This window comes from Microbacterium aurum, assembly GCF_016907815.1.
GTDB lineage: Bacteria > Actinomycetota > Actinomycetes > Actinomycetales > Microbacteriaceae > Microbacterium > Microbacterium aurum.
In genome coordinates this window covers 2,423,170-2,650,964 of sequence record NZ_JAFBCQ010000001.1, presented here as the reverse complement: position 1 = coordinate 2,650,964, position 227,795 = coordinate 2,423,170, and the positions used below count along the sequence as shown (strand labels likewise).

Genomic DNA, 227,795 nt, shown 5'->3' with positions numbered 1-227,795 from the left:
CCATCCTGGGTGCCGTCAACTTCATCACGACGATCATCACGATGCGCGCCCCCGGCATGACCATGTGGCGCCTGCCGATCTTCTCGTGGAACACGCTGGTCACCAGCATCCTGATCCTCATGGCCTTCCCCGTGCTGGCCGCGGCGATGCTGGCTGCCGCCGCCGACCGCGTGCTGGGTGCCCACATCTACGACCCGGCCAACGGCGGCGTCCTGCTGTGGCAGCACCTGTTCTGGTTCTTCGGCCACCCCGAGGTGTACATCATCGCGCTGCCGTTCTTCGGCATCGTCTCGGAGATCTTCCCGGTGTTCAGCCGCAAGCCGATCTTCGGGTACAAGACCCTCGTCTACGCGACGATCGCCATCGCGGCGCTGTCGGTGTCGGTGTGGGCTCACCACATGTACGTCACAGGGTCGGTGCTGCTGCCGTTCTTCGCGCTGATGACGATGCTCATCGCGGTGCCGACGGGTGTGAAGATCTTCAACTGGATCGGTACGATGTGGCGAGGATCGGTGACGTTCGAGACGCCCATGGTGTTCGCGCTCGGCTTCCTCGTCTCGTTCGTCTTCGGTGGCCTCACCGGTGTCATCCTCGCCTCGCCGCCGCTGGACTTCCACCTGTCCGACTCGTACTTCGTGGTCGCCCACTTCCACTACGTCGTGTTCGGCACGGTCGTGTTCGCGATGTTCGCGGGCTTCTACTTCTGGTGGCCGAAGTGGACGGGCCGCATGCTCAACGAGCGTCTCGGCATGGTCCACTTCTGGATGCTGTTCATCGGCTTCCACATGACCTTCCTCATCCAGCACTGGCTGGGCGTGGACGGCATGGTGCGCCGCTACGCGGACTATGCCGCGGCCGACGGCTGGACCTGGCAGAACCAGGTCTCCACCGTGGGTGCGATGCTGCTGGGCGCGTCGATGATCCCGTTCTTCCTGAACGTGTGGCTGACGGCCCGCAAGGCGCCGCGCGTCACCGTCAACGACCCGTGGGGCTACGGCGGATCGCTCGAGTGGGCGACCAGCTGCCCGCCGCCGCGCCATAACTTCACGTCGATCCCGCGGATCCGCAGCGAGCGTCCCGCGTTCGACCTGAACCACCCTGAGGCGGCCGTGCCGGTCGGTGTCGGTCCTGCCAAGGACGCCCCCGACGCGCCCGTGGTCGATGTGGCCGATGGAGAGGTCAAGTAAGTGAAGACCAACGTCAACCTCTGGTGGATCCTCGCCGCGTTCTTCCTGCTGGTGACCGGGATCTACACCGGCTGGAACATCATCGAGCACTCAGACCGTCCGTGGTTCCACGCGATCGAGTGGGTCGGCACCGTGGCCCTGCTGTTCACGGCGTTCATGTCGGTGATGATCGCCTTCTACGTCGACCGTGTGCACCGCGCGCAGGGCGGTGAGCTGCCCGAGGACGTCCTGACGGCGGACATCGACGACGGCGACCCCGAGATGGGCGAGTTCAGCCCGTGGTCGTGGTGGCCGCTCGTGCTCGCGCTGTCGGCATCCCTCGGCATCCTCGGCCTCGCGGTGGGCACCTTCCTGCTGCCCATCGGCCTCGCCCTCTTCGTCGTCGCGATCGTCGGCTGGGTGTACGAGTACTACCGCGGATACTTCGCACGCTGATCGGTCGGCGGGTCGAGGCTTCGACGGGAACGGTGCAGGAACCATCGTGGTGATGGGTCTGTCGCTGCGCGCAGGCATCGCCAGCGACGTCGGCGAGTATCGCGAGACGAATCAGGATGCCGCCTTCGCGGCCTCGTGGGGAGCGGGTGTCGCTGACGGTGTCGGCGGCGGCCCGGCCGGTGATCTCGCCTCGGCGGCGCTCGTGCACCGTCTCGTCTCCGGCGGGGCGTCGGTGGCGGATGCCGCCGAGCTCGCCGTCCGCATCCGCGCCGCCAACTGGGACCTCGCCGCGCACGTGCGCCGTGATCCGGCACTGGCCGGTATGGCCACGACGTTCACCGGCGTGTGGTTCACCCGTGCCGGTGCGCTCCTCCTCGCGCACACGGGCGACTCTCGCGCGTACCTCCTGCGGGAAGGACACCTGACGCGGCAGACCCGTGACGACTCGTTCGTGCAGGTTCTCGTCGAGCACGGGATCGTCCGCGAAGAGGATGCCATGACGCACCCGCGCCGCAACATCATCACCGCGTCGCTCCGCGGCGACGCCGATGACCTGGTGCGGATCAGCACGCGCATCCCGGTGCGCCACGACCGTTGGCTGCTCTGCAGCGACGGGGTGAGCGACTACCTGCCGGATGACGCGATCGCGGCCGTCGTCGCGAGCGCCGACGATCCCGCTGTCGCGGCTCAGCTGGTGGTCGCCGCCGCGCTGCAGGCCGGGTCACGCGACAACGTCACGGCAGTCGTGGCCGACGTTGTCGACGGACCCCCGACGGGCGAGCCGCCGCTATTCGGCGGGGCCGCCGCAGACCGCTTCAGGGAGAGCTTCGACGCCGTCGCCGGCTAGCTGTGCCCGCGGACTTAGCTCTGCTCAAGCTCAGCTCGCGAACGACCATCACCTGTGCGTCACCCTTCGACAGGCTCAGGCCTGGATCGTGTCAGTTTAGTGCCCCACGCCCGGCCGGAGTGCGGCGATGATGTCGGCGGCTTCCCCCGTTGGCGGGGTGGTCGCGGTGAGTTCGTGTCCGTCGATGGTGATCGTGACGTCACGCAGCGGGCGCAGCGCGCGGACGATACGGCGGACCGTCACGCCGGTGGTCTTGTAGAGGTGCCGGCTGATCGCGAGAGCGCAGAACACGACGGTGAGGTGCGCGTGGATCGAGTCCGCGGTCGACGCGAACATCGGCCTCGCCCGCAGGTCGGTCTTTGCCATCCGGAACGTCGCCTCGACCTGGAACAGGTCATGGTAGGCCGCCACGATCTCTGCAGCGGAAGCCGTCGCGGTGCTGAGGTTGGTGACGTACCCCTTGAGGCCGATGTATTCGCGGGCCTTCTCGACTCTTGCCCAGTTCACGCCGGGCTTGGTGCCGAGGGTGACGAACCGGTCCTTCTTCGCCGGGCGGGTGCCGGCAGCGATCTGCTCGGCGCGTTCGATCTGCTTGTTCAACGTGATGTTGTCGCGGATCTTCCGCTTGTGGGAGTACTGCCACACCACTCGCCGCTCCCGCGCGTTCACACCCGCACCCATGGTTCGGGTGGTCTCGACCGTCTCCCCATCGGTGACGATGTTCCCGACGGTCGCGTAGTGCTCGGCGAGATCGTATGGCGCGGAGGAGGTGCGGGAGCCGACGATGAAACCGAACCCGGCGTCCTCCAGCCGGTTCAGGTTCGCTGCGGACAGCATGCCGGCGTCCGCGACGACCACGACCTCGGTCGCGGAGTGACGTTCGCGGAACTGGTCGAGGACGGGCAGCAGGGTGAGAGTCTCGCCCCTGTTGCCCGCGAACTCGTGGACTTCGAGGGGGAACCCGCCCTGGTCCACGAGGAGGCCGACGAGGATCTGCGGGTCGACGCGGCGCTCTTTGCTCATCCCGACCTTGCGGAGCTTGTCTTCACGCTCCGCCTCGAAGTAGAGGGTGGTGACGTCGTAGAGCACGACGGTGAGCGGGCCAGATCGGGTCGCATGCGCGTAGGCTGCGGCGGCGATCTTCGACCGCCAGTCCTGCTCAACGCTGCGGGCGAGGGTCCGCCACACGGTCGACAGCGACGGCGCACCCGGGACACCGAGCTCGTCCCACACCCGCAGCGTGTCCGCCTTGCTGGTCGGCTCGACGACGCGGGCCAGGACCAGCTTCTTGAATGTGTCGTTGCCGACCGCGTCGAACCCGAGACGGGCGTAGGCGTCCTCGAGGACATCCCACAACAACCTGGACCTCGACCCGGTCACCGTCGGCGCGGTCGTGGCCGGCGGCGTCGCGCCCAGCCCGTCCAGATCGAACGGGACATGCCCGGCCAGCTCCGCGATCCGCTCCCGCGCGATCGCGACCAGCACCGCGAGCTGCTCATCGTCGTGCGCGGAGCCGAGGTGCTCCACGATCGTCCGCACACCACGGGTCTTCGACGCGATCTGCACCGCCGTCGCACCCGACGCGGTGCGCACCTTCCGCACGAACCACCCCACCGAGCGAGTCTAGATCGACGCCGTTAGTGCCCCGCACGAGGCACCAACACCCCCGGAAAATCAAGCCTCAACGATCCTCAACCCGCGAAATCACCCGACGGTGACACGATCCAGGTCAGGGACCGCCGCGGTCAGCTCTGCTCGCGACGACCATCACCTGCGGGTCAAAGACGCGGGGGAGGGGGCCGGTGGCGTTCTCGGTCGGCAGGCCTTCCCGCACCCAGTACTCGTAGCCGCCGATCATCTCCTTGACGGCGTACCCGAGCCGGGCGAACTCGATCGCGCCCTTGGCTCCGGCGTTGCAGCCCGGGCTCCAGCAGTAGACGACCACCGTGGCCGATCGGTCGATCTCGCGCGGTGCACGGGTGGCGATGTCGCGGTAGGGCATGTGGACCGCGCCGCGCGCGTGCCCCTGCGCCCACGCGTCGTCGCTGCGGACGTCGACGAGGACGACGTCTTCGCCGGCGCGCTGGGCGGCATAGACGTCGGACGGGTCGGACTCGTGGTCGAGTTTGGCGGAGAAGTAGGCGAGGGCGTCGGGCATGACCTCACGCTACGACAACGACGAAGCGGCGAGGAGGACCGTGACGGTCACTCCTCGCCGCTTGCCTGCCAGATCCGGCCTCAGCGCTTCGCGCTGCCGTCCTCATCCGGGATGATCACGTTCGACGGGCGGTTCGCCGTCTCACTGTTGTGGCCGTCGTCGATGGGGTGATGCGGGGCATCCGGCACACCAGCGCGCTCGTGCATGCCCTGGATCTCGGCATCCTCTTCTTCGGTGACGTGGTCCAGCGTGTGGTGCTGGTGCGCACGGGCCGCCTCGAGCTCGGCCTGCGTCACCGGCGACAGTCGGTCCTCGAAGAACCAGCGCGAGATCGACGCGCGGAGGTTCTCGTGCCACGGGATCCGGCCCTTGTCGTTGGGGCGCACCACGAGCGGCTCGTTGGTCTCGAAGTCGACGAGCTTGACGACCTCGTACTGGTCGACGGGCTGGTGAACCTCGATGTACTCGCCACCGGGCAGGCGGACGATGCGTCCCGACTCGTAGCCGTGCAGTGCGATCTCGCGATCCTTCTTCTGCAGGGCCAGGCAGATGCGCTTCGTGATGAAGTACGCGAGCACGGGACCCACGAACAGCAGCGCCTGCAGGGTGTGGATGACGCCTTCCATCGTGAGCCAGAAGTGGGTCGCGATGATGTCGGAGGATGCCGCGGCCCACAGGACGGCGTAGAAGGTCACACCGGCTGCGCCGATCGCCGTGCGGGTCGCCGCGTTGCGCGGACGCTGGGCGATGTGGTGCTCCCGCTTGTCGCCGGTGATCCACGCCTCGATGAAGGGGTAGATCGCGACGAGCACGATGAACAGGCCGAGCACCAGCAGCGGGATGAGGATGTTGAACGACCACGTGCGGTCCCACAGCACGAACTCCAGGTGCGGCGGCACGAGACGCAGCGCGCCGTCGGCGAAGCCGATGTACCAGTCGGGCTGGGTGCCCGCGGAAACCGGAGACGGGTCGTACGGGCCGTAGTTCCAGATCGGGTTGATCGTGAACAGCGACGCGATCAACACGATCACACCGAACGTGATGAAGAAGAAGCCGCCCATCTTGGACATGTACACCGGCATCATCGGGTAGCCCACGACGTTGCTGTTCGTGCGGCCGGGGCCGGCGAACTGCGTGTGCTTGTTGACGATCATCAGCATCAGGTGCACCGCGAGCAGCGCCACCAGGATCGCCGGCAGCAGCAGGATGTGCAGCGTGTACAGGCGTCCCACGATCTGCGTGCCGGGGAACTCGCCGCCGAAGAGGAGGAACGAGGTCCAGGTGCCGATCAGCGGGATGCCCTTGATCATGCCGTCGATGATGCGCAGACCGTTGCCGGAGAGCAGGTCGTCGGGCAGGGAGTAGCCGGTGAAGCCCTCCGCCATCGCGAGGATGAACAGGACGAAGCCGATCACCCAGTTGAGCTCGCGCGGCTTGCGGAACGCGCCGGTGAAGAACACGCGCAGCATGTGCACGCCGATGCCGGCGACGAACACGAGCGCGGCCCAGTGGTGGATCTGGCGCACGAGCAGTCCGCCGCGGATGTCGAAGGAGATCCGCAGCGTCGAGTCGAGGGCCGCGGACATCTCCACGCCGCGCAGCGGCAGGTACGCGCCGGCGTAGTGCGTCTCGACCATGGACGCCTGGAAGAAGAACGTCAGGAACGTGCCGGACAGCAGGACGACGACGAAGCTCCACAGGGCGATCTCGCCGAGCATGAACGACCAGTGGTCGGGGAAGATCTTCCGGCCCAGCTCCTTGACGAAGCCGGAGATGCTGGTGCGCTCGTCGATGTAGTTCGCGGCGCCCGCGACGAACCGGCCGCCGAGGGGCTTCTCGGAGGTCTTCGCGCCGGCGGCGGTGTCAGGTCCTGTCTCGGTGACAGTCGCGGTGCTCAATGGCGCTCCCAGAAGCTCGGGCCGACAGGTTCGGTGAAGTCGCTCTGCGCGATGAGGTAGCCCTCGTCGTCGACGGTGATGGGCAGCTGCGGCAGCGGCCGCGCGGCCGGACCGAAGATGACCGCAGCCGAGCGCGACACGTCGAACTGCGACTGGTGGCAGGGGCAGAGGAGGTGGTGGGTCTGCTGCTCGTACAGGGCGACGGGGCAGCCGACGTGCGTGCACACCTTGGAGTAGGCCACGATGCCGTTGTAGGACCACTCCAGCTTGTTCTGGTCGGCCGGCAGCTGCTCGGGGAGCAGGCGCATCAGCAGGACGATCGCCTTCGCCTTCTCCTCGAGGTAGCCGTCGTGGTGGCTGAGCTCGGCGAGCGACTCCGGGATGACGTGCACGGCGGAGCCGAGCGTCAGATCCGCGGCGCGGATGGGCCTACCGCTGGGGTCGTGCGCAAGGCGCTCACCCTTCTTCCACATGGTGTGGCTGAGGAGCGCGACCGGGTCGCCCGCGATCGGGTTGGCCTCGCTGCTGTGGGGGGCCAGACCGCGGAAGAGGGTGATGCCGGGGAGGATCGACGCGACGAGCGCGGCGATCAGCGAACCGCGGATGGCCGTGCGGCGACCGAAGCCGGACTCCTCGTTGGCGTCGCGGAAGACCTGGACGGCCGCCTCACGCGTCGTGTCGCGACCACGGGTGGCATGCCGCGGCTCGATGAACTCCTTGTCGCTCATGATGGCCTTGGACCAGTGGATCGCACCGATGCCGATGGCCAGCAGGGCGAGACCGATGCCGAGGCCGATGAACAGGTTGTTGTGTCGGATGTCGACGATCCGGCCGCTCTCGATGGGGAAGAGCATGTAGGCGGCGATCGCCCAGATGCTGCCGGCCAGCGAGAGGTAGAACAGCGTGTAGACCGTGCGGACGGCGCGCTTCATGGCGGCCGGGTCCTTGTCCGTGATGCGCTCCCGGTGCGGCGGGAGGCCCGGGTTGTGCACGGGGTCGGGAACGGCGACGGCGAGCCCGGGGGAGGGCTTCCATGACGCCCTCTCGTGCTCGAGCGCGTCTTCCTCGTGTGCCATGGTGCGTCCGTTTCCTACGTCAGTTCCGATAACCACAGATTCTTTGGGTCGGCGTGCCCGGTCAGTTCGACTTCGCCGTGATCCACACGGTGAGGCCGATGAGCGATCCGATGCCGAAGATCCAGATGAACAGACCCTCGGAGACCGGGCCGAGCGAGCCGAGCGAGAAGCCGCCGGGAGACTCGTTCTCCTGCAGGTAGAGCAGCGCCGAGATGATGTCGCGCTTCTCCTCGGGGGTGAGGGTCATGTCGTTGAAGACCGGCATGTTCTGCGGGCCGGTGACCATCGCCGCGTACATGTGCAGGGCGCTGGTGTTGGTCAGGGCGGGCGCGTACTTGCCCTCGGTCAGCGCACCACCGGCGGCGGCGACGTTGTGGCACATCGCGCAGTTGATGCGGAAGAGCTCGGCACCGTTGGCCACGTCGCCCTTGCCGTCGATGATCTCCGCCGGCGGGTAGGTCGGACCGGGGGAAACAGACTGCACCCAGGCGGCGATCGCCTTGATCTGGTCCTCGGTGAACTGCACGGGCTTCTGCGGCGCCTGCGGGCCCTGCATCTGCAGCGGCATGCGGCCGGTGGACATCTGGAACTCCACCGCCAGCTCGCCCACGCCGTACAGCGACGGGCCGTCGGCGGTGCCCTCCAGGTTCATCCCGTGACAGGTGGCGCAGTTGGCCTGGAAGAGCTTCTTGCCGTCTTCGACGGTGAGGGCGCTGGATGCCGTGGTCGGCTCGGTGGCCGCCATGGCGGCGGAGGCGCCGGCGTAGACGCCCCCCGTGACGAGCAGGCCGATGCCGATGAGGGCGGCTGCGGCCCACTTGCTGCGGCGGCCGGCCTTGGGGCGCGAGTTCTTGGGTGCCATGGAGGTATTCAGCTCCGCTCTCACTTGACGAAGTAGATGACGGCGAACAGGACGATCCACACGACGTCGACGAAGTGCCAGTAGTAGGACACGACGATCGCCGAGGTCATCTCCTTGCGGCCGAAGTTCTTGACGGCGAAGGCGCGACCGATGACGAGCAGGAACGCGATGAGGCCGGCGGTGACGTGCAGCGCGTGGAAGCCGGTGGTGATGTAGAACGCCGAGGCGTACGAGTCCGCGCTGATGGGCATGCCTTCCGCGACGAGCGTCGCGTACTCCCACACCTGGCCGGAGACGAAGACGGCGCCCATGATGAAGCTCAGGTAGAACCACTCGACCATGCCCCACTGGCGGAACTGCCAGAACGAGCCGCGACGGTAGGGCTGGAAGCGCTCGGCGGCGAACACGCCGGCCTGGGCCGTGAACGACGACAGGATCAGGATGACGGTGTTCACGGCGGCGAACGGGATGTTCAGCAGCTCGGTGCGCTCTGCCCACAGCTCGGGGGAGGCGTTGCGCAGCGTGAAGTAGATCGCGAACAGGCCCGCGAAGAACATGACCTCGCTGCCGAGCCAGACGATGGTGCCGACGGCGACCGGATCCGGCCGCTTGACGGAGCGCAAGGCTTGGGAATAGGTCGCTGAAGAGGTCGTCACGCTCCCCATTATGGCGGATTCGGCGCCAGGTTTTCGCATCACTGAAGGTGCGGCCGACAATTCCATCGTCCGCATTCCACTTTCGGAGGGATCGGAGCAGGCCGTGTGAGCGCCGGGAGTTCGCCGAGCAACTCCCGATAGGATCGACGCTCATGGCGGAGCTCTATTCCTGGCCCGAGATCCTCACCGCGGTGCTCGATCGACGAGACCTCAGCGTGTCCGAATCCACGTGGGCGATGCGGCAGGTGATGCGCGGCGACGCGACGCCATCGCAGCTGGCCGGGTTCCTCCTCGCCCTGCGGGCGAAGGGCGAGACGGTCGACGAGATCGTCGGCTTCCGCGACGCCATCCTCGAAGCAGCGCTGCCGCTCCCGGTGCCGGCCGAGGTGCTCGACATCGTCGGCACCGGAGGCGATCGCTTCGGCACGGTGAACGTGTCGACGATGTCGGCGATCGTCGCCGCCGCGACGGGCATCCCGGTCGTCAAGCACGGCAACAAGGCCGCCAGCTCGGCATCCGGCTCCTCCGACGTGCTCGGAGCGCTCGGCATCGATCTGTCGCTGTCGCCGGAGCGAGTCGCTGAGGTACTCGCGGAGGTCGGGATCACCTTCGCCTTCGCGTCCGCGTTCCACCCCGGCTTCCGTCACGCCGGACCGACGCGCGCCGAGCTCGGCGTGCCCACCGTCTTCAACTTCCTCGGGCCGCTGTGCAACCCCGCGCGGGCCGAGGCGAACGCCGTCGGCGTCGCGAACCTCGACCGCGTGCCGCTCATCACGGGGGTGTTCCAGACCCGCGGCGCCACGGCGCTCGTCTTCCGCGGCGATGACGGTCTGGACGAGCTGACGACGACGGGGCACAGCCGGGTGTGGGAGATCAGCCGCGGCGACATCCACGAGCACGACCTCGATCCGCGTGACCTCGGCATCCCGCTGGCCGACATCGGCGATCTGCTCGGCGGCGACGCGGCGCACAACGCCGCGGTCGTCCACCGCGTGCTCGACGGCGAAGCCGGGGCGGTGCGGGACATCGTGCTGCTGAACGCGGCCGCCGGCATCGTGTCGTACGAGCTGTTCCGCGATGCCGCCCAGGTGCAGTTCCCCATCGTCGAGCGCCTGGCACGCGCGCGCGACACGGCGGCGGCGGCGATCGACAGCGGGGCGGCGGCGGCGAAGCTCGCGGCCTGGGTGGAAGCCACCTCCGCAGACGTGGTCTGACCACTAGGGTTCTCTCCGGCGCGTCCTCTGGTGCGCCTTCCGCGGCGACGGCTACGTTGAACTCAACAGCCGCTCCAGGAAGGAACGCCCCCCATGTCAGAAGAAGTCGTCGCCACCGCGGACACTCTCGAGCCCCCGCAGAAGAAGGTGGGGGTCGTCAAGGTCGCCGGCATTCTCGGCATCCTCGGCGGCATCGCCCTCATCGTCGTCGGCGTCGTCGTCTGGGTGATGGTCTCCAGCCAGCTGCGCGCCGAGAACATCACCGTCCCCGACGACGCGATGGCCTTCCAGGGTCAGACCGTCGCCGGTCCCTTCACCGCCTACGTGCAGGCCGACATCATCCAGCACCACGCGCTCGAGGCCTCGGGCGGCAAGACCTACGCCGAGCTGCCGCAGGACGACCCGGTGCGCGCGACGATGATGAACGCGTCGTTCCTCCGCGCGTCGCTGTTCACGTCGGTCGTCTCGTTCGGTGTCGCGGCATTCGCAATCGGCATCGGCATCCTGTCGATCCTCTTCGGTCTCGCGCTGAACCGACTGGCCGCCGTGCCGGTGATCGTCCGCCGGTCGGCCGTCACCCGCTCGTAACGCGATCGGAGGGGCCTGCGCGATTGCGCAGGCCCCTCCGGCATCCGTCATCGTGGATCCCGTCGACGCGCTCCTGGAGATCGCGACCCTGCTCGAACGCGAGCGGGCGTCGCGATATCGTTCGTCCGCCTTCCGCACCGCCGCCGCCGTCGTCGAGCGGCTGACCCCGGCGGAGCGGGCGGATGCCGCGGGCCTGCGTCGGCGCAAGGGGATCGGCGATTCGTCGTTCGCGGTCATCCAGGAGGCGCTGGCGGGACAGGTGCCGCGTTACCTCGTGGAACTCCGCGAACGCTACGCCCCCGCGCGGTCGGCACTGCGGTCGGCACTGCGGGGAGACCTGCACTGCCACTCCGAGTGGTCGGACGGCATGACCTCGATCGCGCAGATGGCGGCCGCGGCGCGCGGGCTGGGGCACGAGTACCTCGCTCTCACCGACCACTCACCACGGCTGCGGGTGGCGAACGGGCTCTCGCCGGAGCGGCTGCGGGCGCAGCTGGAGGAGATCCCGGCATACTCCGACGACGGCTTCACCCTGTTGAGCGGAATCGAGGTCGACATCCTCGACGGCGGCGAGCTCGACCAGGAGCCTGAGCTGCTTCAGGCGCTCGACGTCGTGGTGGCTTCGGCGCACTCGAAGCTGCGGATGGAGGCGGCGCCGATGACACGCCGGCTCGTGACGGCGGTCTCCAGCGGTCAGGTGGATGTGCTCGGCCACGTCACGGGGCGCCTCATCACCGGCTCGCGGGGCACGCGCCCGCCGTCGACGTTCGATGCCGGCGCCGTGTTCGATGCGTGCGCCGCGCACCGGGTCGCTGTCGAGATCAACTCCCGGCCGGAGCGCGAGGACCCGCCCGACGACCTCATCGCGCTGGCACTGGAGCGCGGATGCCTGTTCTCGATCGACTCCGACGCGCACGCGCCCGGTCAGCTGGGGCTGATCGACGAGGGCGCGGCGCGGGCCGAGCGCCTCGGCGTCCCGGTCGAGCGCATCGTCACGACGTGGCCGCTCGCGCGCCTGCGGGAGTGGCTCGCGCGCTGACGCATGGTCAGGCGTCGGCGCGGGCGGCGAGCGCGGCGGCCGCGCGGCCGGCGGACGCACCCAGACCCCAGCGCTCGGCCAGTGCGTCGAGCTCACCGGCATCCGTCGCCCGGATGCGCGCGTCGATCTCGCCGAGGTCCAGGTCGCGCACCACCTCGACGACGCGGGGCGCGACGGCGAGATAGTCCGCCGCGGCGAGGATCTTCGCGCGGATGCCGGCGGTCATCCCCGTGCCGGATGCCGCCGCCGCGATGATGCCGGCCAGGTCGCCGTGCGCGGCGAGCAGGCTCGCGGCCGTCTTCTCCCCGATGCCGGCGACGCCCGGCAGCCCGTCAGAGGCGTCGCCGCGCATGACGGCGTAGTCGGCGTACTGCTCGGGGAGCACGCCGTACCGTCCGACGATGGCCGCTGCGTCGAGCAGTTCGAGGTTGCTCATTCCGCGTCCGGTGTAGACGACGCGGACGCCGCGGTCGTCGTCGACGAGCTGGAACAGGTCGCGGTCGCCCGTGACGACGTCGACCGGCATGGTGGACTGGGCAGCGAGTGACCCGATGACGTCGTCGGCCTCGTGGTCAGCGGCACCCACGATGGGAATGCCGAGGGCGCCGAGCTCTGCCCGGATGAGCGGAACCTGGGCCTCGAGGGGATCGGGCACGACCTCCACGTCGGGACCGGCGGCGACGACCTCGGCGACGCGATGCGTCTTGTAGCTGGGGATGAGATCGACGCGCCACTGCGGGCGCCAGTCGTCGTCCCAGCACGCGACCAGATGCGTCGGCTCGTACGTCGCCACGAGCTTGGCGATCATGTCGAGCAGGCCCCGCGCCGCATTCACCGGCGTCCCGTCGGGAGCGCGCACGGTGTCGGGTACGCCGTAGAACGCGCGGAAGTAGAGCGACGCGGTGTCGAGCAGCATGAGACGGTCGGGCATGCGCGGAGTCTATCCGCGGACGGCTGCGGCAGCGCGGTCAGCAGCCGACGCCGGCGGGGTCTTCGATGCAGGTCCGGTCGACGAGCGCCGTGCGCGCCTCGAGGACGTCGATCGTCGCGTTGGCGGTGGGGATCGCGAGGAGCCCGGGAACGGGCACCCATCCACTGCCGAAGTCGACCTCCGCCGCATACCGCACGAGGGCGGATGCCGTGTACGTGCCGCGCGCGGCATAGGCGTGGCTCGTGGGCGTCGCGCTGAACTGAGGGAGGCCGAGCGCAGACAGGGACCGGCCGCCGTCAGCGGCGGTGCGCGTCGCCCCATCGCCGTAGACGAAGACGACGGAGTCCGGTGTGAACCGCACGGTCACCGGGAGATCGAACAGTTCGCCGGTCTGCTCGTGGCTCGTCGCGGTGACGACGAAGTTCACCGGCATGCCCACGATGCCCACTCCGTCGGGCTCGTCGGTGAGCCCGAGGTCCGCCGGCGCGAAGGAGGCGACGTCGGTCAGCGTCGGGCGGAGTATCCCGACCTCGTACGTGATCGGTATCCGATAGCAGAGCGCGCCGACACACTCGTCATCCGCGTCGGGAGCCGCTGCGCCCGGGTCCCGAGCGTTACCGCCGCGCTCGCCACCTCCGCCCGTGGTGTCCCGCCCGCCCGGAATCGTCCCCGAGACCTCGACGGACGCACCGGTGCTCTTGGTATTGCAGTTCTCGATCATGTAGTCGCATGGCGACTGTGCTGAAGCGGCCGTACTTAGTCCCGCGACAAGAACTACGAGGACGAGCATCACGCGCATACGTTGCTCTCTTCAGCTCCGGCAATGGAGTCAATCAAGAGATCGGCCCCAACTCTTACAAGAGAGATCATCAGACTCTGCTCCGGTGGCCGGTCAGGCGCGATTATCGATGAACCGGAGTTGTCCTCGATCTCGAGACCGGACACATCAAAGCAGGCGAGAAGAGTCACACTCGCGGACGCCTCGTCCCACGCCTCTGGCTCCAGCGCGTTGATCGTCGTAACGCCTGACATGGTGTAGCCCGCCGCGTGGTACTCAGACAATCGTTTGCGGTCGAAGGCATTCTGTTCCCCAGTTGTCAGCTCGAATAAGGGCTCGAACGTCGACGGGTCGGCGAGTTGGATGGCGTTGGTTGCTGCCACGTAGGCGCGAGTCGTGTCTTCAGCGGCGGCGAAGGCCTCCTCCTCTGAGGCGAAGCCGGTCGGGGAGGGCGTCGGCGTCGGGTCGGGGGTGCACGCCGTCAGCGCGGCGAGCGCCAGCAGCGCCGCCGCCGCGTGCGCCGTCAGACGCCACCGTCCCTCTGCCATGCGCCCCACGTTAGCCACCTCCGCCGACGCGCGATCAGGTTATCCACACGTACGATCGAGCCCATGTCCTTCGGAGTCGCCGCGCAGGGGAGAACGCCCTCGGCCGACGCGCCCTGTCTGTGCGGTGGCGGCGCGTACGGCGACTGCTGCGGCCCGGTCCTGGCCGGCGCCCCGGCGGCGACGGCGGAGCAGCTCATGCGATCGCGGTTCACCGCCTTCGCGCTCGGCCATGCCCGCCACGTTCGCGACTCCTGGCATCCCTCGACAGCCCCGGCATCCGTCGACCTGGACGACGGACTGCGCTGGGACCGGCTCGACATCGTGCGCGCCGACGAAGGCCGACCCGGCGATCGCCGCGGCGTCGTCGAGTTCGTCGCGTCGTGGCGCGACCCCCGCACCGCGGAGAGCGGGCGGTTGCACGAGGTGAGCCGGTTCCGGTTCGCGCTCGGCCGGTGGTACTACCTCGACGGCGAGGTCGACGCCGACCGGTGACGCCGATCCGGCGCGCGGGCGTAACGTGATGCCCACGTCGCCGACCCGCCCGGACCGCGCCGCGCCGCAACCCGAGTCGATGCTCACGGTGCTGATCGCGTTCGGCGCGAACCTGCTCATCGCGATCGCGAAGACCGTCGCCGCCGTGCTCACCGGCGCCGCCAGCATGCTCGCCGAGGCGGCGCACTCCTGGGCCGACACCGGCAACGAGGTCTTCCTCTACGTCGCCGCGCGACGCGCGGTGCGGCCGCGCGACCCGCGGCATCCGGCCGGCTACGGGCGCGACGCGTACGTGTGGTCGCTGTTCGCGGCGTTCGGCCTGTTCGCCGTCGGCGCCGGGGTCTCGATCATGCACGGCATCAGGAACTGCTGAACCCGGCGCCCGCCGAGCTGTTCGGCGTCTCCTACGCCGCGCTGGCGGTGGCGTTCGTCCTCGAGGGGACCTCGTTCCTGCAGGCGCTGCGGCAGTCGCGTCGTGACGCTCGGGAGAGTCATCGCGACCTGCTCGACTATGTGATGGGCACGTCCGACCCGACGCCGGGCGCGGTGTTCTTCGAGGATGCCGCGGCGCTCATCGGCCTCGTCATCGCCTTCGGCGGGATTCTGCTGCACCAGGTGACCGGGTCCGCGGTGCCCGACGCTGTCGGCTCGATCCTCGTGGGCGTGCTGCTCGCGGTCGTCGCCGTCGTGCTCATCCGGCAGAACCGGCGGTTCCTCGTCGGTGTGGTGGTCGAGCCCGAGGTCCGCGCCGCCGCGGTGCAGTGGCTGCTCGCCCAGCCGGAGATCGCCCAGATCACCTATCTGCACATCGAATACGTCGGCCCCGGACGTGTCTCCCTCGTCGCGGCCGTCGATCTCGAGGGCGACACCGCGGAGCACACCGTCGCCGCGCGGCTGAACGCGATCGAGGATGAGCTGGCTCGCAGCCCGCGGGTGGCGTGGGCGGTGCTGACCCTGTCACGCCCCGGCGCCCCTGCGCTGGATCCGCAGCACCCCGCCGACCCGCTGATGGGCTGACGGCGCCCGCCGGGGGAGGATGACATCGCCGGCGGCGCTCCCGCGATCTCTGATACCCTGGACTGTCACTCGTGTGGCTCTTCGCCGTGCAATCGTGACACGCAATCCCTGACCGACCGCTCCGGCGGCGGCATTCGCTCGTCTTCGGACGGATGCTGAGGCGGCACCGCCTCGCCGGAGCCCGACATCTAACCCAACAAGGACAACCCACTACATGACTACCGCAACGACCGCCCCGGCCACCAAGCAGGTCGCCATCAACGACATCGGATCTGCTGAGGACTTCCTGGCCGCGGTCGAGAAGACCCTGAAGTTCTTCAACGACGGAGACCTCATCGAAGGCACCGTCGTGAAGATCGACCGCGACGAGGTCCTCCTCGACGTCGGGTACAAGACCGAGGGCGTCATCCCCTCGCGCGAGCTCTCCATCAAGCACGACGTCGACCCGAACGAGGTCGTCAAGGTCGGCGACGAGGTCGAAGCCCTCGTCCTCCAGAAGGAGGACAAGGAAGGCCGCCTCATCCTCTCCAAGAAGCGGGCGCAGTACGAGCGCGCCTGGGGCGACGTCGAGAAGATCAAGGAGAACGACGGGGTCGTCACCGGCACCGTCATCGAGGTCGTCAAGGGTGGCCTCATCGTCGACATCGGCCTGCGCGGGTTCCTCCCGGCATCGCTCATCGAGTTGCGTCGCGTCCGCGACCTCACGCCGTACCTCGGTCAGGAGATCGAGGCGAAGATCCTCGAGCTCGACAAGAACCGCAACAACGTCGTGCTGAGCCGCCGCGCCCTGCTCGAGCAGACGCAGTCGGAGTCGCGCACCACGTTCCTCAACAACCTGCACAAGGGTCAGGTCCGCAAGGGTGTCGTCTCGTCGATCGTCAACTTCGGTGCGTTCGTCGACCTCGGCGGCGTGGACGGCCTCGTGCACGTCTCCGAGCTGTCGTGGAAGCACATCGAGCACGCCTCCGAGGTCGTCGAGGTGGGCCAGGAGGTCACCGTCGAGATCCTCGAGGTCGACCTCGACCGCGAGCGCGTCTCGCTGTCGCTGAAGGCGACGCAGGAGGACCCGTGGCAGGTCTTCGCCCGCACCCACGCGATCGGTCAGGTCGCGCCGGGCAAGGTCACCAAGCTCGTCCCGTTCGGTGCGTTCGTCCGCGTCGCGGACGGCATCGAGGGCCTCGTGCACATCTCCGAGCTCTCCGGCAAGCACGTCGAGCTCGCCGAGCAGGTCGTGTCGGTCGGTGAAGAGGTCTTCGTCAAGATCATCGACATCGACCTCGAGCGTCGCCGCATCTCGCTGTCGCTCAAGCAGGCCAACGAGTCGGTCGACCCCAACGGCACCGAGTTCGACCCGGCGCTGTACGGCATGGCGACCGAGTACGACGAGAACGGCGAGTACAAGTACCCCGAGGGCTTCGACCCCGAGTCGGGTGCCTGGCTCGAGGGCTTCGACGCGCAGCGTGAGAAGTGGGAGCAGGAGTACGCCGCCGCTCAGGCGCGCTGGGAGCAGCACAAGGCTGCCGTCGCGAAGGCCCTCGAGGCTGAGGCGGCCGCTCCGGTCGAGACCGGTGCCTCCTCCTTCTCTTCGGAGACGGTCGGCGGCGGCACCCTCGCCGACGACGAGGCGCTCGCGGCGCTCCGCGAGAAGCTCTCGGGTCGCTGAGCCGAACCCCTTCCGAACGGGCCGTCACCGTCGACCTTCTCGTCGCCGGTGGCGGCCCGTTCGCCGTTCTGCGGGCGTCGTGTCCCGGCGAGCCCGCCGCGAGCGGTAGCGTCATGGAGTGCGGATGAGACGAGCGACAGCGGCGGGTGCGCCGTCCGCGACGCCGCGCACGCGTCGGCGCACGACACTGCGGTTCGACTTGCGCGACCGGGTCGCCGTCGGCAACCAACTGCTGTTGTGCGGCATCGTCGTCGTCCTGTTCGTCGGCGGCACCCTCGCCGGGGTGCTGAGCAGCCCCGGCGTGTTCGCGATCGGCACCCTCCTCATCGCCGTCGCGACGATCGCGACGCTCGCCGTCCCGTGGACGAGGGTCGCGCCCGCGTGGGTCGCTCTCGTGCCGCTGGTCGACATCGTGGCGATCGCGGTGCTGCGCGTCGCGGAGCCGCCGGCGGGTCTCGGCCTGCTCTGGGCGTTCCCGGCGATGTGGCTCGCGTCGCTCGGGCTGGCCGGCCTCATCGTCAGCTGCGTGCTGATCCCGCTGCTGTACTGGGTGCTGCTGGTGGTCGGCCCGGCATCCGCCTTCACCTTCTCGACCCTGCTGCTGCCGATCGTCATCATCGCGATCAGCAGCGCGGGCTACGTGGCCACACGCCGGTTCACCGCACAGCGCGACCTGCTCGATGCGCAGGCGGCGCGGCTCGCGTTCGCCCGCTCCGCCGCCGTGCGCCAGGAGCAGCTGGTGACCGAGGTGCTCGACACCGTCGACTTCGGCGTCGTGCGGCTGTCGGTCGGCGGTGACATCGTCTACGAGAACGACGCCGTCGGTCGCCTCAGCAGCGCGATTCCCGAACTGCACCCGGCGTCGGGGCGGACGACTCTGCTCGCCGAGGACGGCCGCACGCCGCTGCCGGCGAACGACCACCCGCTGGCGCGCACCCGGCGCGGCGAGACGTTCGACGATGTCGTGGTGTGGTCGCAGGATGCCGAGGGTCGCCGCTCGGCGCTGACGTTCACGGCACGGCGGCTCATCGACCATCGCGGCGAGGACGGCGGGGCCGTGCTCGTGGCACGCGATGTGACGGCGGAGCGCGAGGCGCTGCGCGCCCGCGACGACCTCGTCGCCTCGGTGTCGCACGAACTGCGCACGCCGCTGACATCGGTGCTCGGCTACCTCGAACTCGCGCTCGACGAGGAGGACCTGCCGGAGCGCGCCCGCCGCTACGTCGACACCGCGCTCAGCAGCAGCGAGCGCCTCCTCGCGATCGTCGCCGACATCCTCACCGCGTCGCGGCGTTCGCTGCAGTCGGTGGAGTCGTCGGTGCATCCGCGCGAGATCGACGTGGTCGAGATCGTGCGCGCGTCGATCCTCGCGCTCCGCCCGCTCGCGGACGACCGCGTCATCAAGGTCACCGTCGACGGGGCGGAGAGCGCCGTCGCCTACGCCGATCCGGGACGGCTGCGACAGGTGATCGACAACCTGCTGGGCAATGCGATCAAGTTCAACCGCGACGGCGGGTCGATCGAGGTCACCGTCCACACCGATGGGGACACGACGACGATCGCGGTGCGCGACACCGGCATCGGGATCGGCGAAGAGGATCGCGGTCGCGTCTTCGAACGGTTCTTCCGCGCCTCCGAGGACATCGCCGGCAACGGCCTGGGACTTGCCATCAGCCACGAGATCGTCCGGGCCCACGACGGTGAGCTGACGGTGGCCTCCGAGCCCGGGGTCGGCTCGACGTTCACCGTCGCGCTGCCGGCCAAGGCGGGGACGCGGGTGACGCGATGACCCTGGATCTGTTCACCGTCACGGTGATGACCGCGCTCGTGGCATCCGTCGCCAGCCTCACCTTCATCCTCGACACCGTCATCCGCCGCGACGTGGGGCCGGGTCGGCTCTGGGCGGTCGCGTTCTTCTGCGGCCTGGCGACGACGGTCGCGTACATGGCCTGGTCCTCCGGCGTCGGTGGCGCACTGTCGGTCGCCGTCGGCAACACCCTGTTCGTGCTCGTGCCCGGGTTCATGTGGGTCGGCACGCGCCGGTTCAACGACCGTCCGATCGGCTACGCAGCGGGTCTGCTCGCGGTGCTGGCCGCGGCGACCTTCGTCGCGGCGCTGCTCCAGGCGGACGCGCTCGGCAGCTGGGGCGGCTGGACGACCATGGCGGCGTGCCTGGTGGCGCTGTTCGTCGCGGGCGCCATCGAGACCCTGCGCCCGCCGCTGCGGCACATCCACAGTTCGTGGGCGCTGGCGGCGGTGCTGCTGATCGCCGCGGTCTTCTACGCCGTCCGGCTGACGGTCTTCCTCGTCCTGGGTCACGACAGCGCGCTGTTCTCGGAATGGCTCGGGTCGATCAGTGCCAACTTCGTCACGGTCACGCTGACCGTTGTCGCCGCCATCGTCACCTCGGTGCTGCGTTCGCACCACACCTCCGAGCAGCGCTACGAATGGCTCACGGAGGGCGGCGTGGCCTTCGACGGCGTCATGCTCGCCGGGACGTTCGCCGGCGCGAGCGCCGACATCGTCGAGCGGGCGCAGTGGCGGTCGGAGGGGGTGGCGCTCGTGGTCATCCGCGTCGAGGGCATCTCGGAGATCCGCACGGCGTTCGGTCCCGAGGTCGCCGATGACATCACCGGGGCCTGCCGGCAGGCCGTGCGCCGCTACGCGCCCGCCTCGGCGATCGTCGGCGAGGACGGGGCCGATCGCCTGGCCGTGTGCGCGCTGGCGACGACGGCCGCCGACGCGCGACGCCTGGGCGCGACGATCTACCGCGGCTGCACCGAGGAGCTCGCCCGCTCGCAGTCGGGCCTGTTCCCGTACGTCAGCGTCGGTGTCGCCTTCACCGAGGATGCCGGCTATGACATCGACCGACTGCTGGATGGTGCGCGCGACGCGGCGCAGCGTGCCGCACAGACGCCCGGTGCTTCGGTGCTCCTCGATGCGCCGTCGTCGCCGTCGTCGTGACAGGCTGTCGACCATGCCTCTCATCGCGCTGACCGGAGGGATCGCCTCCGGCAAGTCGACGATCGCGCGTCGTCTCGCCGAGCACGGTGCGGTGATCGTCGACGCCGACGCGATCGTCCGCGACGTGCAGGCACCGGGCTCGCCCGTGCTGGAGCGGATCGCGGCGGCCTTCGGCGGCGAGATGCTCACTGCGGACGGCGCGCTCGACCGTGCCGCGCTCGGCGGCGTCGTCTTCGGCGACCCCGACGCCCTCGCGCGCCTGAACGGCATCGTGCACCCCGCCGTACGGGAGGAGTCGGCGCGGCGCTTCGCGGCGGCGTTCGCCGCCGATCCGGGCGCGGTCGTCGTCTACGACGTGCCGCTGCTGGTGGAGGCGCGCGTCGACGATCCCTGGGATCTCATCGTCGTGGCGCATGCCCCGGCATCCGTCCGCATCGCGCGTCTCGTCTCGCTGCGGGGGCTGACCGAGGACGACGCCCGCGCCCGCATCGCCTCGCAGGTCGACGACGCCGCCCGTCTGGCGGTCGCCGATGTCGTGATCGACACCGCCGGCACGCTCGAGCACACGATCGCGCAGACCGACGCGCTGTGGCGTCGGCTCCAGGCGACCGGCTGAACCGACGCCGTCGGCGTGCCGTCGTGGACCACGCCCACGGCGAACGCCGATGCCGGTGTCGGAGGCCCCGCCTACGCTGGAGTGATGCAGACCACACGCTCCGTGCGCCCCTTCGAGGTCGTCAGCGAGTACGAGCCCAGCGGCGACCAGCCGCAGGCGATCGCCGAGCTGGCGGCACGCATCAACGCCGGCGAGACCGACGTCGTGCTACTGGGCGCGACGGGTACCGGCAAGTCGGCCACGACCGCATGGCTCGTCGAACAGGTGCAGCGGCCGACGCTCGTGCTCGCGCACAACAAGACCCTCGCAGCCCAGCTGGCCAACGAGTTCCGCGAGCTCATGCCGCACAACGCCGTCGAGTACTTCGTCAGCTACTACGACTACTACCAGCCTGAGGCGTACGTCCCGCAGACCGACACCTTCATCGAGAAGGACTCCTCGATCAACGCCGAGGTCGAGCGCCTGCGCCACTCCACCACGAACTCGCTGCTGAGCCGGCGTGACGTCGTCGTTGTCTCGACCGTGTCGTGCATCTACGGCCTCGGCGCGCCCGAGGAGTATCTGCGGGCGATGGTCGCGCTGCAGGTGGGGGAGCGGTACGACCGCGACGCGCTCATCCGCAAGTTCATCGCGATGCAGTACAACCGCAACGACGTGGACTTCTCCCGCGGCAACTTCCGGGTGCGCGGCGACACCATCGAGATCATCCCGGTGTACGAGGAGTACGCCGTGCGCATCGAGCTGTTCGGCGACGAGATCGAGGCGCTGTACATGCTGCATCCGCTCACCGGCGATGTCGTGCAGCGGCTCGACAGCGTGCCGATCTTCCCGGCATCCCACTACGTCGCCGGCACCGACACGGTCCAGCGCGCCATCGGGACGATCGAGCACGAGCTCGGCGAGCGGCTGAAGCAGCTCGAAGGGCAGGGCAAGCTCCTCGAAGCGCAGCGGCTGCGCATGCGCACGACGTTCGATCTCGAGATGCTGCAGCAACTCGGCTTCTGCTCCGGCATCGAGAACTACTCGCGCCACCTCGACGGCCGTCAGCCCGGCGAGCCGCCCCACACGCTCCTGGACTTCTTCCCCGACGACTTCCTGCTCGTGATCGACGAGTCGCACGTGACGGTGCCGCAGATCGGCGCGATGTACGAGGGGGATGCCTCGCGCAAGCGCACGCTCGTCGACCACGGCTTCCGACTGCCCAGCGCCCTGGACAACCGTCCCCTGCGCTTCGACGAGTTCAAGAACCGCATCGGCCAGACCGTGTACCTGTCGGCGACGCCCGGCCGGTACGAGATGGGCATCGCCGACGGTGTCGTCGAGCAGATCATCCGCCCGACCGGCCTCGTCGACCCGCAGATCATCGTCAAGCCCTCGAAGGGACAGATCGACGATCTGCTCGAGGAGATCCGCGTGCGCGTCGAGCGGGACGAGCGGGTGCTCGTGACGACCCTCACCAAGAAGATGGCCGAGGAGCTCACCGACTTCCTCGGCGAGCACGGCGTGCGCGTGCGGTACCTCCACTCCGACGTCGACACCCTGCGGCGCGTGGAGCTGCTCACCGAACTGCGTCAGGGCGTCTACGACGTGCTGGTCGGCATCAACCTGCTGCGCGAGGGCCTCGACCTGCCCGAGGTGTCGCTCGTCGCGATCCTCGATGCCGACAAGGAGGGGTTCCTCCGCAGCGGCACCTCGCTCATCCAGACGATCGGCCGTGCGGCGCGCAACGTGTCGGGCGAGGTGCACATGTACGCCGACAACATGACCGACTCGATGCGCTCGGCCATCGACGAGACCGAGCGCCGGCGCGAGAAGCAGATCGCCTACAACACCGAGCACGGCATCGACCCCCAGCCGCTGCGCAAGAAGATCGCCGACATCACCGACGTGCTGGCCCGCGAGGCCTCCGACACGCAGGAGCTGCTCGGCGGTCGTGCCACGGCGAAGAACAAGTCCGGCAAGGGCAAGTCGCCCACCCCGCAGCTGCGGCGCGAGGGCATCGCCGCCGAGGGCGCCATGCAGCTGGAGGCGACGATCGAGGATCTCACCGCCCAGATGCTCGCCGCCGCATCGGAGTTGAAGTTCGAGCTGGCGGGGCGCCTGCGCGACGAGGTGCAGGACCTGAAGAAGGAGTTGCGCGCGATGGAGCGCGCCGGGCACGCGTGAGGATGCCGATGGAGCAGAGACTGAGCCTTGTGACGCTGGGCGTCGCCGACCTCGCACGCGTGGGAGGTCGCGGTCAACCCCGGCTGGACGCTCGGCGCCGACGGCTCGACGCGCCTGCGCTGACGCGCGCGAGCGCGGCGCGGCGGCGCGTCAGGACGGGCAGTGCATGAGCGGTTTGGGGCCGCTGCGGTCGAACGTGTGCGCCGACATCGGGTGGCCGCACAGTGGACACGATCGTTCGGTGCGCACGGGCTCGGGCTCGGTGTCGAACGGGCCCACCGATGCGGGACCGGCGAGGCGGATCAGCCGACTGTTCCAGTAGGCGTACCACCCACCGGCCGCCCGCACGCGCTCCCGCAGCGGCGGGCGTTCGGGATCGTTTCGTGTCATGATCATTAGTGTACTAACAAAACCGGATAGAGTGCTGACATGGACCCCCGCGATGACCTGTTGAAGCTCGACAACCAGCTCTGCTTCGCCCTGGTCACCGCGGCCCGCAACGTCGTCTCGATCTATCGCCCGGTGCTCGAGCCGCTCGGGCTCACGCACCCGCAGTACCTCGTCATGCTGGCGCTGTGGGAGCATGCCCCGCGCTCGCTCGCGAACCTCGCGGGGGAGCTGGCGATGGAGCCGGCGACGCTCTCCCCGCTCGTGAAGCGCCTGGAGGCGCAGGGGCTCGTCTCCCGCGCGCGCAACGCCGACGACGAACGGCAGCTCGACATCACGATCACGTCAGCCGGCGGCGCCCTGCGCGAACGCGCGCTGGGCGTGCCGGAGCAGATCATGGCTCGTGTCGGGATGGATGCCGGTGAGCTCGCCGCCCTCCGCGACGCCCTCGCTCCCTTCGCCGGGCGCCGACCACCGGCCGCGGGAGACCCGGTCGCGGCCGGTGCGAGTTCGCGCAGAGCGCACGCCGGAACGGCTGCGACGCCCTGAGCCGGCCGCGGTGTCGGAGGCCCCGCCTAGACTTGTCCGGTGCCTATTGTCCCCGTCGCAGCGTCGAAACTCAGTGTCCGCGGAGCCCGTGTCCACAACCTCAAGAACGTGGATCTCGACATCCCACGGGACGCCCTCGTGGTCTTCACCGGCCTGTCCGGATCGGGCAAGTCGAGCCTCGCGTTCGACACGATCTTCGCCGAGGGTCAGCGCCGCTACGTCGAGTCGCTGAGCGCGTACGCGCGCCAGTTCCTCGGTCAGGTCGACCGGCCCGACGTCGACTTCATCGAGGGCCTCTCACCCGCCGTCTCGATCGACCAGAAGTCCACCAACCGCAACCCGCGGTCCACGGTCGGCACGATCACCGAGATCCACGACTACATGCGCCTGCTGTGGGCGCGCATCGGAGTGCCGCACTGCCCCGAGTGCGGCGCGCAGATCCAGCGCCAGACGGTGCAGCAGATCGCCGACCAGCTCATGGAGCTGCCGGAGCGGACGCGCTACCAGATCGTCGCGCCGGTCGTGACGCAGAAGAAGGGCGAGTTCGTCGATCTCTTCAAGGAGCTCTCCGCGAAGGGATACGCGCGCGCCGTCGTCGACGGCGACCTCATCCAGCTCGCCGAGCCGCCCGCGCTGAAGAAGAGCTACAAGCACGACATCGCCGTCGTCGTCGACCGGCTCGTCGCCGCCCCCGACATCCTCGGTCGCATCACCGACTCCGTCGAGACGGCGCTGGGGCTGGCCGGCGGCATCATGCAGGTCAACTACGTCGACGAAGAGGGGGATGCCGCGTGGCAGAGCTTCAGTGAGAAGCTCTCGTGCCCCAACGGGCATCCGCTGCAGCTGACCGAGATCGAGCCGCGCACCTTCTCGTTCAACGCGCCGTTCGGGGCGTGCCCGGCCTGCTCGGGCCTGGGGACGCGCATGTCCGTCGACGTCGATCTCATGCTCGGCGACGAGGACCTCTCGATCAATGAGGGCGTCATCATCCCGTGGACGACGCAGGGCAAGGGCCTCTACCAGTACTACGAGCGACTGCTCGTCGGTCTCGCCGACGACCTGGGCTTCTCACTGGACACTCCGTGGCGGAAGCTGCCGGACGAGGTCAAGGAGGCCGTGCTGCGCGGCGAGAACTACAAGGTCACGGTGAAGTGGCGCAACCGCTACGGCCGCGAGATGCGGTACTCGTCGGGATTCGAGGGCGTCGTGCCCTACATCGAGCGCCAGTACACGCAGGCCGAATCCGACACCCAGCGCCAGCGCTGGGCCGAGTACCTGCGCGAGGTGCCCTGCCCCGTCTGCACCGGCGACCGGCTCAAGCCCGAAGTGCTCGCGGTGCTCGTGCACGGGCACTCCATCGCCGACGCGTCGCGGCTGAGCCTCGGCGAGGCGCAGACGTACTTCGCCGAGCTTCAGCTCACCGACCGCGAGGCGAAGATCGCCGCCGCCGTGCTGCGCGAGATCCGCGCGCGCCTGGACTTCCTCATCCAGGTCGGTCTGAACTATCTGAGCCTCGGCCGCGCGGCCGGCACCCTCTCCGGCGGCGAAGCGCAGCGCATCCGGCTCGCGACCCAGATCGGCTCGGGCCTGACCGGCGTGCTGTACGTGCTCGACGAGCCGTCGATCGGCCTGCACCAGCGCGACAACCGGCGCCTCATCGAGACGCTCGTGCGTCTGAAGGATCTCGGCAACACGCTCATCGTCGTCGAGCACGACGAAGAGACCGTGCACGCGTCGGACTGGATCGTCGACATCGGCCCCCGCGCCGGAGTCGACGGCGGCGAGGTCGTCCATTCCGGACCGCTGGCCTCGCTGCTGGAGGAGGACAGGTCGCTGACCGGTGCATACCTCAGCGGGCGCCGCTCGATCGAGACGCCCGCGAAGCGCCGCAAGATCGACCGCAAGCGGATGCTGACGGTGGTCGGCGCCCGCGAGAACAACCTGCAGAACGTGACGGCGGAGTTCCCGCTCGGCGTCTTGACGGCGGTCACCGGCGTGAGCGGCTCGGGCAAGTCGTCGCTGGTCAACGGCATCCTGTACGAAGTCCTCGCCACGAAGCTCAACGGCGCCCGCCGCGTGGCCGGCAAGCACACCCGCGTGACCGGGCTCGACAACCTCGACAAGGTCGTGCACGTGGACCAGGCGCCGATCGGTCGCACGCCCCGGTCGAACCCGGCGACCTACACCGGCGTCTTCGACCGCATTCGTACCCTGTTCAGCGAGACGATCGAGGCGAAGACGCGCGGCTACCAGCCGGGACGGTTCAGCTTCAACGTCAAGGGCGGACGCTGCGAGGCGTGCTCGGGTGACGGCACGATCAAGATCGAGATGAACTTCCTGCCCGACGTGTACGTCGACTGCGAGGTCTGCCACGGCAAGCGCTACAACCGCGACACGCTCAGCGTGCACTACAAGGGCAAGAACATCGCCGAAGTCCTCGAGATGCCGATCGCGGAGGCGGCGGAGTTCTTCGAGCCGATCCAGGCGATCCACCGCTACCTGCAGACGCTCGTCGACGTCGGCCTCGGCTACGTGCGGCTCGGGCAGTCGGCGACGACGCTGTCCGGCGGCGAGGCGCAGCGCGTCAAGCTCGCCACCGAACTGCAGCGCCGGTCCAACGGCCGCAGCGTCTACGTGCTCGACGAGCCCACGACCGGCCTGCACTTCGAAGACGTCTCCCGGCTGCTGCAGGTGCTGAACGGGCTCGTCGACAAGGGCAACACCGTCATCGTCATCGAGCACAACCTCGACGTCATCAAGTCGGCCGACTGGATCATCGACCTGGGGCCCGAGGGCGGGTCCGGCGGCGGCCGGATCGTCGCGACGGGCACGCCCGAGCAGGTCGCCCGGGTCGAGGGCAGCCACACCGGCGCGTTCCTCGCCGAGGTCCTGGAGGGCAGGTCCCTCGCCGGCCGCGGCGAGGAGCGCGAGCTCGAGCGCAAGGCGGGCTGATGGCCGCAGCCCTGCCGTACAAGCCGAGACCGGGCGAGATCCCCACCCAGCCGGGTGTGTACCGCTTCCGCGACGCGGACGGGCGGGTTCTCTACGTCGGCAAGGCGAAGAACCTCCGGGCGCGGTTGTCGAACTACTTCGCGCCGCTGCACACGCTCCACGAGCGGACGCGGCGCATGGTGACGTCGGCGTCGTCGGTGGAGTGGACGGTCGTCCCGACGGACGTCGACTCGCTGCAGCTGGAGTACATGTGGATCAAGGAGTTCGATCCGCCGTACAACGTCCGGTACAAGGACGACAAGTCCTACCCGTACATGGCGATCACGCTCGCCGACGAGGCGCCGCGCGTCATCGTGACCCGCAACCGCCGCATCCCCGGTGCGCGCTACTTCGGTCCGTACCCCAAGGTGTGGGCGGTGCACGACACCATCGATCTGATGATCAAGGTGTTCCCCATCCGGACGTGCTCGGACTCGTCGTACAAGAAGGCGATGGCCTCGGGGCGCCCCTGCTTCCCCGGTCAGATCGGCCGCTGCGGCGGCCCGTGCTCCATGAAGGTCACGATCGAGGAGCACCGCGCGATCGTCGACGACTTCGTCGCGTTCATGGCCGGCGGTGACCAGCGGTTCACACGAGACCTCACGCGGCGCATGCGCGAGGCGTCCGCCGCGATGGACTACGAGTCGGCGGCGCTGTATCGCGACCGGCTGCAGGCGATCGACGCGGTCCTCAGCCGCAGTTCGCTCGTGCTCGCCGAAGACACCGATGCCGACCTGTTCGGCATCGCGGAGGACGAGCTCTCCGCCGCCGTGCAGCACTTCGTGGTGCGCGGCGGACGCGTGCGCGGCGTGAGGGCGACCACGATCGACAAGGAGCTGGACATCTCCGGCGCCGACCTCGTCGACCAGGTGCTCCAGCGCACCTATGGACCGGCCGGGCCCGGCGAGATCCCACGGCAGGTGCTCGTCCCGTCGCTGCCGGACGATGCCGCCGACCTGGAGCAGTGGCTGCAGGAGCGTCGCGGCAAGCGGGTGTCGATCCAGGTGGCACAGCGTGGGCGCAAGGCCGACCTGATGCGGACGGCGACCCTCAACGCTCAGCAGGCCCTGCTGCTGCACAAGACGCGCCGCACGTCCGACTACACCGCACGCACCAAGGCGCTCACCGACCTGCAGGTCGCGCTGGGGCTCGCCGAGGCGCCGCTGCGCATCGAGTGCTACGACGTGTCGCACCTGTCGGGCACCAACGTGGTCGCCTCGATGGTGGTTTTCGAGGACGGTCTGCCGCGCAAGGACCAGTACCGCTCGTTCGGGGTCGGCGAGACCACCGACGACACCGACTCGATCTATCAGGTGCTGACCCGGCGGCTGGCGCACGTGGACCGTGACGATGCTGCGGGCGAGAGCGGGGCGGCGGATGCCGCGGCATCCGCCCCCGCCGGACCGGACGGCGCGGAGGCGCCCGTCGTCACCGAACGCAAGCGCCCCCGCTTCGCCTACCGCCCGCAGCTTCTCGTGGTCGACGGCGGCGCGCCGCAGGTCGCCGCGGCCGCCCGCGCCCTGGAGGATGCCGGGCACACCGAGATCGCTCTGTGCGGCATCGCGAAGCGGCTCGAAGAGATCTGGCTCCCGGGCGAGGAGTACCCGGTCATCCTGCCGCGCACCTCCGAAGCGCTGTACCTGCTGCAGCGGCTGCGCGACGAGGCCCACCGGTTCGCGATCACGCATCAGCGCAAGCGCCGCCGGCGCGACATCACCACGGTGCTCGGCGAGGTGCCCGGCCTCGGGCAGGCGCGCATCAAGGCGCTGCTGCGCCACTTCGGCTCCGTCGCCGCGCTGAGCCAGGCGTCGGCGGAGGAGATGACGGCGCTGCCCGGCATCGGACCCAAGCTGGCGGCCGCGATCGCCCAGCGGCTCGCCGACCGGGAGGGGTCGTCCGGACGGGAGGCATCCGCAGGCGGGAACGCCTCCGCCGGCCGGGAGGCACCCGCCGTCCGGGAGTCATCCTCCGGTCGGTAGGCTGGGGGAGCGGGCCGGTTCGGTCCGTCCGCGTCGGCCACCGTGCCGATGGTCGGGGAGCCGACCGATCTGGGGAGGGAACGTGGCAGACGACCAGCCGGCCGGCGAGGTCCTCATCGTCACGGGCATGTCGGGCGCGGGGCGGACGACGGCCGCCAACGCCCTGGAGGACCTCGACTGGTACGTCGTCGACAACCTCCCGCCGCAGATGCTCGGCCCGCTGCTGGAGCTGACGGAGATGGCCGGCGGCGCCCTGCCGAAGATCGCCGCCGTCGTCGACGTCCGCGGACGGGAGCTGTTCCGGGCGCTGCCCGCGGTCACCAGCGCGCTGCGCGGTGGTCGCCCCGTGCGCGTGCTCTTCCTCGATGCGTCCGACGACGTGCTGGTGCGCCGGTTCGAGTCGGTGCGCCGCCCGCATCCGCTGCAGGGCGACGGAACGATCCTCGACGGCATCCGTCGCGAGCGCGAGCGGGTCGCCGCGATCCGCGAAGGCGCCGACGTCATCATCGACACGAGTGCCATGAACATCCACCAGCTGGCCACGCGCGTCGTCGACCTGTTCAGCGAAGAGGGCGCCGCGCGGCACACCATCACGGTGATGAGCTTCGGGTTCAAGTACGGACTGCCCACCGACGTCGATCTCGTCGCCGACATGAGGTTCCTCCCGAATCCGTTCTGGATCCCGGAGCTGAAGGGCCACACCGGCGAGGAGGAGTCGGTGCGCGACTATGTGCTGGCGCAGCCCGGCGCACGCGAGTTCATCGACGCGTACGCCCTCGCGCTGCGCCCCGTGCTGGAGGGGTACCAGCGCGAGAACAAGCGGCACTCCGTGCTCGCGATCGGATGCACCGGCGGCAAGCATCGCTCCGTCGTGACGACCCTGGAACTCGCCGACCGGCTGGCGGAGCTGCCCGGGGTCGCCGTCCGCGTGAAGCATCGGGACCTCGGGCGCGAGTAGGCTGGTCTCTCGTTCCCCCCGCTTCGACCGAAGGATCGCCGTGTCGCCCACTGCAGACGTGAAGACCGAGCTGGCCGCGATCCGCGACCCTCGTCCCACGGCTCGCGTGGCGGAACTGACCGCGATCCTGCGCTTCTCCGGGGGCCTGCACTCCATCGCCGGACGCGTCGCCGTCGAGGCCGAACTGGAGACCGACCCGCTGGCCCGCCGCGTCGCGCGCGACATCATGGAACTGTACGGCGTGCGTCCCGAGCTGCACCGCGTGCAGGCGTCGGGCGGGGCGAGCGGACGCGTCGGCGGCCACTACGCGGTCCGCGTGATCGACGGCGGCGAGACCCTCGCCCGCCAGACCGGTCTGCTCGACGCGCGCCGTCGCCCGGTGCGCGGCCTGCCCAACAAGCTGACCACCGGCGCCCGGCACGATCTGGCGGCCGTCTGGCGCGGAGCGTTCCTCGCCGCCGGCGCCCTGTCCGATCCTGGCCGCTCGGCGGCACTGGAGATCTCCTGCCCGTCCGGTGAGGCCGCCATGGCGCTCGTCGGTGCCGGTCATCGCCTGGGCATCGCGGCGAAGGCGCGCGAGGTGCGCGGCGTTCCGCGCGTCGTCGTCCGCGACGGCGAGGCGATCCGCGTCGCGCTGGCCGAGATGGGGGCCACCCGCACGGCGCAGGCGTGGGAGGAGCAGCGGCAGCGCCGCGAGGTGCGCGCCGGCGTCAACCGCCTGGTGAACTTCGACGACGCGAACCTGCGCCGTTCGGCGCAGGCCGCCGTGGCCGCCTGCGCGCGTGTCGAACGCGCCCTGGAGATCCTCGGCGACGAGGTGCCCGAGCACCTGCGCGAGGCGGGGGAGCTGCGCCTGGCCCACCGCGACGCGAGCCTGGACGAGCTCGGTCACCACGCCGACCCGCCGTTGACGAAGGATGCCGTGGCCGGTCGCATCCGCCGGCTGCTCGCCATGGCCGACAAGAAGGCGACCCAGGACGGCATCCCCGGCACCGACGCCGCCGTGCCCGAGGGCCTCGAGGACTGACCGCGCCGCCATCGCGCATTCCCGGCATCCGCCGCGATGACGGGAACAACCCCCTGACGCGGGCGTTGCACCTCAATAGGATGGCAACGTCCCATCGCTGCAGTGTCTGCTGCGGCGCCGACGACAGGAAGAAGAGAACATGGCGATCTACACGCTGCCCGACCTCCCCTACGACTTCGCGGCGCTCGAACCGCACATCAGCGGAAAGATCATGCAGCTGCATCACGACAAGCACCACCAGGCGTATGTCACCGGCGCCAACACCGCGCTGGAGCAGCTCGCGGAGGCCCGCGAGACGGGCAACCTCGCGAACGTGAACAAGCTCGAGAAGGACCTCGCGTTCAACCTCGGCGGTCACGTCAACCACTCGATCTTCTGGACGAACCTGGCCCCCGCGAACGACGGCGGCGGCGGACAGCCCGAGGGCGAGCTGGCGGCCGCGATCGACGAGTTCTTCGGCGGCTTCGACACCTTCCAAGCCCACTTCACGGCCGCCGCGACCGGCATCCAGGGCTCCGGCTGGGCCGTGCTCAGCTGGGACGTCATCGGCCAGCAGCTGATCATCCAGCAGCTGTTCGACCAGCAGTCCAACACCGCCCAGGGGACGGTGCCGATCTTCCAGCTCGACATGTGGGAGCACGCCTTCTACCTCGACTACCTCAACGTCAAGGCGGACTACGTCAAGGCGGTCTGGAACATCGCGAACTGGTCCAACGTCGCGGAGCGCTTTTCGACGGCTCGCGACAAGACGGCGGGACTTGTCTAGTAGTAGTGTCGTGACCAGGTGAGGATGCCGGGTTCCGCCCGGTAACGGGGAGACCCGGCATCCTCTTTCCTATCGAAGAGATCGCGATCGCGGTGCGTCCAGTTCGGCGCCACCGGCGCGACAGGAAACGGGAGACAACGTGTCTGTCAAGATCGGAATCAACGGCTTCGGCCGTATCGGACGAAACTTCCTCCGCGCTGCCCTCGAGCAGGGCGCGGACCTCGACATCGTGGCGGTGAACGACCTCACCGACAACAAGACCCTCGCTCACCTCCTCAAGTACGACTCCGTCGGCGGACGCCTCGACGCGGAGGTCTCGTACGACGCGGACTCCATCACGGTCAACGGCAAGGCCATCAAGGTCTTCGAGGAGCGCGACCCCGCGAACCTTCCCTGGGGTGAGCTCGGCGTGGACGTCGTCATCGAGTCCACGGGCCGCTTCACCAAGGCTGTCGACGCGCGCAAGCACATCGACGGCGGGGCGAAGAAGGTCATCATCTCCGCGCCCGGCACCGACGTCGACGGCACGTTCGTCATGGGCGTCAACGACGCCTCGTACGACTCCGAGACGATGCACATCATCTCCAACGCGTCGTGCACCACGAACTGCCTCGCGCCGCTGGCCCAGGTCTTCAACGACAACTTCGGCATCGAGCGCGGCTTCATGATGACGGCGCACGCGTACACCGCCGACCAGAACCTGCAGGACGGTCCGCACAGCGACCTGCACCGCGCCCGCGCCGCCGCGATCAACATCGTGCCGGCCTCCACCGGTGCCGCCAAGGCGATCGGCCTCGTGCTGCCCGAGCTCAACGGCAAGCTCTCCGGCTCCTCGTACCGCGTCCCGGTGCCCACCGGCTCCATCGTCGACCTCACGATCATCACCCCGACCGAGGGCCTGACCGTCGAGCAGATCAACGAGGCGTACAAGAAGGCCGCCGCCGAGGGTCCCCTCGTCGGCTACCTCAAGTACAACGAGGACCCGATCGTCTCCAGCGACATCCAGCTCGACCCGCACTCGTCGGTGTTCGACGCCGGTCAGACCAACGTCTCGGGCAACCTCGTCAAGGTGTCGTCCTGGTACGACAACGAGTGGGGCTACTCGAACCGTCTCGTCGACCTCACCGAGCTCGTCGCCAGCAAGCTCTGAGGCACCCCATGGCTCTGCGCACCCTCGATTCGCTGGGTTCGCTGGCCGGTAAGCGCGTCATCGTCCGTGCTGACTTCAACGTCCCTCTGAAAGAGGGCGTCATCACGGACGATGGCCGTATCCGGGCGGCTCTTCCCACTCTCAATCACCTCATCAACCAGGGCGCGCGCGTCATCGCGTGCTCGCACCTGGGCCGTCCCGACGGCGCCCCCGACGCGAAGTACAGCCTCGCGCCGGTCGCCCAGCGGCTGTCGGAGCTGCTCGGCACGCCGGTCGCGTTCGCGCGCGACACCGTCGGCGACTCCGCGCGCGACGCCGTCGCCGCTCTCGAAGACGGGGACGTCGCCGTCATCGAGAACCTCCGGTTCAACCCGGGGGAGACGGCGAAGGATGTCGGGGAGCGCCGCGCGTTCGCCGAGCAGCTCGCCGCCCTCGGCGACGCCCTCGTCTCCGACGGCTTCGGCGTCGTGCACCGCAAGCAGGCCTCGGTCTACGAGCTGGCCGAGCTGCTGCCGTCCGCGGCGGGCTTCCTCATCGAGAAGGAGGTCGACGTCCTCGACCGCCTGACCGAGAACCCGGAGCGCCCGTACGCCGTCGTCCTCGGCGGCTCGAAGGTCAGCGACAAGCTGGGCGTTATCGAGCACCTGCTGCCGCGCGCCGACAAGATCCTCGTCGGTGGCGGGATGATGTTCACGTTCCTCGCCGCGCAGGGCCACAAGGTGGGCAAGAGCCTGCTCGAGGCCGACCAGATCGACACCGTCAAGGGCTACATCAGTGCGGCGGCCGAGAAGGGCGTCGAGCTGATCCTTCCGGTCGACGCCGTCATGGCGTCGGGCTTCGCGGCCGACGCCGACCACGTCGTCGCGGCGGCTGACGCGCTGGAGGACACGCCCTTCGGCGCCGACGGGATGGGCCTGGACATCGGCCCGGAGACGGCGAAGATCTTCGCCGATGCGATCCGCGGGTCGAAGACGGTCTTCTGGAACGGTCCCATGGGCGTGTTCGAGATGCCGGCGTTCGCCGCCGGCACCAAGGCCATCGCGCAGGCGCTCACCGAGGTCGACGGCCTGTCGGTCGTCGGCGGCGGCGACTCCGCCGCGGCGGTGCGTCAGCTCGGCTTCGAGGACGACCGGTTCGGTCACATCTCGACCGGCGGCGGCGCGAGCCTGGAGTTCCTGGAGGGCAAGAAGCTCCCCGGACTGGAGATCCTGGGATGGGAGGCCTGATGGCGCGCACACCGCTCATCGCCGGCAACTGGAAGATGAACCTCGACCACCTGCAGGCGGTCGCGTTCGTGCAGAAGCTGCACTGGACGCTGAAGGATGCCGGTCACGAAGACGGCTCGGTCGAGGTGGCGGTCTTCCCGCCGTACACCGGCCTGCGCACCGTGCAGACGCTGCTCGACGCCGACAAGATCCCGTTCGCGCTGGGCGCGCAGGACCTCTCGATGCACGATGCGGGTGCCTACACCGGGGAGATCTCCGGCGCGTTCCTCAGCAAGCTGGCCTGCCGCTACGTGATCATCGGCCACTCCGAGCGCCGTCAGTACCACCACGAGACCGACGAGATCGTCGCCGCCAAGGTGCAGGCCGCACTGAGGCACGGGCTCGTCCCCGTCATCTGCGTCGGCGAGACGCTGGAGCAGCGTGAGGAGTCGGGCCCCACCGCGGTGTCGGTTGCGCAGCTGCAGGTGGCGCTTGAGGGCGTGCCGGCCGACGCCGACATCGTCGTGGCCTACGAGCCCGTCTGGGCGATCGGCACCGGTCAGGTGGCCTCGCCCGAGCAGGCGCAGGAGGTCTGTGCCGCCGTGCGCCAGGTCGTCGCCGACAAGCTCGGTGCGGATGCGGCGGCGCGCACGCGCATCCTGTACGGCGGGTCCGTGAAGTCGGGCAACATCGCGAGCTTCATGCGCGAGCCCGACGTCGACGGCGCGCTGGTGGGGGGAGCGAGCCTCGTCGCCGACGAGTTCGCCGCGATCATCCGCTACCAGAAGCACGTCGGCGTCTGACGCCGTCGGTCGGGGGCGCCTCATCCGTCGAGGTGCCCCCGACCGGTATACTCGACCTTTGTGCGCCCTGACGCGGCGCCGCGAAAGGCTTCATCGACTGTGGACATCCTCGAGTTCGTGCTGCAGGTGCTGCTGGGCATCACCAGCCTCCTGCTGACCCTCCTGATCCTGCTGCACAAGGGACGCGGTGGCGGTCTCTCAGACATGTTCGGCGGCGGCATGAGCTCCGCGCTGGGGTCGTCGGGTCTGGCCGAGCGCAACCTCAACCGTTTCACGGTCGTCCTCGCTCTCATCTGGTTCGTCGCGATCGTCGCGCTGGGCCTCATCACCAAGTTCCAGGGGATCTGATGGCCACCGGAGGAAACGCAATCCGCGGCACCCGTGTCGGTGCCGGACCCATGGGCGAGCAGGACCACGGGCACCACGCCGACCGCATCGCGGTGTCGTACTGGGACGCCCTCGGCAACGAGACCGTCCGCTACTTTGCGGCGGGCATCGCCGAGGAGGAGATCCCCGAGGTCATCGACTCGCCGCACTCCGGCCTTCCCGCCGGGCGCGACAAGGAGAACCCGCCGGCGCTCGCCAAGACCGAGCCGTACAAGACGCACCTGGCCTACGTGAAGGAGCGTCGCACCGAGGAAGAGGCCGACGCCCTCCTCGAGGACGCGTTGCAGCAGCTGCGCGACCGTCGCGGCCAGAGCTGATCACGCGCTCCTCGGCGCAGCGGCGGCTTCGACTCGAGGGGTTTCGGCTCAAAAGTCCTGGTCGATGAGCTCGGGCGGGACACCCACGGCCGCGGCCTCGTCGACGAAGAAGAGCGTGCGCTTGCGTCCCTTCGCGCCCGCGGCGGGCACCGTCTCGTAGCTCGCCCCCGCGAGGGCGAGCCCCAGCGCCGCCGCCTTGTCACTGCCCGAGACGACGAGCCACACGCAGCGCGCCGAGTTGATGACCGGCCGGGTCAGGGTGATCCGCTCGGCCGGGGGCTTGGGCGCTTCGCGCACCGCCACGACGCTGCGGTCGGTCACCTGGATCGCCGAGCGGTCGGGGAACAGCGACGAGATGTGCCCGTCGGATCCGACGCCGAGGAAGCAGACGTAGAAATCCGGCCAGGGCCGATCGTCCTCGCCGAAGCGAGCGAGCTCGGCGGCGTAGGCGGCGGCCGCGGCATCCTGATCCGTCGCCTCATCGGCACCGGCGATGGCGTGCACGTTCCGCGCGGGCACATCGATCCGATCGATCAGCGCGGCGCGCGCCGCCTGCTCGTGCCGCCCCGCGTCGGCGCGCGGCGCGAACACCTCATCGCCCCACCAGAAATGGACGAGCGACCAGTCGATGTCATGACCGGACGCATGATCGCCCGCGGCGCGCAGCACGGCGGTGCCGATGGCGCCACCCGCGAGCGCGAGGTGGGAGGTCTTGCCCGCCGCGGACCGCTTGGCCAGTCGCGAGAGCAGGCGGGAGGCCACCGCATCCGCCAGAGTCGGCGCATCGGGACTGATCACGACCCGCTTCGCCGTCCACAATTGCGCCATCGGAACTCCTAGGATTCGGCGGTGGCCGGGGGCCCGATGAGCCCCCATCCCTCCGTGATCACTCGACCATACAGGAGGTCGGGATCGAGTCGGCGCAGCTCTTCGGCGAGGCACTCCCGGAGCGTCCGTCGCGGCAGCACGATGTCGTGCGAGGGCTGACCGGGCTGGGTCAGCGTCGCGTCGATGTCGTTGCTGCGCTCCAGCACGATGTCGCCGCTCGCGCGCGTCAGTCGCACCTTCTGGATGCCGTGCTCCCACTCCTCGGGCGGCGAGTAGCGCCACGCCACGGGCACGTCGAGCTTCAGGCGCAGCCATGCCGCGAGCAGGCCCGTCGAGGGCGAGCTGCCGGCGCCGACGACCTCGACGGCCGTCACCGGCTCGTACGGGGGCTGGTCCAGCACCGCCGCCAGCTGTTCGCGCCAGTGGGTGAGCCGGGTCCATGCGAGGTCGGTGTCGCCGGGGGCGTACGAGGCGCCCAGCTGCGAGAGCCGGTCGCTCGTGTAGGGCTTGGTCGACGCGTCGGTGATGCGACGCTGTGCCATGCGGCCGATGTCGGATGCCGCCGGCACCGCCGGCGGGAAGTCCGGCCACCACGCCACCACTGGGGCGTCGGGGAGGAGCAGCCCCGTGACGAGACCCTCCTGGTTGCTGGCCGCTTCGCCGTAGGCGCGCAGCACGACGACCTCGCTCGCGCCGGCGTCGCCGCCCACGCGAATCTGCGCGTCGAGCTTCGGCTCGCCCGTGGGATCGGCGATCAGCACGATGACGCGCATCGGGTGCTCGCGGGAGGCGTCGTTGGCGGCCTCGATGGCTTCTTCCTGCAGGCCCTGGGCCGTCACGATGACGAGCGTCAGCACGCGGCCGAGAGCGACGGCGCCGCCCTCTTCACGCACACTGACGAGCGAGCGGGCGATTTTCGACACCGTGGTGTCGGGCAGGTCGACGATCACGGGCGCCTCCAGACGCGGCCGTCACGGGCCAAGAGCTCATCGGCGGACGGGGGACCCCACGATCCGGGGGAGTACTGCTCGAGCGGGCCGCCCTGGGCTGCCCAGAACTCCTCGACCGGATCGAGGATCTTCCACGACAGCTCCACCTCCTCATGGCGGGGGAACAGCGGCGGGTCGCCGAGCAGGACGTCGAGGATGAGGCGCTCGTACGCCTCCGGGCTCGACTCGGTGAAGGCGTGGCCGTAGCCGAAGTCCATCGTCACGTCGCGCACTTCGTTCGCCGCGCCCGGCACCTTCGAGCCGAAGCGGATCGTCACGCCCTCGTCGGGCTGCACGCGGATGACGAGCGCGTTCTGGCCGAGCTCGAGCGTCTGGTTGCGCTGGAACAGGTGCTGCGGCGCTCGCTTGAAGACGACGGCGATCTCGGTGACGCGGCGACCGAGGCGCTTGCCGGTGCGCAGGTAGAACGGCACGCCCGCCCAGCGGCGCGTGGCGATCTCGAGCTTGACCGCGGCATACGTCTCGGTCGTGGACTGCGGGTTCATGCCGTCCTCCTCGAGGAAGGCGGTGACCTTCTCGCCGCCCTGCCAGCCGCCGCCGTACTGCCCGCGGGCGGTGGCGGTCGACAGGTCCTCCGGCAGCCGGACGGCGGCCAGCACCTTCTCCTTCTCGGCGCGCAGGTCCTTCGCGTCCATGGAGATCGGCTCCTCCATGGCGGTCAGCGCCAGAAGCTGCAGGAGGTGGTTCTGGATGACGTCGCGTGCCGCGCCGATGCCGTCGTAGTAGCCCGCGCGGCCGCCGACGCCGATGTCCTCGGCCATCGTGATCTGCACGTGGTCGACGTAGTTGGCGTTCCAGATCGGCTCGTACAGCTCGTTGGCGAAGCGCAGCGCGAGGATGTTCTGCACCGTCTCCTTGCCGAGGTAGTGGTCGATGCGGAAGATCGAGTCGGCCGGGAAGGCGACCTCGAGCGCGGCGTTCAGCTCACGCGCCGTCTGCAGATCGCTGCCGAACGGCTTCTCGATGACGACGCGACGCCACGCGTCGGGGTTGTTGGACCGGTCGTCGACAAGTCCGGAGTCCTTCAGCTGCTTCGCGACGATGGGGAAGTCGCGCGGCGGGATCGAGAGGTAGAACGCGTGGTTGCCCATGGTGCCGCGTTCGACGTCGAGCTTCTCGACCGTCTCGCGCAGCCGGCGGAACGCGTCGTCGTCGCCGAACTCGCCGGAGACGAAGCGGATGCCCTGCAGCAGCTGCTTCCACGTCTCCTCACGGAACGGCGTGCGCGCGTGCTGGCGGACGGCGTCGTGGACGACGTTCGCGAAGTCCTGGTCCTCCCAGTCGCGGCGCGCGAAGCCGACCAGCGCGAACCCGGGTGGCAGCAGACCCCGGTTCGCGAGGTCATACACGGCGGGCATGAGCTTCTTGCGGGACAGGTCGCCCGTCACGCCGAAGATCACGAGCGCGCTGGGACCGGCGATGCGGTTCAGGCGCCGATCCTCGGGATCGCGCAGCGGATTGTGGCCGCGCGAGATTTCGGCAGTCATCGAGGGGAGCTCCTAGCGGGGTGCGACTACTGCGCTGCTTCGAACAGCGACAGCACGTCGGCCTGCGGGTCGGTCAGGGTCAGGGTGATGACGGGGCGGCCGTGCGCGACGAGGACGTCGGCGTCGCCGGCGGCCTGAGCGGCGATCAGCTGTCCGAAGGTGAAGGGCCTGCCGGGGATCTCGAGATCGATCTCGCCCGAGCCCAGGATCTGGACGAACACGCCGGTCGCCGGTCCGCCCTTGTGGTACTGGCCGGTGGAGTGCAGGAACCGGGGACCCCAGCCGAAGGTGGTGGGGCGGCCGGTGTCGGCGGCGATCAGTTCGCGGATGCCGGCCAGCTGCGGCACGGCGGTGCGATCGAGGTAGGCCTGCACCGCGACGTAGCCGCCGTCGCCCAGGCGCTGCCACAGCGCCTCGAGCACGCCGGCGAGGGTGCCGGAGGCGGCGAGGGCGGGGTCGGAGACGCGCACCTCGACGCCGTCGGCGGCGAACGCCGCCGGCCGCGCCGGCGGGCGGGCGTCGAGGAGCCCGCGCGCGGCCTCCTTCGCCGACTCGACGTCGGGCTGGTCGAACGGGTTGATCCCCAGCATCCGTCCCGCGATCGCCGTCGCGTACTCCCACACGACGAACTGCGCGCCGAGCGAGCCGCTGATCAGCACCTCACCCGGATACTGCTCGAGGATCCGGAAGTGCACCGCGTCGTCGACGAGACGGACGATCTGCACGTCGTGCGGCGTCTGCTCGACCTCGGGGGAGACCGGCAGCAGCACGACGGGCAGGATGCCGGTGCCGTTCTTGCCGGTCGACTCGGCCACGAGCTGCTCGATCCAGTCGGGCAGGCCCACGATGTGGGTGCCGTCGCTGACGAGGCCGAGCTTGTCGCGGCGTGCGCCGTTCGCTGCCGTGCCGGCGATCGCGGCGGCGAGCACCAGCGCGGGGTTGCGGGGGTCGTCGATGGCGACCTCGAGCAGTGTCGCCTCCGCTTCGTCGAGCAGTTCGTCGATGTCGACGCCGGCCAGTCCCGACGGAACGAGGCCGAACGCCGTCAGGGCGGAGTACCGCCCGCCGACGTTCGGATCCGCCGTGAAGACGCGGTAGCCCGCGGCACGCGCGGACTCCTCGAGCGGCGAGCCGGGGTCGGTGACCACGACGATGCGCTCGGCGGGGTCGATGCCGAGGTCGCTCCACGCCGCCTCGAACGCGCGACGCGCCGAGTCGGTTTCGACGGTCGAGCCGGACTTGGAGGCCACCACGAGCACCGTCTGGGCGAGCCCGCCCGATTCGGCGTCACCGTCGATGGCGGCCAGCACCTGGCCGGGGTCGGTCGAATCGAGGATGACCAGCGGGACTCCGGCGGTCTGCGCGATGACCTCGGGTGCGAGCGACGACCCGCCCATCCCGGCGAGCACGACGCGGGTGAGACCCCGGGCGAGCAGGTCCTCACGCAGCGCCAGGATCTCGGGCACGAGGGGGCGCGACACCGTGACGGCGTCCACCCAGCCCAGACGCCGCGCCGCTTCTGCGGCGGCGTCGGGGCCCCACAGGTCCGCGTCGCCGGCGGTGATGCCGCTGGCGATCAGGCTGTCGACGAGGCCGGGCAGCTCCCGCTCGACGACATCCCGCACGTGACCCGAGACGTGGATCTCGAAACTCACCGGTCGTTCTCCGCGGCGGCGTCCAGCGCGGTGGCGACAGTCTGCTGCAGCTCGTGCCACGAGGCGATGAACTTGTCCACGCCCTCGTCCTCGAGTAGCTGCGTCACGTCCTCGAGGTCGACACCGGCCGCGGCGAGGTCGTCGAAGACCTGGTGCGACGCGGCATACGTGCCGGTCACGGTGTCGCCGGCGATGACGCCGTGGTCGAACGTGGCCTGGAGCGTCTTCTCGGGCATCGTGTTCACGGTGCCGGGCGCGACGAGCTCGGTGACATAGAGCGTGTCGGGGAGGGCCGGGTCCTTGACGCCCGTGGACGCCCAGAGCGGACGCTGCAGGTTCGCGCCTGCCGATACGAGGTCCTGCGCGCGCTTGTCGGCGAAGCGCTGCTCGAACAGCTCGTAGGCGAGACGCGCGTTGGCGATGCCGGCGAGGCCCTTCAGCGCGAGGGCGTCGTCGGTGCCGATGGCGGCGAGACGCTTGTCGACCTCCGTGTCCACGCGGGAGACGAAGAACGACGCGACCGAGTGGATCGTCGACAGCTCGACGTCGGCCGAGCGGGCCTGCTCGAGCCCGGCCAGGTAGGCGTCGATGACGGCGGCGTAGCGCTCGAGCGAGAAGATGAGCGTCACGTTGACCGAGATGCCCGCCGCGATCACCTCGGTGATGGCGGGAAGGCCGGCCTTCGTGGCGGGGATCTTGATGAGGACGTTCGGGCGGTCGACGGCGGCGTGCAGCTTCTTGGCCTCCGCGACGGTCGCGGCGGTGTCGTGGGCGAGGTCGGGGGAGACCTCGATCGACACGCGGCCGTCGATGCCGTCGGTCGCGTCGTAGATCGGCCGGAAGATGTCGCACGCGTCGCGCACGTCGGTGGTGGTCAGCGCGAAGATCGCGTCATCGGCCGTGGCGCCGGCGCTCGCCTGCGCCGCGATGGCCTCTTCATAGCCGACGCCTGCCGAGATGGCGCCCTGGAAGATCGTCGGGTTGGTGGTGACGCCGACGACGTTGCGGGTCTCGATGAGCTCCTGCAGGTTGCCGGTGGTGATGCGCTGACGCGACAGGTCGTCCAGCCAGATGCTGACGCCGGCGTCGGCGAGGTCCTGCGTGGGGGTGCTCATGCGTTCTCCTTGACAGTTGCGCGAGCCGCTTCCACGACCGCGTCGGCGGTGACGCCGAACTTCTCGAACAGGGTCTTGTAGTCGGCGGACGCACCGAAGTGGTCGATGCCGACGGAGCGGCCGCGGTCGCCGACGACGGTCTTCCACAGCGGGGTGGAGCCGGCCTCGACCGAGACGCGGGCGGTGACGGATGCCGGGAGCACGCTCTCGCGGTACGCAGCATCCTGCTCCGCGAACCACTCCAGCGACGGCGCCGACACGACGCGGGCCTTGATGCCCTCGGCGGCGAGGGTCGCGCGCGCCTGGACGGCGAGCTGCACCTCGGAGCCAGTGGCGATGAGGATGACGTCGGGCTGGCCGCCGTCGGCGTCGATGAGCACGTATGCGCCCTTCGCGACGCCCTCCGTCGTGGCGAAGCCGTCCTCGCCGCGGGGGAAGACGGGGATGTTCTGACGGGTGAGCGCGATCCCGACCGGGCCGCCCGTGGTGCGGCGGACGATCTCCAGCCACGCCGCGGACGTCTCGTTCGCGTCCGCGGGGCGGACGACGGTGAAGTTCGGGATGAGGCGCAGCGTGGACAGCTGCTCGATGGGCTGGTGGGTGGGGCCGTCCTCGCCGAGCGCGACGGAGTCGTGCGTCCACACGAACACCGACGGGATGTCCATGAGCGCCGCCAGGCGCACCGCGGGCCGCATGTAGTCGCTGAAGATCAGGAACGTGCCGCCGAACGGGCGGGTCGGACCGTGCAGCTTGATGCCGTTGACGATCGCGCCCATGGCGTGCTCGCGGATGCCGAAGTGCAGCACCCGGCCGTACGGGTCGCCCGACCACTCGCGGGTCGACCACTTCGCGGGGATGAAGCTCTTGGCATCCTTGATCGTCGTGAGGTTCGACTCGGCGAGGTCCGCCGACCCGCCCCACAGCTCCGGGAGCTGCGCGGCGAGGGCGTTGATGACCTGACCCGATGCGGCGCGGGTGGACACGTCCTTGCCGGCCTCGAACGTCGGTGCGGACAGGTCCGCGGGCAGCGCGCCCGCCTCGAGGCGGTCCAGCAGCGCCTTGCGCTCCGGGTTCGCCGCAGCCCACGCATCGAAGTCCGCCTGCCACGCGGCGCGCGCCTCGGCGGCACGCTCGGCGAGCTTGCGGGTGTGTGCGATGACGTCGTCGGCAACGACGAACGACTGCTCCGGGTCGAACCCGAGCACCTTCTTCGTCGCGGCGAGCTCGTCGGCGCCGAGTGCGGAGCCGTGGATCTTGCCGGTGTTCTGCTTGCCGGGCGAGGGCCACCCGATGATGGTCTTGAGGATGATCAGCGACGGCTTGTCGGTCACGCCCTGCGCAGCCTGGATCGCCGCGTACAGCTCGGCGACGTCCTCGACATACTCGCCGGTCCGCTTCCAGTCCACTGTCTGCACGTGCCAGCCGTACGCGTCGTAACGCTGGGCGACATCCTCCGTGAACGCGACGTTGGTGTCGTCCTCGATGGAGATCTGGTTGGAGTCGTAGATCGCGATCAGGTTGCCGAGCTCCTGGTGACCCGCCAGGCTCGACGCCTCACTGGTCACACCCTCCTGCAGGTCGCCGTCACTGGCGATCACGTACACGAAGTGGTCGAACGGGCTCTCACCCGCCGGCGCCTCCGGGTCGAACAGACCGCGCTCGTAGCGCGCCGCGTACGCGAACCCGACCGCGGAGGACAGTCCCTGCCCCAGCGGGCCGGTCGTGATCTCCACGCCCTTCGTGTGCCCGTACTCCGGGTGACCCGGAGTGAGCGAACCCCACGTGCGCAGCGCCTTGAGGTCCTTCAGCTCCAGACCGAACCCGCCCAGGTACAGCTGCACGTACTGCGTCAGCGACGAGTGACCCGCCGAGAGGATGAACCGGTCGCGACCGATCCAGTGCGTGTCGGCCGGGTCGTGGCGCAGCACCCGCTGATACAGCAGGTAGGCCGCCGGGGCCAGGCTCATCGCAGTGCCGGGGTGGCCGTTGCCGACCTTCTCCACGGCATCCGCCGCCAGCACCCGCGCGGTGTCCACCGCGCGCCGATCGATCTCTTCCCACAGCAGATCTGACACGCTTCGCCTTTCGTCGGGGCACGTGCGCGGCCGCAGGATCTTTTCCGGGGGGGGAGGAGTCGGCGTCGCGCGCGCAGGTGCCTTCAGCATATCGAAGCGGCATACCCCGGTGGCCATGCGCACCGCTTCATGACGCCGTCTGACGAGGGCGGATGACCTAGACTTGGGGCGACGATCGGACGGCAGGGGCGATGGACATCACGACGACACGGGCGAGCGAGGTCACCGCGACCCGGCAGAGCATCGGCCGCACCGTCCGGGCCTACATCACCCTCACCAAGCCCCGCGTCCTCGAACTCCTGCTGGTGACGACCGTCCCGGTGATGATCCTCGCGCAGAACGGCATGCCGAACCTGTGGCTGGTGCTGGCGACGGTGATCGGCGGCGCGATGAGCGCCGGGTCGGCGGCGACGTTCAACATGTACATCGACCGTGACATCGACGCGCACATGCACCGCACCGAGAACCGGCCGCTCGTGACCGGCGAGGTCTCGCCCCGCGGCGCGCTGATCTTCGCATGGACGCTCGCGGCGGCATCCACCGTCTGGCTGCTGCTGACGACGAACTGGCTGGCGGCCACCCTCAGCGTCGTCGCGATCTTCTTCTACGTCGTCATCTACACGATCGTCCTCAAGCGCCGCACCGAGCAGAACATCGTCTGGGGCGGCATCGCCGGGTGTTTCCCGGTGCTGATCGGCTGGTCCGCGGTCACCGGGTCGCTGGACTGGCCGCCGGTCATCCTGTTCCTGCTGGTGTTCCTGTGGACCCCGCCGCACTACTGGCCGCTGTCGATGAAGTACAAGGGCGACTACCAGGAGGCCGACGTCCCGATGCTCGGCGCGACGCGGGACGGCCTGCAGGTCGGTCTGCAGGTCATCCTGTACGCGTGGGCAACGGTCGCATCGTCGCTGCTGCTCGTTCCGGTCGCCGGCATGGGTCTCGTCTACACCGTCTCGGCCGTCGTGTTCGGCGGCTGGTTCATCTTCGAGTCGCACGTGCTGTACGCCCGCGCCGTACGCGGTGAGCAGATCAAGCCGATGCGTGTCTTCCACGCCTCGATCACGTACTTGACGCTCCTGTTCCTCGCGATCGCGATCGACCCGCTGCTGCCCTTCTGAGTCCGGCCGCGTCGCGCGTGTCCGGTCGCTCCTGAGCGCGGGCCACTCCCGCTACACGGTGGAGCGCGCCGTCGACGACGGCGCGCCTCGGACAACAGCCACGACGCCGCTCTGCTCGCGCGTGGCTACCACGTGCTGCACTTCACCTACGCTCAGGTCGTCGATCAGTGGCCGTCGGTTCAGGATGCCGTCATGCGCGCGATCGCCGCGGGACTCCACCTGGCCCACTGAGCAGGTCTTACGACCGGGCTGAAAACAACGGAGATCTGCAGTTCTTCGGACCGCATCGAATGCGATCGTCCGAAGAACTGCAGATCTCCGTCGTACTGCGGGCGGGTCAGCGCGCGGGCGTCTCCGGGGTGGTGGCGGATGCCGGGGCCTCGGCGTCCCTCGCGGCGGCATCAGCGGCGGCGGTGTCCGTCATGACGGGCGTGGGCGCCTCGGGCTCGGCGACAGCGCTCTCGACCGTGGTCGCTTCGGCCACGACGACCTCGTCCTCCCACGCCGGCGGCTCGACGACCTCGACGGGCGCGGTGGGGACCAGCGTCCGCACGGCGCCGACGGTCAGGGCGAGCGCGAGGCCGATGAGGCCCGCGCCGATGAGGATCGCGCCGAGCACGGCCCAGATCTGACCGGCGTACACCTCGACACCGGTCGCGGTGCCGTCGGTGAGGGTGGCGGCCATGGTGCTGAGCTTGTCGACGAGCAGGTACGTGCCGGCGCCGATCGCGACGACGGATCCGCCCACGAGCACCCAGAACGGGATGCTGCGACTCAGACGGGGGGCGGTGTTGGGCATGGAAGGGCTCCTTCTGTCACGTCACCGCGCACACGGCGACTCATCGACTATCTGCGAACCACCAGGGTACGGCTGATGCGCCCGCTATGAGCCTGCTGTGGAACCGTCGGCGACCGGAAGCACCGCGAGCGGCGCTTTCAGGTTCATCACGACGGCGGTCATCGCCGCGACCAGGCACACCGCGAGCACCATGTGGATGTTCACGAGCACGATCGGAAGGCCGGTGCGGGCCTGCCACAGCCCGACCGCGATCTGCACGATCTCGATCCCGAGCAGCAGTCCCGTCCACAGCGGCAGGCGCAGGACCTGCGGCATCCGGAACGAGGCGGCGAACAGCACCAGCGTGAGGGCGAACAGCACGTACGAGGGCCAGCTGTGCACGTGCTGCCAGAAGATCGGGTCCAGGCCGTTGCGCGCCGCGGCGTCGTCGCCGGCGTGGGGGCCGGAGCCGGTGAGGAGGATGCCGATGACCACCGTCACGAGCACGGCGGCGCTCGTGACGTGCGTGAGGATCGCGTACCGGCGGGGGACGGCGCGGCGCCGTGGGCCGGGTTGCGCGTAGACGCGCGCGACGTAGACGGCCGAGAGCGCCACGAGCGCCGCCGACACCAGGTAGTGCAGCCCCACGATGCTCGGGTGCAGGTGCAGCCACACCGTCACGCCGCCGATGACGGCCTGCAGGATGATGCCGATACCGACGGCGAGGGTGAGACGGGGGAGCTCCGGGCGGGTGTGCCACATCCGCACGACGGAGAGGAAGGCGAGCAGCGCGACGACGACGAGCACGCCGGTGAGGGTGCGGTTGCCGAACTCGATGAGGCCGTGGATGCCGAGTTCGCGCGTCGGGACGAGGGATTCCGCCGTGCAGTACGGCCAGGTCTCGCAGCCCATGCCGGAGCCGGTGAGGCGGACGAGGCCGCCTGTGCCGACGATCACGATGTTGCTGATCAGCACGAGCCAGGCCAGCACGCGCGTCGCGCGTGTGATGCGGTCGGGCAGTCGGGACCGCAGGCGCGAGACGAGCCCGGCGCCGGCGTCGGTCGACGCCGGCTCGGCGGGAGCGGAAGTCTGCTGCGCGGACATGTGGGGTCGCCTCCCGGGTGGGCGCCCGAAGGGCGCGGGACACGCCCCCGGAGGGGGTGCCTACTGTAGACTGACGGGGTGGGAACGGCGGCGCGCGAGACGCGTCGCGCCCACTGACAGTCTAGGCGCGCGACCCGCGGGCCCCGGACGAACCCCGTGTCAGCGAAAGACACTCAAGCGGCCCTGAAAGCGGCATCCGCCCCTCGCCCACGACTCGCGTGGTGCGGTGAGGACGACGGAATGCCGGAGCGGATGACACCGTTGGGCCCGAAGGAGGCAAAGCCATGTCGGATGTGCTCATCGACCGACCGGAGCTCGAAGGACTCGGCGTGTACGAGTTCGGGTGGCACGACCCGGATGCCGCCGGAGCCAGCGCGAAGCGCGGGCTCACGGAGGCCGTCGTCCGCGACATCTCGGGCCTCAAGAACGAGCCCGAGTGGATGCTGAAGACGCGGCTGAAGGGCCTGCAGCTGTTCCAGCGCAAGCCCATGCCCACCTGGGGCGCGGACCTGTCGGACATCGACTTCGACAACATCAAATACTTCGTGCGCTCCACCGAGAAGCAGGCGCAGTCGTGGGAGGACCTCCCGGAGGACATCCGCAACACGTACGAGAAGCTGGGCATCCCCGAGGCGGAGCGTCAGCGCCTCGTCGCGGGGGTCGCCGCGCAGTACGAGTCCGAGGTCGTCTACCACCAGATCCGCGAGGACCTCGAGGCGCAGGGCGTCATCTTCATGGACACCGACACGGCGCTGCGCGAGCACCCGGAGTTCTTCGAGGAGTACTTCGGCACCGTGATTCCGGCCGGCGACAACAAGTTCGCCGCGCTGAACACCGCCGTGTGGTCGGGCGGCTCGTTCGTGTACGTCCCCAAGGGCGTGCACGTCGAGATCCCGCTGCAGGCCTACTTCCGGATCAACACCGAGAACATGGGCCAGTTCGAGCGGACGCTCATCATCGCCGATGAGGACAGCTACGTCCACTACATCGAGGGCTGCACGGCGCCGATCTACAAGTCCGACTCGCTGCACTCGGCCGTCGTCGAGATCATCGTGAAGAAGAACGCGCGCGTGCGGTACACGACGATCCAGAACTGGTCGAACAACGTCTACAACCTCGTCACCAAGCGCGCCGTGGCCCACGAGGGCGCGACGATGGAGTGGATCGACGGCAACATCGGCTCCAAGGTCACGATGAAGTACCCGTCGATCTACCTGATGGGCGAGCACGCGAAGGGCGAGACCCTGTCGGTCGCCTTCGCCGGCCCCGGTCAGCACCAGGACGCCGGCGCGAAGATGATCCACATGGCGCCGTACACGCAGTCCTCGATCGTCTCGAAGTCGATCGCCCGCGGCGGCGGTCGCGCCGGCTACCGCGGTGAGGTGCGGGTGGACGCGAACGCGCACCACTCCGCGAACACCGTGCGCTGCGACGCGCTGCTGGTCGACACGAAGTCTCGGTCCGACACGTATCCCGCGATCGACATCCGCGTCGACGACGTGCAGCTCGGCCACGAGGCGACCGTCTCGAAGGTGAGCGAGGAGCAGCTGTTCTACCTCATGAGCCGCGGGATGCCGGAGGACGAGGCCATGGCGATGATCGTCCGCGGCTTCATCGAGCCCATCGCCCGTGAGCTGCCCATGGAATACGCCCTCGAGCTGAACAAGCTCATCGAGATGGGCATGGAAGGATCCGTCGGCTGATGACGACAGCGACCCAGACCCCCGCCGGAACGGTCGCGGAGGGTCACATCGACCCTGCCGCCCGGCTGACCGCCGCCGCGGCCGACGTGCCGGTGCAGACGCGCTCCGAGCGCCCCACCTCGTTCGACCCGGCCGACTTCGGCGCGCCCACCGGCCGCGAGGTCAATTGGAAGCACACGCCGCTCGACCGCATCGCGGCGCTGCTGCGCGACGAGCCCGCCGATGACGAGGCGATCACGGTGACCGTGACGGCCGCCGGTGCCGAGCTCGGCGCGCCGCTGCGCGAGGGACAGGCGCCGCGCGGCACCGTCCTCGTCCCCGAAGACCTGCCGAGCGCGATCGCGTCTCGCCGCGCCGACGGCGCCCTGCACGTGCGCATTCCCGCCGAGGCCGAGCTCGAGGCGCCGGTCGTCGTCGAGGTGGCGGGCGCCGACGCGGCGCGCCGCGGCATCCTGCACCTCGTGATCGAGGCTCAGACGCACGCCCGGGCGACGGTGCTGCTGCGCCACACCGGCGCCGCCGCGCTGGCCGAGAACGTCGAGATCGTCGTCGCCGACGGCGCCCAGCTCGAGGTCGTGACCGTGCAGCAGTGGGATGACGCCGCCGTGCATGCCGCGTCCCACCAGGCGCGCGTCGGTCGTGACGGCCTGCTGCGTCACGTCGTCGTCAGCTTCGGCGGCGGCGTCGTGCGCGTGAACCCCTCCGTGGAGCTCGCCGGGACCGGATCCCAAGGGCAGCTGTACGGCCTGTCGTTCGCCGACGCCGGCCAGCACCTGGAGAGCCAGGTGTATCTGCACCACAAGGGCGAGAACACCGTCGGCGACGTGCTGTACAAGGGAGCGCTGCAGGGCGCCTCGGCGCGGAGCGTGTGGATCGGCGACGTGCTGATCGGGCCGGATGCCACGGGCACCGACTCCTACGAGGCCAACCGCAACCTGGTGCTCACCGACGGCGCGCGCGCCGACTCGATCCCGAACCTCGAGATCGAGACCGGCGACATCCGGGGGGCCGGCCACGCCAGCGCCACCGGCCGGTTCGACGACGAGCAGCTGTTCTACCTGCAGGCCCGCGGCATCGCCGAGGACGACGCCCGGCGCCTCGTGGTCCTCGGCTTCCTCACCGAGATCGTGCAGAAGATCGACATCCCCGCGCTGCAGGACGAACTCATCGCCGCGATCGAGGCGGAGCTCGCCCTCACCCAAAGCGCCGTCGAGGCATCCGCATGAGCGCGCAGAAGGTGCTGAAACTCAGCGATCTCAAGCAGGATGCCGCGGTGCGCGTCGTCATCGACGACATCCCCATCGCGGTCGTGCTCGACTCCAACGGCGAGGTGCACGCGATCGGCGACACCTGCACGCACGGCGACATCTCGCTGTCCGACGGGTTCGTCGAGGGCGAGACGCTGGAGTGCTGGGCCCACGGGTCCGCGTTCTCGCTGCGCACCGGCCGCCCCCTGAACCTGCCGGCCTACGAGCCGGTGCCCGTCTATGAGGTCACGATCGACGGGGACGACATCCTCATCGACCCGCACGTGACCAAAGAAGTCAACTGAAGAAGGTAGAAGACATGGCTGTTCTCGAGATCCGCGACCTGCACGTGACGGTCGAGACGGATGCCGGTACCACCCCCATCCTCAACGGTGTGACGCTCACGGTGCGCACCGGCCAGACCCACGCGATCATGGGCCCCAACGGCTCGGGCAAGTCGACGCTCGCGTACACGATCGCCGGGCATCCGAAGTACACCGTCACCGGCGGGTCGATCACGCTCGACGGTGAGGATGTCCTCGCGATGTCCGTCGACGAGCGGGCGCGGGCGGGGCTCTTCCTCGCGATGCAGTACCCGGTGGAGATCCCCGGCGTCACGGTGACGAACTTCCTCCGCACCGCGAAGACGGCGATCGACGGCGAGGCGCCGGCGATCCGCGCCTGGACCAAGGACGTCAAGGAGGCCATGAAGGCGCTCCGCATGGACCCGAAGTTCGCGGCGCGCAACGTCAACGAGGGCTTCTCCGGCGGTGAGAAGAAGCGTCACGAGATCCTGCAGCTCGAGCTGCTCAAGCCCGCCATCGCCGTGCTCGACGAGACCGACTCCGGCCTCGACGTCGACGCGCTGAAGATCGTCTCCGAGGGCGTCAACCGCGCCAAGGAGGCCACCGACCTGGGTGTGCTGCTCATCACGCACTACACGCGCATCCTCCGCTACATCAAGCCCGACTTCGTGCACGTCATGGTCAAGGGCCGCATCGTGGAGGAGGGCGGACCAGAGCTCGCGGAGCGTCTCGAGAACGAGGGCTATGACCGCTATCTCGAGCCCTCCGATGTCATCGAGGCCTAGGATCGAAGCATGACCGCGACCCTCAGCCCCGAGAAGTACGACGAGGTCACCGAGGCGCTCAAGGACGTCATGGACCCCGAGCTCGGGATCAACGTCGTCGATCTCGGCCTCATCTACGACCTCGGCTGGGACGACGAGAACGACGCGCTCGTCATCCACATGACGCTGACGTCGGCCGGCTGCCCGCTGACCGACGTGCTCGAAGAGCAGACGGCGCAGGCCCTCGACGAGGTCGTGGAGCGATTCCGCATCAACTGGGTGTGGATGCCGCCGTGGGGCCCGGAGCGCATCACCGACGACGGCCGCGACATGATGCGGGCGCTGGGGTTCGCGATCTGACGCCTGGACCCTTCGGTAGGCTCGTCCGGTGAGCACCATCCCCCTCGACGCCCTTCCGATGGAGACGCTGCGGCGACGCTCGAGCAGCAAATGGCGGACGTACCCCGCCGACGTGCTGCCGCTGTTCGTCGCGGAGACCGACTTCCCCCTCGCCCCGGCGATCACCGCGGCGCTGTCCGACGCCGTCGCGATCGGCGACACTGGCTACACGCCGCGTGAGAACGGACTGGCCGACGCGTTCGCAGGCTTCGCGCAGCGCCTGTTCGGCTGGAGCGTCGACCCCGCCCGCGTTCGCCCGACCGGCGACGTGATGATGGGCGTCGTCGAACTGCTGCGCGCGACGACGCGCCCCGGCGACGCCGTCGTGACGACCCCGCCGGTGTACCCGCCGTTCGCGATGTGCATCGAAGAGGCGGGATGCCGGGTCGAGACCGTGCCCCTCGTCGACACCGGTGCCGGGTGGCAGCTGGATCTCGACGGGATCGACGCGGCGCTGGCCGCCGGCGCCCGCGCCGTCCTCTTGTGCAACCCGCACAACCCGACCGGGACGGCGCACCGGCCCGAGGCGCTGTCCGCCCTTGCCGAGATCGCCGCACGCCACGGTGCCGTCGTCATCAGCGACGAGATCCACGCGCCGCTCGCATACGACGACACCCCCTACACGCCGTTCCTCGCGGCATCTCCCACCGCGGCATCCGTCGGCTACGCCGTCACCAGCGCCTCGAAGGCGTTCAACCTGGCGGGGCTGAAGTGCGCCGTCATGATCACGGCAGCCGAGGAGACCGCGGCGGTGGTGCGCGCCCTGCCGCCGGAGGTGGAATGGCGCACCGGCCTGTTCGGCGCGATCTCCGGCGTCGCCGCCTTCGGCGGCGCGTCGGACGACTGGCTCGATGCGCTGCGGGCGCGCCTCGACGGCAACCGCCGACTGCTCGGCGATCTGCTCCGCGCGCAGCTGCCGCAGGCCGTGTACCGGATGCCGGAGGCCGGCTACCTGGCGTGGATCGACCTGTCGGCGTACGGCTGGGGTGACGACCCGGCCGTCCGCATCCAGCGGGACGCCAAGGTCGCGCTGCACCACGGTCCGCAGTTCGGGGCGGAGGGGGTCGGGTTCGTCCGCCTCAACTTCGGCTGCGCCCCCGATGTGCTCACCGACGCCGTCACGCGCATCGGCGCCCTCGCGCCGGCGTGAACGCGCCCGAACCGGCGTGTGCGGCGGGGATCTGGGCGCCCGAACACGTCTGGGTGACCCTTGGCGCCGTCGCGATGGTGTTCCTCGCGGCGACGCAGTCGCTGGCGGTCACGACCGTCATGCCCCCTCGTCAGCGCGCCCTCATCGCCGGCGCGCTGTTCGGCGCCGAGATCGACGTGCCCTACCTCCTCATCGACCACTACGGTTTCGACGCGACCGGCGCCGGCCTCGGGCTCACGTCCGCCGCACTGCTATGGGCGGCCGGCGCGGAGGTGCAGGGCCGCATCGGCGACCGGCTCGGTAACGCCCGGATCACCCTGATCGGAACGACGCTGCTCGCCGCCGCCGCGCTCGTCGCCGCCGCGACGGCCGCGACAGCGCTCCCGCGGCGGCGCCGCCCCGCTACACCTCGGCGCGGCCGAGCCGCCAGTAGCCCATGAAAGCGATGGCGCGGCGGTCGATCCCGTGGTCGGTGACGAGGTGGCGGCGCAGGGTCTTGATCGCACCGGCCTCCCCGGCGAGCCAGGCGTACAGCGGCGCGCTCTTCAGGGCGGCACCGCCCTTCGCGGTGCGCGGTACCTCCCAGAGGATGTCCTGGTCGATGTCGATCTCCTCGACCTCCGCGCCGCGCCCGGCGGGGACGAGCCGTGTGGCGGTCTCCTCCACCGCCGCGACGAGGTGGGTGTGGCGATCGCCGTGGTCGCGCGCTGCCACGCGGTACTCGAAGCCGGGGTGGACAGGCAGGTAGGCGGCGTCGCCGGGATGCGGGACCTCGAGCACCACGACGCCGCGCGCCTGCGGCGGCAGCTGCTCGAGGATGGCGGCGATCGCCGGCGCGGCGGTCTCGTCGCCCGCGAGGAGGATGTCGTCGGTCTCCGCGGGCGGGACGAAGTCGATGCCGTAGCTGATGCCGGTGTGCGCCGTGGTCGGAGCGAAGATCAGGACCTCGTCGCCGAGCTGGGCGTCGGCGATCCAGGCCGACGCCGGTCCCAGCACGTCGTGGGAGACCATGTCGACGTCCACCTCGTGCGCCGCGGCGCGCACCGCGCGGGTCGTGTAGGTGCGAAACGGCGGCCGGGCGTCTTCGTCCATCTCCCGCCACTGCGTCCACCAGTCCTCGCCGGTCGGCATCGCGTCGATGGGGGTGCGGGGGGTCGGGAAGACGATCTTGATGCGCTGGTCGAACCCCGGGTCGCCGTAGTCGGCGAGGTCGGGACCCCCGAACGTGAAACGGCGGAAGCTCGGCGTGAGGTCGGTGATCGCGGTGACCTCCGCGCGGAAGAACCGGCTGGTGGGACGGGTGCGGGTCATCGGGTGCCCCCTGTGGCGTGAGGGGTGGCGTGGTCTGCGGCTCGCACGTGGTGCCGGCCGCGGGGGAGCACCATCGGCGCCCCCGAGACGGGGTCGGTGATGACGAGCGCATCGAGGTCGAAGACCTCGCGCACGAGATCGCTCGTGACGATGTCGGCCGGTGTGCCGTCGGCGACGAGTCGGCCCCGCTTGAGGGCGAAGAGGTGGTCGGCGTACCGGGCGGCGAGGTTGATGTCGTGGAGCACCATGACGATCGTCGTGCCGCGCGTGCGGTTGAGGTCGGTGAGGAGGTCGAGCACGTCGATCTGGTGCGAGACGTCGAGGAACGTCGTCGGCTCGTCCAGCAGCAGCAGGTCCGTCTCCTGCGCGAGCGCCATCGCGATCCACACGCGCTGGCGCTGCCCGCCGGAGAGCTCATCGACGGCGCGGTCGGCGAGGTCGAGCACGCCCGTCGCGGCAAGCGCTTCGGTGACGGCGCGATCGTCGTCGGCGGTCCACGACCGGAAGAGCTTCTGGTGGGGGTGGCGGCCCCGACCGACGAGATCGGCCACGACGATGCCCTCGGGGGCGATCGGCTGCTGCGGGAGGAGGCCGAGGGTGCGGGCGAGCTCCTTCGTCGGGATGCCGTCGATGCGCTTGCCGTCGAGGAGCACCGCACCGGACTGCGTCGGGATGAGCCGCGCGATGGTCTTCAGGAGCGTCGACTTGCCGCAGGCGTTGGCCCCGACGATGACGCTGATGCCGCCGGAGGGGAACTGCAGGTCGATCCCGTCGACGATGCGGGTGGCGCCGTACCCCGAGACGAGCGCCTCGGTGGTCAGCACGTGCTGTGCGGTCATGACGATCCTCCGCGGCGGCTCGTTCGGATGAGCAGGTAGATGAGGTAGGGGGCACCGAGGATGCCGGTGATGACGCCCACGGGGAACTTGGTATCGAACGCGAACTGCCCGAGCAGGTCGGCCGCGAGGACGAGGACGGCGCCGGTGAGCGCCGCCGGCAGGATGACGGGCGCGCCGGGGCCGACGATCCGCGCCGCGATGGGACCGGCGAGGAACGCGACGAACGCGATGGGGCCGGTCGTCGCCGTCGCGAAGCACGCGAGCGCGACGGCCGCGAGGACGAGGAGGATGCGGGTGCGGTCCACGCGCACACCGAGTGCCGTCGCCGACGCGTCGCCGAGTTCGAGGGTGCCGAGGTCGCGGCCGAGGAGGACGACGATCGGCACGAGCACGACGACGGCGATCGCGAGGGGCGGCACGTCCTCCATGCGCGAGCCGTTGAGGCTGCCGGTCATCCACCGGATGGCGGCGGGGAGGTCCCAGACAGCGGCGCGCAGGAGGAGATAGGAGACGACGGCATCCATCATCGCGCCCACGCCGATGCCGATGAGGATGAGCCGGCCGCCGGTCGACTCCCCGCCCCGGGCGGCGAGGTAGATGATCGCGGCGGTGACGATGCCGGCGACGAGAGCGAGGCCCATCGTGGCGGCCCCGCTCCAGTGCAGCACGACGAGGGACAGGACCGCCGCGGCGCTCGCGCCCGAGGTGATGCCGATGACATCGGGGCTGGCGAGAGGATTGCGCAGCATCGTCTGGAAGGTGGAGCCGGCGACGCCGAAGGCGATGCCGGCGAGCACGGCGGTGAGCGCCCGCGGCAGGCGCAGCGTCCCGACGGCGAACGATGCGCCGGGGACCTTCTGTCCGGTGAGGACCGCGAGGACATCCGAGAGCGGGTAGATCGTGTTGCCGAGCACGAGCATCGCGCCGAAGAGCACGATCGCGAGGACGCCGAGAGCCGACATCGTGAGGATGCGGCGGCGCGACCGGCTGCGGCGACCCGCGCGGAGGCGGGTGACCGCGGCGTCCGTCGGCGGGGCGAGGAGCGCGGTCATCAGAGGGCCTTCATCCGGGTGCGACGCGCGATGGCGATGAGGACGGGCGCGCCGAGGAACGCCGTGATGATGCCGGCCTCGACTTCGCCCGGCGAGCCGATGACGCGACCGATCGTGTCGGCGAGGGTGAGCAGGATAGCGCCGCCGAGGGCCGACAGGGGGAGCAGCCAGCGCTGGTCGGCGCCGGAGAGGAGGCGCACGGCGTGCGGCACCATGAGGCCGACGAAGCCGATCGGACCCGCCACGGCGGTGACGGCGGCGCAGAGGGCGACGCCGGCGATCGCGGCGACGATCCGGATACGGCCGACCGGAACGCCGAGGCCGGTCGCCACGTCGTCACCGAGGGCGAGGGCGTTCAGCGACGACGCGCACAGCAGCGCGACGAGGGTGCCGACCGCGAGCACGGGGACGATGATGCCCATGGTCTCCCAGTCGGCACGGCCGACGTTGCCGATCTGCCAGTAGCGGAACTCGTCCATGACGTTCTGGCGGGGCAGAAGCACAGCGGACACGAGCGAGGACAGCGCCGCCGTCGTGGCGGCGCCCGCGAGCGCGAGCTTGATCGGGGTCGTGCCGCCGGGGCCGACGGACCCGACGAAGTACACGAAGAACGCGGTGAGGAAGGAGCCGACGAGGGCGAGGCCGAGGTAGCCGAGGGCGCTCGAGACGCCGAAGAAGGCGATGCCGATGACGACGGCGAGGGCGGCGCCAGTGTTGACACCGAGGATGCCGGGGTCGGCGAGAGGATTGCGGGTGATGGCCTGCATGAGCGCGCCGGAGAGGGCCAGCGCGGCGCCGGCGAGGAGGGCGAGCACCGTGCGGGGGACGCGGCTCTGCACCGCGAGCGCGCCGATGTCGGCGGGTGTCTCGCCGCGCACCCACGCCGCGATGCCCGCCATGATCTGGTCGAGACTGACCGGCCGCGAGCCGAAGGACAGGGACAGGACGACCGACACGACGACGGCGACCAGCGCGACCGCGAGCACGACGACGCGGCGCCGCGCGTCCCCCCTCGGGGCGGACGCGCGGCGCACTGGCGCGACGGAAACGGTCACTGAACCTTCGCTGCCGCGTCCTTGAGGTCACCCACGTACTGGTCGAGCACCCACGGGATCGACAGCGCCGTGGGGCTGACGGCGGCGCTGTACGCGTCGCCCTCGCCGACCGCGACGACCGCGCCGTTCTTGACGGCGGGCAGTGTGCTCCACAGCGGGTCTGCCTGCAGGGCGGGCAGCAGGGTCTCGTCGCCGTACGTGACGATGACGTCGACGTCAGCGAGCCGGTCGGCGTTCTCGGCGCTGAAGTCGAGGTAGAACGAGCCGGCGTCGGCCGCGTCGACGGCGACCTGCGGCAGGTCGAACCCGAGGTCGTGCAGGAAGGCCGTGCGCGAGTCGCCGCCGGTGTACAGCGACACCTTCGACAGGTCGGCGGGGCTCATGTAGAAGAACGCGGCGCTCTTGCCCGCGAAGCCGGCATCCGCCGTCGCATCCGCGATCTGCTTCTCGAGGTCGTCCACGAGCGCCTCGCCCTCGGCCTTCAGGCCCAGGCCCTCGGCGTTGAGCGTGATCTGGTCGCGCCACGGCGTGAACCAGGGAATGCCGGGGTAGGCGACGACGGGGGCGATGCCGGAGAGCGTCTCGTAGTCCTCCTCGGAGAGGCCGGACTGGGCGGCGAGGATGACGTCGGGCGTCGTGTCGGAGATCGCCTCGAAGTCGACGCCGTCGGTCGCGTCGAAGAGCGGCGGCAGGTCGGCGCCGAGCTCATCGAGCTTGTCGCTCGTCCACTCGTAGACGCCGGGCTTCGCGGTGCCGGACCACGCCCAGACCTGCGTGTCCATGCCGACGGGCACGACGCCGAGGGCGAGGGCGACGTCCTGGTTTCCCCAGGAGATCGTGGCGACCCGCTCCGGCTTCGTCTCGATCGTGGTCTCGCCCAGGGCGTGCGTGATGAACCAAGAACTTTTCGATCTGATGCAACAGCCCGTGGTTCCGCGCGATTCCGAGCCTTTGGGTCGCCAAGATCGCGTCTGCTTGCCAGCGTAGCCGTGCAGTGGAGCGCGCTGACGTCCCCGGATGGCGCTCAGCCGCACGATTCCGGGCGATTTCCCGACGGTGCGATCCACGTTTCGAGCCATGTCATCCATCATAATGTTGTGTTAGATGCAATAATGATGGGATGAGTGAGGATGTGGAGGTGTTGCTGCTTCGACAGCCGGGCGTCGTGCCGTTGCGCGAGGACGCGGCCGTGTTCAGTGGCATGCTCGATGGGTTCTCCCGCCAGCAGGTGAGTCGGGGCCTCGCCAAGCAGACGATCCAGATGCGCCGCTGGCAGGTGGAGCGTTTCCAGCGGTTCGCGGACTCGTACCCGTGGGAATGGCTGCCGGGTGATATCGAGGACTTCACGACGAGCCTGTTCAGCGGCTCCCGCCCGTTGGCGCGTTCGACGGTGCGGATCTATCACCTGACGTTGCGCGCGTTCTGCGATTTCATCACCGACCAGCGCTACGGCTGGGTGGCGGAGTGTCGGTCTCGGTTCGGGTCGGTGCCGTCGCAGGTGTGCTTCGAGTGGAACACGGTCGCGCACACCGTCGACTTCGAGGGCACACCGGGCCGTCGCCCGCTGGACTATGACGAGCTGGAGGCACTGTTCGCCGTCGCGGACGCCCGAGTGGAGACGCTGCGACAGCAGGGCCGCAAGGGCGCGCTGGCCGCGCTGCGGGACGCGCAGTTGCTGAAGACGATCTACGCGTGGGGGCTACGCCGCCGCGAGGCGCTGGGTCTGGATGTGGTCGATCTGCGCACGAACGCGAAGACACCGCAATGGGGCCGGTTCGGGCTGCTACACGTGCGGCACGGGAAGTCCTCGAAAGGCTCGATCCCCAAGCGTCGCTCGGTACTGTCGCTACCGGAGTTCGACTGGGCGATCGACGGGCTGCGCGTCTACGTCGAGCAGGTTCGGGAGAAGTTCAACCCCGGCAACCATCCGGGACTATGGCCGACCGAGCGCGGCACGCGCGTCGGCCCCCGCTACCTCGACCGCCGGTTCGCGCAGCTGCGCGACGAGGCCGGGCTGCCTGGCGCGTTGACCCTGCACAGCCTGCGCCACTCCTACGTGACGCATCTGATCGAGCTCGGTTACGCGGAGCAGTTCGTGCAGGCCCAAGTCGGTCACGCCTACGCTTCGACGACGGCGATCTACACCTCGGTGACCGATGACTACCGCAATCGTGTCCTGGCTGCGGCGATCGACAAGTTCTACTTCCCGGATGGAAGCACCTGATGACAACGAAGACGATCACCTGGCGGCTGCGAACGCTGATGGCCGAGCGCGGCATGTTCAAGACCACCGACCTCCTCGAACCGTTGAAAGCCGAAGGCGTCACGCTCTCCCGCGAGCAGGTCTTCCGGCTGGTGACGCAGACCCCGCAACGTCTCAACGTCGAGGTCCTTGCCGCGCTCTGCACGATCCTGGACTGCACGCCCAGCGACCTGCTCGTCCTCGATCAAGCTGCCGTGCGGTCGGTGGAGGCGACGGGCACGAGCGGGAGGATCGAGGACATCGGTGACCTGCGCACCGTCCCCGCGCGCATCCAGCGACCGAAGCCGTGACGATCCCACGCGGCACCCCGCAGCCGGACGGGGCTTTCGGGCTGCGCGTCGCGGCGGCGCTGGCCAACAAGGGCGTGACCGCGCTGGAACAGGCCATCGTCGACGCGGCAGAGCGGATCATCGCACCGTCGCGACGGAACGGAGTGCTCCGCCTGCTGTCGAGCGAAGAGTTCGATCCCGCTGACGTGCACGCTGAGACCACCGTCATCGTCCAGGTTCTTCTTGCGAATCTCGCACGCGAAGGCGTGACGGGCGTCCGGCTCCCGCTCTGCCCGACGTGTCGCACCCGGAAGGTCGTCAAGAAGCGCAACGAGCAAGGACAGCGCGAGTGCTTCCGCTGTGCGCAGAGCCGATCGCGTGGCGAGTGCCCCCAGTGCTTGCGGATGAAGAAGCTCACCGCCACCAACGCCGATGGGCAGCGCGTCTGCCAGCGCTGCGGAACGGACGGCATGCCGACGTTCGCGTGCGAGAACTGCGGGAAGATCGTTACCACTGTCGGGCGCATCGACGGGAGAAGAGTCTGCCTGAACTGCTATCCCCGGCGACTGCGGCGTTGCGTCTCGTGCGGGCAACAAAAGAAGATCGCCGCGACCATCCTGCACGGCCCGCACTGCTTCGCCTGCCGCAACCGCATCTTGCGCAACGCCGCCCCTTGCCCCGGATGCGGCGAGAAACGCATCCTTGCGTTCCTCAGCGACGACGACCGCCCATGCTGCGCGGGATGCGCGGGGCAGCCCGCCCGCTACGCCTGCCGCCGCTGCGGGAGCGAAGAACACAACTACGGTCGCCTCTGCGGGAAGTGCGTTCTCAGCGACCGCTGCAACGACATCCTCGCCGGCCCGGACGGGGCCTTCCTTCCTCCGATGCGCGCACTGCGCAACTACCTGCTCGTCCAGCCTCGCCCAGCACAGGTCATCAAGTGGTTGCGCATGGGGCCGAGCACCGACGTTCTCCGCGACATCGCCTCTGGGCGGGTGCCGGTCGAGTCGATCCTCGACGCCCCGCGGCCGGGCAAGCCGTTGATCTACCTGCGCGCGCTCCTCCTCGACGCCGGTGCCCTACCGCGCGACGCGGCGGCCACGCGGCAGCTGATGGCCTGGGCCACGCAGACCATCGGCGGAGCCCCCACCGATCACCACCAGATGCTGCGCACCTACACCCGATGGGTGCTGCTACGCCGAGCCAGCCGAGATGCCGAAGGCGACATCGCTATCGGCGCAGCTCGGCACGTCAAAGCATCGCTGCGGGGCCTCGTCACCTTCCTCACCTGGGCTGAGGAACAACAGACGCCCCTGCGCGCTCTCACTCAGGCACAGATCGAGGAGTTCATCACCCTCCACACCGCACGACGATGGCTCCCACAGTTCCTCACCTGGGCCGCCGAACGCGACATCACACCCGACCTCGACATCTCCACGCTTCCGCGCCGAGAACCCGCGATCAGCACGTCCGAGGCACACCTTGAAAACGTCATCCGCACCCTCGCCACGGATCGCGGTATCGCGCTCGATGCGCGCCTTGCGGCGCTGCTGATCGCGGTCTACGGACTGCCCGCAACCAAGACGCTCGCGCTGCATCGCCGCCAGCTCCGCGCCGAGAACGACGGCCTCGACCTCCGCATCGGAGACCGTCCGCTCACGTTGCCCGCGCCGATCACCCTGCTCGCCCGGGGGCAACTCGACCTCCGACCCGACGCCGACGATGACGCATGGCTGTTCCCTGGCCGTCTCCCTGGGCAGCCTCTCGACCCGCAATACCTTTCACTACGCCTGCGCCCTCTCGGCACCAGCATCTCCGCGCTACAGAACGCCGCCCGGTTCCGGCTCGCCGGAGCCGTCCCCGCCAAAGTCCTCGCAGACATACTCGATTTCAGCGTCGCCACCTTCGAGAACTACGCCCGCCTCTCAGGTAGCACCCGCGGCGACTACCCGGCGCTGCGAGAGAACAGCAGTCGATAGGCCACCACCGCTGAACTGACAGTTCCCTCCCCGCGCGAGAGCGGCAGTGAACCTGCGGCGGTTCACATGAACGGTCATCTGTACATATGCTCTGGCGTGGCCAGCCACTGCGCTCTCGATGGGGCTGCTCTTCAAGCTCAGGCCGACGTCAGGGTTCCCCGCCCGCTCCCTCGACGGGCTCACTTACTTAGAATACCCTAATCAGAGAGTTCTTCTGCTGTCGCCCGATGGCAGAATCGACTTCAACTAGTGGAAGGTATGCATCGTCAATGCATCTGACAAAGGCCACCAGCAGGACTGTGCTCTCCTTCTTCGCGATCGCTACAGCATTCACCTTAGCGACCGCTACCCCTGCGACCGCATCCGGGTTCGATACGTCGGCTAACCCGACCGCCGAAACTGATGAGGGCGTCATATTCTCGGTTCTCGGTGACGTCGGAGACGGTGTCGGCTCGATTGTTTCAGACGAAGAGCTCGCTCAGCTCGGGATCGAGGTGACCCCCGGTACAGCCTCAAGCACGCCGACAGTTCAGGCTGAGCCCGCGCCCACCGCGCGAGCAGCCGCGACCAACAACGTACTCTTCCGGTGGAATGACTTCGGTGGTCGGCAAGTTGTGCTGCGGTCCCAGCCGTACGACAAGATCCTCAACAAGCACAACCTGACATACCGCACACCACGCGTAGTCACCCAGAAAGCTACAACACGAACCCCCGACGGCGGCACATCATGGCGCTACCGACTGGCCGCCAACGAGGTCAAGTGCGACTTCTGGGGGAACAACTGCAAGGTCGTTCGTACGGTCTGGGTGCGCACCATCGTGGATTTCCGTTCATATCAGGGTGACAAGTACGGAGTGGTGACCGCCTACTGCGAGGGCATCGACGGCAAATGCCCCGATTTCGTGAAGAACGCGCTGAACCAATGACCAGGACAGACCGAGACCCCACTGACGCCGCGCTCTGGCGCGACGCCATCCGGGAAGCTTCCACCTTGGAGAACCTCCGCCCGCACGATGGTCTCATCCGGCAGATCCTGCTCGGCCCGGACACGCTCGAGTTCACCCTCGTCGGCGGTGAGGTATTCACCACTCCGGCCTCAGCAGATCGGAACGTGATCGCGTCCGCAGCCTCCAAGGCGCTAGGTCGCAAGATCACCGCCAACCAGGCCGCGGAGTGGGAGCCCCCGGAGCAGACAGTGAACTACTGGTGGGCAGAGACTCTATACAACTTCGGGCTCCTCGCCCCCGAAGGAATCGTCATGAATCCCACAGTCGTGTTCACCCGGATCTGGCGTGAAGGACCGATCGCGAAGATCGAGGCCTACGACGCCCGTCGGACGGCCGTTGCAGAGTTCGATCTCCGTGCAGATCACCCGCCGGCGGACACAGTAACCGACGTGCTCGAGGCTCTCCGCGTATAGACCTGAGAATACCTCCACCGGAACCGCCTGCGGCCATCTGACGCGCGACCGCCGCAAGTCACAACCCTGCATGTTGGCGAGCCGCCAGAGCGCGTCAGTCGCTCGGAAGCCTCGGGATAGTTCTCACCCGGATAATGCACTTACACCGGTAGTGACCGGGAAGCTGTCGGACGCGGCTCCGGCCTCACCCGAGGCGGTGGACTGCGGCGAGCTGCCCGAGGCGCAGCCGGTGAGGAGCAGAGCGGCCGCGGCGGTGAGGGCGGCGGCGGTGCGAAGTCGAGACAAGGGGAATCCCTTCGATGCTGTGGGGAGAGCCTGAGTAAGGGCAGGCTAACTTTAGATCGTCGATGGCGGGATGCGCCAGTTCGCTGCAGTCCGCCTGAAGGATGCCGCGGCATGCGAAAGGCCCCGCCGGCGCAGAGCGGCGCGGGCGGGGCCTGTCGAGGATCCGGGCGGGGATCAGCCGTTGTTGCGGCGATCGACGGCGCGGACGCCCGCCCACGCGGCCGGGATCAGGAGCGCCGCGAGGGCAGCCTTGACGAGCCCGCCGACGATGAACGGCCAGAGGCCGAACTGCAGGATCTCGCCGACACCGAACGAGCCGCCGCCGACGACGTTCAGGATGAACGCCATGTACGGGATGCCGAAGACGAACGGGATCGCGCTGGCGGCGACGAATCCGGCGAAGGCGAGCAACGGCCGACGGTCCCAGGCGCGCTCGGCGAACCAGCCGGCGACGAAGGCGGCGAACACGAAGCCGATGACGAACCCGAAGCTCGGCTTCGCCAGCGCGGCGACCGTGCCGGTGAACCCGGCGAAGACGGGAAGACCGGCAAGGCCCGCGAGCAGGTAGGTCACGAGGGATGCAGCGCCCCGGCGTGCGCCGAGGGCGGCGCCGACCACGACGACGGCGAGCGTCTGACCCGTGATGGGGACCGGCCACAGCGGCACCTCGACCTGAGCGAGCAGTGCGACGACCGCGGCACCGGCGACGACGAGCGCCGCATCGAGGGCGACGGCGCGCGCGCGACCGGACGGGCGGGCGATGAGGTCGGCCAGCACGGGGCGGCGGACGGGGACGGCGAGAGACATGCGCGCTCCTTGGGAAGTCGTGGGTCGGCACGGGATGCCGGGGTGTCGCGACTCAGCCTAGGGCGTGGGGCGCCCGGGTTCTTGGACGCCGTCCATCGTGCGAGGGGCACGTGTTTGTAGAGAGTCGCACAGCGGTAGTTTCCGAGGCGCTCTATCCCGTCGCCTACGGCCTGAAGTTCATGGTCCGCCGAGCACGTCGACCGTGCCCGGGAGGCGGCCGGCGTGAGCGCGTCACGGCGGAGCTGACCCTCCGCCGCCCCGGGTAGACTAGAAAGTCGGCCGATCGGCCGCCTGAACCCTCCCGCTGAAGAACGGACGTCCGCTGTGCTCGCCGTGCACGACCTCGAGATCCGCGTGGGCGCCCGCACGCTCATGGCCGACGTGTCGTTCCGCGTGTCCGACGGCGACAAGATCGGCCTCGTCGGGCGCAACGGCGCCGGCAAGACGACGCTCACGAAGGTGCTCGCGGGCGATCTCATCCCCGCCGACGGCAAGATCGAACGCTCCGGCGAGCTCGGCTACCTCCCGCAGGACCCGCGTTCGGGCGATCCCGAGATGCTCGCTCGCACGCGCATCCTCGACGCCCGCGGTCTCGGCACCCTGGCGTTGCAGATGCACGAGGCGTCGCTGCAGATGGGGGATGCCGACGAGAAGGTCGCCGCGAAGGCGATGCGTCGCTACGGCAACCTCATGGAGCGCTTCGAAGCGCTCGGCGGCTATGCGGCCGAGTCCGAGGCGGCATCCATCGCGCACAACCTGTCGCTGCCGGACCGCATCCTCGACCAGCCGCTGAAGACCCTGTCGGGTGGTCAGCGCCGCCGCATCGAGCTCGCCCGCATCCTGTTCTCGGACGCGCAGACGATGATCCTCGACGAGCCCACCAACCACCTCGACGCCGACAGTGTCGTGTGGCTGCGGGAGTTCCTCAAGAACTACAAGGGCGGGCTGATCGTCATCAGCCACGACGTCGAGCTCGTCGGCGAGACCGTCAACCGCGTCTTCTACCTCGACGCGATGCGCCAGGTCATCGACGTCTACAACATGAACTGGAAGAACTACCTGCGTCAGCGGGTGGCCGACGAGGAGCGCCGCAAGAAGGAGCGCGCCAACATCGAGAAGAAGGCCACGGCGCTGAAGCTGCAGGCCGCGCGCTTCGGCGCGAAGGCCTCGAAGGCCGCCGCCGCGCACCAGATGGTCGCGCGCGCCGAGAAGATGCTCTCGGGCCTCGAGGAGGTGCGCCAGGAGGACCGCGTCGCGAAGCTGCGGTTCCCCAAGCCCGCACCGTGCGGCAAGACCCCGCTCATGGCGAAGAACCTGTCGAAGTCGTACGGATCGCTGGAGATCTTCACCGACGTCGACCTCGCGATCGACCGCGGCTCGAAGGTCGTCGTCCTCGGCTTGAACGGCGCCGGCAAGACGACGCTGCTGCGCATTCTCGCCGGCGTCGACAAGCCCGACACCGGCATCCTCGAGCCCGGGCACGGCCTGAAGATCGGGTACTACGCGCAGGAGCACGAGAACCTCGACGTCAGCCGCTCGGTCCTCGAGAACATGATGTCGGCCGCGCCCGACATCACCGCCACCGAGGCGCGCAAGGTGCTCGGCTCGTTCCTGTTCACCGGCGATGACGTGCTGAAGCCCGCCGGTGTGCTCTCCGGCGGTGAGAAGACGCGCCTGTCACTCGCGACCCTCGTCGTCTCGAGCGCGAACATGCTGCTGCTCGACGAGCCGACGAACAACCTCGACCCGGCGTCCCGCGAGGAGATCCTCGGCGCGCTCGCGCATTACGAGGGCGCCGTGGTGCTCGTCTCGCACGACTCCGGCGCCGTGCAGGCGCTGAACCCCGAGCGCGTGCTCATCCTGCCCGACGGCGTCGAGGACATCTGGGGTCGCGACTACGTCGACCTGATTGAACTGGCGTGACGCGGTCTGGCGAACGGGCGTGACGCGAGCGCTCAGCGCGGCGTGAGCTCGTCGAGCAGCGCGTCCTCGTCCACCATGTCGCGGTCGCGCTTGCGGCCTTCGCGGCGTCGCCGCGGGCGAGGGGATGCCGCCGGCACCGCTGCGGCGTCGGCATCCGCCACCGCGATCCCGGGGGACGCCGGAGCCGCGGCGTCGGCGGCGGCCGCGTCCTCCGCGTCCTCGCGGCGATGCCGGAGCTCGGTGCGGATCATGTACCAGATGAACACGAACCCCATGACGGCGAAGAGGATCCACTGGATCGCATACGACAGGTGCGGCCCGGGGTCATCCGACGGCGACTCGAGCGGGTTCGGCGCAGCCCTGGGTGCGGGATCCTCCGAGACCATGAGGCCGTAGGCGCTCGTGACCATGCTGTCCTGGCCGGTCGCCTGGGCGATCAGCGGCAGATTGATGGTCGGCACCTGGCCCTCAGGCGCCGAACGGCCGGAGTTCGGCAGCGGCTCGCCCGGCTTCAGCCGTGCGACGACGGTGACCTGCCCCGTCGGCGCCGCGGGGATCGCATCGGGCTCGGGCTGATCGTCGCCCGGCGGCACCCAGCCGCGGTCGACGAGGAACACGTCGCCGTCGACCGTGCGGAACGGCACGAGCACCTCGAAGGCGCTCGTGCCGCCGTGAGCGCGGTTGCGCGCGAGGAGGGTGTCGTCCGTCAGGTACTCGCCGACGAGGGTGACGGGGTGCCACTGGTCGGCCGGATCGAACCCGCCGCCGGCCGGGATCAGCTCGCGCAGTGCGACGGGCACCGCGTCGTAGTTGGCGGCGATGAGGCCCAGCTGACGTTCCCGCTCGGCGTTGCGCGTGAACTGCCAGTTCGACAGGAAGGCGCAGGCGATGGCGAACGCGATGGCCACGGCGACGTAGCCGGTCCACCGCAGCGCGGTGCGACGGTTCACGACGCGACTCCGCTCTCGTAGGCGACGACCTCGACCGGGAAGTCCCGCGCCGCCAGATAGTCGCGGAGATAGCCGACGTGCGCGTCGCACGCCGACCACACTTTGCGTCGGTCGGCGGAGTGGATGCGGGGGTTCCGCCAGCGCACCAGCCAGGTGGCTGCGTCCCGGCATCCTGCCCGTGAGCAGACGGGCGCCGTCACGGGTCGTCCTGCCGTGGCGAGGGCGGCGGGGCGGCGTCGGTCTCGTGGATGCGGATCACTCCTGCGGGTCCGGGGGCGGTGCCCGGCGGGGCGGCCGGTGCGATCGCGCGCTCGGGAGGTACGGCGCGCTGCGCCGGGGCGGCGGCGACATTGGCGACGACGACCGCGACGTACGGCAGGAAGCACGCCCCGACGGCGAACAGCCAGGTGTACCAGCCGTAGGGGGTCACGACGACCATGAGCACGAAGCAGGCGACGCGGATCGCCATCATCGTGAAGTACTTCGTCATGCGCGTGTGTGCGTCGTCGCGCGGGGCGCGCGGCAACGACGTCGCAGACTGAGCAGCAGAGTTCTTCACGGTGCTTTCAGCCTACGCCGCGCGGCGGCGGGGCGGACCCGGTCAGGCGCTGCCGTAGCGGGCGCCGTTCGCGGCTCCGTAGAAGATCGCGATCATGAAGAAGACGCCGATGAGCACGGCGATGGCGACGCCGATCCAGCCCAGGATGACGCCGGTCAGCGCCATGCCGCGACCGCCTTCGCCGGTGCGCTTGATCTGCCCGAGCGAGAGGTGACCCATGATCGCGCCGGCGAGCGACCCGACGAAGGGCAGCACCCAGATGAAGCCGAGGATCGCCGCGATCATCGACACGATGGCGAGCGTGTTCGTCTTGCGTGCCGGGGCGTAGCCGTACGGCGCACCGTAGCCGGGCGCCGGCGGGGCCGCGTAGCCGGCCGGAGGGGCGTATCCCGGCTGCGGCGCGGCGCCGGGGTAGGCGGGCGGCGGGTAGGCGGGAGCCTGGTACGTCGGCGGCTGGTAGGCCGGCGCGGCGTACGGGGGAGCGGGCGGCACGGCCGGCGCCGAGGGTGCCGCCCCGGGGGTCGGGGGCGTCAGCGGCGGCGTGGCGGCGGCATCCGATCCGCCGGGGACGGCGTCCGGTGCGGCGGGGATGTGGGGGTCGGTCATCGTCGGCTCCTGTCTCGCGCCGCCAGCCTATCGGGGCGTCCGGGTTCCTGACGAAGCCCGACGCATCCGGAGCCCCGGGATAGGCTGGGGCCGACCCACGTCCGCCCATCCAGGAGCACCATGACCACCGATCGCGTCGTCCTCGTCACCGGCGGAAACCGCGGCATCGGCCGCGCCATCGCGGAGCGCTTCGTCGCCGCGGGCTATCGCACCGCCGTCACCGCGCGTTCCGGAGAGGGGCCCGCCGGGACGCTCACCGTCCGTGCGGATGTCACCGACGCGGCGTCCCTGGACGCCGCCTTCAGCGAGGTCGAGCGCGAGCTCGGCCCGGTGGAGGTCGTCGTCGCCAACGCCGGCATCACGAAGGACACCCTGCTGCTGCGCATGACGGAGGACGATTTCGACTCCGTTGTCGCGACGAACCTCGGCGGCACCTTCCGCGTCGTCAAGCGGGCGTCGAAGGGGATGCTGCGGGCCAAGTGGGGGCGCGTGATCCTCATCTCCAGCGTCGTCGGCCTGTACGGCTCGGCCGGCCAGATCAACTACTCGTCGTCGAAGGCGGCGCTCGTCGGCTTCGCCCGCTCGCTCACCCGTGAGCTCGGCGGACGCGGCATCACCGCGAACGTCGTCGCCCCCGGCTTCATCGAGACCGACATGACCGCGGAGCTGCCCGAGGAGACCCAGGCGGAATACAAGCGGAACATCCCCGCCGGCCGCTTCGCGACGGCCGACGAGGTCGCCGGGGTCGTGGCGTGGCTGGCGTCGGACGACGCCGCCTACATCTCCGGTGCCGTCATCCCGGTCGACGGCGGCCTCGGCATGGGGCACTGACCCGGCCGGAGTCACCGCCCGAGGTCGGGCGCGGGTTCAGCCGGCGCGCTGGATCGCCGCGACGAGGGCCTCGCCCAGCCGCTCCGGCTGCGAGAACTGGGGCCAGTGGCCCGTGCCCAGGCGCACCACCTCGGTGTCGGCGATCGCGGTGAACTCGTCGGCGAAGGGCCCCCACTGCGCGAGGAAGCGGCGGAACTCCGCATCGTCGCGCTGGCCGGAGAGCACGGTGACGGGCACGGCGTAGCGACGATCGTCGGTCAGCGCGATCGCATCGGTCGTCACGCGGGTCGGGATGCTGAGTGCGCGCGGCGCCGTTCGCTCCCGCGTCTGCGGGTCGAGGTCGGCGACGTCCTCGTCGTCGAAGAAGCCCCACCCGGGGAAGGGGATGATCGGCTGGTCCGTCTCGAACTCGCCGACGTTCGCCCCGGGCGGGGGAGGCACGGTGTCGACGAAGACCACCCGGGACACCCGATCGGGTCGCGCGTCGACGGCGCCCCACGCCACGTTGCCGCCGCCGGAATGCCCGACGACGACCACCGGTCCCGGCGCGCGGTCGATCTCGGCCACCACGGCGGCGATCCAGTCGGCGAGACCGATCTCGGCGGCCGCCGCGGCCCCGGCGCCCACGCCGGGCATGGTGAGGGCGCGGGGTGCGAGCCCCGCCGCGCGGAGGGTCGGCACGACGTCGTCCCACGACGCCGCGTCGAGCCAGAAGCCGGGAATGAGGAGAACGTCGGTCGTGGTGTCCATGACGCCGAGGGTACGACCCACCGCCGACACGCGGAACCCGGGTGCCGAGCGGAGCCGCCGACGCGCGGAGAACCGGCGCTCAGGGGAGGAGCGGGATGACCTCGCGGAGGTCCACGCGCCCCACCACCAGGTCGGCCTGAGCGCGCACCGCGGGCTTCGCGTTGAAAGCGAGCCCGAGGCCGGCGACGGCCATCATCTGCAGGTCGTTCGCGCCGTCGCCGATCGCGATCGTCCGCCGCAGCGGCACGCCGTACGCCTCGGCCCACTCCAGGAGCGCGGCGGCTTTGCCCGCGGCATCCACGATGTCGCCCCCCACCTCGCCCGACAGCGCCTCCGATGCCACCGCGAGCCGGTTCGCCCGCCAGATGTCCACGCCGAGCGGCGGGGCGACGACGTCGAGCACCTCGTGGAAGCCACCCGACACGACGGTGGCGACGCCGCCGCGGTCGTGGATCGCGTCGATCAGCTCTGCGGCCCCGGGCGTCGGCTCGACGCGGGCGCGCACCCGCTCAAACGCCGCGACGGGCACCCCCTCCAGCGCGCGCACGCGCGAGCGCAGGCTCGTCGCGAAGTCCACCTCGCCGCGCATGGCGGCCTCGGTGGCCGCCGCGACCTCGGGGCCACGGCCCGCCTCGTCGGCGATCAGCTCGATGACCTCGTTGCGCAGCAGGGTGGAGTCGGCGTCGAAGACGACGAGGAAGCGAGCGTCAGGCACCCGTCCAACCTAGTGGGCGCGCGGGGCCTCCTCAGCGCGCGATGCGGGCGTTCTTGCCGACGACGGTGATCCCGCTGTCGGTGACGGTGAAGCCGCGCGCGAGGTCCAGCGCCCGGTCGACGCCGACGGTGGCGCCCGGCTCGAGTACGACGTTCTTGTCGAGGATGGCGCGGTGCACCCGCGCTCCCGCGCCGACGTCGACATGGTCGAAGAGCACCGAATCGGTGATCGTCGAACCGCCCGCCGACAGCGTCCACGGCCCGACGACCGAGCGCTCGAGGTGCGTCCCCGACAGCACCGAGCCCAGCGAGACGATCGAGTCGATCGCGTTGCCCATGCGTCCCACCCCGTCGCGGACGAACTTCGCCGGCGGCGAGTTGATCGCCTGCGAGTGGATCGGCCAGTCCATGCTGTACAGGTTGAAGATCGGCAGCGTCGAGATGAGATCCATGTGGGCGTCGAAGAACGAGTCGATCGTCCCCACGTCGCGCCAGTAGTCGCGGTCGCGGTCGGTGGAGCCGGGCACGTCGTTGCGCTTGAAGTCATAGACGGCCGCTTCGCCGCGGTTCACGAAGTACGGCACGATGTCGCCGCCCATGTCGTGGTTCGAGCCCGGCAGCTCGCCGTCGGTCTCGACGGCGGCGATGAGGGCGTCGGCGTCGAAGATGTAGTTGCCCATCGACGCGAGCACCTCGTGCGGCGCATCGGAGAGCCCGGTGGGGTTCTGGGGCTTTTCCAGGAAGTCGCGGATCGTGACGTTGTCGGTCGGATCCAGGTCGATGACGCCGAACTGGTTCGCCAGCGAGATCGGCTGACGGATGCCGGCGACGGTCGCCTTCGCGCCCGAGGCGATGTGGGCGTCGAGCATCTGCTCGAAGTCCATCCGGTACACGTGGTCGGCGCCGATCACGACGACGATGTCGGGCTTCTCGTCGTAGATGAGGTTCAGCGACTGCAGGATCGCGTCGGCCGAGCCGGAGAACCAGCGCTTGCCGAGACGCTGCTGGGCGGGCACGGAGGCGACGTAGGAGTTGAGCAGCGCCGACATGCGCCACGTCTGCGAGATGTGACGGTCGAGGCTGTGCGACTTGTACTGGGTCAGCACGACGATCTGCCGCAGGCCGGAGTTGATGAGGTTCGAGATCGCGAAATCGATCAGGCGGTACTGGCCGCCGAACGGCACGGCGGGTTTGGCGCGATCCTCCGTCAGGGGCATGAGTCGCTTACCCTCGCCTCCGGCGAGGATGATTCCGAAGACCTTCGGCGCTGCAGGCATGGCACCACCCTAGGCCCCCCGCGCGCGCTTGTACTAGCGTTCGAGACATGCGCGTCGACATCGTCACCAAGGAGTACCCGCCGGAGATCTACGGGGGGGCGGGGGTCCACGTGACGGAGCTCGTCGCGGCGCTCCGACGGAGCATCGACGTGCGCGTGCGCGCGTTCGGCGCGGACCGCGACGAGGCCGGCACGTCGTCGTACGGCGTCCCGGCCGAGCTCGCGAGCGCGAACCCCGCCGTGCAGACCCTCGGCACCGATCTCGAGATCGTCGGGGATGTCGCGGGCGCCGACGTCGTCCACTCCCACACCTGGTACGCCAACTTCGCGGGACACCTCGCCTCGTTGCTGCACGGCATCCCGCACGTGGTCACGGCGCACTCACTGGAACCGCTGCGGCCCTGGAAGGCGGAGCAGCTCGGCGGCGGCTACGCCGTCTCGAGCTACATCGAGCGGACGGCCTATGAGGGGGCTGCCGCCGTCGTCGCCGTCAGCGAGGGCATGCGCCGCGACATCCTGCGCAGCTACCCGGCGCTCGACCCCGACAAGGTGCGCGTCATCTACAACGGCATCGACGTCGAGTCGTGGCGGCCGCGCACCGATCACGCGCTGCTCGAGCGCTACGGCATCGACCCCGACAAGCCGTCGGTCGTCTTCGTCGGACGCATCACCCGGCAGAAGGGGCTGCCGTACTTCTTGCGGGCGGCGGCGCAGCTGCCGCCGGAGGTCCAGGTCGTGCTGTGCGCGGGCGCCCCGGACACCCCGCAGATCATGGCCGAGGTCGAAGGGCTCGTCCGAGACCTGCAGACCCGCCGCGACGGGGTCGTCTGGATCGACGAGTTCCTGCAGCGCGACCAGCTGTGCGCGATCCTCACCTCCGCCACCACGTTCGTCTGCCCGAGCGTCTACGAGCCGCTCGGCATCGTGAATCTCGAGGCGATGGCGTGCGGCGCTGCCGTCGTCGGTACGGCGACCGGCGGCATCCCCGAGGTGGTCGTCGACGGCGTGACGGGTCGATTGGTGCCGATCGAGCAGGTGCAGGACGGCACCGGCACGCCCATCGATCCGGAGCGCTTCGTGGCGGACCTCGCCGCAGCGCTCACCGAGGTGGTGTCCGATCCGGAGCGCGCACGGGCGTACGGCGAGGCGGGGCGGCAGCGCGCGGCGACGGAGTTCAGCTGGCAGGCGATCGCCGACGCCACGGCCGCGCTCTACCGCGAGGTGGCCACGACCGGCCGATAGGCTGGAGGCATGCCGCAGGTCCTCGAATTCGCCGACGTCGTCGTCCGCCGTAACGCCCGCAACATCGTCGACCACATCGACTGGAGCGTCGCCGACGATCAGCGCTGGGTGATCCTCGGGCCCAACGGCGCGGGCAAGACGACGATCCTGCAGCTGGCGGCGACGCTCCTGCATCCCACCTCCGGCGTCGTCACGATCCTCGACGAGCGTCTCGGTCGCACCGACGTGTTCGAGCTGCGCCCCCGTATCGGCTTCGCGTCGTCGGCGATGGCCCGCCGCATCCCGCCGGAGGAGACCGTGCTCGACGTCGTGCTGACCGCGGCGTTCGCCGTGCTCGGCCGGTGGAACGAGTCCTACGAGGCGATCGACGAGAAGCGCGCGCGCCGCGTGCTGGGGGAGTGGAAGCTGGAGCACCTCGCCGAGCGCACGTTCGGCACGCTGTCCGACGGCGAGCAGAAACGCGTGCAGATCGCGCGCGCCGTCATGACCGACCCCGAGTTGCTGCTGCTCGACGAGCCCACGGCGAGCCTCGACCTGGGGGCGCGTGAGGAGCTGCTGGCGTTGCTCGGCGGGTACGCGCAGGCGCCGACGACGCCCGCGATGATCATGGTCACCCACCACGTCGAGGAGATCCCGGTCGGGTTCACCCACGTGCTGCTGCTGCGCGAGGGCGCCGTGGTCGCGGCGGGACCGATCGCGCAGACGCTCACCGCCGAGAATCTGTCGGCGACCTTCGGCATGCCGATCGCGCTCACCGCCGAGGACGGCCGGTTCGCTGCGCGCGCCACCGGGTGATAGAATCGACCCTTGGTGCATTCGCGCCGCTGACTTTCCGCGTCCTGGCAAAATCCAGGACATCTCTGGACAGGACCCACCATGAAGACTGACATCCACCCCGAGTACCACGCGGTCGTGTTCCGCGACCTCGGCTCCGGCGAGACGTTCCTGACCCGTTCCACGGTCACAAGCGACAAGACGATCGAGCTCGACGGCGAGACCTACCCCGTCATCGACGTCGAGATCTCCTCCGCGTCGCACCCGTTCTACACGGGCAAGCAGCGCATCATGGACTCGGCCGGTCGCGTCGAGAAGTTCAACCAGCGCTTCAAGAACTTCGGCACCAAGTAAGCCGTCGCTCCGTCTCGAAAGCCCCGCTCCGGCGGGGCTTTCGTCGTTCCGCGCAGCGGAACGACGAAAGCCGGTCCCTGAGCCTGTCGAAGGGTCGCCGTTCCGCGCAGCGGAACGACGAAAGCCGGTCCCTGAGCCTGTCGAAGGGTCGCCGTTCCGCGCGCCTGTCGAAGGGTCGGCGATCCCCCGGTCGTTGAGCGAGCGCAGCGAGACGAAACGCCGTCAGCGGATCGGCCAGCTGCCGTCGAGGGCGTCGGAAGGATCGAGCCGACCGATGCGGATGAAGTACTCCGTGAGGCTCTCGGCCTGCGCCCGTGCCCAGCCGATCTGCTGCGTGTGCAGCTCGTGCGCCGGGGCGTCGAGGCCGAAGCGCTCGGCGAGCGCCTGGGCGACCCGACCAGCGGCGATCGCGTCGGCCGCGGCGTCGTGGGCGCCCGTGAGCGTGACGGCGTAATGCGCGGCGACGACCTCGAGGGTGCGTTTGCCCTTGCGGTAGCGGTCGTGGGCCTTGTCGAGCACGAGCGGATCGATGACCGGCGCCGGGTCGATGATCGGCTCGATGCCGTGCCGCAGGGCCTCGTACTTGAGGAGCGAGAAGTCGTACGGCGCGTTGTAGGCGACGATGGGGATGCCGGCGGCGAACAGCTCCCGGAGGGCGGCGACGACCTCGGCGACGACGTCGACGGCCGGGCGCCCGTGCGCTCGCGCGTGCGCCGTGGTGATGCCGTGGACGGCGGTCGCACCCTCGGGGATCTCGATACCCGGATCAGCCAGCCAGGAACGGGCGGACAGTGGCTCGCCGCCCGGCCCCAGCACGCCGACGTGGGCTGTCACGACGCGGTCGACCGTAACGTCGACGCCCGTCGTCTCGAGGTCGAACACGCCGACGGTGTCGCACCAGCGCCGGTCCGACGCAGCGGGGGCGATGGGCGCGGCATCCGCCGACACCGGCGCCGCGCTCGGCACCGCATCCTGCACCGGGTCATCCCACAGGGGGAGCGCCTGCCACCTGTCCATGCCTTCGACGGTATGTCCTGCCCCCGACATCGGCCGGCAGCGCCACGCGCGAAGGTCCGTAGACTCGACGGGTGCCCGTGACCTCCCCGTATGCCGACGCGCTCGCGACCGTCCCGGTCAGCCGCCACGAGGTCGAGGTGGCGGGTGGCACGACGGCGTATTGGGTATATGGGCCGGCGGATGCCGAGACCACGCTCCTCATGGTGCACGGCTACCGCGGGGACCACCACGGGCTCGAGCCGGTCGTGGCGTTCCTGCCCGGCATCCGGATCATCTCGCCGGATCTCCCCGGCTTCGGCGAGACCCCGCCGCTGCCGGGGCGTGAGCACACGCTGCAGGCCTACGCCGAGTGGCTCACGGCGTTCGCCGCGGCCGTGGCACCCGGCGCCGACATCCTGGGTCACTCGTTCGGCTCGATCGTCGTCGCGGCGGCCGTCGCCGGCGGGCTGGAGACCCCCCGCGTCATCCTCGTCAATCCGATCGGGGCGCCCGCGCTGGAGGGACCCCGCGGCATCCTCACCCGCCTCGCCGTCTTCTACTACTGGGCGGGGGCGAAGCTGCCGAAGCGCCTCGGCGACGCCCTCCTGCGCAATCGGCTGATCGTCCGGGTGATGAGCGTGTCGATGGTGAAGACCCGCGACCGGCAGCTGCGGGCCTTCGTGCACGATCAGCACGACACGTACTTCTCTCGGTTCGGCGACCGGGACGTGCTGCATCAGGGCTTCGTCGCCTCCGTCTCGAACGACGTGCGCGCCTTCGCGCCGCGCATCTCGCAGCCGACGCTGCTCATCGCGGCGGAGAAGGACGACATCACGCCGATCGAGGCGGAGCGGCACCTGCAGACGCTGTTCCCGCGGGCGGAGCTCGTGGAGATCGCGGGCGTCGGGCACCTCATCCACTACGAGACGCCGCGTGAGGCCGCCGAGGCGATCAGGCGGTTTGTCGCGCCCGGCGCCGCCGATACGCGTTGACGTTCATGCGGTTGCCGCAGTTGCCGGTGTCGCAGTAGCGCTTCGAGCCGTTCTTGGAGAAGTCGACGTACACGGCGTCGCAGTCGTCGGCGGAGCACACGCGCACGCGGTCCCACTGGTCGGCGCGGATGACCTCGGCGAACGCCATCGCCACCTCCACGAGGATGCGCGTCGCCAGCGGATCGGAGTCGTCGGTCGCGTGGATGTGCCAGTCGTAGCCGTCGTGGATGACCAGCTGGGGGAGCGCTCGGCCGTCGCGCAGCAGTGCGTTGACGAGCGGCACCGCATCGACGCGGCCGACGCTCCACAGCTCCCGCAGCCGCGCGCGGGCCGCGCGCAGCTCGCGCAACTCCACCTCGTCGCGACGGATGCGGCCGGTGAAGGGGTACTCCGCCAGATACAGGTCGAGATCGTCGGTCGACATGAGCGTGTCGGTCTCGTCGAACGACACGTTGCGCAGCGTGTTCACGAGGGCCGCGCCCGCACGCAGCGACATCTCCGTGTCACGAATGAAAACCACATTGACTCCTGACCATCCGGGGCGCTACTGTCACCAGTGTAAACACCAGTCACTCCTGACAGGGCCGCATCTGAACTCAAGGGACCGCCGGTGACCCACACCGCTCCGCTGGACATCATCGTCCCCGCCGTGCCCGCCTCGCCGGTGCCGCGCCGCCGCACCGCGGGCATCGTCATGGCGGTCGCCTCGGCGCTGGCGTTCTCCTCCAGCGGTCCACTCGTCAAGCCCCTGCTCGAAGCGGGCTGGTCGCTGTCCGCGGCGCTCATCGTGCGCATGGGACTGGCGGGGCTCATCCTCTCGCCTGCGCTCATCGGCGCCCTGCGCCGGGAGCGGTCCTTCCTGCGGCGCCACGGGCTCGCGCTCCTCGCGTTCGGCCTGATCCCGGTCGCGGGGTGTCAGCTGCTCTTCTTCTCCGCGATGCAGCGGATGCCGGTGGCCGTGGCCCTGCTGATCCAGTACCTCGCCCCGGTCATGCTCGTCGGGTTCGTGTGGCTGCGCACCCGCCGCACGCCGTCCCGCCTCGTCATCATCGGATCGATCGTCGCGATCGCCGGGCTCGTGCTGGTGGTCGACATCACCGGCGCGCGCTTCGACCTGCTCGGCACCCTGCTCGCCCTCGGGGCGGCGATCTGCGTCTGCGTGTACTTCGTCATGAGCGAGCGCACCGGCGACGATCTGCCGCCGCTCGCCCTGGCCGCGGGCGGGCTGCTGGTGGGGGCGCTGTTCATGGGCGTCCTCGCCGTCTCCGGCGTGCTGCCGTTCGCTGCGCCCTCGGTGACGGTGGTCTTCCGGGGCGTCGAGATCCCCGGCATCCTCGCCCTGCTGTGGGTGGGCGGCGTGGCGACCACGCTGGGGTACGCGCTGGGCGTCATGGCGGTGCCCCGCGTCGGGTCGCGCCTCGCCTCGTTCATCGGGCTCAGCGAGGTGCTGTTCGCGCTCGGGTTCGCCTGGCTGCTGCTGGGCGAGACGCCCGCCCCGATCCAGTTCATCGGCGGCGCGCTGCTGCTGGCCGGGGTCGTCCTCGTGCGGATGGATGCCGCGGAGGTCGATGCCGTCAGCGTTCCCGCCGACCCGAGTCTGCCCGTGCCGACGCTCCCCGTGCCATCTGCAGGAGAGGGCGGATCCGGTACTCGATGACCTCGCCCATGACGAGGGAGGTCTCGGTGCGCTCGACGCCTTCGATCCCGAGGATGCGGGCGTCCACATCGAACAGGTGCTGGGTGTCGCGTGCGGCGACCCGCACCAGCAGATCGATCTGACCGCTGAGCCCGTGCGCCGAGATCACCTCGGGGATCGCGGCGATCGCCGTCGTGATGCGCGGCAGGTGCGCCTGGTGGACGGTCACGCTCAGGACGGCCTGGATGGGAAAGCCCAGCGCGGCCGGCGACATCGCGCGCTCGAACGACCCGAACACATCAGCGCGCTCCAGGCGGCCGAGCCGCGCCTGGACAGTGTTGCGCGACAGTCCCAGTCGCTCGGCCAGCGCGACGACGGTCGCGCGGTGGTCATCGGCGAGAGCTTCCAGCAGGTCGAGATCGACGCGATCGAGGGGTCCCATAATGCCCAACGCTAGCAGGAGTTTCGGGGCGTCGTTGCGCAACATGCTCAACGGTGACCGGAATGCTTGAGCTAGGTGCGATGCGGACGTAGCCTTCGGGTGAACCGGCGACGAGGCCGGCCCCGGACGCGGTCGCGCTCCACAAGAGCGCGCGCGGCGACCAGAGAGGGATCACAATGGTGTATACCCTGACCACCGACGAAGCGATGACGGCGCTGGACGACACGGCGCGTCTGCTCACCCCCGAGGGGCGGCGCATCGCCGATCCCCGGCTCGACCGCTGGGTCCAGGACATCGACGGCGCGGCGCTTCGCGCCCTGTACCGCGACATGGCCATCGTGCGACGGATGGACGCCGAGGGCGTCGCCCTCCAGCGGCAGGGCCACCTCGGCCTGTGGGCGCCCGCGCAGGGCCAGGAGGCCGTCCAGGTCGGCACCGCCCGCGCGTGCCGCGACGACGACTTCCTGTTCCCGAGCTATCGCGAATGCGGCGTGACGATCGTCCGCGGCGGCGCACCGGCCGACCTCGTGCTCGCGTGGCGCGGCGAGGTGCACGCCACCTACGATCCGTACGCGCTGAACCTCGCCAACCCGCAGATCATCATCGGTGCGCAGAGCCTGCACGCCGTCGGCTACGCCATGGGCATCCAGCGCGACGGCACCGACCAGGCCGCCGTCGCCTACTTCGGCGACGGTGCGACCAGCCAGGGCGATGTCAACGAGGCGATGGTGTTCGCCTCCTCGTTCCAGGCACCCGTCGTCTTCGTCTGCTCCAACAACCAGTGGGCGATCTCCGAGCCGGTCACCGTGCAGTCCCGGTTCCCCATCGCCGGCCGGGCGCCGGGCTTCGGCATCCCCAGCATGCGGGTCGACGGCAACGACGTGCTCGCCAGCACCGCCGCGATGCGGTGGGCCCTCGACCACGCCCGCCGCGGCGAGGGACCGGTCTTCCTCGAGATGGTCACCTACCGCATGGGCCCGCACACGACCTCCGACGACCCCACCCGTTACCGCGACCGCGACGAGGTGGAGGCGTGGCGCCAGCGCGACCCGCTGCTGCGGGTGGAGGCCTACCTGCGCGCCACCGGCGCGTGGGACGACGCGTTCGCCGCGCAGGTGACGGCGGATGCCGACGCCGGCGCCGCGGCGATGCGCGAGGCCGCGCTGACCGCTGTCACCCGCCCGGCCATCGAGGTGCTCGACGACGTCTACGCCGAACCGCACACCGGCATCGAGCGGCAGCGCGCGCGATTCGCCGCCTACCTCGACGGCTTCGCCGAGACGGAGCCGACGCGATGACCGAGATCACGATGGGCCAGGCGCTCACGGCGGGGCTGCGCAGCGCCATGGGGCGCGATGACCGCGTGCTGATCATGGGCGAGGACATCGGCCGGCTGGGCGGTGTGTTCCGCATCACCGACGGCCTGCTCGACGAGTTCGGCCCGAAGCGCGTCATCGACACCCCGCTCGCCGAGTCGGGGATCGTGGGGACGGCGGTGGGGCTCGCCGTGCGCGGCTTCCGTCCCGTCGTGGAGATCCAGTTCGACGGCTTCGTCTACCCCGCCTTCGACCAGATCGTCTGCCAGGTGGCGAAGCTGCACTATCGCACGCGCGGGCGCGTGAAGATGCCGATCACGATCCGCATCCCCTGGGCGGGTGGTGTGGGGGCCGCCGAGCATCACTCCGAGTCGCCCGAGGCGTACTTCGTGCACACCGCCGGGCTGCGCGTCGTCGCGGTCTCGAACCCGCAGGACGCGTTCACCGTGCTGCAGCAGGCGATCGCGAGCGATGACCCGGTCATCTTCTTCGAGCCCAAGCGCCTGTACCACGCCAAGGGGGAGGTCGACCTCGACGCCGACATCGCCGATGCGCCGCCGATGGGGCTCGCCCGCGTCGCGCGGGAAGGGGATGACGTGACGCTCGTCACCTATGGCGCCCAGGTGACGACGGCGCTGGATGCCGCGGCGGCAGCCGAGGACGAGGGGATCTCGATCGAGGTCATCGACGCACGGTCGCTCTCGCCGGTCGACTACCGGACGCTCGCGGCATCCGTCCGCAAGACCGGCCGGCTCGTCGTCACCCACGAGGCCGGGGGAGAGGCGGGTGTCGCCGCCGAGATCATCACGAGTCTCACCGAGCAGTGCTTCCACTACCTCGAGGCCGCGCCGCAGCGCGTGACCGGGCATGACATCCCCTACCCGCCGGCGAAGCTCGAGAAGCACCACCTGCCCGACCTCGACCGCATCCTCGACGCCGTCGATCGCGTGCTCGACCGGCCGAACAGCCTGTCGGAGGTGGCGCTGTGATCGCCGAGTTCCGGCTGCCCGACCTCGGCGAGGGACTGCCGGAGGCGGAGATCGTGCAGTGGCTCGTCGCCCGCGGCGACGAGGTGACGCTCAACCAGCCGATCGCCGAGGTCGAGACCGCGAAGGCCATCGTCGAACTGCCGTCACCGTTCGCCGGCACCGTCAGTGACCTGCACGCGGCGGCCGGCGACGTGGTCGCCGTCGGCGCGCCGCTCATCGCGATCGACGTGCCCGGCGACGTCGGGGCGCTGGCCGGCGCGGGCGGGGCCGGGAGCGCGGACCCGGCCGGCGTCACCCGCGAGACGGCGGCCGACACCGCGGCAGCGGCGGCCGACACCGACGCCACGGTCCCGAACCTCGTCGGATACGGGGCTGCTCCGCGCACGGCGGGGCGTCCGCAGCGACGCGCGCGCGCCGTGCGCGCCGCGGCGGCATCCGCATCGGCATCCGACACCGCCGTGCTCGCCCACGCGCCGCACGATGTCGTCGCGCCCGCCCCGACCGAGGATCTCCGCCACGAGCGTCCCCGTTCCACGCCCCCCGTCCGCGCCTACGCGAAGGAGCGGGGTGTCGATCTGGCGCTCGTCGAGGCGTCCGGGGTGACGGGCGTTATCCGCCGGGAGGACGTCGACCGCTACGCCGATGCGATGCGGGCGCAGGCGGCGTCGGCCTCCGCCACGGCCGCGCCGGGAACGCCGGGCGCGCGGGAGACCCGCATCCCCATCCGTGGCGTGCGCAAGCACACCGCTGCCGCGATGGTGCAGAGCGCCTTCACCGCACCGCACGTGACGACCTTCCTGGAGGTCGATGTCACCGAGACCGTGCGGCTCGTCGCAGACCTCCGCGCCGATCGGCGCCTCGACGGCCATCGCATCGGCATCCTCGCCGTCGCCGCGAAGGCCGTCTGCCTGGCGCTGCGCGCCGAACCGTCGCTCAACGCCCGCTGGGACGGGCCGGCCGGGGAGATCGTGCAGTTCCACTATGTGAACCTCGGCATCGCCGCGGCGACCGAGCGCGGCCTCGTCGTGCCGCACATCGCCGATGCCGACCGCCTCACGCTCGTCGAGCTCGCCGACGCGATCGGCGCGCTCGCGCAGACGGCGCGCAGCGGTCGCTCCGCTCCCGGTGCGCTGTCGGGCGGCACCTTCTCGATCACCAACTTCGGCGTGTTCGGCATCGATGCGGGAACGCCGATCCTCAATCCGGGAGAAGCCGGCATCCTCGGCCTCGGGTCGGTGCGCCGACGCCCGTGGGAACACGACGGCCAGATCGTCCTGCGCGACATCGTGACGCTGAGCCTGTCGTTCGATCACCGCCTGGCCGACGGCCAGGAGGCGTCGAGGTTCCTGCGCGCGGTGGGGGACATCCTCCGCGAGCCCGGCCGTGCGATGCTGCTGAGCTGACCGGGTTCAGTGCGCGCAGAGCGCGGCGAACGCCATGTCGGACAGGATGTGGTGCACGACGGCATCCGGGGGAACGTCGCGCAGCGCCCGCACCGAGTACGGGGTCGAGTTGATGAGGCCGAATCCGGCGTGGGCGCGCACCCGCAGGTCGGTCGCGGCGCGGTCGGGGTGGACGCGCTCGAGCACCCCGATCCACAGATCGACGTACTCGCGCTGCAGCCGCCGCACCTCGTGCCGGTCGGCGTCGCTCAGCCGGGCGAGGTCGCGGTCGTGTACGCGGATGACGTCGGCGTCGGTGACGGCGAAGTCGACGTGGAAGTCGACGAGTTCGCGCAAGCACTGCCGCGGCTCGGTGACCTGGGCGATGACGCGTCGTCCGCCGCTGAGCAGGTCACCGCTCGCGCGCAGCAGGATCGCGCCGAGGAGCGCGCGCTTGCTCGAGAAGTGGCGGTACACCGCGGGCCCGGTGATCCCGACGGCCGCGCCGAGATCCTCCAGACTGACCCCGTCGAAGCCGTGCGCGGCGAACAGGCGGGCGGCCTCACGCAGCAGCGCACCGTGGCGCTCGGCCTTCGCGCGGTCGCGCGGCGTCGCAGCGTCGGGGAGACGCGTTGTCATTTCAGTTAATCCTCGCTAACCTCGTGACTTGGGTTAGTGAACACTAACCCATCGCAACGCGCGCACGCCAGGAGCGCTGGCGGGCCGTTATACGACCGCGACATCAAGGGAGATGACATGGGCGTGCTGGACCTTTCCGCCTACGGACTGAGCGACGAGGAGCGCGAGCTCGCGGGTCTCGTGCGCGCCTTCGCCGACGAGCGCATCGCGCCGCAGGCCTACGAGGCCGACCGCACGAAGACCCTCCCGCTGGGTCTCGTCGCGGAGATGGGGGAGCTGGGCCTGTTCGGCCTGCCGTTCCCCGAGGAGGCCGGCGGCGTCCGCATCGGCGGGCAGGGCGGGGACTACCTCGCCCTGGGGCTGGCCATCGAGGCGATTGCCCGCGTCGACCAGTCGCTGGCGATCACCCTCGAGGCGGGGGTCAGTCTCGGCGCCATGCCGGTGTACCGGTTCGGCACCGACGCGCAGCGCGCCGAACTGCTGCCCGACCTGCTGGCCGGCCGGGCGCTGGCCGGGTTCGGCCTCACCGAGCCCGAGGCGGGGTCGGATGCCGGGGCCACCCGCACCACGGCGAGACTCGACGGCGACGAATGGGTCATCGACGGCGCGAAGCAGTTCATCACCAACTCCGGCACCGCCATCACGCGCTTCGTCACCGTGACGGCCGTCACCGGCACACGGGAGGGGCGCAAGGAGATCTCCACGATCATCGTGCCCGCCGGCACCGCCGGGTTCATCGTCGGTGCGCCGTACGACAAGGTCGGCTGGCACGCGTCGGACACCCACCCGCTGACCTTCGAGGGGGCGCGGGTGCCGGCGGAGAACCTCCTCGGGGAGCGCGGTCGCGGATTCGCGAACTTCCTCAGCATCCTGGACGAAGGGCGCATCGCCATCGCCGCGCTGTCCACGGGGGCCGCCGAGGGGTGCCTCGAGGCGGCGCTGGACTACGCCGACAGCCGCATCGTGTTCGGCGAGCGCCTGGGGTCGCGCCAGTCCATCCAATTCATGCTGGCACGCATGCAGCAGCGGGTGCACACCGCGCGGCTGGCCTGGCTGCACGCCGCCCGTCTGCGCGACGCCGGGCAGCCGTTCGGGACGGCGGCGGCCCTCGCCAAGCTCACCGCAAGCGACGCCGCGATGGACAACGCCCGCGACGCGACGCAGATCTTCGGCGGCAACGGCTTCATGAACGAGTACCCCGTCGCCCGCCACTACCGCGACTCGAAGATCCTGGAGATCGGCGAGGGGACCAGCGAAGTGCAGCTGCTGGTCATCTCGCGCGCGCTGGGCCTGGACGCGGGGCGTAGCGTGAAGGCATGAGCGACATCGTCCAGCGGGGCCTGTACCTCGAGGAGTTCGTCGTCGGCGCGACCTACCGGCACACGCCCGGGCGCACGGCGACCGAGGCCGACAACGTCCTCTTCTCCTCGCTCACGATGAACACGCAGGCGCTGCACCTCGATGCCGCCTACGCGGCCACCCAGCCCTTCGGACAGCGGCTCATGAACTCGATGTGGACGCTCGCGACGATGGTGGGAGCCTCCGTCACCCAGCTCACGCAGGGGACGCTCGTCGCGCAACTCGGCCTCAGCGACATCTCGTTCCCGCATCCGCTGTTCGCGGGGGACACGCTGTACACCTCGACGGAGATCCTTGCGGCGCGGCCATCGGCGTCGCGGCCCGGTCAGGGCGTCGTGACGATGCGCCACACCGGGCGCAACCAGGACGACGTGGTGGTCGCGGTGGCGACGCGGGTCGCGCTCATGTGGCAGGCGCCCGGCGTCGCCGTGGAGGTCGAGTCGTGAGCCGCTTCACGCTGGGTCCCGCGCTGCTGTTCTGCCCCGCCGATCGGCCCGACCGGTTCGCCAAAGCGGCCGCTCGGGCCGACGCGGTGATCCTCGACCTGGAAGACGCCGTCGCTCCCCACGCCAAGACGGCGGCGCGGGGCGCGCTCATCGACGCGCATCTGGACCCCGAACGCGTCATCGTGCGCGTGAACCCGATCGACTCCGATGCGTTCGCCGCCGACATGGCGACGCTGTCGCAGACGGACTACCGGCGCATCATGCTCGCCAAGGCCCAGTCGCCGAAGCGGATCGCGCGGCTCGATCCGCGGTTCGAGGTGATCGCGCTGTGCGAGACGGCGCGGGGCGTCGTCGCCGCCGAGCGCATCGCCGCGCAGGACAACGTCGTCGCGCTCATGTGGGGCGCGGAGGACCTCGTCGCCTCCCTCGGCGGGACCTCCAGTCGCACGGACCGCAAGGACCGCCGCTACCGCGATGTCGCCCGGCACGCGCGCTCCCGTGTGCTGCTGGCCGCCGGCGCCGCCGGGAAGGCGGCGATCGACGCCGTGCACCTCGACATCGACGACGAGAAAGGGCTGCGCCGCGAGGCGGAGGATGCCGCCGCGAGCGGCTTCACCGCCACCGCGTGCATCCACCCGGCACAGGTCGACATCGTCCGCGCGGCGTACCGCCCCGACGCGGCGACGCTGTCGTGGGCACGCGAGGTGCTCGAGGCCGCGAGCGGCGAGCGCGGGGTGTTCCGGTTCGCCGGACGCATGATCGACGAGCCCGTCCTGCGCCACGCTCGCGCCATCGTCGCGCGCGCGGACTGAGGGCGCGCGCCGCGGCGACGTCTCAGCGGACGGGTGTCCCGACGTAGGAGCGCATGCTGAGACGATCGCGTTCGATGAGGAAGGTGTGCGCGGAGCCGTTCGGCAGCCGCTCTCCGACGTGCGGGAACTCACCCGCCGAGGCGTGGCGGATGACCTCGCGGATGAGCGCGCCGTGGGCGACCACGACGACGGTCGGCGCGGCGGGGGCGGTCGCGCGGCGGGCGTCGCGGATGACCCGCTGGATGCCGGCGAGCGCGCGACGGCGCACATCCGGCCAGCTCTCCGCGTTCGGCACCTCGGCGGTGTGCCAGTCGCCCCAGCGGGCGTGGAACTCGCTGTCGGTGATGCCCTCGGCATCCCCGTACGAACGCTCCCGCAGTTGCGGGTACGTGCGCGGTTCGGCGACCCCCACGGACGTCGCGATGATCCGCGCCGTTTCGTGCGCCCGCGACAGGTCGCTCGAGGCGATGACGACGGGGGCCGTCGCCGGCGAGTTCGTCGCGCAGGCGCTCGGCGGTCTCGCGGGCCTGCGTGCGCCCGTTCTCGTTGAGCGGGATGTCGGTCGAACCCTGGATGCGGCGCTGCGCGTTCCAGTCGGTCTCGCCGTGGCGCACGAGGATGAGGGAGGTCACCCCTCGAGCCTAAGCGAGCCGGTCGGGGTCAGCGTGCGGGCAGGTCCTGTGCCAGCCGCCGCAGCACCTCGCTCGTGCCGGCGTCGATCTTGACGGTCGCGTGGCCGTCGCCGCGGGTCTGACCGCGGTTGACGATGACGATGGGCAGCTTCCGGCGTCGCGCACGTTCGAGAAGGCGGATGCCGGAGTTCACGACCAGCGATGAGCCGGCGACCAGCAGCGCGTCGCTGGCGTGCACGAGCTGCTCGGCCTCGGCGAACTTCGCGACGGGGATGTACTCCCCGAAGAACACGACGTCGGGCTTGAGCATCCCGCCGCAGACGCTGCAGTCCGGAACGACGAATCCGTCGCTGGACGAGGGGAGCACATCGCCGTCGGGGCCGAGCTCGACGGCGTCGGGGATCGCGATCCACGGGTTGTCGGCTTCGACCCGCGCAGCCAGGTCGCGGCGGTCGAACACCTGTCCGCAGTGGGTGCACAGGACGCGCCCCATGGTGCCGTGCAGCTCGACGACACGGCGGCTGCCGGCGCGCACGTGCAGGCCGTCGACGTTCTGGGTGATGATGCCGGTCGCCACGCCGGCCGTTTCGAGGGCGGCGAGCGCCTCGTGGCCGGCGTTGGGCAGGGCGGCGGCGAAGGCGCGCCAGCCGAGGTGGCTGCCGACCCAGTAGCGGCGGCGCGCGGCATCGCTGGAGAGGAACTGCTGCGCGGTCATGGGCGTGCGCACCGGAGCGCCCTTGCCGCGGTAGTCGGGAATGCCGGAGTCGGTCGAGACGCCCGCGCCGGTGAGCACCGCGAGGCGCCGACCGGCGAGAACGTCGACGGCGTGGCCGACGGCCGCGTCGGTCGCGGCATCCTGCGTGAGTACGGTCGACATGGCACCCCCTCTCACGCCCGAGCCTACGCCGCGTCGTTTTCCGGGATGTTACGCGCCGTGCCAGCATGGGGCGCATGCCCGTGCTGAGGATCGACGATGCGGCCGACGAGCGCCTGGCCGACTACCGCGATCTGACCGACGTCGCGCTGCGGCGGACGCTCGAGCCGGCAGGCGGTCTCTATATCGCCGAGTCGGCGAAGGTGATCACGCGCGCGCTCGCCGCCGGTCATCGGCCGCGCTCGATCCTCGTGCAGGAGAAGTGGCTCGACGATGTGCGCACGCTCGCCGGAGACGCGCCGATCTACGTCGTGACCGATGCCGTGGCCGAGCGCCTGACCGGGTACGCCGTGCACCGCGGCGCGCTCGCCGCGATGCACCGCCCGGCGCTGCCGTCGCTGGCCGAGGTGGTCGCCGACGCGCGCCTCGTGCTCGTGCTGGAGGACATCGTCGATCACACGAACGTGGGAGCGGCCTTCCGGGCCGCCGCCGGTCTCGGCGCCGACGCGGTGGTCGTCTCGCCCCGCTGCGCGGATCCGCTGTACCGCCGGAGCGTGCGGGTGAGCATGGGGACGGTGTTCCAGGTGCCGTGGACGCGGATGACGGAAGGCCCCGGCGGCCCGTGGCGGGCTGCCCGCGAGGAGCTGCACGACGCCGGCATCCACCTCGCCGCGCTCGCCCTCGCGGACGACGCCGTGCCGCTCGACGTGTTCGCCGCCGACCGGCCCGAGCGGGTCGCTCTGGTGCTCGGCACGGAGGGCGACGGCCTGTCGCGTCGCGCGCAGGAAGCCGCCGACACCGTCGTGACGATCCCGATGGCCGGGGGAGTGGACTCGCTCAACGTCGCATCCGCGGCCGCCGTCGCCCTCTGGGCGCTGCGCACGCCCTGACACTCGCCGGTTCGGCGAGAGGGAGAGGAGAGGTCAGGGGCGTCAGGCGGGGTGCCCGGGGCCCGCGGTGCGGTCCTGCGCGGGCGCCTCGACGATCACCGGCAGCGGCTCTGGGCGCTTCGCGGTGATGTGATCGCCGGAGGACTGGTGGCGCAGGCGCCGCAGCACCCACGGCACGAGGTGCGTGCGCGCCCACACCAGGTCGTTCGCGCGCGCCTCGCGCCACGTGAGCGTCGGCAGCGGATCGGGCTGCATCGGCTGCAGGTCGTTCGGCACGTTGAGGGCGCGCAGCACCATGCGTGCGACCTCGTGGTGGCCGAGCGCGTTGTAGTGCAGGCGGTCGTCGTCGAAGAACCGCATGTCCTGCACCTCCTTGAGCGCCCACTGGTCGGCGACGATGCAGTCGTAGCGCTCCGCGATGGCGCGGATGTTCTCGTTGTAGATCGCGACCCGACCCCGGATGCCGCGGAAAACGGGCGTGAAATCGGTGTCGATCCCGGTGAAGACGACGAGCGTGGCGCCCTGCGAGCTCAGCCGCGCGACGGCGTCTTCGAACTGCTGGGCGACCGCGTCGGGGTCGCTCCCGGGTCGGATGACGTCGTTGCCGCCGGCGGAGAACGTGATGAGGTCGGGGTTGAGGGCCAGCGCGGGCTCGATCTGGTCGGCGACGATCTGACCGATGAGCTTGCCGCGGACGGCGAGGTTGGCGTAGGCGAAGTCCTCCACCTGGCTGCCCAGCACCTCCGCGACGCGGTCGGCCCAGCCGCGGTGGCCGTCGACCGTTCCGGGGATGGGGTCGCCGATGCCCTCCGTGAAGGAATCGCCGATCGCGACCATGCGGCGCCAGGGGTGGGCGCTTTCGTTGGGCACGTACGGCGAGCGGTGCTCGTCCGGTGTCGGGGTGTTGCGGGGCATGTCTCTCCTGACTCGTGGCCTGTTCGAGGCTACCCGCCCGGCCGTCATGGGGGTGGGGTGATTTAGGGTGGTCACTCGTGGACGGGGCGGACGAGCGGCAGCAGGAGCACTTCGGCAGCTTCGCCGCAGAGCACCTCTCGCCCGCGTTCCCGCAGCGCGCACCGTGGGGAACGGCGCAGAATCTCCGCGCCTGGCAGGCCGAGGCGCTCGAGGCGTACTTCGCTGCCGACGGACCGGACGGGGTCGGCAAGGGGCCGCGCGACTTCCTCGCCGCCGCGACCCCCGGCGCCGGAAAGACGACGTTCGCGCTGCGCCTGGCATCCGAGCTGCTGCGTCGCGGCGTCGTCGACCGCATCATCGTCGTCGCTCCCACCGAGCATCTGAAGACGCAGTGGGCCGACGCCGCGGCGCGCGTCGGCATCCGGCTCGACCCGCGCTTCAGCAACCGGCAGCACGCGCCCGCCCGCCACTTCCACGGCATCGCCGTCACGTACGCGCAGGTCGCGGTGAAGGCGTCGGTCCACCAGCGCCTGACGATGGATTCCCGGGCTCTCGTCATCCTCGACGAGGTGCACCACGGCGGTGACGCGCTCAGCTGGGGCGATGCGCTGCGCGAAGCGTACGGCCGGGCGACGCGGCGGCTGCTCCTGTCGGGCACGCCCTTCCGCAGCGACACGGCACCCATCCCGTTCGTGGAGTACCACCCGAACGAGAAGGGCATCCGTCTCTCGCGCACCGACTACAACTACGGCTACGGTCGGGCGCTCGCCGACGGCGTGGTGCGGCCGGTGCTCTTCCTCGTCTACGCCGGGAAGATGCGCTGGCGCACGAAGGCCGGCGACGAGCTCGAGGCGCACCTGGGGCAGGACAACACGAAGGACGTCACGGCGCAGGCCTGGCGCACCGCGCTCGACCCGGAGGGCGACTGGATTCCCGCCGTGCTCCGAAGCGCCGATCGGCGCCTCTCCGAAGTGCGGCAGGACGTACCGGATGCCGGGGGCCTCGTCATCGCGACGGATCAGACCGCCGCCCGGGCCTACGCGGCGATCCTCCGCGAGATCACGGGGGAGCAGCCCGCTGTCGTCCTCTCCGACGACAAGGCCGCCTCGGGGCGCATCGAGACGTTCGCGAAAGCGACGACGCGGTGGATGGTGGCCGTCCGCATGGTGTCGGAGGGCGTCGACGTGCCGCGACTGGCCGTCGGCGTGTACGCGACCAGCGCGTCGACGCCGCTGTTCTTCGCGCAGGCCATCGGTCGGTTCGTGCGGGCCCGGCGGCGCGGCGAGTCGGCATCCGTCTTCCTGCCCCACGTGCCGCAGCTGCTGAACCTCGCCGGCGAGATGGAGCGCGAGCGCGACCACGCCCTCGACCGCGAAGCCGGAGATGACGACGGCCTCGAGGACACGCTGCTGGCCGAGGCCGAGCGCGAGGAGAAGGCGTCGGACGAGCTGGAGCAGGAGTTCAGCTATCAGGCCCTCGGCTCGGTCGCCCACTTCGACCGCGTGCTGTACGACGGCAAGGAGTTCGGACAGCTGGCCGTGCCCGGAACGCCCGAGGAGGAGGAGTTCCTGGGGCTGCCGGGCCTGCTCGAGCCCGAGCACGTCCACGCGCTGCTCATGCAGCGCCAGTCGCGGCAGAGCCGCCACCGGCGGTCGCGCGAGGCGCGGGAGGGTGCTGCCGCCGACGCGGGCGGGACGGATGCCGGGGCCACGACCCTTCCGCCGGCGCTGCACCGCACGCTCCGCGAGCAGCGGCAGCTGCTCAACAGCCTCGTCGGGCTCTATGCGCGACAGAGCGGCGAGCCGCACGGCGCCGTGCACGCCGAGCTGCGGCGGGTCTGCGGTGGTCCGGAGGTCGCGCGCGCCACGGTCGCACAGCTGCAGGCGCGCATCGAGGTGCTGCGCCGGCGCGTGCACAGCTGAGGTCGCTCCGGGCGGCATGCGCGGCGGCCGCGGAGGTTCGGATCTCCGAAATGCTGGCAATCCCGGCATCCGCCCCCGCGGGTCGCACGTCGGGGCTAGCGTGAGCGGGTGACCATGACCCCGCAGGCGACCGCGCGCGACCGCCGCCGCTGGGCGCGCTACCTCGTCGACGAGCGTGCCGAGGCGCGTGTCTACCGCGAGCTCGCGCAGCGCCGCGACGGCGAGGAACGCGAGATCCTCCTGGCGCTCGCCGAGGCCGAGGGCCGGCACGAGGCCCACTGGCTCGAACTGCTCGGCGGTGAGCCGGCACGACTTCCGGCGCCGAGCTTCTCGTCGCGGATGCTGGGGTGGATGGCGCGGCGCTTCGGCTCGATCTTCGTGCTCGCGCTCGCGCAGAACGCCGAGGGCCGCTCGCCGTACGCCGACGATCCGCACGCAACGGCGCGGATGGCCGCGGACGAGCGCGTCCACCGCGAGGTCGTGCGCGGGCTCGCGGCGCGGGGACGGCGACGGCTGTCGGGGACCTTCCGAGCCGCCGTGTTCGGCGCCAACGACGGGCTCGTGTCGAACCTGGCGCTCGTGATGGGCATCGGCGCGACCGGCGTCGCGTCGCAGTTCGTGCTCTTCAGCGGCATCGCGGGACTGCTCGCCGGTGCGCTGTCGATGGGCGCGGGGGAGTTCGTGTCGGTGCGCTCGCAGCGCGAGATGCTGGATGCCACGGAGCCCAGCGACTACGCCGACGCCGTCCTGCCCGACCTCGACCTCGACGCCAACGAACTCGCGCTGGTGTACCGCACGCGCGGGATGCCGGAGGCCGAGGCCGAAGCACGGGCTCGCCGGGTGCTCGAGGCGGCTCGCAGCGCGGAGGTCGCGCCCGCGACCGGGCCGGTCGCCATCGGGGCCGACCACGAGGTCGTCGGCAGCGCCTTCGGCGCGGCCGGGTCGAGCTTCCTGTTCTTCGCGTCCGGGGCGATCATCCCGGTGCTGCCCTGGATCTTCGGCCTGTCGGGTATCGGGGCGGTCGTGCTCGCGCTCGCGCTCGTCGGGATCGCGTTGCTCGCGACGGGGGCGATGGTGGGTCTGCTGTCCGGCGCGCCGCCGCTGCGGCGGGGGCTGCGACAGCTCGCGATCGGATTCGGTGCCGCCGCCGTGACCTATCTGCTGGGCCTGCTGTTCGACGTGTCGGCGGGATAGGCGCGCGATTCCTCGTTCTGTGGGCTCACGTGGTAATGTCGATCCTCGGTTGCGAAAGCATCCGACACCACCATGCGCGGGTGGCGGAATAGGTAGACGCGCTAGCTTGAGGTGCTAGTGCCCTTATAGGGCGTGGGGGTTCAAGTCCCCCCTCGCGCACAGAACGAACCAACAGAAAAAGGCCCCTGACCAGGGGCCTTTTTCTTTTGGTCGATAGCGACGGGTAGCGTGGGGTCATGCTGGTGACCGACGAGACCCCCGACGAGCTGCCCGAGGTCGCCCGTATCGCGCGCGACCTCATCCGCTTCGACACGACGAACTACGGCGAGGGCCGCAGCAACGGCGAGCGCGAAGCTGCCGAGTACGTCGGCGCGTTCCTCGAGTCCCTCGGCCTGAAGCCGGAGTTCTACGAGCCCATCCCGCGACGCACGAACCTCAGCGTCCGCATTCCCGGGCGCGACCGGGCAAAGCCGGCGCTCGTCCTCCACGGCCACCTCGACGTCGTTCCCGCCGTCGCGGCGGACTGGAGCGTCGATCCCTTCGCGGGCGTCGTCAAGGACGGGATGCTGTGGGGCCGGGGCGCGGTCGACATGAAGGACATGGACGCCATGATCCTCACCTCCGTCGCCGACCTGGTGCGCGCGGGGGAGCAGCCGACACGCGACCTCATCGTGACGTTCTTCGCCGATGAGGAGAACGGCGGCGTCGAAGGGTCGCAGCTGGTCGTCCGGGACCGTCCGGAGTGGTTCGCCGGCGCGACCGAGGCGATCAGCGAGGTCGGCGGCTATTCGATCCCGGTCGGGGATCGTCGTGCATACCTGCTGCAGGTGGGGGAGAAGGCCCTCATCTGGCTGCGTCTGCGCGCCCGCGGCACGGCAGGTCACGGCAGCCGCTTCCACCCCGACAACGCCGTCACCCGGCTGGCCGAGGCCGTGGCCGCCCTCGGCCGCACCGCGTGGCCGATCGAGCTGACAGCCACGACCCGCCAGACGGTCGACGGGCTCGCCGCCCTGTGCGGCAACGACCCCGCAGAACCCGACGTCGTCGCGGCGGCGACCGGGCCGGCATCCGGGTTCCTCCGCTCCACCTTCCGCACCACCACCAACCCGACCGGGCTCACCGCGGGCTACAAGCACAACGTGATCCCGGATGCCGCGGTCGCGGCGATCGACGTGCGCACCCTGCCGGGGCAGGAAGATCGTGTGCTCGCCGAGATCCAGCGGATCGTCGGCGACGACATCGAGATCGAGATCGCCCACCGCGACATCGGCCTGGAGGTGCCGTTCGCCGGCTCCCTCGTCGACGCGATGGTCGGCGCGCTGGAGCGTCACGACCCGGGCATCCCGGTCGTCCCGTATCTCATGGGCGGCGGCACCGACAACAAGGCTCTCGCCGAGCTCGGCATCGCCGGGTACGGCTTCGCTCCGCTGCGCCTTCCCGCGGACCTTGACTTCACGGGTATGTTCCATGGGGTGGATGAGCGCGTCCCGATCGACGCCCTCGTGTTCGGCCAGCGTGTGCTGACCGATCTTCTCCGCTCGTACTGAAAGGCGCGGCATGCTGTTCGACGCGATCATCCTCGGGATCGTGCAGGGGCTCACGGAGTTCCTGCCGATCTCGTCCAGCGCCCATCTGCGCATCGTGGGCGAGCTGCTGCCGTCGGCCGAAGACCCGGGCGCGACCTTCACGGCCATCACGCAGATCGGCACGGAGCTCGCGGTCCTCGTCTACTTCTGGAAGAAGATCGTCCGCATCATCGGTCGCTGGTTCCGTTCGCTCACCGGAGCGGTGCCGCGCAACGACCCCGACGCCCGCATGGGCTGGATCGTCATCATCGGCACGATCCCGATCGGCATCCTCGGGTTCCTGTTCCAGGACGTCATCCGCGACACGTTCCGCAACCTCTGGCTCGTCGCGATCGTGCTCATCGTCTTCGGCCTCATCCTCGGCGCCGCCGACGCGCTGGGCCGCCGCACGCGCAATGAAGAGGATCTGACCTATCGTCACGGCCTCATCCTCGGCGTCGCGCAGGCGCTCGCGCTCGTGCCCGGTGTGTCGCGCTCGGGCGCCACCACGACGATGGGCCTGGCCCTCGGCTACACCCGGCCGGCCGCCGCCGAGGTCGCCTTCCTCCTGGCCGTCCCCGCCGTCTTCGGCAGCGGCCTGTACGAGCTGTTCCAGGCGATCAAAGACCCGGGCGAGCAGGTCTTCACGATGGTCGAGACCGGCGTCGCGACGGTCGTCGCGTTCGGCGTGGGGCTCGCCGTCATCGCGTTCCTCATGCAGTACCTCAAGCGCGGCAGCTTCCTGCCGTTCGTGATCTACCGCGTGCTGCTCGGCATCGTGCTCATCGTGCTCTTGAGCTTCGGGGTGCTGCAGGCCTACTGACGCCGGTCGTCGCGGCCGGGCTTGCCCGGGCCCTCGCCGCCGCGGCGGAGGTACCGTTCGAACTCCTGCGCGATCGCGTCGCCCGACGCCTCCGGAGAGTCCCACGTGTCGCGGGTCCGCTCGAGCTGGCGGATGTACTCCGTCATTTCCTCGTCCTCGGCGGCGGCCGCGTCGATCGAAGCCTCCCACGCGAGCGCCTCGGCGGGCAGTTCGCCGCGGGCGACGACGGCACCGGTGAGTGCGGTGAGACGGTCCAGCAGCGCGAGGGTCGCCTTCGGCGAGGGTGTGTGCCCGGCGACGTAGTGCGGCACGCTCGCCCACAGCGAGGCGCACGGGATGCCGGCCTCCTCGGCGGCGGCGGCGAGCACCGAGAGGATGCCGGCGGGTCCCTCGTAGGTCGGCTTCTCCAGGCCCAGCGCCGTGCGGAGGCGGTCGTTGTCGCTGCCGGCGAAGACGGAGATCGGCCGGGTGTGCGGCACATCCGACATCATCGAGCCGAGCGCGACGATGCCCGTGATGTCCTCACTCAGCGCCGCGTCGATCAGCTCCGCCGCGAACGCCTGCCACGCCCGTGCGGGCTCCACGCCGGACAGCAGCCACAGGCGGGCGTCCTCCGACGGATGCAGGGGCCGCCACAGCGTCGCGTCGGGCCAGGTCAGGGTGCGCGAGCCGTCGGCATCCAACCGGATCTGCGGGCGCGTGTACTGGTAGTCGAAGTACAGCTCGGGGTCGACGGAGAAGACCTCGCGATAGGCACCTGACTCACGGATGTGGGCCACGGCCGCAGACGCGGCTTCGCCCGCGTCGTTCCAGCCATCGAACGCCACGACCAGCACCCGCTGACCCAGTTCGTCCACGCCGCCCCTTCCGTCGGTGAACCGATCCCCCCACGATACGCGCTGAGAGCGGGAGAGGGCCGGGGCTGGCCGGGGCTGGCCGGGCAGGCACCGGGGACGCCCCCGGTAACATGAATCGGTGAGCGCAGCCCTTCCCGCCGCCGTCCTGTGGGACATGGACGGCACCCTGGTGGACACCGAACCGTACTGGATGGCCGCGGAGACGGCGCTCGTCGAATCGTTCGGCGGCACGTGGACCCACGAGCAGGCGCTGACCCTCGTCGGCCAGGGGCTGGAGAGCTCGGCGACCATCCTGCAGGCCGCAGGCGTGCGGATGGCCGCGTCCGAGATCATCGACCACCTCACCGAGCGGGTCACGCAGACCATCGCCGAGCAGGGCAACCCGCTGCGGCCCGGTGCCGCTGAACTCCTCGCCGACCTACGGGCGGCGGGCGTGCGGTGCGCGCTGGTGACGATGTCGCTGCGGCGCATGGCCGAACAGGTCGTCGCCCCGTTCGGCCACACGTTCGAGGTGATCGTGTCGGGCGACGACGCCACGCGACCCAAGCCCTACCCGGACGCCTACCTGCAGGCCTGCCAGGCCCTCGACATCGCGCCCCGCGACGCCGTCGCGATCGAGGACTCGCCCACCGGCGTCCGTGCCGCCGTCGCCGCCGGGGTTCCCACCATCGGCGTGCCGCTGATGGTGTCGCTCGTCGGCGCCGGCGCCCACGCGCTGTGGCCGACCCTCGCCGGCCGCACCACGGCGGACATCGCCGCCTTCCACTCCGCCCGCCCCGCCCACCCCACCCCGCCCGCTCCCGCCGAAGGACACCGATGACCGTGGCTGACTCCGCCGACCCCGCCCAGCCCGCCCAGCCCGCCCAGCCCGCCGCGCAGGCCGACCTGCGTCCGAGCGGACCATTCCGCCTCGGCGACCGCGTGCAGCTGACGGGCCCCAAGGGGCGCCTGCACACCGTCACGCTGCGCGACGGCGGTGAGCTGCACACGCATCACGGCGTCCTCCGCCACGAGAGCATCGTCGGCCAGCCCGACGGCTCGGTCGTGACGAACTCCGGCGGGCACGAGTACCTCGCCCTGCGGCCGCTCCTGCGCGACTTCGTCATGTCGATGCCGCGCGGTGCGGCGATCGTGTACCCGAAGGATGCTGCGCAGATCCTCGCCGCGGCGGACATCTTCCCGGGTGCCACCGTCGTGGAGGCGGGCGTGGGCTCCGGCGCGCTGTCGATGTGGCTGCTGCGCGCGATCGGTCCGGCGGGCCGGCTGGTGTCCTTCGAGCGCCGCGACGAGTTCGCGCAGGTGGCCCTGGCCAACGTCGAGACCTTCTTCGGCCACCACCCGCCGGCGTGGCAGGTCGTCGTCGGCGACCTCGTCGAACAGCTGCCGAACGCGGTGGCCCCGGCATCCGTCGACCGCGTCGTGCTCGACATGCTGGCGCCGTGGGAGTGCATCGACGCCGTCGCCGATGCCCTCACCCCGGGCGGCGTCGTGCTCTGCTACGTCGCCACCGCCACCCAGCTCAGCCGTGTCGCGGAGTACCTGCGCGGCACGGGGCTGTTCACCGACCCGGAGGCCACCGAGACGATGATCCGCGGCTGGCATGTCGAGGGGCTCGCGGTTCGGCCCGACCACCGGATGGTGGCGCACACCGGCTTCCTCATCACGGCGCGGCGGTTGGCTCCCGGCGCGGTGCCGCCCGATGTCCGCAAGCGCGCCCTGAAGAAGCCGTCATACGCCGACGAGGACGTCGAACTGTGGACACCGGGCGCCGTGGGCGACCGCGAGATCACCGACAAGAACCTCCGCAAGCGCGTCCGCGAGGCCCAGCGTGCCGCCGATGGCGCGCGCACCGCGGCGGCGGCGGGGGAGCGTGCGACGGACGACGTAGACTGATCCGGTGCGTCGCCGGATCCCTGCTGTTCTCGCCGTCCTCGGCCTGTCCGCTCTGACCCTCGCCGGGTGTGCGACCGCCTCGTCGCCCGCCGCGTGCGCGCGTCCCGCTGCCGAAACCGGCGTCCTCGACGCCGTGCACGTCTCCGGTGCGCCGGGTGCGGCGCAGGTGTCGCTGGACGCACCGGTCTTCGTGCCCGAGACAGTCGCCGAAGACGAGACGGTGGGCGAGGGGATGGCCATCACCTCCGACGCGCAGGACCTCGCCTTCAGCGTCACGATCGTCGACGGCGCGACGGGCGAGAGCCTGCTGAGCGCCAGCCCGCAGGTGAACACGGTGGGCTACTGGCGTGAGCACTACGACGGCCTCGCCGACATGATGATGTGCGCTCGCGAAGGCTCGCGCGTCGTCGGCGCCGTGCCCGCGACGGCCCTGTCGACGGACGCGGCGCAGAACTGGGGCCTGAGCGAGGACGACACCATCGTGGTCGCGATGGACGTCCAGAAGGTCTACCTCGCCGCGGCGAACGGCGTGCCGCAGTACAACGACCGCCGCGGCATGCCGTCGGTCGTGCTGGCGCCCGGTGGCGAGCCCGGCATCATCATCCCGGACGCCGATCCGCCCGCCGACCTCGCCGTCGAGGTGCTGAAGAAGGGCGACGGTGCCGTCGTGACCGATGCCGACAGCATCCGCATCAAGTACACCGGCGTCACCTGGGCCGACCGCAAGGTCTTCGACTCGTCGTGGCAGAAGGGCGCCTCGGTCGCCGTCACGATGAACGGCGTCGTGCCCGGGTTCGCCCAGGCCCTCGAGGGGCAGACGGTGGGGTCGCAGATCCTCGCTGTCATCCCGCCGGAGCTCGGCTATGGAGCCGAGGGCAGCGGCACGATCCCGGGTGACGCGACGCTCGTCTTCGTCATCGACATCCTCGGCATCGACGCGCCCGCATCCTCCTGACCGGCGGCACAGCCGACACCTAGGATGGTCGGGTGGCCACCGAGACGACCCGTACCGCGCCGGAAGAGCGCCTGGTGAATCTCGTCGTCGCGCTCATGGCGACCGAGCAGGGGCTCACCAAGCAGGCGATCCTGTCGTCGGTCGCCGGCTATCGCGAGCACGGTGAGGCGGGCGCGTCCAAGGATGCGCTGGAGAAGATGTTCGAGCGCGACAAGGAGAACCTGCGTTCGCTCGGCATCCCCGTGGAGACGATCGGCGACTACGCCGACCCCGACGATCTGCGCGAAGCGCGCTACCGCATTCCGACGGCGGAATACGAACTGCCCGCCGACATCGACTTCACGCCGGCGGAACTCGCGGTGCTGAACCTGGCCGGAGGCGTCTGGAGCGAGAGCTCGATGTCGGCCGACGCCCGCAGCGGGCTCCGCAAGATCCGCGCGCTCGGCATCGAGGTGGACGCGCCGATCATCGGCTACTCGCCGCGCATCAACCTCCGGGAGGCGTCGTTCGCCCCGCTGCAGCGGGCGATCGAACAGGGCCGGGTCGTCGAGTTCGACTACCTCAAGGCGGGGGAGGATGCCGCGACGCGCCGTCGTATCGAGCCGTACGCGCTCGTGGAGTACGAGGCGCGCTGGCACGTGTACGGCTTCGACCTCGGCGCTCAAGACGTCCGCACCTTCCTCCTCTCGCGCATCTGCTCCGACGTCACCGTGACCAAGACCGCGTTCGATCTCGCCCGCCGCGAGGACGCCGGCGATCGGGCGCTCGCGGGCCTCGCCGAGGTCGCCGCGCGGCAGCGCGCGCTGCTCGAGGTCGCGCCGGGCACCGAGGCGGCGCTGCGGCTGAGCCGCCGCGCCGAACCGGCGGGGCAGGGGATCGAGGTGCCCTACGTGGACGTCCACATCTTCGCCGACGAGCTGGCCTCGTACGGGCCGGAGGTGCGGGTGGTCGAACCCGCAGACCTGCGCGCCCAGGTGATCGCGCGGCTGGAACGCGCCCTCGCGGCGCACACCGATCGGGGGAGCGCGTCGTGAGCGCACGCAAGCCGCTGCCGGCGACCGACCGCGCCGCGCTCATCCTGCAGCTCGTGCCGTACCTGATCGGCAAGGGCGAGGTGTCGCTCACCGAGGCGGCGGACGAGTTCGACGTCACGCCCGAGCAGATGCGCGGCATGGTCGAGAAGCTCACCGTCATCGGCCTGCCCGGCGAGGGCGGATTCTGGCAGATGGCCAACGACCTCTTCGACATCGACTGGGACCTGCTCGACGAGCAGGACCTCATCGTCATCACGAACACCGTGGGGCTCGAGCGCACGCCGCGTCTGAGCGCGCGCGAGGCGGCGGCGCTGCTGGCGGGCCTGCAGGTCGCGGCGTCACTGCCGGGCGTCGGAGACAGCGGCATCGTGCAAGGGCTGCTGGCGAAGCTCGCCCGCGGCGCCGCCGCGACACCGGCCGAGGTCATCGTCGCGCCCGAAGCCGTCGACGACGTGCGGGTTGCCGTGGCGCAGGCGCTGCGCGAAGGCGTTGCCGTCTCGTTCACCTACCAGGCGCCGGATGCCGCCCCCACCACCCGCACCGTCGACCCCGTCAAGGTCCACATCGCGGGCGGCCAGTGGTACCTGCAGGGCTGGTGCCACCTGCGCGAGGCGATGCGCACGTTCCACCTCGACCGGGTCTCGCAGGTGCGTTTGACCGACATCCCCAGCACCCACGGCGACGATGTCGCCCCTGCGCTGTTCGAGGCATCCGCCGGCGACGTCGAGGTGGATGTGCGCTACCGCGCCGCGGCGGCGCCCCTCCTCGCCGACTACGTCGTCGTCGACGAGCAGGGCAGTGCCTCGGCGGTGCGCACCGCGCGCATCCGCGTCGGCGACGAGCGCAGCCTCAAGCGCGTCGCCGCGCGTCTGGGGGGCGACCTCGAAGTGCTCGCCCCCGCCGGGGCGCGCCAGGCGGCGGCCGCCTGGGCCGAAGCTGGGCTCGCCCAGTACCGCTGACCGCGTCGGCGGGGCCGCCGGGTAGACTTGTGCCACGCTTCGACGAGGGGACGCCCCATGCCCAGCAATCTGTTCGCGGGTCCGCACCTGTGGATCCTCCTGATCGTGATCCTGCTGCTGTTCGGCGCGGCCAAGCTCCCGGCGCTCGCCAAGAGCATGGGACAGTCCGCCCGCATCTTCAAGGGTGAGATGAAGGCGATGAAGGACGACGACAAGACCGCCGACGCGGCCGCGGGCACCGCCGCATCCGTCGCCCCGGCCCCCGCCGCCGAGCCCGCACCGCTGCAGACGCCCCCGACGGACACGACCGCCGGCCCCGCCGGCACGGCGGACACCCGGTCCTGACACCCCGTGTCCACAGCCGCTCGTCCTCGGGTCGGGGCGGACGACGTCCCGCGCAATGACAAGCGGATGTCGCTGGGGCAGCACCTGGTGGAGCTGCGCCGCCGCTTCGTGATCGCCGCCATCGCGCTCGTCGTCGGCATGGTGATCGCGTTCTTCCTCACCGACTGGATCATCTGGGCGATGACCGAGCCCATCCGCATCGTCGCGGAGCGGCGTGGGGAGGACCCCGCCGCGATCGTCCGGCTCATGTACTCCACCATCACCGGTCCGTTCGACATGCGGCTGCGGATCTCCTTCGTCGTCGGCATCATCCTCTCGGCGCCGGTGTGGATCTGGCAGCTGTGGGCGTTCCTCATGCCGGGGCTCACCCGCAAGGAGATCCGCTACACCGTCGGCTTCGTCTGCGCCGCCGTGCCGCTCTTCTTCGCCGGATGCTTCGTGGGCTGGCTGATCATGCCGCACATCGTCGAGATCATGGCGTCGTTCTCGGCGGAGGGCGCGGCGAACATGTACGAGGCGAAGTACTACTACGACTTCGTGTTCAAGCTCGTCCTCGTGGTCGGCGTCTCGTTCGTGCTGCCGGTGTTCCTCGTCGCGCTGAACCTCGCCGGGATCATGAGCGGGAAGGCGATCCTCAAGGGCTGGCGCGTCGCGATCCTCATCACGGTGGTGTTCGCCGGTCTTGCCACCCCCGCCGCCGACATCGTCAGCATGCTGCTGCTGGCCGGCATCCTCATCGTGCTCTTCTTCGCCGCCGCGGGCCTGTCGATGCTGTTCGACCGGCGCCGGGCGAAACGCGACGCCGCCGCGGGGCTGGCGCCCGCCGACGCGCCCACCGAGACACCCAAGGCCGGCGCGTGAGCGATCCCGCCGCGCGGTTCGCACGGGCCCAGCTGCGACAGGCGCACCCGCTGACGGCCGCGTTCGCCGATGCTCAGCGCTTCGAACTCGACCCGTTCCAGGTCGCCGGCTGCCAGGCGCTGGAGGACGGCCGAAGCGTGCTCGTGGCCGCGCCCACGGGAGCGGGTAAGACGATCGTCGGCGAGTTCGCCGTGCACCTGGCGATGCTCCAGCCCGGCGACAAGGCGTTCTACACGACGCCGATGAAGGCGCTGTCGAACCAGAAGTTCCGGGAGCTCCAGCAGGTCTACGGCGAGAGCGAGGTGGGGCTCCTCACCGGCGACACCAACATCAACGGCAACGCGCGCGTGGTCGTGATGACCACAGAGGTCCTCCGCAACATGCTGTACGCCGACTCGCCGGCGCTGCAGGGTCTGCGGTACGTCGTGATGGACGAGGTGCACTACCTCGCCGACCGGTTCCGCGGCGCGGTGTGGGAAGAGGTGATCATCCACCTGCCGCAGGAGGTGCGCCTGGTGTCGCTGTCGGCGACGGTCTCCAACGCCGAGGAGTTCGGCGACTGGCTCGACACCGTGCGCGGCGACACGGCGGTGATCGTCTCCGAGACCCGTCCGGTGCCGCTCGAGCAGCACGTGTTGGTGCGCGGCGATCTGCTGCCGCTGTTCGACGAGCGCGCGGGCATCGCCACGGCGCAGGTGAACCAGGAGCTCATGCGCATCCGCGGCGGCAGCGGCGCGCGCTACGAGAACAACCGGCAGGCGCAGCAGTATCGGTCCCAGGGCGGACGGGACGGCGGTGCGCGGCGACCGCAGCGCGGTGGGCGGCGGCCGGTGCGCAGCGCGAACATGCAGCGGATCGAGCGCATGGACCGGCCGCAGGTGGTCGAGCTGCTCGCGCGGGCGAATCTGCTGCCGGCGATCTTCTTCATCTTCAGCCGCGCGGGCTGCGAGGGCGCCGTGCAGCAGGTGCGCCGCGCCGGCGTGCGGCTGACGGACCGTGAGGAGCGCGACGAGATCCGCCGCGTGGTCGACGAGCGCACCGGGACGCTGCCCGACGAGGACCTCGCCGTCCTCGGCTTCTGGGAGTGGCGCGAGAACCTGGAGCGGGGCATCGCCGCCCACCACGCGGGGCTGCTGCCGGCGTTCAAGGAGATCGTCGAGGAGCTGTTCCAGCGCAAGCTCGTGAAGGTCGTGTTCGCCACCGAGACCCTCGCGCTCGGCATCAACATGCCGGCCCGCACCGTCGTGCTCGAGAAGCTCGAGAAGTTCAACGGCGAGGCGCGCGTGGCGATCACGTCGGGGGAGTACACCCAGCTCACCGGGCGTGCGGGGCGCCGCGGCATCGACGTCGAAGGCCACGCCGTGATCCAGTGGACCGAGAGTCTCGACCCGCAGGCGGTCGCGTCGCTGGCCTCACGCCGCACGTACCCGCTCAACTCCAGCTTCCGGCCGACGTACAACATGGCCGTCAACCTCATCGACCAGTTCGGGCGGGCCCGCGCGCGGGAGATCCTCGAGTCGTCGTTCGCGCAGTTCCAGGCCGACCGTGCCGTCGTGGGGCTGGCGCGCGAGGTGAAGGATGCCGAGGAGTCCCTCGCCGGCTACGCGAACTCGATGGCCTGCGACCGCGGCGACTTCGCCGAGTACGCACGCATGCGGCGTGAGCTCACCGACCTCGAGCGCAAGGGCGACCGCTCCGGTCCGCCGAAGTTGCGGCAGCAGCGGCAGGAACAGATCGAATCGCTGCGTCGCCGGCTGAAGAGCCATCCCTGCCAGAGCTGTCCCGACCGCGAGAAGCACGCGCGCTGGGCGGAGCGTTATTGGAAGCTGCGGCGTCACACCGACAAGCTGCGCCAGCAGATCGAGACGCGCACCGGCACCGTGGCCCGCATCTTCGACCGCGTCGTCGACGTGCTCGCGGCCCTGGACTACGTCGCCGTCGCGCCCGACGGCACGACGACGCTCAACCCCGCCGGTGCGACGATGAAGCGCATCTACGGCGAGCGCGACCTGCTGGTGGCAGAATCGCTGCGCACCGGCATCTGGACGGAGCTCGACCCGGCGGGGCTCGCGGCTCTCGCGTGCTGCCTGGTCTACGAGCCGCGGCGCGACGAGGCCGGTCCCGGCGAGCACGGGCTGCCGCGGGGAGCGTTCCGTGCCGCGCTCAGCGAGACGCAGACGCTGTGGTCGCGGCTGGACGATCTGGAGCAGGATCACCGGCTGCCCGGTTCGGCGCCGGTCGCGACGGGACTCGCGCAGGCGATGCACTCCTGGGCGCGGGGCGCGAGCCTGGACCGCGTGCTGCAGGAGGCGGACCTGGCCGCGGGCGATTTCGTCCGGTGGAGCAAACAGACGATCGACCTGCTCGATCAGCTCTCGATCGTCGCCGACCCGCCGGTGGCGGTGACCGCGCGCCGCGCGCTGGACGCGGTGCGCCGCGGCATCGTCGCCTACGGCTCGCTCTGATCCACCCGGGTTAGGCTCGACGTCGTGCCCGTCCGCCCCCGACCGTTGCTGCCGCTGTGGGCCGCGGTGCTCGCCGCCGCCGCGGGCGGCCTGCTGCTGACGGCGGCATTCCCGGCATCCGCCTGGTGGCCGGTCGTCTTCGCCGCGGTGCCGTTGGCGCTCGTGAGCCTCATCGGCCGTCGGGGCTGGGCGGCGGTGCTCGTGGGTGCGGTGTTCGGGGCGGCGCTGTTCTTCCTGAACCTCTCCTTCACGGCGCGCTACCTCGGCCCGGTGCCGTGGATCGCCCTGTCGTCGCTGGAGACCGCGCTGACGGCGGTCATGGCGCTGCCGCTCGCCCTCGCCTACCGCTGGCTGCCGCGCCTCGCGCCGGGCACGCTGGGGCGTCTGCTGGCGCTTCCGGCGCTCGTGGCCGGGCTGTGGGTCAGCCGCGAGGAGCTGCTCGGCACGTTCCCCTACGGAGGATTCCCGTGGGCACGCCTGGCCGTCACGCAAGCGTCATCGCCGCTCGCCGACGTCGCGTCGTGGACCGGGATGAGCGGACTGTCCTTCCTCATCGTCTTCGCGTGCGCGTCTGCCGTCGAACTCGTACGCACCGGCCGCCTGCGTGCCGTCTCGACGGCGTGGCGCGGCATCCTGCCCGTCGCCGTGACGCTGGTGCTGCTGCTCGCCCTCCCGCAGTTCCCGACGACGGATGCCGGGAGCATCCGCGTCGGCGCGGTGCAGGGCAACGGCCCCGCGGGCTACTTCGACGAACGCGAGCCGTACGACGTGCTGCGTGCGCAGCTGGCGGCGACGGAGCCGATCGAGGACGAGGATCTCGACGTGCTGCTGTGGCCGGAGGGCGGCGTGGACGCCGACCCCACGGCGAACGCGTCGGTGGCACGGACGCTCGACGCGCTGTCGGCGCGGATCGACGCGCCGCTCCTGATCAGCGCGGTCACCCAGCGGGGTGAGCAGTACTTCAACTCGTCACTGGTCTGGCAGGCCGGCGCCGACAATCCGACGCAGACCTACGACAAGCGGCATCCCGTGCCGTTCGGGGAATATGTTCCCGACCGCTGGTTCTTCAACCTCCTGGCCCCCGACCTCATCGGCCTGATCCAGCGGGAGTACACACCAGGCACGGCGGCACCGTTCGTCGATGTCGACGGCGTCGGGGTGGGGCTCGCGATCTGCTTCGACGTCATCTACGACGACGTCATCCGCGACGGCGCTCTCGCCGGCGCGGAGGTCTACATGTTCCAGACCAACAACGCCGACTTCCGCGGCACGGATGAGAACCTGCAGCAGCTGGCGTTCGCGCGGATGCGGGCGATCGAGGCGGGGCGCGCCGTCGTGAATCTGTCCACCGTCGGGACGAGCCAGGTCATCGGCCCCGACGGCGTCACGGTCGACGCGCTGCCGGCAGACGAGCCGGGGGCCATGGTCACCGACGTGCCGTTGCGGACGGGGCTCACGCCGGGAATCGTGGCGGGGGCCGCGATCCAGAGTCTTCTGGGGTGGGGGAGCGTGGTCGCCCTCGCCGTGGTGGCGCTGCTCGTCCGGCGGCGCCGCGGGCACGCCGAAGACGCCGGCCTCCCCGTGGTGTGAATCAGGGGGAGACCGGCGTCACGCGGTCGGTGCGACCGTCAGGCGCTGAGGCGGGCGTCGGCCTCGGCGCCGCGACGGGCGCGCAGCAGGGCGAGGCGCTCTTCGAGCAGCTCCTCGAGTTCGGGGATCGTCCGGCGCTCCATCAGCATGTCCCAGTGGGTGCGTGCGACCTTGTCGCCGGAGTGGTCGATCTCGACAACCGTGTCGCCGACGCGGCGGACGGCTTCAGCGCCGCAGGTGCGGCACTCCCAGGCCTCGGGCAGCTCGGCGTCGGCCGCGAAGGTCATAACGGTCTCGCGTCCGCACTGGGTGCAGACGTACGTGTGGTTGGCGCGTTCATGGAACACGACGCCTTCCTCGCTCTGTAGGCTGGAGGCGCCGAGTCGGATGCCGCGCAGGCTGCGATCTGCCATTGTGTGGTCCTCTCGTCGTCTCAGGTATAACGCGCGCACCTGTGTGCATCATCCGAACGGATGCCGGGCGGGCGCCTTTCACAGCGGATGCTCAGGGCTTCTGGGCTGCCTGCGCGGTGTCAGCGGCGGGCCGCGACGGCGCGCAAGGCGAGGTCGGCGCGATCGCTCACGAGCCCGTCGACGCCGAGGTCGAGCAGGCGCGTCATCGCGGCCGGATCGTTGACGGTCCACACGTGCACCTCGACGCCGGCGGCGTGCGCGGCCCGCACCAGGCGGGGGGTGACGATGCGCAGCGCGCCGCGCCGCTCGGGCACCTGGACGGCGTCGATTCCGCGCAGTGCGCGCCGCACGAGGACACGCGAACCGGATGCGACGGCGCCCAGCATCCGCACGATCGTCGCCTGCCCGGCCGAGGTGGCGGGGCGTCCTCCCGCGCGGTGGGCGGCCTCCAGCGCGGTGCGGCGGCGGCTGTCGGAGAAGCTCGTGACGAGCACCCGGTCGGCGTGCGGTGCGATGATGCGTCCGAGCGGCAGGGCGGCGGCGGCCACTTTCACGTCGAGGTTGAAGCGCAGCGTCGGAAACGCGTCGAGGGCGTCGGCGGCGGTGAGCAGGCCGCCGCGGTCGGCCATGATGCGCGACAGCTCGGCGTGGCGCACGTCGGCGACGGGCCGGGGGTCTCCAGTGATACGGGTGAGATGGTCGTCGTGGAAGAGCACGACGACGCCGTCGGAGGTGACATGGCAGTCCGACTCGACGTAGGCGGCCCCGGCGCCGTGAGCGGCCGCGAAGGCGGCGAGGGTGTTCTCGACGACCCCGTCAGCGTCCGGCGGCACGAACCCGCGGTGGGCGAGGACGCGCGGCGCCGGGCTCGCCGAGAACCACGGGTGCGTCACGAGAGGCGGTCGGTCGCCTCGGACGCGATGTCGTCGGCAGCGGATGCCGCCTCGCGCGCGGCCGCCACGGCGGCGTTCGCCGCCTCGCTGAGAGTGCCGGACGGTGCGGACGTCGCCGCGGGCGCGGCGGGGGGACCGGCGGGAGCGGGGACGCCGTCGGCACCGGATGTCGGCGCGCGGCCGGCGGGCGCACGGCCGGCGAAGGCTTCGCCGATGCCCTGCAGCGCCTGGGTCAGCTCGCTGGGGACGATCCAGAGCTTGCTGGAGGGGCTCTCGGCGATCTTCGGCAGCGTCTGCAGGTACTGATAGGCCAGGAGCTTCTCGTCGGGCGCGCCGGCGTGGATCGCGTGGAAGACCATCTGGATGGCCTCCGCCTCGCCCTGCGCGCGCAGCACCGCGGCCTGCTTGTCGCCCTCGGCGCCGAGGATCGCCGCCTGGCGCCGGCCCTCGGCCTCCAGGATCTGCGACTGCTTCGACCCCTCCGCCGTGAGGATGGCGGCGCGGCGGTCGCGCTCGGCGCGCATCTGCTTCTCCATGGAGTCCTGGATGGAGTGGGGCGGATCGATCGCCTTCAGCTCCACGCGCGAGACGCGCAGGCCCCACTTGCCGGTGGCCTCGTCGAGGACGACGCGCAGCTGGCCGTTGATGTTGTCGCGACTGGTGAGCGCCTCTTCGAGGTTGAGACCGCCGACGACGTTGCGGAGAGTGGTGGTGGTCAGCTGCTCGACGGCGCTCAGGTAGTTCGCGATCTCATAGGTCGCGGCCCGGGCATCCGTCACCTGGAAGTAGACGACGGTGTCGATCGAGACGACGAGGTTGTCCTCGGTGATCACCGGCTGCGGCGGGAACGAGACGACCTGCTCGCGCATGTCGACGAGGGGACGCAGCCGGTCGATGAACGGCACCAGCAGGTTCAGGCCGGGGGAGAGGGTGCGCTGATAGCGCCCCAGACGCTCGACGACGCCCGAATAGGCCTGCGGAATGATGCGGATCGAGCGGAAGATCACCACGATCACGAAGATCGCGATGACGATGAGGAGGACGACCACGAAGATCTGTCCGACGAACGCTCCGACGTCGACCATCAGTCGGTGCTCCTTTCCGGGGTGACGGCTGCGGGCGCGACCTCGACGGTGGCGCCGCGGACGGCGGTGACGACGACGCGCGAGCCCGGTTCGGGCACGGCGACGGAATCGGGGATCTCCGCGGTCCACTGCTCGCCGTTGTCCAGCCGCACGGAGCCGCGGCCGTCGACGAACGGCGACGTCACGCGCGCGGACATGCCGTACAGCGCGTCGACGTTGGTCGGATGCAGCCGCGAGGACCGATGCAGGGCGCGCAGCAGCAGCGGGCGGATGGTGAATAGCAGCAGCGCCGACACGGCCGCAGCGGCGAGCACCTGCAGCCACCACTCACCGCCGAGGAGGTTGACGCCGAGGCCGCCGATGAGGGCGCCCGCGGCGAGCATGAGGAAGGTGAACTCGAGTGTCAGCAGCTCAATGATGACGAACAGCAGCGCGAGCACGAGCCAGGCGATCCACATGTACTGCGTCAGATCCGGCAACATGGTGTGCTCCTTCGGCGCCCTCTTCGTGCACACTAACATTCCGTCGGCCGCACCGGCCCGTTGGTAGGGTCGGAGGATCGCCGCGACTGTGCGGGCGACCCGATCCACCGCAGGAGACCGCTCATGACCCAGCCCATTCCCGCCGGAACTCTCACCGGAAGGACGGCGCTCGTCACCGGCTCCTCGCGCGGCATCGGCGCCGACACGGCGCGCTACCTGGCCGAGGGCGGGGCGAACGTCGTCATCAACTTCCGCAACAAGGCGCCGCGGGCCGAGAAGCTCGCCGCACAGCTGCGAGAGCTGGGCGTCGAGGTGCTCGTCGTGGGCGCCGACCTCACCGACGAGGCGTCGGTCGCCGCCATGATGGCGGCCGTGGAGGAGACCTTCGGCTCCCTCGACCTGCTCGTGCTGAACGCGTCCGGCGGCATGGAGAGCGGCATGGGGGAGGACTACGCCCTCGTGCTCAACCGCGACGCGCAGCTGAACGTCCTCGACGCCGCGCTTCCCCTCCTTCCCGACGGCGGGCGCGTCGTGTTCGTCACGAGCCACCAGGCGCACTTCATCCGCACGACCCCGACGATGCCGGAGTACGAGCCGGTCGCGCTGTCCAAGCGTGCCGGCGAGGACGCGCTGCGCGAGCGCATCCCGGCGCTGGCCGAGCAGGGCGTCGGGTTCGTCGTCGTCTCCGGTGACATGATCGAGGGCACCATCACCGCTACGCTGCTCGAGCGCGCCAATCCCGGCGCGATCGCGGGGCGCCGGGAGTCGGCCGGCAAGCTCTACAACGTGTCGGAGTTCGCGGCGGAGGTCGCTCTCGCGGCGGTCGAGCCGATCCCGGCCGACAACACGCGTCTCGTCGGCGACGTGAGTTCGTTCGGCGGGGAGTGAGTCCCCGGCATCCGCCCACACCAACACAGCGCCCCGCGACCGAAAAGGTCGCGGGGCGCCGTGTTGATGTGCGTCTTACTTGCCGAACGAGAAGGCGCGGAAGATCTGGATGATGCCGAGGACGATCGCCCAGATGCCCAGCAGCCACCACAGGACGACGGCGCCCCACAGCGGCGAGAAGAGCAGCACAACGCCGGCGATGATCGAGATGATGGCGAAGAAGACCGTCCATCCCTTGGAGGGGGCGTCGCCGAGGGTCGACAGTGCCACGACACCCTCGATGATCCACATGATGCCGACGAGGATGCCGAGGAACGTGGCCAGCGCGACGGCGGTGAGGCCGAGGTTCGAGAAGGCCACGATGCCGGCGATGACGAACAGCACGCCGAGCACGATGTGCCCGATGCGCGACCAGACGCCGCTTTGCTTGCTGAAGATGCCGAGACCGGCGTACACGAGTCCGGCGATGATCGCGTAGATCGCGATGATCGCGGTCACGACCATCGCCGTCTTGCCGGGCCAGACCACGATGAGGATGCCGAGGATGACGGAGAGCACGCCACCGATACCGAGAGCGATCCGGATGCCGTTGGTGGCGGTCTTCTCGAGGGAGGGTTCAGCGGTCATGATGTCGCCCTTTCTGGTCGATTCCTGTGAAGGAGTACATCCAGAGTAGCGCCGATGCGCTCGCGCCACGCGGATTGAGGCCGGACGCGGGGGGAGTGGCCCGCCGCGGTCACCCGAGCAGGGTGACGATCAGGAGGAGGACCGGGACGCAGCCGACGGTGGTGAGGAAGACGGTGTCGCGGGCGATCGTCTCGCCGACGTCGAAGCGCTGTGCGTAGTTGAAGACGTTCTGCGCGGTCGGCAGCGCGGCGAGCACCGTGACGATGAGGACATCGTGCGGCGAGAGGTGGAAGACGAACGCGGCGACGACCCAGGCGACGAGGGGCATGGCCGCGAGCTTGAGCGCCGACGCGAGCAGGATGTCGCGGCGTCGCCCGGAGGGGCCGAGGATGCGCTGACCGTGCAGCGAGATGCCGTAGCTGATCAGCAGCACGGGCACGCAGGCGTCGGCGATGAGCTGGAGCGGATCGAGGGCGATCGGCGGGAGGCGGATGCCGGAGAGGGAGACGAGGACGCCGAGCACGGAGCCGACGACGATCGGGTTGGTGACGGTGCGCCGAAGGATCGGAATCGCGCGGCGCTGTCCGCTGGTGACCGCCTCGAAGATCGCCATCGTGACCGGGGTAAACACGAGCAGCTGCAGCAGGATCACCGGGGCGGGGTACGCGGCGCTGCCGAGCAGGTAGAGCGAGAGGGGGATGCCGATGTTGTTGGAGTTGACCTGGCCCGCCGACAGTGTTCCGATGAGGGTCTCGGCGACGCCCCGGCGCCAGACGAAGCGGGCGACGACGGCGTAGACGATGAACACGGCGACGGCTGCGATCGCGGAGACGGGCAGGAGCGCGGAGAAGAGGGTGTGCACGTCGGCCTGCGCGAGCACGACGAAGAGCAGGCACGGCGAGAGGACGAAGAAGGTGAGGCGGCTGAGCACGTGCCGCGCGTGCGGACCCAGCAGATCGATGCGTCCGAGGATCCAGCCCAGTGCGATCGCGACGCCCACCACGACGAACCCGGTGAGCGTGTCCAGCATCCTTCGAGCCTATTGCGTTCGGCCCGGACGGGAACGGCGTGGGCAGGAGACCGCCGCGCCCGTCGCAGCGGAGACCGACCGGGTAAGCGGCGTCGGGTCGGCGGGGTTCCCGGGTGTCGCGTTCCCGATTCCGGACGACGCGAAATCGATCGTCATCTCCTTCGAGTGCGACGGCAGCGACCCGTTCTCCGTCGAACTGGGGGACTCGATGGCGTTGCGCCAGTCGCCGCTGGGCGGCACCTGCGGCGAGCCGGTGGAGCTGGCGTGGCCGATCCTTCCCGCCACCGGTGAGACCTTGAGCGTCATGGTGACGGGGGAGACGGCATGGTCGGCGACTCCGACGTTCTCCACGGAGGAGTTCGCCTACGACCGTGCCCTCGAGGCCGACTGTACGGCGTTCGCGGACGTGTACAGCGCCCTGACGAACGCGGACTCTGGGTTCGTCCACTACGGAGCGTTCGATGAGACGGAGTGGCGGACGCGTGTGGATGCCGCGACGCAGGAGTTGGCTGAGCTCGCCGCGGGGTCGACCTCCGGCATCCGGGTCGAGTTGGAGAGCATGTCCACGGCGCTCACCGAGACGGACCGCGTCCCGGGTCAATCGATGGCCGGCACTGAGGACGCACTCGGGCGCGTCACCGTCGCCTGCAACGTCAATCACACCACGTTGGTGCTGTCGGCGGAGTTCGACGGCTGAACGTCCGGGGCCGAACTTCGGCGAGTGAACTGCGGCGACTGCGTCGCGTATGCGCGGCGATGCGTTCCTGTGGCGCGCCGGGTCGTCGGGTCAGAAGGGTGCGTCGCCGGTGTATGCCGGGATGAAGGCGACGGGTGGTGCGGGGGCGTCTTCGCGGTAGATCCGTCCGGTCGGCGAGGTCCATTCCAGGACCCCACCCGACAGTTGTCGGACTTTCCAGGGTGTGAACTGCTTCATCGAGTGGTGTCGTTGGCAGAGGTGGGCGAGGTTCCATAGGGCGGTGGGGCCGCCTTTGGCGGCGTCGATGGTGTGGTCGATTTCGCAGCGGATGGCGGCGCGCCGGCATCCGGGCCATCGGCAGTGCTGGTCGCGGGCTTGGAGGAAGCGGCGTTGGGGCCAGGGGGTGCGGTAGCGGTCGACGGCGAGGACGGTGCCGTCGACGGGTTCGGTGAGTATGCGCGCCCAGGTGGGGGTGTTCGCGGCGAGGCAGCGTGCGGTGTCGGCGTCGATGGGGGAGCGTCCGACGAGGTCGGCGGGTCCGTCGTCGGCGCCGAGGAGGGTGAGGGCGGGGACGATGACCTGCACGTGCGCGCGGATGGTGCCGAGGGTTCCGGGGGCGTCGCCGGTCGCGGTCGGGTCGAGGGCGGGGGCGCCGGCGAGGAGGAGGTCGGCGAACACGTCGGCTCGGACCTCGTCGATGCTGCGGCGGTCCCGCGCATCCGGATCGAGACCGGTGTGGTCGCGGGTGTCGATGATGGTCTGTGCTTGCTGGGTGAGGCGGTCGAGGATGCCGTCGCCGATGACGGTGGGGACGTCGGCGATGACCGTGGACATGCCGTCCCGTCCGGGGATGAGGCGGACTTTCCGGCCGGTCGCGGCGTCCCGGTGACGGTCGGTGAAGGAGCGTTCCGCGGTGCGTTCGGCGAGGATCTCCAGCCCGGGGCGGACACGGTTCGGGGTGTCGTGCAGGCACCGTTCGATTGCTGCGGCTTCGTACTCGCCGCGCCGTGACACCGGGACGACCGTTCCGGCGTCGACGATCGCGCGGACGTGTCCGCGGGTGATCCGCCCGGCCTCCCACGCCGCGAGAGCGGCCGGGTATCCCTCCACGATCAGGCGGGCCTCACCGATCCGGGTCTGCATCGTCCGATCGGTGACCCGCGCGGCCCCGCCGAGCTCCGCCGCGATCGACCGCAACGCCATGTCATGCACCCGCACCGTGTCGCGGGAGCCGGCGGCCTGCTTCTCCGCGAGCCGGCCCGCACGCGCGAGCGCGCGCATCTCGGCGACTTGCGCGGCCGTCAGCTGCGCCTGCACCGCCTCGACATCCGCGACGATCTCCGCGAGCACGGCGATGTCACCATCACTGCTCGGGACCGACGCGAACACCTCTTCCATACCACCCATTGTGACGAGGGCCTCCGACATCGACGGGCCGATCGGAGGCGCCCGATGGCGGTGGGTGATCCTCACGCGATGCCGTCGTCCCACATGATGCGACGCAGGTGGGTAACGCTGATAATGCACATTATGTCAGCTCAGTAAATCCAGAACTTGCAGGAATTGCAGGATCTGGAGAACCGGCTAATCCCCTTCCCCGCTTGCATTAATCGCGCTTGACCAGGAATTACTCCGTTCTCGGGCGCCTCACGCATCCAGCAACGCCGGTCGGAATTCAACTGGTGACGATCCCTTTGGATTTACCCTCTGATCTGGTTTTCCGGATCCACCCATTGCGATTTCTGCAGGAATCCTGCAATATTCGCAGGCGAGGCGGTGGTGTCCGATGGTGGGTTCTGATGGCGGCGGGACGCTTTCATTCCTGCCTGTTCCCGGGGCTGCTCCAGACCCTGACGTCTTCCTCGAAGAGGTTCTTGACGCGTGGGCGGCGTCGTTGTGCTCGCGCGGCATCAAGGCAGGCTACGTGCGCACGAGTCGTTCGGTGGTGTTCCGCCTGTGTGACTCGGCGGGCAAGTTCCCCTGGGAGTGGAACGTGGGCGACGCGACCGACTGGTTCGATCATCTTCGTTCGGTTCGAGGGTTGGCACAGTCCACGCTGCGCGCGTATCAGGGCATGATCGAGGCATTCTGCGACTTCGCGACGAGCCCGGCGTACGACTGGAGCGTGCGCTCGGCTCAGATGTTCGGCCAGGTTTTCTCGCAGGTCGTCAACGAATTCAACCGGATCACGCACTCACAGACCAACGAGGCCAAACCCGAGAAGCGGGCATTCACTGAGGACGAGCTCCAGCAGCTCTTCGACCTCCTCGACGTGGAGTACGTGCGCGTGCTCGAGTCCGGGCGCAGCGGCGCCCTGACGGTGCTCAGAGACGCCGCGGCCTGCAAGATCGCGTACGGGTGGGGGCTCCGCGTCACCGAGGTCCGGCGGCTGCAGATCGTTGACTTCTCCGCGAACGCTCGCACACCCTACTTCGGCGACTTCGGCAACCTGCACGTGCGATTCGGGAAGGCGAAGGCCGGCCAGGTGTTCAAGCCGCGAAACGTGCTGACGGTGTGGCAGTGGGCCGCCGAGGTCGCCGAGGACTGGACGAACAACGTCCTCCCCCGCTACGGCGAACCGCTCACTGATCTGTTTCCCACCAACACAGGCAGCGTGGTGTCGGCGAACCACCTCTGGCAACGGATCAGCGATTGCGTCGACGAGCTTGGCTTTCCTCCGGGACTCGATTTCCACTCGCTGCGCCGTTCGTATGCGACGCATCTGCTCACGTCCTATCGGTACGACATCAAGTTCATCCAGATGCAGCTCGGACACGAGCACGCTGCGACAACGTCGATCTACACCCTCCCGGCGGCCGATTTCCAGATCGCCGAGCTCGCCCGAGTGCACCGGGAGATGCTCGAGGCGACCGGCACCGCGGTCGCCTTGCCGAAGCGAAAGCTCAGGCTTCCGCCGCGGCCGCCGCTCCCACCCAACCGCAAGAAGAATCGGGGCGCATCATGAGACGCGAGATCGAGTACCAGTGGCGAATCCGCGAGCTGATGGCCAGACAGCACATCACCAGCAGCACCCAGCTCGTCGAACCGCTTCGCGAGCGAGGAATCACATTGTCGGCCTCGCAGGTCTACCGCTTGGTGGCACAGGACCCGGAACGGATCGCGTTCAAGGTTCTCGTGGCGCTGTGCGACATCCTGCATTGCGAGGTGAACGATCTAGTGACCTTCACCGCGGCAGACGCCCGCACCATCCGCCAGAAGCGCGTCGCGAACGGCGATCCAGGCGTTCCCGACCTGCGCAACTACCGGCCCGTCCGCGCCCGCGTCACCCGAGACGATGGCTAGACCCCGCGAGTACGGCCGCGTCCGGCCGGCTACGTTGAACTCGCTCACACCGCCGGAGCCACGCGGGCGACCACGATCCGAGGGCGAGAAGCACTGCGACCGGTGCGGGCGCATGAGCGCCAAGATTCGCGTCCGCTGGCCGGATGGAGCGATCTGCGGCATCTGCTTCAGGGAAGCGGCCCACACGTACGGGGTGTGCGCGGGCTGCGGCGACGACCGCCTGCTCCCGGGCCGCGACGAGCACGCCAAGCCGATCTGCCGAGACTGCGCCGGCATCACGACCAACATGACCTGCGGCAGGTGCGGCGTCGAAGCCGAGCGGTTCCGCAACGGCCAATGTGCCCGCTGCGTCATCGAGGCCGACCTGACCGAGCTCCTCAAGCCCACCACTCCCCCAGATCTACGCATCAAACGACTGATCCAAGTGTTCGTCGAGTCAACACGGCCTGAGAGCATCTACACCTGGATGCGAGGCGAGAAGGCCCACGAGTTGCTCAGGAAGATCGGCGACAGAGAACTCGACCTCACCCCGGAGGCGTTCAACGCATTGCCGCGCGGGCATTCGGTGGAGCACCTTCGTGAAATCCTCATCCACAACCGCCTCATGGTCGCCCCCGCGGATCGGCACCTGGCGATCTTCGAAGGCTGGGTCGACGCCCGCCTACGTGAGCTGCAGCCCCATCCTGACGTGGCGTCGATCATCGAGCAGTACGCCCGGTGGCATCACCTGAACCGGCTACGTGAGCGCGTCGGCGTCGCGAACATGGACATCGCCTGCCGGAACGCACGACAGCAGATCACTGAGGCTGGCAAGTTCCTCATCTGGGTCGAACAGGCCCGGGAGCGAACCGTCGCCACATTCCACCAGGAAGACATCGACGCCTACCTGGATGGTGCGGTCACGACACGTTTCCAAATCAAGCACTTCATCGGCTGGTTCGCGCGCGGTCGTGGCGGATCACGGAAGCTCTACGTCCCGCCGCGCAAGGCGATCACCCTGCCCACACTCACGCAGGCGCAGCGCATCCAAGCGATCCGCAACGCGGTCGAGTTCGAACAAGTCGCGCTCAGCACCAGAGTCGCCGCACTCATCCACCTCCTTTGGGCGACACCGCTCACCCGCATCGTCAGACTCACAGCGGATCAGCTCGAGCTACGCCCGGACGGCATGTTCATCCGGCTCGGTGTGAACGTGAGCGAGATCCCCGAACCTCTCGCGCCCATGTTCTGGCGACAGCTCGAGGACCGCGACGGAATGACCACGAACACCGGCACCGACTGGCTGTTCCCGGGTTACCGTGCCGGCCGGCACCTGTCAGTTCCCACCCTGCAGCAGCGGCTCAACACGCTGGGTATCGACCCGCAGCGCACCCGGAACACGACCTTGAAACAGCTCACCGCACTCATCGACGTAGCGTCGCTTTCCGATTTGCTCGGGTATTCGCCGAAGACCCTCGCTCAGCATGCCGAGCGATCCGGATCCCACATGGCGCGGTACGTCGACGCGAAACAGCACGCCCATCGACCTTGACCCCAGCTGAGACCTAGGCGCCCGACTGAGCGAGCTCGCTGCCTGCCGGTGAGGAGGCCCGGCGAGCACCAAGCCAGGCAAGGGCCGCGGCAGCGGTGCCGATTGCGGCGAGGACGAGGGCCACAGCCGGGAGACCGAGCAGAGCACCGAGCGTGCCCGCCAAGGGGTACGTGATGATGAAGCACGCATGCGACAGCGAGAACTGCGCAGCGAACACCGCCGGGCGAGTCCCCACGTCGGATGCCCGCCGAAGCAGTCGAGCCGACGGTGTGAGCAGCAACGAGGTCGCCGCGCCGAGGTAGAACCACGTCGCGATGAGCGCGCCCCATGTTCCAGTCGACGCAGGCATCCCGATGAAGATGGCCGCCGCGACCAACCCAACCGGAAGCGCAATAGCGCCGGCGAGCATGACCTTGAGATCACGGATCCGGTCGAGCACCTTCGGCAGCCCGAGCGCCACGACCATGGACCCGGCGCCGTAGGCGGCCAAGAGGAGCGCGACATCGGTCTGGGGCCGCCCGAGGAGCCCCTGCACGAGCACCACGGTGTTCACGATGACCATCGCCGTCGAGGTCGCCACGACGAGGTTCATCGCGAGCAGGCTCCGCAACTCCGGCGTCCGCCAGAACACGCGCACCCCGCTGGTCAGCCGTTCGAAGAAGGGAGCCGGTTCGGCAGGGGCGATCTTCGGGAACTTGGTCGCGATCACGAGCGCCGCGGACCCGATGAAGCCGAGGAAGGTGCCGACGAAAAGGTTGTTGTAGGTGATGACCGTCAGCAGCGCCGCAGCGAGCATCGGACTCACCAACGCTTCGAGGTCGTACGCGAGACGTGACAGGGACAAGGCCCGCGTGTACTGCCCCTCGTCAGGGAGCACTTCCGGAATCACCGCCTGGAAGGCGGGCGTGAACGTCGCTGACGCGGCCTGCAAGACGAAGATGAGGATGAAGATCTGCCACGCTTCGGTAACGAACGGGAGACTGATCGCGACCGCAGCACGAAGCACATCAGCTGCGATGAGGACGTGCTTGCGCGGCAGGTGACCAGTGAGCGCAGCGACTACCGGGGCGACGCCGACGTACGCCAGCATCTTGATCGTGAGCGCTGTGCCGAGAACGACGCCGGCGTCACCACCGGCGATGTCGAACGCGAGCAACCCGAGCGCAATCGTCAGTAGCCCCGTGCCAAGGAGAGCGACGACCTGAGCGCAGAAGAGCTTCGCGTACGACGGGCTCCGGAGAACCTCAAGCACCAGTGATGCTCCTCACCGGCGCAGCGGCCGGCATCGCAGCGCGATGGTGCGCCGGGTTCTGATCGAGCGCGTGCTCGGCCTGGAAGATGGCGTCGGCGACCAGCTGACGAGCGTGCTCATTCGCGAGCCGATAGAACACCCGAGTGCCCTCCTGCCGAGTCGCCACGATCCGAGCCAGGCGCAGCTTCGCGAGGTGCTGCGAAACGGCCGCCGGAGACTTGTCGACGATGTCCGCGAGATGGTTGACCGACAGCTCCTCATCGCGCAACGCGAGGATGATCCGAATGCGAGTGGCATCCGCGAGCATCGAGAACACCTCGACGGCGAGCTCAACGTACTGACTATCCGGCGACAGCCCACATTTGTTATCTGCATTCATACGCAAATAGTTGCATTAACGACGCCAAACCGCCAATCCAGGCGGACAAGTCAGAGAGTTCTGGAAGAACGAGTAACTGACTTCACCATCAAGGTGGGAAAGCCCCCTCCCTGAGCCTCCCCTCACGCCGAGTGGGCTCGTTCCCGCCGAAAGGGTCTGCTTCCGGCGTCGATACGGGGCGCGCTCGGCGACAACGGGCGCACTCGGTGACCGCCGAGCACGCTGAGCGGTGCTGTCAGCGCGCGCGGCGCGTCCACACGTAATGCGCGTCGCGGCGTCGACCTGACAGCGCCGGTGCGGCCCGGCATCCGTACCGCGGGTAGCCTTGGAGGGGTGCGCCTGACCAGATCCTCCCCCGGACCGAACTGGCAGGCATGGTTCATCTGGGGCGTCGGGGTCACGGCGTACATGCTCGCCGTCGTCAACCGCAGCTCGCTGTCGGCGGTCGGCGTCGACACGGCGGAGCGGTTCGGCGCGGATGCCGCGACCCTGTCGATGTTCGCGGTGGTCCAGCTCGCGGTCTACGGCGGCATGCAGATCCCCGTCGGCCTGCTCCTCGACCGCTACGGCGCCCGCCCGATCATGGCGATCGGCATGGTGCTGATGGCGCTCGGCCAGCTCACGCTCGCCTTCTCCCCCAGTGTCGGCGTCGCCATCTTCGCGCGCACGCTCCTCGGCGCCGGCGACGCGGCCGTGTTCCCGGGCGTGCTGCGCCTCATCGCCACGTGGTTCCCCACCCAGCGCGGTCCGCTGATGAGCCAGTTGACGGGGCTCGTCGGCCAGGCCGGCCAGCTGCTCGCCCTGGCTCCGCTGGCCGCCCTCCTGCACGCCACGAGCTGGGAGATCGTCTTCGGCGGCATCGCGGGCCTGTGCGTGCTGTTCGCCATCCTCGTGTTCGTGTTCATCCGCAACCACCCGCCCCAGCTCGGCGCTGACGTCACCGTCGACACGAACACCGGTGCCATCCGCGTCGTGCGTTCGTCGATGGACACCGGCGTCGGCATCCGCGCCGCCTGGGCCCATCCGGGCACACGTCTCGCCTTCTGGTCGCACTTCACGACGCCCTTCGCCGGCACGGCCTTCGTGCTGCTGTGGGGCATGCCCTTCCTCACGGCGGGTGAGGGCCTGGCCAAAACGCAGGCCGCGGCGGTGCTGTCGACCTACGTCCTGATCAGCATGGTGCTCGGCCCCGTCATGGGCGACCTGTCGCGCCGCATCCCGCACCTGCGCTCACGCGCGCTCGTCCTGCCGGCGATCGCGACGCAGTTCGTCGTGTGGATCGCCGTCATCGCCTGGCCCGGACCCGCCCCCCTGTGGCTGCTGTACGTGCTGGCGTTCGGGCTCGCGATGGGCGGCCCGGCGTCGATGATCGCCTTCGACCACGCGCGCACCCACAACCCCGCGCACCGCCTATCGACGGCGACGGGCATCACCAACGTCGGCGGATTCCTCGCCGCCCTCATCGCGATCTTCGCGATCGGCCTCGCGCTGGACCTGCAGGGCGCGGGCACGCCCGACACCTACCGCCTCGATGCGTTCCGCATCGCCTTCCTCACGATGGTGCCGCTGTGGGTGCTCGGCTGGACCTTCATCGTGATCGAGCGCCGCAAGACACGGGTGCTGCTCGGCATGGATCAGCCGCGGACGCCTCGCCGCGACCGCTGACCGACTCTCAGACGGTGCCGTCGCCCGAGGTGCGCGACTCGGTGCGGGTGACCCGCTCCCCCACGGCGGGGTCGACCGTCCGCGTCACCTGCTCGGTGGAGCGGCGGCGGAACAGGAAGACCAGGCCCAGTAGCAACACGACCGCACCCGCGGCCATCATGATGTAGCCGATCATGTCGAGATCGACGAATTGACTCGTGTCGACGTTGATCGCGAACACGAGGATCGCTCCGATAACGATGAGGGCGATTCCAGCACCGATGCTCATGAGTGGGATTCCTTCCCGGGTCGGGTCTGAGGGTCATCCGACATCTTGGCGGACCGCGGCCCATGCCGCCCACACCCTTGACAGACGGATGCCGGGTGTGCTGGTCCTGGATCCGTGCGGCGCGGTCAGCGCGGGGAGACCTCGATCCACTGACCGCCGAACTTCGGCTCGCGGCCGTCGCCCGAGGAGGTGCCGGTGAGGCGGCGACGGAACCACGGCCCCAGGTGCTCGCGGAAGTACTCGCCGCGGGCGAGGCGCACGGCATCCGGCAGTTCCGGCAGCGACCACCACCCCTCCGGAACCCGCTGCCCGAGCGCCTCGAGCACGCGTGCGGCGACGCGATGGTGACCGCGCGCGTTCATGTGCAGGCGGTCCTCCGACCAGTACGACGGGTCGGACAGCTCGACGTCGGGCCAGTTGAGGGCGCGCACGACATCATCCCGCTCCCCCATCCGCGCCACGACGGCCGCGGACATCAGGTCGCCGCGCCGCTGGATCACGCGGCTCAGCGGCAGCTGCGCCGAGGGGTTCGCACCCGACAGCAGGATGAGCTGCACACCCTCCTCCTCGCAGCGGCGCAGCACCTGGCTGAACGCGTCTGCGATGTGCGAGATCGACGTCCGGGGGCGCAGCATGTCGTTGCCGCCGCCGTTGAACGACAGGTGGGTCGGCTTCAGCGCCAGCGCCGGCTCGAGCTGCTGCTCGACGATCGGCCATACGAGCTTGCCCCGGATCGCGAGGTTGGCGTACTGGATCGGCTCGCCCAGTGAGTCCGCCCAGCCGGCGGCGGTGAGGTCGGCCCAGCCCCGCACGACCCCGTCGGGAAGCTCATCGCCGACGCCCTCGGTGAACGAGTCGCCGATCGCGACGAAGCGTACGGATGCCATCCCCCCAGCCTATGACCGACGGCGCGACCGTCCCGACGGCCCGACCGTCCCGACACGGCTCAGCGATCGTCGAGGGCGGCACCGCGGTGTTCGGCGAGACCCCACGCGGCGGCCGCGGCGAGCACGAAGAAGGCGGCGAAGATCACGAACAGCAGCGGCGCACCGCCCGCGGCCAGCAGCGGCGGGACGCTCAGCGGGGCGACGATCGAGGCGATACGCCCGACGCCGGCGGCCCAGCCCGCCCCCGTGCCGCGCAGCGACGTCGGGTAGGTCTCGGGCGTCACGGCGTACAGCGCGCCCCACGCGCCGAGATTGAAGAACGACAGGGCCATGCCCGTCGCGATGATCGCGCCCTCGCCGGACGCCGTGCCGAACAGGACCGCGGCGATCGCCGAGCCGGCGAGGAACACCGAGAGCGTCGCGCGGCGTCCCCACACTTCGATGAGCCACGCCGCGACGGCGTAGCCGGGCAGTTGAGCGAGGGTGATGATGAGCGTGAACCCGAAGGACTTCACGAGGTCGTATCCCTGGGCGAACAGGATCGTCGGGATCCAGATGAAGGCCCCGTAGTACGCGAAGTTGACGCAGAACCACACCGTCCACAGCGCGGCCGTGCGCACCCGGAGCTCGGCGGACCACAGCCTCGCGAGACGCTGACGCGCCGACGTCGCTGCCGGTGCGGGCGCCGCCGGGAGGGCCGGAGCAGCCGGCGCTGTGCGGTGCCGACGGCTCTCACCCAGCGCCGGCGAGGACTCGAACCCGGCCACGACCTCGGACGCTTCGGCGTCACGACCCCGCTGCGCGAGCCACCGCGGCGACTCGGGCAGCCCCCACCGCACGATCAGGGCGTACAGGGCGGGGATCGCCCCCAGCGCGAACGCCCACCGCCACCCGTCGGCCGAGGCGGGGATCACGAAGAACCCGATGAGCGCCGCCGCGGTCCACCCGATCGCCCAGAACGCCTCGAGGATCACGATGAGCCGCCCGCGCATGCGCGCCGGCGCCAGTTCGCTGACATAGGTGCTCGCCACCGGCAGCTCCGCGCCGAGCCCGAGACCGACCACGACACGCAGCGCGATGAGCGCCGCCACGCCGCCGGCGAGGGCGCTGGCGCCGGTGGCGAGGCCGTAGACGAGCAGGGTGAGGGCGAACACCGAGCGGCGTCCGAACCGGTCGGCCAGCAGGCCCCCGAGGCTCGCCCCGACCGCCATCCCCACGAAGCCCGCCGACGCGATCCACGACGCCTGCTCCCCCGTCAGCGACCACTGGGCGATGAGCGCCGTCAGCACGAACGAGACCAGCCCGACGTCCATCGCGTCCAGCGCCCATCCGAGCCCCGATCCGGTCAGCACCTTCAGGTGCCGACGCGTGAACGGGAGGGCGTCCAGGCGCGCGGCGACCGAGGCGTCCGGCGCGGTGGTGGCGGCATCCGTCATGCCTGAATGCTACTCAGGATGCCGCGAGCATCTCCCGCACCATCGGCGCGACCCGCGTGCCGTACAGCTCGATCGACCGCAGCATCCTGCCGTGCGAGAGGGTGCCGTTGGCGTACTTCAGGTCGAACCGCTCGGCCCCGAGCGTCTTCACCGTCTGCGCGATCTTCCGCGCCACCGTCTCGGGCGATCCGGCGTAGATCGCGCCCTCGGGACCGACGTCCTGCTGGAACTGCAGGCGGCTGTACGGCGGCCAGCCCCGCTCCGCGCCGATCGCGTTGCGGTTCGCCTCCATCGCGGGGTACAGCTCGTCCCACGCCTGGGCGTCGGTGTCGGCGATGTGTCCGGGTGAGTGCACGCCCACCGGCATCCGCTCGTGTCCGAAGGACTCGAGCGACCGGTGGTACAGGTCGACGTACGGGCGGAAGCGCGCCGCCGAGCCGCCGATGATCGCCAGCATGAGGCCGTAGCCGTATCGGGCCGTGCGCACGACAGACTCGGGTGATCCGCCGACCCCGACCCACGCGGTGATGCCGTGCTCCGTCTTCGGGTACACGTCGGCGGCATCCAGCGACGCGCGGGTCGTGCCCTGCCAGGTGACCGGCTGCTCGCGCAGCAGCTGCGAGAACAGGTCGAGCTTCTCCTCGAACAGCACGTCGTAGTCGCGCAGGTCGTAGCCGAACAGCGGGAACGACTCGATGAACGACCCGCGCCCGAGGATGACCTCGGCGCGCCCGCGCGAGATCGCGTCGAGCGTCGCGAACCGCTCGTACAGGCGCACGGGGTCGTCGCTGGAGAGCACCGTGACAGCCGTCCCGAGATGGATCCTCTCGGTGCGTGCCGCCGCTGCGGCCAGCACGATCTCGGGGCTGGACACCGCGAACTCGTGCCGGTGGTGTTCCCCGACCCCGAAGAACGACAGCCCTACTTCGTCGGCCACGACCGCCTGATCGACGATGTCCCGGATGGTCTGCGCGTCGCTGAGACGTTCGCCGTCCTCGCCGATCGTGATGTCGCCGAAGGTGTCGAGCCCGAGTTCTACTTCATGCATGTGAATGCAAACTCCGTCCCATCCCCCGGCATTCCCGCCTCCGTCGTGGACATCGACGGGCGATCTCAGCCCTGCGCGAGCGCCATGCGCAGGGTGTCGAGCCCGACACCGCCGAGGCGCAGCGCCCGCATGTGGAAGCGCTTGATGTCGAAGGCATCGCCCTCGCGCTCGGCGGTCTCGTCGCGGATCTGTTCCCAGATCCGCTGGCCGACCTTGTACGACGGTGCCTGTCCCGGCCAGCCGAGGTAGCGGTTGACCTCGAACTGGATGAACTCGTCCGACATGTTGACGTTGCGCCGCATGAACTCCAGCGCGAAGTCGGCGTCCCAGATGCCCTGCCCGTCGGGACGCGGCTTGCCGAGGTGCACGCCGATGTCGAGCACGACGCGCGCGGCGCGCATGCGCTGCCCGTCGAGCATGCCCAGCCGGTCGGCGGGGTCGTCGAGGTAGCCGAGCTGCTCCATGAGACGCTCGGCGTACAGCGCCCAACCCTCGGCGTGGCCGCTCGAGCCCGCCAGCAGCCGTCGCCACGAGTTCAGCTCGGCGCGGTTGTAGACCGCCTGCGCGATCTGCAGGTGGTGACCGGGAACGCCCTCGTGGTAGACGGTCGTGAGTTCGCGCCAGGTGTCGAACGAGTCGACGCCCTCCGGCACCGACCACCACATCCGGCCCGGGCGCGAGAAGTCGTCGGTCGGGCCGGTGTAGTAGATGCCGCCCTCGTTGGTCGGGGCGATCATGCACTCCAGGCGCCGGATCGGCTCGGGGATGTCGAAGTGCGTCTTCCCGAGTTCCGCGACGGCGCGGTCGCTCGTCGCCTGCATCCACTCCTGCAGCGCGACGGTGCCGTGGAGCTTGCGGCTCTCGTCGTTCTCGAGGAACGCCACAGCCTCTTCGACGGTCGCGCCCGGGAGGATCTCGTTCGCGATCGCCTCCTGCTCGGCGACCATGCGCGCGAGCTCCTCCAGGCCCCACTCGTACGTCTCGTCGAGGTCGATCTCGGCGCCGAGGAACACCCGCGAGTGCAGCTGATACAGCTCACGGCCCACGGCGTCGGTGGCGGATGCCGCGGGTGCGAGCTCGGTGCGCAGGAAGTCGGCCAGTTCGTCGTAGGCGACGCGTGCGGCGCCGGCGTGGTCGGCGAGCGTCTTCGCGAGCGACGCCGGCAGACCCCCCTCGGCGGGGGCCGCGTCGGCGGCGAACGTCGCGAAGAAGCCGTTGTCGGCGGTGTAGCGGGCGATCTGTCCGATCACCTCCGTCACCTGACGGCGCGCCGGGACGACACCGGTCGCGATCCCCTCCCGCAGCGTCTCGACGTACCCGCCGATCGCGGCGGGAACGGCGGCGAGACGGTCGGCGATGACCGACCAGTCCTCGATCGTGTCGGTCGGCATGAGGTCGAAGACGTTGCGCAGCTCCTGCGCGGGCGACGCGATGACGTTGACATCGCGCAGGTGCGCCCCGGCCTCGTGCAGCGCGATCTCGAGCTCGAGGTCGCCGGAGAGGTCGGCCTTCGTGACGAGGTCGACGTCGTCGACGGGCTCCGCCTCGCGCAGGGCGGCCAGCGCGGAGGTCGCCGCCGCAAGGCGCGCGGCGCGTCCGGCGGGTGACAGGTCGTCGAGCCGGTGGTTGTGCTCGAACCGGCCGATGTAGGTGGCGAGGCCCGGTGAGAGCTCCGCGGACGTGTCGACCCACGCCTCGGCGATCCGGTCGATCGGCGTGGGGGTGCGCTGGGTGTCGGTCATCCTTCGAGCCTAATCCCGCGCGGGCTGACACTCGGTGTCACCGGCTCAGTGACCGGCGACATCCCAGTTCTCGCCGCGGCCGATCTGCACGTCCAGGGGAACCGACAGCTCGGCGGCGTCGCCCATCCGGTCGTGGACGATCTGCTCCACGGCATCCCACTCTCCCGGCGCGACCTCCACGACGAGCTCGTCGTGGATCTGCAGCAGGATGCGCGAGCGCAGCTCGCGTCGGCGCAGCTCGTCGTGGATGCGGAACAGCGCGATCTTCATGATGTCGGCGGCGCTGCCCTGGATCGGCGCGTTCAGCGCCGCGCGTTCGGCGTTCTCGCGCAGCACGCGGTTGGGGCTGGCGAGGTCGGGGAACGGCCGCCGCCGCCCGAAGATCGTCTCGGTGTACCCGTCGATGCGGGCCTGGGCCACCGAGGAGCGCAGATAGTCGCGCACGGCGCCGAACCGGGCGAAGTACTCGGTCATCAGGAGCTTCGCCTCGGATTGTTCGATGCGCAGCTGCTTGGACAGGCCGAACGCGCTCAGACCGTAGACGAGACCGTAGCTCATCGCCTTGACCTTCGTCCGCATCGCCGGTGTGACGTCGGCCGGGTCGACGCCGAACACGCGGGCGCCGACGAAGCGGTGCAGGTCCTCGCCGGAGTTGAACGCCTCGATGAGTCCCGCGTCGCCGGACAGGTGCGCCATGATGCGCATCTCGATCTGCGAGTAGTCGGCCGTCAGCAGCGTGTCGTACCCCTCGCCGACCTCGAAGGCGGCGCGGATGCGGCGGGACTCCTCGTTGCGGATGGGGATGTTCTGCAGGTTGGGGTCGGTGCTCGACAGCCGGCCGGTCTGACTGCCGGTCTGGACGTACGTGGTGTGGATGCGCCCGTCCGCGCCGATGGCGCGGTCGTTGCCGATCGCGGTGTCGAGGGATTCGATGATCTGACGGAGCTTCGTGGCTTCGCGGTGCTGCAGCAGCAGATCGAGGAAGGGGTGCGGGTTCGACTCCTGCAGGTCCGCGAGGACCGCGGCATCCGTCGAGTACCCCGTCTTCGTCTTGCGCGTCTTCGGCAGTTCGAGCTGTTCGAAGAGCACCTCCTGCAGCTGCTTGGGCGACCCGAGGTTCACCTCGCGACCGATCTCCGCATACGCCAGCTGCGCGACGGCGTCGGCGCGGGCGCCCAGCTCGGCGGAGAAACCCGACAGCTTCTCGTGCGAGACGGCGACGCCGGCCAGCTCCATGTCGGCGAGGGTGTCGAGCGTCGGCAGTTCGATGTCGCTCAGCACCGCGGCGACGGATGCCGGCAGCTCGCCGCGCATGGCCTCGGTCACCCGCAGGATGTACCAGGACAGCTGACCGGGGGTCGCGCCCTCGGTCTCGGGGACGAGCTGGGTGGGGTCGGCCTCGGGCAGCTTCTCGTCCAGGTAGCGGTCGACGAGGTCGCCGAGGCGCTTGTCGGGGAAGCTCGGCCGCAGCAGCCAGCCCGCGAGGATCGGGTCGAAGACGAGCCCGCGCAGGCGCACGCCCGCCCGGCGGAGCGCCTTGACCTGCGGCTTCGCGTCGGCGAGAACCTTCGGACTCTCGCTCTCGAGCCACGGGCCGAGCGCTGCGGCGGTCTCCTCGCTCCATCGCGACTCCACTGCGGCGTCGGCGGTCGCCAGGCCGATGCGCGCCGGCATCCCTCCGTCGATGGTGACGGTGACGGCCACCTCGGTCTCGCCGGCCGCGGCGAGCCAGGCCGTGAGACCCGGCGCGTCGAGCTCGGTGGGCACGGGGGCCGCCACCGCCGGCGCGGCGCTCGCGGCCGCCGTCTCGGCGTCGACGCCGACCGCATCGAACACGCGCGGCAGCAGGGTGCGGAACTCGAGTCGGGCGAAGATGTCGCGCACCGCCTGCGCGTCGATCGGCTGCACGGCGAGGTCGGCGGGGCCGATGCCGAGATCCACGTCGCGCAGCAGCGCGTTCAGCGAGCGGTTGCGGCGCACGTCGTCGAGGTGCTCGCGCAGGTTCCCGCCGACCACGCCGGTGATCTTGTCGGCGTTGTCGAGCAGGGCGTCGAGGGAACCCCACTGCGTGATCCACTTGACGGCCGTCTTCTCACCCACCTTCGGCACGCCCGGCAGGTTGTCGCTCGTCTCCCCCACCAGCGCGGCGATGTCGGGGTAGTTCGCCGGCGGCAGGCCGTACTTCTCCACCACGGCATCGGGCGTGTAGCGCTTGAGCTGCGACACGCCCTGCACACTGGGGTACAGCAGAGTGACGTCATCGGTGACGAGCTGGATCGTGTCGCGGTCGCCCGAGCAGACGAGCACGTCGAACCCCTGCGCGGCGCCCTGCGTCGCGAGGGTCGCCAGGATGTCGTCGGCCTCGATGCCCTCCTGCGTCAGCACCGGGACGTTCATCGCGGCCAGGCACTCCTGCAGCAGCGGGATCTGTCCCTTGAACTCGGCGGGCGACTCCGACCGGTTCGCCTTGTACTCGGCGTACTGGTCGGTGCGGAACGAGTGCCGTGAGGTGTCGAAGGCGACCGCGAGATGAGTCGGCTGCTCGGCCTTGACGAGGTTGACGAACATCGACAGGAACCCGTAGATGCCGTTGGTGTGCTGGCCGTCCTTCGTCGTGAAATTGTCGACGGGAAGGGCGAAGAAGGCGCGATAGGCCAGCGAATGGCCGTCCACGACGAGGAGGGTAGGCTTTGCGGAGTCCGTCACCCTGCAAGCCTAGACGCGGGCGCGGACACACCCCCGAACCGAGCGCATCCCGAAGGTGGACGATGACCGCTGAGCACTCCCTCGCCGACGACGACGGAATGGACTGGATCCGCCGCCGCGGCATGGGCGCCCTCGCCGAGAAGATGGGCATCGAGTTCACCGAGTTCACGATCGACCGGGCGGTGGCCACGATGCCCGTCGAGGGCAACACCCAGCCGGTGGGGCTGCTGCACGGCGGGGCGTACGTCGTGCTCGGCGAGTCGCTGGGATCGATGGCCGCGAACCTCCACGCCGGCCCGGAGCGCCTGGCCGTGGGCGTCGACATCAACGCGACGCACACCCGCTCCGCGACGAGCGGCATCGTGACGGGCGTCTGCACGCCGGTGCACCTCGGCCGCAGCATGACCGTGCACGAGATCGCCGTCACCGACGATCAGGGGCGCCGGTGCTCGACGATCCGCATCACGAACATGATCAAGGACCGCTGAGCGCGTCCTGCGGGCGGATGCCGCCGGTCAGGACTTCTTGGGCGAGAGCTGCTCGATGATCGCCTTGGCGACGTCCTGCATGGTCAGGCGCCGGTCCATCGACGCCTTCTGGATCCAGCGGAACGCCTCGGGCTCGGACAGGCCCATCTTCTCGTTCAGCAGGCCCTTGGCCCGGTCGACGAGCTTGCGCGTCTCGAAGCGCTCGACCATGTCGGCGACCTCGGCCTCGAGCATGATGATCTGCTCGTAGCGGGCCAGGGCGATCTCGATCGCCGGCAGCAGGTCGTTCGGCGTGAAGGGCTTGACGACGTACGCGAGGGCGCCGGCTTCGCTCGCGCGCTCGACGAGCTCCTTCTGGCTGAATGCCGTCAGCAGCACGACGGGGGCGATGTGGCTCTTGCTGAGCTTCTCGGCCGCGCTGATGCCGTCCAGCACCGGCATCTTCACGTCCATGATGACGAGGTCCGGGCGCAGTTCGGTCGCCAGCGCCACGGCGGTCTCACCGTCACCGGCCTCTCCCACCACGTCGAACCCGTTGTCGCGGAGGATCTCCACGATGTCGAGGCGGATCAGCGACTCGTCCTCGGCGACGACGACGCGTCGCGGGGCCGATGCCGTGGAGGATGCCGGGGCCGTGCTCTGTTCCTGCTCAGTCACCTTTAGATCCTACGGTATGGTCAATCCCGGACGCGCGAGCAACCCTCGCGCGGGCCGGTGTGGCGGAATGGCAGACGCGACCGACTCAAACTCGGTTGCCCGAAAGGGCGTGTGGGTTCGACTCCCACCACCGGCACGAGCGTGACGAAACGCCGAAGGGCGGATGCGGGGTCTCCCCCGGCATCCGCCCTTCGTCCGCTGCGGCCGCTACTTCTCGGCCTGGTAGATCGGCGCCTTGCCGTGGGCGGCGTCGCCGATCTTGTGCACGCGGATGTCGTTGGTCGACCCGATGATTCCGGGAGGCGAACCCGAGATCACGACGACCTTGTCGCCTTCCTTCGCGAGTCCCTGGCCGAGGAAGAACTCGTCGACCTGGATGAACATGAGGTCCGTGTGCGCGACGTGCTCGACGAGCGTCGACTGCACGCCCCACGTGAGCGCCATACGACGGCGGATCGCGGGGTCGACCGCGAACGCCATCATCGGGATGCCCGGGCGCAGGCGCGACATGCGACGCGCTGTATCGCCCGACTCGGTGAAGATGCAGATGAACTTCGCCCCGACGAACTCGGCGACCTCGTTCGCGGCCAGCGTGATGATGCCACCCTGCGTGCGGGGCTTCGCGCTGATCGGGCGGATGCGCTCGAGGCCGTGGTCTTCCGTCGATTCGACGATGCGGGCCATCGTCTGGACCGTGATGACGGGGTACTCGCCGACACTCGTCTCGCCCGACAGCATGACCGCGTCCGTGCCGTCGAGGACGGCGTTGGCGACGTCGGACGCCTCAGCACGCGTAGGCACGGGGGAGTGGATCATCGACTCGAGCATCTGCGTCGCGACGATGACCGGCTTCGCCATGCGGCGGCAGAGCTCGACAGCCTCCTTCTGCACGATCGGGACGACTTCGAGCGGCAGTTCGACGGCGAGGTCGCCGCGGGCGACCATGATGCCGTCGAAGGCGTCGATGATCTCCTCGAGGTTGTCGACGGCCTGCGGCTTCTCGATCTTGGCGATGACGGGGACCTTGCGACCCTCCTCCGCCATGATCTCGTGCACGCGCGTGACGTCGGCGGCGTCGCGCACGAACGACAGCGCGATGAGGTCGGCGCCCGCCCGCAGGCCCCAGCGCAGGTCCGACTCATCCTTCTCGGACAGGGCGGGGACGCTGACGGCGACGCCGGGCAGGTTGATGCCCTTGTTGTTGGAGACGGTGCCGGCGACGACGACGTTGGTCGTGACGACCGGGCCGTCGACGCTCTCCACCTGAACGCGGACCTTGCCGTCGTCGATGAGCAGGAAGTCGCCCGGTGAGACATCGCCGGCGAGGCCCTTGAAGGTCGTGCCGACGAGGTCGCGCGTGCCGACGACATCCTCGGTCGTGATGCGGAACGTCTCGCCGACGGCGAGGTCGTGGGGGCCATCGGAGAACTTGCCGAGGCGGATCTTGGGGCCCTGCAGGTCGACGAGGATGGCGACGGCGCGGCCGGCGTCATCGGCGGCCTTGCGCACGTTGGCGAAGCGGATTTCGTGCTCCGCATAGGAGCCGTGGCTGAGGTTCATTCGGGTCACGTCGACACCGGCGTCGATGATCGCACGGATCATCTCATACGACTCGGTGGCGGGGCCCAGGGTGGCGACGATTTTCGCGCGTCTCACGTGCTGACTCTCCGGTCTGGATCGGTTGTTCGGGGTTGGCTTCAGCCTACGCGGGCTGCAGGCCGATCGCGACGTCCGACGGGCGGACCGGGGACGGCAGACTCGTGCGTCCCATGAGGTACTCGTCGACGGATGCCGCGGCCGCACGGCCCTCCGCGATCGCCCAGACGATCAGCGACTGACCGCGACCGGCGTCACCGGCCACGAACACGCCCGGGGCGGTGCTCTGGTAGTCCTCGCCGCGCTCCACGTTGCCGCGGCCCGTGAACACGGTACCCAGCTGGGTCTCCAGCTCGGAGCGCTCCGGGCCGGTAAAACCCATCGCGATGAGGATGAGGTCGGCGGGGATCTCGCGCTCGGTGCCGCTGCGGGGAACGCGGCGGCCGTCGGGCAGGTACTCGGTCTCCGCCACGCGCAGCGCGCGCACCTCGCCCGCCTCGTTGCCGAGGAACTCCACCGTCGAGGCGAGGTAGGTGCGCTCACCGCCCTCCTCGTGCGCCGAGGAGACCTCGAACACCGTCGGCATCATGGGCCACGGCTGGTGGTCGGGACGGCCCGCGGGGGGCTGCTTGCCGATCGCGAGGTTCGTCACGCTCAGCGCGCCCTGACGGTGGGCGGTGCCGATGCAGTCGGCGCCGGTGTCGCCGCCGCCGATGACGATGACGTGCTTGCCCTCGGCGTGGATCTGGTGGGGCACCTGGTCGCCGGCGACGGCCTTGTTCGACTCCACGAGGTACTCCATCGCGAAGTGCACGCCCGCGAGGTCGCGGCCGGGGATGGCGAGCTCGCGCGGCAGCGTCGCGCCGGTCGCGATGACGACGGCGTCGTAGCGCGCCCGCAGGTCGCTCCACGTGATGTCGACGCCGATCTCGACGCCGGCGCGGAAACGCGTTCCCTCGTCCTGCATCTGGCGCAGGCGCGACTCCAGGTGGCGCTTCTCCATCTTGAAGTCGGGGATGCCGTAGCGCAGCAGGCCGCCGATGCGATCGTCGCGCTCGAACACGGCGACGGTGTGGCCGGCGCGCGTCAGCTGCTGCGCGGCGGCGAGGCCGGCCGGGCCGGAGCCGACGACGGCGACGGTCTTGCCGGTCAGGCGCGCCGGCGGCTCGGGCTCGACCCAGCCGTTCGCGAACGCGTCGTCGATCGTCGAGACCTCGATCTGCTTGATCGTGACGGCGGGCTGGTTGATGCCCAACACGCACGCGCTCTCGCACGGCGCCGGGCACAGCCGCCCGGTGAACTCCGGGAAGTTGTTCGTCGCGTGCAGACGCTCGATCGCCGCGCGGCCCTCGCCGCGCCACATGAGGTCGTTCCACTCCGGGATGAGGTTGCCCAGCGGGCAGCCCTTGTGACAGAACGGGATGCCGCAGTCCATGCAGCGGCCGGCCTGGCGTCGGAGCACGGCCGAGTCGCCCGGCTCGTACACCTCTTTCCAGTCCATGATGCGCACGGGAACCGGCCGGCGCGCCGGGAGCTCGCGCTCGGTGGTCTTCAAGAAGCCCTTGGGGTCAGCCACCGGTCACCTCCAGGATGCGGGTCCAGACGATGTCGCTGTCGGGGTCGAGCCCCTCGGCGGCGGCGTCTTGTCGGGTCTGCAGCACCGCGGCGTAGTCGCGCGGCAGGACGCGGACGAAGTTCGCGGCCTCGGCCTCGAGATCGTCCAACAGTGCGGCGGCCAGCGCCGAATCGGTCTCGGCCACGTGGCGCTCGAGCAGGTCACGGAGGATCTCGACGTCTCCCGAGCCCATCTCGAGCAGTTCGAGCTCGCCGCTGGCCAGCGCCTCGCGGTTGACGAGGTCGCGGTCCAGCTTGTAGACGTAGGCGGCGCCGCCGGACATGCCAGCGCCGAGGTTGCGGCCGGTGGTGCCGAGAATCACGGCGAGACCGCCGGTCATGTACTCCAGGGCGTGGTCGCCGACGCCTTCGACGACCGCGGTGGCGCCGGAGTTGCGCACCAGGAACCGCTCCCCCACGACGCCGCGCAGGAACATGCTGCCCTGCGTCGCGCCGTAGCCGATGACGTTGCCGGCGATGACGTTCTGCGACGCGTCGAACGTCGCGTCCCGCGGCGGCCGCACGACGATCTCACCGCCGGAGAGACCCTTGCCGACGTAGTCGTTGGAGTCGCCCTCCAGCCGCAGGGTGATGCCCGCCGGCAGGAAGGCGCCGAAGGACTGTCCCGCTGAGCCGGTGAGGTTCACCTCGATGGTGCCCGAGGGCAGCCCGTGCTCGCCGTGAGCCAGGGTCACGTGGTGGCCGAGCATCGTGCCGACGGCACGCTCGGTGTTGCGGATCGGCAACGAGATCTCGAAGTGGCCGCCGTGGGCGATCACGTCCTGTGCGCGCTCGATGAGCTGCACGTCGAAGTGCTCGTCGAGTTCGTGGTCCTGATCGCGCACGTGACGACGCGGCACGTCGGGACCGAAGGCGGGACCGGTGAGGATCGGCGAGAGGTCGAGACCGCTCGCCTTCCAGTGCTCGATCGCGCCGTTCATGTCGAGCAGCTCGCTGTGGCCGATCGCCTCCTCGACGGAGCGGAACCCGAGTTCGGCGAGGTACTCGCGCACCTCCTGGGCGAGGAACTCCATGAAGTTGATGACGAACTCCGGCTTGCCGGTGAACCGGGCGCGCAGCACCGGGTTCTGCGTCGCGACGCCCACGGGGCACGTGTCGAGGTGGCAGACGCGCATCATGACGCAGCCCTCGACGACGAGCGCGGTCGTGGCGAAGCCGAACTCCTCCGCACCCAGCAGCGCCGCGATGACGACGTCGCGGCCGGTCTTGAGCTGGCCGTCGGCCTGCACCACGACACGATCGCGCATGTCGTTGAGCATGAGAGTCTGCTGCGTCTCGGCCAGGCCCAGCTCCCAGGGGGTGCCGGCGTGCTTGAGCGAGTTCAGCGGGCTCGCGCCGGTGCCGCCGTCGTGGCCGGAGACCAGGATGACGTCGGCAAGGGCCTTGGCCGTGCCCGCCGCGACCGCACCGATGCCCGACTGGCTCACGAGCTTCACGTGCACGCGGGCCTTCGGGTTCGCGCGCTTGAGGTCGAAGATCAGCTGCTTCAGGTCTTCGATCGAGTAGATGTCGTGGTGCGGCGGCGGCGAGATGAGACCCACGCCCGGGGTGCCGCCGCGGGTGCGGGCGATCCAGGGATACACCTTGCCGGGCGGCAGCTGCCCGCCCTCGCCGGGCTTGGCGCCCTGGGCGAGCTTGATCTGGATGTCGTCCGCGTGCGTCAGGTACATGCTCGTGACACCGAACCGGCCGGAGGCGACCTGCTTGATGGCGCTGCGCCGCTCCGGGTCGAGGAGGCGGTCGACGTCCTCGCCGCCCTCACCGGTGTTGGACTTCGCCCCGATCGCGTTCATCGCGATCGCGAGCGTCTCGTGCGCCTCTTTCGAGATCGAGCCGTAGCTCATCGCACCCGTCGAGAACCGCTTCACGATCGACGACACCGGTTCGACCTCGTCGATCGGCACCGGCGGGCGCTCCCCCGTCTTGAGGCGGAACATGCCGCGGAGGGTCTTCAGCTCGGCGGCCTGGTCGTCGACGAGCTTGGTGTACTCCCGGAAGATGTCGTAACGGCGCGACCGCGTCGCGTGCTGCAGCCGGAAGACGGTGTCGGGGTTGAACAGGTGCGGCGAGCCGTCGCGGCGCCACTGGTACTCGCCGCCGGTCCACAGTCGCTCGTGGGCGCGAGCGGCTTCGTCCTCGGGATACGCGTAGTCGTGCCGTGCCTGGTTCTCGGCGGCGATCTGACGGATGCCGATGCCGCCCAGCTTGGTCTCGGTACCCGTGAAGTACTTCGCCACGAACTCCTCGGACAGCCCGACCGCCTCGAAAACCTGAGAGCCGGCATACGACGACACCGTCGAGATCCCCATCTTCGACATGATCTTCAGCACGCCCTTGCCGAGCGCGTAGATCAGGTTCTTGACGGCCTTCTCGGGCGTGACGCCGGTGATGAAGCCGGTGCGCACCAGGTACTCGACGGTCTCCATGGCGAGGTAGGGGTTCACCGCGGAGGCGCCGTAGCCGATGAGGGTCGCGACATGGTGCACTTCGCGCACGTCGCCCGCCTCGACCACGAGCCCGACCTTCATCCGGTTCTCCTGGCGGATGAGGTGGTGGTGCACCGCGGAGAGCATGAGCAGCGACGGGATCGGGACGAGGTCCTTGTTGGAGTCGCGGTCGCTCAGGATGATGAACTCCGCGCCCTCCTCGATGGCGCGATCCACTTCGGCGCAGATCTGGTCGATCCGCTGCTCCATGGCATCCTCACCACGATCGAACGGGTACAGGCCGCGGATCGTGACCGACCGGCGGCCGGGCAGCGCCTTGTCGATGTTCTGGAGCTTCGCCAGCTCGTCGTTGTCGATGACGGGGAAGTCCAGCGTGATGGTGCGCGTGTGGTCCGGACCCCACGCCAGCAGGTTGCGCTCGGGGCCGAGACCCAGTGCGAGCGAGGTGACGACCTCTTCGCGGATGGAGTCCAGCGGCGGGTTGGTCACCTGGGCGAACTGCTGGACGAAGTAGTCGAACAGCAACCGCGGGCGCTCGCTCAGCACGGCGATCGGCGCGTCCGAGCCCATCGCACCCAGCGGCTCGGCGCCGGTCTGCCCCATCGGGGTGAGGAGGATCCGCACCTCCTCCTCGGTGTAGCCGAAGGTGCGCTGACGGCGGGTGATCGAGGCGATCGGGTGCACGATGTGCTCGCGCTCGGGCAGGTCCTTCAGGCGCACGCGCCCGGCATCCAGCCATTCCTGCCACGGCTGCAGGGCGGCGAGTTCGCGCTTGACCTCGTCGTCCTCGATGATGCGGCGCTGCGCGGTGTCGACGACGAACATGCGCCCAGGGCGCAGACGCCCCCGGCGCTTGATGCGCTCGGGCGCGAAGTCCAGCACACCGGTCTCCGACCCGATGACGACGAGGCCGTCGGTGGTCTCCGTCCACCGCCCCGGGCGCAGGCCGTTGCGGTCGAGCGTCGCGCCCACGAGCGTGCCGTCGGTGAAGATGAGGGCGGCCGGGCCGTCCCACGGTTCCATCTGCATGGAGTGGTACTCGTAGAACGCGCGCAGGTCCGGTGCGATGTCGGCCTGCTTCTCGTAGGCCTCCGGCACCATCATCATGATCGCGTGCGGCAGGCTGCGCCCGGTGAGGGTGAGCAGCTCCAGCACCTCGTCGAAGGATGCCGAGTCGCTCGCGCCCTCGGTGCAGATCGGCAGCAGCGGGCGGATGTCGCCCACGAGCTGGGATTCCAGCTGCGACTGGCGCGCGCGCATCCAGTTGCGGTTCGCGCCCACCGTGTTGATCTCACCGTTGTGGGCGAGCATGCGCAGCGGCTGCGCGAGCGGCCACGACGGGAAGGTGTTGGTGGAGTAGCGGGAGTGCACGACGGCCAGCTCGCTCTGGAAGCGCTCGTCCTGCAGGTCGGGGTAGAAGGGCTCGAGCTGCAGGGTGGTGACCATGCCCTTGTAGCCCAGGGTGCGCGAGCTGAGCGACACGAAGTAGGCGTCGTGCTCGCGGCGGGCGCGCTTGCGCAGGCGGTACACGCGACGGTCCAGCTCGATGCCGCTCAGGGCGGGCGCGTCGCCGACGGCGGGACGCGAGACGAACAGCTGCTCGAAGTGCGGGCGCGCCTCGAAGGCGAGCTTGCCGAGGTGCTGGTCCTCGGTGGGCACCTCGCGCCAGCCGAGCACCGTCAGGCCCTCGGCGGCGGCGATGCGCTCGACGCCGGCCTTGATCTCGGCGCGGGCCTCGTCGTCCAGCGGCAGGAAGGCCATGCCGGCGGCGTACTCCCCCACCGGCGGCAGGTCGAAGTCGACGACGGCGCGCAAGAACGCGTCGGGCATCTGCGTGAGGATGCCGGCGCCGTCACCCGTACCGGCATCCGACCCGATCGCACCGCGGTGCTCGAGGTTGCGCAGCGCCGTCAGAGCGAGCTCGACGATGTCATGCCCGGGCTCGCCGCGCAGGGTCGCCACCATCGCAAGGCCGCAGGCGTCCTTCTCGAAGGCGGGGTTGTACATGCCCTGCTTCGCGGGAAAGCCGGCGAGGGCTCGGTCGATCGAGGCCATTGCTACCGTCCTCATGGTCAAGCTGATCTGGGACGACGTCGGCCCGGTGATATCGCGGTGAGTGAAGTCCGCAGGGGATGTGCTGTCGGTTAGTTCGAGGCGACTGTGCTTGTGGCATCGTCCGCGACGGGTTCGCGCGTCGGGGGTGCGCTCACGTCCACGAACTCGTCGGTGTCCTGTGATTGTACAGCCCCGTCGGGCGTCCACTCGCGACCGCGCATGTACGGCGAGGGCTCGAGGCCGGGGTGACGGCGGGTCTGGACGATGAAGATCACGAGCCCCACGACGACGCCGGCGATCGCGGCCCACACGTTGGTGCGCAGTCCGAAGAACACTTCGCTCGGGTCGATGCGGATCGACTCCCACACGATGCGGCCGGCGCTGTACCAGATGAGGTACAGGGCGAACAGGCGCCCCCACTGCAGGCGGAAGCGGGTGCCGGCCCACAGCAGGAACAGCACGCCGAGGCTGTTCCAGATGGCTTCGTAGAGGAACGTCGGGTGGAACAGCGTCCCCGGGGGGAGGCCTTCGGGCCATGCCGCGTTCGGGTAGTCGATCTGAAGGCCCCAGGGGAGGTCAGTCGGAAGGCCGTACAGCTCCTGGTTGAACCAGTTGCCGAACCGTCCCATCGCCTGGGCGAGAAGGAGACCCGGCGCGAGGGCGTCGGCGAAGCTCCAGAAGCGGATGCCGGTCCACTTGCAGCCGAGCCACGCGCCGATCGCACCGCCGATGAGGGCGCCGAAGATCGCGATGCCGCCCTCCCAGATGTAGAAGATCGCCCAGATGTTCTTGCCCTCGCCGAAGTAGAAGCCCCAGTGGGTGACGACGTGGAAGATGCGCGCGCCGATGATGGCCAGGGGCACCGCCAGCAGGCAGATGTCGATGACGACCCACGGCTCCGCGCCGCGCTTGGTCAGGCGGTGGTTGGTGATCAGCGCCGCCACGACGATGCCGGCGAGGATGCACAGGGCGTAGAAGTGGATGAACGGCCCCCCGGGCCACAGGCTGAAGCCGTTGATGGGCGGGCTCGGGATGCTGGCGACGACGTTCACGGCGGGAGAAAGCACGAGGGGCAGTCTACTTCGCCGCGCCGCCCCGTCCGTTCCGGCGCCTGCCGGCGGTGAGCGCGCGTGCCTCGGCGGCCAGCGCCTCCACCCCGCCGTCGCGCAGGGCGCGGACGAGCGCGGTGCCGACGATCGCGCCGTCGGCGTACTCCAGCACGCCCGCCACCTGATCGGGCGTCGAGATGCCGATGCCGACACAGGCGTGCTCGACCCCGTGCGCGCGCAGGCGGGCGACGAGGGTGCGGGCCGCGGCATCCAACTCGGCGCGCTCACCGGTGATGCCCATGGTCGACACCGTGTAGACGAAGCCGGTCGAGCTCGCCGCGATCATCTGCAGGCGCTCGTCGGTCGACGTGGGCGCGGCGAGGAACACCCGGTCGAGGCCGGTGCGCTCGGATGCGGCGATCCAGTCGGCCGCGGCATCCGGAGTGATGTCGGGCGTGATCAGGCCCGCTCCCCCGGCGGCGAGGAGGTCGTCGGCGAACCGATCGACCCCGTACTGCATCACAGGGTTCCAGTACGTCATCACGAGGATCGGCACGTCGACCCGCGCCGCGATCGCGCGCACCGCGGTGAACGTGTCGCGCAGCCGGAAGCCGGCCGCGAGGGCGGCCTGCGTCGCCTCCTGGATGACCGCACCGTCCATAACCGGATCGGAATACGGCGGGCCGAGCTCGAGGATGTCGGCGCCGGCCTCAGCGAGGGCCACCGCCGCGTCGATGCTCGTCTGCAGGTCGGGGTACCCGATAGGCAGGTAGCCGACGAACGCGCCGCGGCCGGCGGCCTTCGCGGCGTCGATGGCGGCAGCGACCCGGCTCACAGCTCGATCCCTTCGCCCGAGGCAGCCTCATCATCGGGCGGCGTCTGCACCGGACGCTCCCCCTTGTCATAGAGCCCGAACCACGTCGCGGCGGTGTCCATGTCCTTGTCGCCTCGGCCCGACAGACTCACCGCGATGATCGCGTCGGGGCCGAGCTCGCGGCCGAGGCGCAACGCGCCCGCGAGCGCGTGCGCCGACTCGATCGCGGGGATGATGCCCTCGGTGCGGCTCAGCAGGCGCAGGGCGTCCATCGCCTCGGCATCCGTCGCCGGAATGTAGGACGCGCGGCCGATGTCGGCGAGCCACGCGTGCTCGGGGCCGACGCCCGGATAGTCCAGGCCCGCAGAGATGGAATGCGACTCGACGGTCTGGCCGTCCTCGTCCTGCAGCACGTACGTCTTCGCGCCGTGCAGCACGCCGGGGCGGCCGCGTTCGATGGATGCCGCGTGCTTGTCGGTGTCGACACCGTCGCCCGCCGCCTCCACGCCGTAGAGGGCCACGCCCTCGTCGTCGAGGAACGCGTCGAACATGCCGATCGCGTTCGACCCGCCGCCGACGCACGCGACGACCGCGTCGGGCAGGCGCCCGGTCTCCTCGAGCAGCTGCGCGCGCGCCTCTTCGGAGATGATCTTCTGGAAGTCGCGGACCATCGCAGGGAACGGGTGGGGGCCGGCCGCGGTGCCGAAGATGTAGTTCGTCGTCTCGACCGACGCGACCCAGTCGCGGTACGCCTCGTTGATCGCGTCCTTCAGCGTCCGCGAGCCGCTCGTGACGGGCACCACCTCGGCGCCGAGCAGCCGCATGCGGGCGACGTTGAGCGCCTGGCGCTCCGTGTCGACCTCGCCCATGTAGATCGTGCAGTCGAAGCCGAACAGTGCCGCGGCGGTCGCCGTGGCGACGCCGTGCTGGCCGGCGCCGGTCTCCGCGATGACGCGCGTCTTGCCGAGGCGCTTCGTGAGGAGGGCCTGGCCGATCACGTTGTTGATCTTGTGCGATCCGGTGTGATTGAGGTCCTCACGCTTGAGGAAGACGCGCGCGCCACCGGCGTGCTCGGCGAATCGCGGCACCTCGGTGAGCGCCGAGGGGCGCCCGGCGTACGAGTGCAGCAGGCTCTCGAACTCGGCCTGGAACGCCGGGTCGGCCTTCGCGGCCTCGTACTCCGCGGTCAGTTCGTCGATCGCGGCGATGAGGGACTCCGGCATGTACCGCCCGCCGAAATCGCCGAAGAAGGGGCCGTGCTGATCGCGCAGTCCGGTCATTTCGACGCGCTCCGCTCGTTCAGTAGGTCGCATCGTCCCGCCTCCAGAAATGCGTGCAAAGTGGTCACCGGGTCGCTCGTGACGAGCGCTTCGCCGACGAGGACGACGTCGGCGCCGGCGGCGCGGTAGTGCGCGACGTCGGCGGGCGCGAGCACGGCGGACTCGGCGATCTTCACGGCATCCGCCGGGAAGTGCTCCGCCAGCGAGCCGAACAGGTCCTTGTCGAGCTCGAAGGTCGACAGGTTCCGCGCGTTCACGCCGATGAGGCGCGCGCCGAGGTCGGATGCCCGGTCGAGCTCTTCGCGCGAGTGGGTCTCGACGAGTGGCGTCATGCCGAGGTCGGTGACGAGGGCGTAGAGCTCACGCAGCAACGGCTCCTCCAGCGCCGCCACGATGAGCAGGACGAGGTCGGCGCCGGATGCCCGCGCCTCGAGCACCTGGTACGGCGTGGCGATGAAGTCCTTGCGGAGGACCGGGACGCTCACGCGCGCCTTCACGGCTTCGAGATCGGCGAGCGACCCCTTGAACCGCCGTCCCTCGGTCAGCACCGAGATGGCGGACGCACCGCCCTGCTCATACAGCGCGGCCTGGTGGGCGGGGTCGGGGATCGCCGCGAGGTCTCCCCGCGACGGGCTCGCCCGCTTGACCTCTGCGATGATCTTGACGCGGTCGGCGGGCGCGAGGGCGGCGAGGGCGTCGAGCGCGGGAGACTGCGCGAGCGCAGCGCGTTCCACGTCGGCCAGGGGCCGAGTGGTGGCGCGGGCCTCGGCATCCTCCACCGCGCCGGCGGTGAGGCCTGCCAGCATGATCAGTGCTGCTTCGGCTTGTACTTGTCGCCGTAGGCGCCGTAGCCGGCCTTGGCCAGCGCCCAGCCCACGATGGCACCGACGATGAGAAGCCCGGCCGAGGCCCAGACGAGCACGGGCATGTCGAGGACGAAGAACAGCGTGCCGAGCGTGACCGCCACGAGCATGATGACGACGGCCGTCCAGGCAGCCGGCGAGTGTCCGTGGCCGGGGTCGTCGATGCTGTTGCTCATGGTTCTCCCTCGTGAGGCTTCGGGCGCGTCGGTGTCAGTCTAGCGGGCGGTGGGATCGTCCCCGTGCGACAGGTCGTCCCACGAATCGATCGCGTGGTCCCGTGACGCATCGTGCGGACGGGGGCTGGAGGCCGCGGTCGCCGTCCGGTCGGCGTCGGTGCGGTAGCGGCGGCCCGCGCCCCGCCAGGTGTGCGCCGTCGCGAGGGTGAGAACGCCCCCGACGGCGACCAGCGCGCCGGCGACGACGGTGAGCCATGGCCACGCGGTGCCGTCGATCGTCTGCACGAGACTCGCGACCGCGTCAGGCCCCGACAGGCCGGTGGCCTCGGTCACGGCGGAGGCGACGGCGTCGAGCGGATGGGTGGTGGCGACGCCCCAGGCGCCCACGACCAGCGTGCCGCCGATCGCGGCGGCGAGCACGCCGAACACGTAGCGCAGCACACGCCCGACGACGGTGAGGGCGAGGCCCAGCGCGAGGGCGGCCAGGCTGAAGGGGGCCAGCAGCGTCAGCGCCGAAGCGCCGGGCACGGCGAGGGCGGCCGTCGCGCCCGCGCTGAGCGTCACCTCCAGCCAGGTCTGCGTCGACGAGATGATCGCGACCGCTCCCCCGGTGATGATCGCGAGCACGGCCAGCATCCGCGCCCGTGCGATCACGGTGTCGCCTCGGATCCGTCCGCGGCGTCCGCCGGGGCCTGCCCCGTCGCGGGGGCGTGCCCCGTCGCGGGGGCGTGCCCCGTCGCCGGGCTCAGATCGTCGGCGTCGAAGCACGTGTGGTCGCCCGTGTGGCACGCGGCGCCGATCTGCTCGACCGCGATGAGCAGCGCGTCGCCGTCGCAGTCCAGGCGCGCGCCGCGCACGTACTGCGCGTGCCCCGAGGTGTCGCCCTTGCGCCAGTACTCCTGACGCGAGCGCGACCAGAACGTCACGCGGCCCTCCGTGAGCGTGCGGCGCAATGCCTCGGCATCCATCCAACCGAGCATCAGCACCTCGCCGGTGTCGTGCTGCTGGATGATCGCCGGGGCGAGTCCGTCGGCGTTGAAGGCGACGCGGGCGATGCGCTCGTCCACGGAAGTCATCGCCGCACCTCGATGCCGTCGGCGACGAGCGCGTCCTTGACGTCGCCGATGCTGAGCTGCCCGGAGTGGAAGACGGATGCCGCGAGCACCGCATCGGCGCCGGCGCGCAGCGCGGGAGCGAAGTCGGTGACCGCACCGGCGCCGCCGGAGGCGATCACGGGCACGCTCGACAGCTCCCGCATGAGGCCGACGAGCTCGAGGTCGAACCCGTCCTTCGTGCCGTCGGCATCGATGGAGTTCACGAGCAGCTCGCCGACACCGCGGTCGATGGCCTCCCGCGCCCAGTCCAACGCGTCGAGATCGGTGGCGGTGCGACCGCCGTGAGTCGTCACGACGAAGCCCGATCGCGTGCCGGCGGCGCGCTTGACGTCGAGCGAGAGCACAAGCACCTGGGAGCCGAAGCGGTCGGCGATCTCGTCGATGAGTGCGGGGCGGGCGATGGCCGCGGAGTTCACCCCGACCTTGTCCGCGCCGACGGCCAGGAGCCGTGCGACGTCGTCGGTGCTGCGGACGCCCCCGCCGACGGTGAGCGGGATGAAGACCTCTTCCGCGGTGCGCCGCACCACGTCGTAGGTCGTGGCGCGCTCATCGACGGTCGCGGTGACGTCGAGGAGGGTCAGCTCATCGGCGCCCTGCGCGTAGTACAGCGCGGCCAGCTCGACCGGATCGCCCATGTCGCGCAGGTTCTCGAAGTTGACGCCCTTGACGACGCGGCCCGCCGCGACGTCGAGACACGGGATGACCCGGCAGGCGAGGGTCATCACAGCCTCGCGTTGTGGATGGGCGTCACGAGGATCGCGCGCGCGCCGATCGCGTACAGCGCGTCCATGACCTGGTTGACGGTCCCCCGCGGGCTCATGATGCGCACTGCGACCCAGGCCGGGTCGCGCAGCGGCGAGATCGTCGGGGACTCGATGCCGGGCGCGAGCGCGACGGCCTCGTCGACGAGATGCGCCGGCAGGTCGTAGTCGATGAGCACGTAGCGGCGGGCGACCATGACGCCGCGCAGGCGCCGCAGCAGCGTCTCGGTGCCGTCCGCCTCGACGGGAGCGCCGATCAGCACGGCCTCGGACTCCAGGAGCACCGGGCCGAAGATCTCGAGCCCGGCCTGCCGGAGGGTCGTTCCGGTGGAGACGACGTCGGCGACGGCGTCGGCGACGCCCAGCTGCACGGCGGACTCCACGGCGCCGTCCAGCGGCACGAGGTCGACGGCGACGCCCTGCTCGTCGAGGAAGCCGTCGACGAGCCCCGGGTAGGCCGTCGCGACCCGCAGCCCCTCCAGGTCGGCGACCGTGGTGAAGAGTCCGGGCGGACCGGCGAAGCGGAACGTCGAACCGCCGAAGCCGAGCTGCTCGATCTCGCGCGCCCCCGGCATCCGCGCATCGAGGAGCAGGTCGCGGCCGGTGATGCCGACGTCGAGCGCGCCGGAGCCGACGTAGGTCGCGATGTCCTTCGGGCGCAGGTAGAAGAACTCGACCTCGTTCACCGGGTCGATGACGTGGAGGTCCTTCGGGTCGCGGCGGCCGGTGTAGCCGGCCTCCGCGAGCATCTCGGCGGCGGTGTCGGCGAGCGACCCCTTGTTCGGCACGGCGATTCGCAGCATGTCCGTCGGCATTTCGGTGAGCGGGCTTTCGGTGTCTGGGATGTCAGTCGGAGCGGAGGAGGCCTGCTCAGAGATGTCGGTACACGTCCTCGAGCGACAGCCCCTTGGCCAGCATGAGCACCTGCAGGTGGTACAGCAGCTGCGAGATCTCCTCGGCCGTCTCGGCGTCGGACTGGTATTCGGCGGCCATCCAGACCTCTGCCGCCTCTTCGACGATCTTCTTGCCGATGGCGTGCACGCCGCGGTCCAGCTGCGCGACGGTGCCGGATTCTTCGGGGCGTGCGGCTGCGGTCGCGGTCAACTCCGCGAACAGCGCATCGAACGTCTTCACCCTGACAGGCTACCGGTCCGCGCGGGCGCGGTGCGCCGCGCCGGGTTCAGTGGCGGTGCGCGGAGCCGGCGAGGCTGCGCAGCGCCTCGATCGCACGCGCGGGGTCGTCGGCGCCGAAGACGGCGGAGCCGGCGACGAACGTGTCGGCTCCGGCCTCGGCGGCCTGCGCGATCGTCGACTCGGAGATGCCGCCGTCGACCTGCAGCCACACCTGCGAGCCGCGTCGGCGGGCCTCATCGTGCAGCCGGGCGAGCTTGGGCATCTGATCGGCCATGAACGACTGACCGCCGAAGCCCGGCTCCACGGTCATCACGAGGATCTGGTCGAACTCGTCGAGCACGTCGTAGAGCCCCTCGACGCCGGTTGCGGGCTTGACGGCGACACCGGCGCGGGCGCCGATCTGCCGCAGCCGCCGGGCGAGGCTGACCGGATCGGTGGCCGCCTCGAGATGGAAGGTGACGGATGCCGCGCCGAGCTCGGCATAGCCGGGGGCCCACCTGTCGGCATCCGTGATCATGAGGTGCACATCCAACGGAACGGGGCTCGTGGCCTGGATCCGCTCGACCATCTGCGGGCCGAAGGTGAGGTTCGGCACGAAGTGGTTGTCCATCACGTCGACGTGCACGAAGTCGGCGGCGGCGATGCGGCCGACTTCGGCCTGCATGTTCACGAAGTCGGCGGCCAGGACGCTGGGGTTGATGCGGATGCTGTCGGGCACCAGTCCACCCTACGCGGTGCCCGCGGAGTCCCTCCTCGATGCCCATGCGATGCGCGGCGCCTCAGGTCAGCGGCGGCGCAGCAGCGAGATCGACATGGCGTCGGTGCCGTGGCGGTGGGGCCACAGCTGCGCGCGTCCGGACCCGTCCGCGGGGGCGGCGAGGTCGATGGGGGCGCTGCTGAGCGCGGCCACGACGGCGCGGGCGTCGAGCTCTTCCACGCGATCGCCGAGGGTGCGCAGCGCCTCCGAGACGACCGCGGCGGTCTCGGCCAGATGCGGTGAGCACGTGACGTAGGCGACGATCCCGCCCGGCGTGAGCGCGTCGAACGCCGCCGCGAGCAGCTCGGCCTGCAGCGCCGCGAGCTCGGGCACGTCGGCGGGCTGCTTCCGCCACCGCGCCTCTGGGCGGCGGCGCAGGGCGCCGAGGCCGGTGCACGGCGCGTCGACGAGGATGCGGTCGTACCGGCCGTGCGCCGCGCGGGTGCGGCCGTCCTCCTCCGACACCGGCACGGGCAGCGGTATCGCGGCGACGGAGTCGCGGACGAGCCCCGCGCGGGCCGGCGACAGCTCGTTGGCCTCCAGGCTCGCGCCGTGGGCGAGCGCCTCGGCGGCGAGCACGGCGGTCTTGCCGCCCGGGGCGGCGCAGAGGTCGAGCCACTTCTCCCCCGCACGCACCGGCACCGCGCGTGCGAGGGCGAGCGCCGCGAGCTGCGACCCCTCGTCCTGCACGCGCACGAGGCCGCCGGATGCCGCGACGACGCTCGCGGGGTCGCCTCCGGCGGAGCGGAAGCCGATCGGCGAGTACGGCGTCGCCGTCGCCTCCGCGGGCCGCTCGGCGAGCCCGGGCAGGGCGGCGAGGGTGACCACCGGGGCGGTGGTGTCGGCGTCGAGCAGCGCGTCCAGCTCATCGGCGCGGCCTTCCGCGGCGAGGGCGCGACGGAACGCCCGGATCACCCACACCGGATGCGCGTACCGGACCGCGAGGCGTTCGTCGTCCGACCGCGCGGCGGCGGCGAGACGCTCGTCCCACTCCCCGGGCGTCCGCTCCGACACGCGTCGCAGCACGGCGTTGGCGAAGCCGGCGGCGGCTTTGCCTGCGGCCTGGCGCACCTGGCGGACGGTCTCGTTGACGGCCGCGTGCGACGGGGTGCGCATCGCGACCAGCTGATGCACACCCAGTCGCAGCGCGTCGAGCACCGGCGGGTCGATCGCCGTGACGGGCCGGCCCGCGGCATCCGCGATGATCGCGTCGTACGTGCCCTCGCGCCGGAGGGTGCCGTAGGTGAGCTCCGTCGCCAGGCCCGCATCGGCGGAGGTGAGCCCCGCGCGGGCGATGGTGCTCGGGAGCAGGAGGTTCGCGTACGCGTCGGACTCGTGGACGGCGCGCAGCACGTCGTACGCGACCCAGCGCGCCGACCGTCCGGATGCCGGGACGGACCCGGTCGGCGCGGTCACGACGCCTTCTCCGCGGACGTGGCGGGCACCTCGACGCGCGGGTCGGTCGTGCGCAGACCCCGCCACCAGTCCGCCGCAGCCATCGGACCCTTGCCGGCCGGCTGCACGGTCTTCAGCAGCACACTGGTCCCGTCCCCCGCTCCCATGACGACGTCGCGCCCGAGGAGGGCGAGGGCTCCGGGTGCCAGGTCCGCATCGGGTCCGCGGAGGGCGGCGAGCACCTTCAGGCGTGCGCCGTCGAGCGTGACGTGCGCCCCCGGCTCGGGCGTCGTGCCGCGGAAGCGGTTCAGCACGTCGTCCGCCGGGCGCGACAGGTCCAGCGCGCCGTCGGCGATCGACAGCTTCGGAGCGAGTGTGGCCTCGCCCTCCTGCGGCACGGCGCGGGCGGTGCCGCGGGCGATCTCGTCCACGACCCGGACGAGCAGGTCCGCCCCGCGGTCGGCGAGGTCGGCCAGGACGTCACCGGCGGTCGCGCCGCGCGGCACGTCGTAGCGCAGCTCGCCGAACACGTCGCCGGCATCGAGCGCGGGAACCAGCTGGAACACACTCGCGCCGCTGACGCGGTCGCCGGCGATGAGGGCGTGCTGCACGGGCGCGGCGCCGCGCCAGCGCGGCAGCAGCGAGAAGTGCAGGTTGATCCAGCCGTGGCGGGGCACCGACAGCAACGGTTCCCGCACGAGCCCGCCGTAGGCGACGATGACCCCGAGGTCAGGTTCGAGCGCGGCCACGGCTGCGGTCGCGTCGTCGCCGAGCCGGTCGGCCTTCACGATCGGGACGGCGAGCCCCGTCGCCGCCGTCGCCACCGGCGAGGGAGTCAGCACGCGCTTGCGGCCGAGCGGGGCGTCGGTGCGGGTGACGACGCCGACGAGGTCGTGGTCGCTCTGCGCGATCGCCGTCAGCGACGGCACCGCGGGGTCGGGGGTGCCGGCGAAGACGATGCGCATGGGTCTCCTCGGGAGGTCGGTCGAAGCGGGCGGCGCGGCGGTCACAGGTCGAGTTCGGGCACGTCGAGCCGCACCCTGAGTGTAGTTCGCGGGCTCGCCGCCCCCGGCCGCCCCGGTCCTCGTCCCCGCCCGCGACGCCCGCGCAGGGCCTCGGCCACCACGGCCGCGCGCAGCTGCTCGGCCACCGCCCGCCCGTGGGCGTAGTCGAAGCGGACGAGTGCGCGCACGAGCCCGGTGTCGGAGGCGGCGCTCGCCGTCCCCACGCCGCGGGATGCCGGATCGATCGGCACCGGACCCAGGAACGCCGATGCGGGCAGCGCGGGGACCTCGCTGCGGAGGGCGGTCAGGGCGGCATCCACCGCCTCGGGTGTGCCCTCCACCGCCGCCACGCGCACGACGGGCGGCATGGACAGCGGGGTGCGGTCGGTCAGCTCCGCGCGGGCGTACGCGGGCTGCGTCCAGGTGGCCAGCGCCCGCGCCACCGGGCCGGCCACCCCGACGAGGTGCACGGGCGCCCCCGGAGCGGCGAGAGCGGCGGCGTTGGACCACCACCGCAGGCACGACTCGCCGATGCGCAGCTGCTCGGCCAGCAGCATCCGGTCGCCGTCGAGCAGTATCACGGCGCGATACCCGCCGGCGGCATGCGGTTCGGCGCCGCGTGTGGCGACGACGAGCGCGGGACGGTCGTCGACCGACGTGAGGGGGTGGGTCCCGTCGGCCACGATCACACGGGTGTTCGGGAACGCTCGGCCGAGCTCGTCGGCGGTGCGCTCACTCCCCGACGAGGCCATCCGCAGCTTCGTCGAGCCGCACTGCACGCACGCCCACGCCGGCGCCGTGCGCCCGCACCACGCGCACTCCGGGGCGACGCCCGGGCGGCGGGCGCGCAGCGGTCCGGTGCAGTGCCGACAGCGCGCGGGCGTGCGGCATTGCGCGCACACGAGCACGGGTGCGTACCCGGGACGCGCGACCTGGACGAGCACCGGGCCGCGGGTGAGCGCGTCACGCGCCGCCGCGAAGGCGCTCGAGGGCACGCGTGCGCCGCGGGACTCCCCCTCGCGCGTGGCCGAGAGCACGACGGCGGGGCTCTCGCGCCGCGCCGCCGGCAGCTCGCGCACCCAGCCGAGCTGCACGAGGCGTTCGACGTCGGTGGTGCGGGTATGCCCCGCCAGCACGAGGGCGGACCCCTCGAGCTCCTGCCGGATGAGCGCCGCGTCGCGAGCGTGCACGCCGGGGCTCAACGGCTCCGCCAACAGCGGATCGCCGTCGTCCCAGATGATCACGCACCCGACGTCGTGCGCGGGGGCGTAGACCGTCGAGCGGTTGCCGACGACGATCGCGGGGGCCGGCGACAGCAGCCGCAGATACGTCGCGTACCGCTCCGGGCCGGACCGTCGTGCGTCGTCGCGGACGACCGCGTCTGCCGCGAGGGCGAGCGCGTCGCGGGCGAGGACGGCGAGCACCTGATCCTGGTCGCGCTGGTCCGGCACCGCTACGATGGCGCTCCGCCCCTGCGCGAGGGTGCGGACGGCGATCGCCGCCAGCAGCTCGGCCCACGCGCCGACCGGTTGCACGGTGCTGGGGCGAGGGGGGGCATCGAGGGCGAGCCGTTCCCCCGCGGCGACGGCGTCGGCGAGCCCCGGATAGGGGGCCAGGATGCCGTCGGCCCACGCCGCGGCATCCGCCCCCACCCGCGGCATCTCCGGAGCGGGCGCGGCCAGCCAGGCCTTCTCCGCCCGGATCATGCGCTTGGGGATGACCAGGCGCAGGATGTCGCTCGCCGAGCCCGCCGCGCGATCGGCCGCGCGGCGCGCCAGCGCGTAGAGGGCGGGGGTGAGGACCGGTGTCGGCGAGACCACGGCATCGAGCTCCGACAGCGGCCGGCCGTCGGGGTCGGGCTCGCCGAGTTCCACGAGGTACCCGTCGACGACGCGCCCCGCCGAGCGCAGCGGCACGCGCACGCGCGCGCCCGGGACCGCCTCCGCCGCGAGTTCGGGAGGAACGGCGTAGTCGAAGAGCCGGTCCAGCTGCGGCAGCGGCGAGTCGATGAGCACGCGGGCGACGGCGGTCACGCTGCCTCCGTTGCTCCCGCTTCTGCAGGCCTCACAGCCCGGCGGCGGCGCGCAGCTCCTCGACGCGGTCCGTGCGCTCCCAGGTGAAGTCGGGCAGTTCGCGGCCGAAGTGGCCGTACGCGGCGGTGGCGGCGTAGATGGGTCGCAACAGATCGAGCTGCTCGATGATCGCCTTGGGGCGCAGGTCGAACACGTCGCGGATCGCGGCGGTGATGACCTCGTCGGCGACATGACCGGTGCCGAAGGACTCGACGTACAGGCCCACCGGCTTCGCCTTGCCGATCGCGTAGGCCACCTGCACCTCGAGCCGGTCGGCGAGACCGGCGGCGACGGCGTTCTTGGCGACCCAGCGCATGGCGTAAGCGGCGGAGCGGTCGACCTTCGACGGGTCCTTGCCGCTGAAGGCACCGCCGCCGTGACGTGAGGCGCCGCCGTAGGTGTCGATGATGATCTTGCGGCCGGTCAGCCCGGCGTCGCCCTTCGGGCCGCCGATCACGAACGGGCCGGCCGGGTTGATGTAGTAGCTGACGTCGGGAAGCTCGAGGCCGGTGCGCTCGAGCACCGGGTCGATGACTTCGGCCCGCACGGCGGCGCGCAGCGCCTTCTGTGAGATGTCGGGGTGATGCTGCGTCGACAGCACGACGGACTCGACGGTCTTCGGGACCGAGCCCTCGTAGCCGAGGGTCACCTGGGTCTTGCCGTCGGGGCGGAGGAAGGGCAGGCTGCCGTCGCGGCGCACCTCGCTCAGGCGCTCCGCGATGCGGTGCGCCGTCCAGATCGCCATCGGCATGAGCTCGGGCGTCTCGTTCGTCGCGTAGCCGAACATGATGCCCTGGTCGCCCGCGCCCTGGAGGTCGTGCGGGTCTTCGGAGCCGTCCTCGCGGCGCTCGAACGCCTTGGCGACGCCGGCGGCGATGTCGGAGGATTGCGCGCCGATCGACACGCTCACTCCGCACGAGTCGCCGTCGAATCCCGTGTCGCTGGAGGTGTAGCCGATGCGGTTCACGACCTCGCGGACGATCGCGGGGATCTCGACGTAGGCGCTCGTGGAGACCTCTCCCGCGACGTGGACGAGACCGGTGGTGACGAGGGTCTCCACCGCGACGCGCCCGTCGGGGTCGGCGGCGATGATCGCGTCGAGGATCGAGTCGGAGATCTGGTCGCAGATCTTGTCGGGGTGTCCCTCGGTGACGGACTCGGATGTGAACAGGCGCAGCTGGCTCATCGATTCTCCTGACGGAACGGGCTCACACAATCATGCCCGCGGTCCCCGACATCGCGGGTCACGCGGGCATGGCGACGCCACACGGCGTCATGCGATCACGCGGTGATCACTCGACGGGGCGCAGCCGCAGCTTGTCCTCGTGGATCTCGTGCAGCGCGATCGTCAGCGGCTTGTCCTCGACGGACGAGTCGACGAGCGGCCCGACGTTGTCGAACAGGTTGCCCTCGTGCAGGTCGGAGTAGTAGTCGTTGATCTGTCGCGCACGCTTGGCCGCGTAGATGACGAGCTGGTACTTGGAGTCGACCTTGTCGAGCAGCGCGTCGATGGGCGGGTCGATGATGCCCTGGTCACGTCCGGCCATGGGGAACCTCCTGGATCGGATGGCGGTGGTGAAGTCGGAGGCGTCGGCGGTGCCGAGCGCATCCGACCATTCTATCAGCCGGCGAGCCGCACGATCTCGGCCGCCGCGCGGGCGACGTCGTCGTTCACGACGCGGTAGTCGAACTCGCCCTGCGCGGCCAGCTCCACCTTCGCGGTCTTCAGGCGGCGCGTGCGCTCCTCGGCGTCCTCGGTCCCCCGCCCGACGAGCCGCTGGACGAGCTCGTCCCAGCTGGGCGGGGCGAGGAAGACGAGCGTTGCGTCCGGCGCGGCGGCGCGCACCTGACGCGCCCCCTGCAGGTCGATCTCCAGCAGCACCGTGCGTCCGTCGGCGAGAGCCTGCTCGATCGGCGCGCGGGGCGTGCCGTAGCGGTAGGCGTTGTGCACGGTGGCGTGCTCGAGCAGCGCTCCGCTGCGGATGAGCTCGTCGAAGGCCGCGTCGTCCACGAAGAAGTAGTGCTCGCCGTCGACCTCGCCGGGGCGGGGCTGGCGGGTCGTCGCCGACACCGAGAGCAGGATCTCGGGGTGGTGCTCCTTGATGTGCGCGGCGACGGTCCCCTTGCCGACCGCGGTGGGCCCGGCCAGGACGATGAGACGGCTGCGGCCGGCGCGCGGCTGCAGCGGCGGGAACCGGCCGTCGAGCCAGCGCTGCAGCGCGACGCGCTGGCGCACGCCGAGTCCGCCGAGGCGCTTGACCGGTGAGATCTCGAGCTCGGCCAGGATGCGGTCGCGCTTGCCGTCGCCGATGGCCGGCAGGGCGGTCAGGAAGTCGGGGACGCGCATGGCGCCGGCCGGCGAATCAGGCTTGTCGAGCGCACGCTGCAGCAGTTCCTGCGGGGTGATGACGCGCATCGCGACGTCGTGCTTGAGCGCGGCGCGCTCACGGCGGGCGGCGACGGCGCGGCGGGATGCGGCGACGCGGTCGACCTCGGGCGGGGTGCGGGAATCAGCCATCGGATTCTCCACGGTACAGGGCCGCGCGCTCACGGATGCGCTCGGCGAGGCGGTCGGGGCCGGCGGAGAGGATGCTGCGGCTCTCGCTCGCGACGACCTGCGAGGCGACATACCCGAACAGCCGGCTGAGGTCCCGGGGCTCGGCGCCCTGCGCACCGAACCCGGGGGCGAGGATCGGGGTGCCGGCGAGCACCACATCGGTGAGCCCGAACGAGCGGCGGTCGACGGTCGCGCCGACGACGAGGCCGATGGGCCCGAGCGAGCCGGGCGCGCCGATGTTGCGGGCCGCGACGTCGTGCGCGACGCGCTCCGCGACGGTCTCCTCTTCGTCCACGCGAGCGCGCTGCACGGGTGCGGCCTCGGGATTGCTCGTCGCGGCGAGGACGAACGCGCCTTTGTCGTGCGACGTAGCGGTCGAGAAGGCGGCGTGCAGCGCGTCGGCGCCGAGGTAGGGGCTGAGGGTCACGGCATCCGCCTCCAGCGGCGCCCCCGGCATGAGCCAGGCGGCGGCGTAGCCGTCCATCGTCGTCCCGATGTCGCCGCGCTTGGCGTCGGCGATGACGAGCAGGCCCGCCGACCGTGCCGCGGACATGACGTCTTCGAGTGCGGCGAAACCGGCGGCGCCGAACCGCTCGTAGAACGCCACCTGGGGCTTGACGACGCCCGTGCGGCCGGCCGCGGCGTCGACCGTGCGGAGTCCGAACTCACGCGCACCCGCCGCCGACACGTCCAGTCCCCACGACCGCAGCAGCGCCTCGTGCGGGTCGATCCCCACGCACAGCGGTCCATGCGCGTCGAGCGCGGCCCGCAGTCGCTGGCCGAACGAGGTCACACCATCGCCTTCCGCTCGGCGCGATCCTCGGCGTACTCCTGCAGGCTCCGCACCTCGAACCCGGAGCGCAGCACCGGCAGGGCGCTGACGGCGGCGCCGAGCACGGCCATCGTGGTGAACAGGGCCTTGTCGGCCGCGACGGCGGCCGCGCGGATCTCGTAGCCGTCCGCCCGGGCGATGCCGCCCGACGGTGTGTTCACGACGATGTCGATCTCGCCCGCGTTGATGAGGTCGACGACGTTGCGCTCCCCCGTCTCCTGCGTCGCGGAGTACTTGTTCACGAGGTCGACGCGGATGCCGTTGCGCGCGAGGATCTCGGCGGTGCCCTCGGTCGCGACGAGGCGGAAGCCGAGCTCCTGCAGCCGGTGCGCGGGCAGGATGACGGCGCGCTTGTCGTCGTCGGCGACCGAGAGGAACACGGTGCCCGACGTCGGCATGCCGCCGTAGGCGGCGGACTGGCTCTTCGCGAACGCGGTCGGGAAGTCGCGGTCGATGCCCATGACCTCGCCGGTCGAGCGCATCTCGGGGCCGAGGACCGAGTCGACGGTATGCCCGTCGGCGGTGCGGAACCGCTTGAAGGGCAGCACCGCCTCCTTGACGGCGACCGGCGCGTCCAGCGGCACGCGCGAGCCGTCCTGCTCGGGGAGCATCCCCTCGGCCTTCAGCTCCGCGACGGTCGCGCCCGCCATGATGCGCGAGGCGGCCTTCGCGAGCGGGATGCCGAGCGCCTTCGACACGAACGGCACCGTGCGGCTCGCCCGCGGGTTCGCCTCGATGACGTAGAGCACGCCCGCCGAGACGGCGAACTGCACGTTCAGCAGTCCCCGCACGCCGACGCCCTCGGCGATGGCGAGGGTCGCGGTGCGCACCCGGTCGATCTCGGTGCGGCCGAGGGAGACGGGCGGGAGGGTGCACGAGGAGTCGCCGGAGTGGATGCCGGCCTCTTCGAGGTGCTCCATGACGCCGCCGATGTAGAGCTCGTGTCCGTCGTACAGCGCGTCGACGTCGAGCTCGATCGCGTCGTCGAGGAACCGGTCGACCAGGAGCGGCTTGCCCTCCTCGATGACGACCTCACCGGCCGTGCGGACGAAATAGTCGCGCAGGCTCTCGGTGTCGTAGACGATCTCCATGCCGCGGCCGCCGAGCACGAAGCTCGGACGCACGAGCACGGGGTAGCCGATCTCCTCGGCGATCTCGACGGCGCCCGCCTCGTCGACGGCGGTGCCGTGGCGCGGCGCCACGAGACCGGCGCGGTCGAGCAGCTGCGAGAAGAGCTCACGCTCCTCGGCGATGTCGATGGCCGCGGGCGAGGTGCCGAGGATCGTGTAGCCGGCCTCCTCGATCCCCTTCGCGAGGCCGAGGGGCGTCTGACCGCCCAGCTGGCAGACGACGCCGAGGATCGTGCCCGACTGCGCCTCCGCGTGCAGCACCTCGAGGACGTCCTCGAGGGTCAGCGGCTCGAAGTACAGCCGGTCGCTGGTGTCGTAGTCGGTCGACACGGTCTCGGGGTTGCAGTTGACCATGACGGTCTCGAACCCGGCATCGCTCAGCGCGAACGACGCGTGCACGCACGAGTAGTCGAACTCGACGCCCTGGCCGATCCGGTTGGGCCCCGACCCGATGATGACGACCTTCGTGCGCTCCGACGGCGTCACCTCGGTCTCGTGGTCGTACGACGAGTAGTGGTACGGCGTGAGCGCCGGGAACTCCCCCGCGCACGTATCGACCGTCTTGTAGACGGGACGGATGCCGAGGCCGTGGCGGATGCCGCGGATCTCGCTCTCCGAGTCGCCGCGGAGCTGGGCGAGCTGCGCGTCGCTGAAACCGTGCTCCTTCGCGAGGCGGAGCGTCGCGGCATCCAGCTCCGGCGCTTGCCGCACGAACTCGGCGACCTCGTTGATGAGGGCGATCTGGTCGAGGAACCACGGGTCGATCTTCGTGGCCTCGAAGGCCTGCTCGATGGTGGCGCCGAGGCGCATGGCCTGCTGGAGCACGACGATGCGGCCGTCGGTGGGCGTCTTCGCGATCTCGAGGAGCTCCTCCACCGACCGCGACTCCTCGCCCCAGTGGAAGCTCGAGCCGCGCTTCTCGAGCGACCGCAGCGCCTTCTGCAGCGCCGTCGCGTAGTTGCGGCCGATCGCCATCGCCTCGCCGACCGACTTCATGGTGGTCGTGAGGGTGGTGTCGGCGTTCGGGAACTTCTCGAAGTTGAACCGCGGCACCTTCACGACGACGTAGTCGAGCGTCGGCTCGAAGCTCGCCGGCGTCGCCTGCGTGATGTCGTTGGGCACCTCGTCGAGGCGGTAGCCGATCGCGAGCTTGGCGGCGAGCTTCGCGATCGGGAAGCCCGTCGCCTTGGAGGCCAGCGCCGACGAGCGCGACACGCGCGGGTTCATCTCGATGACGATGATGCGCCCCGTCGCCGGATCCACGGCGAACTGGATGTTGCATCCGCCGGTGTCCACTCCCACGGCGCGGATGATGTCGATGCCGATGTCGCGGAGCTTCTGGTACTCGCGGTCGGTGAGGGTGAGCGCCGGGGCGACCGTGATCGAGTCGCCGGTGTGCACGCCGACGGGGTCGACGTTCTCGATCGAGCAGACGACGACCGTGTTGTCGGACGTGTCGCGCATGAGCTCGAGCTCGTACTCCTTCCAGCCGAGGATCGACTCCTCGAGGAGCACCTCGGTCGTCGGGGAGTCGCGCAGGCCCGCCCCGCCGATGCGGCGCAGGTCCTCCTCGTCGTAGGCGAAGCCCGACCCGAGCCCGCCCATCGTGAACGACGGGCGCACGACCAGCGGGTAGCCGAGTTCGGCGGCGCCGGCGAGGAGGTCGTCCATCGTGTGGCAGATGACGCTGCGGGCGACGTCCGCCCCAGCATCCAGCACCAACTGCTTGAAGATCTGGCGGTCCTCGCCCTTGCGGATGGCGTCGACCTTCGCGCCGATCAGCTCCACGTTGTACTTCTCGAGGATCCCCTGCTCGTGGAGCGCCATGGCGGCGTTCAGCGCCGTCTGGCCGCCGAGGGTCGGCAGGATCGCGTCCGGCTTCTCCTTGGCGATGATCGTCTCGATGACCTCGGGCGTGATCGGCTCGATGTACGTCGCGTCGGCGAAGTCGGGGTCGGTCATGATCGTGGCCGGGTTGGAGTTCACCAGGATGACGCGCACGCCCTCCTCGCGCAGCACGCGGCAGGCCTGAGTGCCGGAGTAGTCGAACTCACAGGCCTGGCCGATGACGATCGGGCCGGAGCCGATGACGAGGACGGAGCGGATATCGTCGCGCTTGGGCATCAGTTCTTGTTCTCCAGGGAGGTGCGCACCAGGTCGGCGAAGCGGTCGAAGAGGTAGTTGGCATCGTGCGGGCCGGCGGCGGCCTCGGGGTGGTACTGCACCGAGAAGGCCGGGATGTCGAGGGCGCGCAGGCCCTCCACGACGTTGTCGTTGAGCCCGATGTGGCTCACCTCGACCCGGCCGTAGCCGTTCGGCGAGTCCACCTCGCCCTCGAGGGGCGCGTCGACGGCGAAGCCGTGATTGTGCGCGGTGATCTCCACGCGGCCGGTCTGCTTGTCGAGCACGGGCTGGTTGATGCCGCGGTGGCCGAAGGGCAGCTTGTACGTGCCGAACCCGAGGGCGCGGCCGAGCAGCTGGTTGCCGAAGCAGATCCCGAAGAACGGCAGGCCCCGATCGAGCACGCCGCGCAGCAGTGTGACGTGGTCGTCGGATGCCGCGGGGTCGCCGGGTCCGTTGGAGTAGAACACGGCGACCGGGTCGATCGCGAGGACCTCCTCGATCGTCACGCTCTGCGGCAGCACGTGCACGTCGAAGCCGCGGTCGGCGAGGTTCTCGATCGTCGCCTGCTTGACGCCGAGATCGAGCACGGCCAGGTTGCCGAGGCGCCCGCCGCGGGCGGGCGTCACCTCGGCGGTGGCGACGGAGACCGCGGCCGACAGGTTCTGCCCGGCCATCTGCGGGGCTTCGCGCACCTGACGCAGCTGCTCCTCGGCATCCAGCGTCGCGGCCTCGCCGGAGAACACTCCCCCGCGCATCGAGCCAGCCGAGCGCAGCACGCGCGTGATGGCGCGCGTGTCGATCCCGGAGATGCCGACGATGCCGTCGCGCGTCAGGGCGTCGTCGAGCGACTCCTCGGAGCGCCAGTTCGACACGACGCGCGAGGGATCGCGGACGATGTAGCCGGCGACCCAGATGCGGCGCGACTCGACGTCTTCGCTGTTCATTCCGGTGTTGCCGATGTGCGGCGCGGTCTGCAGGACGATCTGCCCGGCGTACGACGGATCGGTGAGGGTCTCCTGGTAGCCGGTCATGCCGGTCGCGAAGACGACCTCGCCGAGCGTCGTGCCGCGCGCACCGTACGCGCGGCCGGGGTGGCGGGAGCCGTCTTCGAGGACGAGGACGGCCCGGTCGGTCGTGAAGGAGGTCATGCGTCGGTTCCCGTCGGGGTGGTGGCAGTCGAGGCGGGCAGGATCGCGGCGATCGCCGCCGCGAGCGCGCGGGCGGAGCCGTCCTGCGGGCGGAGGTAGCTGTCGACGAGCGTGTCGCCGGCGCGCCAGGTCAGGCGGACCAGGCCGCCACGCTCGACGACGCGGTCGATCGCGACGGTCGCGAGGTCCACGTCGGCGATGCGTGCGGTCTCGAGGAACAGCCGGGGCTGGCCGGTGAGGTCCAAGGCGACACCGCGGTCGGTGATGGTGACGTCGACACGGGAGCGGAAGCCGAGGCCCCGGATCGCGAGCCGCTCGAGCGGCTCGCCGTGGCGGGTCGTCGCCACGTACAGCCCGGACACCCGTTCGCGCTCCACCGCTGCGGCGGGCGCTTCGCCGAAGGGGGCGGCGAGGCCGGCGTCACGGCGGGTGCGTCGTCGCCAAGCGATGACGCCGATCGTGAGCAGCGCGATCGCGACGGCGATCATGACGAGCAGGGCGCCTTCGCGGCTCATGCGCGCACCTCCGTGCCGACCGGGGCGCCCATCGTCGCGGCCACGACGCCGTCCTCGACGGTCGCCGCTCCCCGGAAGAGCGTCCAGCGCACCTCGCCCGGGAGGTCGCGCCCGAGATACGGCGAGTTCACGCTGCGACCGTGGAGGTCGCCGCGCGCGAAGGTGCGTACCGGGGCGGGGTCGTAGAGGGTGAGGGAAGCCGTCGCGCCCGCCTCGAGCGGCGTGCCGGCACCGCTCAGCCGGCCGATGCGGGCGGGAGCGGCCGACATGACGCGGGCGACGTCGTCCCACGTCAGCATCCCCGTCTCGACCATGGCCTGGTGCACGACGCGCAGGGCAGACTCGAGCCCGACCATGCCGTTGGCGGCGGCCTGCCACTCGCAGGACTTGCTCTCGTCGGGGTGCGGCGCGTGATCGGTCGCGACGATGTCGATCGTGCCGTCGGCGAGGCCCTCCCGCACCGCCTGCACGTCCTCGTCGCGGCGCAGCGGCGGGTTGACCTTGAAGCGGGCGTCGTAGCCGCGGACGAGCTCTTCGCTCAGCAGCAGATGGTGCGGCGTGACCTCGGCGGTGACGTTGACGCCGCGCTTCTTGGCCCAGCGGATGATGTCGACCGACCCGGCCGTGGACAAGTGGCACACGTGCAGGCGTGAGCCGACATGCTCGGCCAGCAGGACGTCGCGCGCGATGATCGACTCCTCGGCGACGGCGGGCCAGCCGGCGAGCCCCAGCTCGGCCGAGACGGCGCCCTCGTTCATCTGGGCGCCCTCGGTCAGCCGGGGGTCCTGGGCGTGCTGGGCGACGACGCCGTCGAACGCCTTCACGTACTCCAGCGCCCGGCGCATGATGAGCGGGTCGAAGACGCAGAATCCGTCGTCGCTGAAGACGCGGACGCGGGCGCGGGACGAGGCCATCGCGCCGAGCTCGGCGAGACGCTCCCCCTTCTGCCCGACGGTGACGGCGCCGATCGGCTGCACGTGCACGAACCCGGCCGCTTCGCCGAGCGCGAGCTCCTGCTCGACGACGCCAGCGGTGTCGGCGACCGGCGACGTGTTCGGCATGGCGAACACGGTCGTGTAGCCGCCGGCGGCCGCGGCGCGCGACCCGGTGAGGATCGTCTCGGACGCTTCGTAGCCGGGCTCGCGCAGGTGCGTGTGCAGGTCGACGAGGCCGGGCAGGGCGATGAGACCGTCGGCATCCACGATGCGCGCCCCGGCGCGGCTGAGGCCGGTGCCGACCTCGGCGATGCGGCCATCCTCGACGATCAGGTCGGCCGCGTGCCCGCCGTTGAGCTTCGCGCCGCGGATCAGGTAATCGGTCACGGGGCTTCCTCCTCTTCCGCATCCGGTCCCTGGGCCTGTCGAAGGGCGCGCTCTCCCGCCAGCAGCAGGTACAGCGCCGCCATGCGGACCGAGACGCCGTTCGCAACCTGTTCGAGCACGGTCGAGCGCGGGGAATCGGCGGCGTCGGCGGAGATCTCCAGCCCTCGGTTCATGGGACCGGGGTGCATGACAATGCTACCGTCCGGCAGCGCTGCCAGCCGCGCCGCGTCAAGCCCCCAGCGCCGCGAATACTCCCGTTCAGTGGGGAAATACGCGGCTTTCATGCGCTCCAGCTGGATGCGGAGCATCATGATGGCGTCCGGCTCGGCGGCGATCGCCGCGTCGAGGTCGTACTCGATCCGCACCGGCCAGCCGGTGACGTCCTGCGGGATCAGGGTCGGCGGGGCGACGAGCGTCACCTCGGCGCCGAGGGTGCGCAGCAGCCACACGTTGGACCGCGCGACGCGCGAGTGCAGCACGTCGCCGACGATCGTGACGCGGATGCCGCTGAGGTCCCGCCCACGGCTGTCGTCACCGAACCGGCGCTTGCGGATCGTGAACGCGTCCAGCAGCGCCTGCGTCGGGTGCTCGTGCGTCCCGTCGCCGGCGTTGACGACACCGGCGGTGATCCAGCCACTCGATGCGAGGGTGTGCGGGGCGCCGGAGGCGCCGTGGCGGATGACCACGGCATCCGCCCCCATCGCCTGCAGCGTCTGCGCGGTGTCCTGCAGCGACTCCCCCTTGCTGACGGAGGAGCCTTTCGCGGAGAAGTTGATGACGTCGGCAGAGAGGCGCTTGGCGGCCGCCTCGAACGAGATGCGGGTGCGGGTGGAGTCCTCGAAGAAGAGGTTCACGATCGTCTTGCCGCGCAGGGTCGGGAGCTTGCGCACCTCGCGGGACTGGGTGTCGCGCATGTCCTCGGCGACGTCGAGGATGCGGAGGGCATCGTCGCGGGAGAGCGTCTGGGTGTCGAGGAGGTGCCTCATGACTCGATCGTCACCTCTTCGATGCCGTCGACCTCGGCGAGGTGCACGTTGACGCGCTCGCTGCGGGCGCTCGGGAGGTTCTTGCCGACGAAGTCGGGGCGGATGGGCAGCTCGCGGTGACCGCGGTCGACGAGGATCGCCAGGCGCACCGCCGCCGGGCGGCCGATGTCGTTCAGCGCGTCGAGGGCGGCGCGGATCGAGCGTCCGGAGAACAGCACGTCGTCCACGAGCACGACCGTCTTGCCGTCGATCCCGCCGGCGGGGATCTGCGTCGGCTGCGGCGTGCGCGTGGGGTTGCGGTGCAGGTCGTCGCGGTACATCGTGACGTCGAGCGCTCCGACGGGGACGCCGACACCGGCGATGTCGGCGAGCAGCCCGCCGATGCGGTTCGCGAGCGTGACGCCGCGGGTGGGGATGCCGAGGAGGACGAGGTCCTGAGGCCCTTTGTTGGACTCGAGGATCTCGTGGGAGATCCGAGTCAGAGCGCGTGCGATGTCAGCGTCGTGCATCACGGTGCGCGTGGTACCGGTGCTCATCCGCCGCTCCCTTCTCCGCCTCACAGGACGGTGTTAAAGGTTGCTGTGGTTCCGGCATCCACCCTACCGGACCGGTGCGGGTGGCTGGTCTCGATACGCCTCCGCTGGCGCTCCGGCTACTCGACCACCGGTTGAGGGTGCGGGTGGCTGGTCTCGATACGCCTCCGCGCCGGTCGTTGAGCGAGCGAGGTACGAGCGAGACGAAACGTCGCACGCGATCCCGGTCGCGGGCGCGCCCGCGCTCAATGACCGGGGGCGGAGGCGGTCTCGATGATGCGCTCGGCGCGGATCGGGTGTCCGGGCGTGGTGAGGCATGCACCACTCGCGAGGTCCCATTTCCAGTCGTGGAGGGCGCAGGTGAGGACGCCGTCCTCGACCTTTCCGGTCTTGGTGAGGTCGGCGCGCAGGTGCGGGCAGCGGCGTTGCAGCACCCAGCCGTCGATCTCGGCATCTTCGGTCTGATCGGACTGCTCGGCGTACCAGTTCTCGACGTACTCGATGCGGTCGCGGGACAGGCACTTCAGGAACGTCGTCAGGAACTCGTTGAACTTCCCCGAACGACCCACCTCGAACTGCATCGACAGGAAGATCGAGTTCGACCAGTCGATCTCGTGGTCGCGGATGTTCGTCGAGACGAGATCGGCGGGGATCGTGTACCAGTAGATGCAGTCCTCCCCCGCGTACTCGCGCACCTTCGCCTTCGGGAAGTCCACCACCATGTCGAGCTCACCGATGCGGAAGCGCACGTTGCCGCCGACGCCGGTGCGGATCGTGCGCGCGCGGCGCAGCAGCGGCTCCCACCACTCTTTGATCGCGGCGAGCATCTCGTCGGGGGCGATCACCTCCGCGCGCGTCGCGATCTCGGCGATGACCTCGTCCTGACGGCTGTCCCGCTGCTCGGCGAGGTAGTCCCACTTGTCGTCGAACACACGGTCGATCTCGTCCTGCGTGTACAGCGTCTGCGTGACCTCGACCGCGCCGCCGTTCAGCTCCACCTGCGTGCCGGGAACGAACTCGTAGCCCTTCTGCGCGGGCCGGACCTCCCGCATGTGCGTGAGGAACTGGCGCTGATCTGTGAAGATCGAGTCGTTCTGAAGCCCCAGGCCGTTGAAGCGGAACAGGTCCTCGCGCAGGAACATCGGCGGTCCCGCCATGGGGAACACGTGCTCGGCATCCACCTTCTCGATGTAGTACATCGCCCGCTTGTTCTGCGCATCGCGCTTGAGCTGGGCGAAGTGCTGCTTGGAGTCCTGCGGCAAGTCGTAGACCATCGGCCACCAGATGGCCCCCGACACCTGCGTGAAGTACGCGTCGGGCTTGCCGAAGCTCATGAGCTTCTCCAGGTCCAGCGGGTGGGAGTCGTTCTGGTTGAGGATGTTGGCGGTGCCGTCGTCCACGCTGAGCGACGAGTCCCCGATGGGCCCGTCGCTGGGCGCGCGCAGCGGCGTCACCATGATCTTCAGGCCGCCCGGGTACTCCAGCGGGACCCCCGCCTGGGTGTAGACGATGTTGTCGTACCCGAGCGCGCGAATGTCGACCTCGAGATCGTCCGTGGGGTACTCCGGCAGGAGCACGCGGATGTCCTTCGGCACGTAGCGCTCGAGCAGCCGCGGGTCGAAGTGGTCGCGGTGACGGTGCGAGATGTAGAGGAAGTCGGCCTTGCCGAACCTCTCCCAGTCCAGGCCCCGGTTGTCGGGGAAGGGGAACCACGACCCGAAGAAGCTCGGCCCGATCACGGGGTCGCAGAGGATGCTGCCGCCGGTCGTCTCGATGAACATGCCGGCGTGGCCGAGACCCGTGATCCGCATGGAACCTCCTGTGTCGAACAGCTGTCGAGTCTACGCGGCGGTCGCCCCGCGATCCTGGCGCCCCGCTGGGCGCGTGCCGTTCACGGCTCGAGCAGATCGCGGATGTCGGCGGCGGTGAGTGACTGCGCCAGCAGGTCGTCCTCGCCCATCACCGACTGGAACAGCCGCGCCTTGCGCTGCTGCAGGGCGACCACCTTCTCCTCGATCGTGCCGCCGGAGATCAGCCGGTACACGTTCACAGGGCGCGTCTGACCGATGCGGTGGGTGCGGTCGACCGCCTGCGCCTCCGCGGCCGGGTTCCACCACGGATCCATGAGGAAGACGTAGTCGGCTTCGGTGAGCGTGAGGCCGAAACCGCCGGCCTTCAGGCTGATGAGGAACACCGGCACATCGCCGCCCCGGAACCCGGCGACGACGTCGCTGCGGCGCCGGGTAGACCCGTCGAGGTACGCGTACCGGATGCCGTGGGCGTCGAGGTCGGCGCGGACGAGGTCGAGGTACGACGTGAACTGGCTGAACACGAGCGCACGATGGCCTTCGGCGATGAGCTCCCCCAGCTGCTCTCGCAGCGCGTCGAGCTTGGCTGAGCGGATGCCGGGGTCGCCCGCATCCACGAGCGCAGGCGCCAGGGCGAGCCGGCGCAGGAGTGTCAGCGACCGGAACACGATGAAGCGGTTGCGGTCGAGGTCGTCGAGCAGCCCCAGCACCTTGCGGCGCTCCCGCTGCAGGACGGCGTCGTACACGGCGCGGTGCGCCGGGCCGAGCTCGATCGTGAGCACCTGCTCCTGTCGCGGCGGAAGCTCGGGCGCGACGAGCTCCTTCGTGCGCCGCAGGACGAACGGGCGCACCCTGCTGCGCAGGCGTTCCAGCCGGCGCTCCCGGTAGGGGCCGCCCTCTTCGTTCTCGGGCACCTTGCCCTGCTCGATCGGCTTGACATACTCCTCGCGGAACCGGCGCGGCGAGGGGAACAGCCCGGGGCAGGCGAGAGCCAGCAGCGCCCACAGTTCGGTGAGCGAGTTCTCCAGCGGGGTGCCGGTGACCGCGACCACCATGTCGGCGCGTAGCGCCTGGACCGCCCGGTGCACGCGCGTGCGGGGGTTCTTCGCGAACTGTGCTTCGTCGAGCACCACGCAGGCGAAGTCGCCCGCGGCGTAGAGGTCCGCGTCGAGGCGCAGCAGCGTGTAGGAGGTCACGACGACGTCGGCACCCGACCAGGGCGGCTGCCCCGCCTGCGGATCGGCGCCGGCCATGCGTCCCGCCGCAGCCGCCCCCGATGCCTTGCCCGCCGTCTCCTCGACGAGGTTCACCCTCAGCCCCGGCGTGAACCGGGCCGCCTCGGCGCGCCACGTCGCGAGCACCGACGTCGGTGCGACGACGAGGACGGGGCGGCGCTCGCCGCCCTCGCGGAGGTGTGCGATGAGGGCGAGCACCTGCAGCGTCTTGCCGAGGCCCATGTCGTCGGCGAGGATGCCGCCGAGCCGGTGCCGCCACCACAACCCAAGGCGTTCGAAGCCCTCGCGCTGATACGGGCGGAGCTCCGCATGCAGGGCCGCCGGAACCGAGACGGCGACCGGCGCGGCGACTCGGAGACCCTCCGCCGCGGCCCGCCACGCCACCGCGGGCTGGGACTCGTCGGCGAGGTCTTCGAAGTCCTCCCACAGCGGCAGCTGGTAGCGGCTGATCCGCGGGCCCGACTCCCACTCCGGCAGGTCGGCGGCTTCGTCGATGAGCTCGCGCAGGCGGTCGAGGGCAGGGTGCGCGAGGGAGAAGTAGTGGCCGTCGGAGAGCAGCACCTTCTTCTTGCGCAGTGCGAGGGCGCGAAACAGCGGCGTGAACGGGATGCGGTGTCCGCCGATCTCGACGAGGATGCCGAGGTCGAACCAGTCGGCATCCGTCGTCTCCACGGTCTTCACCGTGATGCGGGGGTCGCCGCCGAGCTCGCGGTACACGCGTCGCCGGCCGCTCGTCTCCACGCGCACGCCGTCGAGCTCCTCGAGGGCCGGCAGCACGTGCACGGCGAACTCGGCCGCATCGACGCCGGTGACCGTCGCCGCCGCGGTGACCGCGAGCCCACGATCGGTGAAGACGCGCTCGACGGCCCGGCGCAGCTCGGCTTCGTGGGGATCGTCCGCGCTGGTGTCGAACGCCGCGCGGCCGAGCCCCGGCCGCTGCCAGCGGAGGTCGACGCGGATCGTGTCCTCGGGAAGGAACCGCACCGTCGCGACGAGCGTCGTCTGCTCCGGTGCCGGCAGCGTCACACCCGCGCCGGCGGCCACGACGCCGTCGCGCGCCAGTCGCGGGTAGGCCTGCGCGAAGAAATCGCTGACCTCGGCGGCAGGGACGGGCACCGGGCGCCCCGCGGCGAGCAGGTCGTGCACGGTGTCGCCGAGCGGCGCCGGCGCGAGGGTGAGCGCGATGCCGCCGCTGCGCACCTCGAACCGATAGACGCCGGAGTGCCCGACGGGGCGCACCGTGCCCGGATCGGCGACCTCCTCGCCGATCGCGACGGCGGCGGCGACGCTCAGGCCCCCGGCATCCGCCTTTCCGATCACGACCTCCACGTGGGCGCGGGGGGCGAGGGTGACCGTCTGGTCGCTGGAGACGGCGACGAGCGGGATGCCGAGCGCGTCCGCCGCTGCGAGGTGCGACCACAGCAGGCTCGACTCGACGCTGTCGAGGGTCACCCACTCGGAGTCGTCGCGGTATCCGCCCAGCACGCGGGTGTCGTGGACGATCCCGAAGAGGGTCGTGAACCAGCGGAACTGGTCGCGGCGGTAGCGCAGCGGCGCGCGGCGGAGCGCATCCCAGGACACCTCGGAGCGGATCCACTTGCCGCTGCGGCTGCTGCGCGACAGCGGTCGCACGCCGACCGTGATGTCGTCGGGCTCGGCGGCGTCGAGGGAGCGGGCCGTCGCCGGCAGCACGCGCCGCGGACCCCAGTGCACGGCGTTCGCCCGGGATTCCCGCACGCGCAGTTCCACGCCGAGGGCGAGGGCGACGGTGCCCTCGCCGCGGCCGGCGTCCGCACCGGCACCGAGGATCGTGCGCCAGTGCGCGTCGCGCGGCGGTGCGGCACGAGGACCCGGGGCGGCGGGAGCCATGGGTGCGGCCGACACCGGCGACGCCGGTGGTGCCGGGTCGCGGTGCACGCCGTCGGCGGCGCCGGCATTGCTGCGCACGAGGGTGGCGACGGTGTGCTTGCAGTGCTCTGCCATCGGGCACGAGCAGCGCGCCGTCATGATGCGCGGCCGCGCCCCGCTCGTGTCGAGGCGGATGCTGCACCGGTACAGCTCGCTGCGGCTGCCGGCCACGATGCCGCTGAGGGTGCTGTCGTCGGGATCCCACGTCACGCGGCGCACGGCGCCGCTGCGCGCGTAGCCGACGCCGCGCTCGTACGCGCCGCCCCACGCGGCACGGCGGATCTCGACATCCGGAACGTGGGGCGCGGTCACCGCTTCATCCTCGCAGGGGCCGCCGACGTGCCGCGAAGACTCCGTCGTGGACGTCGGCGTCGGGCGGGATCAGCTGGAGCGCGCGATGCGCGCCAGCACGCCGTGCACGAACGAACCGGAGTCGTCGGTGGAGAACTCCTTGGCGAGCTCCACGGCCTCGTCGATCGCGACTGCGGCGGGCACCTCGTCGTTGAACAGCAGCTCCCACACCGCCAGGCGGAGGATCGCACGGTCGACCGCCGGCATCCGCTCGAGCTTCCAGTCCTTGGCGTGGGTGACGATCTGCTCGTCGATCTCGTCGCGGTTGTCGATCACACCGTCGACGATCTCGCGGGCGTACAGCCACGAGGTCTCGCGGGCCGGTTCGCTCGCGGCGCGCTTGGCCTCGGCGGCGAGCGTCGAGGCGAGGTCGTCGCCGCGCACGTCGGACTGGTACAGGATGTCGAGCGCGCGCTTGCGCGCCTTCGAACGGGCACTCATCGGCTCAGCCGCCGCCGATCAGTTGACGCGGCCGAGGTAGTCGCCCGTGCGGGTGTCGACCTTGACCTTCGTGCCCGTCTCGAGGAACAGCGGAACCTGGATCTCGTAGCCGGTCTCGACGGTCGCCGGCTTCGTGCCGGCCGACGAGCGGTCGCCCTGCAGGCCCGGCTCGGTGTAGGTGATCTCCAGGACGACGGATGCCGGGAGCTCGATGTACAGCGGGTTGCCGTTGTTGAGCGCGATCTGCACCTGCTGGTTCTCGAGCAGGAAGTTCGCGGCGTCGCCGACGGTCGCCGCGCCGACCGTGATCTGGTCGTAGTCGGCGACGTCCATGAACACGAAGCCTTCGCCGTCGTTGTACAGGTAGGTGAAGTCGCGGCGGTCGACGTTCTCGATGTCGACTTTCGCGCCGGCGTTGAACGTCTTGTCGACGACCTTGCCGGTCATGACGTTCTTCAGCTTCGTGCGAACGAACGCGCCGCCCTTGCCGGGCTTGACGTGCTGGAATTCCACGACGTTCCAGAGCTGGCCGTCGATCGAGAGGACGACGCCGTTGCGGATGTCTGCGGTGGATGCCATGAGTGTGGAGTTCCGTCCCGCCCAGCGGTCGCTGAGCCTTCGAAGCGTGCAGGGCCGACCGGCCCGACGCACGATTCTACGGGATGCCGTGTGTGCGTCGTGCGGTCGGGCGGCGATAGCGCTCCTGATCCGACCGCGGATCAGCGTTCGCCGCGGGGCGGATCAGCCCTCGGCGCGCCCCGCGATGACGTCGATCAGCAGCGAGACGGCGCGCGCGTAGCCGGCGACGCCCTCACCGACGACGTGCACGGCGGCGACGTCGCGTACGTACGAGTGGTGGCGGAACTCCTCGCGGGCGTACACATCGGAGATGTGGACTTCCGCGACGGGGAGCGCCACGCCCGCCAGCGCGTCGCGCAGGACGACGGAGGTGTGCGTCAGTCCGCCCGGATTGATGACGATCCCCGCGCAGGTCGTACGGGCCTCATGGATCGCGTCGATCAGGACGCCCTCGTGATTGCTCTGCACAGCTGTCACGTCGAAGCCGTGCGCGGCGGCGGCATCCGTCACGAGCCGCTCGACGTCGGCGAGCGTCTCGTGGCCGTAGACATCCGGCTCACGGATGCCGAGGAGGTTCAGATTCGGTCCGTTCACGAGCAGGAGGCGGGGCGCGGTCACGCGATCACCCTATCCGCAGAGGGTGTTCAGGGCTCGTCGGTGAACTGCGGGTCGCCCGGCGTGATGCCGAAGAACAGCGGATCCGACGGCGACTCCCGCTTCGGGAAATACCCCTGACCGGGGCGCACGTCGCCGACGATGCGGTCCGCGAGCGCGTGCGGGTCGCCCGGGTTGCACGGCGTGGTGGCGACGACGAGGACGTTGCCGCCCGTCGCGAACGTCACCGTCAGGAGCGAGTAGACCCCCTGCTCACGGACGATCACATCGCGCGATCCCAGCTCGTCGTCGCCGAGATCCATGCCCTCGACCTCGAAGCCCTCGCCCACGAGGTAGTCGACGGCGGCGGTGCGCCGTGCGGGAGCATCTGCCGGGTCGACCTTCGTGGAGCGGGACAGCTCGTACTTCCAGCCGTCGCCGCATCCCGCGCCCGACGGCGTCATGCCGTAGCCGTTGACCTTCCACGCGCCCTCGTCGATCGCGGCCAGCACCCCGTTGGTGGTCTCGCGGTACGCGTAGTAGAGCCGCTCGGCCTGCGCGAACTGCTCTTCCATCGTCGGTTGCTCCACCGTTCCTCCACATCCCGCCAACAGCAGCGTCACGAGCCCGGCCACCGCGACCACGCCCCTCCGACCACGGCTCACGGCAGCACCTCTCCCCTTGCGACGATGGTCGCTATGTTACGGAACGACTCCGAGTCCCGGGACAGGTAGCCGTTGCCCTTCTCCCACCAGCCCCACACCGAGTTGCCGCCGTCGTGTGCCGCGTGGCCGGGGGTCCGGAGCACCTGCTCGGTGCCGCCCGACAGCGAGGGGGCCGTACCGCCGTCGCTCTCGAACTCGATCGCGCCGGGGAGGTCGCCGGGGTTGGTGCCGTGGCCGAACGAGCTGACCTCGCCGTAGCGCGCGATGACATCACCGGGCGCGCGCGAGGCGTAGACCTCCACGCCGGAGTAGTCCATCGGATCATCGCCCGTCCACGTGGCGTGGTATCCGTCCGGCACGCCCGCCGACCCGACGGCGATCAGACGGTCGACGCCGAGGTCGATGTGTGCGCCGCCGACCGCGAGGAAGGCGGTCGTGCTGCCATACGAGTGCCCGATGACCGACGAGGCCACTCGATCGCCGACCTCGTGGTCGAGTCCCCGCAGCGTGTCCCTGAGGCGCGCGGCGCCCTCGGTGGCGCTGCCCATGGTGTGCTCGGTCGCGAGGTTCGGCGAGTCGTAGCCGTACCACGCGATCGACACCGACCGTGTGCCCTCCTCGCCGTAGGCATCGGCGAAGTCATTGAGGTTGCGCGCACTCACGCCCCAACTCTGGAGGTCGTCGAGGCTCGAGAACATCCCTCCGACGAGGGTGCTGACATTCGTCACGCTCGCGAGGGGATCACCCACGATGCGCCCGTCCCGATCGAGGGTCGCGCCCACGCCGTACATGACGGCAGCGGTCGCCTGCGGCTGCTCGAAGGGGTGGAACATCAGGAGCTCGCCGCCGAACTCCGCGCCGAGCTCGCTGCCCAGCTGCCGCAGCTGACCGTCCAGCGGTTCGCCGTACGGCATGCCATTTACCGTCCTCTCGTAGACGGCGCGGTTGGCGTCGAAGCGCACCGGGTACGGCACCCCCTCCAGGTTCCCGATGAAGCCGGGATGCCGCTCGAACAGCTCCTGCTGCTCCTGCGGGCTGAGGCTCGCCCAGATCGCGGCGACCTCGGCGGGCGCATCGGCGTGCGCGAGCGAGGAGATCGCCATCCGGATGCCGGGGTCATCGGTCGTGCCGGACGCCGTGACGAGGGCCGTCAGCGCCGCCCCGTAGGCGTCGTCCCAGCACCGGTACGCCGACTCCCACCGCGACCACAGTTCACCCAGCGCGCCCCGCCGCGCGTCGAGGTCGCCGTCGCCGTCGGCGTCGTCGATCGCCGATGCCGCGCCGGCCACGGCGGCCCAGGTGTCCGCGCCCAGCGCGTCCTGCTGCGCACGGGCGTCGGCGGCGGCATCCTCGGCGACCTGCAGCGTGGCGTGGGCGCTCTCGATCTCGTCGATGAGGTCGTTCGCGATCCGCGCATGGGAGCTCACGGCGTCGACGTAGCCGCGGAGCACGTCGACGATGCGCCCGATCGTGGCCGCGGTGGGCTGCACGCGCTGAGACAGCCGGCCCGCGGCATCCGTGGCCGTGTCGATCGCCCTGCCACGCCCCTCGAGCCCGTGGTGGATGCTGTCCAGGACGACGCACGCATCCGCCGCGTGGTCGACGAGGGTCGCCAGCGCCGCCGCGACACCCTCGATCGCCCCGGAGTCGTAGTCGATGCGCTCCAGCGGATAGCCGCGCTCAGGCGAGGTCAGCGACATCGTCACGGTTCCACCCCCTCCCGAGCGTGGCGTCGAGATCGGCGAACGCATCGAGCACGGTCTGCAACCCGGCGGCGAGCTCGTCGCCGTCTGCGACGTCGCCGCGCACGCGCATGAGCGCCTCGCCGAGGGCGTTCTCCAGCGCCACCCGCAGAAGCGTGCGACCGCAGGGGTTGCCGATGCCGGTGTCACGACGCCACGTGTCCTCGGCGTAGAGGCCGTACTGGCCGATCGAGGCGCCGAGGATGATCTTCGCCTGCTCCAGCGCAGTGCGATCGATCGCGACGTCGTTCTCCACGTCACCGATTCGACCACGGTGCCCCGGTGGCGTCGATGGGCAGAACTGCCCACCGGGTGGTCTACGCGCCGACCTCCTGATAGGCCGCGAACAGCAGCGACTCGTCGGGCGCCTGCAGCACCGTGGGCTTGGCGATGTCGTCGAGCACGATGAAGCGCAGCATCGCACCGCGCGTCTTCTTGTCGCGCTGCATCGTCGCCAGCAGTTGCTGCCAGGCGCCGGCGCGGTAGGAGGTGGGCAGTCCCAGCAGCTCGAGGACGTCGCGGTGGCGCTGCGCCGCGGCATCCGAAAGGCGACCGGCGAGCCGGGACAGTTCGGCGGCGAACACCATCCCCACCGAGATCGCGGCGCCGTGACGCCACTGGTAGCGCTCGGCATGCTCGATCGCGTGGCCGAGTGTGTGGCCATAGTTCAGCACCTCGCGCAGGCCCGCCTCGCGCAGGTCCTCCCCCACGACGCGCGCCTTCATCTGGATGGCGAGCTCGATGCAGCGCCGGAACGCGGGCGTGTGCGGGTCGACGGCCGCCTCCGGATCCGCTTCGATGAGCTCGAGGATCTCGGGGTACCAGATGAAGCCCGCCTTCACGACCTCGGCGAAGCCGGCGACCCGCTCGTTGCGGCTCAGCGAATCGAGCAGTGCGAGATCGCACACGACCGCCCGCGGCGGCCAGAACGCACCGACGAGGTTCTTGCCCTCGGCGGTGTTGATGCCGGTCTTGCCGCCCACGGCGGCGTCGACCATGCCGAGCACGGTCGTCGGCACCTGCACGACCGCCACACCGCGCAGCCAGGTGGCCGCGGCGAAGCCGGCGAGGTCGGTCACGGCGCCCCCGCCGAAGCCGACGACCGCGTCGGTGCGGGTGAAGTCGGCCTGACCCATGACCTGCCAGCAGAAGGCGGCGACCTCGACGCGCTTGCCCTGCTCGGCGTCGGGGATCTCCGCCAGAAGCACCTGACGCTCGCCGCCGGCCATGAGGGTCTCGCGCAGTGCCGCCGCCTGCGCCGCCAGTGTGGGCGGGTGCACGACGAGCACCTTGCGCGCGCTTGGCGGCAGCACCTCGGCGACCAGGGGCAGGATGTCGCGGCCGATCGTGATGTCGTAGGGCTGATCGCCGGCGACGGTGATCACGGTGTTCTCGGTCATGGGGTCTCTCCCGGGTGGGTGGTCGCGGAATCCGTCGCCGGGGTGTCGCCGGCGGGGCCGGCGGCCGCGGTCCCGGCGAGCCAGGCGGCGAGAGCGTCGGCGACGTCCTGCAGCGGGCCGGTCGACGTGTCGAAGACGACGTCGGCGAGACGCTCGTAGACGGGGCGTCGCGCGGCGTAGATCTCGTGCCAGCGGGCGATCGCATCGCCGTCCGCCAGCAGCGGCCGTTTGCCGCCGCGGATGCGGGCGGCGACGTTGTGCGGCGAGACGGTGAGCAGCACGACGCGGTGGTCGGCGAGATCGCGCTGCGTCTGCGGATGCAGCACGGCACCGCCGCCGAGCGCGACGACGCCCCCCGCGCGCAGCGCCTCGGCCACGGCCGCGCGCTCCAGCTCGCGGAAGTGCGGTTCGCCGTACTCGGCGAAGATGCGGTCGATGGGTCCGTGTGCGCGCACGACGGCGGCGTCGCTGTCCGCGAAACGCAGGCCGAGCTGCTTCGCGACGCGCTTGCCGATGCTCGTCTTGCCGGCGCCCATCGGTCCGATGAGGACGATTGCGGGCTCGGTCATCCGATCGCGGGGTCGCTGCCGCCGGCCGTCTGGAGGTTCTCCGGAATGGCGGCGAGGTAGCCCTCGAGGTTCCGGCGAGTCTCTGCGACGCTGTCGCCGCCGAACTTCTCCAGGACGGCCTCGGCGAGGACGATGGCGACCATCGCCTCGGCGACGACGCCGGCTGCCGGGACGGCGCACACGTCGGAGCGCTGGTGGTGCGCGGTGGCGGCCTCGCCGGTGGCGACGTCGATCGTGCGCAGCGAATGCGGGACCGTCGCGATCGGCTTCATACCGGCGCGCACGCGCAGCACGGTGCCGGTGGACATGCCGCCTTCCGTGCCGCCCGCCTTGTCGGTGGCGCGCGTGATCCCCGCGGATGCCGCGAACAGCTCGTCGTGGGCGGCGGAGCCGCGCCGGCGCGTGGTCTCGAACCCGTCGCCCACCTCGACGCCCTTGATCGCCTGGATTGACATGAGAGCCTGAGCGAGCCGGCCGTCCAGGCGCCGGTCCCATTGCACGTGCGAACCGAGCCCCGGAGGCACGCCGTAGGCGAGCACCTCGACGATGCCGCCGAGCGTGTCGCCGTCCTTCTTGGCGGCGTCGACTTCGGCGACCATCGCCGCCGAAGTGGCGGCGTCGAAGCAGCGCAGCGGATCGGCATCGAGCGCGTCGACGTCGTCGGGCGTCGGCAGCGCGGCGTCCTCGGGCGCGCGGACCGGACCGATCGACAGCGTGTGGCTGACCAGGCGGATGCCGAGTTCGCCGAGGAAGGAGCGTGCGATGGCGCCGAGCGCGACCCGCGCCGCGGTCTCGCGGGCGCTCGCACGCTCGAGGATCGGGCGAGCCTCGTCGAAGCCGTACTTCTGCATGCCGACGAGGTCGGCGTGCCCCGGCCGGGGGCGCGTGAGCGCCGCGCCGCGTCCGCGCGAGCGGTCGGTGAGCTCCACCGGCTCCGCGCTCATGACCTCGGTCCACTTGGGCCACTCGGTGTTGCCGACGCGCAGCGCGACCGGGCTGCCGATCGTGTAACCGTGGCGGACGCCGGCGGAGATCGTCAGCTCGTCCTCCTCGAACTTCATCCGCGAGCCGCGGCCGTAGCCGAGCTTGCGGCGCGCGAGATCCGCCTGGATCGCGGCGCGCGAAACGGGGACGCCGGCGGGCAGACCCTCCATGAAGGCGACGAGTTCGGGGCCGTGGGATTCGCCGGCCGTGAGCACGCGGAGCATGCGCCTAGTCTCCCATGAGCGCCGAGCGCATGACGTCCACGACGTCCTCTTCGTCCGGCAGCGGCTCGGTCACCGCGCCCGTCGCGAAAGCGCGGATCTGCAGCACCGCCTGACGCAGCAGCATCCCTCGGCCGTCCACGGCGCGCCCGCCCGCCTGCTGCCACGCGGTCGCGAGCGCCGTCGGCCAGTGCCCGTAGACGACGTCGTAGAGCAGTCCGCCGCCCGCGGCGAGCCGTGCGGCCGCCTGCTCGTCGAGCGCGGCGCCGCCGGGCAGGGTCGAGATGGTGAGCGGGACGGATGCCGTGGCCACGGTCTCCACGGCGGCGACCGAGACCGCGACCGCCAGGCGCTCCCCCAGCGCGGCGAGAGCATGGGCCGCCTGCGGGCGGCGGGCGACGACCTCGACCGTCCGTGCACCGAGCTGCGCGAGCGCGACGAGCGCCGACGTCGCCGTCGCGCCCGCTCCCACGATGCGTGCGCGGTCGAGAGTGGTGACCCCCTGCGCCTGCACGTCGGCGACGATCCCGCCGACGTCGGTGTTGAATCCGCGGCGCTCCCCGCCCGTCAACACGATCGTGTTGACCGCGCCGGTCAGTTCCGCCGGGCGATCGCGCGTCGTGGCGGCGGCGAAGGCCGCCGCCTTCAGGGGAAAGGTCAGCGACAGCCCGCGGTACGACGCGTCGAGACCGTCGACCTCGACGGCGAAACCGGCGGCGTCGACGCGGCGGCGCCCGTAGGTCCAGTCCCAGCCGAGGCGCGCGTACGCGGCGGCGTGGAGGCGCGGTGACAGGCTGTGGTCGATGGGGTCGCCCCAGACCTCCAGCCGGGTCGGCCCGGTCAGCATCCGCGGTTGTCGTTCGCGGCGCACCACTCGTCCCACTTGGCGATCGCGGCCTCGTGTTCGGCGTAGGTGTCGGAGAAGATCGTCTCGCCGGTGTCCATGTTCCAGGTGACGAAGTAGAGCCAGTTCCCGTCGGCGGGGTGCATCGCCGCGTCGATCGCGGTGTCGCCCGGGTTGGAGATCGGGGTGGCCGGCAGGCCGTCGATCACGTACGTGTTCCAGGCGTTGTCGTCCTCGAGGGCCTCTTTCGACGAGCTCGCGCTGCCGTCGTGCATCTCGCCATAGCCGTACTGCGCGGTGGAATCCATCTGCAGCTTCATGCCGTCCGCAAGCCGGTTCGAGATGACGCGCGACACCTTGTAGAAGTCGTCGGGCAGGCGGGCCTCGCGCTCGATGATCGACGCCGTGATGAGCACCTGCTGGCGCTGATCGACGGGCACCCCGGCGGTGTCGAGCGACTGGACCGTGCGGTTCACGAGCGTCGTGATGACGTCCTGCGCAGTCACGCCGGGATCGAACGTGTACGTCGCCGGGAACAGCCAGCCTTCGAGACTCGTCGCCGTGACCCCGTAGGCGGACGGGTCGGCGGTCGCCGCCTGCAGGTCGGCCAGGGGCAGTCCGAGACTGGCGGACAGGCGCTCCAGCGTCTGCGCCTCGGTGAGGCCTTCAGGCAGCTGCGCCGTGAAGTCCTGCTTGTTCGCGGGGTCCAGGAGTGCGGTGAGGGCCGCCGCGGAGGTCATCTTCTGCTGGAGGGCGTAGACACCCGGCTGGAACGGCGGGTTCTGCGCGGACTGCACGAGGTAGTCGTAGAACGCCTCGGGCGTCTTTGTGACGCCGGCGTCATACAGGGACTGCGAGATGGTGGAGCCGGTGTCGCCGCTGACGATCGTGACGAGCGCCTCGCCGGTGGCCAGGCCCGCCTCGTAGTCCTTCGGCTCCTCCCAGCCCATGAACGCGCGGATCTTGTCCTCGTACGTGTTCCACACGTAGAAACCACCGGCGGTAATGCCGCCGAGGATGGCGAGGATCACGCCGAAGACGACCCACGCCGCGATGCGGCTCTTGCGCCGGTCCTTCGCGTGCCGGCTGTCGCGCGCGTTCGCCGCGCCCGCGCCGTCGAACAGCGCCTCCAGTTGAGGGGACGCGTCGGCGACGGTGACGCCGGCGGGTGCGGCCGCCGCCGCGCGCGGTGCGTCGGGCGCGGCGGCCGGCGTGGCCGCGGTCGCCGCTCGAGCAGTCGCCGCTGGGGCGGGGGCCGGTGCCGCGGGCACCGGTGCCACAGGCGCGGCGGCGGCGGGCATCGATGAGTCCGGCGCCGTGGCCGCGTCGGGCTCGGATGCCGCGGCGGCTTCGCGCGCGGCGCGCCGCGACAGCGGCGCGTCGGGGGCGGCCGGCGTGGGCGCGGCGTCGGAGGCAGGCTGCGACGTCCGCGCCGACGGCAGCTTGCTGAACAGATCCGCGAACGTGTCGTCGCCCTGCGGGTTCTCGGGCATCAGGTCGGCTCCTGCGACTCGGTGAGTGAGACACCGGCCGGGGTACCGGTGCTCTTCTCGACGTCGATCGCCTGCTGCAGCAGGACGACGGCGGCGACTTGGTCGACAATCCTACGAGACGAACGCTGAGAACGCCCGGACTCGCGCAGGGCCGCGTGCGCCGACACCGTGCTCAGGCGCTCATCGACGAGACGCACGGGCAGAGCGGATGCCGCCTGCAGCGCCGCCGCGAACGCGCGGGCATCGGCGGTCGACGCCGTCTCGTTCCCGTTGAGACTGATCGGCAGACCCACGAGGAGCTCGAACGCGCTGTACTCGTCGGCGAGCTCCGCGACCCGCTGTGGCGCGGCATCCGTCCGCGGCACGGTTTCGACGGGTACGGCGAGCAGCCCGTCCCGATCGCAGCGCGCGACCCCGACGCGGGCGGTCCCCACGTCGATGCCGAGTCGGACGCCGGGCCGGAACCCGCTCACGCGGTCGCCGTCTCCAGCGCGCGCGTGAGGGCATCGAGGGCAGCCGGGAGCGCCGCGGCATCCGTGCCACCGCCCTGGGCGACATCGTCACGGCCCCCGCCGCCGCCGCCGAGCACAGCGGCCGCGGTCTTCGCGAGCGCACCGGCGCGCGCGCCGCCGCCCCGGGCGACGTCGTCGGTGGCGACGATCACGACCGGACGCTCGCCGACCTGGGCGCCGAGCGCCACGACGGCGCCCGCCCCCACGCGCGCACGCACCTGCAGCGCGAGGCTGCGCACGTCGTCGGCGGATGCGGCGGTGCCGAGCGACTGCGCCACGACGCGGAACGGTCCGACCGCCTGCGCGGTCGCCGCGAGCTCGGGAAGCCGGCTCTCGAGCGCCTTCGCCTCGAACTGGGCGATGCGCTTCTCGGCGGCCTTGAGGCTCGCCGCGAGCTCGGCGATGCGCGCGGGCAGCTGGTCCTTGGGGGTCTTCAGCGAGCTGGTCAGCTGCGAGACGATGGCCCGCTCGGCAGCGAGTTCGCGGAACGCGTCGAAACCGACGAGGGCCTCGACGCGGCGCGTGGACGCGCCGACCGACGACTCGCCGACGAGGTTGATCAGCCCGACCTCGGCGGAGCTGGACACGTGCGTGCCCGCGCACAGCTCGCGCGACCACGGGCCGCCGATGTCGACCATCCGCACCGTCTCGCCGTACTTCTCGCCGAACAGGGCCATCGCGCCGAGCGCCTTGGCCTCATCCAGCGGCAGGACGCGTGTGGTGACCTGCAGATTGTCGCGGACGGCGTTGTTGGCGATCTCCTCGATCTCGGTCTTGGTGGCCTCGGACAGCGTCTGGCCCCAGGCAAAGTCGAAGCGCATGTAGCCGGCGCGGTTGAGGGAGCCCGCCTGCGTCGCGCTCTTGCCGAGCGTGTCGCGCAGCGCGGCGTGGACGAGGTGCGTCGCGGAGTGCGCCTGCTGCGCGGCGCGGCGGTTGGCCGCATCCACGACGCTCGTCGCGGGCTGGCCGACGCCGACCTCGCCGCTGGTGACCTCGACGGTGTGGCTGACGAGTCCCGGGACGGGCTTCTGCACATCGAGGACTTCCAGCTCGAACCCGGGGCCCACGATCATGCCCTTGTCGGCGACCTGACCGCCGCTCTCGGCGTACAGGGCGGTCTCGGCGAGGATCACCTCGGCGATCTGACCGGTCGTCGCCCGCTGGGCGGGCAGACCATCCACGAGCAGCCCGAGCACGGTCGACTCGGTCTCCAGGTCGCTGTAGCCGGTGAAGATCGTCTCGCCCTGCGCCCGGAAGTCGCGGTACACGCTGGTGTCGGCGAGCTGGCGCTTGCGGGAGCGGGCATCCGCCTTCGCGCGGGCGCGCTGCTCCTGCATGAGGGTGTCGAACGCGTCCCGGTCGACGCTCAGCCCCGCCTCCTCGACGATCTCCAGCGTCAGGTCGATCGGGAAGCCGTACGTGTCGTGCAGCAGGAACGCCTCGGCACCGCCGATCTGGGTGGCCCCGGCATCCTTCGCCGCCGCGATCGACGCATCGAGGTTCTCCGAGCCGGCCGCGAGGGTCCGCAGGAACGTCGCCTCCTCGGCGAGGGCGTACGCCGACAGCCGCTCGTACTCGTCGGCGACGACCGGGTAGGCGTCCTTCATCGCGTCGCGCGACGCCGCGAACAGCGTCGCGAACGTGGGACCGTCGACACCGAGCAGGCGCATCGAGCGGATGGCGCGGCGCATGAGGCGGCGCAGGATGTAGCCGCGGCCGTCGTTGGAGGGCGTGACACCGTCGCTCAACAGCATCAGGGACGAGCGCACGTGGTCGGCCACCACGCGGAAGCGCACATCGTCGTCGTGGTCCGCACCGTACGTCTTGCCGGACAGGCGCACAGCCGCGTCGAGCACGGGACGCACCTGGTCGGTCTCGTACATGTTGTCGACGCCCTGCTTGATGAAGGCGATCCGTTCCAGGCCCATGCCGGTGTCGATGTTCTTGTTCGGCAGCTCGCCGACGATCGTGAAGTCGTACTTGCTCTTAACGTCGGTGATCTCGTACTGCATGAACACGAGGTTCCAGATCTCGACATACCGGTCGTCGTCGGTCGCCGGTCCCCCGTCGATGCCGTACGCGGGGCCGCGGTCGAAGAAGATCTCCGAGCAGGGGCCGGCGGGGCCGGGCAGCCCGGTCGACCAGTAGTTGGTGTCCTTGCCGAGGCGCTGGATGCGCTCCTCGGGGAGGTCGGTGAGCCGGCGCCACAGGTCGTGCGCTTCGTCGTCCTCCTCGTACACCGTGACCCACAGATCCTTCGGGTCGAACCCGAGCCCGCCGTCGGCCTCGCTCGTCGTGAGCAGCTCCCACGCGTAGCGGATCGCGCCCTCTTTGAAGTAGTCGCCGAACGACCAGTTGCCGAGCATCTGGAAGAAGGTGCCGTGACGCGGCGTCTTGCCGACCTCTTCGATGTCGTTCGTCCGGATGCACTTCTGGTTGTCGGCGGCGCGCGGGTACGGCGCGGGCACATCACCCGAGAGGTAGGGAATGAAGGGCACCATTCCGGCGACGGTGAACAGCAGCGCCGGGTCGTCCGTGACCAGGGATGCCGAGGGCACGATCGTGTGCCCGTTCTTCTCGAAGTAGTCCAGGTAGCGCTGCGCGATCTCGGCGGTCTTCATCTCGGGTTCCTGTGGAGTCTGTGGGCATGCATGACCGCCGCGCCCGTGCCGGGCGCCATGCGATCTGGGTCAGTCGGCGAGCTTCGCCGCGGTGTCCTTCGCGGCCTCGACGGCGTCTGCGGCGGCATCCTTCGCCGCGTCGAAGGCGCCGGCGGCGGCATCCTTCACGTCGGCGGCGATGCCGTCGATCTTCGCCTCCTGGGCCCGGTAGGCCTCGCCGATGCGGTCGGTGAACTCCGTGATGCGGGCATCGACCTCGGCGAGCACTTCGTGGCCGCGCGGGTCCTTGTTGACCAGGTGGGCGGCGACGAAACCACCGGCGAGTCCCAGCACGAACCACACGACGTTCTTCATGGGTTCCATGTTAGGTGCAAACGCCGAAGGGCGCCGGGGAGACCCCGACGCCCTTCCTGCCCCGCGCGGTGAGCGAGGGCAGCGAGACGAAACGCTCAGCGCGCCGCGTAGTACTCCACGACGAGCTGCACGTCACACGTGACGGGCACCTCGGCGCGCTTGGGACGACGCACGAGCTTCGCGTGCAGCTTGTCGAGCTCGACCTCGAGGTAGCCCGGAACCGGGGGCAGGACCTCGGCGTGGCCACCGAGAGCGGCGACCTGGAACGGCTCCAGCGCCTCGCTCTTGGGCTTGACGTGGATGGTCTGACCCGGCTTCACGCGGAAGGAGGGGCGGTCGACGAGCTGGCCGTCGACGAGGATGTGACGGTGCACGACGAGCTGGCGGGCCTGCGCCGTCGTGCGGGCGAAACCGGCGCGCAGCACGAGCGCGTCCAGACGCATCTCGAGCAGCTCGACGAGGTTCTCACCCGTCAGGCCGTCCTTGCGGCGGGCCTCGTTGAAGGTGTTGCGCATCTGCTTCTCGCGGATGCCGTACTGCTCGCGCAGACGCTGCTTCTCGCGGAGGCGGACGGCGAAGTCGCTGTCCTGCTTGCGCTTGGTGCGACCGTGCTCACCGGGAGCGTAGGGGCGCTTCTCGAGGTACTTGGCTGCCTTGGGGGTCAGCGCGACGCCGAGGGCGCGCGACAGACGCACCTTGCGGCGGTCCTGGGACTTCGTAGCCACGAAGTTGTCCTTTCCTGACGCGGTCGTGACTGTCACGACTCGCGGACGTATCGCCTCTCCTCGCCCGGTCCGGACTGCACGCCGGGGCATGCCGGAAGGTCGGTCAAGAAGAGAGGGGATGCCCGAAAACTCGGTTTCGAGCCGCTCAAGTCTAACAGACGCCCTCTCGGCGCCGCGCGATCACAGGAGCGCTGTCCACGCGAGGGAGAACAGCGGCACGTACAGCAGTGCGATGAGCAGGGCGTGGGTGAGGACGAACCCGCCCGCCTCGAGCGCCTTCCCGCGCTGACGCAGATGCGCGACGAGTTTGCGGAGCATGGATGCGGGGTGCCGGACATCCCAGCTGTTGAAGCGCAGGTAGCGGCCGAGGTACACGCCCACGGCACCCAGCACGATGACGACGCCGGCGAAGGTCCAGCTGCTCGCCGGGACGCCGCCGGAGGGCGGGTCGACCATCAGGATGAACATCGTCTGCACGACCGCGAGGCTCAGCACGGCGTTGGCGATGCCGGAGAGCGTCAGCGCGAGCGTCTGCACGATGTCGTACCAGAGCGGCACGGGCGTCTTCTCGGCGCGATGGCTGAAGTTCAGCTCCGTGATGAGGTACACCGAGTTCGGGAACAGCAGCAGCCAGAGGACGGTCGCGACGACGAGATAGATCCAGACGACCAGCGTTCCCGCGCCGATCGCGGACTGCGCCGTGCTGCTGATCGCCGGCACGATCCCGACGAGCCCGACGCCGAAGACGAGCGCCAGGAGCACCGGCAGGAACGACAGCCCGATGTTCACCAGCATGGGTCGGTACAGCGCCACGCCGTACACGCGCGAGCGCAGCACGACGAGGATCGCCGCGTAGAGGTTCAGGAGCACCACCGCGACGGCACCGAGGACGAGGGCCGACATGCGTCCAGCCTGACACAGCGGCCCGCTCAGGAAAGCGACGCGACGAGGTACACCGCGGTCACGGCCACAGGAACACTGCGAACAGGAAGAGCAGATACAGGATGCCGGCGGCGACCGCGAGGGTCTGCGAGACGCGCCCCCACCGGTTGCGGACGGCGGCGACGGCGAAGGCGCCGGCGAGGAGCGCCCAGACGAGCTGATGCCCGAGGTCGACGATGACGCGGCGGGGGCCGTCGGCATCCGCCACCTCGACGCCGTCGCCGACGGTCGCGAAGACGATCGCGACGATGCTCGCCGCGATCGCCGCGAGCGTGTACCACCGGCGGCGCGGGTCTTTCGCGGCGGGGGTCATGCGATGGCCTCTTCCTGCTCGCGCAGCCAGGCGATGAGGGTGTCGTGCGCGCGCAGACCGTAATCGAGCGTCGCCCGTTGCGGCCGGTAGACGGTGCGCGTGGCGTCGTCGAGTTCGGCGGCCTGCGCGTCCAGCGCGGCGGCGAGGTCGCTCAGGCGCGCTCTCGCCCCCTCCGCCTCGGCCCGGATCCCCGCGAGCACCGCCGCCTGCTCCCCCGCGTCCTCGAGCCGCCCGAGCAGGAACACCTTCGCGAGTGCCGTCGTCTCGGCATCCGCCCCGGCCGGAGTTGGCGACTGCATCCACTCGCGCCACGCCGCGCGGCCCGACGGCGTGATCCGGTACACGCGGCGTCTCCGGGCGCTCCCGGGATCGTCATGGATCGTGGCGTGGCCCTCCGTGACGAGCGTGCGCAGCGCCCGCTCGATGCTGCCCGAGCTGGAGCTGTAGAAGTGCGCGAGCCCGGCGGCGAACCGCTTCTGCACGTCGTAGAGCGAGAGCGGGCCGGTCAGCAGCAGGCCGAGGATGACGTGGTGCACGCCGTCAGCATATCCCTATGAGGGATATTGCGCCATCACCCGCTCAGGGCAGCAGGTCGAGGATGCCGGCGGGATAGACCGGCAGGCTGCCGGCGCGCAGCGCGGCGATCTCGTACCACCCGACGGTCGTGTGACTGTCGCGCACGGCGATCCGCTCGTCTGCGGGCAGGGCGGCGAGGCCCGCCGAGGCGACCGCGAACACGTGGACGATCTCGTGACCGCGGCCGCTCGAGGTGTCGAAGATGTTCTCCGTGACCGCGAGCAGCCGGGCGTCATCGATCGTGGCGTCGAGCTCTTCGGCGAACTCCCGCCGCACCGCGACCGCCGCCGGCTCGCCGAAGGAGATTCCACCGCCGGGCGCGCGCAGGAACTCGCCGTGGCGGGCGTTCGCGGGGTACGACTCCAGCAGCACCGACCCGTCCCGCACGAGCAGCCCGACGGCGATCACGCGGACGCGGTCGAGCTTCACGAGCTCGCCGGCGTACGCGTCGACGGCGCGGCGGTAGCGCGGCAGGTGCGGCGCCAGGGTGCGCAGCGCCAGCGCGAGCGCCTCGGTCGGCTTCTCGTCGGAGTGCAGGGCGAGCGCGAGGAACGCCTGCGCGGCGTCGTGGAGCGGGTCGGATGCCGGGACGGCGCGCAGCAGCGCGATCGCGCCCGAGGCATCGCCCACGTTGCGCAGCGAGCTCGCGAGCTGGATCGTCGCCTGCGTGCGGAGGTCATCGCTCAGACCGTCCGCGAGGGCGGCCCGGTACAGCGGGATGGCGGCATCCTCCTCCCCCAACGAGTCGTGCAGGGAGCCGCGCTCATACGACGCGCGCGCATCGCCGATGCCGCGTTCGGCCAGCAGCGCCTCGAGTCGCGCCCGCGCGCCCGTCGGGTCGTCGAGCTCGACGCCGTCCCAGAAGTCGTCGAACCGCGCGTCCCAGGCATCCGTCGTCATCGTCCGATCCTCGCATCCGCGGCTCACGCGGCGCGCATGACCGGGCGAACGGCAAGGTCTTCGAAGCGACACGCCGCGCTTTCGCCGTCTCGCCCGGCGTGTCGCGCACGATCCCTTGCCGTTGGCGTGAGCACGGCGACGCGCCAGCACATCGATGCGTGAGCACGGCGACGCGCCAGCACGGCGATGTGCCGATCGGGGGCTCAGTCCCCGAGGATCTTGCGGATCTTCTCGACGCGTGCGGAGATGTCGCGCTCGAGCCCGCGCCCGGTGGGCTCGTAGTAGCGCCGGCCACGCAATTCGTCGGGCAGATATTGCTGCGTCGCGACGCCGACCTCGAGGTCGTGCGGGTACACATACCCCTTGCCGTGGCCGAGCCGCTTGGCACCCGGATAGTGCGCGTCGCGCAGGTGCGTCGGCACGCGGCCGAAACCGCCGGCGCGAACGTCGGCGATCGCGGCGTCGATCGCGACGTAGGCGGCATTGGACTTCGCCGTCGTCGCGAGATAGGCCGTCGCCTCGGCGAGCGGGATGCGTCCCTCGGGCATGCCGATGAAGGCCACGGCATCCGCTGCCGCCACGGCGATGACGAGCGCCTGCGGGTCGGCGAGGCCGATGTCCTCGGATGCCGAGATCACGAGCCGCCGCGCGATGAACCGCGGGTCCTCCCCTGCCTCGATCATGCGCGCCAGGTAGTGCATCGCCGCATCGACGTCGGAGCCTCGGATCGACTTGATGAACGCGCTGATGACGTCGTAGTGCTCATCACCCTGGCGGTCGTAGCGCAGCAGCGCGCGGTCGACGGCCTGCGCCACGTGTTCGGCGGTGACGGCGCCGCCGTCGTCCGCCACCATCGAGGCCGCGGCCTCCAACGACGTCAGGGCGCGGCGGGCATCGCCGGAAGCCAGCTGGATGAGCGCCGTCCGCGCTTCCGGCGACAGCTCGACGGCCCCCGCGAGCCCACGCGCATCGGTGACGGCGCGGTCGATCAGCAGCCCCAGATCGTCGTCGGTCAGCGGCTGCAGCGTCAGCAGCAGCGAGCGCGACAGCAGCGGCGAGATCACCGAGAACGACGGATTCTCGGTCGTCGCGGCGATGAGGATGACCCAGCCGTTCTCGACGCCGGGCAGCAGCGCGTCCTGCTGGGCCTTCGTGAAGCGGTGGATCTCGTCGAGGAACAGGATGGTGGACGCGCCGTAGAGATCACGCTGGGTCATCGCCTCCTGCATGACCTCGCGCACATCCTTCACACCCGCCGTCACGGCGGACAGTTCCACGAAGCGGCGACCGGAGGTGCGGGCGATCGCCTGCGCCAGCGTCGTCTTGCCGGTGCCGGGCGGCCCCCACAGGATCACCGAGACGGCGGTCTTCGCCGCCCCGGCCGCGTCGGCGAGGGCGACCAGCGGCGACCCCGGTCGCAGCAGATGCCCCTGCCCCGCGACCTCGTCGAGCGACGTGGGCCGCATCCGCACGGCCAGCGGAGTCTGACCTTGGAAGAGAGCGGATGCCGATGCCACCCGTCCAGGCTATCCGCGACCACCGACGCGGGCGCGTTTGTCCGGTTCGACCGCCGCGCCGTAGGCTTTGTCCGGCCCCGGATCGCCGGGAACGAGGGAGGTCCCGTGGCTGCGGGTGCAGGTAGGAGCAAGTCGCGCGTCGAGCAGGAGCGCGCCCGGGTGTACCGCGCGCGGCAGGAGTTCCATCAGGGACTCATCGCGCGCCGTCGTCGCGACAACCTCATCGCCGGCGTCGCCGGCGGCGCGCTCATCCTCGCCGTGATCGGCGGCCAGATCGCCTTCTACACCGTCGGCCCGGGCGCCCCGGTGCCATCCCCGAGCGCCACGCCGACCCCGTCGGATGCGCCGACGCCGGCACCGACGACCGAGCCGGCCCCCGTCGAATCACCCGCGCCGACCCCCTGACGACGTCCGCGTCGGCCGCGGGCCCGCATATAGGCTGTATGCCGACCGAACCCCCAGGCCGCATGGGCCGCGACGAGGTGCTACCCGTGACTGACGCTTCCACTCCCCCGTCCGACGAGACGATCCCCGCCGACGCGACCGCCGAGACGGCCGTCGAGCAGGATGTCGCCGCCGGTGGCGACGCCCTCACCGACGAGGCGAACACGACTTCCCCGGACGAGGCCCCCGCCGAGGAGGCCCCCGCCGACGAGGCCGCGGCCGAGGCGCCCGCCGAAGAGGCACCTGTCGACGAGGCCGCTCCGGCGCCCGCGCCGTCACCGCGCAGCATTCCCGTTCCCCGCCCGCCCGCGCGCCGAGCCGCCGTGGCCCCGATCTCGGCCGCACCGGCGGCGTCGTTCGGACGCGTGGACGATGACGGCACGGTGTCGGTGCGTGAGGGCGACCAGTGGCGCGTCGTCGGCCAGTACCCCGACGGCACTCCCGCCGAAGCGCTGGCCTACTTCGAGCGCAAGTACGCCGACCTCGCCGGTGAGGTGACACTCCTCGAGACCCGCCACCGCAGCGGCGGCGCCTCGGCCGCCGACCTGCGCGCGACGGCGAAGACCGTGCGCGAGCGCGTCACCGGCGCGGCTGCCGTCGGCGACCTGGCCGCCCTCGAGGACCGGCTGTCGGCGCTCGAGGCCGAGCTCCGCGAAGCCTCCGCCGAAGAGGCGCAGGCGCAGCGCGCCGCCGTCGATGCCGCCGTCGCCGAGCGCACCGCGCTCGTCGAGCGGATCGAGGCGATCGCCGCTCGCGACCCCAAGTCGATCCAGTGGAAGCAGACGACCGCCGAGGTGAGCGAGCTGTTCGACCGGTGGCAGAGCCACCAGGCGAGCGGCCCGCGTCTGCCGAAGAGCCTCAGCCAGCAGCTGTGGAAGCGATTCCGCGACGCCCGCGCGACGCTCGACAAGCACCGTCGCGAGTTCTACGCCGGGATGGACGAGCAGCACCGCGCCGCCCGCGACGCCAAGGCGCGTCTCGTCGAGCGTGCCGAGGCGCTGGCCAGCAAGGGCGAAGAGGGCATCGGCGCCTACCGCACCCTCCTCGACGAGTGGAAGAGCGCGGGCCGAGCCGGCAAGAAGGCCGACGACGCCCTCTGGGCACGCTTCAAGGCGGCGGGCGACGCGCTCTACGCCGCGCGCGGCGAGCGTGAGCAGGCCGACGCCGAAGCCTCCCGCGAGAAGATCGAGGCCAAGCGCGCGCTGCTGATCGAGGCGGCCGCGGTGCCGAAGGAGAAGGACACGGCCAAGGCGCGGGCGCTCCTCACCGGCATCCAGCGTCGCTGGGACGAGATCGGTCGCATCTTCCCGCGTGAGGCCGAGCGCGGTCTCGACGACGACCTGCGCAAGATCGAGCAGGGGCTGAAGGCCCGTGAGGACGCGGACTGGAAGAGCAACAACCCCGAGACCAAGGCGCGCCAGAACGACATGACGCAGCAGCTGCGCGACGCGATCGCGGGGCTCGAGGCCGATCTTGAGAAGGCCAAGGCCTCCAAGGACAAGAACGCCATCGCCAAGGCCACCGAGGCGCTCGAGGCGCGCAAGAGCTGGCTGAAGGCCCTCGGCGGCTGACCGCGCGCCGGCCCCATCGCCCTCTCCCCAGCGTCGGCGCGCGCCGGGTTGTCCACAGTTGCGCTGAGCGCGCCCGCGGGCGGCACAGTGATGCGGGACACTGCCAGCATGTCCTCGCCGTTCCTCTACTTCGCCGATGAGCGGCTCTCCGCGGCCGAGCTGAGCGCCGCGCGGCTGGACGGCGACCTCGTCGAGATCGGCGAGGGCTACATGCCGACGGATGCCGTGGAGACGCGCGAACTGCGCGCAGGATCGCTGCGCACCCGCATCCCGGCGACGCTCGCCCTGACGCGGGCCTCCGCCGCCTGGATCCACGGCGCCGTCGCCGACCCGCCGCCCCGGCACATCGTGCAGCGCACGGCGCCGCGTCGGGGCAACTACGTGCGCGACCTCCGGCTGGACTACCGGGATCAGCGGATCGCCCCCGCCGACGTGCAATGGATCACGGGCGTCGCGGTGACGACGCCCGCGCGCACGCTCGCGGACCTCGTGCGGGACCTGCACGCCGGCGAGGCCACGCTGCCACTGATCGACGCGATGCTGGCGTGGCGACCGGAGCTCGCGGCGGCGACGGCCGATGCGCTGGATGCGGGCGGCGCCCTCCACTACAAGCGACCGGCGGTGCGCTTCCTGCGGGCGCGAGTCAGGACGACGTGACCCGGTACACGTCGTAGACCGCGTCGATCCGGCGCACCGCGTTGAGGACGCGGTCGAGGTGGACGATGTCGCCCATCTCGAACACGTACCGGCTGAGCGCGAGTCGATCGTTCGTGGTCTGCACCGACGCGGAGAGGATGTTGACGTGGTGCTCGCTGAGCACACGCGTGATGTCGCTGAGCAGACCGGACCGGTCGAGGGCCTCGACCTGGATGTGCACGAGGAACACGCTCTTGGTGGTCGGAGCCCACGCGACGTCGATCATCCGCTCAGGGTCGTCTTTGAGCGACTTCACGTTTGTGCAGTCGGCGCGGTGCACCGACACGCCGCTGCCGCGGGTGACGAAGCCGACGATGTCGTCTCCGGGGACCGGCGTGCAGCACTTGGCGAGCTTCACCAGGATGTCCGGTGCGCCGCGCACGAGGACGCCGGAGTCGCCGCCGCGCGGGGCCTTGGACCGGCCGACGTGCGGGATCTCGATCGGGCCGGTGGAGGTGTCCTCCTGCGAGCTCACGAGTGCCGTGACCTTCTCGATCACCGACTGGGTGGAGATGTGCCCTTCGCCGACGGCGGCGTACAGCGCCGTGACGTCTTCGTAGCGCAGCTGGTGGGCGACCTCCGTGAACGAGTCCTGGTTCATCAGCCTCTGCAGCGGCAGGTTCTGGCGGCGCATCGCGCGCGCGATGGCATCCTTCCCCTGCTCGACGGCCTCTTCGCGACGCTCCTTGGTGAACCAGCCGCGGATCTTGTTGCGGGCGCGGGTGCTCTTGACGAACGTCAGCCAGTCCTGGCTCGGCCCGGCATCCGGGTTCTTCGAGGTGAACACCTCGACGACGTCGCCGGAGTGCAGTTCCGACTCCAGTGGCACGAGCCGGCCGTTGACCTTCGCACCCATCGTGCGGTGGCCGACCTCGGTGTGCACGGCGTACGCGAAGTCGACCGGCGTGCCGCCGGCGGGAAGACCGATCACCCGGCCCTTCGGTGTGAAGACGTACACCTCCTTCGCGCCGATCTCGAACCGCAGCGAGTCGAGGAACTCCCCCGGGTCGGCCGTCTCGGCCTGCCAGTCGGAGATGTGCGCCAGCCACGCCATGTCGGCGTCGACGGCCTTCGCGTCCGGCTTGCCGCCGGCCATGCGCTCCTTGTACTTCCAGTGCGCCGCGACACCGTACTCCGCCTGCTGATGCATCTCATTGGTGCGGATCTGGATCTCGACCGTGCGGCCGCCGGGGCCGATCACGGTCGTGTGCAGCGACTGGTACAGGTTGAACTTCGGGGTCGCGATGTAGTCCTTGAACCTGCCGGGCAGCGGCGTCCAGCGGGCGTGGATCGAGCCGAGGACCGCGTAGCAGTCGCGCACGTTGTTGACGAGCACGCGGATGCCGATGAGATCGTAGATGTCGTCGAACTCGCGGCCGCGCACCACCATCTTCTGGTACACCGAGTACAGCTGCTTCGGCCGTCCCATGACGCGCCCGCGGATGCGGAGGTCGCGCAGGTCCTCTTCGACCGCGTCGATCACGGAGTGCATGTACTCCTCGCGCTGCGGCGTGCGCTGCTTGACGAGGCTGTCGATCTCGGCGTACAGCTTCGGGTGCAGCACGGCGAACGACAGGTCCTCCAGTTCGCTCTTGACGGCCTGGATGCCGAGGCGGTGCGCGAGCGGCGCGTAGATCTCGAGCGTCTCCGTCGCCTTCTTCGCGGCCTTCTCGGGAGGGACGAACCCCCACGTGCGCGCGTTGTGCAGCCGGTCGGCGAGCTTGATGAGGAGCACGCGGATGTCCTTGGACATCGCCACGATCATCTTGCGGACGGTCTCGGCCTGAGCCGCGTCGCCGTACTTGACCTTGTCGAGCTTGGTAACCCCGTCCACGAGCATGGCGACCTCGTCGCCGAAGTCCGCGGCCAGCTGATCGAGGCTGTAGTCGGTGTCCTCCACCGTGTCGTGCAGCAGCGCCGCGGCGATCGCGCGCGGGCCGAGCCCGAGATCGGCGAGGATCTGGGCGACGGCGAGGGGGTGCGTGATGTACGGCTCGCCGCTCTGCCGCTTCTGCGACGCGTGGGCGGCCGCAGCCACCTGATAGGCGCGCTCGATGATCGAGACGTCGCCCTTGGGGTGATGGGTACGGACGGTGCGGACGAGCTGTTCGACGCCGTTGCGCGAGGGAGCGCGGGAGAAGATCCGGGGTACCAGACGGCGGAGGGACGAGCTCTGCGGGGAGTTCTGGGCGGACGCAGCGGGCGTCTGTGTCATCCGCTCACCTCCGCCCTGATCAACCCGTCAATCCTACCCGGGCGCCTACGCCCCGGCGCGCCCGACGCTGCTCGCGCGCCGGGCGCGATGCTCACGCGTCGGCCAGGGCGCGCTCGCGGGCGGCGAGCACGCGGGCGTCGCGCGCCTTGAGCGCGGGCTCGTTCTCACGCAGCAGCGAGTACAGCGGCGCCGCCACGAACAGGGTCGAGTAGGCCGCCACGATCGTTCCGACGAAGATCGACAGCGAGATGTCGGTGAGCGTCTGAGCGCCGAGCCACAGCGCGCCGATGAACAGGATCGCGCCAGTGGGCAGCGCCGCGACGACCGTCGTGTTGATCGAGCGGATCAGCGTCTGGTTGACGGCGAGGTTGACCGACTCGCCGAACGTGCGACCCGATCCTTCACCGTCCTCGCGGGTGTTCTCGCGGATCTTGTCGAAGACGACCGTCGTGTCGTACAGCGAGTACGACAGGATCGTGAGGAAGCCGATGACCGCCGCCGGAGAGATCTCGAAGCCGAACAGCGCGTAGATCCCGACGGTGATGACGAGCACGTCGACGAGGCCGATGATCGCGGCGATCGACATCTTCCACGTCCGGAAGTAGATCGCCAGGATGATGAAGGTCAGCGCGAGGAAGATCGCGAGACCCCACAGCGACTGCCGCGTGACGTCCTCGCCCCAGCTGGGACCGATGAAGGACGAGCTGACGTTGGCCTCACTGACGTCGAAGGCCTGCGCGAGTGCCGTCTTGACGGCGGCGCTCTTCTCCGGCTCGGTGATCTGGTCGGTCTGGACGCGCACGGCATCCGTGCCGATGGTGGTGACCTTCGTGGTCGCGCCGGGGATGACCGACCGCACCGCTTCGGTGGCGACGGCCTGGTCGGGGTTCGCCACGTCGTTGACGGTGAACTGCGACCCGCCGGTGAACTCGATCGAGAACTGGATCGGGCGGAAGAGCGGGACCAGCGCCGCACCGATCACGAGGATCGCCGCGATGATGAACCACGTCCGTCGCTTGCCGACGAACGGGAACGAGGTCTTGCCGGTGTAGAGGTCGTTGCCGAGCTCGTTCATGGAGCGCATCAGTCGTTCCCCTCCGTCGTGGAGCCGGCATCGGATGCCGACGAGCCGCTGCTCTTGCCGGCGAGCTCGGCCTGCTTGCGCTCGGCGATCGTCTGGCGCCGCTCCGCCTCACCCCGCGAGCGTCCCGCGCGCCGCGCCGCGGAGCCCTTCGCCACGGAGGCGTCCACGGGGGCGCGGAACTGCGCGCGGCCGCGGTAGACGGCGCCCAGGGCCTCGGGGTCCAGCCCCGACAGCGGGTGCCCGCCGCCGAAGAAGCGGGTGCGGGCGAGCAGCTGCATCACCGGGTGGGTGAACAGGATGAAGATGAGGATGTCGATGAGCGTCGTGAGACCGAGGGTGAACGCGAAGCCCTTCACCGTCGCGTCGGCCAGGATGTACAGCACGACGGCGGCGAGGATGTTGATCGACTTGGAGATGTAGATCGTCCGCTTCGCCCGGCTCCAGCCGTCCTCGACGGCGCTGGTGATCGACTTGCCGTCGCGCAGCTCGTCTCGGATGCGTTCGAAGTACACGATGAACGAGTCGGCGGTGAAGCCGATCGTGACGATGAGGCCCGCGACGCCGGCGAGCGACAGGCGGAAGCCCATCCGCCACGCGAGGATGCACAGTGTGATGTAGGTCAGCACCGCCATCACGCCCAGCGACGCGATGATGACGAAGCCCAGGGCGCGGTAGACGATCAGCGAGTACAGCGCGACGAGCGCAAGACCGATGAGACCGGCGATGAGGCCGATCTGCAGCTGCTGCGAACCGAGGGTGGCCGAGATCGCGTTGTCGCTGACGATCTCGAAGCTGAGGGGCAGCGCGCCGAACTTGAGCTGGTCGGCGAGGACCTTCGACGACTCCTGATCGAACGAGCCGCTGATCTGCGGCTTGCCGTCGAGGATGACGCCGTTCATCGACGGCGCCGAGATCACGCGGCCGTCGAGCACGAAGGCGAACTGGTTGCGCGGGGTGTCGCCGGCCTGCGTGAAGGCGTACAGACGCTGGCTGACCGCGCCGAAGATCTTCGTGCCGGCGTCGTCGAACGTGATGTTGACGACCCACTGACCGTTCTGGGTGTTCATGCCGTTGGTGGCATCGGTGATCGCGGATCCGTCGAGCTCCACCGGACCCAGCAGGTACTTCGCGGTCCCCGTCGGGTCGCACGCGATGAGCGGCTGGTCGGCCGGCTCGTTGGCGGGGTCGTTCGCCTCGTCGGCGCAGTCGTACGCGAGGAACTCGGCCTGCAGGGCCGGGGTGATCCAGTTGAGGTCGCTGCCGTCGGTCGGCGCGACGGTGGGCGTCGCCTCCAGACCGGCGTCGGGCGTCGGGTACGGCGTGGGCGAACCGTCCTCGCCGACGTACGACGTGCTGGCGGCGGTGGTGGCCAGCACGGCGCGCAGCTGCATCTGAGCGGCCGACTCGATGCGGTTGCGGGTCTCCTCGTCGGCCTGCCCGGGGATCTGCACGACGATCTGGTTGCCGGACTGCGTCGTGATGTCGGCCTCGCCGACGCCGGACGCGTCGACGCGCTGCCGGATGATCACGGCGGCCTGGTTCAGCTGCTCGGTCGTCGGCGCGGCGCCGTCGGGCGTCTTGGCCTGCAGGATGATCTGCGTTCCACCCTGCAGGTCGAGGGCGAGCTCGGGTGCCCATGAGCTCTTGCCGAAGCCGTAGACGCCGAGGGCGTTGATGCCGAACAGGACGGCGGTGATGACGAGAAGGCCCGTCAGTGCGCGCCACGCATGACGCACAGGGGTGGGTGTGGCCACGGAGGGTCCGCTTTCTTCGAGGAGCCGCGTGCGAGACGCGCGGTGTCAGGCCTGGGGCTTGTCGCCGGGCTCGGTCTTGTCCGTTGCGGTGTCGGCTGCGGCGCGGTCGTCGCTGATCGAGGTGACCTCGCCGTCGGCGACGTCCGCGGCATACTCCGCCTGGTCGGCCTCGGCCTCGAGGTACTCGTCCTCGGTGACCGTCTCCTCGGTCTCGTCGACGACGCGGAGGATCGCCTGGCTGTGGACCTCGACCTCCATGCCGGGGGCGAGCTCGACGCGAGCCGACTTGGAGAGGTCTTCGCCGTCGTACTCGACGAGGGTGCCGTACAGGCCGCCCTGCAGCAGCACCTTCACACCGGGGAGCATCGCCCGCGCCTTCGCCTCCTGCTCGTCCTTCATCCGCTTGGCACGACGACGCGAGCTCCAGAACATGAAGACGAGCAGCGCCGCCATGGCGACGAGCAGGACAATATCCATCGGTACAACCTTTCGGGACCGCGTCGACCGACGCGAAGAAGACGGCAGCCCTGCGTCAGGGTCAGGGACCGGCCTTCAGCGATTATAGGTCATCGAACATCGCGGCCCCGCTCGGCGCGGGCACCCGCAGGTGCGCGTACGCCTCCGGCGTCGCGATGCGACCGCGCGGCGTGCGGGTGAGCAGGCCGATGCGCACGAGGTAGGGCTCGACGACCGATTCGATCGTGTCGGCCTCCTCGCCGACCGTCACCGCGAGGGTGCCGAGTCCCACCGGACCGCCGCGGAAACGGCGGACCACGGCGTCGAGCACGGCCCGGTCGAGGCGGTCGAGTCCGATCTCGTCGACGTCGTAGAGGTTCAGGGCCGCCGCGACGTGGGCATCGGCCGCCGCCGCTCGCGCGGCGGTGTCGGCGTCGCCGTGCACGATCACGTAGTCGCGCACCCGGCGCAGCAGCCGGTTCGCGATGCGCGGGGTCCCCCGGGAGCGCCGGGCGATCTCGGCACGCGCGGAAGACGGCAGGTCGACCCCGAGCACCGTCGCCGAGCGCGAGATCACCTGCTCGAGCTCCTCCGGTTCGTAGTACTCCAGGTGGGCCGTGAAGCCGAACCGGTCACGCAGCGGGTTCGGCAGCATGCCGGATCGGGTCGTCGCACCCACGAGCGTGAACGGGGCGAGATCGAGCGGGATGCTGGTGGCGCCCGCGCCCTTGCCGACCATGATGTCGATGCGGAAGTCCTCCATCGCGAGGTACAGCATCTCCTCGGCGGAGCGCGCCATGCGGTGGATCTCGTCGATGAAGAGGACCTCGCCGGGGACGAGGCTCGACAGCAGCGCCGCGAGATCGCCGGCGTGCTGGATGGCAGGGCCGCTCGACAGGCGCAACGGGCGGTCGCTCTCCTGCGCCACGATCATCGCGAGCGTGGTCTTGCCGAGGCCGGGCGGCCCCGACAGCAGGATGTGGTCCGGCGGCCGCTGCTGGATGCGGGCGGCGTCGAGCAGCAGCTGCAGCTGGCCGCGCACCTTCTGCTGGCCGACGAACTCGGCGAGGGATGCCGGGCGCAGCGCCCCTTCGACGGCGAGCTCGGTCTCGTCCTGCGGTGCGGCCGGATCGATGGCGTCAGACACCGGCGCGCTCCGGACGGGCCGGGCCCAGCTGGGCGAGGGCGAGCTTGAGCAGCGCCGGCACGGAGTCGCGCTGGGCGGATGTCGCGGCATCCGTCACGGCGGCGACCGCCTCGGTACTGACCCGCTCGTTCCAGCCGAGGGCCACCAGGGCGGCGACGACCTGCGCGGCCACGGCGCCGGCCGGCGCACCCGCCGCGGGCGCGGCCACCCCGACCGCGACGTGGAGCTTGCCGGCCAGTTGCACGACGATGAGCTTCGCCGTCTTCGGGCCGATGCCCGACACGCGGCGGAACGGCGCATCGTCCTCGGCGGCGACGGCCTCGGCGATCTGTGCCACGGTGAGCGCCGACAGCACGCCGAGCGCCGATTTGGGTCCCACGCCGGACACGCTCAGCAGCTGCGTGAACACGCCGAGCTCCTCGCGCTCGGCGAAGCCGTAGAGGGAGAGGGCGTCGTCTCGGACGACCAGCGTCGTGTACAGCTGGGTCTCGTCGCCGACGTGCAGGGCGCGGGAGACCTGGGCGGTGACGGCGACGGTGAAGCCGACGCCGCCGACCTCGATGATCGCCGACTCGGCATCGACATGCAGGACGCGTCCGCGCAGCGAGGAGATCATGCGATCAGCCTACGAGGCGGTTCGCAGTTTTGTTCGAGCGACACGCGCCGCCGCGAGTGTGGCCACGGCCGCCGTCGCCGTCATCGGCTCCGTCATCGGCGTGCGGCCGCACGCTCGGCATCCGCCCACGCGCGCTGCGCCGGCGTGAGGGAGGCCGTGGCGTCGGGTCCGGCGGCATTCCCCGGCCCTTGCCGCCACGCGTGGCACAGGGCGAGGGCGAGCGCGTCGGCGGCATCGGCGGGCTGCGGCAGCGCGTCCAAGCGCAGCACGCGCGCCACCATGGTCTGCACCTGGAGCTTGTCGGCGGCGCCGTATCCGGTGATCGCGGCCTTGACCTCGGAGGGGGTATGGGTGGCGGCGGGGAGGCCGTACTCGGCCGCCACCAGCAGGGCGATGCCGCTGGCCTGCGCCGTGCCCATCACGGTGTTGCGGTTCTGCTGCGCGAACACGCGCTCCACTGCGACGACGTCGGGGTTGTGGGAGCGGAGCACGGCGCGGATGCCGGCGGCGATCGTCGCCAGCCGCTGCTCGATCGGCAGGTCGGTCGCGGAGCGCACGACGCCGACGTGCACGAGCGACGCGGAGCGGTCGCGCGCGACGTCGACGACACCGACGCCGCAGCGGGTGAGGCCGGGGTCGATGCCGAGAACGCGAAGAGCGGATGCCACTCCCCCACGCTACGGCGTGGATCGGCGGCATCCGCTCTCGAATCGCGGGGCTTACTCGTCTTGCTCGAGTTCGGCCTGCACCTCGGCCGACAGGTCGAAGTTGCTGAAGACGTTCTGCACATCGTCGCTGTCTTCGAGGGCGTCGATGAGACGGAAGATCTTGCGGGCCGTCTCGGCGTCGATCTCGACCTTGAGGTTCGGCACGAACTCGACATCGGCGGACTCGTACTCGATGCCGGCCCCCTGCAGGGCGGAGCGCACCGCGACGAGGTCGGAGGCCTCGGTGATGACCTCGAAGCCCTGGGCGTGCGGCTCGATCTCCTCGGCGCCGGCCTCGAGGGCGGCCATCATCACGTCATCCTCGGTGGTGCCCTCCTCGGAGACGACGATGACGCCCTTGCGGGTGAAGTTGTAGGCGACCGATCCGGGGTCGGCGAGGGTGCCGCCGTTGCGGCTCAGGGCCGTGCGCACCTCTGCGGCGGCGCGGTTCTTGTTGTCCGTCAGACACTCGATCATGAGGGCGACACCGCCGGGCGCGTACCCCTCGTACATGATGTTCAGGTACTCGACCGACTCGCCGCCGATGCCGGCGCCCCGCTTGATGGCGCGGTCGATGTTGTCTTTGGGGACGGAGGTCTTCTTCGCCTTCAGAACGGCGTCGAACAGGGTCGGGTTGCCCTGGAGGTCCGGGCCTCCGAGCTTCGCGGCGACTTCGATGTTCTTGATGAGCTTCGCCCACGACTTGGCACGGCGCGCGTCGATGACGGCCTTCTTGTGCTTGGTCGTGGCCCATTTGGAGTGTCCGGACATAGCCTCCAGTTTACGGTCCCGCGGCCGCGATCTTCGCGAGGGTGCGGAGGTTGCGGGTGGTCGTGGTGCCGGTGTACGACGATCGGGCCAGCGCCTTGGCGAACGGGGTGTCCACCGAGCGCCCCTTCGGCGGGCTCCAGTACACGACGCCGAAACCGGGCTGCACGAGATCGTCCGGCGACTCGAGCTCTTCCGCCGTGTGCGCGAGAGCGTCGCGCACCGCCCGATCGCGGCAGAAGACCACGTACGGCTGACGGCCGGCGTCATCGGCGTCGAACGGGAAGCCCGCGATCGCCGCATCGAGCTCCCGCATCGTGACGAGCACGATCCACGCCTCATAATCGAACCGCTCGCCGAGGGCACGCTCGATCGTCTCCGTCAGGTCGGCACGGGCGGATGCCGCGGCATCCGCCTCGAAGCGCACGTTCCCACTCGCGAGGACCGTCGTCACCCGATCGAAGCCGAGGTCGCGGAACAGCGCCGCGAGCTCGGCGCTGCGGACCGTCACGCCGCCGACGTTGACTCCGCGCAGGAGCGCCACCCATGTCGTCATGCCCGAACGCTACCGCGCCCGGCCGACATCAGGCGGCGCCGATGGTGTCCAAGAACAGCTCGTGGAAGCGCGTCTCGCCCGACACCTCCGGGTGGAAGGCGGTGCCGAGCAGCCTGCCCTGCCGGACGGCGACGACCGCGCCGTCGTCGAGCGTCGCGATCGTGCGGGCGGCGGGGCCGACCTCGACGACGCGTGGGGCGCGGATGAAGGTTGCGTGCGTCGTGGTGTCGAACCCCTCGACCGTCAGGTCGGTCTCGAAGGAGTCGACCTGACTGCCGAAGGCATTGCGCTGCACCGTGACGTCGAGGCCGCCGAAGGTCTCCTGACCCCGGATGCCGTCGGTGATGCGGTCCGCGAGGAGAATCAGGCCCGCGCAGGTGCCGTAGACGGGCAGACCGCCCGAGATGGCGTCGCGGATCGGCTGCTGCATGCCGAAGGCGCGGGCGAGCTTGTCGATCACGCTCGACTCGCCGCCGGGGATGACGAGCCCCGAGATGGCCGCGAGCTCCTCGGGCCGGCGGACGAGCACGACGTCGGCGCCGAGCGCCGTGAGCACGCGCGCGTGCTCACGGACGTCCCCCTGCAGCGCGAGGACGCCGACGCGCGGCATCCCCGCGGTCACCATCCGCGCTCGGCGAGGCGGTGCGGCGCCGGCAGGTCGGTCACGTTGATGCCGACCATAGCCTCGCCGAGTCCCCGCGAGACGTCGGCGATGACCTTCGCGTCGTCGAAGAACGTCGTGGCCTTGACGATCGCGGCGGCACGGGCGGCGGGGTTGCCGCTTTTGAAGATGCCGGAGCCCACGAACACGCCGTCGGCGCCCAGCTGCATCATCATGGCGGCATCGGCCGGGGTGGCCACTCCCCCGGCGACGAACAGGACGACGGGCAGCGTGCCCGTCTCGGCGATCTCGGCAACGAGGTCATAGGGCGCCTGCAGCTCCTTCGCCGCGACGTAGAGCTCGTCCTTCGACAGCGCGCCGAGTGCGGCGATCTCGCCGCGGATCTTGCGGATGTGCTTCATCGCCTCCGAGACGTCGCCGGTGCCGGCCTCGCCCTTGGAGCGGATCATGGCCGCGCCCTCCGTGATGCGCCGCAGCGCCTCGCCGAGGTTCGTCGCCCCGCAGACGAACGGAACGGTGAAGTCCCACTTGTCGATGTGGTTGACGTAGTCGGCGGGCGAGAGCACCTCGGACTCGTCGATATAGTCCACGCCGAGCTCCTGCAGCACCTGCGCCTCGACGAAGTGGCCGATGCGCGCCTTCGCCATGACCGGGATCGAGACGGCTTCGATGATGCCGTCGATCATGTCGGGGTCGCTCATCCGCGACACCCCGCCCTGCGCGCGGATGTCGGCGGGCACGCGCTCGAGCGCCATGACGGCGACCGCGCCGGCATCCTCGGCAATCTTCGCCTGGTCGGGCGTGACGACGTCCATGATGACGCCGCCCTTCAGCATCTCGGCGAGGCCGCGCTTGACGCGCGAGGTTCCGGTGGCGGCAGTGGACACGAGTGCTCCTTCGAGGATGTCGAATTGACCTAGGCCAAAAGCTAGCATGGCCGAGCACGTATGCTGAACGTCGTGCACGGCGACATCCCCGACGAGACCTCTGACGCGATCGGCGGCGGGTCGGCGAACGAGATCGCCGCCAGCATCCGGCGCCGCATCGAGCGCGGCGACCTCGATACCGGCGCCGTGCTCCCCCCGGTGCGTGCGCTCGCCGAGCGGCTCGGCGTCAACCGCAACACCGTCGTCGCCGCCTATCGGCAGCTGGCGCAGGCCGGCCTCGTGGCCAGCCGGGGCCGCGGCGGCACGGTAGTCGCCGGAGCGGCTCCGGCGCCGCAGGAGGGGTTCGCCCAGGGCAGTGTGCTGCGCGATATCGGCACCGGCAACCCCGACCCCGACCTCATCCCCGACCCCTCGCGCGCCCTCGCGGCGGTGGTGGGCCGACCCGTGCTCTACGGTGAGCCGGTCATCGATCGCGGTCTTGACGCGTGGGCGACGGCGTGGCTCGGCGAGGCCCTCGACCCGGCGCTGGCGTTCCGGCTCACGGTCACCAGCGGCGCGTCGGACGCGATCGACCGGCTGCTGTCGCAGACCCTCACCCGCGACGACCCGGTCGCCCTGGAGGACCCCTGCTTCCTGTCCAGCCTCAATACGGTGCGCCTCGGCGGATACCGGCCGGTGGCCGTGCCGGTGGATGCCGAGGGGATGACCGTCGCGGGACTGCGCGCCGCCCTCGCCGCCGGCGTCCGCGCCGTCGTCTGCACCCCACGGGCGCAGAACCCCACGGGGGCGAGCCTGTCGCCGCGCCGCGCCGCGGAGCTCCGGGAGGTGCTGGCCGACCACCCGTACGTGCTCGTCATCGAGGACGACCACTACTCGCTGCTGTCGACCCAGCCCTACCACTCGCTCATCGGCACCGGCCACCGCCGGTTCGCACTTGTGCGGTCGGTGTCGAAGTTCCTGGGTCCCGACATGTGCCTGGCGATCACCGCCTCCGACCCCGATACCGCCGAGCGCCTCGCGCTTCGGCTGAGCCCCGGCACGACGTGGGTGAGCCACCTGCTGCAGCGGCTCACGCACGCGCTGCTCGCCGATGACACGGTGCACGCCGGCATCCGTCGTGCGTCCGCGCACTATGCGCGCCGCAACGACGCCTTCGCCGCTCTCCTCGCCGAGCACGGTATCGACGCCGACGTCGGCGATGGCCTCAACGTGTGGGTGGCACTCCCGGTCGGCGCCCGCGCCGTCTGCGAGCAGCTCATGCGGCGCGGCTGGCTCGCCCGGCCCGGCGACGAGTTCATCCTCGCCGACACCGGCGCCGCCCGGCGGCTGCGCCTCACCGTCCATGACCTCTCCGATGCCGACGCCCGGCGCCTGGCATCCGACCTCGCCGCCGCCATCGAGGCGGCGGACCTGAAGAAAGCGGGTTGATCCGTGAAGATCCTGTCCATCCAGTCCGCCGTCGCCTACGGCCACGTCGGCAACTCCGCCGCCGTCTTCCCGCTGCAGCGGATCGGCGTCGAGGTGCTGCCGGTGTACACGGTGAACTTCTCCAACCACACCGGGTACGGGGCGTGGCGGGGGCCGCTCATCTCCCCCGCGGATGTGCGCGACGTCATCACCGGCATCGAGGAGCGCGGCGTCTTCGGCGAGATCGACGTCGTCCTCAGCGGATACCAGGGCTCGGAGGGCATCGGCGACGTCATCCTCGACGCCGTCGCGCGGGTGAAGGCGGCCAACCCCGCAGCGGTGTACTCGTGCGACCCCGTGATGGGCAACGCGAAGAGCGGGTGCTTCGTCGCACCCGCCATCCCGATCCTGCTGCGCGAACGGGTGGTGCCGGCCGCCGACATCATCACTCCCAACCAGTTCGAGCTGGGCTTTCTCACCGAGACGGAGCCGAGCGACCTGGAGTCGACCCTCGCCTCCGCCGACGCGGCGCGCGCGATGGGGCCGGATGTCGTGCTCGTGACGTCGGTCGAGCGTCCCGACCGCCCGGAGGGGACGATCGAGATGCTCGCCGTCACCGGGGACGGCGCGTGGATCGTGCAGACCCCGCACATCCCGATGAAGGCGAACGGCTCGGGCGACGTCACCGCTGCGCTGTTCACGGCGCACTACCGCGCGAGCGGGGATGCCGCGGCCGCCCTCGCGAAGACCGTCTCGAGCGTGTGGGACCTGCTGCAGCTGACGCACGAGTCCGGTCAGCGCGAGCTGCAGCTCGTCGAGGCGCAGGAGTTCTACGCCCACCCCCGCCTGCAGTTCGCGGTCACCCGCGTGCGCTGACCGCGAGCGCCGCGGCGACACGGCGTCCCTGCACCGAGTCAACGGATGTGCACCGAGGTCTCGGTGCACATCCGTTGTCTCGCGTCGCGAGGGGTCGGGGCGGGGTTGCGGACGGGTGGGTCAGGCGGGCCAGGCGGATGCTACGGCCTCGCGCACCTCGCCGAGAAGCTGCGGCAGGGCTTTGGTCTTGGCGATGATCGGGAAGAAGTTCGCGTCGGTCGCCCACCGCGGCACGATGTGCTGGTGCAGGTGCTCGTCGACGCCGGCACCGGCGACCGCGCCCTGGTTCATCCCGATGTTGAACCCGTCGCAGCGGGAGACCTGACGCAGCACCCGCATGGCGGTCTGCGTCAGCGCGCCGATCTCGGCGACCTCCTCGGCGGTGGCCTGGTCGTACGTCGGGATGTGGCGGTAGGGGCACACCAGCATGTGGCCCGAGTTGTAGGGGAACAGGTTCAGCAGCACGTAGGCGGTCTGGCCGCGGTGGACGATGAGCCCCTCGGCATCCGTCCGCTGCGGCGCCGCGCAGAACGGGCATCCCGACCCGCGGTTCACGTCCGCACCGGCGGTGATGTACGCCATCCGATGCGGCGTCCAGAGCCGCTGGAACTCGTCCGGGACCCCCGGCAGGGTCGCGGCGTCGATGAGCTCGCCCTCGCTCATCGCCCGGCTCCGCTCACGCGAGATCCTCGGCGGTGTTGACGAGGGCGTGCGACGCGATCGCACCGACGATCTTCTCGATCGCCTCGTCGACGGGGATGCCGTTGGTCTGCGACCCGTCGCGGAACCGGAACGAGACCGTGCCCTGCGACCGGTCCTGCTCCCCCGCGATGAGCTGCAGCGGCACCTTCTGAGTCGTGTGCGTGCGGATCTTCTTCGGCATCCGGTCGGCGGAGTGGTCGACCTCGGCACGCACACCGCGCGCGCGCAGGCGGTCGATGATCTCGTCGAGGTAGGGAGCGAAGTCGTCCGCGACGGGGATGCCGACGACCTGTTGGGGTGCCAGCCACACCGGGAAGGCACCCGCGTAGTGCTCGAGCAGGATCGCGAAGAAGCGCTCGATCGAGCCGAACAGCGCGCGGTGGATCATGATCGGGCGGTGCTTCTCGCCGTCGGGCCCGGTGTACTCCAGGCCGAAGCGCTCGGGCAGGTTCGGGTCGACCTGCACGGTCGACAGCTGCCAGGTGCGGCCGATCGCGTCGCGGGTCTTGAGGTCGATCTTCGGGCCGTAGAACGCCGCCTCGCCGGGGACCTCGGTGAGCTTCAGCCCCGAGGCGACGGCGACGTTGCGCAGGGCGTTGGTGGAGTACTCCCAGAACTCGTCGGAGCCGATCCACTTGCTCTTCTCGTCGTCGCGCATCGACAGCTCGAGCTCGAAGTCGTCGAGGCCGAAGTCGCGCAGCATCGAGGTGACGAACTCGAGCACGCGCGTCGCCTCGGTCTCGAGTTGATCCTCGGTGACGAACAGGTGCGAGTCGTCCTGCGTGAAGCCCCGGACCCGGGTGAGCCCGTGGAGGGCGCCGGACAGCTCGTTGCGGTACACGGTGCCGTTCTCGGCGAGCCGCATCGGCAGGTCGCGGTAGCTGCGCGCGCGCTCCTTGTAGATGAGGATGTGCATCGGGCAGTTCATGGGCTTCAGGTAGTAGTCCTGGCCCGCCTTGGTGATGTTGCCCTCGGCATCCCGCTCCTCGTCCATCACGATCGGCGGAAACATGCCGTCGCGGTAGGTCACGAGGTGGTTCGAGGTGAGGAACAGGTCCTCCTTCGAGATGTGCGGGGTGTACACGTAGGTGTAGCCGGCCGCGATGTGGCGACGGCGCGCGTGCTGCTCCATCTCGCCGCGGACGATGCCGCCCTTCGGATGCCAGACCGACAGCCCCGAGCCGATCTCGTCGGGGAAGCTGAACAGGTCGAGCTCCTTGCCGAGCTTGCGGTGGTCGCGCTTCGCGGCCTCCTCGAGACGCTGCTGGTAGGCCCGCAGCTCGTCCTTCGTGGGCCAGGCGGTGCCGTAGATGCGCTGCAGCTGCGGGTTCTTCTCGCTGCCGCGCCAATACGCCCCGGCGATGCGGGTGAGGTCCCAGCCGTTGCCGACCAGGCGCGTCCCCGGCACGTGGGGGCCGCGGCAGAGATCGCGCCAGGCGGTCTCGCCGTCGCGGGTGACGTTGTCGTAGATCGTGAGCTCGCCGGCGCCGATCTCCGCCGACGCGCCCTCGGCGGCGTTCGCGCCGGAACCGGGGCCTCCGGCGAGGTCGATGAGCTCGAGCTTGAACGGCTCGTCCGCCATTTCGGCGCGCGCCTCGTCCTCGGTGACCACGCGACGAACGAACCGCTGGTTCTCGCGGACGATGCGCTCCATCTCCTTCTTGATGGCCTTGAGGTCTTCGGGGGTGAAGGGATCGTCGACGCCGAAGTCGTAGTAGAAGCCGTCGGTGATCGGCGGGCCGATGCCGAGGTTCGCCTGCGGGCGGATGCGCTGCACCGCCTGCGCGAGGACGTGCGCCGTGGAGTGGCGCAGGATCGCCAGACCGTCGGCGCTGTCGACGGTGACGGGCTCGACCGCGTCCTCGGCCGTGACGACGGTCGCGAGGTCTTTCAGGTCGCCGTTCACGCGTAGGGCGATCACGGAGCGGTCGGGGAACAGCGCGAAGCCGTCGGCGGGGTAGGTCACGTCAGTCACGGGGATCCTTCTTCGATCAATGCTCCTCCCAGGCTATCTCTCGCCCGCACCTGGCTCGTGAGCGCCATGATGGATGCCGTGAAGCTCGCCCTCGTCGGAGTCGTGCTGCTCCTGGCGGGCGGCGCCGCCGTCGCGTCCGGCGTGCTGCCCGCGGACGAGGCGGGAGCGATCGCGGAGCGCGTCTGGCCGATCCTGCTGTTCGTCGTCGCCGTCACGATCGTGGCGGAGCTGTCCGCGACCGCGGGCGTCTTCGACGTCGTGGCCGCGCGCCTGGCACGCTGGTCGCGCGGTCGCATCGTCACGCTGTGGCTGTTGATCGTCGGGTTCGCCGTCGTCGTGACGGCGTTCCTGTCCCTCGACACGACCGCGGTGCTGCTGACGCCGGTCGTCGTCGCGGTGGCACGCGCCAACGGCCTGCCACCGCTGCCGTTCGCGTTCACGACGGTGTGGCTGGCCAACACGGCATCGCTCTTCCTCCCGGTCTCGAACCTCACCAACCTGCTGGCGGCGCATCGGCTCGACGAGGGCGGGGTGCCGGTGCCGTTCCTCGCGCTGCTGGGGCCGTCGGCTCTCGTGGCTGTCGCCGCCACGGTGCTGCTGCTGTGGACGTGGCACCGGCGTGCCCTGTCAGGCCGGTTCGCGATCGGCGCGCCGCCGCGCGTCGCCGATGCCGTGCTCCTGCGCGGCTCAGCCGTCGTGCTGATCGTGCTGCTGCCGCTGCTCGTCAGCGGCATGCCGCCGTGGCTGCCCGCGCTGGCCGCGGCGGCAGCGCTCACGGTCCTGTTCGCCTGGCGCTCGCCCGGTGCGTTGCACCTGCGGCTCGTGCCGTGGCAGCTCGTCGTGTTCGCGTCGGGGCTGTTCCTCGCGGTCGGCGCGCTGGAGGCGGGGGGGTCGGCGCAGGTTCTCGCCGCCGCCACCGGCTCCGGCGACGATCTGCTGTCGCTCTGGCAGCTCGCCGGCGCCGGGATGCTGGGCGCGAACGCCGTCAACAACCTGCCCGCCTACCTCGCCCTCGAGAGCGTCGCCGATTCGCCGGTCCGGCTCGCCGCGCTGCTCATCGGGGTGGGCGCCGGCCCCCTGACCTGGATCGTGTCAGTTTAGTGCCCCACGCCCGGCCGGAGTGCGGCGATGATGTCGGCGGCTTCCCCCGTTGGCGGGGTGGTCGCGGTGAGTTCGTGTCCGTCGATGGTGATCGTGACGTCACGCAGCGGGCGCAGCGCGCGGACGATACGGCGGACCGTCACGCCGGTGGTCTTGTAGAGGTGCCGGCTGATCGCGAGAGCGCAGAACACGACGGTGAGGTGCGCGTGGATCGAGTCCGCGGTCGACGCGAACATCGGCCTCGCCCGCAGGTCGGTCTTTGCCATCCGGAACGTCGCCTCGACCTGGAACAGGTCATGGTAGGCCGCCACGATCTCTGCAGCGGAAGCCGTCGCGGTGCTGAGGTTGGTGACGTACCCCTTGAGGCCGATGTATTCGCGGGCCTTCTCGACTCTTGCCCAGTTCACGCCGGGCTTGGTGCCGAGGGTGACGAACCGGTCCTTCTTCGCCGGGCGGGTGCCGGCAGCGATCTGCTCGGCGCGTTCGATCTGCTTGTTCAACGTGATGTTGTCGCGGATCTTCCGCTTGTGGGAGTACTGCCACACCACTCGCCGCTCCCGCGCGTTCACACCCGCACCCATGGTTCGGGTGGTCTCGACCGTCTCCCCATCGGTGACGATGTTCCCGACGGTCGCGTAGTGCTCGGCGAGATCGTATGGCGCGGAGGAGGTGCGGGAGCCGACGATGAAACCGAACCCGGCGTCCTCCAGCCGGTTCAGGTTCGCTGCGGACAGCATGCCGGCGTCCGCGACGACCACGACCTCGGTCGCGGAGTGACGTTCGCGGAACTGGTCGAGGACGGGCAGCAGGGTGAGAGTCTCGCCCCTGTTGCCCGCGAACTCGTGGACTTCGAGGGGGAACCCGCCCTGGTCCACGAGGAGGCCGACGAGGATCTGCGGGTCGACGCGGCGCTCTTTGCTCATCCCGACCTTGCGGAGCTTGTCTTCACGCTCCGCCTCGAAGTAGAGGGTGGTGACGTCGTAGAGCACGACGGTGAGCGGGCCAGATCGGGTCGCATGCGCGTAGGCTGCGGCGGCGATCTTCGACCGCCAGTCCTGCTCAACGCTGCGGGCGAGGGTCCGCCACACGGTCGACAGCGACGGCGCACCCGGGACACCGAGCTCGTCCCACACCCGCAGCGTGTCCGCCTTGCTGGTCGGCTCGACGACGCGGGCCAGGACCAGCTTCTTGAATGTGTCGTTGCCGACCGCGTCGAACCCGAGACGGGCGTAGGCGTCCTCGAGGACATCCCACAACAACCTGGACCTCGACCCGGTCACCGTCGGCGCGGTCGTGGCCGGCGGCGTCGCGCCCAGCCCGTCCAGATCGAACGGGACATGCCCGGCCAGCTCCGCGATCCGCTCCCGCGCGATCGCGACCAGCACCGCGAGCTGCTCATCGTCGTGCGCGGAGCCGAGGTGCTCCACGATCGTCCGCACACCACGGGTCTTCGACGCGATCTGCACCGCCGTCGCACCCGACGCGGTGCGCACCTTCCGCACGAACCACCCCACCGAGCGAGTCTAGATCGACGCCGTTAGTGCCCCGCACGAGGCACCAACACCCCCGGAAAATCAAGCCTCAACGATCCTCAACCCGCGAAATCACCCGACGGTGACACGATCCAGGCCTGATCACCCCGTGGGCGTCGCTGGCGACCCTGCTGTGGCACGAGCGGCTGCGCGCGGTGGGCGTCGACGTGCCGTGGCGCCGCTACGTGCTGTGGGGACTGGTGGCCGCTCCCCTGGTGGTCGCGCTGGCCGTGATCCCCCTCGCGTGGCGCTGACGCCGGCGACGGATGCCGGCGCGCACTCTCACTCGACGTTGAGGTCGACCTGGATCTCGCCCGCGAGGTCTTCCAGGGCACGACGGATCACCGCGGCATCCGCCCCCTCGGGGATGCTCACCTCGACGGTGGCCTCGAAGAGGATGCCGCCGGCCATCGGGGCATCGAGCGTGCGGCTGCGGAAGGTGTCGATAGACAGGGCGTGGGCGGCGATCGTCGCCGTCACGTCGCGGACGATGCCGGGACGGTCGTTGCCGAGCACGGTGATGTGGAGGGTGCGGGGCGCGGGAGCGGCGGCCGAAGTGCCGGTGTGGACCGCGACCTTCAGCATCCCCTCCAGAGACTGCAGCGACGCCACGAGCTCGTCGACGCGCGCATCGTCCACCCGGACGAGCACGATGCCCGCGAACGCGCCGGCCAGCTCCGCGAGCTCGCTCTGCTCCCAGTTGGCGCCGGCCTCCGAGACCTTCTGCGCGAGGGCGTTCACGAGACCGGCGCGGTCGTCGCCGACGACGGTGAGCACGAGTTGGGCCATGCGTCGAGGTTAGCGCTCAGGATGTCGGCAGGAACATGTTCTGACGGAGACCTACCGTTGCATGGGGTACACCGCGCCCGATCCCCTGCGCACGCCTCGTCTACGTGCCGGGAGAAGCCTCGATGGCCGTGAAGTGAGTGGTGAGACCCTTTCCGCCGCGGAGGGTCACACTGAGGGTGTAATTCCCCGGCCCCGGGATCGCGATCGACCGCGCGTCTATCTGGAGGGGAATTGTGCCGTATACGTTGGCGTCCACGTCAGGCGTGTCAGCAGCCTCTCCATCCACTTCGATTTCACTTAGAACTTCGGGCGAGCCGTCTTTGCGTAGTGCCACGTTGATGTGAAAATTGCGCGCTGACGCCCGATGGGACACGAGTATGCCGATATCCGCCAGCAGTGGAGCGGGGTAGCTTCCTCGCTGGACATAGCTGATGCCGCCACCGAGAACGTGCAAGAGACCCTCGCGCACCGAGACGGCATCTGCGACGATCAGTGCGGAGACGTGCACTTAGGCACCCCCAGCATTCGCCGCGCCTCCGAGCGCCATTCTTCCAGCAAGCCGACCGGAGCTTCGCACATGCACGTCGCGGCCAACCGATGCAGACGCGGATGCAGACATCACCCAGTCGTGCTTGGTGATCTGAAACCCGCCCGATTCGTCGCCCATGCGTTTCATCGACCTCCAATCGACTTGGAGGTAGGCGATACCCAAATCCTCTCTGATGGAAGCCACCCTGGCTTGCGCACACAGGCCAGCCTCGGGCTCATAGGCCAGTGCCATGCGCCCGCGACTAAGCGTGCCGCCGGAAACATCTTCAAGCAACGCGACGGTCTCTCCGTCATGGTCGGTGGAGTTTAAGTCGATCATCACTCGCGGAGTCATGTCGAATCCCCCTTCCAGGCTGGGTTTGGTCGTCGGTCTCTGAACAATGTCACAAGATGCTCCAAGTCTGGTGGATTCGAGAGATCAGCGCCACCAATAAGGCAGTGGTGCTCAGGAGGTTCATCAATATGTACGTGGTACCCCAAACGGCGCAGGTCGCTGGAAGTGACGACTGAGATCCGATCGCCATTGGTGAAGGCGGGCGTGATTGCCTCACATAGCCGAACTATGGCGTCGTCGATGGATTCGCCGGGGGCGAGTGCAGTAGCGAACGCTGACACACCGTGTCGCTCGGGTCGACTCTTTCCTCTATCGCCCAGCGCTTGCAGACGCATCGACTTTGTCATGCTCTCGATGCCCCAGGGAGAAAAGCGAACCACAACGAGTTCTGTCGACGGACCCGCGGGCATAAACACACCTTACAGGCGACGAAACCGGGCCGGTGCGTGGCGCCCGACTGGCCCGGCGGCACGTCGATGTCTGGGCCGCGCTATCGCGGGGAATCCTGGCAAGCCTCGATCCTCCGAAACGAACGCGAAGCCGCCGAGGGTCGCGAAGCGGCAGGGGTGAGTCCCATAGCGGGGCGTCGCGGCGACGCCTGATCCGCTACGCGCGTCAGAACAGCGCGCCGATGTCGTGTTTCGCTCTCGGCAACTCGCCGCCACCTCCGTTGAGCCGAAAACGCACCCTACGGCTCCGCCGCCGGTGCAGGTTCGGCTCCTGACTCCACGTCAGACGGAACGAGCCCGTGCCCGTCGTGTTAGCCGGATAGATCAGCGTGATGGAGAGATGTTCGCCGAACTCCGCGCGTGCTCTCGTCTCACGTGAGAACGCGGAGAGCAAGCCGCCGCCCTCCTGCTCGAACTGCACGTCGCGGGCATCACCGCGACCCCGGTTTGACGCCGCTGCGGTGACTCGCACCTCGCCGTCGCTATCTGGCTTGATCACCACACCAGTCACCCACCGCGGCGCGGGCGTCCGGTTCCGCCAGAACGTCGCGCCACTGATCACCAGACTCGCGCCCGAGACGACCAGCGCCCACCAGCCCACATCCACGCTTGCTACTGCGCGAAGCGTCGATCTGACGAGGGCGGCGTGGGCGTCGGGAACCACTTGCCACACGCGCGGCATGTCCGGCCAGAGGCTGTCAGGCGGTTGTCGGGCACGGTGTCGACCGAATCACAGTTAGGGCATTGCATGGGCCGAACGTATCGACTGCGAGAGCGTGGCACGCGCCGCCGCGCCGCCCTCGAACCCGCCGGATGTGGCACGTAGATGGCACGAACGGCGTTCAGGCGTGGGCCGGAAAAGAAAAAACCCCCGGCGAACCGGGGGCTTCAGGTGGTGCGCGATACTGGGATCGAACCAGTGACCTCTTCCGTGTCAGGGAAGCGCGCTACCGCTGCGCCAATCGCGCCTGTACAGGCGTATTCAGTTGTCTAGCGAGGTGGCGACGGGATTCGAACCCGTGTAAACGGCTTTGCAGGCCGGTGCCTAGCCGCTCGGCCACGCCACCATGTGGATTAACCGTGTGGTTTGACCCCACGTGCCGTGATCGCTGTGACACGATCCCTGCACTCGAGCGGATGACGAGACTCGAACTCGCGACCCTCACCTTGGCAAGGTGATGCGCTACCAACTGCGCTACATCCGCGTGCTCCCTGGTTGCCCCGGGCGCTTGATCGACTTTAGTCCACGAATCGCCAAGTGCAAAACCGGGCGGAGCCCGCGCGTGTCACACCCGGACGATTCGTGACAGCGCTCCGCATCCGGTAGCATCATGACTCGATCCCCTGCGGATCACGGGCGATTGGCGCAGTTGGTAGCGCGCTTCCTTCACACGGAAGAGGTCATCAGTTCGAGTCTGGTATCGCCCACCACACCTCCTCCCTCACCCTCCGACGGTCCAGCCGTAGCGCAGCTGCAGCGCGCGGGCGACGACCGCGAACCGCTCCAGGTCGAGCGCCGACGCCTCGCGGCGCATGCCGGCGGTGTGCACGCTGTACAGCTGATCGATGTCGACCCAGGAGGGACGCCCCTTCGAGTCCCACCCACCCGAGCCGATCGGCAGGAAGTCGCGATCGCCGTCGTGGGCGATGCTCGTGAGCTTCACCGCGTACACCCGATCTTCGCTCTGGCGCCCGATGACGAGCACCGGCCGGTCCTTGCCGCGACCGTCGCGCTCGGCGTACGGCACCCACGTCCAGACCACTTCCCCGGCGTCGGGCTCACCGTCGAGGTCGGGGGCATAGGTGATGCGCAGCCCGCGACGGTCGGGCGGATCGATCTCGATCGTCGCGGTGTCACCGGCACTTCCCGGAGCGATGTCGCGGACGGATGCCGTCGCCTGCGCCGTCTGCGCGCGTGCGGGCCGCTCCGGCGTGCGCTGCGGGGCCTGGCGCCCCGGTGCGGTGAACAGTGTCACGATCCCCCGGAGAAACCGGGTGAGGGAGCCGCCGTCGGTGTTGCGCGTCGCCATGCCGCCACCATAGCGAGAACGGCCGAGGGGCGCCGGATCGTGTGATCCGGCGCCCCTGTGCCGTGGTGGCTTGCTGTGTGACAGGTGTCAGTCGACGAGCGCGTAGCCCTCTTCACCGTGGACGACGGTGTCGATGCCGGCGATCTCGTCCTCGTTCTTCACGCGGAATCCGATCGTCTTCTCGATCGCGAGGCCCAGCACGTAGGCGACGACGAAGGAGAAGATGAGGACGGCCACCGCGGCGACGAACTGCACGACGAGCTGCTCGAAGCCGCCGCCGACGAACAGGCCGGTCCCGGTGGCGAAGAAGCCGAGGTACAGCGTGCCGATGAGGCCGCCGACGAGGTGGACGCCGACGACGTCGAGCGAGTCGTCGTAGCCGAGCTTCCACTTCAGCTCGATCGCCAGGGCGCAGACAGCACCGGCGATGAGCCCGAGCAGCAGCGCCCAGCCCGGGGCCAGGTTCGCGCAGGAGGGCGTGATCGCGACGAGACCCGCGACGGCGCCGGACGCGGCGCCGACCGACGTGGACTTGCCGTCCTTGAGCTTCTCCACGATCACCCAGCCGAGGATCGCCGCGGCGGTCGCGCCGAGCGTGTTGACGATGATGAGGCCGACCGAGGAGTCCTCGGTGCCGAGCAGGCCGAACGTGCCCTCGGCGCCGGCGTTGAAGCCGAACCAGCCGAACCAGAGGATGGCCGCACCCAGCATCACCAGCGGCACGTTGTGCGGCTTGTGGATGCCCTTCTGGAAGCCGACGCGCTTGCCGAGGACGAGCGCCAGCGCGAGCGCTGCGGCACCGGCGTTGATGTGCACCGCGGTGCCACCGGCGTAGTCGATGACCGTGACATCCCAGCCGAAGCTCTCGCCGAGATTCATGATCCAGCCACCGCCCCAGACCCAGGCCGCAACCGGGAAGTAGACGACGGTCGCCCAGATTCCGGCGAAGATCATCCACGAGCCAAACTTGGCGCGGTCGGCGATCGCGCCGGAGATGAGCGCGACCGTGATGATCGCGAACGTGGCGCCGAACGTCGCCCCGACCAGCGTGTCACTCGACGCGTTCGCGAGACCGAAGTCGGAGAACGGGTTGCCGGCGAGCCAGGTCGGACCGTCGGTGATCGCCGACATGTTGAACCCGTAGAGGATCCACAGCACGCCGACCAAGCCCATCGCGCCGAAGCTGAGCATCATCATGCTCACGACGCTCTTCGCCTTGACCAGCCCGCCGTAGAAGAACGCCACACCGGGCGTCATAAAGAGCACGAGGGCTGTCGCGGCGACAGACCACGCGAGGTTTCCGCTGTCCATGAAGTTCCTCACTCATGTGTTGTGTAACTCGGGCCTGGACACCGCTGCTTTCGGGTCGCGGCTGTCCTGGCGAGACTCAGTGTGACGACGCGCGGTTTCCACCGGCATGCGTGTCGTGTTTCGCGATCGTTACGCGGATGCCGCGTGGGTAAACATCACGTTTCGTGACGCCGAAAAGGGCGCGAGAATCCCCCGCCGAACGGCGGGGACACCGGGTCAGGAGTGCGTCAGGGCGTTCAGGCGTGAGATGGCGCGCAGATACTTCTTGCGATACCCGCCGGCGAGCATCTCGTCACTGAACACGGCGTCCAGCGCCTGACCGGTAGCGCGCACCGGGATCTGCGCGTCGTACGCCCGATCGACGAACGCCACGAGCCGCAGCGCGGCGGACTGATCCTCGAGGGTCGTCACGTCGCGCAGCCCGATCATTCCGACGCCGTCGATGAGGCGGAGATAGCGCGACGGGTGCACGGTCGCGAGGTGCGCCACGAGGTCGCCGAACGCGTCATCGGAGACGACGGCGTGCGCGGCGGCATCCGTGATCGCCGTGCGGTACCCGGCGTCGTCGAGAGTCACCGCGTGGCCGTCGAGCGCTCGCTGGCGGTAGTCGGTGCCGTCGATGCGGATCGTCTGGAAGCTCGACGCCATGGCGTGGATCTCGCGGAGGAAGTCCTGCGCCGCGAACCGTCCCTCACCCAGCGCGTTCGGCGGGGTGTTGGAGGTCGCCGCGAGCTTCGTGCCGGTGGGAACCAGCTCACCGAGCAGGCGCGTCATCACCATCGTGTCGCCGGGGTCGTCGAGCTCGAACTCGTCGATGCACAGCAGATCGGCGCCGCGGAAAAGCTCGACCGTCTTCTGGTAGCCGAGCGCGCCGACGAGCGCGGTGTACTCGATGAACGAGCCGAAGTACTTCCGGCGGGCGGGCATGGCGTGGTAGATCGACGCGAGCAGGTGCGTCTTTCCGACGCCGAACCCGCCGTCCAGGTACACGCCGGGCTTCATCTCCGGCGCCTTCTTCGCACGCCGGAACAGACCCCCGCGCTCGGCCGGCGCTCCCCCGCGGCTGAACGCGATCAGCAGATCCTTCGCCTCCTGCTGCGACGGGTAGTGCGGGTCGGCGCGATAGGTGTCGAAGGTGGCGTCGTCGAACTGCGGGGGCGGAACGAGCGCGGCCACCATCTCCGTGCCGGAGACCTCGGGTCGACGTTCCCTGAGGTGCACGACCCCCGCGACGGCGCCGGTCATGACGCCGCCTCCGCCGGAACGAGTTCATGACTGCGCAGCCACTGCGTGATCGCGTCGGTCCAGCGCCGCTGGTCGTAGTTCCACAGCTTCGTGTGGCGAGCGGTCGTGAACACCTGCAGTTCCACGAGGTCGGGTCGTGCCTCGGCGAGCCGGTGCGATGCGCTCGAGGGCACGAAGCCGTCGTCGTCGCTGTGGAGGATGAGGACGGGATGCCGCAGCTCCCCCGCCCGGGCGACGACGTCGAGCCGGTCGAAGGGGATGGGGCCGTCCGAACCCGTCGCGGCGCTGGCCCAGTCGGTCCGCAGCGCGCCGATCGCGAGGTCGGTGACCGGCGCCGGCAGCCGGAGCGCCTTGCCCTGGTACGCCAGCACGATGCGCCAGTCGATCACCGGCGAGTCGAGGATGACTCCGGCGATGAGCTCACGATGCGCTGAGCCGAGGGCGACCTGGAGGGCGATCGCTCCGCCCATCGACCACCCCATGAGCAGGATGCGGCGGGCACCGTGACGGCGCGCCCAGCCGATGGCGGCGTCGACGTCACGCCATTCCGTCGCGCCGAGCGCGTAGGTTCCGGCGCGGGTGCGCGGCGCCTCGCCGTCGTTGCGGTACGACACCACGAGCGAGGTGATGCCGAGGCCGTGGAACACCGGAACCGCGCGCAGGCACTCCGCCCGCGTCGTGCCGCGGCCGTGGATCTGGATGACCCAGGTCTCGGCGGCGGCGTCGTCGGGTGTGGCAGCGGGGAAGAGCCACGCCGGGCAGGTGCCGAGCGCCGCGTGGACGTGCTCGACGGTGAAGGGCAGGTGCAGCTCCTCCGGACGCTCGTAGTACCACCCGCTGAACGCCGCCTCCGAGGAGAGCGTCGACGCACCGGTGACCTGCGTGAGCAGCTTGCGCTTGACGGTGTGCGCGTCGCTGGAGAGCACGGTGCCGACCTTGAGGTAGTCGGTGCTGCCGTGTGTGAACAAGCCGTAGCGGCCGGGCAGCTCGGTGTCGGGCGTGCGAGCGAGGGTGATCGTCTGCGCCGGGACGTCGATGTCGACGATGTGCGTGTCGGGGACGCGCGCGGCCGGGGTGACGACGCGTCGCGCCATCCGGAGAGCGACGACGCCGAGCAGCGAGAGCGTCGTGAGGAGGGCGGTCAGCAGCGCCACCGCGAAGGATCGCAGGGTCGCCGGGGCGCCGAATCGTGAGCCGTCGACGGCGGCGCGCCTGGATGCCTTCATCGTGTGGTCATTCTAGTCTGTGACGGTGGATGAACCTCGTCCCCCTGCCGGGTCCTCGGCCTTCGCCTCCGTCGCCGAGTCGCTGCGCGCCCTGACGTTCCGGTCGGACTTCACCGTGCGGGAGATCGCCGCGCCGGGAAGCCTCGCGCCCGACGCCATCGCCCTCGCCGGAGACGTCCGTCCCGAAGCCGACGGCATCGACTCCGAGTACGGCACGGGACGCTTCATCCTGCTGCACGACCCGGAGGAGCCGGACGCCTGGGACGGCGCCTGGCGTGTGGTGTGCTTCGCGCAAGCGCCACTGGAGCCCGAGATCGGTGTCGACCCGCTGCTCGCCGACGTCGCCTGGTCGTGGCTGATCGATGCGCTGCACACGCGCGGCGCGACCTTCCACGCGGCATCCGGCACCGCCACCAAGACCCTCTCCAAGGGGTTCGGCACCCTCGCCGACGAGGGCGACGGCGCGCAGATCGAGCTGCGCGCCTCGTGGTCGCCTGGCGGCGATCTCACCGCCCACGTGGCGGCCTGGGCCGAACTCGTCTGCATGCTCGCGGGTCTGCCCCCGGGATCCGAGGACATCGCCGTGTTCGGAGCGCATCGCGCCGCCGGCGGGCGGGGACCATCCGCGCGCGGGGGGTCGCGTGGCTGAGTACGACGTCGTGGCGGATGCCGCGGGCCTCGCCGCGGCCGCCGCCGCCCTCTCCGACGGCACCGGCCCGGTCGCTGTCGACGTCGAGCGCGCCTCCGGGTTCCGCTATTCGCAGCGCGCCTACCTGATCCAGGTGTTCCGCCGCGACGCCGGCGTGTATCTGTTCGACCCGCCTGCGATCGGCGACATGTCGGCGCTGCAGGGCGCCATCGGCGACCTCGAGTGGATCCTGCATGCGGCCAGTCAAGACCTGCCGTCGCTGCGGGAGGCGGGCCTCGAGCCGCCCTCGGTGTTCGACACCGAGCTGGCGGCGCGGCTGCTCGGGCACGAGCGGGTGGGGCTCGGGGCTGTCGTGGAGGACACCCTCGGCATCACGCTGGCCAAGGCGCACTCCGCGGCCGACTGGTCGACGCGGCCGCTGCCGCAGCCGTGGCTCGAGTACGCCGCGCTCGACGTGCTGCACCTGGTGGACGTCTACGACGTGCTGGTCGCCGAGCTCGCCGAGCAGGGCAAGACCGAGATCGCCGCGCAGGAGTTCGAGGCCGTCCGCACCAAGCCGGAGCGTCCGGCGCGCGAGGAGCCGTGGCGGCGTCTCAGCGGACTGCACACGGTGCGCGGACGCCGTTCCCTCGCGGTGGCGCGCGCGCTGTGGCTCGCCCGCGAGGAGTACGCCAAGGAGCAGGACACCTCGCCGGGCCGGCTCGTCCCCGACCGATCGCTCATCGCCGCCGTCCTCGCCGATCCCGCCAGCAAGCAGGAACTCGCGCGCGTCAAGGACTTCACCGGCCGCGCCAGTCGCGCCCAGCTCGATCGGTGGTGGGCGGCGATCGAGGCCGGCCGCGCCGATCCCGCGCTGCCGTCGGAGCGCGCGACGGGCGACGGGATGCCGCCGCCCCGCGCATGGGCGGACCGCAATCCCGCCGCCGACGCGCGGCTGAAGGCGGCGCGCCCGCTCGTCGAGCAGCTGGCCGCCGACCTCCGGATGCCGACGGAGAACGTCCTGACGCCCGACACGCTGCGGCGCGTCGCCTGGGCTCCCCCCGCCGAGGTGGACGCGGCATCCGTCGGCGAGGTGCTCGCCGCCCACGGCGCGCGGCCGTGGCAGATCGCCCTGACGGCCCCGGTCATCGCGCACGCGTTTGTCGATTCTCTGCACGCGGCCGACGACTCCCCCGACGAGGCGTCGTAGAATCGGTCCAAGCGATTACGCGAGACTGAGTGTCACCATAGGCTGGACTCAATCTCATAACTTGGAGGCAGTGTGGCCGAGCTCACGGACGTCTACTTCGTCGATGGCATGCGCACCCCGTTCGGGCGTGCCGGCGAAAAGGGCATGTACTGGAACACCCGCGCCGATGACCTCGCCGTGAAGGCGACCATCGGTCTCATGGAGCGCAACGCCGCCGTCCCGGCGGACCGCGTGGACGACGTCGCCATCGCCGCGACGAGCCAGACCGGTGAGCAGGGGCTCACCCTCGGCCGCTCGGTGGCGATCCTCGCCGGCCTCCCCCAGACGGTGCCCGGCTTCGCGATCGACCGCATGTGCGCCGGCGCGATGACGAGCGTCGCCATGATGGGCGCCTCGATCGGCTCCGGCATGTACGACATCGCCCTCGCCGGCGGCGTCGAGCACATGGGCCACTACCCGATCGGCGGCAACGCCGACCCCAACCCGCGCTTCGTCGCGGAGAAGATGGTCGACCCGGGCGCGCTCAACATGGGCGTCACGGCGGAGCGCATCTTCGACCGCTTCCCGCACCTGACCAAGGAGCGCAGCGACCGCTTCGGGATGCTGAGCCAGCACAAGGCCCAGGCCGCCTATGAGGCCGGCAAGTTCCAGCCCGACCTCGTCCCCGTCGCGATCAAGGACGCCGAGGGATCCTGGGGCCTCGCCACCGAGGACGAGGGCCGCCGCCCGCAGACCACGATGGAGGACCTCGCGAATCTCAAGACCCCGTTCCGCCCGCATGGGCGGGTCACGGCCGGCACCTCCTCGCCGCTCACCGACGGGGCGACCATGTCGATCCTCGCCGGTGGCAGCGCCGTCAAGGAGCTGGGCCTTCGGCCCAAGATGCGGATGGTCTCGTTCGCGTTCGCCGGAGTGCAGCCCGAGATCATGGGCATCGGCCCGATCCCCTCGACCGAGAAGGCGCTGCGCAAGGCGGGCCTCACGATCGATGACATCGGCCTGTTCGAGCTGAACGAGGCCTTCGCCGTGCAGGTGATCTCGCTGCTCGACCACTTCGGCATCGCCGATGACGACCCCCGCGTCAACCAGTGGGGCGGCGCGATCGCGCTCGGGCACCCCCTCGCGGCATCCGGCGTCCGCCTCATGATCCAGCTCGCGGCACAGTTCGCCGAGCGCCCCGACGTCCGCTACGGCCTCACCGCGATGTGCGTGGGCCTCGGGCAGGGCGGCTCGGTCATCTGGGAGAACCCGCACTTCGACGGCAAGAAGGGCAAGCGCTGAACGCCATGACCAACTACGACGAGATCGACTTCTCCCCCATCCAGGCCCTCACCGAGGGTGAGGTCATCACCCATTCGCGCGTCCGCGATATCACCCTCCCCTCCGGCAAGGTGCTGGCGCTCATCACGCTCGACAACGGTCGTGACCACACCCGCCCGAACACGCTCGGCCCCGCCACGATGACGGCGCTCGGCGAGACGCTCGACGCGCTCACGGCGCGCGCCGCGGCCGGCGAGATCCAGGCGGTCGGCATCACCGGCAAGCAGTACATCCTGGCTGCCGGCGCGGACCTCTCCGACATCACGAAGGTCGGCTCGAAGGCCAACGCCAAGCTCGTCGCGCAGCTCGGCCACAAGGTGCTCGGCAAGCTGTCGACGCTCGGTGTGCCGAGTTTCACGTTCGTCAACGGCCTCGCGCTCGGCGGCGGCCTCGAGATCGCGCTGAACTCGCACTACCGCACGGTGGACGCCTCGGCCGCGGCCATCGCGTTGCCCGAGGTCTTCCTCGGGATCATCCCGGGCTGGGGCGGCGCGTACCTGCTGCCGAACCTCATCGGCATCGAGAACGCTCTCGAGGTCGTCATCTCCAACCCGCTCAAGCAGAACCGGATGCTGAAGCCCCAGCAGGCGTACGACCTCGGGATCTTCGACGCGATCTTCCCGGCGGCGACGTTCCTGGAGAGCTCGCTGCGGTGGGCCGACGGCGTGCTGTCGGGCGCCACGAAGGTGGAGCGCAAGAACCAGCCCGGCAAGATCGAGCGGACGGTCAAGTGGCCGGTCGCCATCAAGATGGCGCGCGGCATGCTGGAGTCGAAGATCGGCACGGTTCCCCGCTCGCCGTACGTCGCGCTCGACCTGCTCGACAAGGCGCGCAGCGGAACGAAGGAAGAGGGCTTCGCCCGCGAGGACGAGGCCCTGGCCGACCTCGTGACGGGTGACCAGTTCGCGGCATCCATGTACGCGTTCGACCTCGTGCAGAAGCGCGCGAAGCGCCCCGTCGGCGCTCCCGACAAGGCCCTCGCGAAGAAGGTCACGAAGGTCGGGATCATCGGCGCGGGCCTCATGGCCAGCCAGTTCGCGCTGCTGTTCGTCCGCAAGCTCCGGGTGCCGGTGCTCATCACCGACCTCGACCAGGCGCGCGTCGACAAGGGCGTCGCCTACATCCACGACGAGATCGGGAAGCTCGAGGCGAAGGGCCGCCTCGACGCCGACACCGCGAACCAGCTGCGCGCGCTCGTGACCGGCACGACCGACAAGAGCCTGTACGCGGACTGCGACTTCGTCATCGAGGCCGTCTTCGAGGAGGTCGGCGTCAAGCAGGCGGTCTTCGGCGAGATCGAGCAGATCGTCGCCGAGGATGCGATCCTCGCCACCAACACGTCGTCGCTGTCGGTGGCCGAGATCGGATCGAAGCTCACGCACCCCGAGCGCCTCGTCGGCTTCCACTTCTTCAACCCGGTCGCGGTCATGCCGCTGATCGAGATCGTGAAGACGGATGCGACGACGGATGCCGCGCTGTCGACCGCCTTCGTCGTCGCGCGCGGCCTGGGCAAGAACGCCGTCCTCACCGCCGACGCGCCCGGGTTCGTCGTGAACCGCCTGCTCGCGAAGGTCATGGGCGAGGCCGCTCGCGCCGTCTACGAGGGGACGCCGGTCGCCGATGTCGAGAAGGCGTTCGCGCCGCTCGGACTGCCGATGGGGCCGTTCCAGCTGATCGACCTCGTCGGGTGGAAGGTCGCGGCGCACGTGCAGGACACCATGGTGCACGCCTTCCCCGACCGGTTCTACGCGAACGAGAACTTCCACGCCCTCGCGGAGCTGCCGGAGGTCGTCGAGAAGGACAAGGGCGGGCGCGTCACCGGCTTCACGAAGGACGCCCAGAAGGCGCTCAAGGGTCACGTGGGCTCCGCCCCGGCATCCGCCGACACGATCCTGCGCCGCGTGCAGGACGGACTCGCGCAGGAGATCAAGCTCATGCTCGACGAGGGCGTCGTGCCCGAGGTCGAGGACATCGACCTGTGCCTCATCCTCGGCGCGGGCTGGCCGTTCATCGACGGCGGCGCCTCGCCCTACCTGGACCGCGAGGGCGCGTCCGAGCGCGTGTTCGGCGACACATTCCACCACCCGCCGATCCGCGGCATCGGCGGCTGACGCCGCACGACCAACAGTGCGCGACGGTTGGGTGAACAGTTGATCGCGCCGTGTGGATCTGCACCGAAGGGTGCAGATCCACACGGTGCGGCGCTGCGCGACCTCGTGCACAGCCATGAGGGCACGCGTCTGCCCGTCAACGTCGACCTGTCCGCCGCGGTCGTGGGCGCGTGCGCCGAGCGGGTGCGCGAAGCGTGCGGCATCGAGCTGCTGTCGGTCGTGATCACCGGCGACGCCCTGACCGACGGATACCTCCTCGCGGACGCGATCACGCGTCAGACATCCGACCGGGCGCCCGACGCGGTGCCTCACCTCTGGGCCAGCGCGGTCGCGGCACGGCACAGCGCGTAAGCGCGCCCGGCGCGGCGTCGGCTGCCGGATCAGGTCCGTGGCTGGGCGGCGCGCACGCGCAGGTCGCGGGCGAGCCCGTCGCGCTGCTCGATGACGAGTCGCCGCAGGGCCCCGGGCGCATCTGCATGCTCCGCGAGCCATGCGTCGACGAGATCGAGAGAGTCGGATGCCGGGAACAGCCCGACCACAAGGCGCCGCGCGATCTCGATGCTGCGCGATGCCCAGGTCGGCGCGATGCGTGCGAAGTACTCGGCATCGAACTCCGCCAGGAACCGCCGCGCGTCGCCCGCGCGCGCACCGGCGATCGTCGCGCTCAGACGCTCGTTGGTCAGGCTCTCATCGTCCCAGGCGGCGTGCCAGGCGGCGGCGCGCACGGCGGAATCGGGGCGCGCCGCGAGCACGGTGAGGTGCGCGGTCCGACCCTGCGATGACGGATCGGCATCGCGCTCGGCATCCGCCTCCGCGGCGGTGAGACGGCCGGTCGCGGACAGCGCGGTCAGCCACATCCACCGCAGCTCGTGATCCAGCCGCAGCCCGTCCGGACCGGCGGCATCCCCGGCCAGGATCGCGCGGAGCTCGTCGGCGCGCCCCGCGGCGCGGGAGGCCGCAGCAGCCACTGCGCGCGCCCACGCGAGCTGCGCATCCGACTCGGCATCCGCCGTCCACAGGGCCTGCCAGCAGGCCTCGAGCCACCGGGCCGCGAGGTCCGACCGTGCCTCCGCGGCGGCGTAGTGGCCGATCGCGGCGTCCGCGTGGGCGAGCGCGTCGGCCAGCAGCGCCACATTCGGCTCCGCGGGCGCGTGCCTGCGCACGATCTCGAGGTAGCGGACCACCGGCAACTCGCCGTCACGCGTCGCGTCCCACAAGGCGGCCCAGACCACGGCGCGCGCCAGGGCATCGTCGATCGTGGCGAGACCTGCGGCCGCGGCATCCGTCGATGCGTCGTCCAGGCGGACCTTCGCGTACGTGCGGTCGTCGTCGTTCGGCACGACCAGCACGATGTCCTCGTCGGCGAGGGAGGCATCGAGCGTCGTCCGCTCGGCGGTCACGTCGAGCTCGATCCCCCGGCGGCGGACCAGCCGATCGCCGTCGCGCCCGTACAGGCCGACCGTCAGCCGGTGCGGGCGCGGGTCGGACTGCGCCAGCGCGAGCGCGCCGTCCGCGACGGGCTCGACGGCGAGCCGGGAGATCCCCGACGTCTGCAGCCAGGCGGCGCTCCAGGCCCGCAGATCGCGGTCCGAGGCGGATTCGAGGGCGGCGAGCAGGTCCGGCAGGGTCGTGTTGCCGTATGCGTGGTCGGCGAAGTAGCGGCGCGCACCGCGGAAGAAGGCCTCCTCGCCGACGAACGCGACGAGCTGCTTCAGCACGGAGGCGCCCTTCGCATACGTGATGCCGTCGAAGTTGAGCTTCGCGGCCTCGAGGTCGGGGATGTCGGCGACGATCGGGTGCGTCGTGGGGAGCTGGTCCTGCACGTACGCCCAGCCCTTGCGACGGCTCGCGAACGTCACCCAGGCGTCGGGGAAGCCGCCCGCGACGACCGCTGCGTGCGCCCCCATGAAGTCGGCGAACGACTCCTTGAGCCAGAGGTCGTCCCACCACCGCATCGTGGTGAGGTCGCCGAACCACATGTGCGCCATCTCGTGCAGGATCGTGTTCGCGCGGGCCTCGTGCTGCGCCGCGGTGGATGCCCCGCGGAACACGTAGCTCTCGGTGAAGGTCACGAGGCCCGGGTTCTCCATGGCTCCGAGGTTGTATTCGGGCACGAAGATCTGGTCGTACTTACCCCATGGATAGTCGAGCCCGAAGGCCTCGCCGAAGAACGCGAGTCCGCGGCGCGTGATGTCCAGGATCTCGTCGGCGTCGAGGTGGGATGCCAGCGACGCGCGGCACAGCACGCCCAGCGCGACGGCGCCGGATGGGCCTTCCCAGACGCCCTCGACACGGTGGTACGGGCCCGCGGCGACGGCGGTGATGTAGCTGGAGAGCGGCAGGGTCTCGGCGAACCGCACCCGCACGCCGCCGGCGACGGCCTCGCGGTCGATCTCGGCGCCGTTCGAGAGGACCTGCCAGCCTGCCGGCGCCGCGACGGCGAAGCGCCAGCGGGCCTTCAGGTCGGGCTGCTCGAAACACGGGTAGACGCGGCGGCAGTCGGCCGGTTCGTACTGCGTGTACAGGTAGACCTCGCCGTCGAGGGGGTCGACGAAGCGGTGCAACCCCTCACCGGACGTGCTGTACCGTCCGGTGCCGCGGATCTCGACGGTGTTGTGCGCGGCGAGGTCGTCGATGTGCACGCGCGCGCCGTCCCAGTCGACGGCGCGTTCCTCGCCGTTGACGATGACGGCGTCGACCGATGCTCCGATGAAATCGATCCACGTCGCATCGACGTCGGCCTCGAACGCGAGCGTCGTCGCCGTGCCGAACGTCGCGGCATCCGCGTCACGCGCACCGCGCAGATCGAGCTCGACATCGATGGTGTGAAGGCGGATGCCGGCGGCGCGCGCCGCCGTCTCGTCTCGGGTGAGGTTGGCGGAGGTCACCGCTCCATCGTGTCAGACCCGTGGCGGCGGCCTCAGCGCTCCTGGTGCTCGCTGTCCTGGGGTGAAACCGTCCAGATGGCGCCGGTGTCGGCGGAGGGACGCGCGACGGGAATGCGCGTGCCGAGCACCTGCGCCACGACGTCCTGGGCGATCTTGGCGGCCGAAAGGCCGGCATCCTCGAGGATCTGCTCGCGCGTCGCGTGGTCGATGAACTCGTCCGGCAGGCCCAGCTCGTCCACCGCGGTGTCGACGCCGGCCTCGCGCAGCACCTGCCGCACCCGCGTGCCGACGCCGCCGACGCGGATGCCGTCCTCGATCGTGATGACGAGACGGTGGGATGCCGCCAGCTTCACGATCGACGGCTGCACCGGCACGACCCAACGCGGGTCGACGACCGTCGCGCCGATGCCCTGCGCGCGCAGGCGCTCCGCCACGGCGACGGCGAGCTGCGTCATCGGGCCGATGCCGACCAACAGCACATCCTCGGCACCGTGGCGCCACAGCACGTCGGTGCCGTCGGCGAGCCGCTCGAGGGCGGGCTGGTCGGCGGCGACGGCGCCCTTCGGGAAGCGGATGACGGTCGGTGCGTCCTCGACGGCGATCGCCTCGTCGAACTCCTCCCGCAGGCGCGCCGCGTCGCGTGGCGCGGCGATGCGGATGCCGGGGACCAGCTGCAGCATCGCGAGGTCCCACACACCGTGGTGGCTGGGACCGTCGGGACCCGTCACGCCGGAGCGATCGAGGACGAACGTGACACCGGCCTTGTGCAGCGCGACGTCCATCATGACCTGGTCGAACGCGCGATTCATGAACGTCGCGTAGATCGCGACGACAGGGTGCAGCCCGCCGAAGGCGAGTCCGGCGGCGGATGCCACGGCGTGCTGCTCCGCGATGCCCACGTCGTACACGCGGTCGGGGTACCGCTGCGCGAACGGCTGCAGCCCGGTCGGCCGCAGCATCGCGGCCGTGATCGCGATGACGTCCGCACGCCGCTCCCCGGCGGCCACGAGCGCATCGGAGAAGACATCCGTCCACGCCTCGGCATCCGACGATCCGAGCGGCTCGCCCGTGGCGGGATCGATCTTGCCGACGGCGTGGAACTGGTCGGCCTCGTCGTTGCGGGCCGGCTCGTAGCCGCGCCCCTTCTCGGTGATCACGTGCACGATCGCCGGCGCGCCGTACTCCTTCGCGAGGCGCAGGGTCTCTTCGAGGGCCTCGAGGTCGTGCCCGTCGATAGGACCGAGGTACTTGATGTCGAGGTTGGAATACAGGGCGGCGTTGTTGGTGAAGCGCGAGAGGAAGCCGTGCGTGCCGCCGCGCACGCCGCGGTAGACGGCGCGGCCGGCGGGACCGAGCTTGCGGAAGAAGGATGCCGATCCCTTGCGCAGGCTCTCGTACTGCTCGGTCGTGCGGACGCGGTTCAGGTACCGCGCCATGCCGCCGATGGTGGGCGCGTAGGAGCGGCCGTTGTCGTTGACGACGATGACGAGGTTGCGGTCGTTGTCGTCGGAGATGTTGTTGAGCGCCTCCCACGTCATGCCGCCGGTCAAAGCGCCGTCGCCGACGACCGCGATGACGTGGCGATCCATGCGGCCGGTGCGGGTGAGCGCCCGCGAGATGCCGTCCGCCCAGCTCAGCGAACTCGACGCGTGGGAGGACTCGACGACATCGTGCTCGCTCTCGGAGCGCTGCGGGTAACCGGCGAGCCCGCCGCGCGAGCGCAGGGCGCCGAAGTCCTGCCGCCCCGTCAGCAGCTTGTGGACGTACGACTGATGCCCGGTGTCGAAGACGAAGGGGTCCTGCGGGGAGTCGAACACGCGGTGCAGGGCGATCGTCAGCTCCACGACGCCGAGGTTCGGGCCCAGGTGCCCGCCGGTGCGGGCGACGTTCTCGATGAGGAAGTCGCGGATCTCCTGTGCGAGTTGCTTCAGCTGCGGTACTGAGAGGTCATCGAGGTCGCGGGGACCGTGAATCGACTCGAGCAGGCTCATCCCCCGAGTCTACGTCGCAGCGGTCCCCTCGGTCGTAGCCGCAAGCGGGCCCGGCATCCGCCCCTCGCCCGCCTCCGCCCCGCTCATCCGTCGCGAATCGCGTCTATCGGGGCGGGATGGCGCACCTTGCGCCGGACGAATCCCGACCGCCGTCGCCCACCGTTCCCCCGGCACGCGAAAGCCCCGGCATCCCCCTCCGAAGACGGGCGGATGCCGGGGCTTTCAGCCGCGGCGCGGCTCAGACGAGCGAGCGAAGCACGTACTGCAGGATGCCGCCGTTGCGGTAGTAGTCGGCCTCACCGGGCGTGTCGATGCGGACCTTCGCGTCGAAGACGACCGTCTCCTTGCCCTCGGGCGAGAACTCGCTCGGCGCGGCGGTGACCTTGACCGTCTTCGGCGTCGTGCCCTCGTTGAGCTGCTCCAGGCCCTCGATCGAGACGATCTCGGTGCCGTCGAGGCCCAGGCTCTTCCAGGACTGCCCCTCGGGGAACTGCAGCGGGACGACGCCCATGCCGATGAGGTTCGAGCGGTGGATGCGCTCGAAGCTCTCGGTGATGACGGCCTTCACGCCGAGGAGCGAGGTGCCCTTGGCGGCCCAGTCGCGCGACGAGCCCGAGCCGTACTCCTTGCCGCCGAAGACGACGAGCGGGGTGCCCTGCGCCTGGTAGTTCTGGCTCGCGTCGTAGATGAACGACTGCGGACCGCCCGGCTGCGTGAAGTCGCGGGTGTAGCCGCCCTCCACGATCTGGCCGTCGTTGACCGCCGCGACGAGCTCGTTCTTCAGGCGGATGTTCGCGAACGTGCCACGGATCATGACCTCGTGGTTGCCGCGCCGCGAGCCGTAGGAGTTGAAGTCCTTCTGCGCGACGCCGTGCTCGGTGAGGTACTGCGCCGCGGGCGTGCCCGCCTTGATGTTGCCGGCCGGCGAGATGTGGTCGGTGGTGACGGAGTCGCCGAGCGTCGCCAGGACGCGCGCGCCGTGGATGTCCGAGACCGGCGTCAGCTCCATCGACATGCCGTCGAAGTAGGGGGGCTTGCGCACGTAGGTGGACTCGTCGTTCCACTCGAACACCGGGCCGGTCGGGGTGGGCAGGTTCTTCCAGCGCTCGTCGCCGTCGAAGACGGTGGCGTACTGCTTGATGAACTGCTCGCGGGAGATCGACGAATCGATGACCTCCTGCACCTCGTCGGGCGAGGGCCAGATGTCCTTCAGGAACACGTCGTTGCCCTCGGAGTCCTTGCCGAGGGGGTCCGTCTCGAAGTCGAAGTGCATCGACCCGGCGAGGGCGTACGCGACGACGAGCGGCGGCGAGGCGAGGTAGTTCATCTTCACGTCGGGGCTGATGCGACCCTCGAAGTTGCGGTTGCCCGAGAGCACCGCGGTGACGGCCAGGTCGTTCTCGTTGATGGCCGCGGAGACCTCTTCGATGAGCGGGCCCGAGTTGCCGATGCAGACCGTGCAGCCGTAGCCGACGGTGTAGAAGTCGAGGCCCTCGAGCGCCTTGTCCAGGCCCGATTTCTCGTAGTAGTCAGTGACGACCTTCGAGCCCGGGCCGAGCGTCGTCTTGACCCACGGCTTGCGCTTGAGGCCCTTGTCGACGGCCTTCTTGGCGAGCAGACCCGCCGCGATCATGACGGACGGGTTCGACGTGTTCGTGCACGAGGTGATCGCGGCAAGCGCCACCGCACCGTTGTCGAGGATGTACTTCTCCCCCGCGGGAGTCGACACCGGCACCGGGTTGGATGCCGCGGCGGGCGCTCCACTGTTGATGTGCACCTCGCGCGTGTCGGGCTCTTCGTCGCCGGGGGTTGCACCGGGGTCGGATGCCGGGAACGAGTGCTTCGACTCGAGGTCGACGATGTCGTTCGACGTCGACGGCGCCGCGTAGTTCAGGATGTCCTTCTCGAACTGCGACTTCGCCTCGGACAGCAGGATGCGGTCTTGCGGGCGCTTGGGGCCGGCGATCGAGGGGACGACGGTGCCGAGGTCGAGTTCCATGTACTCGCTGAAGATCGGCTCGTTGTCGGCGTCGTGCCAGAGCTTCTGCTCCTTCGCGTACGCCTCGACGAGGGCGACGGTCTGCTCGTCACGGCCCGTCAGGCGCAGGTAGTCGAGCGTGACGTCGTCGATCGGGAACATCGCCGCTGTCGAGCCGAACTCGGGGCTCATGTTGCCGATCGTGGCGCGGTTCGCGAGCGGTACGGAGGCCACACCCTTGCCGTAGAACTCCACGAACTTGCCGACGACCCCGTGCTTGCGCAGCATGTCGGTGATGGTGAGCACGACGTCGGTCGCCGTGACGCCCGCCGGGATCGTGCCGGTCAGCTTGAAACCGACGACGCGCGGGATGAGCATCGACACGGGCTGGCCGAGCATCGCGGCCTCGGCCTCGATGCCGCCGACACCCCAGCCGAGCACGCCGAGGCCGTTGACCATCGTGGTGTGCGAGTCGGTGCCGACACACGTGTCGGGGTAGGCGCGGAGCACGCCGTCGCGGCCGGTGCGGTCGTAGATGACCTTCGCGAGGTGCTCGATGTTCACCTGGTGGACGATGCCGGTGCCCGGCGGGACGACCTTGAAGTCGTCGAAGGCGGTCTGGCCCCAGCGCAGGAACTGGTAGCGCTCACCGTTGCGCTCGTACTCGATCTCGACGTTGCGTTCGAGGGCGTTCTCGGTACCGAAGACATCGGCGATAACGGAGTGGTCGATGACCATCTCGGCGGGCGAGAGCGGGTTGATCTTGTTCGGGTCGCCGCCGAGCGCCGTGACGGCCTCGCGCATGGTGGCGAGGTCGACGATGCAGGGGACGCCGGTGAAGTCCTGCATCAAGACGCGCGCGGGCGTGAACTGGATCTCGGTGTCGGGCTCCGCATCGGCATCCCAGTTTCCGAGCGCCTCGATCTGCGCCTTCGTGACGTTCGCACCGTCCTCGGTGCGCAGCAGGTTCTCCAGCAGCACCTTCAGGCTGAACGGAAGACGCTCGTACCCCGCGACGGTGTCGATGCGGTAGATCTCGTAGTCGGTTCCGCCGACTGTCAGGGTGCTCTTGGCTCCGAAGCTGTCAACAGTGGACACGTCTCTACTCCTTCGTTGGGGGCCGCGGGCGCTGGGGTCGGCGGTGCGCGCACGCGCTGCATCGGCAGCCGCCCGTGCTTCCATCTTCCTCGGCGGTCTCGCCTGCGGCTAGTGAGGTCTGCCTAACCCGACAGACCGGTTCCGGCGCGGAAATTTATCTTGATATCAAGATAAATCTATCATGACTCCGCAGGAGCCTGCGGCTTCGGATAGACGGCGCGCACGGCCAGCCAGGTGACGGCGACGAGCGGTGCGAACAGGGGCAGACCCATGACGAGCTTCACGGTGCCGAGCGTCGTCACGTCGCCGGAGAAGTAGAACGGCAGCTGCACGGCCAGCCGCGCGAAGAACAGGGCGGCCCACGCCATCGCGAGCCAGAAGAAGACGCGTCGCTTGCGGGGGTCCGCGCGCCAGGCCGTGCCCTCGTTCATGAGGAACCCGACCGCGAGCCCGATGAGCGACCAGCCGATGAGGGCGGAGACGAGGAACGCCGTGCCGTATGCGGCGTTGGTGATGAGGCCCGGGACGAAGTTGTCCTGGCCGCGACCCGTCCACAGCGCGAGCGCAGCGGCCGCGACCGTCGCGATGAGCCCGCCGAGCGCTGCGCTGAGGGTGGAACGCTGCACCAGCCGGGCCACGGTGAACGCGGCCGCGAGCCCCACCGAGCACACCAGGGAGAGCAGGAGGTTCTGGGTGAAGGTGAACAGCAGCACGAAGGCGAGCCCGGGCAGGACGCTCTCGAGCACACCGCGCCACCCGCCCATCGCCGCCCAGACAACATGACCGGTGTGGCTCTGCGCGTTCGGGTCGAGTCCCGCTTTGCGGGCCGCGCCGCCGAGGACCTGGCCGAGGATCTCGGATGCCGTGGCGGGCGCCGGCGGCTCCAGTCCGGTCTCCCGCGGCTCACGGGGCGTGGCGGCGGCGTGCGGGTCTTCGGCGGGAGTACTCATGCGGTGCCGGGGGCGGCGGGCATCTTCAGCGGGATGAGATCGCGCGGCGGCATGGGGCTGCCGCCGCGGACCACGACGATCGAGCGGAACAGGTCTTCGACCCGAGCAGCCGCCTCGACGTCACTGGTCGCGGCGCCGCCGATGACGCCGCGGAGGAACCAGCGGGGGCCGTCGACGCCGACGAACCGCGCGAGGCGCTTGCCCTGCGTGCCGTCGGGGCCGGCCACCGGCACCTCGGCGAGAAGCTCCGGACCGAGCGGCCCCTCGCGCTCCTCGACGCGGCCGCCCTGCTGGCGGATCTGCTGTCGGATCTGGTCACGCGTCTCGTCCCACAGTCCGCTGGAGCGCGGGGCCGCGAACGGCTGCACCTGCAGTGTGGACTCGGCGTAGTCCAGGCCGACCGCGACGATGCGCTTGGTCTGCTCCTCGACCTCCAGTCGCAGGTTCAGACCCTCGCGAGGCAGCACCTTGATGCCGCCGAGGTCGATGTAAGGACGGACCGGGTTCGCTTCGGACTCGTCGAACGGACCCGTCGAAGCGCGGTCGCCGAAGCCGACGGGGGTGACGTCGTCGCTCATGAGGTGACTCCTGTCTGGTGGCCGGTGGACCCGAACCCGCCCTCGCCGCGCGGCGATTCAGGCAGGACCTCGACCGGGAGGAACCGTGCTCGCGGGACCGGCATGACGATCATCTGTGCGATGCGGTCGCCGACGGCGATGTCGTAGGCCGCGCGGGCGTCGGTGTTCAGCAGCGCGACCTTGATCTCGCCGCGGTAGCCGGCATCGACGGTGCCGGGCGCGTTGACGATCGTGATGCCGTGCTTGGCCGCGAGGCCGCTGCGCGGGACGACGAAGGCCGCGTACCCGTCCGGCAGCGCGATGCGCACCCCGGTGCCGACGAGAGCCCGCTCACCGGGTTCGAGCCGCAGTGCTTCTGCCGAGACCAGATCCGCGCCCGCATCGCCCGGGTGGGCGTACTCGGGAACCTGCGACGCGATAATGGGTACGTCCACGGATTCGATCACTCCACGAGGGTAATGCACATCGCCACCGCAGCCGCCTCCCCCGCCGTCCACTATCGGGAACGCCTGAGCCCTTCGCTGTGGACGCTGCTGAGCGCCGCCGTGATCGCCCCGATGGTCGCGCTCGTGTTCGTCCCCCTCGACGCGACCGTCGCGCTGCTGGCGGGCCTGGCCGCGGCGGCACTGATCGTGACGCTGCTCGTGCGGGCATCGCCCGTCGTGAGCGTCGTCGGAGGGGAGTTGCGGGTCGGGCGGGCGCACATCCCGGTGAGCGAGCTGGGAGAGCCGGTGGGCCTCGCGGCCGAGCAGGCGCGGGCGGCGCGCGGGCCGGAGCTGTCGCGCACCGCATGGCATCTGCTGCGGGGCGGTATCGACCCCGTCGTGCGCGTGCCGGTCACCGATCCCGGCGACCCGGTGACCGAGTGGGTGTTCTCGACGCGCACCCCCGATCGCGTGATCGCGGCGATCCAGCGCGCGCAGCGCGACGCCGGTCGACGCTGACACGACTGACGCCGGCCACGAGGGCCGGCGTCAGAGGGTGGCGGTCAGCGGATCAGGCGCACTCCACGCAGACGGCGCCCGCGGCGGTCTCGTGGTCGATCTGGGTGCGGTGCTTCACCAGGAAGCACTCGATGCAGGTGAACTCGTCCTCCTGCGGCGGGAGCACCACGACGTCGAGCTCCAGGTCGGACAGGTCGGCACCCGGCAGCTCGAAGCCGGAGGGGTTGTCCGCGTCCTCGACGTCCACCGACGCCGAGAGCTTGTCGGGGACGCGCTCCTTCAGGGCCTCGATCGACTCGCTGTCGTCGTCGGTCTTGCGGGGGGCGTCGTAGTCGGTCGCCATGCTCTCAACTTCCAGGTTGTGCCAGTGCCGGCTCGTCGATCCGAACGCGAGGTGCGTCCTGCGGGCGGCGATAGTTTGCACGACGGTTCTGCATTTCGCAAATGATCGTCGCGGTGATGCCCGCTTGTGGCGGGTGCGTCGCCTGAAACTCACGGCGCGCCCGCGGTATTCCCGGATGCCGGGGATCTGCTGTGTCAGCATG

215 protein-coding genes, 6 tRNA genes and 3 pseudogenes (1 of these 224 running past the window's edge) are annotated in these 227,795 nt (G+C 70.4%); 87 read left to right on the top strand and 137 right to left on the bottom strand.

The annotated features are described in order from the left end of the window. The 3 genes in view from ctaD to JOD60_RS13040 are tightly spaced (at most 52 nt apart) and all read left to right on the top strand, a layout consistent with a single transcriptional unit that may run on beyond the window. Positions 1-1,187, top strand: the 3' portion of a protein-coding gene (ctaD, locus tag JOD60_RS13050; RefSeq protein ID WP_076691013.1) for an aa3-type cytochrome oxidase subunit I. It extends 580 nt beyond the left edge of the window; 1,187 of the gene's 1,767 nt are visible here — the last part of the coding sequence; its start codon lies beyond the left edge, outside the window; its stop codon occupies positions 1,185-1,187. Beyond that, positions 1,188-1,622 carry a cytochrome c oxidase subunit 4 gene (locus JOD60_RS13045; protein WP_076691012.1) on the top strand — a complete coding sequence of 145 codons (435 nt, stop codon included), beginning with the start codon at positions 1,188-1,190 and terminating at the stop codon, positions 1,620-1,622. A gap of 52 nt (positions 1,623-1,674) precedes the next feature. Next, complete coding sequence (locus JOD60_RS13040) at positions 1,675-2,469, top strand: PP2C family protein-serine/threonine phosphatase (RefSeq protein ID WP_076691011.1); 795 nt, start codon at positions 1,675-1,677, stop codon at positions 2,467-2,469. A gap of 96 nt (positions 2,470-2,565) precedes the next feature. Here JOD60_RS13040 and JOD60_RS13035 read toward each other — a convergent pair whose 3' ends face one another. The 6 genes from JOD60_RS13035 to ctaE form a co-directional block, all read right to left on the bottom strand. After that, complete coding sequence (locus tag JOD60_RS13035; RefSeq protein WP_076689818.1) at positions 2,566-4,083, bottom strand: IS1634 family transposase; 1,518 nt, start codon at positions 4,081-4,083, stop codon at positions 2,566-2,568. A 115-nt stretch (positions 4,084-4,198) separates the two neighbouring features. Continuing rightward, on the bottom strand, positions 4,199-4,627 hold the full coding sequence (locus JOD60_RS13030) for a rhodanese-like domain-containing protein (protein WP_076691010.1): 429 nt from the start codon (positions 4,625-4,627) through the stop codon (positions 4,199-4,201). 80 nt (positions 4,628-4,707) lie between these two features. After that, positions 4,708-6,525: a cytochrome bc1 complex cytochrome b subunit gene (gene qcrB, locus JOD60_RS13025; protein ID WP_076691009.1), complete on the bottom strand. Its 1,818-nt coding sequence runs from the start codon at positions 6,523-6,525 to the stop codon at positions 4,708-4,710. Beyond that, positions 6,522-7,601, bottom strand: coding sequence for a cytochrome bc1 complex Rieske iron-sulfur subunit (gene qcrA / locus JOD60_RS13020; protein WP_076691008.1), 1,080 nt, complete (start codon positions 7,599-7,601; stop codon positions 6,522-6,524). Before qcrA ends, qcrB begins: the two co-directional genes overlap by 4 nt. 61 nt (positions 7,602-7,662) lie before the next feature. Continuing rightward, positions 7,663-8,463 (bottom strand): cytochrome bc1 complex diheme cytochrome c subunit, encoded by an 801-nt coding sequence (gene qcrC / locus JOD60_RS13015; protein ID WP_076691007.1) that lies wholly within the window; start codon positions 8,461-8,463, stop codon positions 7,663-7,665. A 20-nt stretch (positions 8,464-8,483) separates the two neighbouring features. After that, entirely contained in the window at positions 8,484-9,128 is a 645-nt protein-coding gene (ctaE, locus tag JOD60_RS13010) for an aa3-type cytochrome oxidase subunit III (protein ID WP_076691006.1), read from the bottom strand. 143 nt (positions 9,129-9,271) lie between these two features. Here ctaE and trpD point away from each other — a divergent pair, with 143 nt between their 5' ends. From trpD to JOD60_RS12995, 3 genes are all read left to right on the top strand, one after another. Then, positions 9,272-10,333 (top strand): anthranilate phosphoribosyltransferase, encoded by a 1,062-nt coding sequence (gene trpD, locus JOD60_RS13005; RefSeq protein WP_076691005.1) that lies wholly within the window; start codon positions 9,272-9,274, stop codon positions 10,331-10,333. Positions 10,334-10,426: 93 nt separating this feature from the next. Then, a complete protein-coding gene (locus tag JOD60_RS13000; protein ID WP_076691004.1) occupies positions 10,427-10,921 on the top strand; it encodes an aromatic ring-opening dioxygenase LigA in 495 nt (164 codons plus the stop codon). 52 nt (positions 10,922-10,973) lie between these two features. Further along, positions 10,974-11,960, top strand: a complete 987-nt coding sequence (locus JOD60_RS12995; RefSeq protein WP_076691003.1) for a PHP domain-containing protein — start codon at positions 10,974-10,976, stop codon at positions 11,958-11,960. A gap of 7 nt (positions 11,961-11,967) precedes the next feature. Here the strand turns inward: JOD60_RS12995 and JOD60_RS12990 are convergent, their stop codons facing one another. The 3 genes from JOD60_RS12990 to JOD60_RS12980 form a co-directional block, all read right to left on the bottom strand. Next, the gene (locus tag JOD60_RS12990; protein ID WP_076691002.1) at positions 11,968-12,891 is read right to left on the bottom strand and encodes a 5'-3' exonuclease; all 924 of its coding nucleotides are present in this window, start codon (positions 12,889-12,891) and stop codon (positions 11,968-11,970) included. Positions 12,892-12,928: 37 nt separating this feature from the next. Beyond that, a complete protein-coding gene (locus JOD60_RS12985) occupies positions 12,929-13,612 on the bottom strand; it encodes a hypothetical protein (protein WP_157127950.1) in 684 nt (227 codons plus the stop codon). Between the two features lie 68 nt (positions 13,613-13,680). Beyond that, on the bottom strand, positions 13,681-14,217 hold the full coding sequence (locus JOD60_RS12980; protein ID WP_076692215.1) for a hypothetical protein: 537 nt from the start codon (positions 14,215-14,217) through the stop codon (positions 13,681-13,683). Between the two features lie 63 nt (positions 14,218-14,280). On the opposite strand from JOD60_RS12980, the gene JOD60_RS12975 reads away from it, so the two are divergent. From JOD60_RS12975 to uvrB, 7 genes and pseudogenes are all read left to right on the top strand, one after another. Beyond that, positions 14,281-14,709 carry a YchJ family protein gene (locus JOD60_RS12975; protein ID WP_076691001.1) on the top strand — a complete coding sequence of 143 codons (429 nt, stop codon included), beginning with the start codon at positions 14,281-14,283 and terminating at the stop codon, positions 14,707-14,709. Between the two features lie 79 nt (positions 14,710-14,788). Then, positions 14,789-15,726, top strand: a pseudogene (locus JOD60_RS12970) (cation diffusion facilitator family transporter). 214 nt (positions 15,727-15,940) lie between these two features. Then, complete coding sequence (gene rpsA, locus JOD60_RS12965; protein ID WP_076691000.1) at positions 15,941-17,389, top strand: 30S ribosomal protein S1; 1,449 nt, start codon at positions 15,941-15,943, stop codon at positions 17,387-17,389. Between the two features lie 124 nt (positions 17,390-17,513). After that, positions 17,514-19,178, top strand: a complete 1,665-nt coding sequence (locus tag JOD60_RS12960; protein WP_076690999.1) for a PAS domain-containing sensor histidine kinase — start codon at positions 17,514-17,516, stop codon at positions 19,176-19,178. Continuing rightward, on the top strand, positions 19,175-20,353 hold the full coding sequence (locus JOD60_RS12955) for a nucleotidyl cyclase domain-containing protein (RefSeq protein WP_076690998.1): 1,179 nt from the start codon (positions 19,175-19,177) through the stop codon (positions 20,351-20,353). Before JOD60_RS12960 ends, JOD60_RS12955 begins: the two co-directional genes overlap by 4 nt. Positions 20,354-20,366: 13 nt before the next feature. Beyond that, complete coding sequence (coaE, locus tag JOD60_RS12950) at positions 20,367-20,969, top strand: dephospho-CoA kinase (RefSeq protein WP_076690997.1); 603 nt, start codon at positions 20,367-20,369, stop codon at positions 20,967-20,969. Positions 20,970-21,053: 84 nt separating this feature from the next. Beyond that, positions 21,054-23,135 carry an excinuclease ABC subunit UvrB gene (uvrB, locus tag JOD60_RS12945; RefSeq protein ID WP_076690996.1) on the top strand — a complete coding sequence of 694 codons (2,082 nt, stop codon included), beginning with the start codon at positions 21,054-21,056 and terminating at the stop codon, positions 23,133-23,135. Positions 23,136-23,285: 150 nt separating this feature from the next. Here the strand turns inward: uvrB and JOD60_RS12940 are convergent, their stop codons facing one another. After that, on the bottom strand, positions 23,286-23,531 hold the full coding sequence (locus tag JOD60_RS12940; RefSeq protein ID WP_076690995.1) for a hypothetical protein: 246 nt from the start codon (positions 23,529-23,531) through the stop codon (positions 23,286-23,288). 33 nt (positions 23,532-23,564) lie between these two features. Between JOD60_RS12940 and JOD60_RS12935 the strand changes: the two genes are divergently transcribed. The 11 genes from JOD60_RS12935 to JOD60_RS12885 all read left to right on the top strand — a co-directional run bounded on the left by JOD60_RS12935 (position 23,565) and on the right by JOD60_RS12885 (position 35,654). Beyond that, positions 23,565-24,071 (top strand): MarR family winged helix-turn-helix transcriptional regulator, encoded by a 507-nt coding sequence (locus JOD60_RS12935; protein ID WP_076690994.1) that lies wholly within the window; start codon positions 23,565-23,567, stop codon positions 24,069-24,071. A gap of 39 nt (positions 24,072-24,110) precedes the next feature. Next, the gene (uvrA, locus tag JOD60_RS12930) at positions 24,111-27,023 is read left to right on the top strand and encodes an excinuclease ABC subunit UvrA (protein ID WP_076690993.1); all 2,913 of its coding nucleotides are present in this window, start codon (positions 24,111-24,113) and stop codon (positions 27,021-27,023) included. Beyond that, on the top strand, positions 27,023-29,041 hold the full coding sequence (gene uvrC / locus JOD60_RS12925) for an excinuclease ABC subunit UvrC (RefSeq protein ID WP_084202014.1): 2,019 nt from the start codon (positions 27,023-27,025) through the stop codon (positions 29,039-29,041). The genes uvrA and uvrC overlap by 1 nt, the downstream gene beginning before the upstream one ends. A gap of 82 nt (positions 29,042-29,123) precedes the next feature. Beyond that, positions 29,124-29,999 (top strand): RNase adapter RapZ, encoded by an 876-nt coding sequence (gene rapZ / locus JOD60_RS12920; protein ID WP_076690992.1) that lies wholly within the window; start codon positions 29,124-29,126, stop codon positions 29,997-29,999. 40 nt (positions 30,000-30,039) lie between these two features. Next, complete coding sequence (gene whiA, locus JOD60_RS12915) at positions 30,040-31,026, top strand: DNA-binding protein WhiA (RefSeq protein WP_076690991.1); 987 nt, start codon at positions 30,040-30,042, stop codon at positions 31,024-31,026. 139 nt (positions 31,027-31,165) lie between these two features. Further along, positions 31,166-31,792 (top strand): superoxide dismutase, encoded by a 627-nt coding sequence (locus JOD60_RS12910; protein ID WP_076690990.1) that lies wholly within the window; start codon positions 31,166-31,168, stop codon positions 31,790-31,792. 139 nt (positions 31,793-31,931) lie between these two features. Next, on the top strand, positions 31,932-32,942 hold the full coding sequence (gene gap, locus JOD60_RS12905; protein WP_076690989.1) for a type I glyceraldehyde-3-phosphate dehydrogenase: 1,011 nt from the start codon (positions 31,932-31,934) through the stop codon (positions 32,940-32,942). 8 nt (positions 32,943-32,950) lie between these two features. Continuing rightward, complete coding sequence (locus JOD60_RS12900) at positions 32,951-34,168, top strand: phosphoglycerate kinase (protein WP_076690988.1); 1,218 nt, start codon at positions 32,951-32,953, stop codon at positions 34,166-34,168. Next, positions 34,168-34,950, top strand: a complete 783-nt coding sequence (gene tpiA, locus JOD60_RS12895) for a triose-phosphate isomerase (protein WP_084202172.1) — start codon at positions 34,168-34,170, stop codon at positions 34,948-34,950. Before JOD60_RS12900 ends, tpiA begins: the two co-directional genes overlap by 1 nt. A 99-nt stretch (positions 34,951-35,049) precedes the next feature. After that, positions 35,050-35,298: a preprotein translocase subunit SecG gene (secG, locus tag JOD60_RS12890; protein ID WP_076690986.1), complete on the top strand. Its 249-nt coding sequence runs from the start codon at positions 35,050-35,052 to the stop codon at positions 35,296-35,298. Continuing rightward, a complete protein-coding gene (locus JOD60_RS12885; protein ID WP_076690985.1) occupies positions 35,298-35,654 on the top strand; it encodes an RNA polymerase-binding protein RbpA in 357 nt (118 codons plus the stop codon). The genes secG and JOD60_RS12885 overlap by 1 nt, the downstream gene beginning before the upstream one ends. 48 nt (positions 35,655-35,702) lie before the next feature. On the opposite strand, the gene pgl is transcribed toward JOD60_RS12885, so the two are convergent. The 6 genes from pgl to tkt are packed head-to-tail and all read right to left on the bottom strand — an operon-like array spanning position 35,703 to position 43,824. Then, complete coding sequence (pgl, locus tag JOD60_RS12880; protein ID WP_076690984.1) at positions 35,703-36,482, bottom strand: 6-phosphogluconolactonase; 780 nt, start codon at positions 36,480-36,482, stop codon at positions 35,703-35,705. 8 nt (positions 36,483-36,490) lie between these two features. Further along, entirely contained in the window at positions 36,491-37,432 is a 942-nt protein-coding gene (locus tag JOD60_RS12875) for a glucose-6-phosphate dehydrogenase assembly protein OpcA (protein ID WP_076690983.1), read from the bottom strand. Beyond that, a complete protein-coding gene (zwf, locus tag JOD60_RS12870) occupies positions 37,429-38,979 on the bottom strand; it encodes a glucose-6-phosphate dehydrogenase (RefSeq protein ID WP_076690982.1) in 1,551 nt (516 codons plus the stop codon). The genes JOD60_RS12875 and zwf overlap by 4 nt, the downstream gene beginning before the upstream one ends. Before the next feature lie 26 nt (positions 38,980-39,005). Continuing rightward, positions 39,006-40,634, bottom strand: a complete 1,629-nt coding sequence (locus JOD60_RS12865; protein ID WP_076690981.1) for a phosphoglucose isomerase-related protein — start codon at positions 40,632-40,634, stop codon at positions 39,006-39,008. Continuing rightward, a complete protein-coding gene (tal, locus tag JOD60_RS12860; protein WP_076690980.1) occupies positions 40,631-41,749 on the bottom strand; it encodes a transaldolase in 1,119 nt (372 codons plus the stop codon). Before tal ends, JOD60_RS12865 begins: the two co-directional genes overlap by 4 nt. Next, positions 41,746-43,824, bottom strand: coding sequence for a transketolase (gene tkt / locus JOD60_RS12855; protein WP_076690979.1), 2,079 nt, complete (start codon positions 43,822-43,824; stop codon positions 41,746-41,748). Before tkt ends, tal begins: the two co-directional genes overlap by 4 nt. A 191-nt stretch (positions 43,825-44,015) precedes the next feature. On the opposite strand from tkt, the gene JOD60_RS12850 reads away from it, so the two are divergent. Then, entirely contained in the window at positions 44,016-44,942 is a 927-nt protein-coding gene (locus tag JOD60_RS12850) for a heme o synthase (RefSeq protein ID WP_076690978.1), read from the top strand. 337 nt (positions 44,943-45,279) lie between these two features. Here the strand turns inward: JOD60_RS12850 and JOD60_RS12845 are convergent, their stop codons facing one another. Both JOD60_RS12845 and JOD60_RS12840 read right to left on the bottom strand, forming a co-directional pair. Next, positions 45,280-45,741 (bottom strand): hypothetical protein, encoded by a 462-nt coding sequence (locus JOD60_RS12845; RefSeq protein ID WP_076690977.1) that lies wholly within the window; start codon positions 45,739-45,741, stop codon positions 45,280-45,282. Between the two features lie 84 nt (positions 45,742-45,825). Further along, positions 45,826-46,824 carry a COX15/CtaA family protein gene (locus tag JOD60_RS12840; RefSeq protein ID WP_076690976.1) on the bottom strand — a complete coding sequence of 333 codons (999 nt, stop codon included), beginning with the start codon at positions 46,822-46,824 and terminating at the stop codon, positions 45,826-45,828. A 284-nt stretch (positions 46,825-47,108) separates the two neighbouring features. On the opposite strand from JOD60_RS12840, the gene sufB reads away from it, so the two are divergent. The 7 genes from sufB to JOD60_RS16805 are packed head-to-tail and all read left to right on the top strand — an operon-like array spanning position 47,109 to position 52,832. Further along, the gene (sufB, locus tag JOD60_RS12835) at positions 47,109-48,527 is read left to right on the top strand and encodes a Fe-S cluster assembly protein SufB (RefSeq protein ID WP_076690975.1); all 1,419 of its coding nucleotides are present in this window, start codon (positions 47,109-47,111) and stop codon (positions 48,525-48,527) included. Beyond that, positions 48,527-49,753: a Fe-S cluster assembly protein SufD gene (gene sufD / locus JOD60_RS12830; RefSeq protein ID WP_076690974.1), complete on the top strand. Its 1,227-nt coding sequence runs from the start codon at positions 48,527-48,529 to the stop codon at positions 49,751-49,753. The genes sufB and sufD overlap by 1 nt, the downstream gene beginning before the upstream one ends. Then, positions 49,750-50,079 carry a non-heme iron oxygenase ferredoxin subunit gene (locus JOD60_RS12825; protein ID WP_076690973.1) on the top strand — a complete coding sequence of 110 codons (330 nt, stop codon included), beginning with the start codon at positions 49,750-49,752 and terminating at the stop codon, positions 50,077-50,079. Before sufD ends, JOD60_RS12825 begins: the two co-directional genes overlap by 4 nt. Before the next feature lie 14 nt (positions 50,080-50,093). Further along, the gene (sufC, locus tag JOD60_RS12820) at positions 50,094-50,864 is read left to right on the top strand and encodes a Fe-S cluster assembly ATPase SufC (RefSeq protein WP_076690972.1); all 771 of its coding nucleotides are present in this window, start codon (positions 50,094-50,096) and stop codon (positions 50,862-50,864) included. A 9-nt stretch (positions 50,865-50,873) separates the two neighbouring features. Further along, on the top strand, positions 50,874-51,203 hold the full coding sequence (locus tag JOD60_RS12815) for a metal-sulfur cluster assembly factor (RefSeq protein WP_076690971.1): 330 nt from the start codon (positions 50,874-50,876) through the stop codon (positions 51,201-51,203). A gap of 28 nt (positions 51,204-51,231) precedes the next feature. Then, positions 51,232-52,392, top strand: coding sequence for a MalY/PatB family protein (locus JOD60_RS12810; protein WP_076690970.1), 1,161 nt, complete (start codon positions 51,232-51,234; stop codon positions 52,390-52,392). 53 nt (positions 52,393-52,445) lie between these two features. After that, positions 52,446-52,832: a hypothetical protein gene (locus tag JOD60_RS16805; protein ID WP_232321610.1), complete on the top strand. Its 387-nt coding sequence runs from the start codon at positions 52,446-52,448 to the stop codon at positions 52,830-52,832. Here JOD60_RS16805 and JOD60_RS12800 read toward each other — a convergent pair. The 5 genes from JOD60_RS12800 to JOD60_RS12780 are packed head-to-tail and all read right to left on the bottom strand — an operon-like array spanning position 52,795 to position 57,728. Further along, positions 52,795-53,703: a siderophore-interacting protein gene (locus JOD60_RS12800; RefSeq protein WP_076690968.1), complete on the bottom strand. Its 909-nt coding sequence runs from the start codon at positions 53,701-53,703 to the stop codon at positions 52,795-52,797. The genes JOD60_RS16805 and JOD60_RS12800 overlap by 38 nt on opposite strands. Beyond that, positions 53,700-54,542, bottom strand: coding sequence for an ABC transporter ATP-binding protein (locus JOD60_RS12795; RefSeq protein WP_076690967.1), 843 nt, complete (start codon positions 54,540-54,542; stop codon positions 53,700-53,702). Before JOD60_RS12795 ends, JOD60_RS12800 begins: the two co-directional genes overlap by 4 nt. Continuing rightward, positions 54,539-55,594 (bottom strand): FecCD family ABC transporter permease, encoded by a 1,056-nt coding sequence (locus tag JOD60_RS12790; protein ID WP_076690966.1) that lies wholly within the window; start codon positions 55,592-55,594, stop codon positions 54,539-54,541. Before JOD60_RS12790 ends, JOD60_RS12795 begins: the two co-directional genes overlap by 4 nt. Further along, a complete protein-coding gene (locus tag JOD60_RS12785) occupies positions 55,594-56,649 on the bottom strand; it encodes a FecCD family ABC transporter permease (protein WP_084202013.1) in 1,056 nt (351 codons plus the stop codon). Before JOD60_RS12785 ends, JOD60_RS12790 begins: the two co-directional genes overlap by 1 nt. Continuing rightward, positions 56,646-57,728 carry an iron-siderophore ABC transporter substrate-binding protein gene (locus tag JOD60_RS12780; protein ID WP_198159051.1) on the bottom strand — a complete coding sequence of 361 codons (1,083 nt, stop codon included), beginning with the start codon at positions 57,726-57,728 and terminating at the stop codon, positions 56,646-56,648. The genes JOD60_RS12785 and JOD60_RS12780 overlap by 4 nt, the downstream gene beginning before the upstream one ends. A gap of 41 nt (positions 57,729-57,769) precedes the next feature. Here JOD60_RS12780 and JOD60_RS12775 point away from each other — a divergent pair, with 41 nt between their 5' ends. The 5 genes from JOD60_RS12775 (at position 57,770) to JOD60_RS12755 (ending at position 62,580) form a co-directional block, all read left to right on the top strand. Next, positions 57,770-58,873, top strand: a complete 1,104-nt coding sequence (locus JOD60_RS12775) for a tyrosine-type recombinase/integrase (protein WP_084202011.1) — start codon at positions 57,770-57,772, stop codon at positions 58,871-58,873. Next, complete coding sequence (locus JOD60_RS12770) at positions 58,873-59,202, top strand: helix-turn-helix domain-containing protein (protein ID WP_076690964.1); 330 nt, start codon at positions 58,873-58,875, stop codon at positions 59,200-59,202. The genes JOD60_RS12775 and JOD60_RS12770 overlap by 1 nt, the downstream gene beginning before the upstream one ends. A gap of 143 nt (positions 59,203-59,345) precedes the next feature. Next, positions 59,346-61,160, top strand: coding sequence for a hypothetical protein (locus JOD60_RS12765; protein WP_157127949.1), 1,815 nt, complete (start codon positions 59,346-59,348; stop codon positions 61,158-61,160). A 269-nt stretch (positions 61,161-61,429) separates the two neighbouring features. Continuing rightward, on the top strand, positions 61,430-62,086 hold the full coding sequence (locus JOD60_RS12760) for a hypothetical protein (RefSeq protein WP_157127948.1): 657 nt from the start codon (positions 61,430-61,432) through the stop codon (positions 62,084-62,086). Next, a complete protein-coding gene (locus JOD60_RS12755) occupies positions 62,083-62,580 on the top strand; it encodes a hypothetical protein (RefSeq protein WP_198159050.1) in 498 nt (165 codons plus the stop codon). The genes JOD60_RS12760 and JOD60_RS12755 overlap by 4 nt, the downstream gene beginning before the upstream one ends. Before the next feature lie 459 nt (positions 62,581-63,039). On the opposite strand, the gene JOD60_RS12750 is transcribed toward JOD60_RS12755, so the two are convergent. Further along, positions 63,040-63,672: a biotin transporter BioY gene (locus JOD60_RS12750; protein WP_076690960.1), complete on the bottom strand. Its 633-nt coding sequence runs from the start codon at positions 63,670-63,672 to the stop codon at positions 63,040-63,042. A 324-nt stretch (positions 63,673-63,996) separates the two neighbouring features. Between JOD60_RS12750 and JOD60_RS12745 the strand changes: the two genes are divergently transcribed. Continuing rightward, entirely contained in the window at positions 63,997-65,595 is a 1,599-nt protein-coding gene (locus tag JOD60_RS12745; RefSeq protein WP_076690959.1) for an ABC-F family ATP-binding cassette domain-containing protein, read from the top strand. Positions 65,596-65,627: 32 nt separating this feature from the next. On the opposite strand, the gene JOD60_RS12740 is transcribed toward JOD60_RS12745, so the two are convergent. Genes JOD60_RS12740 through JOD60_RS12725 form a run of 4 tightly spaced genes read right to left on the bottom strand, consistent with a single transcriptional unit; the run spans position 65,628 to position 67,710 of the window. Then, a complete protein-coding gene (locus JOD60_RS12740; protein WP_076690958.1) occupies positions 65,628-66,545 on the bottom strand; it encodes an SURF1 family cytochrome oxidase biogenesis protein in 918 nt (305 codons plus the stop codon). Further along, positions 66,542-66,745, bottom strand: a complete 204-nt coding sequence (locus JOD60_RS12735; protein WP_076690957.1) for a hypothetical protein — start codon at positions 66,743-66,745, stop codon at positions 66,542-66,544. Before JOD60_RS12735 ends, JOD60_RS12740 begins: the two co-directional genes overlap by 4 nt. Then, positions 66,742-67,104 carry a DUF3099 domain-containing protein gene (locus tag JOD60_RS12730; RefSeq protein ID WP_076690956.1) on the bottom strand — a complete coding sequence of 121 codons (363 nt, stop codon included), beginning with the start codon at positions 67,102-67,104 and terminating at the stop codon, positions 66,742-66,744. The genes JOD60_RS12735 and JOD60_RS12730 overlap by 4 nt, the downstream gene beginning before the upstream one ends. 42 nt (positions 67,105-67,146) lie before the next feature. Further along, positions 67,147-67,710 carry a DUF4190 domain-containing protein gene (locus JOD60_RS12725; protein WP_076690955.1) on the bottom strand — a complete coding sequence of 188 codons (564 nt, stop codon included), beginning with the start codon at positions 67,708-67,710 and terminating at the stop codon, positions 67,147-67,149. 120 nt (positions 67,711-67,830) lie between these two features. Here JOD60_RS12725 and fabG point away from each other — a divergent pair, with 120 nt between their 5' ends. Further along, on the top strand, positions 67,831-68,541 hold the full coding sequence (gene fabG, locus JOD60_RS12720) for a 3-oxoacyl-ACP reductase FabG (RefSeq protein ID WP_076690954.1): 711 nt from the start codon (positions 67,831-67,833) through the stop codon (positions 68,539-68,541). A 36-nt stretch (positions 68,542-68,577) separates the two neighbouring features. Here the strand turns inward: fabG and JOD60_RS12715 are convergent, their stop codons facing one another. The 3 genes from JOD60_RS12715 to JOD60_RS12705 all read right to left on the bottom strand — a co-directional run bounded on the left by JOD60_RS12715 (position 68,578) and on the right by JOD60_RS12705 (position 71,282). Continuing rightward, the gene (locus JOD60_RS12715; RefSeq protein ID WP_076690953.1) at positions 68,578-69,291 is read right to left on the bottom strand and encodes an alpha/beta fold hydrolase; all 714 of its coding nucleotides are present in this window, start codon (positions 69,289-69,291) and stop codon (positions 68,578-68,580) included. 79 nt (positions 69,292-69,370) lie between these two features. Continuing rightward, entirely contained in the window at positions 69,371-70,006 is a 636-nt protein-coding gene (gene serB, locus JOD60_RS12710) for a phosphoserine phosphatase SerB (RefSeq protein ID WP_076690952.1), read from the bottom strand. A 31-nt stretch (positions 70,007-70,037) separates the two neighbouring features. Then, positions 70,038-71,282 (bottom strand): glucose-1-phosphate adenylyltransferase, encoded by a 1,245-nt coding sequence (locus tag JOD60_RS12705; protein WP_076690951.1) that lies wholly within the window; start codon positions 71,280-71,282, stop codon positions 70,038-70,040. Between the two features lie 47 nt (positions 71,283-71,329). On the opposite strand from JOD60_RS12705, the gene glgA reads away from it, so the two are divergent. From glgA to JOD60_RS12690, 3 genes are all read left to right on the top strand, one after another. Next, on the top strand, positions 71,330-72,523 hold the full coding sequence (glgA, locus tag JOD60_RS12700; protein WP_076690950.1) for a glycogen synthase: 1,194 nt from the start codon (positions 71,330-71,332) through the stop codon (positions 72,521-72,523). Positions 72,524-72,532: 9 nt separating this feature from the next. Further along, positions 72,533-73,318, top strand: coding sequence for an ABC transporter ATP-binding protein (locus tag JOD60_RS12695; protein ID WP_076690949.1), 786 nt, complete (start codon positions 72,533-72,535; stop codon positions 73,316-73,318). Between the two features lie 81 nt (positions 73,319-73,399). Next, positions 73,400-73,651, top strand: coding sequence for a type B 50S ribosomal protein L31 (locus tag JOD60_RS12690; protein ID WP_076690948.1), 252 nt, complete (start codon positions 73,400-73,402; stop codon positions 73,649-73,651). A gap of 222 nt (positions 73,652-73,873) precedes the next feature. Here JOD60_RS12690 and JOD60_RS12685 read toward each other — a convergent pair whose 3' ends face one another. Beyond that, positions 73,874-74,668, bottom strand: a complete 795-nt coding sequence (locus tag JOD60_RS12685) for an exonuclease domain-containing protein (protein ID WP_076690947.1) — start codon at positions 74,666-74,668, stop codon at positions 73,874-73,876. Positions 74,669-74,739: 71 nt separating this feature from the next. Here JOD60_RS12685 and JOD60_RS12680 point away from each other — a divergent pair, with 71 nt between their 5' ends. Further along, positions 74,740-75,639 carry an alpha/beta fold hydrolase gene (locus JOD60_RS12680; protein ID WP_076690946.1) on the top strand — a complete coding sequence of 300 codons (900 nt, stop codon included), beginning with the start codon at positions 74,740-74,742 and terminating at the stop codon, positions 75,637-75,639. Here the strand turns inward: JOD60_RS12680 and JOD60_RS12675 are convergent. After that, the gene (locus tag JOD60_RS12675; RefSeq protein WP_076690945.1) at positions 75,599-76,159 is read right to left on the bottom strand and encodes a CGNR zinc finger domain-containing protein; all 561 of its coding nucleotides are present in this window, start codon (positions 76,157-76,159) and stop codon (positions 75,599-75,601) included. The two genes, JOD60_RS12680 and JOD60_RS12675, sit on opposite strands and share 41 nt — an antisense overlap. 90 nt (positions 76,160-76,249) lie before the next feature. Between JOD60_RS12675 and JOD60_RS12670 the strand changes: the two genes are divergently transcribed. Continuing rightward, positions 76,250-77,296 (top strand): DMT family transporter, encoded by a 1,047-nt coding sequence (locus tag JOD60_RS12670; RefSeq protein WP_232321609.1) that lies wholly within the window; start codon positions 76,250-76,252, stop codon positions 77,294-77,296. Here JOD60_RS12670 and JOD60_RS12665 read toward each other — a convergent pair. Next, entirely contained in the window at positions 77,214-77,717 is a 504-nt protein-coding gene (locus JOD60_RS12665) for an Lrp/AsnC family transcriptional regulator (protein ID WP_076690944.1), read from the bottom strand. The two genes, JOD60_RS12670 and JOD60_RS12665, sit on opposite strands and share 83 nt — an antisense overlap. A gap of 176 nt (positions 77,718-77,893) precedes the next feature. Here JOD60_RS12665 and pdhA point away from each other — a divergent pair, with 176 nt between their 5' ends. The 3 genes from pdhA to JOD60_RS12650 are packed head-to-tail and all read left to right on the top strand — an operon-like array spanning position 77,894 to position 81,425. Next, entirely contained in the window at positions 77,894-79,015 is a 1,122-nt protein-coding gene (gene pdhA, locus JOD60_RS12660) for a pyruvate dehydrogenase (acetyl-transferring) E1 component subunit alpha (RefSeq protein ID WP_076690943.1), read from the top strand. Further along, positions 79,012-80,022 carry an alpha-ketoacid dehydrogenase subunit beta gene (locus tag JOD60_RS12655; protein WP_076690942.1) on the top strand — a complete coding sequence of 337 codons (1,011 nt, stop codon included), beginning with the start codon at positions 79,012-79,014 and terminating at the stop codon, positions 80,020-80,022. The genes pdhA and JOD60_RS12655 overlap by 4 nt, the downstream gene beginning before the upstream one ends. Further along, positions 80,019-81,425, top strand: coding sequence for a dihydrolipoamide acetyltransferase family protein (locus JOD60_RS12650; RefSeq protein WP_076690941.1), 1,407 nt, complete (start codon positions 80,019-80,021; stop codon positions 81,423-81,425). The genes JOD60_RS12655 and JOD60_RS12650 overlap by 4 nt, the downstream gene beginning before the upstream one ends. Positions 81,426-81,431: 6 nt before the next feature. Here the strand turns inward: JOD60_RS12650 and JOD60_RS12645 are convergent, their stop codons facing one another. Next, entirely contained in the window at positions 81,432-82,043 is a 612-nt protein-coding gene (locus JOD60_RS12645) for a TetR/AcrR family transcriptional regulator (RefSeq protein ID WP_076690940.1), read from the bottom strand. A gap of 117 nt (positions 82,044-82,160) precedes the next feature. Here JOD60_RS12645 and JOD60_RS12640 point away from each other — a divergent pair, with 117 nt between their 5' ends. The 3 genes from JOD60_RS12640 to JOD60_RS12630 are packed head-to-tail and all read left to right on the top strand — an operon-like array spanning position 82,161 to position 84,660. Next, a complete protein-coding gene (locus JOD60_RS12640) occupies positions 82,161-83,363 on the top strand; it encodes an acyl-CoA dehydrogenase family protein (protein WP_076690939.1) in 1,203 nt (400 codons plus the stop codon). Further along, positions 83,360-83,848: a MaoC family dehydratase gene (locus tag JOD60_RS12635; protein ID WP_076690938.1), complete on the top strand. Its 489-nt coding sequence runs from the start codon at positions 83,360-83,362 to the stop codon at positions 83,846-83,848. The genes JOD60_RS12640 and JOD60_RS12635 overlap by 4 nt, the downstream gene beginning before the upstream one ends. After that, complete coding sequence (locus tag JOD60_RS12630; RefSeq protein WP_076690937.1) at positions 83,845-84,660, top strand: HpcH/HpaI aldolase/citrate lyase family protein; 816 nt, start codon at positions 83,845-83,847, stop codon at positions 84,658-84,660. Before JOD60_RS12635 ends, JOD60_RS12630 begins: the two co-directional genes overlap by 4 nt. Positions 84,661-84,682: 22 nt before the next feature. Here the strand turns inward: JOD60_RS12630 and JOD60_RS12625 are convergent, their stop codons facing one another. The 3 genes and pseudogenes from JOD60_RS12625 to JOD60_RS12620 form a co-directional block, all read right to left on the bottom strand. Continuing rightward, complete coding sequence (locus JOD60_RS12625; protein ID WP_269746963.1) at positions 84,683-85,084, bottom strand: histidine phosphatase family protein; 402 nt, start codon at positions 85,082-85,084, stop codon at positions 84,683-84,685. Between the two features lie 130 nt (positions 85,085-85,214). Continuing rightward, a pseudogene (locus JOD60_RS17210) lies at positions 85,215-85,274 on the bottom strand (histidine phosphatase family protein); the annotation flags it as partial. 46 nt (positions 85,275-85,320) lie between these two features. Continuing rightward, positions 85,321-86,169 (bottom strand): Sir2 family NAD-dependent protein deacetylase, encoded by an 849-nt coding sequence (locus JOD60_RS12620; protein ID WP_076690936.1) that lies wholly within the window; start codon positions 86,167-86,169, stop codon positions 85,321-85,323. 74 nt (positions 86,170-86,243) lie between these two features. On the opposite strand from JOD60_RS12620, the gene JOD60_RS12615 reads away from it, so the two are divergent. Continuing rightward, positions 86,244-87,056, top strand: a complete 813-nt coding sequence (locus JOD60_RS12615; RefSeq protein ID WP_076690935.1) for a TrmH family RNA methyltransferase — start codon at positions 86,244-86,246, stop codon at positions 87,054-87,056. A gap of 42 nt (positions 87,057-87,098) precedes the next feature. On the opposite strand, the gene JOD60_RS12610 is transcribed toward JOD60_RS12615, so the two are convergent. Beyond that, complete coding sequence (locus tag JOD60_RS12610) at positions 87,099-87,971, bottom strand: SGNH/GDSL hydrolase family protein (RefSeq protein WP_076690934.1); 873 nt, start codon at positions 87,969-87,971, stop codon at positions 87,099-87,101. 77 nt (positions 87,972-88,048) lie between these two features. Here JOD60_RS12610 and JOD60_RS12605 point away from each other — a divergent pair, with 77 nt between their 5' ends. The 5 genes from JOD60_RS12605 to JOD60_RS12585 all read left to right on the top strand — a co-directional run bounded on the left by JOD60_RS12605 (position 88,049) and on the right by JOD60_RS12585 (position 93,475). Continuing rightward, positions 88,049-89,893, top strand: coding sequence for a DEAD/DEAH box helicase (locus JOD60_RS12605; protein ID WP_076690933.1), 1,845 nt, complete (start codon positions 88,049-88,051; stop codon positions 89,891-89,893). A 114-nt stretch (positions 89,894-90,007) separates the two neighbouring features. After that, complete coding sequence (locus tag JOD60_RS12600) at positions 90,008-91,087, top strand: VIT1/CCC1 transporter family protein (protein WP_076692211.1); 1,080 nt, start codon at positions 90,008-90,010, stop codon at positions 91,085-91,087. A 74-nt stretch (positions 91,088-91,161) separates the two neighbouring features. After that, positions 91,162-91,246: transfer RNA gene (locus JOD60_RS12595), tRNA-Leu, on the top strand. 77 nt (positions 91,247-91,323) lie between these two features. Further along, the gene (locus tag JOD60_RS12590) at positions 91,324-92,634 is read left to right on the top strand and encodes a M20/M25/M40 family metallo-hydrolase (RefSeq protein ID WP_076690932.1); all 1,311 of its coding nucleotides are present in this window, start codon (positions 91,324-91,326) and stop codon (positions 92,632-92,634) included. Positions 92,635-92,644: 10 nt separating this feature from the next. After that, on the top strand, positions 92,645-93,475 hold the full coding sequence (locus JOD60_RS12585; RefSeq protein WP_076690931.1) for an undecaprenyl-diphosphate phosphatase: 831 nt from the start codon (positions 92,645-92,647) through the stop codon (positions 93,473-93,475). Here the strand turns inward: JOD60_RS12585 and JOD60_RS12580 are convergent. After that, positions 93,469-94,332 (bottom strand): PAC2 family protein, encoded by an 864-nt coding sequence (locus tag JOD60_RS12580; RefSeq protein ID WP_076690930.1) that lies wholly within the window; start codon positions 94,330-94,332, stop codon positions 93,469-93,471. The genes JOD60_RS12585 and JOD60_RS12580 overlap by 7 nt on opposite strands. A 118-nt stretch (positions 94,333-94,450) precedes the next feature. On the opposite strand from JOD60_RS12580, the gene JOD60_RS12575 reads away from it, so the two are divergent. The 9 genes from JOD60_RS12575 (at position 94,451) to lnt (ending at position 104,434) form a co-directional block, all read left to right on the top strand. Continuing rightward, on the top strand, positions 94,451-95,152 hold the full coding sequence (locus tag JOD60_RS12575; RefSeq protein WP_076690929.1) for an HAD family hydrolase: 702 nt from the start codon (positions 94,451-94,453) through the stop codon (positions 95,150-95,152). Next, positions 95,149-96,225, top strand: a complete 1,077-nt coding sequence (locus tag JOD60_RS12570) for a tRNA (adenine-N1)-methyltransferase (protein ID WP_084202007.1) — start codon at positions 95,149-95,151, stop codon at positions 96,223-96,225. The genes JOD60_RS12575 and JOD60_RS12570 overlap by 4 nt, the downstream gene beginning before the upstream one ends. Positions 96,226-96,229: 4 nt before the next feature. Then, positions 96,230-97,180: an FKBP-type peptidyl-prolyl cis-trans isomerase gene (locus JOD60_RS12565; RefSeq protein WP_076690928.1), complete on the top strand. Its 951-nt coding sequence runs from the start codon at positions 96,230-96,232 to the stop codon at positions 97,178-97,180. Positions 97,181-97,212: 32 nt separating this feature from the next. Continuing rightward, entirely contained in the window at positions 97,213-98,214 is a 1,002-nt protein-coding gene (locus tag JOD60_RS12560; protein ID WP_076690927.1) for a helix-turn-helix transcriptional regulator, read from the top strand. Further along, on the top strand, positions 98,211-99,173 hold the full coding sequence (locus JOD60_RS12555) for a helix-turn-helix transcriptional regulator (protein ID WP_076690926.1): 963 nt from the start codon (positions 98,211-98,213) through the stop codon (positions 99,171-99,173). Before JOD60_RS12560 ends, JOD60_RS12555 begins: the two co-directional genes overlap by 4 nt. A gap of 57 nt (positions 99,174-99,230) precedes the next feature. Then, complete coding sequence (gene tatA / locus JOD60_RS12550; protein WP_084202006.1) at positions 99,231-99,518, top strand: Sec-independent protein translocase subunit TatA; 288 nt, start codon at positions 99,231-99,233, stop codon at positions 99,516-99,518. 66 nt (positions 99,519-99,584) lie between these two features. Then, positions 99,585-100,379: a twin-arginine translocase subunit TatC gene (gene tatC, locus JOD60_RS12545; protein ID WP_076690925.1), complete on the top strand. Its 795-nt coding sequence runs from the start codon at positions 99,585-99,587 to the stop codon at positions 100,377-100,379. Then, positions 100,376-102,844, top strand: a complete 2,469-nt coding sequence (locus tag JOD60_RS12540) for a DEAD/DEAH box helicase (protein WP_076690924.1) — start codon at positions 100,376-100,378, stop codon at positions 102,842-102,844. Before tatC ends, JOD60_RS12540 begins: the two co-directional genes overlap by 4 nt. A gap of 24 nt (positions 102,845-102,868) precedes the next feature. Then, the gene (gene lnt, locus JOD60_RS12535) at positions 102,869-104,434 is read left to right on the top strand and encodes an apolipoprotein N-acyltransferase (protein ID WP_076690923.1); all 1,566 of its coding nucleotides are present in this window, start codon (positions 102,869-102,871) and stop codon (positions 104,432-104,434) included. A 38-nt stretch (positions 104,435-104,472) separates the two neighbouring features. On the opposite strand, the gene JOD60_RS12530 is transcribed toward lnt, so the two are convergent. From JOD60_RS12530 to JOD60_RS12515, 4 genes are all read right to left on the bottom strand, one after another. Continuing rightward, positions 104,473-104,847 (bottom strand): RNA polymerase-binding protein RbpA, encoded by a 375-nt coding sequence (locus JOD60_RS12530; RefSeq protein WP_076690920.1) that lies wholly within the window; start codon positions 104,845-104,847, stop codon positions 104,473-104,475. A 119-nt stretch (positions 104,848-104,966) separates the two neighbouring features. Further along, entirely contained in the window at positions 104,967-105,740 is a 774-nt protein-coding gene (locus tag JOD60_RS12525) for a glycerophosphodiester phosphodiesterase family protein (protein ID WP_076690919.1), read from the bottom strand. Beyond that, complete coding sequence (locus JOD60_RS12520; protein ID WP_076690918.1) at positions 105,737-106,825, bottom strand: SPFH domain-containing protein; 1,089 nt, start codon at positions 106,823-106,825, stop codon at positions 105,737-105,739. Before JOD60_RS12520 ends, JOD60_RS12525 begins: the two co-directional genes overlap by 4 nt. Then, the gene (locus JOD60_RS12515; RefSeq protein WP_076690917.1) at positions 106,825-107,307 is read right to left on the bottom strand and encodes an NfeD family protein; all 483 of its coding nucleotides are present in this window, start codon (positions 107,305-107,307) and stop codon (positions 106,825-106,827) included. Before JOD60_RS12515 ends, JOD60_RS12520 begins: the two co-directional genes overlap by 1 nt. Positions 107,308-107,430: 123 nt before the next feature. On the opposite strand from JOD60_RS12515, the gene JOD60_RS12510 reads away from it, so the two are divergent. Continuing rightward, a complete protein-coding gene (locus JOD60_RS12510; RefSeq protein WP_076690916.1) occupies positions 107,431-108,195 on the top strand; it encodes an SDR family oxidoreductase in 765 nt (254 codons plus the stop codon). A gap of 75 nt (positions 108,196-108,270) precedes the next feature. Here the strand turns inward: JOD60_RS12510 and JOD60_RS12505 are convergent, their stop codons facing one another. Both JOD60_RS12505 and JOD60_RS12500 read right to left on the bottom strand, forming a co-directional pair. Then, entirely contained in the window at positions 108,271-108,822 is a 552-nt protein-coding gene (locus tag JOD60_RS12505) for an HdeD family acid-resistance protein (protein WP_076690914.1), read from the bottom strand. 109 nt (positions 108,823-108,931) lie between these two features. Then, positions 108,932-109,852, bottom strand: a complete 921-nt coding sequence (locus tag JOD60_RS12500; protein ID WP_076690908.1) for an AEC family transporter — start codon at positions 109,850-109,852, stop codon at positions 108,932-108,934. Here JOD60_RS12500 and JOD60_RS12495 point away from each other — a divergent pair. After that, positions 109,836-110,549 (top strand): hypothetical protein, encoded by a 714-nt coding sequence (locus JOD60_RS12495; protein WP_157127947.1) that lies wholly within the window; start codon positions 109,836-109,838, stop codon positions 110,547-110,549. The two genes, JOD60_RS12500 and JOD60_RS12495, sit on opposite strands and share 17 nt — an antisense overlap. Positions 110,550-110,639: 90 nt before the next feature. Here the strand turns inward: JOD60_RS12495 and JOD60_RS12490 are convergent, their stop codons facing one another. Further along, complete coding sequence (locus tag JOD60_RS12490) at positions 110,640-111,947, bottom strand: HNH endonuclease signature motif containing protein (RefSeq protein ID WP_076690907.1); 1,308 nt, start codon at positions 111,945-111,947, stop codon at positions 110,640-110,642. A 526-nt stretch (positions 111,948-112,473) separates the two neighbouring features. Between JOD60_RS12490 and JOD60_RS12485 the strand changes: the two genes are divergently transcribed. The 3 genes from JOD60_RS12485 to JOD60_RS12475 all read left to right on the top strand — a co-directional run bounded on the left by JOD60_RS12485 (position 112,474) and on the right by JOD60_RS12475 (position 115,383). Continuing rightward, on the top strand, positions 112,474-113,514 hold the full coding sequence (locus tag JOD60_RS12485) for a tyrosine-type recombinase/integrase (RefSeq protein WP_198159049.1): 1,041 nt from the start codon (positions 112,474-112,476) through the stop codon (positions 113,512-113,514). After that, positions 113,511-113,852, top strand: a complete 342-nt coding sequence (locus JOD60_RS12480; RefSeq protein ID WP_076690905.1) for a helix-turn-helix domain-containing protein — start codon at positions 113,511-113,513, stop codon at positions 113,850-113,852. Before JOD60_RS12485 ends, JOD60_RS12480 begins: the two co-directional genes overlap by 4 nt. Before the next feature lie 112 nt (positions 113,853-113,964). Continuing rightward, positions 113,965-115,383: a site-specific integrase gene (locus JOD60_RS12475; RefSeq protein ID WP_076690904.1), complete on the top strand. Its 1,419-nt coding sequence runs from the start codon at positions 113,965-113,967 to the stop codon at positions 115,381-115,383. A gap of 13 nt (positions 115,384-115,396) precedes the next feature. Here the strand turns inward: JOD60_RS12475 and JOD60_RS12470 are convergent, their stop codons facing one another. Together JOD60_RS12470 and JOD60_RS12465 are read right to left on the bottom strand one after the other, a co-directional pair. Further along, positions 115,397-116,635 (bottom strand): MFS transporter, encoded by a 1,239-nt coding sequence (locus JOD60_RS12470; protein ID WP_076690903.1) that lies wholly within the window; start codon positions 116,633-116,635, stop codon positions 115,397-115,399. Beyond that, positions 116,628-117,014, bottom strand: a complete 387-nt coding sequence (locus JOD60_RS12465) for an ArsR/SmtB family transcription factor (protein ID WP_076690901.1) — start codon at positions 117,012-117,014, stop codon at positions 116,628-116,630. Before JOD60_RS12465 ends, JOD60_RS12470 begins: the two co-directional genes overlap by 8 nt. A gap of 408 nt (positions 117,015-117,422) precedes the next feature. Here JOD60_RS12465 and JOD60_RS12460 point away from each other — a divergent pair, with 408 nt between their 5' ends. After that, the gene (locus JOD60_RS12460) at positions 117,423-118,679 is read left to right on the top strand and encodes an MFS transporter (RefSeq protein WP_198159188.1); all 1,257 of its coding nucleotides are present in this window, start codon (positions 117,423-117,425) and stop codon (positions 118,677-118,679) included. 7 nt (positions 118,680-118,686) lie between these two features. Here the strand turns inward: JOD60_RS12460 and JOD60_RS12455 are convergent, their stop codons facing one another. From JOD60_RS12455 to polA, 6 genes are all read right to left on the bottom strand, one after another. Then, complete coding sequence (locus JOD60_RS12455; protein WP_076690899.1) at positions 118,687-118,947, bottom strand: DUF6458 family protein; 261 nt, start codon at positions 118,945-118,947, stop codon at positions 118,687-118,689. 125 nt (positions 118,948-119,072) lie between these two features. Further along, the gene (locus JOD60_RS12450; RefSeq protein WP_076690898.1) at positions 119,073-119,834 is read right to left on the bottom strand and encodes an SGNH/GDSL hydrolase family protein; all 762 of its coding nucleotides are present in this window, start codon (positions 119,832-119,834) and stop codon (positions 119,073-119,075) included. A 59-nt stretch (positions 119,835-119,893) separates the two neighbouring features. Then, entirely contained in the window at positions 119,894-121,270 is a 1,377-nt protein-coding gene (locus JOD60_RS12445; protein ID WP_076690897.1) for an MFS transporter, read from the bottom strand. Between the two features lie 13 nt (positions 121,271-121,283). Beyond that, positions 121,284-122,318: an LLM class flavin-dependent oxidoreductase gene (locus JOD60_RS12440; protein WP_076690895.1), complete on the bottom strand. Its 1,035-nt coding sequence runs from the start codon at positions 122,316-122,318 to the stop codon at positions 121,284-121,286. Between the two features lie 65 nt (positions 122,319-122,383). After that, the gene (locus JOD60_RS12435) at positions 122,384-124,060 is read right to left on the bottom strand and encodes a DUF885 domain-containing protein (protein WP_076690893.1); all 1,677 of its coding nucleotides are present in this window, start codon (positions 124,058-124,060) and stop codon (positions 122,384-122,386) included. 45 nt (positions 124,061-124,105) lie between these two features. Beyond that, positions 124,106-126,766 carry a DNA polymerase I gene (gene polA, locus JOD60_RS12430; RefSeq protein WP_076690892.1) on the bottom strand — a complete coding sequence of 887 codons (2,661 nt, stop codon included), beginning with the start codon at positions 126,764-126,766 and terminating at the stop codon, positions 124,106-124,108. Between the two features lie 62 nt (positions 126,767-126,828). Here polA and JOD60_RS12425 point away from each other — a divergent pair, with 62 nt between their 5' ends. Further along, complete coding sequence (locus JOD60_RS12425) at positions 126,829-127,254, top strand: hotdog fold thioesterase (RefSeq protein ID WP_076690891.1); 426 nt, start codon at positions 126,829-126,831, stop codon at positions 127,252-127,254. Positions 127,255-127,281: 27 nt separating this feature from the next. Here the strand turns inward: JOD60_RS12425 and JOD60_RS12420 are convergent, their stop codons facing one another. Beyond that, a complete protein-coding gene (locus tag JOD60_RS12420; RefSeq protein WP_076690890.1) occupies positions 127,282-127,911 on the bottom strand; it encodes an ANTAR domain-containing response regulator in 630 nt (209 codons plus the stop codon). 53 nt (positions 127,912-127,964) lie between these two features. Here JOD60_RS12420 and JOD60_RS12415 point away from each other — a divergent pair. Continuing rightward, positions 127,965-128,047: transfer RNA gene (locus JOD60_RS12415), tRNA-Leu, on the top strand. Between the two features lie 71 nt (positions 128,048-128,118). On the opposite strand, the gene pyk is transcribed toward JOD60_RS12415, so the two are convergent. From pyk to JOD60_RS12170, 49 genes are all read right to left on the bottom strand, one after another. Then, positions 128,119-129,567 (bottom strand): pyruvate kinase, encoded by a 1,449-nt coding sequence (pyk, locus tag JOD60_RS12410; protein ID WP_076690889.1) that lies wholly within the window; start codon positions 129,565-129,567, stop codon positions 128,119-128,121. Positions 129,568-129,613: 46 nt separating this feature from the next. Continuing rightward, positions 129,614-131,083, bottom strand: a complete 1,470-nt coding sequence (locus JOD60_RS12405; RefSeq protein WP_076690888.1) for a glutamate synthase subunit beta — start codon at positions 131,081-131,083, stop codon at positions 129,614-129,616. Then, positions 131,076-135,644: a glutamate synthase large subunit gene (gene gltB, locus JOD60_RS12400; protein WP_076690887.1), complete on the bottom strand. Its 4,569-nt coding sequence runs from the start codon at positions 135,642-135,644 to the stop codon at positions 131,076-131,078. Before gltB ends, JOD60_RS12405 begins: the two co-directional genes overlap by 8 nt. 89 nt (positions 135,645-135,733) lie before the next feature. Continuing rightward, on the bottom strand, positions 135,734-136,720 hold the full coding sequence (lgt, locus tag JOD60_RS12395) for a prolipoprotein diacylglyceryl transferase (protein ID WP_239542453.1): 987 nt from the start codon (positions 136,718-136,720) through the stop codon (positions 135,734-135,736). Between the two features lies 1 nt (position 136,721). After that, on the bottom strand, positions 136,722-137,528 hold the full coding sequence (trpA, locus tag JOD60_RS12390) for a tryptophan synthase subunit alpha (protein WP_076690885.1): 807 nt from the start codon (positions 137,526-137,528) through the stop codon (positions 136,722-136,724). Beyond that, on the bottom strand, positions 137,525-138,787 hold the full coding sequence (trpB, locus tag JOD60_RS12385) for a tryptophan synthase subunit beta (protein ID WP_076690884.1): 1,263 nt from the start codon (positions 138,785-138,787) through the stop codon (positions 137,525-137,527). Before trpB ends, trpA begins: the two co-directional genes overlap by 4 nt. Next, the gene (trpC, locus tag JOD60_RS12380; RefSeq protein WP_076690883.1) at positions 138,784-139,593 is read right to left on the bottom strand and encodes an indole-3-glycerol phosphate synthase TrpC; all 810 of its coding nucleotides are present in this window, start codon (positions 139,591-139,593) and stop codon (positions 138,784-138,786) included. Before trpC ends, trpB begins: the two co-directional genes overlap by 4 nt. Positions 139,594-139,595: 2 nt before the next feature. Continuing rightward, positions 139,596-139,826 carry a DUF6704 family protein gene (locus tag JOD60_RS12375; RefSeq protein ID WP_076690882.1) on the bottom strand — a complete coding sequence of 77 codons (231 nt, stop codon included), beginning with the start codon at positions 139,824-139,826 and terminating at the stop codon, positions 139,596-139,598. Positions 139,827-139,865: 39 nt separating this feature from the next. Beyond that, complete coding sequence (locus JOD60_RS12370) at positions 139,866-140,480, bottom strand: Trp biosynthesis-associated membrane protein (RefSeq protein ID WP_076690881.1); 615 nt, start codon at positions 140,478-140,480, stop codon at positions 139,866-139,868. Then, positions 140,477-140,902 (bottom strand): phosphoribosyl-AMP cyclohydrolase, encoded by a 426-nt coding sequence (gene hisI, locus JOD60_RS12365; RefSeq protein WP_084202003.1) that lies wholly within the window; start codon positions 140,900-140,902, stop codon positions 140,477-140,479. The genes JOD60_RS12370 and hisI overlap by 4 nt, the downstream gene beginning before the upstream one ends. Next, on the bottom strand, positions 140,899-141,663 hold the full coding sequence (gene hisF, locus JOD60_RS12360) for an imidazole glycerol phosphate synthase subunit HisF (RefSeq protein ID WP_076690880.1): 765 nt from the start codon (positions 141,661-141,663) through the stop codon (positions 140,899-140,901). The genes hisI and hisF overlap by 4 nt, the downstream gene beginning before the upstream one ends. Continuing rightward, positions 141,663-142,505 carry an ATP phosphoribosyltransferase gene (gene hisG / locus JOD60_RS12355; RefSeq protein ID WP_076692207.1) on the bottom strand — a complete coding sequence of 281 codons (843 nt, stop codon included), beginning with the start codon at positions 142,503-142,505 and terminating at the stop codon, positions 141,663-141,665. Before hisG ends, hisF begins: the two co-directional genes overlap by 1 nt. A 67-nt stretch (positions 142,506-142,572) precedes the next feature. Next, positions 142,573-142,836 carry a phosphoribosyl-ATP diphosphatase gene (locus JOD60_RS12350; protein ID WP_076690879.1) on the bottom strand — a complete coding sequence of 88 codons (264 nt, stop codon included), beginning with the start codon at positions 142,834-142,836 and terminating at the stop codon, positions 142,573-142,575. A gap of 46 nt (positions 142,837-142,882) precedes the next feature. Next, the gene (gene rpe, locus JOD60_RS12345; RefSeq protein WP_076690878.1) at positions 142,883-143,557 is read right to left on the bottom strand and encodes a ribulose-phosphate 3-epimerase; all 675 of its coding nucleotides are present in this window, start codon (positions 143,555-143,557) and stop codon (positions 142,883-142,885) included. 63 nt (positions 143,558-143,620) lie between these two features. Beyond that, on the bottom strand, positions 143,621-145,009 hold the full coding sequence (locus tag JOD60_RS12340) for an RsmB/NOP family class I SAM-dependent RNA methyltransferase (protein WP_076690877.1): 1,389 nt from the start codon (positions 145,007-145,009) through the stop codon (positions 143,621-143,623). Continuing rightward, positions 145,006-145,953, bottom strand: coding sequence for a methionyl-tRNA formyltransferase (fmt, locus tag JOD60_RS12335; protein ID WP_076690876.1), 948 nt, complete (start codon positions 145,951-145,953; stop codon positions 145,006-145,008). The genes JOD60_RS12340 and fmt overlap by 4 nt, the downstream gene beginning before the upstream one ends. A gap of 41 nt (positions 145,954-145,994) precedes the next feature. Further along, positions 145,995-148,025: a primosomal protein N' family DNA-binding protein gene (locus tag JOD60_RS12330; protein ID WP_076690875.1), complete on the bottom strand. Its 2,031-nt coding sequence runs from the start codon at positions 148,023-148,025 to the stop codon at positions 145,995-145,997. Between the two features lie 31 nt (positions 148,026-148,056). Beyond that, the gene (metK, locus tag JOD60_RS12325; protein WP_076690874.1) at positions 148,057-149,250 is read right to left on the bottom strand and encodes a methionine adenosyltransferase; all 1,194 of its coding nucleotides are present in this window, start codon (positions 149,248-149,250) and stop codon (positions 148,057-148,059) included. A 106-nt stretch (positions 149,251-149,356) separates the two neighbouring features. Then, a complete protein-coding gene (gene rpoZ, locus JOD60_RS12320; RefSeq protein ID WP_076690873.1) occupies positions 149,357-149,611 on the bottom strand; it encodes a DNA-directed RNA polymerase subunit omega in 255 nt (84 codons plus the stop codon). 74 nt (positions 149,612-149,685) lie between these two features. Beyond that, positions 149,686-150,582: a guanylate kinase gene (gmk, locus tag JOD60_RS12315; protein WP_076690872.1), complete on the bottom strand. Its 897-nt coding sequence runs from the start codon at positions 150,580-150,582 to the stop codon at positions 149,686-149,688. Next, positions 150,575-151,414, bottom strand: coding sequence for an orotidine-5'-phosphate decarboxylase (gene pyrF, locus JOD60_RS12310; protein ID WP_076690871.1), 840 nt, complete (start codon positions 151,412-151,414; stop codon positions 150,575-150,577). The genes gmk and pyrF overlap by 8 nt, the downstream gene beginning before the upstream one ends. Then, complete coding sequence (carB, locus tag JOD60_RS12305) at positions 151,411-154,707, bottom strand: carbamoyl-phosphate synthase large subunit (RefSeq protein ID WP_076690870.1); 3,297 nt, start codon at positions 154,705-154,707, stop codon at positions 151,411-151,413. The genes pyrF and carB overlap by 4 nt, the downstream gene beginning before the upstream one ends. Continuing rightward, on the bottom strand, positions 154,707-155,855 hold the full coding sequence (gene carA, locus JOD60_RS12300; RefSeq protein ID WP_076690869.1) for a glutamine-hydrolyzing carbamoyl-phosphate synthase small subunit: 1,149 nt from the start codon (positions 155,853-155,855) through the stop codon (positions 154,707-154,709). The genes carB and carA overlap by 1 nt, the downstream gene beginning before the upstream one ends. Continuing rightward, positions 155,852-156,370 carry a PH-like domain-containing protein gene (locus tag JOD60_RS12295; protein WP_076690868.1) on the bottom strand — a complete coding sequence of 173 codons (519 nt, stop codon included), beginning with the start codon at positions 156,368-156,370 and terminating at the stop codon, positions 155,852-155,854. Before JOD60_RS12295 ends, carA begins: the two co-directional genes overlap by 4 nt. Then, on the bottom strand, positions 156,367-157,692 hold the full coding sequence (locus tag JOD60_RS12290; RefSeq protein ID WP_076690867.1) for a dihydroorotase: 1,326 nt from the start codon (positions 157,690-157,692) through the stop codon (positions 156,367-156,369). The genes JOD60_RS12295 and JOD60_RS12290 overlap by 4 nt, the downstream gene beginning before the upstream one ends. Further along, entirely contained in the window at positions 157,689-158,678 is a 990-nt protein-coding gene (locus tag JOD60_RS12285) for an aspartate carbamoyltransferase catalytic subunit (protein ID WP_076690866.1), read from the bottom strand. The genes JOD60_RS12290 and JOD60_RS12285 overlap by 4 nt, the downstream gene beginning before the upstream one ends. Further along, a complete protein-coding gene (gene pyrR / locus JOD60_RS12280) occupies positions 158,675-159,214 on the bottom strand; it encodes a bifunctional pyr operon transcriptional regulator/uracil phosphoribosyltransferase PyrR (protein WP_076690865.1) in 540 nt (179 codons plus the stop codon). Before pyrR ends, JOD60_RS12285 begins: the two co-directional genes overlap by 4 nt. Positions 159,215-159,456: 242 nt before the next feature. Next, entirely contained in the window at positions 159,457-161,022 is a 1,566-nt protein-coding gene (locus tag JOD60_RS12275) for a Rieske 2Fe-2S domain-containing protein (RefSeq protein WP_076690864.1), read from the bottom strand. Positions 161,023-161,102: 80 nt separating this feature from the next. Further along, complete coding sequence (locus JOD60_RS12270) at positions 161,103-164,474, bottom strand: DEAD/DEAH box helicase (RefSeq protein ID WP_076690863.1); 3,372 nt, start codon at positions 164,472-164,474, stop codon at positions 161,103-161,105. Between the two features lie 69 nt (positions 164,475-164,543). Next, on the bottom strand, positions 164,544-164,954 hold the full coding sequence (gene nusB / locus JOD60_RS12265) for a transcription antitermination factor NusB (protein WP_076690862.1): 411 nt from the start codon (positions 164,952-164,954) through the stop codon (positions 164,544-164,546). Between the two features lie 18 nt (positions 164,955-164,972). Continuing rightward, positions 164,973-165,533, bottom strand: a complete 561-nt coding sequence (efp, locus tag JOD60_RS12260) for an elongation factor P (protein ID WP_076690861.1) — start codon at positions 165,531-165,533, stop codon at positions 164,973-164,975. A 162-nt stretch (positions 165,534-165,695) separates the two neighbouring features. Further along, on the bottom strand, positions 165,696-166,151 hold the full coding sequence (gene aroQ / locus JOD60_RS12255; RefSeq protein WP_076690860.1) for a type II 3-dehydroquinate dehydratase: 456 nt from the start codon (positions 166,149-166,151) through the stop codon (positions 165,696-165,698). 26 nt (positions 166,152-166,177) lie between these two features. After that, positions 166,178-166,702 (bottom strand): hypothetical protein, encoded by a 525-nt coding sequence (locus JOD60_RS12250; RefSeq protein WP_076690859.1) that lies wholly within the window; start codon positions 166,700-166,702, stop codon positions 166,178-166,180. A gap of 86 nt (positions 166,703-166,788) precedes the next feature. Beyond that, a complete protein-coding gene (locus tag JOD60_RS12245) occupies positions 166,789-168,492 on the bottom strand; it encodes an alpha/beta hydrolase (protein WP_076690858.1) in 1,704 nt (567 codons plus the stop codon). Next, entirely contained in the window at positions 168,473-168,790 is a 318-nt protein-coding gene (locus JOD60_RS12240) for a hypothetical protein (RefSeq protein ID WP_076690857.1), read from the bottom strand. Before JOD60_RS12240 ends, JOD60_RS12245 begins: the two co-directional genes overlap by 20 nt. Before the next feature lie 61 nt (positions 168,791-168,851). Next, on the bottom strand, positions 168,852-169,934 hold the full coding sequence (aroB, locus tag JOD60_RS12235; RefSeq protein ID WP_076690856.1) for a 3-dehydroquinate synthase: 1,083 nt from the start codon (positions 169,932-169,934) through the stop codon (positions 168,852-168,854). Continuing rightward, a complete protein-coding gene (locus JOD60_RS12230; protein ID WP_076690855.1) occupies positions 169,931-170,503 on the bottom strand; it encodes a shikimate kinase in 573 nt (190 codons plus the stop codon). The genes aroB and JOD60_RS12230 overlap by 4 nt, the downstream gene beginning before the upstream one ends. Continuing rightward, positions 170,500-171,711 (bottom strand): chorismate synthase, encoded by a 1,212-nt coding sequence (aroC, locus tag JOD60_RS12225; protein ID WP_076690854.1) that lies wholly within the window; start codon positions 171,709-171,711, stop codon positions 170,500-170,502. Before aroC ends, JOD60_RS12230 begins: the two co-directional genes overlap by 4 nt. Positions 171,712-171,715: 4 nt before the next feature. After that, positions 171,716-172,555, bottom strand: a complete 840-nt coding sequence (locus JOD60_RS12220; protein WP_076690853.1) for a shikimate dehydrogenase family protein — start codon at positions 172,553-172,555, stop codon at positions 171,716-171,718. Then, the gene (gene mltG, locus JOD60_RS12215; protein ID WP_076690852.1) at positions 172,549-174,045 is read right to left on the bottom strand and encodes an endolytic transglycosylase MltG; all 1,497 of its coding nucleotides are present in this window, start codon (positions 174,043-174,045) and stop codon (positions 172,549-172,551) included. Before mltG ends, JOD60_RS12220 begins: the two co-directional genes overlap by 7 nt. Further along, on the bottom strand, positions 174,045-174,518 hold the full coding sequence (gene ruvX, locus JOD60_RS12210) for a Holliday junction resolvase RuvX (RefSeq protein WP_076690851.1): 474 nt from the start codon (positions 174,516-174,518) through the stop codon (positions 174,045-174,047). Before ruvX ends, mltG begins: the two co-directional genes overlap by 1 nt. After that, entirely contained in the window at positions 174,515-177,178 is a 2,664-nt protein-coding gene (gene alaS / locus JOD60_RS12205) for an alanine--tRNA ligase (protein WP_076690850.1), read from the bottom strand. Before alaS ends, ruvX begins: the two co-directional genes overlap by 4 nt. 69 nt (positions 177,179-177,247) lie before the next feature. Further along, positions 177,248-177,532, bottom strand: a complete 285-nt coding sequence (locus JOD60_RS12200) for an ATPase (protein WP_198159047.1) — start codon at positions 177,530-177,532, stop codon at positions 177,248-177,250. A 95-nt stretch (positions 177,533-177,627) separates the two neighbouring features. Beyond that, on the bottom strand, positions 177,628-178,257 hold the full coding sequence (gene rpsD, locus JOD60_RS12195; protein ID WP_076692206.1) for a 30S ribosomal protein S4: 630 nt from the start codon (positions 178,255-178,257) through the stop codon (positions 177,628-177,630). Positions 178,258-178,437: 180 nt separating this feature from the next. Then, a complete protein-coding gene (locus tag JOD60_RS12190; RefSeq protein WP_076690848.1) occupies positions 178,438-179,160 on the bottom strand; it encodes a DUF1361 domain-containing protein in 723 nt (240 codons plus the stop codon). Between the two features lie 58 nt (positions 179,161-179,218). After that, the gene (locus JOD60_RS12185) at positions 179,219-179,512 is read right to left on the bottom strand and encodes a hypothetical protein (RefSeq protein ID WP_076690847.1); all 294 of its coding nucleotides are present in this window, start codon (positions 179,510-179,512) and stop codon (positions 179,219-179,221) included. Beyond that, positions 179,509-180,048, bottom strand: a complete 540-nt coding sequence (locus tag JOD60_RS12180; protein WP_076690846.1) for a PadR family transcriptional regulator — start codon at positions 180,046-180,048, stop codon at positions 179,509-179,511. Before JOD60_RS12180 ends, JOD60_RS12185 begins: the two co-directional genes overlap by 4 nt. Before the next feature lie 43 nt (positions 180,049-180,091). After that, complete coding sequence (locus JOD60_RS12175; protein ID WP_076690845.1) at positions 180,092-180,988, bottom strand: tetratricopeptide repeat protein; 897 nt, start codon at positions 180,986-180,988, stop codon at positions 180,092-180,094. A 203-nt stretch (positions 180,989-181,191) separates the two neighbouring features. Beyond that, positions 181,192-182,454, bottom strand: coding sequence for a replication-associated recombination protein A (locus JOD60_RS12170; protein WP_076692205.1), 1,263 nt, complete (start codon positions 182,452-182,454; stop codon positions 181,192-181,194). A 156-nt stretch (positions 182,455-182,610) separates the two neighbouring features. On the opposite strand from JOD60_RS12170, the gene JOD60_RS12165 reads away from it, so the two are divergent. The 3 genes from JOD60_RS12165 to JOD60_RS12155 all read left to right on the top strand — a co-directional run bounded on the left by JOD60_RS12165 (position 182,611) and on the right by JOD60_RS12155 (position 185,177). Continuing rightward, positions 182,611-182,910: a dioxygenase gene (locus JOD60_RS12165; protein WP_076690844.1), complete on the top strand. Its 300-nt coding sequence runs from the start codon at positions 182,611-182,613 to the stop codon at positions 182,908-182,910. Positions 182,911-183,272: 362 nt separating this feature from the next. After that, complete coding sequence (locus tag JOD60_RS12160) at positions 183,273-184,520, top strand: DUF349 domain-containing protein (protein WP_076692204.1); 1,248 nt, start codon at positions 183,273-183,275, stop codon at positions 184,518-184,520. Between the two features lie 108 nt (positions 184,521-184,628). Further along, on the top strand, positions 184,629-185,177 hold the full coding sequence (locus JOD60_RS12155) for a type IV toxin-antitoxin system AbiEi family antitoxin (RefSeq protein WP_232321607.1): 549 nt from the start codon (positions 184,629-184,631) through the stop codon (positions 185,175-185,177). Here the strand turns inward: JOD60_RS12155 and JOD60_RS12150 are convergent. The 11 genes from JOD60_RS12150 to pdxS all read right to left on the bottom strand — a co-directional run bounded on the left by JOD60_RS12150 (position 185,164) and on the right by pdxS (position 196,076). Continuing rightward, the gene (locus JOD60_RS12150; protein ID WP_076690843.1) at positions 185,164-187,431 is read right to left on the bottom strand and encodes a RelA/SpoT family protein; all 2,268 of its coding nucleotides are present in this window, start codon (positions 187,429-187,431) and stop codon (positions 185,164-185,166) included. The genes JOD60_RS12155 and JOD60_RS12150 overlap by 14 nt on opposite strands. Positions 187,432-187,522: 91 nt before the next feature. Then, complete coding sequence (gene secF, locus JOD60_RS12145) at positions 187,523-188,515, bottom strand: protein translocase subunit SecF (protein WP_076690842.1); 993 nt, start codon at positions 188,513-188,515, stop codon at positions 187,523-187,525. Continuing rightward, positions 188,515-190,269 (bottom strand): protein translocase subunit SecD, encoded by a 1,755-nt coding sequence (gene secD, locus JOD60_RS12140; protein ID WP_076690841.1) that lies wholly within the window; start codon positions 190,267-190,269, stop codon positions 188,515-188,517. Before secD ends, secF begins: the two co-directional genes overlap by 1 nt. A gap of 45 nt (positions 190,270-190,314) precedes the next feature. After that, positions 190,315-190,746 carry a preprotein translocase subunit YajC gene (locus tag JOD60_RS12135; RefSeq protein ID WP_076690840.1) on the bottom strand — a complete coding sequence of 144 codons (432 nt, stop codon included), beginning with the start codon at positions 190,744-190,746 and terminating at the stop codon, positions 190,315-190,317. Positions 190,747-190,828: 82 nt separating this feature from the next. Next, positions 190,829-191,872, bottom strand: coding sequence for a Holliday junction branch migration DNA helicase RuvB (ruvB, locus tag JOD60_RS12130; RefSeq protein WP_076690839.1), 1,044 nt, complete (start codon positions 191,870-191,872; stop codon positions 190,829-190,831). Continuing rightward, complete coding sequence (ruvA, locus tag JOD60_RS12125) at positions 191,865-192,488, bottom strand: Holliday junction branch migration protein RuvA (protein ID WP_076690838.1); 624 nt, start codon at positions 192,486-192,488, stop codon at positions 191,865-191,867. Before ruvA ends, ruvB begins: the two co-directional genes overlap by 8 nt. A 92-nt stretch (positions 192,489-192,580) precedes the next feature. Next, positions 192,581-193,156, bottom strand: a complete 576-nt coding sequence (ruvC, locus tag JOD60_RS12120; protein ID WP_076690837.1) for a crossover junction endodeoxyribonuclease RuvC — start codon at positions 193,154-193,156, stop codon at positions 192,581-192,583. A gap of 51 nt (positions 193,157-193,207) precedes the next feature. Then, positions 193,208-193,966, bottom strand: coding sequence for a YebC/PmpR family DNA-binding transcriptional regulator (locus JOD60_RS12115; RefSeq protein ID WP_076690836.1), 759 nt, complete (start codon positions 193,964-193,966; stop codon positions 193,208-193,210). 10 nt (positions 193,967-193,976) lie between these two features. After that, positions 193,977-194,519: a DUF1697 domain-containing protein gene (locus JOD60_RS12110; RefSeq protein WP_076690835.1), complete on the bottom strand. Its 543-nt coding sequence runs from the start codon at positions 194,517-194,519 to the stop codon at positions 193,977-193,979. A gap of 28 nt (positions 194,520-194,547) precedes the next feature. Next, the gene (pdxT, locus tag JOD60_RS12105; RefSeq protein WP_076690834.1) at positions 194,548-195,144 is read right to left on the bottom strand and encodes a pyridoxal 5'-phosphate synthase glutaminase subunit PdxT; all 597 of its coding nucleotides are present in this window, start codon (positions 195,142-195,144) and stop codon (positions 194,548-194,550) included. Continuing rightward, positions 195,138-196,076 carry a pyridoxal 5'-phosphate synthase lyase subunit PdxS gene (gene pdxS / locus JOD60_RS12100; RefSeq protein ID WP_275578789.1) on the bottom strand — a complete coding sequence of 313 codons (939 nt, stop codon included), beginning with the start codon at positions 196,074-196,076 and terminating at the stop codon, positions 195,138-195,140. Before pdxS ends, pdxT begins: the two co-directional genes overlap by 7 nt. A 12-nt stretch (positions 196,077-196,088) precedes the next feature. Between pdxS and JOD60_RS12095 the strand changes: the two genes are divergently transcribed. Together JOD60_RS12095 and pdxY are read left to right on the top strand one after the other, a co-directional pair. Next, on the top strand, positions 196,089-197,456 hold the full coding sequence (locus JOD60_RS12095; RefSeq protein ID WP_076690832.1) for an aminotransferase class I/II-fold pyridoxal phosphate-dependent enzyme: 1,368 nt from the start codon (positions 196,089-196,091) through the stop codon (positions 197,454-197,456). A gap of 3 nt (positions 197,457-197,459) precedes the next feature. After that, positions 197,460-198,311, top strand: coding sequence for a pyridoxal kinase PdxY (gene pdxY, locus JOD60_RS12090; protein WP_076690831.1), 852 nt, complete (start codon positions 197,460-197,462; stop codon positions 198,309-198,311). Between the two features lie 120 nt (positions 198,312-198,431). On the opposite strand, the gene JOD60_RS12085 is transcribed toward pdxY, so the two are convergent. Further along, positions 198,432-198,974, bottom strand: a complete 543-nt coding sequence (locus JOD60_RS12085) for an HIT family protein (RefSeq protein ID WP_076690830.1) — start codon at positions 198,972-198,974, stop codon at positions 198,432-198,434. A 13-nt stretch (positions 198,975-198,987) separates the two neighbouring features. Next, the gene (gene thrS / locus JOD60_RS12080) at positions 198,988-200,988 is read right to left on the bottom strand and encodes a threonine--tRNA ligase (RefSeq protein WP_076690829.1); all 2,001 of its coding nucleotides are present in this window, start codon (positions 200,986-200,988) and stop codon (positions 198,988-198,990) included. Between the two features lie 66 nt (positions 200,989-201,054). Between thrS and JOD60_RS12075 the strand changes: the two genes are divergently transcribed. After that, complete coding sequence (locus JOD60_RS12075; protein WP_232321779.1) at positions 201,055-202,089, top strand: SLC13 family permease; 1,035 nt, start codon at positions 201,055-201,057, stop codon at positions 202,087-202,089. Here the strand turns inward: JOD60_RS12075 and JOD60_RS12070 are convergent. Continuing rightward, entirely contained in the window at positions 202,086-203,603 is a 1,518-nt protein-coding gene (locus JOD60_RS12070) for an IS1634 family transposase (RefSeq protein ID WP_076689818.1), read from the bottom strand. The two genes, JOD60_RS12075 and JOD60_RS12070, sit on opposite strands and share 4 nt — an antisense overlap. Before the next feature lie 116 nt (positions 203,604-203,719). Between JOD60_RS12070 and JOD60_RS12065 the strand changes: the two are divergent. Continuing rightward, a pseudogene (locus tag JOD60_RS12065) lies at positions 203,720-203,875 on the top strand (arsenic transporter); the annotation flags it as partial. A gap of 28 nt (positions 203,876-203,903) precedes the next feature. Here the strand turns inward: JOD60_RS12065 and JOD60_RS12060 are convergent. The 7 genes from JOD60_RS12060 to JOD60_RS12030 all read right to left on the bottom strand — a co-directional run bounded on the left by JOD60_RS12060 (position 203,904) and on the right by JOD60_RS12030 (position 206,947). Then, positions 203,904-204,410 (bottom strand): glycine cleavage system transcriptional repressor, encoded by a 507-nt coding sequence (locus JOD60_RS12060; protein ID WP_076690828.1) that lies wholly within the window; start codon positions 204,408-204,410, stop codon positions 203,904-203,906. Positions 204,411-204,510: 100 nt separating this feature from the next. After that, positions 204,511-204,918 carry a hypothetical protein gene (locus JOD60_RS12055; RefSeq protein ID WP_157127945.1) on the bottom strand — a complete coding sequence of 136 codons (408 nt, stop codon included), beginning with the start codon at positions 204,916-204,918 and terminating at the stop codon, positions 204,511-204,513. After that, positions 204,919-205,293 (bottom strand): hypothetical protein, encoded by a 375-nt coding sequence (locus JOD60_RS12050; RefSeq protein WP_157127944.1) that lies wholly within the window; start codon positions 205,291-205,293, stop codon positions 204,919-204,921. It lies immediately after the preceding gene. Positions 205,294-205,908: 615 nt separating this feature from the next. Continuing rightward, positions 205,909-206,424: a hypothetical protein gene (locus JOD60_RS12045; RefSeq protein ID WP_157127943.1), complete on the bottom strand. Its 516-nt coding sequence runs from the start codon at positions 206,422-206,424 to the stop codon at positions 205,909-205,911. Positions 206,425-206,635: 211 nt separating this feature from the next. Next, positions 206,636-206,710: transfer RNA gene (locus JOD60_RS12040), tRNA-Val, on the bottom strand. Between the two features lie 28 nt (positions 206,711-206,738). Next, a tRNA-Cys gene (locus JOD60_RS12035) sits at positions 206,739-206,809 on the bottom strand. A gap of 65 nt (positions 206,810-206,874) precedes the next feature. Then, positions 206,875-206,947 (bottom strand) — tRNA-Gly (locus tag JOD60_RS12030). A gap of 150 nt (positions 206,948-207,097) precedes the next feature. On the opposite strand from JOD60_RS12030, the gene JOD60_RS12025 reads away from it, so the two are divergent. Then, positions 207,098-207,173: transfer RNA gene (locus tag JOD60_RS12025), tRNA-Val, on the top strand. Between the two features lie 11 nt (positions 207,174-207,184). On the opposite strand, the gene JOD60_RS12020 is transcribed toward JOD60_RS12025, so the two are convergent. The 4 genes from JOD60_RS12020 to JOD60_RS12005 form a co-directional block, all read right to left on the bottom strand. Beyond that, positions 207,185-207,772, bottom strand: a complete 588-nt coding sequence (locus JOD60_RS12020) for a type II toxin-antitoxin system PemK/MazF family toxin (RefSeq protein ID WP_076690825.1) — start codon at positions 207,770-207,772, stop codon at positions 207,185-207,187. 87 nt (positions 207,773-207,859) lie between these two features. Further along, positions 207,860-209,083, bottom strand: coding sequence for an ammonium transporter (locus JOD60_RS12015; protein ID WP_076690824.1), 1,224 nt, complete (start codon positions 209,081-209,083; stop codon positions 207,860-207,862). A gap of 216 nt (positions 209,084-209,299) precedes the next feature. Further along, positions 209,300-210,328 carry a cell division protein ZapE gene (gene zapE, locus JOD60_RS12010; RefSeq protein ID WP_076690823.1) on the bottom strand — a complete coding sequence of 343 codons (1,029 nt, stop codon included), beginning with the start codon at positions 210,326-210,328 and terminating at the stop codon, positions 209,300-209,302. Then, entirely contained in the window at positions 210,325-211,554 is a 1,230-nt protein-coding gene (locus JOD60_RS12005; protein ID WP_076690822.1) for an alpha/beta hydrolase family protein, read from the bottom strand. Before JOD60_RS12005 ends, zapE begins: the two co-directional genes overlap by 4 nt. A 25-nt stretch (positions 211,555-211,579) precedes the next feature. Here JOD60_RS12005 and JOD60_RS12000 point away from each other — a divergent pair, with 25 nt between their 5' ends. The 5 genes from JOD60_RS12000 to JOD60_RS11980 all read left to right on the top strand — a co-directional run bounded on the left by JOD60_RS12000 (position 211,580) and on the right by JOD60_RS11980 (position 217,174). Further along, the gene (locus tag JOD60_RS12000) at positions 211,580-212,203 is read left to right on the top strand and encodes a DUF3000 domain-containing protein (RefSeq protein WP_076692203.1); all 624 of its coding nucleotides are present in this window, start codon (positions 211,580-211,582) and stop codon (positions 212,201-212,203) included. Then, positions 212,196-213,392 (top strand): HRDC domain-containing protein, encoded by a 1,197-nt coding sequence (locus JOD60_RS11995; RefSeq protein WP_076690821.1) that lies wholly within the window; start codon positions 212,196-212,198, stop codon positions 213,390-213,392. The genes JOD60_RS12000 and JOD60_RS11995 overlap by 8 nt, the downstream gene beginning before the upstream one ends. A 72-nt stretch (positions 213,393-213,464) precedes the next feature. Then, positions 213,465-214,673 carry a thiolase family protein gene (locus JOD60_RS11990; RefSeq protein WP_076690820.1) on the top strand — a complete coding sequence of 403 codons (1,209 nt, stop codon included), beginning with the start codon at positions 213,465-213,467 and terminating at the stop codon, positions 214,671-214,673. Between the two features lie 5 nt (positions 214,674-214,678). Further along, positions 214,679-216,823, top strand: coding sequence for a 3-hydroxyacyl-CoA dehydrogenase NAD-binding domain-containing protein (locus JOD60_RS11985; RefSeq protein ID WP_076690819.1), 2,145 nt, complete (start codon positions 214,679-214,681; stop codon positions 216,821-216,823). Positions 216,824-216,928: 105 nt separating this feature from the next. Further along, on the top strand, positions 216,929-217,174 hold the full coding sequence (locus JOD60_RS11980) for a hypothetical protein (protein WP_076690818.1): 246 nt from the start codon (positions 216,929-216,931) through the stop codon (positions 217,172-217,174). A gap of 29 nt (positions 217,175-217,203) precedes the next feature. On the opposite strand, the gene pepN is transcribed toward JOD60_RS11980, so the two are convergent. The 6 genes from pepN to dut all read right to left on the bottom strand — a co-directional run bounded on the left by pepN (position 217,204) and on the right by dut (position 226,752). Next, positions 217,204-219,711, bottom strand: coding sequence for an aminopeptidase N (pepN, locus tag JOD60_RS11975; protein ID WP_076690817.1), 2,508 nt, complete (start codon positions 219,709-219,711; stop codon positions 217,204-217,206). 32 nt (positions 219,712-219,743) lie between these two features. Next, positions 219,744-221,702: a 1-deoxy-D-xylulose-5-phosphate synthase gene (dxs, locus tag JOD60_RS11970; RefSeq protein ID WP_076690816.1), complete on the bottom strand. Its 1,959-nt coding sequence runs from the start codon at positions 221,700-221,702 to the stop codon at positions 219,744-219,746. Between the two features lie 238 nt (positions 221,703-221,940). After that, positions 221,941-224,778, bottom strand: a complete 2,838-nt coding sequence (locus JOD60_RS11965; protein ID WP_076690815.1) for an aconitate hydratase — start codon at positions 224,776-224,778, stop codon at positions 221,941-221,943. A gap of 179 nt (positions 224,779-224,957) precedes the next feature. After that, entirely contained in the window at positions 224,958-225,728 is a 771-nt protein-coding gene (locus tag JOD60_RS11960) for a DUF3159 domain-containing protein (RefSeq protein WP_084202001.1), read from the bottom strand. Beyond that, a complete protein-coding gene (locus tag JOD60_RS11955) occupies positions 225,725-226,306 on the bottom strand; it encodes a DUF3710 domain-containing protein (RefSeq protein WP_076690814.1) in 582 nt (193 codons plus the stop codon). The genes JOD60_RS11960 and JOD60_RS11955 overlap by 4 nt, the downstream gene beginning before the upstream one ends. Beyond that, on the bottom strand, positions 226,303-226,752 hold the full coding sequence (gene dut, locus JOD60_RS11950) for a dUTP diphosphatase (protein ID WP_076690813.1): 450 nt from the start codon (positions 226,750-226,752) through the stop codon (positions 226,303-226,305). Before dut ends, JOD60_RS11955 begins: the two co-directional genes overlap by 4 nt. Before the next feature lie 12 nt (positions 226,753-226,764). Here dut and JOD60_RS11945 point away from each other — a divergent pair, with 12 nt between their 5' ends. Further along, positions 226,765-227,250, top strand: coding sequence for a DUF3093 domain-containing protein (locus JOD60_RS11945; RefSeq protein WP_076690812.1), 486 nt, complete (start codon positions 226,765-226,767; stop codon positions 227,248-227,250). Between the two features lie 52 nt (positions 227,251-227,302). Here the strand turns inward: JOD60_RS11945 and JOD60_RS11940 are convergent, their stop codons facing one another. Beyond that, positions 227,303-227,593: a DUF4193 domain-containing protein gene (locus tag JOD60_RS11940; protein ID WP_076690811.1), complete on the bottom strand. Its 291-nt coding sequence runs from the start codon at positions 227,591-227,593 to the stop codon at positions 227,303-227,305. Positions 227,594-227,795: the final 202 nt, after the last annotated feature.

Excerpts from the sequence above, each read along its gene's own strand:
- JOD60_RS13040 (WP_076691011.1), top strand. The coding sequence starts at position 1,675 with ATGGGTCTGTCGCTGCGCGCAGGCATCGCCAGCGACGTCGGCGAGTAT.
- JOD60_RS13030 (WP_076691010.1), bottom strand. The coding sequence starts at position 4,627 with ATGCCCGACGCCCTCGCCTACTTCTCCGCCAAACTCGACCACGAGTCC.
- qcrA (WP_076691008.1), bottom strand. The coding sequence starts at position 7,601 with ATGGCACACGAGGAAGACGCGCTCGAGCACGAGAGGGCGTCATGGAAG.
- qcrC (WP_076691007.1), bottom strand. The coding sequence starts at position 8,463 with ATGGCACCCAAGAACTCGCGCCCCAAGGCCGGCCGCCGCAGCAAGTGG.
- ctaE (WP_076691006.1), bottom strand. The coding sequence starts at position 9,128 with ATGGGGAGCGTGACGACCTCTTCAGCGACCTATTCCCAAGCCTTGCGC.
- trpD (WP_076691005.1), top strand. The coding sequence starts at position 9,272 with ATGGCGGAGCTCTATTCCTGGCCCGAGATCCTCACCGCGGTGCTCGAT.
- JOD60_RS13000 (WP_076691004.1), top strand. The coding sequence starts at position 10,427 with ATGTCAGAAGAAGTCGTCGCCACCGCGGACACTCTCGAGCCCCCGCAG.
- JOD60_RS12990 (WP_076691002.1), bottom strand. The coding sequence starts at position 12,891 with ATGCCCGACCGTCTCATGCTGCTCGACACCGCGTCGCTCTACTTCCGC.
- JOD60_RS12985 (WP_157127950.1), bottom strand. The coding sequence starts at position 13,612 with ATGATCGAGAACTGCAATACCAAGAGCACCGGTGCGTCCGTCGAGGTC.
- JOD60_RS12980 (WP_076692215.1), bottom strand. The coding sequence starts at position 14,217 with ATGGCAGAGGGACGGTGGCGTCTGACGGCGCACGCGGCGGCGGCGCTG.
- JOD60_RS12975 (WP_076691001.1), top strand. The coding sequence starts at position 14,281 with ATGTCCTTCGGAGTCGCCGCGCAGGGGAGAACGCCCTCGGCCGACGCG.
- rpsA (WP_076691000.1), top strand. The coding sequence starts at position 15,941 with ATGACTACCGCAACGACCGCCCCGGCCACCAAGCAGGTCGCCATCAAC.
- JOD60_RS12960 (WP_076690999.1), top strand. The coding sequence starts at position 17,514 with ATGAGACGAGCGACAGCGGCGGGTGCGCCGTCCGCGACGCCGCGCACG.
- JOD60_RS12955 (WP_076690998.1), top strand. The coding sequence starts at position 19,175 with ATGACCCTGGATCTGTTCACCGTCACGGTGATGACCGCGCTCGTGGCA.
- coaE (WP_076690997.1), top strand. The coding sequence starts at position 20,367 with ATGCCTCTCATCGCGCTGACCGGAGGGATCGCCTCCGGCAAGTCGACG.
- uvrB (WP_076690996.1), top strand. The coding sequence starts at position 21,054 with ATGCAGACCACACGCTCCGTGCGCCCCTTCGAGGTCGTCAGCGAGTAC.
- JOD60_RS12940 (WP_076690995.1), bottom strand. The coding sequence starts at position 23,531 with ATGATCATGACACGAAACGATCCCGAACGCCCGCCGCTGCGGGAGCGC.
- JOD60_RS12935 (WP_076690994.1), top strand. The coding sequence starts at position 23,565 with ATGGACCCCCGCGATGACCTGTTGAAGCTCGACAACCAGCTCTGCTTC.
- uvrC (WP_084202014.1), top strand. The coding sequence starts at position 27,023 with ATGGCCGCAGCCCTGCCGTACAAGCCGAGACCGGGCGAGATCCCCACC.
- JOD60_RS12910 (WP_076690990.1), top strand. The coding sequence starts at position 31,166 with ATGGCGATCTACACGCTGCCCGACCTCCCCTACGACTTCGCGGCGCTC.
- JOD60_RS12900 (WP_076690988.1), top strand. The coding sequence starts at position 32,951 with ATGGCTCTGCGCACCCTCGATTCGCTGGGTTCGCTGGCCGGTAAGCGC.
- tpiA (WP_084202172.1), top strand. The coding sequence starts at position 34,168 with ATGGCGCGCACACCGCTCATCGCCGGCAACTGGAAGATGAACCTCGAC.
- JOD60_RS12885 (WP_076690985.1), top strand. The coding sequence starts at position 35,298 with ATGGCCACCGGAGGAAACGCAATCCGCGGCACCCGTGTCGGTGCCGGA.
- pgl (WP_076690984.1), bottom strand. The coding sequence starts at position 36,482 with ATGGCGCAATTGTGGACGGCGAAGCGGGTCGTGATCAGTCCCGATGCG.
- zwf (WP_076690982.1), bottom strand. The coding sequence starts at position 38,979 with ATGACTGCCGAAATCTCGCGCGGCCACAATCCGCTGCGCGATCCCGAG.
- tal (WP_076690980.1), bottom strand. The coding sequence starts at position 41,749 with ATGAGCACCCCCACGCAGGACCTCGCCGACGCCGGCGTCAGCATCTGG.
- JOD60_RS12850 (WP_076690978.1), top strand. The coding sequence starts at position 44,016 with ATGGACATCACGACGACACGGGCGAGCGAGGTCACCGCGACCCGGCAG.
- JOD60_RS12845 (WP_076690977.1), bottom strand. The coding sequence starts at position 45,741 with ATGCCCAACACCGCCCCCCGTCTGAGTCGCAGCATCCCGTTCTGGGTG.
- JOD60_RS12840 (WP_076690976.1), bottom strand. The coding sequence starts at position 46,824 with ATGTCCGCGCAGCAGACTTCCGCTCCCGCCGAGCCGGCGTCGACCGAC.
- sufB (WP_076690975.1), top strand. The coding sequence starts at position 47,109 with ATGTCGGATGTGCTCATCGACCGACCGGAGCTCGAAGGACTCGGCGTG.
- sufD (WP_076690974.1), top strand. The coding sequence starts at position 48,527 with ATGACGACAGCGACCCAGACCCCCGCCGGAACGGTCGCGGAGGGTCAC.
- JOD60_RS12825 (WP_076690973.1), top strand. The coding sequence starts at position 49,750 with ATGAGCGCGCAGAAGGTGCTGAAACTCAGCGATCTCAAGCAGGATGCC.
- sufC (WP_076690972.1), top strand. The coding sequence starts at position 50,094 with ATGGCTGTTCTCGAGATCCGCGACCTGCACGTGACGGTCGAGACGGAT.
- JOD60_RS12815 (WP_076690971.1), top strand. The coding sequence starts at position 50,874 with ATGACCGCGACCCTCAGCCCCGAGAAGTACGACGAGGTCACCGAGGCG.
- JOD60_RS12800 (WP_076690968.1), bottom strand. The coding sequence starts at position 53,703 with ATGACCCGCACCCGTCCCACCAGCCGGTTCTTCCGCGCGGAGGTCACC.
- JOD60_RS12795 (WP_076690967.1), bottom strand. The coding sequence starts at position 54,542 with ATGACCGCACAGCACGTGCTGACCACCGAGGCGCTCGTCTCGGGGTAC.
- JOD60_RS12790 (WP_076690966.1), bottom strand. The coding sequence starts at position 55,594 with ATGACCGCGCTCCTCGCCCCGCCGACGGACGCCGCGGTCACCCGCCTC.
- JOD60_RS12780 (WP_198159051.1), bottom strand. The coding sequence starts at position 57,728 with ATGGCTCGAAACGTGGATCGCACCGTCGGGAAATCGCCCGGAATCGTG.
- JOD60_RS12775 (WP_084202011.1), top strand. The coding sequence starts at position 57,770 with ATGAGTGAGGATGTGGAGGTGTTGCTGCTTCGACAGCCGGGCGTCGTG.
- JOD60_RS12770 (WP_076690964.1), top strand. The coding sequence starts at position 58,873 with ATGACAACGAAGACGATCACCTGGCGGCTGCGAACGCTGATGGCCGAG.
- JOD60_RS12760 (WP_157127948.1), top strand. The coding sequence starts at position 61,430 with ATGCATCTGACAAAGGCCACCAGCAGGACTGTGCTCTCCTTCTTCGCG.
- JOD60_RS12755 (WP_198159050.1), top strand. The coding sequence starts at position 62,083 with ATGACCAGGACAGACCGAGACCCCACTGACGCCGCGCTCTGGCGCGAC.
- JOD60_RS12750 (WP_076690960.1), bottom strand. The coding sequence starts at position 63,672 with ATGTCTCTCGCCGTCCCCGTCCGCCGCCCCGTGCTGGCCGACCTCATC.
- JOD60_RS12725 (WP_076690955.1), bottom strand. The coding sequence starts at position 67,710 with ATGACCGACCCCCACATCCCCGCCGCACCGGACGCCGTCCCCGGCGGA.
- fabG (WP_076690954.1), top strand. The coding sequence starts at position 67,831 with ATGACCACCGATCGCGTCGTCCTCGTCACCGGCGGAAACCGCGGCATC.
- JOD60_RS12715 (WP_076690953.1), bottom strand. The coding sequence starts at position 69,291 with ATGGACACCACGACCGACGTTCTCCTCATTCCCGGCTTCTGGCTCGAC.
- JOD60_RS12705 (WP_076690951.1), bottom strand. The coding sequence starts at position 71,282 with ATGCCTGCAGCGCCGAAGGTCTTCGGAATCATCCTCGCCGGAGGCGAG.
- glgA (WP_076690950.1), top strand. The coding sequence starts at position 71,330 with ATGCGCGTCGACATCGTCACCAAGGAGTACCCGCCGGAGATCTACGGG.
- JOD60_RS12695 (WP_076690949.1), top strand. The coding sequence starts at position 72,533 with ATGCCGCAGGTCCTCGAATTCGCCGACGTCGTCGTCCGCCGTAACGCC.
- JOD60_RS12690 (WP_076690948.1), top strand. The coding sequence starts at position 73,400 with ATGAAGACTGACATCCACCCCGAGTACCACGCGGTCGTGTTCCGCGAC.
- JOD60_RS12685 (WP_076690947.1), bottom strand. The coding sequence starts at position 74,668 with ATGGACAGGTGGCAGGCGCTCCCCCTGTGGGATGACCCGGTGCAGGAT.
- JOD60_RS12665 (WP_076690944.1), bottom strand. The coding sequence starts at position 77,717 with ATGGGACCCCTCGATCGCGTCGATCTCGACCTGCTGGAAGCTCTCGCC.
- pdhA (WP_076690943.1), top strand. The coding sequence starts at position 77,894 with ATGGTGTATACCCTGACCACCGACGAAGCGATGACGGCGCTGGACGAC.
- JOD60_RS12655 (WP_076690942.1), top strand. The coding sequence starts at position 79,012 with ATGACCGAGATCACGATGGGCCAGGCGCTCACGGCGGGGCTGCGCAGC.
- JOD60_RS12645 (WP_076690940.1), bottom strand. The coding sequence starts at position 82,043 with ATGACAACGCGTCTCCCCGACGCTGCGACGCCGCGCGACCGCGCGAAG.
- JOD60_RS12640 (WP_076690939.1), top strand. The coding sequence starts at position 82,161 with ATGGGCGTGCTGGACCTTTCCGCCTACGGACTGAGCGACGAGGAGCGC.
- JOD60_RS12635 (WP_076690938.1), top strand. The coding sequence starts at position 83,360 with ATGAGCGACATCGTCCAGCGGGGCCTGTACCTCGAGGAGTTCGTCGTC.
- JOD60_RS12620 (WP_076690936.1), bottom strand. The coding sequence starts at position 86,169 with ATGTCGACCGTACTCACGCAGGATGCCGCGACCGACGCGGCCGTCGGC.
- JOD60_RS12615 (WP_076690935.1), top strand. The coding sequence starts at position 86,244 with ATGCCCGTGCTGAGGATCGACGATGCGGCCGACGAGCGCCTGGCCGAC.
- JOD60_RS12610 (WP_076690934.1), bottom strand. The coding sequence starts at position 87,971 with ATGCCCCGCAACACCCCGACACCGGACGAGCACCGCTCGCCGTACGTG.
- JOD60_RS12600 (WP_076692211.1), top strand. The coding sequence starts at position 90,008 with ATGACCCCGCAGGCGACCGCGCGCGACCGCCGCCGCTGGGCGCGCTAC.
- JOD60_RS12590 (WP_076690932.1), top strand. The coding sequence starts at position 91,324 with ATGCTGGTGACCGACGAGACCCCCGACGAGCTGCCCGAGGTCGCCCGT.
- JOD60_RS12585 (WP_076690931.1), top strand. The coding sequence starts at position 92,645 with ATGCTGTTCGACGCGATCATCCTCGGGATCGTGCAGGGGCTCACGGAG.
- JOD60_RS12570 (WP_084202007.1), top strand. The coding sequence starts at position 95,149 with ATGACCGTGGCTGACTCCGCCGACCCCGCCCAGCCCGCCCAGCCCGCC.
- tatA (WP_084202006.1), top strand. The coding sequence starts at position 99,231 with ATGCCCAGCAATCTGTTCGCGGGTCCGCACCTGTGGATCCTCCTGATC.
- tatC (WP_076690925.1), top strand. The coding sequence starts at position 99,585 with ATGTCGCTGGGGCAGCACCTGGTGGAGCTGCGCCGCCGCTTCGTGATC.
- JOD60_RS12530 (WP_076690920.1), bottom strand. The coding sequence starts at position 104,847 with ATGGCAGATCGCAGCCTGCGCGGCATCCGACTCGGCGCCTCCAGCCTA.
- JOD60_RS12520 (WP_076690918.1), bottom strand. The coding sequence starts at position 106,825 with ATGGTCGACGTCGGAGCGTTCGTCGGACAGATCTTCGTGGTCGTCCTC.
- JOD60_RS12515 (WP_076690917.1), bottom strand. The coding sequence starts at position 107,307 with ATGTTGCCGGATCTGACGCAGTACATGTGGATCGCCTGGCTCGTGCTC.
- JOD60_RS12510 (WP_076690916.1), top strand. The coding sequence starts at position 107,431 with ATGACCCAGCCCATTCCCGCCGGAACTCTCACCGGAAGGACGGCGCTC.
- JOD60_RS12505 (WP_076690914.1), bottom strand. The coding sequence starts at position 108,822 with ATGACCGCTGAACCCTCCCTCGAGAAGACCGCCACCAACGGCATCCGG.
- JOD60_RS12500 (WP_076690908.1), bottom strand. The coding sequence starts at position 109,852 with ATGCTGGACACGCTCACCGGGTTCGTCGTGGTGGGCGTCGCGATCGCA.
- JOD60_RS12490 (WP_076690907.1), bottom strand. The coding sequence starts at position 111,947 with ATGGAAGAGGTGTTCGCGTCGGTCCCGAGCAGTGATGGTGACATCGCC.
- JOD60_RS12480 (WP_076690905.1), top strand. The coding sequence starts at position 113,511 with ATGAGACGCGAGATCGAGTACCAGTGGCGAATCCGCGAGCTGATGGCC.
- JOD60_RS12475 (WP_076690904.1), top strand. The coding sequence starts at position 113,965 with ATGAGCGCCAAGATTCGCGTCCGCTGGCCGGATGGAGCGATCTGCGGC.
- JOD60_RS12465 (WP_076690901.1), bottom strand. The coding sequence starts at position 117,014 with ATGAATGCAGATAACAAATGTGGGCTGTCGCCGGATAGTCAGTACGTT.
- JOD60_RS12460 (WP_198159188.1), top strand. The coding sequence starts at position 117,423 with ATGCTCGCCGTCGTCAACCGCAGCTCGCTGTCGGCGGTCGGCGTCGAC.
- JOD60_RS12455 (WP_076690899.1), bottom strand. The coding sequence starts at position 118,947 with ATGAGCATCGGTGCTGGAATCGCCCTCATCGTTATCGGAGCGATCCTC.
- JOD60_RS12450 (WP_076690898.1), bottom strand. The coding sequence starts at position 119,834 with ATGGCATCCGTACGCTTCGTCGCGATCGGCGACTCGTTCACCGAGGGC.
- JOD60_RS12445 (WP_076690897.1), bottom strand. The coding sequence starts at position 121,270 with ATGACGGATGCCGCCACCACCGCGCCGGACGCCTCGGTCGCCGCGCGC.
- JOD60_RS12440 (WP_076690895.1), bottom strand. The coding sequence starts at position 122,318 with ATGCATGAAGTAGAACTCGGGCTCGACACCTTCGGCGACATCACGATC.
- JOD60_RS12435 (WP_076690893.1), bottom strand. The coding sequence starts at position 124,060 with ATGACCGACACCCAGCGCACCCCCACGCCGATCGACCGGATCGCCGAG.
- JOD60_RS12425 (WP_076690891.1), top strand. The coding sequence starts at position 126,829 with ATGACCGCTGAGCACTCCCTCGCCGACGACGACGGAATGGACTGGATC.
- gltB (WP_076690887.1), bottom strand. The coding sequence starts at position 135,644 with ATGGCCTCGATCGACCGAGCCCTCGCCGGCTTTCCCGCGAAGCAGGGC.
- trpB (WP_076690884.1), bottom strand. The coding sequence starts at position 138,787 with ATGACCGGACTGCGCGATCAGCACGGCCCCTTCTTCGGCGATTTCGGC.
- trpC (WP_076690883.1), bottom strand. The coding sequence starts at position 139,593 with ATGCTGGCAGGCCTCACCGCCGGCGCGGTGGAGGATGCCGAGGCCCGC.
- JOD60_RS12375 (WP_076690882.1), bottom strand. The coding sequence starts at position 139,826 with ATGAGCAACAGCATCGACGACCCCGGCCACGGACACTCGCCGGCTGCC.
- hisI (WP_084202003.1), bottom strand. The coding sequence starts at position 140,902 with ATGACTTCCGTGGACGAGCGCATCGCCCGCGTCGCCTTCAACGCCGAC.
- hisF (WP_076690880.1), bottom strand. The coding sequence starts at position 141,663 with ATGACCCTCGCCTGCCGGGTCATCCCGTGTCTCGACGTCGCGGCGGGC.
- hisG (WP_076692207.1), bottom strand. The coding sequence starts at position 142,505 with ATGCTGCGAATCGCCGTGCCGAACAAGGGGTCGCTCGCCGACACCGCC.
- fmt (WP_076690876.1), bottom strand. The coding sequence starts at position 145,953 with ATGCGCATCGTCTTCGCCGGCACCCCCGACCCCGCGGTGCCGTCGCTG.
- metK (WP_076690874.1), bottom strand. The coding sequence starts at position 149,250 with ATGAGCCAGCTGCGCCTGTTCACATCCGAGTCCGTCACCGAGGGACAC.
- rpoZ (WP_076690873.1), bottom strand. The coding sequence starts at position 149,611 with ATGGCCGGACGTGACCAGGGCATCATCGACCCGCCCATCGACGCGCTG.
- gmk (WP_076690872.1), bottom strand. The coding sequence starts at position 150,582 with ATGGCTGATTCCCGCACCCCGCCCGAGGTCGACCGCGTCGCCGCATCC.
- carB (WP_076690870.1), bottom strand. The coding sequence starts at position 154,707 with ATGCCCAAGCGCGACGATATCCGCTCCGTCCTCGTCATCGGCTCCGGC.
- carA (WP_076690869.1), bottom strand. The coding sequence starts at position 155,855 with ATGACCTCCTTCACGACCGACCGGGCCGTCCTCGTCCTCGAAGACGGC.
- JOD60_RS12295 (WP_076690868.1), bottom strand. The coding sequence starts at position 156,370 with ATGAGCCGCGAAGGCGCCCTGCTCGTCATGATCGCCGTCGCGATCGCG.
- JOD60_RS12285 (WP_076690866.1), bottom strand. The coding sequence starts at position 158,678 with ATGAGGCACCTCCTCGACACCCAGACGCTCTCCCGCGACGATGCCCTC.
- pyrR (WP_076690865.1), bottom strand. The coding sequence starts at position 159,214 with ATGAGCACCGGTACCACGCGCACCGTGATGCACGACGCTGACATCGCA.
- JOD60_RS12275 (WP_076690864.1), bottom strand. The coding sequence starts at position 161,022 with ATGCGGATCACGGGTCTCGGCCACGCCGGCATGTTCATCGAGACGACC.
- nusB (WP_076690862.1), bottom strand. The coding sequence starts at position 164,954 with ATGAGTGCCCGTTCGAAGGCGCGCAAGCGCGCGCTCGACATCCTGTAC.
- efp (WP_076690861.1), bottom strand. The coding sequence starts at position 165,533 with ATGGCATCCACCGCAGACATCCGCAACGGCGTCGTCCTCTCGATCGAC.
- JOD60_RS12250 (WP_076690859.1), bottom strand. The coding sequence starts at position 166,702 with ATGGAAGAGCAGTTCGCGCAGGCCGAGCGGCTCTACTACGCGTACCGC.
- JOD60_RS12245 (WP_076690858.1), bottom strand. The coding sequence starts at position 168,492 with ATGTCGCTGACCTCGCCTGAGCGCGGCTATCCGCTGGAGCGCATCGAC.
- aroB (WP_076690856.1), bottom strand. The coding sequence starts at position 169,934 with ATGACCGAGAACACCGTGATCACCGTCGCCGGCGATCAGCCCTACGAC.
- JOD60_RS12230 (WP_076690855.1), bottom strand. The coding sequence starts at position 170,503 with ATGACCGAGCCCGCAATCGTCCTCATCGGACCGATGGGCGCCGGCAAG.
- aroC (WP_076690854.1), bottom strand. The coding sequence starts at position 171,711 with ATGCTCCGCGTGCTCACGGCCGGCGAATCCCACGGCCCCGAACTCGTC.
- JOD60_RS12220 (WP_076690853.1), bottom strand. The coding sequence starts at position 172,555 with ATGCTGACCGGGCCGACCCGGCTGGAGGTCTGGGGCGACCCCATCGAC.
- mltG (WP_076690852.1), bottom strand. The coding sequence starts at position 174,045 with ATGCCCGAGAACCCGCAGGGCGACGACACGTTCGCGGATCTGTTCAGC.
- alaS (WP_076690850.1), bottom strand. The coding sequence starts at position 177,178 with ATGAAGACCGCCGAGATCGCGCAGCGCTACCTGGACTACTTCGAGAAG.
- JOD60_RS12200 (WP_198159047.1), bottom strand. The coding sequence starts at position 177,532 with ATGAAGAACGTCGTGTGGTTCGTGCTGGGACTCGCCGGTGGTTTCGTC.
- JOD60_RS12190 (WP_076690848.1), bottom strand. The coding sequence starts at position 179,160 with ATGTCGGCCCTCGTCCTCGGTGCCGTCGCGGTGGTGCTCCTGAACCTC.
- JOD60_RS12185 (WP_076690847.1), bottom strand. The coding sequence starts at position 179,512 with ATGACCCCCGCCGCGAAAGACCCGCGCCGCCGGTGGTACACGCTCGCG.
- JOD60_RS12175 (WP_076690845.1), bottom strand. The coding sequence starts at position 180,988 with ATGACGACGGATGCCTGGGACGCGCGGTTCGACGACTTCTGGGACGGC.
- JOD60_RS12170 (WP_076692205.1), bottom strand. The coding sequence starts at position 182,454 with ATGCGGCCCACGTCGCTCGACGAGGTCGCGGGGCAGGGGCATCTGCTG.
- JOD60_RS12155 (WP_232321607.1), top strand. The coding sequence starts at position 184,629 with ATGTCCTCGCCGTTCCTCTACTTCGCCGATGAGCGGCTCTCCGCGGCC.
- JOD60_RS12150 (WP_076690843.1), bottom strand. The coding sequence starts at position 187,431 with ATGACACAGACGCCCGCTGCGTCCGCCCAGAACTCCCCGCAGAGCTCG.
- secF (WP_076690842.1), bottom strand. The coding sequence starts at position 188,515 with ATGCGCTCCATGAACGAGCTCGGCAACGACCTCTACACCGGCAAGACC.
- JOD60_RS12135 (WP_076690840.1), bottom strand. The coding sequence starts at position 190,746 with ATGGATATTGTCCTGCTCGTCGCCATGGCGGCGCTGCTCGTCTTCATG.
- ruvA (WP_076690838.1), bottom strand. The coding sequence starts at position 192,488 with ATGATCTCCTCGCTGCGCGGACGCGTCCTGCATGTCGATGCCGAGTCG.
- JOD60_RS12115 (WP_076690836.1), bottom strand. The coding sequence starts at position 193,966 with ATGTCCGGACACTCCAAATGGGCCACGACCAAGCACAAGAAGGCCGTC.
- JOD60_RS12110 (WP_076690835.1), bottom strand. The coding sequence starts at position 194,519 with ATGACGACATGGGTGGCGCTCCTGCGCGGAGTCAACGTCGGCGGCGTG.
- pdxT (WP_076690834.1), bottom strand. The coding sequence starts at position 195,144 with ATGGTGACCGCGGGGATGCCGCGCGTCGGCGTCCTCGCGCTGCAGGGG.
- pdxS (WP_275578789.1), bottom strand. The coding sequence starts at position 196,076 with ATGCTAGCTTTTGGCCTAGGTCAATTCGACATCCTCGAAGGAGCACTC.
- JOD60_RS12095 (WP_076690832.1), top strand. The coding sequence starts at position 196,089 with ATGCTGAACGTCGTGCACGGCGACATCCCCGACGAGACCTCTGACGCG.
- JOD60_RS12085 (WP_076690830.1), bottom strand. The coding sequence starts at position 198,974 with ATGAGCGAGGGCGAGCTCATCGACGCCGCGACCCTGCCGGGGGTCCCG.
- JOD60_RS12075 (WP_232321779.1), top strand. The coding sequence starts at position 201,055 with ATGATGGATGCCGTGAAGCTCGCCCTCGTCGGAGTCGTGCTGCTCCTG.
- JOD60_RS12060 (WP_076690828.1), bottom strand. The coding sequence starts at position 204,410 with ATGGCCCAACTCGTGCTCACCGTCGTCGGCGACGACCGCGCCGGTCTC.
- JOD60_RS12050 (WP_157127944.1), bottom strand. The coding sequence starts at position 205,293 with ATGACTCCGCGAGTGATGATCGACTTAAACTCCACCGACCATGACGGA.
- JOD60_RS12045 (WP_157127943.1), bottom strand. The coding sequence starts at position 206,424 with ATGCCGCGCGTGTGGCAAGTGGTTCCCGACGCCCACGCCGCCCTCGTC.
- JOD60_RS12020 (WP_076690825.1), bottom strand. The coding sequence starts at position 207,772 with ATGGCGACGCGCAACACCGACGGCGGCTCCCTCACCCGGTTTCTCCGG.
- JOD60_RS12015 (WP_076690824.1), bottom strand. The coding sequence starts at position 209,083 with ATGGACAGCGGAAACCTCGCGTGGTCTGTCGCCGCGACAGCCCTCGTG.
- zapE (WP_076690823.1), bottom strand. The coding sequence starts at position 210,328 with ATGACCGGCGCCGTCGCGGGGGTCGTGCACCTCAGGGAACGTCGACCC.
- JOD60_RS12005 (WP_076690822.1), bottom strand. The coding sequence starts at position 211,554 with ATGAAGGCATCCAGGCGCGCCGCCGTCGACGGCTCACGATTCGGCGCC.
- JOD60_RS11985 (WP_076690819.1), top strand. The coding sequence starts at position 214,679 with ATGACCAACTACGACGAGATCGACTTCTCCCCCATCCAGGCCCTCACC.
- dxs (WP_076690816.1), bottom strand. The coding sequence starts at position 221,702 with ATGAGCCTGCTCGAGTCGATTCACGGTCCCCGCGACCTCGATGACCTC.
- JOD60_RS11960 (WP_084202001.1), bottom strand. The coding sequence starts at position 225,728 with ATGAGTACTCCCGCCGAAGACCCGCACGCCGCCGCCACGCCCCGTGAG.
- JOD60_RS11955 (WP_076690814.1), bottom strand. The coding sequence starts at position 226,306 with ATGAGCGACGACGTCACCCCCGTCGGCTTCGGCGACCGCGCTTCGACG.
- JOD60_RS11945 (WP_076690812.1), top strand. The coding sequence starts at position 226,765 with ATGCACATCGCCACCGCAGCCGCCTCCCCCGCCGTCCACTATCGGGAA.
- JOD60_RS11940 (WP_076690811.1), bottom strand. The coding sequence starts at position 227,593 with ATGGCGACCGACTACGACGCCCCCCGCAAGACCGACGACGACAGCGAG.